General features: G+C 41.1%; 216 protein-coding genes, 15 tRNA genes, 1 rRNA gene and 1 other RNA gene (1 of these 233 cut by a window edge). 200 read left to right on the top strand and 33 right to left on the bottom strand.

Going from position 1 to position 230686, the window contains the following annotated elements:
* The 16 genes from rrf to E5S68_RS08225 all read left to right on the top strand — a co-directional run.
* Window positions 1-93 (top strand): 5S ribosomal RNA (gene rrf / locus E5S68_RS08150); the annotation flags it as partial.
* 129 nt (window positions 94-222) lie between these two features.
* Window positions 223-295, top strand: a tRNA-Val gene (locus E5S68_RS08155).
* Window positions 296-303: 8 nt separating this feature from the next.
* Window positions 304-374, top strand: a tRNA-Gly gene (locus E5S68_RS08160).
* A 34-nt stretch (window positions 375-408) separates the two neighbouring features.
* Window positions 409-482 (top strand) — tRNA-Ile (locus tag E5S68_RS08165).
* 13 nt (window positions 483-495) lie between these two features.
* Window positions 496-567: transfer RNA gene (locus E5S68_RS08170), tRNA-Glu, on the top strand.
* A gap of 9 nt (window positions 568-576) precedes the next feature.
* Window positions 577-666, top strand: a tRNA-Ser gene (locus E5S68_RS08175).
* A gap of 9 nt (window positions 667-675) precedes the next feature.
* Window positions 676-749 (top strand) — tRNA-Met (locus tag E5S68_RS08180).
* 5 nt (window positions 750-754) lie between these two features.
* Window positions 755-827 (top strand) — tRNA-Phe (locus E5S68_RS08185).
* Between the two features lie 15 nt (window positions 828-842).
* Window positions 843-923: transfer RNA gene (locus E5S68_RS08190), tRNA-Tyr, on the top strand.
* 6 nt (window positions 924-929) lie between these two features.
* Window positions 930-1000: transfer RNA gene (locus E5S68_RS08195), tRNA-Trp, on the top strand.
* Between the two features lie 12 nt (window positions 1001-1012).
* Window positions 1013-1085: transfer RNA gene (locus E5S68_RS08200), tRNA-His, on the top strand.
* A gap of 18 nt (window positions 1086-1103) precedes the next feature.
* Window positions 1104-1175: transfer RNA gene (locus E5S68_RS08205), tRNA-Gln, on the top strand.
* A gap of 9 nt (window positions 1176-1184) precedes the next feature.
* Window positions 1185-1268, top strand: a tRNA-Leu gene (locus E5S68_RS08210).
* 388 nt (window positions 1269-1656) lie between these two features.
* Complete coding sequence (locus tag E5S68_RS08215) at window positions 1657-2103, top strand: helix-turn-helix transcriptional regulator (protein ID WP_118058156.1); 447 nt, start codon at window positions 1657-1659, stop codon at window positions 2101-2103.
* 163 nt (window positions 2104-2266) lie between these two features.
* Window positions 2267-2884 carry a tetratricopeptide repeat protein gene (locus E5S68_RS08220; RefSeq protein WP_135783125.1) on the top strand — a complete coding sequence of 206 codons (618 nt, stop codon included), beginning with the start codon at window positions 2267-2269 and terminating at the stop codon, window positions 2882-2884.
* A gap of 202 nt (window positions 2885-3086) precedes the next feature.
* Window positions 3087-4661: an ATP-binding cassette domain-containing protein gene (locus E5S68_RS08225; RefSeq protein ID WP_135783126.1), complete on the top strand. Its 1575-nt coding sequence runs from the start codon at window positions 3087-3089 to the stop codon at window positions 4659-4661.
* A gap of 552 nt (window positions 4662-5213) precedes the next feature.
* Here the strand turns inward: E5S68_RS08225 and E5S68_RS08230 are convergent.
* The 3 genes from E5S68_RS08230 to E5S68_RS08240 form a co-directional block, all read right to left on the bottom strand.
* Entirely contained in the window at window positions 5214-6530 is a 1317-nt protein-coding gene (locus E5S68_RS08230) for a beta-carotene 15,15'-monooxygenase (RefSeq protein ID WP_135783127.1), read from the bottom strand.
* Window positions 6531-6547: 17 nt separating this feature from the next.
* A complete protein-coding gene (locus E5S68_RS08235; RefSeq protein WP_135783128.1) occupies window positions 6548-7279 on the bottom strand; it encodes an ABC transporter ATP-binding protein in 732 nt (243 codons plus the stop codon).
* A 65-nt stretch (window positions 7280-7344) separates the two neighbouring features.
* The gene (locus E5S68_RS08240) at window positions 7345-8601 is read right to left on the bottom strand and encodes an MFS transporter (protein ID WP_135783398.1); all 1257 of its coding nucleotides are present in this window, start codon (window positions 8599-8601) and stop codon (window positions 7345-7347) included.
* 622 nt (window positions 8602-9223) lie between these two features.
* Between E5S68_RS08240 and E5S68_RS08245 the strand changes: the two genes are divergently transcribed.
* From E5S68_RS08245 to E5S68_RS08265, 5 genes are all read left to right on the top strand, one after another.
* Window positions 9224-9661, top strand: coding sequence for a zinc-dependent MarR family transcriptional regulator (locus E5S68_RS08245; RefSeq protein WP_135783129.1), 438 nt, complete (start codon window positions 9224-9226; stop codon window positions 9659-9661).
* Window positions 9661-10365: a metal ABC transporter ATP-binding protein gene (locus E5S68_RS08250; protein WP_135783130.1), complete on the top strand. Its 705-nt coding sequence runs from the start codon at window positions 9661-9663 to the stop codon at window positions 10363-10365. The genes E5S68_RS08245 and E5S68_RS08250 overlap by 1 nt, the downstream gene beginning before the upstream one ends.
* Window positions 10358-11161 (top strand): metal ABC transporter permease, encoded by an 804-nt coding sequence (locus tag E5S68_RS08255; RefSeq protein WP_125374845.1) that lies wholly within the window; start codon window positions 10358-10360, stop codon window positions 11159-11161. Before E5S68_RS08250 ends, E5S68_RS08255 begins: the two co-directional genes overlap by 8 nt.
* Before the next feature lie 8 nt (window positions 11162-11169).
* Window positions 11170-12669, top strand: a complete 1500-nt coding sequence (locus tag E5S68_RS08260) for a zinc ABC transporter substrate-binding protein AdcA (RefSeq protein WP_135783131.1) — start codon at window positions 11170-11172, stop codon at window positions 12667-12669.
* Between the two features lie 113 nt (window positions 12670-12782).
* The gene (locus E5S68_RS08265) at window positions 12783-13328 is read left to right on the top strand and encodes a DUF6287 domain-containing protein (protein ID WP_135783132.1); all 546 of its coding nucleotides are present in this window, start codon (window positions 12783-12785) and stop codon (window positions 13326-13328) included.
* A gap of 53 nt (window positions 13329-13381) precedes the next feature.
* Here E5S68_RS08265 and E5S68_RS08270 read toward each other — a convergent pair whose 3' ends face one another.
* Window positions 13382-15460 carry a GH92 family glycosyl hydrolase gene (locus E5S68_RS08270; RefSeq protein WP_135783133.1) on the bottom strand — a complete coding sequence of 693 codons (2079 nt, stop codon included), beginning with the start codon at window positions 15458-15460 and terminating at the stop codon, window positions 13382-13384.
* A gap of 197 nt (window positions 15461-15657) precedes the next feature.
* Here E5S68_RS08270 and E5S68_RS08275 point away from each other — a divergent pair, with 197 nt between their 5' ends.
* The 10 genes from E5S68_RS08275 to E5S68_RS08320 all read left to right on the top strand — a co-directional run bounded on the left by E5S68_RS08275 (window position 15658) and on the right by E5S68_RS08320 (window position 29889).
* Complete coding sequence (locus E5S68_RS08275) at window positions 15658-16938, top strand: glycoside hydrolase family 125 protein (RefSeq protein WP_135783134.1); 1281 nt, start codon at window positions 15658-15660, stop codon at window positions 16936-16938.
* Between the two features lie 76 nt (window positions 16939-17014).
* Entirely contained in the window at window positions 17015-19660 is a 2646-nt protein-coding gene (locus tag E5S68_RS08280) for an alpha-mannosidase (protein WP_135783135.1), read from the top strand.
* A gap of 84 nt (window positions 19661-19744) precedes the next feature.
* Complete coding sequence (locus E5S68_RS08285) at window positions 19745-20614, top strand: ROK family protein (protein ID WP_135783136.1); 870 nt, start codon at window positions 19745-19747, stop codon at window positions 20612-20614.
* On the top strand, window positions 20608-22488 hold the full coding sequence (locus tag E5S68_RS08290) for a beta-N-acetylhexosaminidase (protein ID WP_135783137.1): 1881 nt from the start codon (window positions 20608-20610) through the stop codon (window positions 22486-22488). The genes E5S68_RS08285 and E5S68_RS08290 overlap by 7 nt, the downstream gene beginning before the upstream one ends.
* A 211-nt stretch (window positions 22489-22699) precedes the next feature.
* Complete coding sequence (locus E5S68_RS08295) at window positions 22700-23629, top strand: ABC transporter permease (protein WP_023022063.1); 930 nt, start codon at window positions 22700-22702, stop codon at window positions 23627-23629.
* Between the two features lie 13 nt (window positions 23630-23642).
* Window positions 23643-24575 carry a carbohydrate ABC transporter permease gene (locus E5S68_RS08300; RefSeq protein WP_135783138.1) on the top strand — a complete coding sequence of 311 codons (933 nt, stop codon included), beginning with the start codon at window positions 23643-23645 and terminating at the stop codon, window positions 24573-24575.
* 63 nt (window positions 24576-24638) lie between these two features.
* Window positions 24639-26120, top strand: coding sequence for an ABC transporter substrate-binding protein (locus E5S68_RS08305; RefSeq protein ID WP_135783139.1), 1482 nt, complete (start codon window positions 24639-24641; stop codon window positions 26118-26120).
* 197 nt (window positions 26121-26317) lie between these two features.
* A complete protein-coding gene (locus E5S68_RS08310) occupies window positions 26318-26929 on the top strand; it encodes a YesL family protein (RefSeq protein WP_135783140.1) in 612 nt (203 codons plus the stop codon).
* Between the two features lie 2 nt (window positions 26930-26931).
* Window positions 26932-28578, top strand: a complete 1647-nt coding sequence (locus E5S68_RS08315; RefSeq protein WP_135783141.1) for a sensor histidine kinase — start codon at window positions 26932-26934, stop codon at window positions 28576-28578.
* 12 nt (window positions 28579-28590) lie between these two features.
* Window positions 28591-29889: a response regulator transcription factor gene (locus E5S68_RS08320; RefSeq protein ID WP_135783142.1), complete on the top strand. Its 1299-nt coding sequence runs from the start codon at window positions 28591-28593 to the stop codon at window positions 29887-29889.
* Between the two features lie 49 nt (window positions 29890-29938).
* Here E5S68_RS08320 and E5S68_RS08325 read toward each other — a convergent pair whose 3' ends face one another.
* Window positions 29939-30787 carry a methyltransferase domain-containing protein gene (locus E5S68_RS08325; protein ID WP_135783143.1) on the bottom strand — a complete coding sequence of 283 codons (849 nt, stop codon included), beginning with the start codon at window positions 30785-30787 and terminating at the stop codon, window positions 29939-29941.
* A gap of 151 nt (window positions 30788-30938) precedes the next feature.
* Here E5S68_RS08325 and E5S68_RS08330 point away from each other — a divergent pair, with 151 nt between their 5' ends.
* Window positions 30939-31217: a DUF6110 family protein gene (locus E5S68_RS08330; RefSeq protein WP_000910903.1), complete on the top strand. Its 279-nt coding sequence runs from the start codon at window positions 30939-30941 to the stop codon at window positions 31215-31217.
* 1 nt (window position 31218) lies between these two features.
* On the top strand, window positions 31219-33282 hold the full coding sequence (locus E5S68_RS08335) for a heavy metal translocating P-type ATPase (protein WP_135783144.1): 2064 nt from the start codon (window positions 31219-31221) through the stop codon (window positions 33280-33282).
* A gap of 76 nt (window positions 33283-33358) precedes the next feature.
* Here E5S68_RS08335 and tyrS read toward each other — a convergent pair whose 3' ends face one another.
* Window positions 33359-34615: a tyrosine--tRNA ligase gene (tyrS, locus tag E5S68_RS08340; RefSeq protein ID WP_135783145.1), complete on the bottom strand. Its 1257-nt coding sequence runs from the start codon at window positions 34613-34615 to the stop codon at window positions 33359-33361.
* Window positions 34616-34835: 220 nt separating this feature from the next.
* Between tyrS and pbp1b the strand changes: the two genes are divergently transcribed.
* The 23 genes from pbp1b to E5S68_RS10575 all read left to right on the top strand — a co-directional run bounded on the left by pbp1b (window position 34836) and on the right by E5S68_RS10575 (window position 61560).
* The gene (gene pbp1b, locus E5S68_RS08345; RefSeq protein WP_234697712.1) at window positions 34836-37283 is read left to right on the top strand and encodes a penicillin-binding protein PBP1B; all 2448 of its coding nucleotides are present in this window, start codon (window positions 34836-34838) and stop codon (window positions 37281-37283) included.
* Between the two features lie 423 nt (window positions 37284-37706).
* A complete protein-coding gene (gene rpoB, locus E5S68_RS08350) occupies window positions 37707-41279 on the top strand; it encodes a DNA-directed RNA polymerase subunit beta (RefSeq protein WP_135783147.1) in 3573 nt (1190 codons plus the stop codon).
* Between the two features lie 130 nt (window positions 41280-41409).
* Complete coding sequence (gene rpoC / locus E5S68_RS08355; protein WP_135783148.1) at window positions 41410-45066, top strand: DNA-directed RNA polymerase subunit beta'; 3657 nt, start codon at window positions 41410-41412, stop codon at window positions 45064-45066.
* 392 nt (window positions 45067-45458) lie between these two features.
* Window positions 45459-46613: a non-hydrolyzing UDP-N-acetylglucosamine 2-epimerase gene (gene wecB, locus E5S68_RS08360; protein ID WP_135783149.1), complete on the top strand. Its 1155-nt coding sequence runs from the start codon at window positions 45459-45461 to the stop codon at window positions 46611-46613.
* Window positions 46613-47401 carry a hypothetical protein gene (locus E5S68_RS08365; protein WP_135783150.1) on the top strand — a complete coding sequence of 263 codons (789 nt, stop codon included), beginning with the start codon at window positions 46613-46615 and terminating at the stop codon, window positions 47399-47401. The genes wecB and E5S68_RS08365 overlap by 1 nt, the downstream gene beginning before the upstream one ends.
* A 142-nt stretch (window positions 47402-47543) precedes the next feature.
* Complete coding sequence (locus E5S68_RS08370) at window positions 47544-48854, top strand: glycosyltransferase family 2 protein (protein WP_135783151.1); 1311 nt, start codon at window positions 47544-47546, stop codon at window positions 48852-48854.
* Window positions 48855-48862: 8 nt separating this feature from the next.
* Window positions 48863-49966 (top strand): family 8 glycosyl hydrolase, encoded by a 1104-nt coding sequence (locus E5S68_RS08375; RefSeq protein ID WP_135783152.1) that lies wholly within the window; start codon window positions 48863-48865, stop codon window positions 49964-49966.
* A 236-nt stretch (window positions 49967-50202) separates the two neighbouring features.
* Entirely contained in the window at window positions 50203-50595 is a 393-nt protein-coding gene (locus E5S68_RS08380) for a DUF1033 family protein (RefSeq protein WP_135783153.1), read from the top strand.
* Window positions 50596-50687: 92 nt separating this feature from the next.
* Window positions 50688-51629: a competence type IV pilus ATPase ComGA gene (gene comGA, locus E5S68_RS08385; RefSeq protein WP_135783154.1), complete on the top strand. Its 942-nt coding sequence runs from the start codon at window positions 50688-50690 to the stop codon at window positions 51627-51629.
* A complete protein-coding gene (gene comGB / locus E5S68_RS08390) occupies window positions 51571-52593 on the top strand; it encodes a competence type IV pilus assembly protein ComGB (RefSeq protein ID WP_135783399.1) in 1023 nt (340 codons plus the stop codon). The genes comGA and comGB overlap by 59 nt, the downstream gene beginning before the upstream one ends.
* Window positions 52590-52907: a competence type IV pilus major pilin ComGC gene (gene comGC, locus E5S68_RS08395; RefSeq protein WP_135783155.1), complete on the top strand. Its 318-nt coding sequence runs from the start codon at window positions 52590-52592 to the stop codon at window positions 52905-52907. The genes comGB and comGC overlap by 4 nt, the downstream gene beginning before the upstream one ends.
* The gene (gene comGD / locus E5S68_RS08400) at window positions 52897-53301 is read left to right on the top strand and encodes a competence type IV pilus minor pilin ComGD (protein ID WP_135783400.1); all 405 of its coding nucleotides are present in this window, start codon (window positions 52897-52899) and stop codon (window positions 53299-53301) included. The genes comGC and comGD overlap by 11 nt, the downstream gene beginning before the upstream one ends.
* The gene (gene comGE, locus E5S68_RS08405) at window positions 53267-53560 is read left to right on the top strand and encodes a competence type IV pilus minor pilin ComGE (protein ID WP_135783156.1); all 294 of its coding nucleotides are present in this window, start codon (window positions 53267-53269) and stop codon (window positions 53558-53560) included. The genes comGD and comGE overlap by 35 nt, the downstream gene beginning before the upstream one ends.
* A complete protein-coding gene (gene comGF, locus E5S68_RS08410; RefSeq protein WP_167470862.1) occupies window positions 53544-53996 on the top strand; it encodes a competence type IV pilus minor pilin ComGF in 453 nt (150 codons plus the stop codon). Before comGE ends, comGF begins: the two co-directional genes overlap by 17 nt.
* The gene (gene comGG, locus E5S68_RS08415; RefSeq protein ID WP_135783158.1) at window positions 53962-54408 is read left to right on the top strand and encodes a competence type IV pilus minor pilin ComGG; all 447 of its coding nucleotides are present in this window, start codon (window positions 53962-53964) and stop codon (window positions 54406-54408) included. Before comGF ends, comGG begins: the two co-directional genes overlap by 35 nt.
* A gap of 31 nt (window positions 54409-54439) precedes the next feature.
* Entirely contained in the window at window positions 54440-55393 is a 954-nt protein-coding gene (locus E5S68_RS08420; RefSeq protein WP_135783159.1) for a class I SAM-dependent methyltransferase, read from the top strand.
* Window positions 55394-55441: 48 nt separating this feature from the next.
* Window positions 55442-56638: an acetate kinase gene (locus tag E5S68_RS08425; protein ID WP_135783160.1), complete on the top strand. Its 1197-nt coding sequence runs from the start codon at window positions 55442-55444 to the stop codon at window positions 56636-56638.
* Between the two features lie 148 nt (window positions 56639-56786).
* Window positions 56787-57473, top strand: coding sequence for a CPBP family intramembrane glutamic endopeptidase (locus tag E5S68_RS08430; protein WP_234697708.1), 687 nt, complete (start codon window positions 56787-56789; stop codon window positions 57471-57473).
* A gap of 160 nt (window positions 57474-57633) precedes the next feature.
* Window positions 57634-58590, top strand: a complete 957-nt coding sequence (gene folP / locus E5S68_RS08435; protein ID WP_135783162.1) for a dihydropteroate synthase — start codon at window positions 57634-57636, stop codon at window positions 58588-58590.
* 16 nt (window positions 58591-58606) lie between these two features.
* Window positions 58607-59911 carry a bifunctional folylpolyglutamate synthase/dihydrofolate synthase gene (locus tag E5S68_RS08440; protein WP_135783163.1) on the top strand — a complete coding sequence of 435 codons (1305 nt, stop codon included), beginning with the start codon at window positions 58607-58609 and terminating at the stop codon, window positions 59909-59911.
* A 1-nt stretch (window position 59912) separates the two neighbouring features.
* Window positions 59913-60467 (top strand): GTP cyclohydrolase I FolE, encoded by a 555-nt coding sequence (gene folE, locus E5S68_RS08445; protein ID WP_135783164.1) that lies wholly within the window; start codon window positions 59913-59915, stop codon window positions 60465-60467.
* A 26-nt stretch (window positions 60468-60493) separates the two neighbouring features.
* Complete coding sequence (gene folK / locus E5S68_RS08450) at window positions 60494-61318, top strand: 2-amino-4-hydroxy-6-hydroxymethyldihydropteridine diphosphokinase (RefSeq protein WP_135783165.1); 825 nt, start codon at window positions 60494-60496, stop codon at window positions 61316-61318.
* 86 nt (window positions 61319-61404) lie between these two features.
* The gene (locus tag E5S68_RS10575; protein ID WP_167470856.1) at window positions 61405-61560 is read left to right on the top strand and encodes a hypothetical protein; all 156 of its coding nucleotides are present in this window, start codon (window positions 61405-61407) and stop codon (window positions 61558-61560) included.
* 109 nt (window positions 61561-61669) lie between these two features.
* Here E5S68_RS10575 and E5S68_RS08455 read toward each other — a convergent pair whose 3' ends face one another.
* Window positions 61670-63154 carry a DUF1846 domain-containing protein gene (locus tag E5S68_RS08455; protein ID WP_135783166.1) on the bottom strand — a complete coding sequence of 495 codons (1485 nt, stop codon included), beginning with the start codon at window positions 63152-63154 and terminating at the stop codon, window positions 61670-61672.
* Between the two features lie 158 nt (window positions 63155-63312).
* Window positions 63313-64377 (bottom strand): glutamyl aminopeptidase, encoded by a 1065-nt coding sequence (gene pepA / locus E5S68_RS08460; protein WP_135783167.1) that lies wholly within the window; start codon window positions 64375-64377, stop codon window positions 63313-63315.
* Window positions 64378-64524: 147 nt separating this feature from the next.
* Here pepA and E5S68_RS08465 point away from each other — a divergent pair, with 147 nt between their 5' ends.
* The 20 genes from E5S68_RS08465 to E5S68_RS08565 all read left to right on the top strand — a co-directional run bounded on the left by E5S68_RS08465 (window position 64525) and on the right by E5S68_RS08565 (window position 82952).
* Complete coding sequence (locus E5S68_RS08465; RefSeq protein WP_135783168.1) at window positions 64525-64815, top strand: DUF4651 domain-containing protein; 291 nt, start codon at window positions 64525-64527, stop codon at window positions 64813-64815.
* Entirely contained in the window at window positions 64812-65129 is a 318-nt protein-coding gene (locus E5S68_RS08470; protein ID WP_135783169.1) for a thioredoxin family protein, read from the top strand. The genes E5S68_RS08465 and E5S68_RS08470 overlap by 4 nt, the downstream gene beginning before the upstream one ends.
* A gap of 14 nt (window positions 65130-65143) precedes the next feature.
* Window positions 65144-65770 (top strand): YtpR family tRNA-binding protein, encoded by a 627-nt coding sequence (ytpR, locus tag E5S68_RS08475; RefSeq protein ID WP_135783170.1) that lies wholly within the window; start codon window positions 65144-65146, stop codon window positions 65768-65770.
* A gap of 236 nt (window positions 65771-66006) precedes the next feature.
* A complete protein-coding gene (locus E5S68_RS08485) occupies window positions 66007-66402 on the top strand; it encodes a single-stranded DNA-binding protein (protein ID WP_006595118.1) in 396 nt (131 codons plus the stop codon).
* A 219-nt stretch (window positions 66403-66621) separates the two neighbouring features.
* Window positions 66622-67608, top strand: coding sequence for a substrate-binding domain-containing protein (locus E5S68_RS08490; RefSeq protein ID WP_135783171.1), 987 nt, complete (start codon window positions 66622-66624; stop codon window positions 67606-67608).
* The gene (locus E5S68_RS08495) at window positions 67608-68927 is read left to right on the top strand and encodes a sensor histidine kinase (protein ID WP_135783172.1); all 1320 of its coding nucleotides are present in this window, start codon (window positions 67608-67610) and stop codon (window positions 68925-68927) included. Before E5S68_RS08490 ends, E5S68_RS08495 begins: the two co-directional genes overlap by 1 nt.
* Window positions 68924-69610, top strand: coding sequence for a response regulator transcription factor (locus E5S68_RS08500; protein WP_135783173.1), 687 nt, complete (start codon window positions 68924-68926; stop codon window positions 69608-69610). Before E5S68_RS08495 ends, E5S68_RS08500 begins: the two co-directional genes overlap by 4 nt.
* Window positions 69607-70914: an ABC transporter substrate-binding protein gene (locus E5S68_RS08505; RefSeq protein ID WP_135783174.1), complete on the top strand. Its 1308-nt coding sequence runs from the start codon at window positions 69607-69609 to the stop codon at window positions 70912-70914. The genes E5S68_RS08500 and E5S68_RS08505 overlap by 4 nt, the downstream gene beginning before the upstream one ends.
* Window positions 70915-71048: 134 nt before the next feature.
* Window positions 71049-71489 carry a PTS sugar transporter subunit IIA gene (locus E5S68_RS08510; protein ID WP_135783175.1) on the top strand — a complete coding sequence of 147 codons (441 nt, stop codon included), beginning with the start codon at window positions 71049-71051 and terminating at the stop codon, window positions 71487-71489.
* Window positions 71490-71506: 17 nt separating this feature from the next.
* Window positions 71507-72001: a PTS sugar transporter subunit IIB gene (locus E5S68_RS08515; RefSeq protein ID WP_006595112.1), complete on the top strand. Its 495-nt coding sequence runs from the start codon at window positions 71507-71509 to the stop codon at window positions 71999-72001.
* A 62-nt stretch (window positions 72002-72063) separates the two neighbouring features.
* A complete protein-coding gene (locus E5S68_RS08520; RefSeq protein WP_135783176.1) occupies window positions 72064-72906 on the top strand; it encodes a PTS mannose/fructose/sorbose/N-acetylgalactosamine transporter subunit IIC in 843 nt (280 codons plus the stop codon).
* Window positions 72890-73744 carry a PTS system mannose/fructose/sorbose family transporter subunit IID gene (locus E5S68_RS08525; protein ID WP_167470863.1) on the top strand — a complete coding sequence of 285 codons (855 nt, stop codon included), beginning with the start codon at window positions 72890-72892 and terminating at the stop codon, window positions 73742-73744. The genes E5S68_RS08520 and E5S68_RS08525 overlap by 17 nt, the downstream gene beginning before the upstream one ends.
* Window positions 73745-73846: 102 nt before the next feature.
* Window positions 73847-74140: a DUF202 domain-containing protein gene (locus tag E5S68_RS08530; protein ID WP_135783178.1), complete on the top strand. Its 294-nt coding sequence runs from the start codon at window positions 73847-73849 to the stop codon at window positions 74138-74140.
* Between the two features lie 124 nt (window positions 74141-74264).
* A complete protein-coding gene (gene groES / locus E5S68_RS08535; protein ID WP_135783179.1) occupies window positions 74265-74549 on the top strand; it encodes a co-chaperone GroES in 285 nt (94 codons plus the stop codon).
* 23 nt (window positions 74550-74572) lie between these two features.
* Complete coding sequence (groL, locus tag E5S68_RS08540) at window positions 74573-76195, top strand: chaperonin GroEL (protein WP_135783180.1); 1623 nt, start codon at window positions 74573-74575, stop codon at window positions 76193-76195.
* Window positions 76196-77603: 1408 nt separating this feature from the next.
* Window positions 77604-78869 carry an ABC transporter permease gene (locus tag E5S68_RS08545; RefSeq protein ID WP_135783181.1) on the top strand — a complete coding sequence of 422 codons (1266 nt, stop codon included), beginning with the start codon at window positions 77604-77606 and terminating at the stop codon, window positions 78867-78869.
* Window positions 78870-78884: 15 nt separating this feature from the next.
* Complete coding sequence (locus tag E5S68_RS08550) at window positions 78885-79517, top strand: ABC transporter ATP-binding protein (RefSeq protein WP_371094392.1); 633 nt, start codon at window positions 78885-78887, stop codon at window positions 79515-79517.
* A 12-nt stretch (window positions 79518-79529) separates the two neighbouring features.
* Window positions 79530-80906 carry an ABC transporter permease gene (locus E5S68_RS08555; protein ID WP_135783182.1) on the top strand — a complete coding sequence of 459 codons (1377 nt, stop codon included), beginning with the start codon at window positions 79530-79532 and terminating at the stop codon, window positions 80904-80906.
* Window positions 80907-80976: 70 nt separating this feature from the next.
* Window positions 80977-81630, top strand: a complete 654-nt coding sequence (locus tag E5S68_RS08560; protein WP_135783183.1) for a response regulator transcription factor — start codon at window positions 80977-80979, stop codon at window positions 81628-81630.
* Window positions 81627-82952, top strand: coding sequence for a sensor histidine kinase (locus E5S68_RS08565; protein ID WP_135783184.1), 1326 nt, complete (start codon window positions 81627-81629; stop codon window positions 82950-82952). The genes E5S68_RS08560 and E5S68_RS08565 overlap by 4 nt, the downstream gene beginning before the upstream one ends.
* 42 nt (window positions 82953-82994) lie before the next feature.
* On the opposite strand, the gene E5S68_RS08570 is transcribed toward E5S68_RS08565, so the two are convergent.
* Together E5S68_RS08570 and E5S68_RS08575 are read right to left on the bottom strand one after the other, a co-directional pair.
* On the bottom strand, window positions 82995-83684 hold the full coding sequence (locus E5S68_RS08570; RefSeq protein WP_135783185.1) for an ABC transporter ATP-binding protein: 690 nt from the start codon (window positions 83682-83684) through the stop codon (window positions 82995-82997).
* A gap of 1 nt (window position 83685) precedes the next feature.
* The gene (locus E5S68_RS08575; protein WP_135783186.1) at window positions 83686-84789 is read right to left on the bottom strand and encodes an ABC transporter permease; all 1104 of its coding nucleotides are present in this window, start codon (window positions 84787-84789) and stop codon (window positions 83686-83688) included.
* A 249-nt stretch (window positions 84790-85038) separates the two neighbouring features.
* Between E5S68_RS08575 and E5S68_RS08580 the strand changes: the two genes are divergently transcribed.
* The 5 genes from E5S68_RS08580 (at window position 85039) to E5S68_RS08600 (ending at window position 88415) form a co-directional block, all read left to right on the top strand.
* Entirely contained in the window at window positions 85039-85578 is a 540-nt protein-coding gene (locus E5S68_RS08580; RefSeq protein WP_135783187.1) for a T6SS immunity protein Tdi1 domain-containing protein, read from the top strand.
* A gap of 209 nt (window positions 85579-85787) precedes the next feature.
* On the top strand, window positions 85788-86537 hold the full coding sequence (locus E5S68_RS08590; RefSeq protein WP_135783188.1) for an MBL fold metallo-hydrolase: 750 nt from the start codon (window positions 85788-85790) through the stop codon (window positions 86535-86537).
* Window positions 86538-86684: 147 nt separating this feature from the next.
* Window positions 86685-86846: a TipC family immunity protein gene (locus tag E5S68_RS10580; protein ID WP_234697707.1), complete on the top strand. Its 162-nt coding sequence runs from the start codon at window positions 86685-86687 to the stop codon at window positions 86844-86846.
* 373 nt (window positions 86847-87219) lie between these two features.
* The gene (locus E5S68_RS08595; RefSeq protein ID WP_135783189.1) at window positions 87220-87672 is read left to right on the top strand and encodes a YrhA family protein; all 453 of its coding nucleotides are present in this window, start codon (window positions 87220-87222) and stop codon (window positions 87670-87672) included.
* Window positions 87673-87875: 203 nt separating this feature from the next.
* A complete protein-coding gene (locus E5S68_RS08600) occupies window positions 87876-88415 on the top strand; it encodes a T6SS immunity protein Tdi1 domain-containing protein (protein ID WP_135783190.1) in 540 nt (179 codons plus the stop codon).
* A gap of 495 nt (window positions 88416-88910) precedes the next feature.
* Here the strand turns inward: E5S68_RS08600 and E5S68_RS08610 are convergent, their stop codons facing one another.
* The 5 genes from E5S68_RS08610 to E5S68_RS08635 all read right to left on the bottom strand — a co-directional run bounded on the left by E5S68_RS08610 (window position 88911) and on the right by E5S68_RS08635 (window position 92927).
* Window positions 88911-90056 (bottom strand): low temperature requirement protein A, encoded by a 1146-nt coding sequence (locus tag E5S68_RS08610; RefSeq protein ID WP_135783191.1) that lies wholly within the window; start codon window positions 90054-90056, stop codon window positions 88911-88913.
* 214 nt (window positions 90057-90270) lie between these two features.
* Complete coding sequence (locus tag E5S68_RS08615) at window positions 90271-90687, bottom strand: helix-turn-helix domain-containing protein (protein ID WP_071788307.1); 417 nt, start codon at window positions 90685-90687, stop codon at window positions 90271-90273.
* 28 nt (window positions 90688-90715) lie between these two features.
* Window positions 90716-91159 (bottom strand): DUF1269 domain-containing protein, encoded by a 444-nt coding sequence (locus tag E5S68_RS08620; RefSeq protein ID WP_223361914.1) that lies wholly within the window; start codon window positions 91157-91159, stop codon window positions 90716-90718.
* Window positions 91160-91680: 521 nt separating this feature from the next.
* The gene (locus E5S68_RS08630; RefSeq protein WP_021767032.1) at window positions 91681-92196 is read right to left on the bottom strand and encodes a DUF308 domain-containing protein; all 516 of its coding nucleotides are present in this window, start codon (window positions 92194-92196) and stop codon (window positions 91681-91683) included.
* Window positions 92197-92414: 218 nt separating this feature from the next.
* On the bottom strand, window positions 92415-92927 hold the full coding sequence (locus E5S68_RS08635) for a helix-turn-helix domain-containing protein (protein ID WP_002919839.1): 513 nt from the start codon (window positions 92925-92927) through the stop codon (window positions 92415-92417).
* Window positions 92928-93123: 196 nt separating this feature from the next.
* On the opposite strand from E5S68_RS08635, the gene E5S68_RS10585 reads away from it, so the two are divergent.
* From E5S68_RS10585 to E5S68_RS08650, 4 genes are read left to right on the top strand one after another with little or no spacing between them, the layout of a single operon-like run.
* Window positions 93124-93321: a hypothetical protein gene (locus E5S68_RS10585; RefSeq protein ID WP_167470857.1), complete on the top strand. Its 198-nt coding sequence runs from the start codon at window positions 93124-93126 to the stop codon at window positions 93319-93321.
* Between the two features lie 45 nt (window positions 93322-93366).
* Window positions 93367-94344 (top strand): replication initiation factor domain-containing protein, encoded by a 978-nt coding sequence (locus E5S68_RS08640; RefSeq protein WP_135783192.1) that lies wholly within the window; start codon window positions 93367-93369, stop codon window positions 94342-94344.
* An 11-nt stretch (window positions 94345-94355) separates the two neighbouring features.
* Complete coding sequence (locus E5S68_RS08645; protein WP_000369785.1) at window positions 94356-94544, top strand: DUF3173 domain-containing protein; 189 nt, start codon at window positions 94356-94358, stop codon at window positions 94542-94544.
* Window position 94545: 1 nt separating this feature from the next.
* Complete coding sequence (locus E5S68_RS08650; RefSeq protein WP_135783193.1) at window positions 94546-95685, top strand: site-specific integrase; 1140 nt, start codon at window positions 94546-94548, stop codon at window positions 95683-95685.
* Window positions 95686-95771: 86 nt separating this feature from the next.
* Here the strand turns inward: E5S68_RS08650 and E5S68_RS08655 are convergent.
* The 3 genes from E5S68_RS08655 to E5S68_RS08660 all read right to left on the bottom strand — a co-directional run bounded on the left by E5S68_RS08655 (window position 95772) and on the right by E5S68_RS08660 (window position 97377).
* Window positions 95772-95844: transfer RNA gene (locus tag E5S68_RS08655), tRNA-Lys, on the bottom strand.
* 1 nt (window position 95845) lies between these two features.
* A non-coding RNA gene (gene ssrS / locus E5S68_RS10915) (6S RNA) lies at window positions 95846-96039 on the bottom strand.
* Between the two features lie 66 nt (window positions 96040-96105).
* Window positions 96106-97377: a replication-associated recombination protein A gene (locus E5S68_RS08660; protein WP_135783194.1), complete on the bottom strand. Its 1272-nt coding sequence runs from the start codon at window positions 97375-97377 to the stop codon at window positions 96106-96108.
* Between the two features lie 114 nt (window positions 97378-97491).
* Here E5S68_RS08660 and E5S68_RS08665 point away from each other — a divergent pair, with 114 nt between their 5' ends.
* The 9 genes from E5S68_RS08665 (at window position 97492) to dtd (ending at window position 105679) form a co-directional block, all read left to right on the top strand.
* The gene (locus tag E5S68_RS08665; RefSeq protein WP_006596958.1) at window positions 97492-97962 is read left to right on the top strand and encodes a DUF3013 family protein; all 471 of its coding nucleotides are present in this window, start codon (window positions 97492-97494) and stop codon (window positions 97960-97962) included.
* 18 nt (window positions 97963-97980) lie between these two features.
* A complete protein-coding gene (locus tag E5S68_RS08670) occupies window positions 97981-99054 on the top strand; it encodes a site-2 protease family protein (protein ID WP_135783195.1) in 1074 nt (357 codons plus the stop codon).
* A 22-nt stretch (window positions 99055-99076) separates the two neighbouring features.
* Complete coding sequence (locus E5S68_RS08675; protein ID WP_135783196.1) at window positions 99077-99619, top strand: hypothetical protein; 543 nt, start codon at window positions 99077-99079, stop codon at window positions 99617-99619.
* A 29-nt stretch (window positions 99620-99648) separates the two neighbouring features.
* The gene (locus E5S68_RS08680) at window positions 99649-100083 is read left to right on the top strand and encodes an NUDIX hydrolase (RefSeq protein ID WP_135783197.1); all 435 of its coding nucleotides are present in this window, start codon (window positions 99649-99651) and stop codon (window positions 100081-100083) included.
* Window positions 100080-100553, top strand: a complete 474-nt coding sequence (locus tag E5S68_RS08685) for a GNAT family N-acetyltransferase (protein ID WP_135783198.1) — start codon at window positions 100080-100082, stop codon at window positions 100551-100553. Before E5S68_RS08680 ends, E5S68_RS08685 begins: the two co-directional genes overlap by 4 nt.
* 137 nt (window positions 100554-100690) lie before the next feature.
* Window positions 100691-101641, top strand: a complete 951-nt coding sequence (prmA, locus tag E5S68_RS08690; protein WP_135783199.1) for a 50S ribosomal protein L11 methyltransferase — start codon at window positions 100691-100693, stop codon at window positions 101639-101641.
* Between the two features lies 1 nt (window position 101642).
* Window positions 101643-102392 carry a 16S rRNA (uracil(1498)-N(3))-methyltransferase gene (locus E5S68_RS08695; RefSeq protein WP_135783200.1) on the top strand — a complete coding sequence of 250 codons (750 nt, stop codon included), beginning with the start codon at window positions 101643-101645 and terminating at the stop codon, window positions 102390-102392.
* A gap of 251 nt (window positions 102393-102643) precedes the next feature.
* Entirely contained in the window at window positions 102644-104863 is a 2220-nt protein-coding gene (locus E5S68_RS08700) for a RelA/SpoT family protein (RefSeq protein WP_135783201.1), read from the top strand.
* Between the two features lie 372 nt (window positions 104864-105235).
* Entirely contained in the window at window positions 105236-105679 is a 444-nt protein-coding gene (gene dtd / locus E5S68_RS08705) for a D-aminoacyl-tRNA deacylase (RefSeq protein ID WP_135783202.1), read from the top strand.
* A 16-nt stretch (window positions 105680-105695) separates the two neighbouring features.
* Here the strand turns inward: dtd and E5S68_RS08710 are convergent, their stop codons facing one another.
* Window positions 105696-106349 carry a metal-dependent transcriptional regulator gene (locus tag E5S68_RS08710; protein WP_135783203.1) on the bottom strand — a complete coding sequence of 218 codons (654 nt, stop codon included), beginning with the start codon at window positions 106347-106349 and terminating at the stop codon, window positions 105696-105698.
* Between the two features lie 140 nt (window positions 106350-106489).
* Between E5S68_RS08710 and E5S68_RS08715 the strand changes: the two genes are divergently transcribed.
* Entirely contained in the window at window positions 106490-107515 is a 1026-nt protein-coding gene (locus tag E5S68_RS08715) for a DUF3114 domain-containing protein (protein ID WP_135783204.1), read from the top strand.
* A 107-nt stretch (window positions 107516-107622) separates the two neighbouring features.
* On the opposite strand, the gene tpx is transcribed toward E5S68_RS08715, so the two are convergent.
* From tpx to E5S68_RS08735, 4 genes are all read right to left on the bottom strand, one after another.
* Window positions 107623-108117: a thiol peroxidase gene (tpx, locus tag E5S68_RS08720; protein WP_135783205.1), complete on the bottom strand. Its 495-nt coding sequence runs from the start codon at window positions 108115-108117 to the stop codon at window positions 107623-107625.
* A gap of 89 nt (window positions 108118-108206) precedes the next feature.
* A complete protein-coding gene (locus tag E5S68_RS08725; protein WP_135783206.1) occupies window positions 108207-109139 on the bottom strand; it encodes a metal ABC transporter substrate-binding protein in 933 nt (310 codons plus the stop codon).
* A gap of 11 nt (window positions 109140-109150) precedes the next feature.
* Window positions 109151-109993 (bottom strand): metal ABC transporter permease, encoded by an 843-nt coding sequence (locus E5S68_RS08730; RefSeq protein ID WP_135783207.1) that lies wholly within the window; start codon window positions 109991-109993, stop codon window positions 109151-109153.
* On the bottom strand, window positions 109990-110712 hold the full coding sequence (locus tag E5S68_RS08735; protein WP_135783208.1) for a metal ABC transporter ATP-binding protein: 723 nt from the start codon (window positions 110710-110712) through the stop codon (window positions 109990-109992). The genes E5S68_RS08730 and E5S68_RS08735 overlap by 4 nt, the downstream gene beginning before the upstream one ends.
* 148 nt (window positions 110713-110860) lie before the next feature.
* On the opposite strand from E5S68_RS08735, the gene E5S68_RS08740 reads away from it, so the two are divergent.
* A complete protein-coding gene (locus E5S68_RS08740; protein ID WP_135783209.1) occupies window positions 110861-112756 on the top strand; it encodes a M13 family metallopeptidase in 1896 nt (631 codons plus the stop codon).
* A gap of 225 nt (window positions 112757-112981) precedes the next feature.
* On the opposite strand, the gene E5S68_RS08745 is transcribed toward E5S68_RS08740, so the two are convergent.
* Entirely contained in the window at window positions 112982-113758 is a 777-nt protein-coding gene (locus E5S68_RS08745) for a glycyl-radical enzyme activating protein (protein WP_135783210.1), read from the bottom strand.
* Window positions 113759-113887: 129 nt separating this feature from the next.
* Between E5S68_RS08745 and E5S68_RS08750 the strand changes: the two genes are divergently transcribed.
* The 8 genes from E5S68_RS08750 to E5S68_RS08785 all read left to right on the top strand — a co-directional run bounded on the left by E5S68_RS08750 (window position 113888) and on the right by E5S68_RS08785 (window position 122113).
* Window positions 113888-114631 (top strand): DeoR/GlpR family DNA-binding transcription regulator, encoded by a 744-nt coding sequence (locus tag E5S68_RS08750; protein ID WP_135783211.1) that lies wholly within the window; start codon window positions 113888-113890, stop codon window positions 114629-114631.
* A 14-nt stretch (window positions 114632-114645) separates the two neighbouring features.
* Window positions 114646-115617, top strand: a complete 972-nt coding sequence (locus E5S68_RS08755; protein ID WP_135783212.1) for a sugar-binding transcriptional regulator — start codon at window positions 114646-114648, stop codon at window positions 115615-115617.
* Between the two features lie 166 nt (window positions 115618-115783).
* On the top strand, window positions 115784-116107 hold the full coding sequence (locus tag E5S68_RS08760) for a PTS lactose/cellobiose transporter subunit IIA (RefSeq protein ID WP_135783213.1): 324 nt from the start codon (window positions 115784-115786) through the stop codon (window positions 116105-116107).
* 14 nt (window positions 116108-116121) lie between these two features.
* On the top strand, window positions 116122-116430 hold the full coding sequence (locus E5S68_RS08765) for a PTS sugar transporter subunit IIB (protein WP_123159800.1): 309 nt from the start codon (window positions 116122-116124) through the stop codon (window positions 116428-116430).
* 11 nt (window positions 116431-116441) lie between these two features.
* A complete protein-coding gene (locus E5S68_RS08770; RefSeq protein ID WP_135783214.1) occupies window positions 116442-117743 on the top strand; it encodes a PTS sugar transporter subunit IIC in 1302 nt (433 codons plus the stop codon).
* Between the two features lie 141 nt (window positions 117744-117884).
* Window positions 117885-120323 carry a glycyl radical protein gene (locus E5S68_RS08775; RefSeq protein WP_135783215.1) on the top strand — a complete coding sequence of 813 codons (2439 nt, stop codon included), beginning with the start codon at window positions 117885-117887 and terminating at the stop codon, window positions 120321-120323.
* A gap of 15 nt (window positions 120324-120338) precedes the next feature.
* Complete coding sequence (locus E5S68_RS08780; protein WP_135783216.1) at window positions 120339-121007, top strand: fructose-6-phosphate aldolase; 669 nt, start codon at window positions 120339-120341, stop codon at window positions 121005-121007.
* A gap of 14 nt (window positions 121008-121021) precedes the next feature.
* A complete protein-coding gene (locus E5S68_RS08785; protein WP_048788743.1) occupies window positions 121022-122113 on the top strand; it encodes a glycerol dehydrogenase in 1092 nt (363 codons plus the stop codon).
* Window positions 122114-122304: 191 nt separating this feature from the next.
* Here E5S68_RS08785 and E5S68_RS08790 read toward each other — a convergent pair whose 3' ends face one another.
* From E5S68_RS08790 to E5S68_RS08805, 4 genes are all read right to left on the bottom strand, one after another.
* On the bottom strand, window positions 122305-123051 hold the full coding sequence (locus E5S68_RS08790) for an ABC transporter permease (protein WP_135783217.1): 747 nt from the start codon (window positions 123049-123051) through the stop codon (window positions 122305-122307).
* Window positions 123044-123877, bottom strand: a complete 834-nt coding sequence (locus E5S68_RS08795; protein ID WP_135783218.1) for an ABC transporter ATP-binding protein — start codon at window positions 123875-123877, stop codon at window positions 123044-123046. The genes E5S68_RS08790 and E5S68_RS08795 overlap by 8 nt, the downstream gene beginning before the upstream one ends.
* Window positions 123874-124104 (bottom strand): hypothetical protein, encoded by a 231-nt coding sequence (locus E5S68_RS08800; RefSeq protein ID WP_135783219.1) that lies wholly within the window; start codon window positions 124102-124104, stop codon window positions 123874-123876. Before E5S68_RS08800 ends, E5S68_RS08795 begins: the two co-directional genes overlap by 4 nt.
* A gap of 230 nt (window positions 124105-124334) precedes the next feature.
* Window positions 124335-125258 (bottom strand): helix-turn-helix domain-containing protein, encoded by a 924-nt coding sequence (locus tag E5S68_RS08805; protein ID WP_135783220.1) that lies wholly within the window; start codon window positions 125256-125258, stop codon window positions 124335-124337.
* Window positions 125259-125545: 287 nt separating this feature from the next.
* On the opposite strand from E5S68_RS08805, the gene E5S68_RS08810 reads away from it, so the two are divergent.
* From E5S68_RS08810 to E5S68_RS08835, 6 genes are all read left to right on the top strand, one after another.
* Window positions 125546-125686: a bacteriocin gene (locus E5S68_RS08810; RefSeq protein WP_135783221.1), complete on the top strand. Its 141-nt coding sequence runs from the start codon at window positions 125546-125548 to the stop codon at window positions 125684-125686.
* A gap of 61 nt (window positions 125687-125747) precedes the next feature.
* Entirely contained in the window at window positions 125748-125969 is a 222-nt protein-coding gene (locus tag E5S68_RS08815; protein WP_135783222.1) for a hypothetical protein, read from the top strand.
* An 18-nt stretch (window positions 125970-125987) separates the two neighbouring features.
* Complete coding sequence (locus E5S68_RS08820) at window positions 125988-126662, top strand: CPBP family intramembrane glutamic endopeptidase (RefSeq protein WP_135783223.1); 675 nt, start codon at window positions 125988-125990, stop codon at window positions 126660-126662.
* Window positions 126663-126853: 191 nt separating this feature from the next.
* Entirely contained in the window at window positions 126854-128836 is a 1983-nt protein-coding gene (locus E5S68_RS08825) for a peptide ABC transporter substrate-binding protein (protein ID WP_135783224.1), read from the top strand.
* A 284-nt stretch (window positions 128837-129120) separates the two neighbouring features.
* A complete protein-coding gene (leuS, locus tag E5S68_RS08830) occupies window positions 129121-131622 on the top strand; it encodes a leucine--tRNA ligase (protein WP_135783225.1) in 2502 nt (833 codons plus the stop codon).
* Between the two features lie 124 nt (window positions 131623-131746).
* The gene (locus tag E5S68_RS08835) at window positions 131747-132460 is read left to right on the top strand and encodes a MerR family transcriptional regulator (protein WP_135783226.1); all 714 of its coding nucleotides are present in this window, start codon (window positions 131747-131749) and stop codon (window positions 132458-132460) included.
* Between the two features lie 154 nt (window positions 132461-132614).
* Here E5S68_RS08835 and E5S68_RS08840 read toward each other — a convergent pair whose 3' ends face one another.
* A complete protein-coding gene (locus tag E5S68_RS08840) occupies window positions 132615-132773 on the bottom strand; it encodes a class IIb bacteriocin, lactobin A/cerein 7B family (protein ID WP_135783227.1) in 159 nt (52 codons plus the stop codon).
* Between the two features lie 214 nt (window positions 132774-132987).
* The gene (locus E5S68_RS08845; RefSeq protein ID WP_135783228.1) at window positions 132988-133176 is read right to left on the bottom strand and encodes a class IIb bacteriocin, lactobin A/cerein 7B family; all 189 of its coding nucleotides are present in this window, start codon (window positions 133174-133176) and stop codon (window positions 132988-132990) included.
* A gap of 167 nt (window positions 133177-133343) precedes the next feature.
* On the opposite strand from E5S68_RS08845, the gene E5S68_RS08850 reads away from it, so the two are divergent.
* The 17 genes from E5S68_RS08850 (at window position 133344) to glmS (ending at window position 151076) form a co-directional block, all read left to right on the top strand.
* The gene (locus E5S68_RS08850; protein ID WP_135783229.1) at window positions 133344-134036 is read left to right on the top strand and encodes a gamma-glutamyl-gamma-aminobutyrate hydrolase family protein; all 693 of its coding nucleotides are present in this window, start codon (window positions 133344-133346) and stop codon (window positions 134034-134036) included.
* A gap of 135 nt (window positions 134037-134171) precedes the next feature.
* A complete protein-coding gene (locus tag E5S68_RS08855; RefSeq protein WP_167470858.1) occupies window positions 134172-135557 on the top strand; it encodes a glycoside hydrolase family 1 protein in 1386 nt (461 codons plus the stop codon).
* Between the two features lie 179 nt (window positions 135558-135736).
* Complete coding sequence (locus E5S68_RS08860; RefSeq protein ID WP_135783231.1) at window positions 135737-136660, top strand: helix-turn-helix domain-containing protein; 924 nt, start codon at window positions 135737-135739, stop codon at window positions 136658-136660.
* 794 nt (window positions 136661-137454) lie between these two features.
* Window positions 137455-137658: a hypothetical protein gene (locus tag E5S68_RS08865; RefSeq protein ID WP_135783232.1), complete on the top strand. Its 204-nt coding sequence runs from the start codon at window positions 137455-137457 to the stop codon at window positions 137656-137658.
* Window positions 137659-137675: 17 nt separating this feature from the next.
* Entirely contained in the window at window positions 137676-137984 is a 309-nt protein-coding gene (locus E5S68_RS08870; protein WP_135783233.1) for a cylX protein, read from the top strand.
* Entirely contained in the window at window positions 137981-138829 is an 849-nt protein-coding gene (locus E5S68_RS08875) for an ACP S-malonyltransferase (protein ID WP_135783234.1), read from the top strand. Before E5S68_RS08870 ends, E5S68_RS08875 begins: the two co-directional genes overlap by 4 nt.
* Entirely contained in the window at window positions 138826-139548 is a 723-nt protein-coding gene (gene fabG / locus E5S68_RS08880) for a 3-oxoacyl-ACP reductase FabG (protein ID WP_135783235.1), read from the top strand. The genes E5S68_RS08875 and fabG overlap by 4 nt, the downstream gene beginning before the upstream one ends.
* Complete coding sequence (locus tag E5S68_RS08885; RefSeq protein ID WP_135783236.1) at window positions 139541-139843, top strand: phosphopantetheine-binding protein; 303 nt, start codon at window positions 139541-139543, stop codon at window positions 139841-139843. The genes fabG and E5S68_RS08885 overlap by 8 nt, the downstream gene beginning before the upstream one ends.
* Entirely contained in the window at window positions 139833-140306 is a 474-nt protein-coding gene (gene fabZ, locus E5S68_RS08890; protein WP_135783237.1) for a 3-hydroxyacyl-ACP dehydratase FabZ, read from the top strand. The genes E5S68_RS08885 and fabZ overlap by 11 nt, the downstream gene beginning before the upstream one ends.
* Window positions 140296-141225: an ABC transporter ATP-binding protein gene (locus tag E5S68_RS08895; protein WP_135783238.1), complete on the top strand. Its 930-nt coding sequence runs from the start codon at window positions 140296-140298 to the stop codon at window positions 141223-141225. The genes fabZ and E5S68_RS08895 overlap by 11 nt, the downstream gene beginning before the upstream one ends.
* Window positions 141218-142096 (top strand): ABC transporter permease, encoded by an 879-nt coding sequence (locus tag E5S68_RS08900; protein WP_135783239.1) that lies wholly within the window; start codon window positions 141218-141220, stop codon window positions 142094-142096. The genes E5S68_RS08895 and E5S68_RS08900 overlap by 8 nt, the downstream gene beginning before the upstream one ends.
* Complete coding sequence (locus E5S68_RS08905) at window positions 142093-144102, top strand: cylE protein (RefSeq protein ID WP_135783240.1); 2010 nt, start codon at window positions 142093-142095, stop codon at window positions 144100-144102. The genes E5S68_RS08900 and E5S68_RS08905 overlap by 4 nt, the downstream gene beginning before the upstream one ends.
* Window positions 144086-145036 (top strand): aminomethyltransferase family protein, encoded by a 951-nt coding sequence (locus tag E5S68_RS08910; RefSeq protein WP_135783241.1) that lies wholly within the window; start codon window positions 144086-144088, stop codon window positions 145034-145036. The genes E5S68_RS08905 and E5S68_RS08910 overlap by 17 nt, the downstream gene beginning before the upstream one ends.
* Window positions 145036-147228 carry a beta-ketoacyl-[acyl-carrier-protein] synthase family protein gene (locus E5S68_RS08915; protein WP_135783242.1) on the top strand — a complete coding sequence of 731 codons (2193 nt, stop codon included), beginning with the start codon at window positions 145036-145038 and terminating at the stop codon, window positions 147226-147228. Before E5S68_RS08910 ends, E5S68_RS08915 begins: the two co-directional genes overlap by 1 nt.
* Before the next feature lie 35 nt (window positions 147229-147263).
* On the top strand, window positions 147264-148442 hold the full coding sequence (locus E5S68_RS08920; RefSeq protein ID WP_135783243.1) for a glycosyltransferase: 1179 nt from the start codon (window positions 147264-147266) through the stop codon (window positions 148440-148442).
* On the top strand, window positions 148420-149007 hold the full coding sequence (locus E5S68_RS08925) for a CylK protein (protein ID WP_229104828.1): 588 nt from the start codon (window positions 148420-148422) through the stop codon (window positions 149005-149007). The genes E5S68_RS08920 and E5S68_RS08925 overlap by 23 nt, the downstream gene beginning before the upstream one ends.
* Before the next feature lie 260 nt (window positions 149008-149267).
* Window positions 149268-151076 (top strand): glutamine--fructose-6-phosphate transaminase (isomerizing), encoded by a 1809-nt coding sequence (gene glmS / locus E5S68_RS08930; protein WP_135783244.1) that lies wholly within the window; start codon window positions 149268-149270, stop codon window positions 151074-151076.
* A gap of 270 nt (window positions 151077-151346) precedes the next feature.
* On the opposite strand, the gene E5S68_RS08940 is transcribed toward glmS, so the two are convergent.
* On the bottom strand, window positions 151347-152168 hold the full coding sequence (locus E5S68_RS08940; protein WP_135783245.1) for a Cof-type HAD-IIB family hydrolase: 822 nt from the start codon (window positions 152166-152168) through the stop codon (window positions 151347-151349).
* 323 nt (window positions 152169-152491) lie between these two features.
* Here E5S68_RS08940 and E5S68_RS08945 point away from each other — a divergent pair, with 323 nt between their 5' ends.
* The 72 genes from E5S68_RS08945 to E5S68_RS09300 all read left to right on the top strand — a co-directional run bounded on the left by E5S68_RS08945 (window position 152492) and on the right by E5S68_RS09300 (window position 226624).
* Window positions 152492-153493 (top strand): uroporphyrinogen decarboxylase family protein, encoded by a 1002-nt coding sequence (locus E5S68_RS08945; protein WP_135783246.1) that lies wholly within the window; start codon window positions 152492-152494, stop codon window positions 153491-153493.
* A gap of 17 nt (window positions 153494-153510) precedes the next feature.
* Window positions 153511-153711: a hypothetical protein gene (locus E5S68_RS08950; RefSeq protein ID WP_135783247.1), complete on the top strand. Its 201-nt coding sequence runs from the start codon at window positions 153511-153513 to the stop codon at window positions 153709-153711.
* Window positions 153712-153810: 99 nt separating this feature from the next.
* Window positions 153811-154812, top strand: coding sequence for a uroporphyrinogen decarboxylase family protein (locus E5S68_RS08955; protein WP_126403751.1), 1002 nt, complete (start codon window positions 153811-153813; stop codon window positions 154810-154812).
* Window positions 154813-154839: 27 nt separating this feature from the next.
* Window positions 154840-155718 (top strand): transporter substrate-binding domain-containing protein, encoded by an 879-nt coding sequence (locus tag E5S68_RS08960; RefSeq protein WP_135783248.1) that lies wholly within the window; start codon window positions 154840-154842, stop codon window positions 155716-155718.
* A 65-nt stretch (window positions 155719-155783) separates the two neighbouring features.
* Entirely contained in the window at window positions 155784-156476 is a 693-nt protein-coding gene (locus tag E5S68_RS08965; protein ID WP_135783249.1) for an amino acid ABC transporter permease, read from the top strand.
* A 3-nt stretch (window positions 156477-156479) separates the two neighbouring features.
* Window positions 156480-157166 (top strand): amino acid ABC transporter permease, encoded by a 687-nt coding sequence (locus E5S68_RS08970; RefSeq protein WP_135783250.1) that lies wholly within the window; start codon window positions 156480-156482, stop codon window positions 157164-157166.
* A gap of 19 nt (window positions 157167-157185) precedes the next feature.
* Window positions 157186-157950: an amino acid ABC transporter ATP-binding protein gene (locus tag E5S68_RS08975; RefSeq protein WP_135783251.1), complete on the top strand. Its 765-nt coding sequence runs from the start codon at window positions 157186-157188 to the stop codon at window positions 157948-157950.
* Between the two features lie 360 nt (window positions 157951-158310).
* Window positions 158311-160437: an AAA family ATPase gene (locus E5S68_RS08980; RefSeq protein WP_135783252.1), complete on the top strand. Its 2127-nt coding sequence runs from the start codon at window positions 158311-158313 to the stop codon at window positions 160435-160437.
* Between the two features lie 269 nt (window positions 160438-160706).
* Window positions 160707-160952 (top strand): hypothetical protein, encoded by a 246-nt coding sequence (locus tag E5S68_RS08985; RefSeq protein WP_135783253.1) that lies wholly within the window; start codon window positions 160707-160709, stop codon window positions 160950-160952.
* Between the two features lie 229 nt (window positions 160953-161181).
* Entirely contained in the window at window positions 161182-161511 is a 330-nt protein-coding gene (yajC, locus tag E5S68_RS08990) for a preprotein translocase subunit YajC (protein WP_135783254.1), read from the top strand.
* Between the two features lie 132 nt (window positions 161512-161643).
* A complete protein-coding gene (locus tag E5S68_RS08995; RefSeq protein WP_135783255.1) occupies window positions 161644-162393 on the top strand; it encodes an undecaprenyl pyrophosphate synthase in 750 nt (249 codons plus the stop codon).
* 11 nt (window positions 162394-162404) lie between these two features.
* Complete coding sequence (locus tag E5S68_RS09000; RefSeq protein ID WP_135783256.1) at window positions 162405-163208, top strand: phosphatidate cytidylyltransferase; 804 nt, start codon at window positions 162405-162407, stop codon at window positions 163206-163208.
* Between the two features lie 41 nt (window positions 163209-163249).
* The gene (gene rseP / locus E5S68_RS09005) at window positions 163250-164509 is read left to right on the top strand and encodes an RIP metalloprotease RseP (RefSeq protein ID WP_135783257.1); all 1260 of its coding nucleotides are present in this window, start codon (window positions 163250-163252) and stop codon (window positions 164507-164509) included.
* A 17-nt stretch (window positions 164510-164526) separates the two neighbouring features.
* Complete coding sequence (locus E5S68_RS09010) at window positions 164527-166377, top strand: proline--tRNA ligase (protein WP_135783258.1); 1851 nt, start codon at window positions 164527-164529, stop codon at window positions 166375-166377.
* A gap of 142 nt (window positions 166378-166519) precedes the next feature.
* A complete protein-coding gene (locus E5S68_RS09015) occupies window positions 166520-170911 on the top strand; it encodes a PolC-type DNA polymerase III (protein WP_135783259.1) in 4392 nt (1463 codons plus the stop codon).
* Window positions 170912-171007: 96 nt separating this feature from the next.
* Window positions 171008-172318 (top strand): DUF262 domain-containing protein, encoded by a 1311-nt coding sequence (locus E5S68_RS09020; protein WP_135783260.1) that lies wholly within the window; start codon window positions 171008-171010, stop codon window positions 172316-172318.
* Window positions 172312-174168: a DUF262 domain-containing protein gene (locus E5S68_RS09025; RefSeq protein ID WP_135783261.1), complete on the top strand. Its 1857-nt coding sequence runs from the start codon at window positions 172312-172314 to the stop codon at window positions 174166-174168. Before E5S68_RS09020 ends, E5S68_RS09025 begins: the two co-directional genes overlap by 7 nt.
* A 101-nt stretch (window positions 174169-174269) precedes the next feature.
* On the top strand, window positions 174270-174533 hold the full coding sequence (locus E5S68_RS09030; protein ID WP_009732165.1) for a type II toxin-antitoxin system RelB/DinJ family antitoxin: 264 nt from the start codon (window positions 174270-174272) through the stop codon (window positions 174531-174533).
* On the top strand, window positions 174526-174804 hold the full coding sequence (locus E5S68_RS09035) for a type II toxin-antitoxin system YafQ family toxin (RefSeq protein ID WP_009732166.1): 279 nt from the start codon (window positions 174526-174528) through the stop codon (window positions 174802-174804). Before E5S68_RS09030 ends, E5S68_RS09035 begins: the two co-directional genes overlap by 8 nt.
* A gap of 37 nt (window positions 174805-174841) precedes the next feature.
* The gene (locus tag E5S68_RS09040; protein WP_135783262.1) at window positions 174842-175537 is read left to right on the top strand and encodes a DUF8309 domain-containing protein; all 696 of its coding nucleotides are present in this window, start codon (window positions 174842-174844) and stop codon (window positions 175535-175537) included.
* Entirely contained in the window at window positions 175534-175683 is a 150-nt protein-coding gene (locus tag E5S68_RS10590) for a hypothetical protein (protein WP_167470860.1), read from the top strand. The genes E5S68_RS09040 and E5S68_RS10590 overlap by 4 nt, the downstream gene beginning before the upstream one ends.
* Window positions 175684-175701: 18 nt before the next feature.
* Window positions 175702-176943 (top strand): aminopeptidase, encoded by a 1242-nt coding sequence (locus tag E5S68_RS09045; RefSeq protein WP_135783263.1) that lies wholly within the window; start codon window positions 175702-175704, stop codon window positions 176941-176943.
* A gap of 420 nt (window positions 176944-177363) precedes the next feature.
* Window positions 177364-180927: a family 20 glycosylhydrolase gene (locus tag E5S68_RS09050; RefSeq protein ID WP_135783264.1), complete on the top strand. Its 3564-nt coding sequence runs from the start codon at window positions 177364-177366 to the stop codon at window positions 180925-180927.
* A gap of 145 nt (window positions 180928-181072) precedes the next feature.
* Window positions 181073-181822 carry a tRNA pseudouridine(38-40) synthase TruA gene (gene truA / locus E5S68_RS09055; protein WP_135783265.1) on the top strand — a complete coding sequence of 250 codons (750 nt, stop codon included), beginning with the start codon at window positions 181073-181075 and terminating at the stop codon, window positions 181820-181822.
* Window positions 181812-182573, top strand: a complete 762-nt coding sequence (locus E5S68_RS09060; protein ID WP_135783266.1) for a bifunctional hydroxymethylpyrimidine kinase/phosphomethylpyrimidine kinase — start codon at window positions 181812-181814, stop codon at window positions 182571-182573. The genes truA and E5S68_RS09060 overlap by 11 nt, the downstream gene beginning before the upstream one ends.
* Window positions 182563-183033, top strand: a complete 471-nt coding sequence (locus E5S68_RS09065; RefSeq protein WP_135783267.1) for an ECF transporter S component — start codon at window positions 182563-182565, stop codon at window positions 183031-183033. Before E5S68_RS09060 ends, E5S68_RS09065 begins: the two co-directional genes overlap by 11 nt.
* Before the next feature lie 3 nt (window positions 183034-183036).
* Window positions 183037-183600, top strand: a complete 564-nt coding sequence (locus E5S68_RS09070) for a TIGR01440 family protein (RefSeq protein ID WP_135783268.1) — start codon at window positions 183037-183039, stop codon at window positions 183598-183600.
* Between the two features lie 275 nt (window positions 183601-183875).
* The gene (tig, locus tag E5S68_RS09075; protein ID WP_135783269.1) at window positions 183876-185159 is read left to right on the top strand and encodes a trigger factor; all 1284 of its coding nucleotides are present in this window, start codon (window positions 183876-183878) and stop codon (window positions 185157-185159) included.
* A gap of 219 nt (window positions 185160-185378) precedes the next feature.
* The gene (gene rpoE, locus E5S68_RS09080; protein ID WP_167470861.1) at window positions 185379-185960 is read left to right on the top strand and encodes a DNA-directed RNA polymerase subunit delta; all 582 of its coding nucleotides are present in this window, start codon (window positions 185379-185381) and stop codon (window positions 185958-185960) included.
* Window positions 185961-186074: 114 nt separating this feature from the next.
* Complete coding sequence (locus E5S68_RS09085) at window positions 186075-186770, top strand: B3/B4 domain-containing protein (protein WP_135783271.1); 696 nt, start codon at window positions 186075-186077, stop codon at window positions 186768-186770.
* A gap of 163 nt (window positions 186771-186933) precedes the next feature.
* Window positions 186934-187019, top strand: a tRNA-Leu gene (locus E5S68_RS09090).
* An 80-nt stretch (window positions 187020-187099) separates the two neighbouring features.
* Window positions 187100-187549 carry a hypothetical protein gene (locus tag E5S68_RS09095; RefSeq protein ID WP_135783272.1) on the top strand — a complete coding sequence of 150 codons (450 nt, stop codon included), beginning with the start codon at window positions 187100-187102 and terminating at the stop codon, window positions 187547-187549.
* 193 nt (window positions 187550-187742) lie between these two features.
* Window positions 187743-188624, top strand: coding sequence for a class II fructose-bisphosphate aldolase (locus tag E5S68_RS09100; RefSeq protein ID WP_135783273.1), 882 nt, complete (start codon window positions 187743-187745; stop codon window positions 188622-188624).
* A 155-nt stretch (window positions 188625-188779) separates the two neighbouring features.
* Window positions 188780-189535, top strand: a complete 756-nt coding sequence (locus tag E5S68_RS09105; protein ID WP_006595008.1) for a DeoR/GlpR family DNA-binding transcription regulator — start codon at window positions 188780-188782, stop codon at window positions 189533-189535.
* A gap of 225 nt (window positions 189536-189760) precedes the next feature.
* Complete coding sequence (lacA, locus tag E5S68_RS09110; RefSeq protein ID WP_135783274.1) at window positions 189761-190186, top strand: galactose-6-phosphate isomerase subunit LacA; 426 nt, start codon at window positions 189761-189763, stop codon at window positions 190184-190186.
* Window positions 190187-190199: 13 nt separating this feature from the next.
* Window positions 190200-190715, top strand: coding sequence for a galactose-6-phosphate isomerase subunit LacB (lacB, locus tag E5S68_RS09115; protein ID WP_135783275.1), 516 nt, complete (start codon window positions 190200-190202; stop codon window positions 190713-190715).
* A gap of 11 nt (window positions 190716-190726) precedes the next feature.
* Window positions 190727-191656, top strand: a complete 930-nt coding sequence (locus E5S68_RS09120) for a tagatose-6-phosphate kinase (RefSeq protein WP_135783276.1) — start codon at window positions 190727-190729, stop codon at window positions 191654-191656.
* Window position 191657: 1 nt separating this feature from the next.
* Complete coding sequence (gene lacD, locus E5S68_RS09125) at window positions 191658-192638, top strand: tagatose-bisphosphate aldolase (protein ID WP_135783277.1); 981 nt, start codon at window positions 191658-191660, stop codon at window positions 192636-192638.
* A gap of 291 nt (window positions 192639-192929) precedes the next feature.
* Window positions 192930-193763 carry a PRD domain-containing protein gene (locus E5S68_RS09130; RefSeq protein ID WP_135783278.1) on the top strand — a complete coding sequence of 278 codons (834 nt, stop codon included), beginning with the start codon at window positions 192930-192932 and terminating at the stop codon, window positions 193761-193763.
* A gap of 42 nt (window positions 193764-193805) precedes the next feature.
* Window positions 193806-194123, top strand: a complete 318-nt coding sequence (locus E5S68_RS09135) for a PTS lactose/cellobiose transporter subunit IIA (RefSeq protein ID WP_048691571.1) — start codon at window positions 193806-193808, stop codon at window positions 194121-194123.
* On the top strand, window positions 194123-195823 hold the full coding sequence (locus E5S68_RS09140) for a lactose-specific PTS transporter subunit EIIC (RefSeq protein ID WP_135783279.1): 1701 nt from the start codon (window positions 194123-194125) through the stop codon (window positions 195821-195823). Before E5S68_RS09135 ends, E5S68_RS09140 begins: the two co-directional genes overlap by 1 nt.
* 213 nt (window positions 195824-196036) lie before the next feature.
* On the top strand, window positions 196037-197443 hold the full coding sequence (gene lacG / locus E5S68_RS09145) for a 6-phospho-beta-galactosidase (RefSeq protein WP_135783280.1): 1407 nt from the start codon (window positions 196037-196039) through the stop codon (window positions 197441-197443).
* Between the two features lie 478 nt (window positions 197444-197921).
* Entirely contained in the window at window positions 197922-198914 is a 993-nt protein-coding gene (locus tag E5S68_RS09155) for an ABC transporter ATP-binding protein (RefSeq protein ID WP_135783282.1), read from the top strand.
* A gap of 1 nt (window position 198915) precedes the next feature.
* Complete coding sequence (locus tag E5S68_RS09160) at window positions 198916-199734, top strand: ABC transporter permease (RefSeq protein ID WP_135783283.1); 819 nt, start codon at window positions 198916-198918, stop codon at window positions 199732-199734.
* A 1-nt stretch (window position 199735) separates the two neighbouring features.
* On the top strand, window positions 199736-200521 hold the full coding sequence (locus tag E5S68_RS09165) for an ABC transporter permease (protein ID WP_135783284.1): 786 nt from the start codon (window positions 199736-199738) through the stop codon (window positions 200519-200521).
* Between the two features lie 38 nt (window positions 200522-200559).
* Window positions 200560-201018 carry a GNAT family N-acetyltransferase gene (locus tag E5S68_RS09170; protein WP_135783285.1) on the top strand — a complete coding sequence of 153 codons (459 nt, stop codon included), beginning with the start codon at window positions 200560-200562 and terminating at the stop codon, window positions 201016-201018.
* A gap of 46 nt (window positions 201019-201064) precedes the next feature.
* Window positions 201065-201137: transfer RNA gene (locus E5S68_RS09175), tRNA-Thr, on the top strand.
* A gap of 976 nt (window positions 201138-202113) precedes the next feature.
* Window positions 202114-202890, top strand: coding sequence for a dimethylarginine dimethylaminohydrolase family protein (locus E5S68_RS09180; protein ID WP_135783286.1), 777 nt, complete (start codon window positions 202114-202116; stop codon window positions 202888-202890).
* A gap of 94 nt (window positions 202891-202984) precedes the next feature.
* A complete protein-coding gene (locus tag E5S68_RS09185; protein WP_135783287.1) occupies window positions 202985-204421 on the top strand; it encodes an amino acid permease in 1437 nt (478 codons plus the stop codon).
* A 37-nt stretch (window positions 204422-204458) separates the two neighbouring features.
* Window positions 204459-205538: an alanine racemase gene (locus tag E5S68_RS09190; RefSeq protein ID WP_135783288.1), complete on the top strand. Its 1080-nt coding sequence runs from the start codon at window positions 204459-204461 to the stop codon at window positions 205536-205538.
* Window positions 205539-205566: 28 nt separating this feature from the next.
* On the top strand, window positions 205567-206346 hold the full coding sequence (locus E5S68_RS09195) for a dimethylarginine dimethylaminohydrolase family protein (protein WP_135783289.1): 780 nt from the start codon (window positions 205567-205569) through the stop codon (window positions 206344-206346).
* A 631-nt stretch (window positions 206347-206977) separates the two neighbouring features.
* Complete coding sequence (locus tag E5S68_RS09200) at window positions 206978-209065, top strand: AAA family ATPase (protein ID WP_135783290.1); 2088 nt, start codon at window positions 206978-206980, stop codon at window positions 209063-209065.
* Window positions 209052-210878 carry a UvrD-helicase domain-containing protein gene (locus E5S68_RS09205; RefSeq protein ID WP_135783291.1) on the top strand — a complete coding sequence of 609 codons (1827 nt, stop codon included), beginning with the start codon at window positions 209052-209054 and terminating at the stop codon, window positions 210876-210878. The genes E5S68_RS09200 and E5S68_RS09205 overlap by 14 nt, the downstream gene beginning before the upstream one ends.
* A gap of 884 nt (window positions 210879-211762) precedes the next feature.
* Window positions 211763-212074 (top strand): LiaF transmembrane domain-containing protein, encoded by a 312-nt coding sequence (locus E5S68_RS09210; RefSeq protein WP_135783292.1) that lies wholly within the window; start codon window positions 211763-211765, stop codon window positions 212072-212074.
* Between the two features lie 175 nt (window positions 212075-212249).
* Entirely contained in the window at window positions 212250-212696 is a 447-nt protein-coding gene (locus E5S68_RS09215) for a LytTR family DNA-binding domain-containing protein (protein WP_135783293.1), read from the top strand.
* Between the two features lie 4 nt (window positions 212697-212700).
* Entirely contained in the window at window positions 212701-213399 is a 699-nt protein-coding gene (locus E5S68_RS09220) for a LiaF transmembrane domain-containing protein (RefSeq protein WP_135783294.1), read from the top strand.
* Window positions 213400-213517: 118 nt separating this feature from the next.
* Window positions 213518-213706, top strand: a complete 189-nt coding sequence (gene rpmB / locus E5S68_RS09225; protein ID WP_001140948.1) for a 50S ribosomal protein L28 — start codon at window positions 213518-213520, stop codon at window positions 213704-213706.
* A 154-nt stretch (window positions 213707-213860) separates the two neighbouring features.
* A complete protein-coding gene (locus E5S68_RS09230) occupies window positions 213861-214226 on the top strand; it encodes an Asp23/Gls24 family envelope stress response protein (protein WP_125335808.1) in 366 nt (121 codons plus the stop codon).
* 2 nt (window positions 214227-214228) lie between these two features.
* On the top strand, window positions 214229-215893 hold the full coding sequence (locus E5S68_RS09235) for a DAK2 domain-containing protein (protein ID WP_135783295.1): 1665 nt from the start codon (window positions 214229-214231) through the stop codon (window positions 215891-215893).
* 161 nt (window positions 215894-216054) lie between these two features.
* Window positions 216055-216621, top strand: a complete 567-nt coding sequence (locus tag E5S68_RS09240; protein WP_135783296.1) for an SP0191 family lipoprotein — start codon at window positions 216055-216057, stop codon at window positions 216619-216621.
* 126 nt (window positions 216622-216747) lie between these two features.
* Entirely contained in the window at window positions 216748-216939 is a 192-nt protein-coding gene (locus E5S68_RS09245) for a hypothetical protein (protein ID WP_135783297.1), read from the top strand.
* Window positions 216936-217133 carry a hypothetical protein gene (locus E5S68_RS09250; protein ID WP_135783298.1) on the top strand — a complete coding sequence of 66 codons (198 nt, stop codon included), beginning with the start codon at window positions 216936-216938 and terminating at the stop codon, window positions 217131-217133. Before E5S68_RS09245 ends, E5S68_RS09250 begins: the two co-directional genes overlap by 4 nt.
* Window positions 217120-218037, top strand: coding sequence for an ABC transporter ATP-binding protein (locus E5S68_RS09255; protein WP_135783299.1), 918 nt, complete (start codon window positions 217120-217122; stop codon window positions 218035-218037). The genes E5S68_RS09250 and E5S68_RS09255 overlap by 14 nt, the downstream gene beginning before the upstream one ends.
* Window positions 218006-218746: an ABC transporter permease gene (locus tag E5S68_RS09260; protein ID WP_135783300.1), complete on the top strand. Its 741-nt coding sequence runs from the start codon at window positions 218006-218008 to the stop codon at window positions 218744-218746. Before E5S68_RS09255 ends, E5S68_RS09260 begins: the two co-directional genes overlap by 32 nt.
* A complete protein-coding gene (locus tag E5S68_RS09265) occupies window positions 218743-219840 on the top strand; it encodes a sensor histidine kinase (RefSeq protein WP_135783301.1) in 1098 nt (365 codons plus the stop codon). Before E5S68_RS09260 ends, E5S68_RS09265 begins: the two co-directional genes overlap by 4 nt.
* A 1-nt stretch (window position 219841) precedes the next feature.
* Complete coding sequence (locus E5S68_RS09270) at window positions 219842-220441, top strand: response regulator transcription factor (protein WP_135783302.1); 600 nt, start codon at window positions 219842-219844, stop codon at window positions 220439-220441.
* Between the two features lie 185 nt (window positions 220442-220626).
* A complete protein-coding gene (locus E5S68_RS09275) occupies window positions 220627-222327 on the top strand; it encodes an acetolactate synthase large subunit (RefSeq protein ID WP_135783303.1) in 1701 nt (566 codons plus the stop codon).
* Entirely contained in the window at window positions 222320-222796 is a 477-nt protein-coding gene (ilvN, locus tag E5S68_RS09280) for an acetolactate synthase small subunit (RefSeq protein WP_135783304.1), read from the top strand. Before E5S68_RS09275 ends, ilvN begins: the two co-directional genes overlap by 8 nt.
* A 65-nt stretch (window positions 222797-222861) precedes the next feature.
* Complete coding sequence (ilvC, locus tag E5S68_RS09285; RefSeq protein WP_135783305.1) at window positions 222862-223884, top strand: ketol-acid reductoisomerase; 1023 nt, start codon at window positions 222862-222864, stop codon at window positions 223882-223884.
* A gap of 214 nt (window positions 223885-224098) precedes the next feature.
* Complete coding sequence (ilvA, locus tag E5S68_RS09290) at window positions 224099-225349, top strand: threonine ammonia-lyase IlvA (protein ID WP_135783306.1); 1251 nt, start codon at window positions 224099-224101, stop codon at window positions 225347-225349.
* A 62-nt stretch (window positions 225350-225411) separates the two neighbouring features.
* On the top strand, window positions 225412-226299 hold the full coding sequence (locus tag E5S68_RS09295) for an SPFH domain-containing protein (RefSeq protein WP_135783307.1): 888 nt from the start codon (window positions 225412-225414) through the stop codon (window positions 226297-226299).
* 109 nt (window positions 226300-226408) lie between these two features.
* The gene (locus E5S68_RS09300) at window positions 226409-226624 is read left to right on the top strand and encodes a capsule biosynthesis transcriptional regulator (RefSeq protein ID WP_003004771.1); all 216 of its coding nucleotides are present in this window, start codon (window positions 226409-226411) and stop codon (window positions 226622-226624) included.
* Window positions 226625-226826: 202 nt separating this feature from the next.
* On the opposite strand, the gene E5S68_RS09305 is transcribed toward E5S68_RS09300, so the two are convergent.
* On the bottom strand, window positions 226827-227567 hold the full coding sequence (locus E5S68_RS09305) for an amino acid ABC transporter ATP-binding protein (protein WP_135783308.1): 741 nt from the start codon (window positions 227565-227567) through the stop codon (window positions 226827-226829).
* A complete protein-coding gene (locus tag E5S68_RS09310) occupies window positions 227567-229129 on the bottom strand; it encodes an ABC transporter substrate-binding protein/permease (protein WP_135783309.1) in 1563 nt (520 codons plus the stop codon). The genes E5S68_RS09305 and E5S68_RS09310 overlap by 1 nt, the downstream gene beginning before the upstream one ends.
* Before the next feature lie 119 nt (window positions 229130-229248).
* On the opposite strand from E5S68_RS09310, the gene E5S68_RS09315 reads away from it, so the two are divergent.
* Window positions 229249-230686, top strand: partial view of a DUF2207 domain-containing protein gene (locus tag E5S68_RS09315; RefSeq protein ID WP_135783310.1) — the 5' portion only. Its footprint extends 464 nt past the window's final position; only the first 1438 of its 1902 coding nucleotides appear in the window; the start codon lies at window positions 229249-229251; the stop codon falls past the right edge of the window.

Raw genomic sequence — 230686 nt, forward strand, 5'->3', positions numbered from 1 at the left:
TACACCTGTACCCATGCCGAACACAGCAGTTAAGCCCTAGAACGCCGGAAGTAGTTGGGGGTTGCCCCCTGTGAGATATGGTAGTCGCTTAGCAAGATTGAGTCTAGAGGAATCTAGGCTCATTTGGGAGTTTAGCTCAGCTAAGGAGAACGTAAGTTCGACTTTGTCGCAGCTGACGTAAGTCAGTGCACGACAGGGATCCAGTGAGTTAAACGACCATATGGGAGTTTAGCTCAGCTGGGAGAGCATCTGCCTTACAAGCAGAGGGTCAGCGGTTCGATCCCGTTAACTCCCATTTTTTAAGCGGGTGTAGTTTAGTGGTAAAACTACAGCCTTCCAAGCTGTTGTCGCGAGTTCGATTCTCGTCACCCGCTTTGAACAGTTGTTCATTACCAAGTTTTCGAACTTGGGCGCGTAGCTCAGGTGGTTAGAGCGCACGCCTGATAAGCGTGAGGTCGGTGGTTCGAGTCCACTCGTGCCCATTTTATAAATTATGGTCCGTTGGTCAAGGGGTTAAGACACCGCCTTTTCACGGCGGTAACACGGGTTCGAATCCCGTACGGACTATATTATATTGGAGGATTACCCAAGTCCGGCTGAAGGGAACGGTCTTGAAAACCGTCAGGCGTGTAAAAGCGTGCGTGGGTTCGAATCCCACATCCTCCTTAATAGTAGCGCGGGATGGAGCAGCTCGGTAGCTCGTCGGGCTCATAACCCGAAGGTCGTAGGTTCAAATCCTGCTCCCGCAATATTTGGCTCGGTAGCTCAGTTGGTAGAGCAATGGATTGAAGCTCCATGTGTCGGCGGTTCGATTCCGTCTCGCGCCATAATTTAATAATTTCGGAAGGGTAGCGAAGAGGCTAAACGCGGCGGACTGTAAATCCGCTCCTTCGGGTTCGGGGGTTCGAATCCCTCCCCTTCCATCCTTTACGGGCATAGTTTAAAGGTAGAACTAAGGTCTCCAAAACCTTCAGTGTGGGTTCAATTCCTACTGCCCGTGTATAAGAATATGGCGGGTGTGGTGAAGTGGTTAACACACCAGATTGTGGCTCTGGCATGCGTGGGTTCGATCCCCATCACTCGCCTATTTTATTTTATATTATTGGGGTATAGCCAAGCGGTAAGGCAAGGGACTTTGACTCCCTCATGCGTTGGTTCGAATCCAGCTACCCCAGTTATACTTTGCCGGCGTGGCGGAATTGGCAGACGCGCTGGACTCAAAATCCAGTGTCCATTAGGACGTGCCGGTTCGACCCCGGCCGCCGGTATAGTATTAAAGACAAGGTTTTCGCACCTTGTCTTTTTCTTTTATTTGTTGAATTTGTAACGCTGAGTTACTTAAAATTACTAGTTTTATAACAAATCATCTAATTTATCCGCTAATTGTGGTATAATTGTTACATAATATGTTTTGATCTTGGAACGAACGGCACATTTGTTTCAAGATTTTTTATTTTGTCGAATCCTACCTCCTTTATTAAAATTTTTTAAATCGACTACTAGTTACATACGCTTTTACCTCCTTTTATGCTATAATATTCTCAATGGAATATTTAATCTCAAAATAAATATTCCTTATGGAATAATTCTATTTTATACCGTTTAGAATATTTTGTCAAGCTAAAATATACGAATAAGAATATCTATAGGAGAATTATGTATACAGAGGATTATAAATTTTCAGAGAGGTTAAAAACTCTCAGAAAATCAAAAAAGTTAACTCAAGTACAAATATCGGAATTAATTGGAGTTCAACAAGGGACATATTCTCGGTGGGAGAATGGAACGTTAGAACCAGGATTAGAATTCGTTGTGAAATTAGCAAATATCTTTGGGACTACTACAGATTATTTGCTGGGACAAAAACCTTATTCAATTATCAGTAGTTTACCACTAGAACAATTAGATCTTACCAATATTGCAAATTTTTCAAAGGATGAATTTGATATTTTGAAACATTCAATAGCAGTTTCGGTGGCAAGAAATAAAATAAAGGCAACAGAACTAAAAGATAGAGTTATAGAAAAAAATCAGTTGTCAGAAAAAGATGCAGAACTTTTGAATAATATTTTTGAAGAAGTTAAAACTTATTGGGAAAAATAGGAGGACGCTAGTCTTCAAAATTCCCTCCCAAAATGTGTCTAAAATATTGGCGGAATTCCATTAAAGAAAGAACATTTAGAAGTTTCAATAGGTAAAGATTAGTATATTATTGTTGAGTGATTTTATTTTATGAAGGTTGTTTATAGTTGAAAGGTGAAAATAGATGGTCTCTAAACTTGATACAGCTTGGGACTTGTTTCTGGAGGGAAAAACATCAGAAGCTAAAAAGTTGGTTGAACAAGATTTTTCCATTGATACCTGTACAGATTTTAGCCTTTTAAATCTGATGGGGTATTTATTATTGGCAGAAAAAGACTATGCATCGTGTACCCATATCTTTGAGAAATACATTTTATTAGCTCAACAAAATAAAAATAAAGAAAATGAGCACATTGGATTACATCAATTAGCAATGATCTACAGAGAGAAGGGGAATTTTCGTAATGCTTTAAAACTCATTGAAGACGAAGAGAAGATAGTTGAAGAGTATTTTCCAAACGATAATCTAAAGAAAGCTGTGAATAACTACGAACAAGGCTATTTGAGATTTAAATTAAATAACCTTGATGAAGCTCTTACATTCATGAATCTGTCATTGGAACAATCTTTAGAGACAGATGATGTGATTTCTCAAGCTTGTAGCTATAGAGGGCTAGGTGAAATCTATTTAGCCTTGAAAGATACGGAGTTATCCAACAGACATTTCAAACGAGCTATAGAACTTTTCGAAAGTGTTGGAGAGTTTGAAGGGATAAAGGAAATTGAAGAATTGGCCCCTTAAAAGTTTAAAAGATATGAGTTCTGTTAATAAGCAGAGCTCTTTTTTTATTTAGAGTTAAGTTCTTTAAATATTCATTGACCAGACTTATTTTTAGATGTATAATGAGCATGTAAAATATATCACAAAGAATAATATGTAATAAGATTTAATGATTACATCTGATATTTCTCAATTATAGTGTTCTATTATTTAGGAGAGATTTATGATTAATATTTTTAAATATCTTGATAAAAAAACAAAATACCTAACCATTATTGGGGCACTGGCAAATGGGGGTCTCGCTTTGGGGCAACCCTTGGTTGTTGCCAAAGCATTATCGATAGATCAAAATAACCTTACCTATTCTTCTATTTGGAAATTTGCCCTCTTTGGTTTTTCTGTCTATTTCGCTTTGTATAGTCTAATGTTATTTTGTAATCATGCAAATAATGTCTTTCGACGTGAAATTCACATGAATATCCGAACGGCATTGTTTCATAAGTTAATGGAAGACAGAGAATATAGTGAAGATGAAAAGATTACCATGCTGACACAGGATATGGAATTTTTAGGAGATAACTTTTTTGAACGCTATATGTCTATTTCATGTTGGGGATTTGGAGCGCTGATTACGGCGATCTATATCATTGCCCAAAATGTTTTATTGGGTTCTATCTTTGTTTTCTTCACGATCTTACGTCCCATTCCACAATTCTTAATGAATAATAAGCTAAAGAATTCAGGGGATGAAATGTCTCAGGGAAGAACAGCTGTTCATAACCAAATCTCTGATAGTATTCGAGGGGCTCAAACCTTGCGGATGAATCAAGCCTTGCCTGAAAATTCTCAGCGCGTCTGGAATATCAATCTTCGTTATCAACGAGCCATTCAAAAGTTTGCTTTTACCCATAATATTGTTTTCTTTTGTAATGGTTTCATGGTCTTTCTTAGCCAAGTACTCCCCTTGGTATTGGGGTTCTTCCTTGCCATGCATGGTCATCATGTTTCAGTGGCTAGTCTGGTTGCAATGTATATTGCCGCTGGTCAACTGGTAGGTCCTATACAAAATATCATGTATGATGTGGTTGAAGTACAAGGAGCCAAAACAACGGCAGAAAAGATTTTCGGGATTTTAAATCGAGCAGATAATAGTGAATCGGACAATCATTCGATCTCACAAGTAGAAGAAGTAGAAATTTCTCATTTAAGTAAATCTTATAACGGTAGAGAGATTATACGCGATCTTAATCTAGCCATTCAACAAGGGGAAAAAGTTCTCATCAAAGGTCCAAGTGGCTGTGGGAAATCAACCCTCTTTCGAATGATCACAGGGGAAGAAAAGGCGGATGATGGGACGATTACTTGTCGGACAAGGGATGGAGCAAAAACAAGTTATTTTATTCGTCAGGTAGGTATCATCAGTCAGCAACCTTTCCTCTTTAATGATACTGTTCGCTACAATCTTAGTTTGGGACAAGAGTTTTCAGATCAAGAATTGGAGACTGTTTTGAGACAGGTCAAACTCGACCATGAACTAACTGATGGACTTGATTTTGTAATCACTAATAACGGAGAAAATATTTCAGGCGGACAACGAGTCCGGATTGAACTAGCCCGCTTCCTTCTTCGTAAAAAGGATATTTTATTAGCAGATGAGGTAACTGCAGCTCTTGACGTAGAAAATAGCCAGATGGTTCGAGACTTGATTTTCTCACTACCGATGATGGTGTTAGAAATCGCTCACCATATTGATAATGAAAGTCGATATGATCAAGTCATTGAACTAAGAAAGAATTGATTTTGTAATGAACCCAATATGTTGGATAAATAATTTAAGTTAAGGATTTAGTTCCGTATTGCACAGGGCTAAGTCCTTTTTTCTACCATTTATCAGGTATATCAAGGTATTTGATGAAAAATAATTTGAGTACCATAGTCAAACTAAGGAAATTGTCTTTTTTGTACAAAAAATTATTAAATAATATCTGATGTAGTGTAAACTACTTCACCACTATTTTTTTTGCATTGAGGTTACTATTTGAAGAAGAAAAATGAGTTACCAAAAAGTTACTAAAATTTGAAAAATGAGTCTATTTTGCAAGAATCAAAAGTCCTAAACCCCTATTAAATCAAGGTTATAAGATTTATAAAATGTATTCATAGAACTATACATCCGTATCTTTAACAGGTTACTAAAAAGGTGCTAAATTATGAAAAAAGTCCCATTGTTAGTCTAAGTTGCTAGTATTTTAAAAAGACAAGGTGTTTTATCCTTGTCTTTTTCGTTTTAGTATTGCTTTTGTTTCAATGTCAATAAGTGTGTTCTTTTTGAATCAGTAACTATTCCAATTTATCTATCTTGAAATAAATAAAATCCCTTTGTAATACTATAAAAAATAACTAACAAAGAAATAACTATAAGACTCGGTTGCCAGAAACCTGATATATCTACTAAACTACGGCCTAAAAGTTGGCCAATAAAGCTAACTAGAATTAAAATAATTAAATTGAAAACTACTGATACTAATAAAATTAATACCGAATGTATTATTGCCTCGGCTATACGTATTTTAAAAAGTTGTAATCTTGAAACTCCCAGTGTCTTTAACTGTTTAATGTCCTCAATATCTTTATTAGAAGATAAAATTGTAAGAGAAATAGAACTAGTAATAATCAGAATAATTGGAGCAGACAGATAAGCAATAAAGGAAGCTCTTGCTTCTTGTACACCGTTTGCTGTATTCATGAATGAATACATATTTTGGGTGTAAAGAATAAACCCAGAAATGAGAGTTACTCCCATGCTCATTGAAGTTTGTATACTTTTCAAATAGCTAGGATTGGATAGTAGATCCCAAAAGCCTGTATTGATTACATAGTTTTCAGTTGGAAATATCCTCATTAAAAATTTTATTAGAAACATTTGAATTGATGGAGATAGTGATTGAATAATAAGGATGTGAATAATTAATAAAAATAATATTATGCTTGACTGTGTTGCAATTATTTCTTTGTTTCTGATAAAACCTGCTGAAACAATAAAACCTATACATAGTAACCATAGGAATAAATTAACAGAGATGTTAACAAAACCAGTTATTGTAACTTTTCTTTTTTTCTTTTTTGGTTTTAATATTGATGCTATTTTAAGTATTCGACTTGAATAAAAGTAAGCTCCTATCCCGACAATTGTTGGGACTATAAAAACACTCAATAAAATTGATTGAATGTTGGCTGTAATAACTAAATCAGGTAACTCATCTCTTCCTAATAAATTTTGTAAAAATTTATAGTAACTATCTGCCATGATAAATGAAAGTATTGTACCGATACTACTAACAATCACTGCCATTAAATAAAACTGTCCAGATACTAATAAAGATAGCTGAGTTCTGCTTGCGCCTAAGATAGCCCATAACTGGTAATCCTTTTTAAAGATATCTATTAACAGTCTTATATTATTTGAAATAAGGAAAAATAGAGTAGTCCCTCCAAAAAATATTAGCATTTGAAAAAGTTGTGAAGCGTTAATATTAGCAGTCTTTATTGCACTAGCAATACCAAATAAGGATGTTCCAACAATCAGGCTAGATACAAATAGTAATGGTATTGTTCCTAACCATTGTCTTTTTGAGTACTGAAATTGGTAAATGATTAATTTTAGCATAATAAATCCTCCTCAAATTAATCTTTACTACTTTCAAGTGCTTGGTAGAGCTCATCAGCTGAAGGTTTAATAATTTGTCGAGATATTTTTCCGTCTTTTAAAATGAGTGCTCTGTCAGTTTTTGAAGCCAACTCAATATCATGAGTGACCATAAAAACACATTTTCCTTGACTCGCTAAATTGCGAAGTGTTTCAAAAATAAGTTTTCTTGAGACGCTGTCCAGAGCTCCTGTTGGCTCATCAGCAAAAATAATTTTACTATCAGCTATTATTGCACGAGAAATAGCAACTTTTTGCTGTTCTCCACCTGATAAGGTAGAAACTAATGATGATAGTTCTGCTTTAAAATTCAAACTATCCAACATTTTTTTAACTTTATTGCTATCAACACTCTTTCCTGAAAGTCTCAGAGGAAGTGTAACATTTTCTAGAACAGGTAGAGCGGGTACCAGATTATAATTTTGAAAAATAATTGCAATATCTTGCCTTCTAAATTTAGCAAGTTTCCCTTCTTTTAAAGTGTATGGATTCACACCATTGATAACAACTTCGCCACTTGTTGGTTCAGATAAACTTGATAAACAACTTAATAAAGTAGACTTTCCAGAACCACTGACACCAAGGATTGATACAAATTCCCCATAATTGACAGATAAAGAAACATCTTTCAAAATAGAGACAGTTTTATCTTGTCCTAGTAAAAATTCTTTTGAAAGATTTGTGACTTTAACAGCTAGATTATTAACCATAATAAATCCTCCTGGTCCCAGCGTCATATTTGATTTAATTATACAATATTTTAATTCTGTCAATATCAATAAATGTGTTCTTTTTGGAGTATTCTATATATTCGAGGTAACATTATCATGGTATAGATCAGGAGAGAAGTCCCTCCAAATATGAATATCAGACCTCCGTTTATATCCTTTTGAAATAGATAAGTAAATACAATGGTACCTATCGGCATAATAGACGTATTTAGTGTGAATAAAGTGCTCATCACTCTTCCTAAATAATTTGTTTCAATGCTACTTTGAAGATAGGTCATGACGACAATATTTAGAATAACAAGAGTAAATGCGATAATTCCCATGAATAAACCGCCAACGGAAGAAATAATCACTTGGGTGTTACTAGTTGCAAATGTAATACCCAAACCAATGATAGCGATAGTTAGAAGAAAAAGCGGAATGCGAATTCTATTAGTGAGAAGTGTGTTGTTTTCTTTTTTGTCTGGCAGTAGCGACATAGACACACTGGCTAATAACATTCCAACTGCAGACATTGTTTCTAAGATACCTACTGTTGCATTATCTAAAAAGAGTTGCTCTTTGACTACAAATGGTACTCCAATGCTAATGGAAGTATAGAAAAAATTCAGTACAACACTGACAAGAATAATATATTTGACAATCTGATTTTCTTTTAAAAATCGGATAATTTCTTTAACCCCGTGTTGATGGTTTTCATTCTGTTTGATCTCAGCTTCCTGCCCATCGTGTTCATAGAAGAATTTCATGGTAAGTAAGACACCTAAAGCAAGGAGATTTGCAATGATTTCTATGAGAATAAAGCCTGAGAAGCCTAACCAATTATAAAAAATGACTCCAATAGCTGGAGAAAGCATGGTTGCGATAGCGATGGCGGTTTGTGTAACAGAGCTTAGACGTTGAATTTTTGTATCATTTACTAACTCGTGGATAGAAGCTGAGTAACAAGTATCATTTATGTTAACTGTAATAGAGTGGAGTATGACAAACGGGATTACTAGATATAAGATAGTAGATGAATTCGTTAAAAAATAAAAAGCATAAAACAGAAGAAAAATTATAAGCCTAAAGATAAAATTATAAGTTAAGATCTTTTTATGACGGTATCGGTCTACTAAATTACCGATTGGAACCAAGAAAATCAAACTAACTAAAGGATAGATGATCATATTGATTCCAAAACTCATTGCCGATTTTGTTTGGTCCAGTAACATTAATCCTAAAGCAAAATTAAAAGCTTTTCCACTTAAAGAACTAATAAAACTACTAATAAAGTCTTTGATGATTTGTCTATTAGACATTTGATCACTTATTAAATTTTTAATATTAACCCCTCCATTCGTTTCAACATTGATTCGGTTATCTAATCCCATTCAATGAACCTGAAAGGTAATCAGATTATTAGATAAATCATAATTTTTTTAATTAAGATTTTACCAATTATACTAATAAAAGTATATTAAAAAATGTAGAAAGAGAGTAAATTTTTAAGATTAGTAGTTGTGTTATTTTAACGGCTAATAAATAAAATGATTGTCGCACTGTTTATGGAAGTAGTTATTTAAGAGAGAAAGATGAGTTACTAAAAAGGTGCTAAATTATGAAAAAAGTCCCTTTTTTGTGAAAATCAAAAGCACCAAAAGTCTATTAAATCAATACCTTGCTACTTAAAAAATGCAAGAATGGAACTCAAAATCCAGTGTCCATTAGGACGTGCCGGTTCGACCCCGGCCGCCGGTATAGTATTAAAGACAAGGTTTTCGGACCTTGTCTTTTTCTTTTATTCGTTAAATTGTTAACGTTCAGTTACTAATTTATTACTAATATTTTTGTCATTGTTTTCTGAAAACACTTTGACTATTTTCCTTTACTGTGTTATAATTAACCGGTAAAGTATTTTTGATTAATAGTGAGGTTAAACGTATGAAAGTGGCTAATCAGATTGATGAGTTTTTAAATTCTATTTTACTTATTTCTGAGAATCAGCATGAAGTTTTGATTGGTTCCTGTACGAGTGGTTTTTCTTTAACCAATACGCAAGAGCATATTTTAATGTTACTTTCAAAGGACAATTATTCAAATTCTGAGCTTGCTAAATTACTAAATGTCAGTCAAGCTGCTGTGACCAAAGCAGTTAAACAATTACTTTCTTTTGGCATGCTGGAAGCTTTGAAAGATGAGAATGATGCTCGTATTGTTTTGTATCGGTTAACAGATTTAGGTCGTCCTGTTGCTGAAGAACATTCCCATCATCACGACCATACCTTAGAAGTCTATAATCAGGTATTAAGTAATTTTTCTGAGGATGAACAACTTGTGATTTCCTCTTTTCTTACTCGATTATTGGAGGATCTTCGTTAATGCGTTATATTACTGTTAAAGATCTTTCTTTTTATTATGATCGTGAGCCTGTTCTTGAGGGAGTTAATTACTACTTGGACAGTGGTGAGTTTGTGACGCTGACTGGTGAGAATGGTGCAGCCAAATCTACTTTGATTAAGGCAAGTCTTGGTATTTTGAAACCTAAGATGGGAACTGTTGAAATTTCCAAGGAGAATGTAGCTGGAAAGAAATTACGTATTGCCTATCTTCCGCAACAGATTGCTAGCTTCAATGCAGGTTTTCCCAGTTCTGTTTATGAGTTTGTTAAATCAGGTCGTTATCCTCGCAAAGGATGGTTTCGTCACTTGAATCATCATGATGAGGAACATATTTTAGCTAGTTTAACGGCTGTTGGAATGTTAGAGCATCGAGATAAATCTTTAGGAGCTCTATCAGGTGGTCAGAAGCAACGGGCTGTCATTGCAAGAATGTTTGCGTCAGATCCAGATATTTTTGTGTTGGATGAACCAACTACAGGGATGGATGCTGGTAGCAAGGATGAGTTTTATGAATTGATGCACCATAGTGCCCATCACCACGGAAAGGCTGTTTTAATGATCACGCATGATCCTGAAGAAGTGAGTCATTTTGCCGATCGCAATATCCATTTGGTGAGAAAACAAAATTCTCCATGGCGTTGCTTTAATGTCCATGAGAAAGATGGAGGTGAGGAGCTTGCTTAGTTTATTTCAATATGACTTTATGCAACGGGCCTTGTTAGCGATGGTTGCCATGAGTCTCTTCTCCCCTATCTTAGGTGTATTTTTGATTTTGCGTCGTCAGAGCTTAATGAGTGATACACTGAGCCACGTCTCTCTATCAGGGGTTGCTTTTGGCCTCTTCCTTGGTTTCTCTCCAACTATTTCTACAGTCATTGTGGTCATCATAGCTGCGGTATTTCTAGAGTACTTACGAACAGTCTATAAAGATTTTATGGAAATTGGGACAGCGATTCTCATGTCGACCGGCTTAGCCTTGGCTTTGGTGATCATGAAGGGTGGCGGTAAAAGTTCCATGAGTTTGGACCAGTACCTATTTGGCTCTACCTTGACCATTACGGATGAGCAAGTGCTTGCTTTGTTTATCATTGCAGCCATTGTTTTAGTTTTAACGATTCTCTTTATTCGTCCCATGTATATCCTTACATTTGATGAGGATACAGCTTATGTAGATGGTTTACCCGTGCGTCTCATGTCTATCTTGTTTAATATTGTGACAGGGGTGGCTATTGCCTTGATGATTCCGGCTGCAGGTTCCTTGTTGGTATCTACTATTATGGTCTTACCAGCTAGTATTGCTTTAAAGCTAGGAAAGACCTTCCGTTCGGTTATGCTTCTGGCAGTGGTCATTGGTTTTGTGGGGATGGTCAGTGGTCTCATTCTTTCTTATTACCCGGATACACCGGTTAGTGCGACCATTACTCTCTTATTTGTATCCTTCTTTTTGCTCTCAAATCTTTTTGTTAAATTTAGAAAATAGGTGATCTTATGAAAAAACTTGTATGGCTCGTGTTAGCCTTCTGTAGTCTTCTTTTAGTAGCTTGTAGTGGTGGTCAAAATCAGTCAGGGAAATTGAAAGTCATGACGACTTTCTATCCTGTCTATGAATTTACTAAGCAAGTCGTTGGAGACGAGGGAGATGTGGAGCTCTTGATTGGCTCTGGTTCAGAACCCCATGATTTTGAATTGTCTGCCAAGGGTCGCGCAAAAATCCAAGAGTCAGATGTCTTTGTCTATGAGAACGAGAACATGGAAACTTGGGTGCCTCAGTTGTTGAAATCAATGGATGGCAAGAAAACAAAGGTTGTCAAAGCGACGGAGAATATGCTTCTTTTACCAGGTGGTGAAGAAGAGCATGACCATGAGGGAGGGGAAGAACACCATCATGAGTACGATCCCCATGTCTGGCTTTCTCCACAGAGAGCCATTAAAATGGTGGAAACGATTCGTGATCAACTGGTGAAACAGTACCCAGATAAAAAGGCTAGTTTTACAGCAAATGCAGATGCCTATATTGCCAAGTTGAAAAAATTGGATGACAGCTATACGAAGAGCTTATCTGCAGCGAAACAGAAAAACTTTGTCACTCAACACGCAGCTTTCCGTTATTTGGCCCTGGACTATGGCTTGAATCAAGTCTCTATTTCAGGTTTGTCACCAGATAGTGAACCGTCTGCGACTCGTTTGAGTGAATTGACAGAGTATATCAAGAAGAACGACATCAAGGTCATCTACTTTGAAGAAAATGCTTCTAAATCCTTATCGAAAACCTTATCTGCTGAAACCGGTGTGGATCTAGCTGTTTTGAATCCATTAGAGAGCTTGACAGATGAGCAGATGAAAGATGGTGAAGACTACATCTCTATCATGGGAGCTAACCTCAAATCTTTGGAGTTAACAACGACTCAAGCCGGAAAAGAAATTGCTCCAGAAGAGGAAGAAGACACCAAAACAGTAGCCAATGGCTATTTTGAAGACAGTGCTATTAAGGACCGAACTCTTTCAGACTATGCGGGAGACTGGCAGTCTGTGTATCCTTATCTAAAAGATGGAACCTTGGATCAAGTCTTTGACTACAAAGCTAAACTAACTAAGTCCAAAACAGCTGAGGAGTATAAAGCCTACTACACCACAGGTTATAAAACAGATGTCGAACGGATTGTCATTACAGACAAAACCATGACCTTCTATAAGAATGGCGAAGAGAAGAAGTTCGAATACCGCTATGCTGGGAAGCATACACTAACCTATACAAAAGGGAATCGTGGAGTGCGTTATCTTTTTGAAGCAACTGATCCAAATGCGGGTGAATTCAAGTATGTTCAATTCAGTGACCACCAAATTGCTCCTAATAAGGCAGCTCACTTCCACATTTTCTTCGGTGGGGAAAGTCAAGAGGCTCTTTATAAGGAATTAGAAAATTGGCCTACTTATTACCCAAGTGACTTGACAGGATTTGAAATTGCACAGGAAATGTTAGCCCATTAATCAAATAGAGAAGGAACCAGCTGGTTCCTTTTTTGATAGTAACAGAAACTTGTCAATTTGCTAGAAAAAGGATAAAATAAGGCTTATAGAATAGATTGAATGTGGGGAGATTCATGATGAAAAAGTATCGTTTGCTATTGTTGCTTTCTGCTCTACTGTTTTTCCTTGGAGCCTGTGGTGATAAAAAGCAGGAGACAGGATCTGAAAGTAAAGAAAGTACAGTTCGTCAATCGAAGGATAGCGCAGCTACTAGTGAAACAAAGAAAGTTGAGAGCTCTAGTGATAAGAAAGAAAAAACAAAGATGGATATTGAAGCAATCGCTCAAGGGGATTATAGTAGTGTAGCTGGTGTCTGGCAAGATGATAAGGGAAATAAACTAGTCTTCGATCAAAATGGTTTGGTCTCTAACGAATATGAGTCTTACGGTCTCTCCTTGACGGATTATGGAACTGTTTCAGGAGGAGTCTACGGAGGAATCACAGGTGGATTTCTGATGGAATTCATCCCTGCTGGGCTTACGATTGATGATCAAACGGACGAAAATGGAGAGGTCGTCTTCCATGATGATTCTGATGCTAGCAAGGACCGTCTCTGGACCGGAACTGGAATGTACAGTTTTACGGAACAAGGTTCTTTCCTCTATAAGGTCGGGGACTAGCTAGTATATGAGTAATGAAAAAGAATGAAGAGTGTCCTACTCTTCATTCTTTTTTAGATTTTAGGGAGCCAAGAAAGGTGGAAGTCTAACTTCTCTGCTTTTAAGAGATCTTGGTGCCTCACTCTGTCGATTCTTTTTCCATCAAGGGAAACATCTTGAAGAAAGTGTGCCTGGGCTGTGTGGGCTGTGCTATGGATATGCAGCCATTTTTTCTCTTGAGGGAGATAGAGGCGCAGGTGTTTGAAGAGGGGGATTCCTAGGTCATAGACTGGCTTGCCTGGACAAGTCGGATAGAGTCCCAAAACCGACCAGATATACCAAGAAGATAGACTGCCATTATCTTCATCTCCTGGATAGGCCTGGAAGGTCGGTTGGAAGGCTTCCTTGCGAAGGGCTTGGATCAGGACGCTAGTGTATTCCGGGTGTTGGCTATAGCGAAAGAGATAGGGGATGTGGAAACTCGGTTGGTTCGAAATGGCAATTTGCCCAAAAGGAGCTTGGGCCATCTCACTCATTTCATGAATTTCGTAGCCATAGCCCGTCACCTCATAATGCGGTGCTTGAGTGGCTAGTCGAGTTAAATAGTGGGTGAAGCCTTCTTCACCACCAAAAAGTTGCTTGAGGCCCTCGATGTCGTGAAGGGCACCTAAAGTTGCTTGAATGGCAGAGCACTCTGCATAGTCGCGTCCCCAACTGATGGGTGAGAAGTCTGGTCTGAAATGGCCCTCCTTATCTTTGGCCCGAATATAACCTGTTTCGGGATCAAAGAGGGTTCGGTAGGAAAGACTGGATTGAGCATACTCTTTGGCCAGTTCATTTTTGCCAAGTAGCTGGGCTGTTTGGGCGATACAAAAATCGCTATAGGAGAAGTCGATGGTATGACTCACACTTTCGTGATAGTCGGTGGATAGATAGCCTAACTTCTTGTATTCTTTAGCTCCTCGTCGACCGTAATGACCCTTTGGATCTTCTTTCCTAGCTGTATCTAGCATGGCTTCAAAAAGTTCCGTCTGAAGGCTGGAAGCCAGACCTTTTTGGATAGCATCTGCAATGACCCCGTCAATGAGTGTCCCTGGCATCATGCCTCTTTCGTCCGGTGCTAGCCATTTAGGAAGGAAGCCCGTGTCCCGGTAATGGCTAAGGAAGCCTTCGAGAAGTTCCTGATAGAGTTCTGGATAGACTAGGCTATAAAGAGGGAAGGTGGTCCGAAAGAGATCCCAGAAGCCCAAATTCATGAAGTATTTTCCTTCTTGAATGCGGTTGTGAGCGAAGTCGCGATGGACTGCTTTCCCCTCAGGGGTCACTTCATAACAAGTCTGAGGAAAGAGCAGACTACGGTAGAGACAGTGATCGAAAAAGGTTCGATCCTCTCCACCTGTATCTAAAATTTCAAATCGGTCCATTAGCTCTTGCCACTGGTGGCTGGCTTCTTCTTTTATCTCTTCAAAGCTAGCTTTAGGGAGGTGAGATTTGGCCAACTCAGAGTTAATAAAGGAAGTGCCTAATCGAGCTTCCAGAGTGGGGCTGTCAAACTCTAGGATCAAATCTTGACCCAGCCAGTGAGTTCGAGTGATAGCTTGGTCGAATTCGACATGAAGATAGAAAGGAAAGTCTTGTTGGTCTGTATGATTTTGGTCTAAGATGTGGAAGTGAAGATCCGTTTCTCCGAATTTCACCTCAGTTAGTCCATTGGGACAGTGCAAGGCAAGCGCTAGTGTAGACGGCCCTTTAAAGCGAAGGAAGGCTCCATAAAGGCTTGGCGTCACCTCTGAGTGGATTTGATAGCGCTCTGAGGTGAGGGCTAAATAATGGGGCTGAAAGATAGCTTCTTGGATCCGGTAACTGCTCTGTCTAAAATAGAGGTCTTCTTGACTCGGAATGTCTGTTAGTGGGGTAAGGAGACACCAAGAAAAATCCCCAATCCAAGGGCTAGGCTGATGGGTCAAGCGAATGCCTTGAAAGATTGGAAGGTTGGGGTTGAAAAACCAAGCACCCTGTTCATGTGTCGTCTGTGGGAGAAAATAATTCATCCCGAAAGGAACTCCTGTGTAAGGGAGGGTGTTGCCGTTGGAATAAGCTGAGTGATTGTCTGTTCCTAAGCGGGTATCAATGCGAGTAATATCGGTCTTCATACGGGACCTCCTGTTTCATACTAGAGTCTTCAAGCCCTTTTCTTTCTTTCTTTATTTTAGCAGAAGCTACTCAAATCGGAAAGCCTTTTTCAAAACTAGAAAAGTTTGTAGAAAAAGGGCTATAATTTGCGTATGTATTTCCCCTTTGAAATCTTTTATACTGAATAGGAAAGAATCGACGAGTGTGAGGAAAACAAATGACCTATTCAAAAGAAATCGTTAGAGAATGGTTGGATCAAGTAGCAGAACGTGCTAAGGATTACCCTGAATGGGTGGATGTCTTTGAGCGTTGCTATACAGACACTTTAGACAATACAGTTGAAATCTTAGAAGATGGCTCAACTTTTGTACTGACGGGAGATATCCCAGCTATGTGGTTGCGTGACTCAACGGCTCAATTGAGACCTTATCTTCATGTGGCTAAAAGAGATCCTCTCTTGCGTCAGACCATTGCAGGTCTGGTCAAACGTCAGATGACATTGATCCTCAAGGATCCCTATGCTAATTCCTTCAATATTGAAGAGAACTGGAAGGGTCACCACGAAACAGACCATACAGATCTCAATGGCTGGATTTGGGAACGCAAGTATGAAGTGGATTCGCTTTGCTACCCCTTGCAGTTGGCTTATCTCCTTTGGAAAGAAACTGGTGAAACTAGCCAATTTGATGAAACCTTTGTCACAGCGACCAAGGAGATCCTTCATCTCTGGACAGTGGAACAAGACCACAAGAATTCTCCTTACCGCTTTGTTCGTGATACCGACCGTAAGGAAGACACTTTGGTAAATGATGGTTTTGGCCCTGACTTTGCTGTGACAGGCATGACCTGGTCAGCCTTCCGTCCAAGCGATGACTGCTGTCAGTATAGCTACTTAATTCCGTCAAATATGTTTGCGGTCGTTGTCTTAGGTTATGTCCAAGAAATCTTTGCTACATTGAATCTGGCTGATAGTGAAAGCATGATTGCTGATGCCAAACGTCTGCAGGCTGAGATTCAAGAAGGGATCGAAAATTACGCCTACACGACTAACAGCAAGGGCGAGAAGATCTATGCCTTTGAAGTAGACGGTCTAGGAAATGCTAGCATCATGGATGACCCTAACGTACCAAGTTTGTTAGCTGCTCCCTATCTTGGTTACTGTGATGTCAATGACGAAGTGTATCAAGCAACTCGTCGCACCATTCTCAGTCCTGAAAATCCCTACTTCTACCAAGGAGAATACGCTAGCGGTCTCGGAAGCTCTCATACCTTCTATCGTTATATCTGGCCGATTGCCCTGTCGATCCAAGGTTTAACAGCTACAGATAAAGCTGAGAAGAAATTCTTGCTGGATCAGTTGGTTGCTTGTGATGGTGGTACGGGTGTCATGCACGAAAGCTTCCACGTAGATGATCCGACTAAATACTCGCGCGAATGGTTCTCTTGGGCCAACATGATGTTCTGCGAATTAGTCTTGGATTACCTAGATATTCGCTAATGAGCCTTAGCTCAATAGATTCTTCTAAAGAATCACAAATACATTTTTAAATTTAAGTTAGAATGAGGGTTTACTCATGGAAAATGTTGTTGTACATATCATCTCTCACAGCCACTGGGATCGTGAGTGGTATCTACCTTTTGAAAGCCACCGCATGCAATTGGTGGAACTGTTTGACAATCTCTTTGATCTTTTTGAAAATGATCCTGAATTCAAGAGCTTCCACTTGGATGGCCAAACCATCGTCCTTGATGACTATTTAGAAATTCGCCCTGAAAACCGTGACAAGGTGCAGTGTTATATCGACGAAGGCAAACTCAAGATTGGACCCTTCTATATCTTGCAGGATGATTACTTGATTTCCAGTGAAGCTAACGTCCGCAATACCTTGATTGGACAAGCGGAATGTGCCAAATGGGGCAAATCTACGCAGATCGGTTATTTCCCAGATACCTTTGGAAATATGGGACAAGCTCCTCAAATCCTTCAAAAATCAGGCATTCACGTAGCAGCCTTTGGTCGCGGTGTCAAACCAATCGGATTTGACAACCAAGTCCTCGAAGATGAGCAATTCACTTCTCAATTTTCTGAGATGTACTGGCAAGGGGCAGATGGTAGTCGTGTGCTGGGCATTCTCTTTGCCAACTGGTACAGTAATGGGAATGAAATTCCAGTGGATAAAGACGAAGCTTTGACTTTCTGGAAACAAAAATTGGCGGATGTCCGTGACTATGCATCGACCAACCAATGGTTGATGATGAACGGCTGTGACCACCAACCCGTTCAACGAAACTTAAGTGAAGCCATTCGCGTCGCCAATGAACTCTTCCCTGACGTGACCTTTATTCACAGTTCCTTTGATGACTACGTGCAAGCAGTAGAAAGTGCCCTTCCTGAACAATTATCAACCGTCACAGGTGAGTTGACCAGTCAGGAAACGGATGGTTGGTATACTCTGGCGAATACCTCTTCTTCACGCGTTTACCTCAAACAAGCCTTTCAAGAGAACAGCAATTTGCTAGAGCAAGTGGTGGAACCTTTGACCATCATCACTGGTGGACATCACCACAAGGATCAATTGACCTATGCCTGGAAGACGCTCTTACAAAATGCACCTCATGATAGTATCTGTGGTTGTAGTATTGACGAAGTTCACCGTGAAATGGAAGTTCGTTTTGCCAAGGTCAATCAAGTCGGAAACTTTGTCAAAACCAACCTTTTGAACGAATGGAAAGAGAAACTCGCGACTCAGAAATCCCAGAGTGAGCATCTCTTTACGGTTATGAACACTGGCTTGCATGGCAAGGTGGATACCGTCAGTACGATTGTCGATGTAGCGGTTTGTCCATTTAAGGAATTGCACCCGACAGAAGGCTTCAAGAAAATGGCCGCTTTGACCTTGCCAGACTATCATGTAGAGGATTTAGATGGGCATCTTGTAGAAGCTGAGATTGAAGACTTGGGGGCAAGTTTTGGCTATACCTTACCAAAGGATAAATTCCGCCAACCCTATATTGCGCGTCAAGTGCGCGTGACGGTTCCAGTTCACCTATCACCTCTTTCTTGGACCACCTTCCAGCTTCTGGAAGGAAAAGCTTCCCATCATGATGGGATTTACCAAAATGGGGTGATCGATACACCATTCCTAACCCTCAGTATTGATGATGGCTTGACCCTTTACGATAAGACGACTAACGAAGCTTACGAAGACTTCATCCAATTCGAGGATCGTGGGGATATTGGAAATGAGTATATTTACTTCCAACCAAAAGGAACCGAGCCAATCTATGCGGAGCTGAAAAGCCATGAGATCTTGGAAAACAATGCTCGTTATGCCAAAATCTTGCTCAAGCATGACTTAACCATCCCAGTCAGTGCAGATGAAAAATTGGATGCGGAGCAAAGAGGCATTATTGAGTTTATGAACCGAGACGCAGGTCGTTCAGAAGAGGTGACCACCATCCCTCTTGAAACAGTGATGACCGTCTTTGTGGATGACCCGCAAATTCGCTTCAAGACGAGCTTTACCAATACTGCTAAGGATCACCGTATTCGTCTCTTGGTGAAAACTCATAATACTCGTCCAAGCAATGACTCGGAAAGCATCTATGAAGTTGTGACACGGCCAAATAAACCAGCAGCTTCTTGGGAAAATCCTGAAAATCCACAACACCAACAAGCCTTTGTCAGCTTGTATGATGATGTCAAAGGAGTGACAGTAGCTAACAAAGGATTGCACGAATACGAAATTCTTGGAGACGACACAATCGCAGTAACCCTTCTGCGTGCCTCAGGAGAACTCGGTGATTGGGGCTACTTCCCAACACCGGAAGCTCAGTGCTTGCGAGCTATCGAAGTTGAGTTTGCAGTAGAGTGCCACCAAGCTCAGGATCGTTTTTCAGCTTTCCGTCGTGCCAAAGCCTTCCAGGTGCCATTTACAGCTCTTCAAGTTGCAAAACAAGAGGGTAGCGTTGCAGCAACGGGAAGTCTCTTTAACCATCCGGCACTGAACTTGCCACAAGTATGCCCAACAGCCTTTAAGGTGGCTGAGAATGAAGAGGGTTATGTCCTTCGTTACTACAACATGAGTCAAGAAAATGTTCGTGTGTCTGAAAAACAACAAACCATTCTTGACTTGTTGGAACGCCCATACCCAGTCCATTCAGGACTATTAGCACCACAAGAAATTCGTACAGAATTGATCAAAAAAGAAGAAATTTAATTTCAAAAAGAAAACATAAACAGAAAGGAGGAGCGAAAAAGTAAGAACCAACTGCTGATTCGCTCCTTTTTGCAGGTGAAAGTAATGACCATTGCAACGATTGATATCGGAGGGACTGGCATTAAGTTTGCTAGTCTAACTCCTGATGGAAAGATTTTAGATAAGACCAGCACCCCAACTCCAGAAACTTTAGAAGATTTGTTGGCTTGGTTGGACCAACGCTTGTCAGAACAGGACTATCGTGGGATTGCTATGAGTGTTCCAGGAGCGGTCAATCAAGAAACAGGAGTGATTGAGGGGATTAGTGCCATTCCTTACATTCATGGATTTTCATGGTATGAGGCCCTTGCTCATCACCAGCTACCTGTCCATCTAGAAAATGATGCCAACTGTGTTGGACTTAGTGAACTGCTAGCTCATCCTGAGATTGAAAATGCAGCCTGTGTTGTCATTGGCACAGGGATTGGTGGGGCCATGATTATCAATGGAAAACTTCACCGTGGTCGCCATGGCTTGGGTGGAGAGTTTGGTTACATGACAACTATTGAACCAGCAGAAAAACTCAACAACTGGTCACTATTAGCTTCTACAGGAAGCATGGTTCGCTATGTCATCGAAAAATCTGGTCAAACCGATTGGGATGGCCGAAAGGTTTACCAAGAGGCTGCAACAGGCAATGCCCTTTGTCAAGAAGCCATTGAGCGGATGAATCGTAATCTAGCTCAAGGACTACTCAATATTCAGTACCTGATCGACCCAGATGTCATCAGCCTAGGTGGCTCTATCAGTCAGAACCCAGATTTTATCGAAGGGGTGCAAAAAGCAGTAGACGCTTTTGTGGAAAAATATGAAGAATATACAATTGCGCCAGTCATCCAAGCTTGCACCTATCAGGCAGATGCCAATCTCTACGGTGCCCTTGTCAACTGGTTACAGGAGGAAAAGCAATGGTAAGTTTTATCGGAATTAGCAGTAAACAACAGCAAGCTATAGACTTACTTCAAAAGCACATTTCTCTACCAGATGTAGAAGTGGCAGTCGCTCAGTCTGACCAAGCTTCTATCTCTATCAAGGGTGAGGGCGGAGAATATCAATTGACTTATCGCAAACCTCATCAGCTTTACCGTGCCTTATCGATTCTCGCAACAGCATTAGCAGAAGGTGACAAGATAGAGATTGAAGAACAAGCGGCTTATGAAGATTTAGCCTACATGGCGGATTGTTCGCGAAATGCAGTTCTAAATGTTGCATCTGCCAAGCAGATGATTGAAGTCTTGGCTCTGATGGGTTATTCAACCTTTGAGCTCTATATGGAAGACACCTATCAGATTGAAGGGCAACCTTACTTTGGCTATTTCCGTGGAGCATACTCAGCTGAAGAATTACAGGAAATCGAAGCTTACGCCCAGCAGTTTGATATGACCTTTGTACCATGTATCCAGACCTTGGCTCACTTATCAGCCTTTGTCAAATGGGGTGTCAAAGAAGTCCAGCAACTTCGTGATGTAGAGGATATTCTCCTCATCGGCGAAGAAAAAGTTTACGACCTAATCGACGGCATGTTTGCCACTCTGTCTAAACTGCAGACACGCAAGGTCAATATCGGCATGGACGAAGCCCACCTGGTTGGTTTGGGACGCTATCTCATCTTAAACGGTGTTGTGGACCGTAGCCTCCTCATGTGCCAACATTTGGAGCGCGTGCTGGATATCGCAGACAAGTATGGTTTCCACTGCCAGATGTGGAGCGATATGTTCTTCAAACTCATGTCAGCAGATGGCCAGTACGACCGTGATGTCGAAATTCCAGAAGAAACTCGTGTTTATCTTGACCGTCTAAAAGACCGTGTGACCTTGGTTTACTGGGATTATTATCAGGATAGCGAAGAAAAATACAACCGCAACTTTAATAACCACCACAAGATTAGCCAGGATATTTCCTTTGCAGGTGGTGCTTGGAAGTGGATTGGTTTCACACCACACAACCATTTCAGTCGTCTCATCGCTATCGAAGCAAACAAAGCCTGCCGTGCCAATCAAATCAAGGAAGTCATTGTGACGGGTTGGGGGGACAATGGTGGTGAAACAGCTCAGTTCTCTATTCTGCCAAGTCTACAAATCTGGGCAGAACTCAGCTATCGAAATGATTTAGAGCGTTTATCTGCTCATTTCAAGACCAATACAGGTCTATCGGTTGAGGACTTTATGCAGCTTGATTTGGCCAACCTTTTACCAGATTTACCAGGAAATCTAAGTGGTATCAATCCCAACCGCTATGTCTTTTACCAGGATGTTCTTTGCCCAATTCTTGATAAGCACATGACTCCTGAACAGGACAAGCCTCACTTTGCCCAGGCAGCTGAGACTCTGTCTGACATTAAAGAAAAAGCTGGGGTTTACGCCTATCTTTTCGAAACTCAGGCCCAGTTGAATGCTATTTTAAGTGGCAAGGTTGATGTGGGACGACGCATTCGTGAGGCTTATCAGGTGGATGATAAAGACAGCTTGAAACAAATCGCCAGGGAAGAATTACCAAAATTAAGAAGCCAGATTGAAACCTTCCACAAGCTCTTTAGCCACCAATGGTTGAAAGAAAACAAGGTCTTTGGCTTGGATACAGTAGATATCCGTATGGGTGGACTCTTGCAACGGATCAAGCGCGCAGAAAGCCGCATTGAAGATTATCTAGCTGGTTCCATCTCACGGATTGATGAGTTGGAAGTAGAGATCTTGCCATTTAATGATTTCTACGGAGATAAGGATTTCGCAGCTACAACAGCCAACCAGTGGCATACCATTGCGACAGCTTCGACCATTTATACGACCTAATAGAAAGCCTTGTATTTCAAGACAATGATGTTGAAGGAGGAGAAAGATGTCCGATGGAGACATTTCTTCTCCTTTTTTCTCCATTTTTAAGGCTATGTCATAAATTTGTAGAATTTTTTCTATAATTAGGAGTTTGAAAAAGTTTTCATAGAGTTTTATAATAAAAAATGTAAACGTTACCAAAAAATAAAATGACAAAGGGGGGAGTCAGATGAAAAAGTTTGTTAAGACCTTGAGAGAAAATCTTATTTTCTTCTTGATGGTTTTACCAGGTGCAGCGTGGTTGATTTTATTCTTCTACATACCTGTTTTGGGAAACGTTGTCGCATTTAAAGACTATCATATCACCGGAGAGGGATTTATTGATAGTGTAATGAAGAGTAAGTGGGTAGGATTTGATAACTTCAAATTCCTCTTTAGTTCTAAAGATGCTTATATCATTACAAGAAATACCGTCCTTTACAACCTAGCCTTTATTTTCTTGGGCTTGATTGTTTCTGTTGGGATTGCCATTATCTTTAGTGAGATGCGTTCCAAACGGTTGGTTAAAGTGTTTCAAACATCAATGTTGTTCCCCTATTTCTTGTCATGGGTTATCATCAGCTTCTTTACAGATGCCTTCTTAAACGTCGATAAAGGCTTGATTAACCACATCTTAACATCACTTGGGATGAAAGGAATCAACTTCTATACAGAGGTTGCCATTTGGCCAGCGCTTCTCCTCTTCTTAGGAATCTGGAAAGGTTTTGGTTATAGCAGTGTTATGTACTATGCAACCATCATGGGAATTGATCCAACCTTCTACGAAGCAGCAACAGTGGATGGAGCATCTAAGTGGCAGCGAATCCGCCACATTACCATTCCTCAGTTGGCTTCCTTGATTACGGTCTTGACTATCCTTGCCATCGGAAATATCTTCCGTGCTGACTTTGGATTGTTCTACCAAATCCCACATAACTCAGGTGCCCTTTATAGTGTGACAAACGTAATTGATGTCTATGTCTACAATGGACTTGCTAAATCAGGAGATATTGCGATGGCCGCAGCGGCTGGTCTTTACCAATCAGTTGTCGGATTGATTCTCGTTTTACTTTCTAATATTGTAGCACGTCGGATTGATAAGAATGCAGCGCTCTTCTAGAAAGGAGGATACCATGGCAAAATCAAAAATTAAAAAAGAAAAAGTTGATAATGTTGGGATCCACTCCTTCAGTAAGAAAGCAGACCTCTTCTTTAGTAGCATTGTTGGCTTGATTGCTCTATCCTGTATCTTGCCCTTCATCTTTGTTGTCATGATTTCCTTGACAGATGAACAAAGTTTGGCGATTCACGGCTTCCAATTTTGGCCTGCTAAGTTTGGTGCAGATGGCTATCTTTTCCTTGTTCAATTTAAGGATAAGATTCTTCAAGCCCTCTTTATTACCTTGTTTGTGACGATTGTAGGGACAGCATGTAATGTCTTCATTACAACGACCTACGCCTACGCAATCTCTCGTAGAACCTTTAAGTACAGAAATTTCTTTACTGTATTTGCCCTCTTGAGCATGCTCTTTAGTGCAGGGATGGTACCAGGTTACATCGTTACCACTCAGTTGCTTCATTTAGGAGATACGGTTGGTGCCCTCATCATTCCGATGTTATTGAGTCCTTTCAATATTATCTTGATGCGGACCTTCTTCAAACGGACAATCCCAGAAGCTATTCTTGAGTCTGCTCGGATAGATGGAGCCAGTGAAACACGGATCTTCTTCCAGATCTGTTTGCCACTTTCTCTCCCAGGGATTGCGACCATCAGTCTCTTTACAGCCCTCGGCTTCTGGAATGACTGGTTCAACGCCCTCCTCTATATCAAGAGCGAAAATCTCTATCCCCTTCAATACTTGCTGATGCAAATCCAAAATAATATGGATTACATTTCTAAATCAGTCGGTGCATCTAGTCAAATCGCTGGTGCGGTCCAATCCCTTCCTAAGGAAACTGGACGGATGGCCATGGTGGTGGTGGCAACAGTTCCAATTGCTATCCTCTATCCATTCTTCCAACGTTACTTTGTAAAAGGATTGACCATCGGTGGTGTGAAAGAGTAAGCAAACCTTTCTCACCTACCCTTCATAATGTTAATAAAGAAAAATATAAAAGGAGTTTTTCTCATGAAAAATTGGAAAAAATATGCTTTAGCTTCTGCTAGCGTTCTCGCACTTGGAGCAACTCTTGCTGCTTGTGGTAACTTGACAGGTGATAACCAAAAATCATCTAAAAGTGAAGATGGCAAAACAGTTATCAAAATGTACCAAATCGGTGACAAACCTGATAACTTGGATACCTTGTTAGAAAATGCTAACAAGATCATCGAAGAAAAAGCTGGTGTTAAATTAGACATCCAATACCTTGGTTGGGGTGACTACGACAAGAAGATGAACGTTATCATTTCATCTGGTGAAAGCTACGATATTGCTTTCGCAAACAACTATGTCATCAACGCTCAAAAAGGTGCTTATGCTGACTTGACAGACTTGTACAAGAAAGAAGGGAAAGAGCTTTATGAAGCACTTGACCCAGCATACATCAAAGGGAATACTGTAAACGGCAAGATCTATGCTGTTCCAGTTGCAGCCAACGTGGCATCTTCACAAAACTTTGCCTTCAACGGACCACTTCTTGAAAAATATGGTATCGACATCTCAAACGTAAAAGACTATGCTTCTCTTGAACCAGTCTTGAAAGCGATCAAAGAAAAAGATCCAAACGTTGTTCCATTCGCAATGAACAAGAGCTATGGTGGACCTTCTGATGACTTCGATTACATCGCAGTAGATGGACTTCCATTCGTTGTCGATTTGCAAGGTGACACAACTAAGATCGTTGACCGTTACACAATCCCACGTTATGTTGAAAACTTGAAGACTCTTCATAAATATTATGAAGCGGGATACATTCCAAAAGACGTAGCTACAAGCGACACTGGATATGACCTTTCTCAAGATACTTGGTTGGTACGTGAAGAAACAGTAGGACCTGCTGACTACGGTAACAGCTTGCTTACTCGTGTAGCAAACCGTAAGATCGAAATTAAACCATTCACTCAACTTTACAAGAAGAACAACACTACTCAAGTTGCAAACTTTGTTATCTCAAACAACTCTAAGAACAAAGAAAAAGCAATGGAAGTATTGAACCTCTTGAATACAAACCCAGAACTCTTGAACGGTCTTGTTTACGGACCAGAAGGCAAGAACTGGGAAAAAGTTGAAGGTAAAGAAAACCGTGTGAAAGTCTTGGATGGCTACAACGGAAACACTCACATGTCTGGATGGAATACAGGTAACAACTGGATTCTTTACATCAACGAAAACGTAACGGATGAGCAAATTGCACAATCTAAGAAAGACTTAGAAACTGCAAAAGAATCTCCAGCACTTGGATTCATCTTCAACACTGAAAACGTGAAATCAGAAATCACTGCCCTTACAAACACTTTGAACCAATTCACAAGTGCCATCAATACAGGTACAGTAGATCCTGAAGTTGAAATTCCTAAGATGCTTGAAAAATTGAAATCAGAAGGTGCCTACCAAAAAGTATTGGATGAAATCCAAAAACAATACGATGAGTACCTTGCTGCTAAGAAATAAGCTAGCATTACTTGCTTAAGTCTATCAAAAGACTTTGAGGTCTTCGCACTTCAAAGTCTTTTCTGTTGATGATTTCGAAATCGAAACCATCAGAGGAAATGTGCTATAATATAGGGTATAATCATCAGTTGTACTAGGGAAACTATACTAACTTGATTGAAGTTCCCCTCTACAGCAAATGAATATGGAGACGAAATATGGGAAGAATGATTGAATTTATTTTTACAAGGGTCTATTTAGCCATGCTGGCAACAGGAATCTTTTGGGCGCTAACCTTTTGTGGAGGTATCCTATTTGGATTTGGGCCGGCTAGTGCAACGATTATGAGTCTATATGCCGAACATGGATCTGATTACAAACAATATGCTTGGTCTGAAGCTTGGTCGCTCTATAAAGAAAATTTCCGTCGGGCCAACCAGGTTTTCTATACATTTTTTTTGATCGAAGCCATTCTTGTTTATGGCATGTATCTGATGATTCAATTGCCCCACTTGTCCCTGTTTCAGATTTTTATCTTATTGGTTAATTTGATTTTCTTATTGGTGGCTCCCCTGACTTTTGCAGTCTATCTCAAGCTTCAAGTCCATTTTGACTTGTCCTACCTCAACAGCTTGAAGCTGAGCTTTATTGGTGCTTTTCTGGATATTCGTGCAGTGACGAAGTTTCTCTTGGGGACCTTTCTTCTAGGAGTTGTTACCCATTTCGTTCCGGCTTTATTTTTCTTTGTTTTACTGGGCTTGTGGCATTTCTTTGTCAATGATATTTTTCAACCCGTCTATGAAACAATTCGCTCTAAAGTGGTTTCTTAATTATGAAAAAAATATGGTTAGCAACACTTTTGAAATTCTATGCCTATATCATGGTGGGGATCATCACGACTTTAGGTGTGACGGTATCTTTGGTCTATTGGCATAATCAGAAAGCAGAGACAGATCGAATCGCTCAGTTGATTTCCTCGCGCTTGACTGCTGAGGTAGAGGATATTTATAAGAGATCTTCTCAATGGGGGAAGAGTCTGGTAGAGAATCCTGCCAAGCTCGAAGGAGTCTACAAGTATTTTTCAATGACGCCTTCTGAATACGAAAGCTGGCGATTGGATAATTTTTTCTCCAATTATATTCAAGTTTCGCTGCACCGTAATGTTGAAACTCTGTATTTGGAACACGATGTTATTGATCAAATTGATTTGGTGTTAAATGACTATACGACTGTGTTTGTCTCCAGTAAAAATAAAAAAGGAGGGCAACAAGTTCCAGCGGATCAATACATAGCTAGTTCACAAGCAATCCCAGTCTCCTTGACGGATGTGACGACTGGCGAAAATATTGGACTAGCCTACATTAAAGTCAATCCAGCGCTTTTGGATTCTGTTGTCGACAATATCCAAGACACCATTCCCGTTGCCGTCCAGATTTATAATCCCTTGGGAAAGATTTTTTACCACAGAGGAGACATCAATCCGGAAGATCATAGTCAGTGGATTGTGCGAGATACTGCTTACGGCTATCAAATCTGGGTTGGGATTCCGACCTCTTACACGGTTCGAACAGCCTTGTTTAGTTTTACCTGGATGATTTCGGTCGCCTTAATCCTGGTCTTGGTCTTGTATCTCTTGATGCAACGAATTTTCCGTAATTACCAAAAACAAGTGTTGGATTTGGTAGATACCATGGAAGCCATCAGCCAGGGAGATTCTGAGCGACGGATCAATGTGGATACCAAAGAGCAGGAGCTCCTTTTAGTTGCAGAAACGACCAATACCATGTTAGACAATATGGACAGGTCTATCCGTGATATCTATCAGCTACAACTGAGCCAAAAAGATGCCAATTTGAAGGCCTTGCAAGCGCAGATTAATCCGCATTTTATGTATAATACCATGGAGTTTATTCGCATGTATGCAGTTATGCAGGATCAAGAAGAATTAGCTGATATTATTTACGAATTTAGTAGTCTCCTTCGAAACAATATTTCAGAGGAGAAAGAAACGACCATAGAAAATGAGTTGGAATTTTGTAGAAAATACAGCTATCTCTGTATGGTGCGTTATCCAAAATCGATTGCTTATGGCTTTAAAATTGAACCCGGTCTAGAAGAGATGATTATTCCGAAGTTTACTCTTCAGCCACTAGTGGAAAATTACTTTGTTCATGGAGTTGATCACAAGCGCAAGGACAATGTCATTAGTATCAAAGTCCGTCATGTTGGAGGAGCTGTGGAAATTCGGGTTCAAGACAATGGGAGAGGACTGGAACCGAGCCAACTGCAACGGATCCAACAAATATTGAGTCATAGGGATCCACGAAAAGAAGTAGAAGAGAGTAAGGGGCGACAATCGATTGGGATTGTCAATGTCCACGAGCGTTTCCTTCTCTACTTTGGGGATCGTTACCACATTCAAATTACATCAGAAAAAGGAAAAGGTGTTCTCTATACGATTACCATCGAGGACACTTAAGAGGAAAGAATCGTGTATAAAGTCTTATTGGTTGACGATGAATATATGATTACTGAGGGGTTGAAAAAACTGATTCCCTTTGAAAAATGGGACATGGAGGTTGTTTACACAGCAGAGGATGCAGATCAAGCCTTGGCCTATGTTGCGGATTATCCAGTGGATATCGTGATTACAGATGTCAATATGCCAGGAAAAACTGGTCTGGAAATGATTGATCAAATGCAGTCCATGCTTCCCCATGCAGCTTATATCATTATGTCAGGTTACCAAGATTTTGCTTATGTAAAAAAAGCCTTAAACCTCCGAGTAGCAGACTATCTGTTAAAGCCTGTCAATAAGGTGGAGCTAGGGAATATCCTAGAAAAATTATCTCAAACTCTAAAAAACCCAGACCAAGAGACGGCCAATCGGCTCCTTCATGAAGATTGGTCAGAAGAAGAGTTCGAGCAAGCCATTCGAGGGAGAAAACAACTCTGGATTGGAGTGGATAAGGAAAGGAAGGGCTTTGCCAGTTCGTCTTATCAGGTCTTAGGGAAGAATCTTCAACTCTATCTTTCCGATGAGGATGAAGGGGCTTTCCTACAGCGCCGTTTCCAAGCACCTTATAAGGAACATTTTCAACAATTTAAAGAGCTTGTTGAACGAAATCTGTTTTATGGGGATCTCCCATTGGAGGAAGAAGATGGTGTCTTTAATTACTATGAACCCATCTACCGTGTCATCATTCAGGGGAATATCCAGCAAATTTTGGAGGAGTTAAACTGGTTAGAAGAAACCGTGAAAAATCATACTCCAAAAGTGGCGATAGCCAAGCAACTCTTTATTCAGTTCATTATGGATGTCTTTCATTTATTTGAACACCTGCACGGTGATGACCTGACAGAAATTGTGAAAGCCGTTCATGATACAACGACTTTCGAGGATCTTGTTACCTGCGTTCGGAACCAATTGGAGAGTTTCTTCTCTCAATATCGGATGAACAATAATGTGGCGACCGTCCTAGAAGTAATTGGACGCGACTATCGGAAGGAACTGTCGCTCAAGGATATCAGCAAAGATCTCTATATCAATCCCGTTTATTTAGGGCAATTGATCAAACGTGAGACCAATTCCACCTTTGCAGAACTCTTGAATAAACAACGGATCAAAGCTGCCCAACAGTTGCTTTTATCCACAACGGAAAGTATTGAAGATATTTGCTATGAGGTCGGCTACAGCAATGTCGGTTACTTTTACAAGGTTTTCCGCAAGTTGTGTGGCAAGTCTCCTAAAGCCTACCGTCAACAAATCGGCGTAGTGGAAAGTGATTAATCTGTAAACATGAAAAATACCCTCCATTTTTAATCAATGGAGGGTGTTTTTAGTTGCTTCTTCCGATCAAAATCGTGGCAGAAATCGTGACTTGAGTCAGATTGGTCCAGTCAATTTGAGCTGGATCGACGTGAAAGAGGAGAGGCGTCATGCTCAAAAGAGCCTCCCGCAATGCTGGTGTGAGTTCGAAGGTTTCCTGGCAATGGATGGTGTTTTCAATCGTAAAATGATCAGAAAAATGTTGAATAATCTGCTCATTGGAATAATCAGCCTGATCCAGGTGGTCCTTCACCTTCTGACGAATCTCTTGCAGATGGGCAGCAGTTGGGATGACCTTGACAAGGCGACCGTCTGGGGCCAGGACTCGTTTAAACTCTTGATAATTTGCTGGCGAAAAGATGTCTAAGAGGAGGTCCATGCTCTGGTCTAAAAGAGGGAGACGAGCTAGATCTCCGACAAACCACTTAACCTTCCATTCTTGGTCACTCTTAGCAGCGATTTGGACCGAGTCTTTTGAAATGTCAAAGGCGTAAAAGGTCTTGTCGGGATGGGCATCTTGGAGTTTGCGAGAGTAGAAGCCTTCGCCACAGCCAATATCTAAAATGTTGGCTGGATGGGCCAGTGGAGACAAGCATTCTGACAGGGCATTAAGGATATGGTCGTAGAAACCATTCTCTAGAACGAGTTGCCGGTTTTGGAAATTTTCCTTGTCATAGTCCTTGGAGGCCTTCACTTGTGGCGCCAAGTTCACATAGCCAAACTTAGACAAGTCAAAGGAGTGGTGATTGCTACATTTGAGACTGCTCTCTACCAGAGTCAGGTTTTCTTGACAGATAGGACAGGCAAAGGCAGTCGCAGAAGCAAAACGCTGAAGTTTGGGTTTGAGGTTTGTATTCATAGTTTAAGTGTATCAAAAGAGGCAAATGAAAGCAACTTTAGGAATAAGTAAATGGGAGATTCAGTAGAAATGAAACTAATTCTCCAATTTATAGAATGAAATTGCTTTAATATCTAAATTGCTATATAATAATGATAAGGAGGAAATAAGTATGTTAAAAGAAGTATTAAGCGTCGCAAAAGTTGCGAAAAAATCATCACTCTTTTTGGGTGGTGTCGCATTTGGTACCCTTGGTTTGAAAATCTTGGCAAGTAAGGAAGCTAAAAAAGGTTATTCTAAAGCTTTGGCTAAGGCTTATAAGTTAAAAGACGAGCTAGATGCATCTGTTTCTGTTGTGAAGCAACATGGAGATGATGTCTTGCAAGATGCCAAATATTTGTACGAGCAAGAGAAAAAAGAAGAGCAATTAGATAGCCTTATAGGAGAATAATATGTCTTTTAAAGTGCTATATAGAGGATACCAACATATCCGACTATCGTCTTCTTTTTCACTCACCTTGGATATTCAAGACTATCTTCGTTCCTTGGCGAGAGATGAAAAGGGGATTGAGTCTATCCAGTTTTACATGGATCAACAGCACTTTACTCTACGTATAAAAGAAGGCTTTTCTGTATTAGATAATGCAGAAGCCTTTTTAAAAAGAATTGATAAAGGGAAAGTTTCTGAGTTGATGACTCTTCCCATTCGTAGAGAAGAGAGTGCTTATTCTATTGTTTCAGGTGCAGCGATTAAGCGTATACTTTTTCGTAGTTTTGTGCCGTATCCTATTCGCTATATATGGACTTGTTATCAGGCTTTGGGTTATATTAGAGAAGCCTATCAAACACTAGCGCGTAAGGAACTAACGATGGAGGTCTTGGACTGTTCGGCGATTTTATTGTCCTTGTTTATGAACCAATCCAAGACAGCTAGCAATATCATGTTTATGCTTGATTTGGGGAATCATTTAGATCAGTGGTCCTTGAAAAAAACTGCAACAGATTTAGAACAAAGCCTTCTTGCAAAAGAGAGCGATGTATTCCTAGTACAGGGCGATACGGTTGTTAGTATCAAGAGTTCCGATGTTCAAATAGGAGATGTCTTGGTCCTATCTCAAGGAAATGAAATTCTGTTTGATGGACAAGTAGTTTCAGGTTTAGGTATGGTCAACGAAAGCTCCTTGACGGGAGAGAGTTTTCCAGTTGAAAAAAGAGAGTCTGATTTGGTTTGTGCAAATACAGTATTAGAAACTGGAGAGTTGCGCATTCGTGTAACCGATAATCAGATGAACAGCCGTATTTTACAGCTGATTGAGTTGATGAAGAAATCTGAAGAAAATAAGAAAACGAAACAACGCTATTTCATCAAAATGGCGGATAAGGTCGTCAAATATAATTTCTTGGGTGCTGGTCTGACTTACCTATTGACAGGTTCTTTTTCTAAGGCTATTTCTTTCCTATTGGTCGATTTCTCCTGCGCTTTGAAAATTTCTACTCCTGTAGCTTATTTGACAGCTATCAAGGAGGGGTTGAATCGTGAAATGGTGATTAAGGATGGGGATGTTCTGGAGAAATATCTGGAAGTTGATACTTTCTTGTTTGATAAGACGGGAACAATCACAACTAGTTATCCTATAGTTGAAAAGGTGTTACCTTTTGGGGACTATAGTGAGGAAGATATTCTCAGAATCAGTGCCTGTCTTGAGGAACACATTTATCATCCTATTGCTAATGCCATCGTCAAGCAAGCCGAGATAGAGGGAGTTGAACATGAGGAAATGCATGGGAAACTCCAATATATCGCAAGCAAGGGGATCAAATCTCATATAGATGGCCAACCAGTTCTTATTGGGAATTATGTCTTGATGCAGGATGAGCAGATTCATATCAGTTCAGAACAAAATGCTTTAATTGAAGAGTACATGAGTCACTACAATCTCTTATTCTTGGCTTATCAGAATGAATTGATTGGAATGTTCTGCATTCATACTCCTTTAAGAAAAGAAGCAAAAGCAGCCTTGGAGAAACTTAAGGCACAAGGGAAAAAATTGATTCTGGCAACAGGGGACACCTTGGTTAGGACAGAGGAGTTAGTCAAAGATTTGCCCTTTGATCAGGTCTATACAGACTTGAAACCTGATGGAAAATTTGAGTTAGTAGAGGAACTACAGAAAGCAGGTCACACTATTTTGATGGTTGGGGATGGGTTGAATGACTCAGCTGCTCTAACCCTATCAGATATCGGTGTAGTGATGAATGAGAGTGCAGATATTTCTAAGCAGATGAGTGATATCTTATTGTTAGATAATCGCTTGGATTTCTTCCGAGAGTTGGATTGGCTATCATCATCTTTACAAACACTCATCAAGAAGAATATTCAAGATACCGTTGTCGTAAATAGTAGTTTGATTGGCTTTGGCTTGTTTAATTGGCTCAGTCCTTCAAATCTCTCTATCTTACATAATCTAACAACCTTACGCATAGTCCTGCGTAGCCTGTCTATTAAGGCTAGATAGATGTGGTTATCAACAACAAAAAGGAGTTACCTTTCTCGAGGTTAACTCCTTTTTTTATAGGTAAATGTTGAACAGTTTAATAAGTCAAAACAAAGTATTTTTTCTTACCGCGACGGATAACAGTCAGCTCATTCTCTAACTTATCTTCATCTCCTAAGACATAGTCAAGGTCTTGGATACGGTCGCCATTGACGTATATAGCTCCATTTTGAACATCTTCGCGGGCTTGGCGTTTGGAATTCACCACGCCAGAAGATACGAGCAATTCTACGATATTGTGGTTTTCGTCTGCTTGGACTTGGTAGTTTGGCACCCCACGAAGGCCTTGTTTGAGTTCTTTGACAGACAAGTTTTTGATATTTCCTGCAAAGAGTTGCTCCGTAATGTTAAGGGCTTCTTTGTAAGCTTCTTCACCGTGGACAAGGGTAACCACTTCACGCGCCAAGACTTTTTGAGCCAAGCGTTCATGAGGAGCAGCCTCAAACTGTTTGCGAATCTCTTCGATTTCATCGAGTGACAAGAAAGTGAAGATCTTCAAGAAGCGCACAGCGTCGGCGTCCATCACATTCATCCAGAATTGGTACATTTCGTAAGGAGATGTTTTGTCTGCATTGAGCCAGACGGCATTGCCTTCTGATTTACCGAATTTCTTACCAGTTGCATCTGTGATCAAAGGCACAGTCATAACATGACCAGTTTTATCTGCTTTACGACGCATCAACTCAGTACCAGCTGTCATATTTCCCCACTGGTCAGAACCACCGATTTGCAGAGTGACATTGTGCTCTTGGTTGAGGACAAAGAAGTCGTAGCCTTGCATGATTTGGTAGGCAAATTCAGTGTAAGAAATCCCTGTTTCAATCCGTTTCTTCACAGACTCTTTGCTCATCATGTAGTTAACGGTGAAGTATTTCCCGATATCGCGAAGGAAGTCAATGAAGCTGATGTTGCCAAACCAGTCGTAGTTATTGACCATGACAGCCTTGTTTTCCCCATTTTCAAAATCTAAGAAACGAGACAATTGCCCTTGGATAGAAGTGACCCAACCATCTACAGTCTCCTTAGTTTGTAAACTGCGCTCGGCATCTTTGAAAGAAGGGTCTCCAATGAGTCCGGTCGCACCACCGACAAGCGCATAAGGTTTGTGGCCTGCCAGTTGTAAGCGGCGACTGGTCAAGATTGCAACAAGGTGCCCAAGGTGCAAACTATCAGCAGTTGGATCGTAGCCAGTATAATACGATACTTGTCCTTCTTCTAGGGCTTTACGCAAAGCATCTTCGTCAGTCGTTTGGAAAATCAAACCACGTTCTTTTAGCTCATCAAAAATGTGCATCGTTCTCTCCTTTTCTAAGCTACTGGCCGGATCGATGAAAACAGTCCAGTATCTGTATGGTTTCTCTCTATTTTACCATAATGACTTGAAATAGCAATGAAAGGATGAAAAAATTCCGACTGTGTGATGTGTTCTCAACTTTAGGAATTGAAAAGAAAGAGGACCATTTGGTATAATAGGGAGAATAAGGAGAAATAGAGTGAATCAATTAAAAGAACAGATGATCAAATGGGGGAAGATGCTACAAAACGTCTTCTCTAAAGTAGATCATAAAGTAAAAGAAAAAACAAAAGATAAGGAAGGGGGAGAAGGATGGTCGCTCGGTGATTTTGTAGCGACGGTTCTCCGGACCATGAAGCTCCTATGGGATGTCTTGTTGGTTTTTGCCCTAGCTGGTCTCTTGTTTGGAGCAGGGATTGCGATTGGGTATGCGGCTAGCTTGTTTAGTGCCACAGAAACACCGGATCCAAGTCAGTTGGTTCAACAAGTACGAAATATTTCGAGCGTTTCAAAGATTTCCTATTCAGATGGGAGCATTATTTCTGATATTGACAGTGATCTGATTCGCATTCCAGTCGAGGCAGATGCCATTTCAAACAATGTGAAACAAGCTGTTATTGCAACTGAGGATGAGAATTTTCAGAGCCATAATGGGATTGTTCCTAAGGCGGTGCTCCGGGCGACTCTAGGCTCTGTCGCTGGAGTAGGCTCCTCTAGTGGGGGGTCGACCTTGACCCAGCAGTTAATCAAGCAACAGGTAGTTGGAGATGCTCCGACCTTCTCTCGGAAAGCTGCTGAGATTATCGATGCCCTAGCTCTTGAGCGGGTTATGAACAAGGATGAGATTTTAACGACTTATCTAAATGTGTCTCCATTTGGACGAAACAATCGCGGACAAAACATTGCCGGGGTAGAGGCGGCAGCTCAAGGGATTTTTGGAGTTTCTGCCAAAGACTTAACCATTCCACAGGCGGCCTTTATTGCTGGTCTGCCACAGAGCCCAATTGTCTACTCGCCTTATGCCTCTGATGGAAGTCTCAAAACTCCAGAAAATCAAGCTTTAGGATTGGATCGCGCCAAGGATGTCTTGTACAATATGTATCGAACAGGGGCTATCACTAAGGAAGAGTACGACCAATATAGTCAATATGATTTAAGTAAGGATTTCCTTCCGTCAAATGGCATCGAGAAGACGCCACACGACTACTTGTATTTCCAAGCCGTAAGTGAAGCGGAAGAGGCCATGTATGACTATTTAATCAAGAGGGACAATGTTTCGAGTCATGACCTAAAAAACAATTCGACCGTTAAATCTTATCAAGAGTTGGCGAAGAAAGAATTGAGAGAAGGAGGCTACACCGTCCAGACTACAATCAACAAAGCCATCTACAATGCGATGCAAGCAGCTGTAGCTAATTATGGTGGTCTTTTAGATGATGGGACTGGTTTGGTTGAAGTCGGAAATGTTCTCATGGACAACCGGACGGGTGCTATCCTTGGTTTTATAGGGGGTCGAAATTTTGAGGGCAACCAAAACAACCACGCCTTTGATACCGAACGCTCCCCAGGATCTACAATTAAACCGATTTTAGCCTACGGAATTGCGATTGACCAAGGGATGATGGGAAGTAATAGTATCCTCTCGAACTATCCAGCTAATTTCTCCAGTGGAGAGCCAATCATGCACGTGGATAGTCGAGGGACTGCTATGATGGACCTTCGAGAAGCCCTCAATACTTCTTGGAATATTCCTGCCTACTGGACCTATCGTGCTCTTCGTGAAAAAGGGGTCGATGTTCCTGGATACATGAAGAAAATGGGTTACGATATTGCAGAATATGGGATTGAAAGCCTTCCGATGGGAGGGGGAATTGAAGTCACTGTAGCCCAACATACCAATGGCTTCCAGACCTTGGCCAACAACGGAAATTTCCAAAAACGTTATATGATTGAAAAGATCATGGATCGCAATGGGGAAGTGGTCTACCAACATGAGAGCAAGGCGACTCGCGTCTACTCAGCAGCAACAGCAACCATTATGCAAGATCTCTTGAGAGGGGTTATCAATTCTGGAGCAACCACCACCTTCAAGAGTCGGATCAGTCAAATCAACCCGACCTTAGCCAATGCGGACTGGATTGGGAAGACTGGAACGACCAACGCAAATGGGGACATGTGGCTCATGTTATCTACTCCAAACCTCACCTTAGGTGGTTGGATCGGACACGACAATAATGCTTCCCTTGCTCCACTAACAGGTTATAATAACAACGCTAATTATATGGCGAATTTAGCCAATGCCATCTATCAAGCGGATCCAGCAGCTTGGGGAGTCCAAGATCGCTTTACTTTAGATGGAAGCGTCATTTCATCAAGTGTTCTGAAAGCAACAGGTCAACGCCCTGGTCGTGTCAATGTCAACGGCCGTGAAATTGATTTGACAGGGCAGACCGTGACGAGCTATTGGGCTAAAAACGGGGCCCCTCAGACTACCTATCGCTTTGCGATTGGCGGTTCTGATAGTGATTATCAAAATGCTTGGGCAAGTCTGATTGGGAATCCTGAAAGTCGCTCGACTTCGAATAGCTCAAGTGGCAACCGAAATTCAAACAGGAACACTAATTCAAGCACTTCAACTAGTTCCTCATCTGAAAAACAAAACCGATGAGAAAACAGTTGATACCTATACCATAAAATCGTTTTCATGTCTAGAAGAAACCTTGTGTTTTTCGCGAAAATACGATATAATAAGAACAAGTAATTTGTCGTGTGCTTTATTTGAAATATTGTCCAAATAGAAGCTTACAGCAGTTAAATCAAACTTTATAAAAGTCGATTTAGCTGCTCTTTTTGTGCCTATTTTTAGAAAAAAAGTAGTTTGTTACCAAAACTTAATTTTTCTAAAAATTGTCAAAAAGGATGAATGAGAGCGAGGAGAGAATCCTCCGCGTGATGAAATTCACACCAACCTTCGTCAAAACCGTTGTGAACAGAGACGCATGTCTTCTCTTTCAAGACGGTCTAGAAACCGGGTATTCAGAAAGGGAGCAACCCTAGCTGGTATCCTAGTATAGAAAAAGGAGTTAAAACTTTGGCAGGACATGACGTTCAATACGGGAAACATCGGACCCGTCGTAGTTTTTCAAGAATCAAAGAAGTTCTTGATTTACCAAATTTGATTGAAATCCAAACGGATTCATTTAAAGATTTTCTGGATCATGGTTTGAAAGAAGTTTTCGAAGATGTATTGCCTATTTCGAACTTCACCGACACAATGGAGTTGGAATTTGTCGGCTATGAAATCAGAGAACCAAAGTATACCTTGGAAGAAGCGCGTATCCATGATGCGAGCTACTCTGCCCCAATCTTTGTAACCTTCCGTTTGGTCAACAAGGAAACAGGCGAAATCAAAACTCAAGAAGTCTTCTTTGGTGATTTCCCAATCATGACCGAGATGGGAACCTTTATCATCAATGGTGGAGAACGGATTATCGTATCCCAGCTCGTTCGTTCACCAGGTGTTTACTTCAATGATAAAGTGGACAAAAATGGAAAAGTTGGTTACGGCTCAACAGTCATTCCAAACCGTGGAGCTTGGTTAGAGTTAGAAACAGACTCAAAAGATATTGCTTATACACGAATCGACCGTACGCGTAAGATTCCATTTACAACCTTGGTTCGTGCTCTTGGTTTCTCTGGAGATGATGAGATTTTTGATATCTTTGGGGATAGCGAATTGGTTCGCAATACTGTTGAGAAAGATATTCATAAGAACCCAATGGATTCACGGACAGATGAAGCCCTCAAAGAAATCTATGAGCGCCTTCGTCCAGGTGAGCCAAAAACAGCTGAAAGTTCACGTAGCCTGTTGGTGGCGCGTTTCTTTGATCCACGTCGTTATGACTTGGCACCAGTTGGTCGCTACAAGATCAATAAGAAACTCAATATCAAGACACGCTTGTTGAACCAAACAATTGCAGAACCACTTGTAGATGCAGAAACAGGCGAAATCCTTGTGGAAGCTGGTACCGTGATGACTCGTGATGTCATCGACAGCATCTCCGAACAATTGGATAATGGTTTGAACAAAATCATCTACACTCCAAATGATGCAGCTGTTTTGACAGAGCCAGTAGAATTGCAAAAGTTCAAGGTGGTTGCACCAACAGATCCAGACCGTGTTGTCACAGTGATTGGCAATGCTAAACCATCTGATAAAGTTCGTACCATCACTCCAGCTGATATCTTGGCTGAAATGAGCTACTTCCTCAACTTAGCTGAAGGCCTTGGCCGTGTCGATGATATCGACCACCTTGGAAACCGTCGCATTCGTGCCGTTGGGGAATTGCTTGCTAACCAAGTGCGTCTTGGACTCTCTCGTATGGAACGAAACGTCCGCGAACGCATGTCTGTTCAAGATAACGAAGTATTAACACCTCAACAAATCATTAATATTCGTCCAGTAACTGCGGCAATTAAAGAATTCTTTGGTTCTTCTCAATTGTCTCAATTCATGGACCAACACAACCCACTTTCTGAGTTGTCCCACAAACGTCGTCTATCTGCCTTAGGGCCTGGTGGTTTGACACGTGACCGCGCTGGATACGAGGTTCGTGACGTGCACTACACCCACTATGGTCGTATGTGTCCGATTGAAACGCCTGAAGGACCAAACATCGGTTTGATTAACAACTTGTCATCTTATGGGCACTTGAACAAATATGGTTTCATCCAAACACCATATCGTAAAGTAGACCGTGAAAAAGGTGTGGTGACCAACGAAATCGTTTGGTTGACAGCTGATGAAGAAGATGAGTACATTGTGGCTCAGGCCAACTCTAAGTTGAACGAAGCGGGTGGCTTTGCAGAGCCAATCGTTATGGGACGTCATCGTGGTAACAACCAAGAATTCCCATCTGATCAAGTCGACTACATGGACGTGTCTCCAAAACAGGTAGTTGCCGTTGCGACAGCATGTATTCCTTTCTTGGAAAACGATGACTCCAACCGTGCCCTCATGGGTGCCAACATGCAACGTCAGGCTGTGCCATTGATCGATCCAAAAGCGCCTTACGTGGGTACTGGTATGGAATACCAAGCAGCCCATGACTCAGGAGCTGCAGTCATTGCCCAACATGGTGGTAAAGTTGCTTATGCGGATGCAGACAAGGTAGAGGTTCGTCGGGAAGATGGATCCCTTGATGTTTATCACATTCAAAAATTCCGTCGTTCAAACTCAGGTACGGCTTACAACCAACGTACCCTTGTCAAAGTTGGCGATGTTGTTGAAAAAGGCGACTTTATCGCAGACGGTCCATCTATGGAAAAAGGGGAGATGGCCCTTGGTCAAAACCCAATCGTTGCCTACATGACATGGGAAGGTTACAACTTCGAGGATGCCGTTATCATGAGCGAACGCTTGGTGAAAGAGGATGTCTATACATCTGTTCACTTGGAAGAATTCGAATCAGAAACGCGTGATACTAAGTTAGGCCCTGAAGAAATCACTCGTGAAATTCCAAACGTTGGGGAAGATGCCCTCAGAAATCTTGATGAAATGGGAATTATCCGTATTGGTGCGGAAGTGAAAGAAGGCGATATCTTAGTTGGTAAGGTGACACCGAAGGGTGAAAAAGACCTTTCTGCTGAAGAACGTCTCCTCCACGCTATCTTTGGTGATAAATCTCGTGAAGTGCGGGATACTTCTCTTCGTGTACCTCACGGTGGAGATGGAGTCGTTCGCGATGTCAAGATCTTTACGCGTGCAAACGGAGATGAATTGCAATCGGGTGTCAACATGTTGGTTCGTGTGTACATCGCACAAAAACGTAAGATCCGCGTCGGAGATAAAATGGCCGGTCGTCACGGAAACAAAGGGGTTGTATCCCGTATAGTTCCTGTTGAAGACATGCCATATCTTCCAGATGGTACACCGGTTGATATCATGTTGAACCCACTTGGGGTGCCATCACGTATGAATATCGGTCAGGTTATGGAACTTCACCTTGGTATGGCAGCTCGTAACTTGGGCATCCACATTGCAACACCAGTCTTTGACGGAGCAAGCTCAGAAGACCTCTGGGATACTGTTCGTGAAGCAGGTATGGATAGCGATGCCAAGACCATTCTTTACGATGGACGGACTGGTGAGCCATTTGACAATCGTGTTTCTGTCGGTGTCATGTACATGATTAAGCTTCACCACATGGTTGATGATAAACTCCATGCTCGTTCTGTCGGACCATACTCAATGGTTACCCAACAACCACTCGGAGGGAAAGCTCAGTTTGGTGGACAACGTTTCGGGGAAATGGAAGTTTGGGCCCTTGAGGCTTATGGTGCGTCTAATGTCCTTCAAGAAATCTTGACCTACAAGTCAGATGATGTCAATGGACGTTTGAAAGCTTATGAAGCGATTACCAAAGGAAAACCAATTCCAAAACCAGGTGTGCCAGAGTCCTTCCGCGTTCTTGTCAAAGAATTGCAATCACTTGGATTGGATATGCGTGTCCTAGATGAAGATGACAAAGAAGTCGAACTTCGTGACCTTGATGAAGGGGAAGATGACGATGTCATTCACGTAGACGATCTTGAGAAAGCACGTGAAAAAGCTGCCAAGGAAGCAAGAGCGGCCTTTGAAGCTGAAGGAAAAGAAAATAAATAACATGGGTATTTTTAGGGAAGAGTGCGAGGCCTGTCTCTCTTAAAAAGAAAGAAGGGGGTCAGATCTTGTAATCGACTCCAATAGCCTCTAAAAATACATTCAAAAATGAAACAAGGAAAGGTAAGAAATAGTGGTTGATGTAAATCGTTTTAAAAGTATGCAAATCACCCTAGCTTCTCCAAGCAAGGTCCGCTCATGGTCTTATGGAGAGGTCAAGAAACCTGAAACAATCAACTACCGTACATTGAAACCAGAACGTGAAGGTCTCTTTGATGAAGTCATCTTTGGACCTACAAAAGACTGGGAATGTGCGTGTGGAAAATACAAACGAATCCGTTACAAAGGGATTGTTTGTGACCGCTGTGGTGTAGAAGTAACACGTGCAAAAGTTCGTCGTGAACGCATGGGTCACATCGAGTTGAAAGCACCTGTATCACATATCTGGTACTTCAAGGGAATCCCTTCTCGTATGGGATTGACCTTGGATATGAGCCCTCGTGCCCTCGAAGAAGTCATCTATTTCGCGGCTTACGTGGTGATCGATCCAAAAGATACACCGCTTGAGCACAAATCTATCATGACAGAACGCGAATACCGTGAACGCTTGCGTGAATACGGACCAGGTTCCTTTATTGCCAAGATGGGAGCGGAAGCGATTCAGGATCTCTTGAAACAAGTTAATCTAGAATCTGAGATTGCCCTTCTGAAAGAAGAGTTGAAGACAGCAACAGGCCAAAAACGTGTCAAAGCTGTTCGTCGTCTAGATGTCTTGGATGCCTTCTACAAATCTGGCAACAAGCCTGAATGGATGATTCTCAACATCCTTCCCGTTATTCCACCAGATTTACGTCCAATGGTCCAATTAGATGGTGGTCGTTTTGCGGCTTCTGACTTGAACGACCTTTATCGTCGTGTAATCAACCGGAACAACCGTTTGGCTCGTCTCTTGGAATTGAATGCACCAGGGATCATCGTGCAAAATGAGAAGCGGATGCTTCAAGAAGCGGTTGACGCTTTGATTGACAATGGTCGTCGTGGTCGTCCAATTACAGGACCAGGTAGCCGCCCACTTAAATCGTTGAGCCACATGCTCAAAGGGAAACAAGGACGCTTCCGTCAAAACTTGCTCGGTAAACGGGTGGACTTCTCAGGACGTTCCGTTATCGCCGTTGGTCCAACTCTTAAAATGTACCAATGTGGTGTGCCACGTGAAATGGCCATCGAGCTCTTTAAACCATTTGTCATGCGTGAAATCGTTGCGCGTGATATTGTACAAAACGTTAAAGCCGCTAAACGCTTGGTCGAACGTGGAGATGAACGTATTTGGGATATCCTAGAAGAAGTGATCAAAGAACACCCAGTTCTCTTGAACCGCGCACCGACCCTTCACCGTTTGGGGATCCAAGCCTTCGAGCCAGTCTTGATTGATGGGAAAGCTCTTCGCTTGCACCCACTTGTCTGTGAAGCCTACAATGCCGACTTTGACGGGGACCAAATGGCCATCCACGTACCGCTTTCAGAAGAAGCTCAAGCAGAAGCACGTATCTTGATGTTGGCTGCTGAGCACATCTTGAACCCGAAAGATGGGAAACCAGTTGTTACTCCATCTCAGGACATGGTTTTGGGGAACTACTACTTGACCATGGAAGAAGCTGGTCGTGAAGGAGAAGGAATGGTCTTCAAAGACCGTAACGAAGCAGTGATGGCCCTTCGCAATGGTTATGTTCACTTGCACAGTCGCGTCGGTATTGCGACTGATAGTTTGGATAAACCGTGGACAGAAGATCAAAAACACAAAATTCTTTTGACTACTGTCGGTAAGATTCTCTTCAACGATATCATGCCAGCAGAACTTCCGTATCTTCAAGAGCCAAATAATGCTAACTTGACAGAAGGAGTTCCAGCTAAATACTTCTTGGAATCTGGTCAAGATGTCAAAGAAGCAATTGAGAAATTGGAATTAAACGTTCCGTTCAAGAAGAAAAATCTTGGAAATATCATCGCAGAAATCTTCAAACGCTTCCGTACAACAGAAACATCTGCTTTCTTGGACCGTTTGAAAGACTTAGGTTACCACCACTCAACCCTTGCTGGTTTGACAGTGGGGATTGCCGATATTCCAGTTGTTGAAGATAAAGCTGAAATCATTGAAGAATCTCACAAACGTGTAGAACAAATCACGAAACAGTTCCGTCGCGGGATGATTACAGATGATGAGCGCTACAATGCCGTTACAGCCGAATGGCGTGCAGCCCGTGAGAAACTGGAAAAACGCTTGGTAGATAACCAAGATCCGAAGAACCCAATCGTTATGATGATGGACTCTGGAGCCCGTGGGAACATCTCCAACTTCTCACAGCTTGCCGGTATGCGTGGTCTGATGGCTGCTCCAAACGGACGGATTATGGAATTGCCAATCCTGTCAAACTTCCGCGAAGGTTTGTCAGTACTCGAAATGTTCTTCTCTACTCACGGTGCTCGTAAAGGGATGACCGATACGGCCCTTAAGACAGCCGACTCAGGATACTTGACACGTCGTTTGGTTGACGTTGCCCAAGACGTTATTATCCGTGAGGATGACTGTGGAACTGACCGTGGACTTGTGATCCGTGCCATTACTGATGGCAAGGAAATGATCGAGCCCCTCGAAGAACGTTTGACAGGTCGTTATACCAAGAAATCGGTTAAACATCCTGAAACAGGTGCAGTCATCGTTGGTCCAGATACTTTGATTTCAGAAGACCTAGCACGTGAAATTGTCAATGCTGATGTTGAAGAAGTCACTATCCGCTCTGTCTTTACATGTAACACCCGTCATGGTGTCTGCCGTCACTGTTACGGTATCAACTTGGCGACTGGTGATGCGGTTGAAGTTGGTGAAGCAGTCGGAACCATCGCTGCCCAATCTATCGGGGAACCTGGTACACAGTTGACCATGCGTACCTTCCACACGGGTGGGGTTGCCTCAAATACCGATATCACGCAAGGTCTTCCTCGTGTCCAAGAAATCTTTGAAGCCCGCAATCCAAAAGGGGAAGCGGTCATCACTGAGGTCAAAGGGGAAGTCACAGCCATTGAAGAAGATGCTTCTACACGGACCAAGAAAGTCTTTGTTCGTGGTGCGACAGGTGAGGGAGAATACGTTGTCCCTTATACAGCCCGCATGAAAGTCGAAGTGGGAGATCAAGTATCTCGTGGTGCGGCATTGACAGAAGGGTCTATCCAACCAAAACGTCTCCTTGCCGTTCGTGATGTCTTGTCTGTTGAAACTTACCTCCTTGCGGAAGTACAAAAAGTATACCGTAGCCAAGGGGTGGAAATCGGTGACAAACACATCGAGGTAATGGTGCGTCAAATGATCCGTAAGGTTCGTGTTATGGATCCAGGAGATACAGACCTTCTCATGGGTACTCTCATGGATATCACAGACTTTACAGATGCCAACCGTGATGTGGTTATTTCTGGTGGGGTTCCAGCGACGGCTCGTCCAGTCCTTATGGGAATCACCAAGGCTTCTCTTGAAACCAATAGTTTCTTGTCAGCAGCTTCCTTCCAGGAAACAACTCGTGTCCTCACTGACGCAGCCATTCGTGGTAAGAAAGACCATCTCCTTGGACTTAAGGAAAATGTTATCATTGGTAAGATTATTCCTGCTGGTACAGGTATGGCTCGTTACCGCAACTTGGAACCACAGGCAGTCAATGAAGTCGAAATTATCGAAGAAGTTCCAGTTACAGAAGAAGCAACAGAGGTCGTCGAAACAACTGCTGTAGTGGAAGAAAATTAATCCTAAAAGAGGTTTTACTGATCTTCAGTAAGGCTTCTTTTTTATGCTTAAAAATGAATAAAGAGGTCTATAATCTCTCAATAAACACCCTTTTATAGTATGCGAAAAAATGAATATAATGTGAATATTTAGGAAGTATTTTGACTAGTCTATGGGCACTTAAAATCCTTTGATTGTAGAAATAAATTGGTAAAAAAACCAATTAGGACAAGGGTTTTTTCACTGATAACCTCTTGAATATTACACGAAAATTACAGAGTATTAAAATTCGATTAAATGCATTACGAAGCTATCAAGTTAGTTTGACATTTGAAGCTAATGGAGGTAGAATGAGGAAGATATACAAAAAAAGTAGAAATTGTTGAAACTACTATAATATAAAGGGTGATAAGATGAAAAAGATAAAGGTGATGGTTGTTTTTGGGACACGCCCTGAAGCGATTAAGATGGCTCCTCTTGTCTTAGAGTTGCAGAAGCAACATGACCGAATTGATACGGTAACTGTCGTTACAGCCCAACATCGGCAAATGCTGGATCAGGTTCTAGAGACCTTCAAGATTCAGCCAGAATACGATTTGGATATTATGGGAAAAAATCAATCCCTTTTAGACATTACTGCTCGAATTCTTGAAAAATTTGATCCGGTGGTCAAGGAAGAGAAGCCGGATATGATTCTGGTGCACGGGGATACGACAACTACTTTTGCAGCGAGTCTGGTTGCTTTTTATAATCAAGTTCGTATCGGTCACGTTGAAGCTGGTCTCCGGACTTTTGATAAGTACTCTCCTTATCCAGAGGAAATGAACCGGCAAATGACCGATAATCTAGCAGATTTGTATTTTGCACCAACGAGTGACAGTAAAGCCAATTTGTTGAAGGAAAACCATCCTGAGTCTGCTATTTTCATTACAGGGAATACAGCTATTGATGCCCTTCAATTAACGGTGCAAGAAGATTATCATCATGAGGTATTGGACCAATTCGATCGATTGAAGAAGTTGGTCCTAGTGACGATGCACCGTCGAGAAAATCAAGGTCAACCCATGCGGGCTGTATTTGGAGCTCTGAGAGAGATGGTGGATGCTCATCCAGAATTGGAAGTTGTTTACCCAGTTCACCTCAGTCCAGCTGTACAGGAAGCGGCGAATGAGATTTTAGGGAATCACGAGAGAATTCACCTGATTGCTCCATTAGATGTTCTTGATTTCCATAATCTCGCATCTAGAAGTTATTTCATCATGTCGGATTCTGGTGGTGTCCAAGAGGAAGCTCCTTCTTTAGGAAAACCAGTTTTGGTTCTTCGTGATACGACAGAGCGTCCAGAAGGTGTGAGAGCTGGGACCTTGAAGCTGGTTGGAACAAACCCAGAGCGGGTCAAGGAAGCGATGACCACCTTGTTAACCGACGATAAGTTCTATCAGGCCATGGCCCTGGCTCCGAATCCATATGGGGATGGGAAGGCATCTGAGCGAATTGTCCAAGCCATTCAGCACTACTATGGCTTAGTCGAATCAGTATCCGAATTTAAAGAGGGAGAGGAAGGTTAATGAAAAAGAAAAACAAACTTGGTAATTGGTTGCTGATCCTGTTAGGATTTGAACTGGTTCTCATGCTATTTTGCTTGTTCTTTGCACGAGAAATGATTTTAGAACAAATTTTGTTTTTGATGTTGGGTTTATTTGCATCCCTTGTCTTATCAGATTTGCTTCTTACGTGGACTATTTTGATTTCTTTTGGTCTAGGAATTATCTTCCTTGTCGCTGGGATTGTTTATATTCCAGGTTATCAGGCCCTGATTCTGCTCTTTAGCTTTCCAATCTTAATTGGAATCTTGTCGCAAATTCGCTATCATTTATTTAAAGAAGTAGCCAAGGTGCAGAATCAAGAAGAAGAAGCCTATGCTACGTATCGCTCCTTGATAACCACTTCTGGTGGACAAACTGGAGAGAAAATTCAGGCCCTGTTGATTCATTGGTCACACGAAGAACTCTTTTTTCAGGTACAACCACGAGAATACAATCGAACGCTCAATCAAATTCGGTATTTAATTTCTCTTCACTTAAACGAAAATGAAAAACTATATTATGTTTCAGACGGTAGCTTCCTTATTTTGACCAATGGAACTCAACGAAACTTACAGGACTTTTATCAGACTCAATTGAAAGGTCAGTTGGAAGGATTGGTCTTTAAAGGGGAGGACGGCAATCAAGCTATCCAATTCCAAACGGGCTATCTCGAAGTGGATTCAATCAACCGAACCAAGTTCCATCGTTATAAAGAAATGATTAGTAACTTGAAGCGTCAATTAGAGACGGATATTATTGTGGAATATTAGGAGGAACCGATGACTCTGACAAATATATTTTTTGGGCTTGCCTTGGGGATTAGTTTCTTCTTTTCCCTGTGCTTTGTAATTCTGTTTATTTCCTATACGGTGATTTATCATCGAGTGAATAAAAACTTCAAGGGGGTAGACCATGATTAGTCAAATTTTTATGATTTTCACCTTGATTTCTATTTGGATTTCGCTAGCTTGGGGTTTGGTCATTTTATTTTCGGCCGTTCATTTTTGGTTTAAGCATAGTGATTTTCGTGTTGATACCAGCCCTCTCCCTTACTATCCAAAAGTAACGATTGTCGTACCAGCCCACAATGAAGATGTAGTTATCGCACAGACGGCTAAAGCGATTTTGGATATGAATTATCCTCATGACAGGGTAGAGTTGCTCTTGTTTGCAGATAACTGTTCAGATCGCACCTATGAAGAGTGTTTGGCTGTCAAGGCACTTCCTGAGTATGCAGGACGAGACTTGACCATTATCGATCGGACAGGGACAGGTGGTAAAGCAGGTGTTCTGAATGACGCTTTAAAAATGGCAACAGGAGACTATATCTGTGTCTATGATGCTGATGCCATGCCTGAAAAAAATGCGCTTTATTTCCTTGTAAAAGAAGTTTTGAAAGACCCAGAACGTCGTGTGGCATCCTTTGGCCGGAATAAGACAAGAAATGCTGGTCAGAATTTCTTGACCCGTTGTATCAACCAAGAGATTGTTGTGACGCAACGGGTGCATCATGTGGGGATGTGGCACCTCTTCAAAATTGGCCGAATTCCAGGGACCAACTTCATTATCCAAACAGACTTTGTAAGAAGTATTGGTGGATGGAAAAATGGGGCTTTGACAGAGGACACGGACATTTCCTTTAAGATTATGCAAAGTGGGAAATTGATTGCCCTTGCTTATAATTCAGAAGCCTTCCAGCAGGAACCAGAAACCTTAAAGACTTACTATATGCAACGCAAACGCTGGGCAAAAGGAAACTATGAGGTTGTTCTTTCCAATTTCAAACACTTATTTGGTAAAGGAAATTGGCGTGTGAAATTAGAAGTTATCAACTATTCATGTATCTTCTTCTGGTTTAATGCTGCGATTGTCTTATCTGATTTGATCTTTCTTGCCAATATCATCGCCATGATTGTCCACTCATTTGCACCAGGAGTTCAGATTCCATTCGCCTTCGACTCTGAAAACATTTATATTGCACAATTGATGCTCTTTAACTGGGTCTTGATGATTGGACTCTACTTGCTTCAAATCAACGTTGCCTTAGCTTCTCAGTTTGGCCAAGCCACCATCAAGCAAATCTGGTTGGCCTTGGCAGCCTATTTCAGTTATTCACAGCTCTTTATCATCGTATCCATTGATTCCATTTCTTCTATCGTGATGGCCAAGCTTCTTCATCGCGAAGGGACCAAGTGGGTGAAAACTAAGCGATTCGCCGGTTAGGAGGACTTATGAGAACAAAAAAAATGAAATATTTATGGTTTGTGGTCATCCTGGCAATCTTCTGTTTAACTTTATTCCTAGCGAGAAGTAGAAGCAAGGTATTGATGCGCAATCGTATTTACCGTCAGTGGAGTGAGCATTTTGTGGTAAAAGATGGGAAAGAGGCCTATGTTCGCACGACCAACAGTGATAAAAATACCGTAGTCTTATCTGAAGCCCAAAGTTATGGAATGCTTATCACAGTAGAAGCGGCTAGTAAAGGATTAGCCAGTCAAGAAGATTTTGATCGTCTTTATCGTTACTATAAGAATCATCGTTTGGATGATACCCAATTGATGTCTTGGAAACAAATAATCAACAAAGGGAAAGTGACCGTCGAGGATCAAAATGCAACAGATGGAGACCTCTACATTGCCTATGCTTTGATTCAGGCTAGCAATCAATGGCCGAAGCAAGCCAAAGAGTACCAAAAACAGGCTAAGGCTATTTTAGAGGATATTCTTAAGTACAATTTCAATGAAGACACAGGTGTCTTAACAGTGGGGAATTGGGCCAATCAAGATTCTGAGTTCTACAACTTAATGCGGACATCAGATACCCTTCCTCATTATTTCCAAGTCTTTTATCAATTGTCAGGGAATGGTCAGTGGTTGAAGATTAAGGATGAGATGTTGAAACGACTAGACCAAATCAGCTCTCATCATGAGACAGGACTCCTTCCGGACTTTATTTGGGCTGACGAGGAAGGGACTCGTATAGCGGATCCGAAAACCATCGAATCCAAATATGATGGGGCCTATTCTTACAATGCTTGTCGACTACCGTACAACTTAGCGCAAAGTCAGGATAAGACTAGTCAGAAACTGGTTAAAAAGATGTTAGACTTCTTCATGAAGCAACGGAATATCTATGCTGGTTACGACCTAAAAGGAAATACCTTAAATCAACACCAGGCAGCTAGCTTTATTGCACCAGTTGTTTATGCGGCAGCAGATGAAAACGACTACCTCAAATTGGTCCAACAAAGTAAATATATTTTTATGCAAGATCTTCCGTTAGGGAACTATTATGATGCGACCATGACGACGATGATTGCCTTGGATCTCTTCTAAGAAGCCAATCAGCTACTGAGTCTTGCAGTTATTGCTATTATTAATCGAAGGCTGGGTACTTACCCCAGCCTTTTTTTCTGTCAAAAAAAAGACTGGATAGGGAAAAGTCGTACACTTTTAGAAGAATTTATAGGAAAAAATCTGGAATAATCTACTGAATTGACTTTCTTAAGCAGAATTCTTTCAATATCAAAGGATTTTATATATAATATTTTATACAGGAAATGGAGAGAAAGATGTATCAAGTAATTGAGATGTATGGAGATTCTGAACCTTGGTGGTTTTTAGAAGATTGGGAAAAAGACATCGTCAGTAGTCGCCACTTTGATGATTACTATGAAGCCTTGAAATATTATAAGCAGAAGTGGCTAGTCCTAAGAGGACAATCTCCTCTTTTCAAAAGTCGAAGTGACCTAATGACCATATTTTGGGATCCTCAAGATCGAAGATGGTGTGAAGAATGTGTAGAATATGTTCAGCAGTATCATTCCATTGCTTTGTTAGAAAATGACGAAAAAATACCAAACAGTAAACTACGTCCTGGCTATGAAAAAGGGAATGGGCACAGAATCCACCGCTCTTGCAAAATTGGGTTCGACACAAAGAAAATAGAAACGAGAAATCCGTGAAGTGCATAGGATTTCTCTTTTTTTATCCATTTTTTTGATGAGAGGATGATTTAAGGGAATCTTTTACGAATATTATAGTGAAAGGAGGAAATATGGTTCAAGAAATTGCCCAAGCTATTATTCGTAGAGCCCACCAAGAAGAGGCTCAGGATATTTATTTTGTGCCTCGTGCTAGAGAATACCAGCTCTATTTGAGGATTGGAGATGAAAGGCGCTTTGTTCAATCGTATGAGAGAGAGCAGATGGCAGCGGTCATCAGTCATTTTAAGTTTGTAGCAGGGATGAATGTCGGAGAGAGGCGAAGGAGTCAGTTAGGTTCCTGTGATTATGCTTTAGGAGACATCGTCTTATCCTTACGTCTATCCACCGTAGGAGATTACCGAGGGGATGAAAGTCTTGTCATTCGCCTCTTACATAATCAGGAACGAGAACTCCGCTTTTGGTTTGATCAGCTTCAGGAGTTAGAAGAAAAGGTGAGTGGGAGAGGGCTTTATCTATTCTCAGGCCCAGTCGGATCGGGGAAGACGACCCTGATGCATGCCTTGGCCAAGGGGAAATTTGCAGGCCAGCAGGTCATGTCCATCGAAGACCCGGTAGAAATCAAACAAGAAGAAGTCTTGCAACTGCAACTAAATGAAGCGATTGGTATGACCTATGATTCTTTAATCAAACTTTCCTTGCGGCATCGCCCAGATTTATTGATGATTGGTGAAATCCGAGACCAAGAGACAGCCAGAGCTGTTGTTCGGGCTAGCTTGACAGGTGTTACAGTTTTTTCGACCATCCATGCAAAGAGTATTCCAGGAGTCTATGAGCGTCTACTGGAGCTAGGAGTGAGCGAGGAGGAATTAAAGATTGTACTCCAAGGGGTTTGCTACCAGCGCTTGATTAAGGGAGGAGGTGTCACAGACTTTGTCACCAAAGACTATCAACAGCATTCCAGCAAAAAATGGAACCAACAAATTGATGCACTTTATGAAGCTGGATATATCCAGCTGGATCAGGCGCAAGCCGAAAAAATTATCGATTGCTAAACAAAGTCATGTGATTGAGCTTTTCCATAATCTATATTGCAGTGGTTTTCACCTGTCTGAGATTATTGACTTTCTAGGACGCAGTCAGTTGGTAGAGCCAGCTTTTGTAGAAGCCATGCGGACCAGCCTGGCTAACGGCAAGTCCCTATCTGGAATTTTATCCGATTTAGGCTTCTCAGATCAGGTAACGACCCAATTGGCCTTGGCAGAGCTCCATGGAAATGTGACCCTTAGTTTGGAAAAGATTCGTAGCTATTTAGAAAATTTGACCCAGGTCCGCAAAAAGTTAGTGGAGGTTGCGACCTATCCCCTCCTCTTATTGGGCTTTTTAGTCTTGATTATGCTAGGCTTAAAAAATTACCTGCTTCCCCAGTTGGATAGCCAGAATGGGGCGACCCGTTTTATCAGTGTCTTTCCTCAGTATTTTTTGATAGGAAGTTTCCTTTTTGCGCTCATCGGCTGTTTCCTCTTTATCGTAGGACGCCGATCGAGACGTTTGCCTTTAGTTAGCTGTTTAGCTCGTCTCCCTCTTATCCGTCCTTTTTTGCAGGATTACCTGACGGCCTATTACGCTCGTGAATGGGGGAATATGATTGCTCAAGGTTTGGAGTTGAGCCAAGTGTTTCCTATGATGCAAGCTCAACGTTCTCAGCTTTTTCGCGAGATTGGACGGGATTTAGAGATGGCTTTAGCCAACGGTAGATCCTTTTCAGAGCACATTCAGACCTATTCCTTCTTTAAGAATGAATTGACTCTCATGATTGAGTATGGGGAAGCTAAGTCCAAGTTAGGAAGTGAGTTAGAAGTGTTTGCAGATAAGACCTGGGAAGGTTTTTTTCATCGCTTGAATAAAGCCATGAATCTGGTCCAACCCTTGGTGTTTATTTTTGTCGCTCTGATGATTGTTTTACTCTATGCAGCCATGTTGCTGCCGATCTATGAAAATTTAGAGGTACATCTATGAAATCATTTCACAAATTGAAAGTACAAGCTTTTACTCTGATTGAAATGCTTGTTGTTTTGCTGATTATCAGCGTTCTTCTTTTGCTCTTTGTTCCGAATTTGACCAAGCAGAAAGATTCGGTAACAGATACAGGAAATCGTGCGGTGGTCAAAGTTGTAGAGAGTCAGGCTGAACTCTACGAACTCAATCATACCAATGAAACAGCCAGCCTTTCTAAGCTGGTGGCAGAAGGGCAGATCACCCAAAAACAAGCAGAGGCTTATCGAGCCCATTACAAAAAGAATACAGGTGATCAGCGTGCGGTTGCAGATTAAGGCCTTCACTTTGCTAGAAAGCCTGTTGACATTGGGAATTGTAAGTCTTGCCTGCTGGCTTTTATCAGGATCGATCTATCAAGCCTTTGATCAGGTGGAAGAAAAGCTCTTTTTTTCTGAGTTTGAGCGGGTCTACCAAGAGACGCAAAAGATGAGTATAGGAAGAGAGGAGAAAGGGATCCTCACCATCGATCAGAAGGGGGTCCGTAGCCCTTATCAAGAACTTTCCCTTCCGAAGGGTGTTCAACTTATCAAAGAGAGCCAAATTGTCTTTAATGGAGCGGGAGGAAATTCTTCCTTGACTAAGATTCAATTTCAAACGGAGAAAGAGGTGGTGACCTATCAGTTGGCGATTGGGAATGGAAAAATTAAGAAATCAACGACTCCGCGCTAGTCTTTTGTTTGAAGGTTTGATTGCTCTAGCCATTTTTGCCTCTCTGACGACACTTTTGCTGGGAGAAATACGTCAATCTCGTCAAAGAAGACTAGAGGAGTTACAGAAGGCAGAAGTCTTGCGAGTCGCAAAAATGGCTATCCAGACAAGGCAGGATCAATTGACCATCAACCAGGTCAGTGTTCAAGTGGAGAAATCTGCCAAGTCCTTAAAGGTCTATCATGAGGGAAAGGTTGTGATTGCTGTTGAAAAGAAATAAACTTCCAGCCTTTACTTTATTGGAGGCCTTGGTTGCCCTGCTCGTTATCAGTGGTGGTTTATTGGTGTTTCAAGGATTGACAAGCCTCTTGCGTCAAGAACTCCAGTACCAAAGCCAAATCAAGCAAGAAGAGTGGTTGCTTTTTCAGGACCAACTGGACATTGAATTATCTCGGAGCCAATTTGAAGGGGTCAGAGACAATAAACTCTATCTTGTTCAGGATCAGAAACCCATAGCCATTGGATTGGCTAAAGGGGGAGATATCCGAAAGACAGATGCGACTGGCCGTGGCTACCAACCGATGATAGAAGGCGTTGAATCCGCCTTGATTGAAAAAAGTGGGGATCTGGTGTCTATTCAACTGCGTTTTGAAGAAGGGTTAGAAAGGGAGGTGGTCTATCGTGTGGTGGAAAAGGATAAAAAAGAAGCAGATTGAGGCTGGAATCCTCCTTTATGCCCTCTTTATGTCGGCGGTTTTTAGTCTTTTGCTTCAGTTCTATCTGAATCGGCAAGTGGCAGAGAGACGGATCCTCCTTGCTAGTCAGCACCGGATTCAGGCTTATGCGCAAGCTCAATTGGCTGTTGATACTTGGGACCGGGAAGAAAAAACAATGACCTTCTCAACTGGCCGAGTCGATTTGGAAGAAAAATCGGACTTTGCTGAGGTCAGCAGTCACTTAGAGGATGGGAGAACCTACCATTTCACCTTTGCCCTTCCTCCTAGCGAGAAGAAAAAAACCGACAAGAAGAAAAAGCAGAAGCAAGCTCCAGATTCAGCTACAGACCACTCGACCACAACTGAGGAAGAGAAGCCTCAGGTCTTCGAAAAGCATAGCGAAAACTCTTAAAATTTGATATGATTAAGAGATGGAGGAAAGCATGAATTTCGAAAAAATTGAGAAAGCCTACGGCTACCTATTAGAAAATACCCAAACTATTCAAAATGATTTGCAGAGCAACTTTTATGATGCTCTAGTGGAGCAGAATGCCATCTATCTGGATGGGCAAACAGAGTTGACTCTAGTGAAGGGAAACAACCAGCGGCTGAAGGACTTGAACTTGAACAAGGAAGAATGGCGTCGCTCCTTCCAATATCTATTGATGAAGGCAGCCCAAACAGAGCCCCTACAAGCCAATCACCAATTTACGCCAGATGGGATTGGATTTCTTCTGGTCTTTCTAGTGGATCAGTTGGCTAGTTCTGACAAAGTAGATGTGCTAGAAATGGGAAGTGGAACAGGAAACTTAGCCCAAACCTTGATGAACAACTGTCAGCGCTCGTTAGATTATTTGGGATTGGAAATCGATGATCTCTTGATTGACCTTGCGGCCAGTATGGCAGAAGTGATGAAGGCAGATGTGAATTTTGCCCAAGGTGATGCCGTTCGGCCACAGGTTTTGAAGGAGAGCGATGTGATTATCAGCGATTTACCTGTCGGTTATTATCCAGATGATGCCATTGCGAGTCGTTACCAGGTCGCTTCCCCTCAGGGCCACACCTATGCCCATCATTTATTGATCGAACAATCACTAAAATACTTAAAACCGGGTGGCGTCGCTATTTTTCTAGCTCCGAATGATCTTTTGACGAGTGAGCAGAGCCCACTGTTGAAAAAATGGATGCAAGATCATGCTCAGGTCTTGGCCATGGTGACCTTGCCAGAGAACCTCTTTCGATCAGCCAATCTGGCAAAAACCATCTTTGTTTTACGCAAGCAAGAAGAAGCGGTAATCCAACCATTTGTCTATCCCTTGACCGATTTGCAAAATCAGGAAGACGTTATGAAATTCCGTGAAAGTTTTCAAAACTGGAATAAAGAAAGTGAAATTTAAACAAAATTTTGCTATAATAGGAGTGAAAACGCTTAAAGAGGTAAAAAAATGACGAAAACAATTGCAATTAATGCAGGTAGTTCAAGTTTGAAATGGCAATTATACCAAATGCCAGAAGAAACAGTTTTGGCAAAAGGGCTCATCGAGAGAATTGGACTTAAAGATTCCATTTCTACAGTAAAATTTGATGGTCGAGCAGAAAAACAGGTTTTAGATATTGAGAACCACACACAAGCGGTTAAAATTCTACTTGATGATTTGATTCGTTTTCACATTATTGCATCTTACGATGAAATCACTGGAGTGGGACACCGTGTCGTTGCAGGTGGTGAGTATTTCAAAGAATCTGCTCTTGTAGATGAAGAAGTGATTCAAAAGGTTGAGGAACTTTCTTTGTTGGCTCCATTGCACAACCCTGCCAATGCTGCTGGGATCCGTGCCTTCAAAGAATTGTTGCCAGATATTACCAGCGTTGTTGTATTTGACACCTCTTTCCATACAACAATGCCTGAAAAAGCTTATCGTTATCCTCTTCCGACTAAATATTATACTGAAAACAAGGTTCGTAAATATGGAGCCCATGGAACCAGTCATGAGTATGTAGCCCACGAAGCGGCCAAGCTTCTTGGAAAACCAATCGAAGAGTTGAAATTGATCACCTGCCACATTGGGAATGGTGCTTCTATTACAGCGGTAGATAAAGGGATTTCTGTAGATACTTCTATGGGCTTCACGCCACTTGGTGGAATCATGATGGGAACACGTACAGGGGATATTGACCCTGCCATTATTCCTTACTTGATGGAGCACACAGAAGATTTCAAAAATCCAGAAAATATCAGTCGTATCTTGAACCGTGAATCTGGTCTTCTAGGGGTGTCTGAGCTTTCTAGCGATATGCGTGATATTCACGAAGCTATGCGCAGTGGGAATGACAAAGCACTCTTGGCCAACGATATTTTTGTCGACCGTATTAAGAAATACATCGGTCAATACTTTGCCGTCTTGAACGGAGCAGATGCCATTGTCTTTACAGCTGGTATCGGGGAAAATTCTAAAACGATCCGTGGACAAGTCATTGATGGGATGACTTGGTTTGGCTGTGCTGTGGATCCAGAAAAGAACGTCTTTGGTGCAGAGGGAGATATTTCAACACCGGATGCTAAGGTGAGAGTCTTGGTCATTCCAACAGATGAAGAGTTAGTCATTGCCCGTGATGTAGAACGGTTGAAAAATAAGCAATAAAATGAATGAAACATGCAGAAAGAGGTGGCTTTTCTAGCCCCTCTTTTTCATCTGCTAACCATTTAGATGAGTTCTATAGACAACAGGCTTGCTGAGCTTACATATCTATGGTATACTAGAAAAATAGTTTGAACATAGAGGTAAAATAATGAAAAAATGGATGAAAAAGAAATGGATTTCGAATGGTTTATGGCTACTGATCGGGACAGCCCTATTTCTAGCGACTCAGCTTCCTATGGTGGCTTTGTTTTACGGAGTTCAATATGCTTGGTCTGACTTGATGATCAATGCCCTTGTCCTGGGAATGACAACTCTGCTTGTCTGTCTCCTTTGGTGGTTTATGAAGTGGAGCCCTTTAGATCGGCTAGATTTTTCACAGATTTCGGGTCGAGATCTTGGAAGAAATTTCCTTTTCTTTTTGCTTCTACTTGCAAATAATTTTGTGGGAGCTACAGTGCTTCAGAATATAGGAGAGACCACTACAGCCAATCAGGAAACAATTCAGGGGCTTTCTTCGGTGGCTCCTCAGCTGGCGATGGGTTTACTTCTTGTTGTTGTGGCGCCTTTAGGAGAAGAAATTATCTGTCGGGCAGTCGTTCCCCGATTAGTCTTTAAAGGTTATGAAAAAATTGGTTATTTAGTCGGAGCTGCAGTCTTTGCTTATTTGCATGGTCCAAGTAATCTTGGTTCTTGGATCATCTATGGTGGAATGTCCCTCATCTTGACTTGGGTCGCTTATCGGTATAAACGTGTAGAATATTCGATTTTATTGCACTTGACCTTGAATAGTTTTGCCTTTCTGGTAACTATCCTGCTTTCTTTTCTTCCCGCTTAAAATATGGTAGAATGGTATCACCAATGGGTTTATTGAGGGAACTTGGGGATTTCGACAGAGTCAGTCAACTAAGTGCAGAAAAACTAGAACTCAGAGGTTAGAATGATTCTGACCTCTTTTCTATGCCCTATAGGATGCCCATATAGAAAGATAGGATAAAATGGTAAAGTATGATTGGAGACAACTAGGCAAGGAGCGGACCCTACTATGTGGAATCCTCAATGTTACCCCCGATTCCTTTTCAGATGGCGGATGCTATCAAACGGTCGAAAGAGCACTAGAACAAGCTCGAAAGTTAATTGCAGAAGGAGCAAGGATGCTGGATATTGGTGGGGAGTCCACGCGTCCGGGGAGTCACTTTGTGGAAATTCAAGAAGAGATTCAACGAGTTGTACCAGTAATTGAAGCAATTCGAGCAGAGAGTGATATCTTGATTTCGGTTGATACCTGGAAGTCAGAGGTGGCCCGAGCAGCCATAGAAGCTGGCGCAGACCTGGTCAATGATATTACAGGCTTGCTAGGGGATTCGCAAATGGCAAGAGTGATTGCAGAGGCTCGAGCCGGAGCAATCCTTATGTTTAACCCAGTTATGGCTCGTCCCCATCATCCGAGTTCTGTGATTTTTCCAACCTTTGGTTTTGAACCCGCTTTTTCATCTGAGGAGTTGGAGCGGTTTGATCAACTTTCCATTCCTGAATGCATGTGGACCTTCTTTGCTAAGAGTCTACAAAAAGCAGAGGCAGCAGGTTTGAGCCAGGATCAGCTTTTCTTAGATCCAGGGATTGGTTTTGGCTTGACCAAACGGGAAAACCTCCAACTCTTGCAGGACTTAAAAACCATTCATGCCAAGGGCTATCCGATCTTTTTAGGTGTCTCTCGGAAGCGCTTTGTGGTCAATATTCTGGAAGAAGAGGGATTTGAGACCAACCCTGAGACGAAAGAAGGATTCTATAATCGGGATTTGGCTTCTAGTCATTTGACGAGTATTGCTGCCAGTCAAGGAGTAGAAATTGTTCGTGTACACGATGTTCCTCTTCATAAGATGGCGGTAGCTATCGGTAACTCTATCCATCAAGCTGACCAGGCCCAGGACCTTCATTTGAAACAATATCGGTAAAGAAAAGAGAAGAGATATGACAGTAGATCTCAGTTGGTTAGCTACGTATCGTTCTTCCGAACCACATTTTGGTTTGGAGCGAATGGAAGCCATACTCGCCTTAAGGGGGAATCCTCACTTAGTCTGTCCTGTAATCCATTTAGCTGGAACCAATGGAAAGGGTTCGACTATAGCCCATTTACGATCTTTACTAGAGGTTAGAGGATTGCGGGTGGGGGTTTTCTCCTCTCCCTATCTAGTTTCTTTTAATGAGCAAATCGGTATCAATGGGGTTCCCATTTCGGACAAAGATTTAGAAGATTATTTGGCTCTGTATCGGGATCTGCTTGAAAGAAATAGTTCTGATCAGACCTTGCTCGGTTTGACAGAGTTCGAATTGATAACGGCCATGGCTTTTGATTATTTTGCAGCAGAGAAGCCAGATGTGGTCATTATGGAAGTAGGCATGGGTGGCCGTCTCGACAGTACCAATGTTTGTCAGCCTATTTTGACGGCCATCACCACCATTGGTCTGGATCATGTGGCCCTCTTAGGACCGGATGTGGCCTCGATTGCGCGGGAAAAGGCGGGGATTATCAAGGAAAAAATTCCTGTTTTGCTAGGGCGGATAGAGTTAGAAGCTCAAGAAGTCATTGTTCAAGAGGCTCATCGTCTATCAGCACCAGTAGAAGTATTAGGACAGGATTTTCTGGTTTGCTACCAAGAGTCACTGGCAGACGGGGAAGTTTTTACCTACCAGAGTCAGAATCGCTCAGAAGTCCAATTAAAAACAGGCCTTCTGGGAATTTATCAAGTAGACAATGCTGGTCTAGCGCTAGCTCTTTGTGATGCCTTTTTTCAAGAAAGGGGACTTTCACTTTTAAGTCAGGACGAAATCATCCAGGCCTGGTCCCAGGTTCAATGGCCAGGTAGGCTAGAAATCATTTCGACTCAACCCCTTATCATTCTGGATGGGGCCCATAATCCACACGCAGTAAGGCCTCTCATAGAAACCTTGCAGGAACGTTATGCCCAGTTGGACAAGCAAGTATTGTTTACCTGTATCCAAACCAAGGCGATTGAAGAGATGCTAGATCTATGGTTGGAACTGGAAGGAAGTCAATTGACCTTGACGACCTTTGAGGATCCGCGAGCCTATTCAGTAAAAGAAACACAGGAGATAGCTCTCCAAAAAGGCTTACCTCATCAGGAGTGGAAGCTATTTTTAACGAATTATATAGAAAAAGAGTCGCAACAATCTGATCTCCTCTTAGTGACGGGATCCTTATACTTTTTGGCTCAAGTCAGAGCCTTTCTAATCGAAAAAATCAGTAGGAGATGAAATGGATACAAAGAAAATTCAAGAAGCCGTGAAGATGATCATCGAAGCAGTCGGTGAAGATGGAAACCGTGAAGGGCTACAAGAAACCCCAGAGCGCATTGCCAAGATGTACCAGGAGATTTTTGCTGGTCTCAATCAAACTGCTGAAGAGCACTTATCTAAGTCTTTTGAGATTATTGATAACAATATGGTGGTAGAAAAAGATATTTTCTTCCATTCCATGTGTGAGCACCATTTCTTGCCTTTCTACGGCAAGGTTCACATTGCCTATATCCCAAATGGACGCGTAGCGGGTCTCTCTAAGCTGGCTCGGACGGTAGAAGTGTATGCCAAAAAACCTCAAATCCAGGAACGTTTAACTGTGGAAATCGCAGATGCCTTGATGGAGTATCTGGGAGCGCAAGGAGCCTTGGTATGGGTAGAAGCAGAGCATATGTGTATGAATATGCGAGGAGTCCGGAAACCTGGAACTGCAACGGTAACAACAGCAGCGCGTGGTTTGTTAGAGACAGATAAAGACTTGAAAAATGAAGCCTACAAGTTGATGGGGCACTAATTTCTAGATCAACAGAGGTAAAAAAAGTGGATCAATTACGAATTAAAGACTTGGAAGTCTATGCTTATCATGGAGTTTTCCAAGCTGAAAAAGAAATGGGGCAACGCTTTGTCCTAGATGTTTGTATCGATTATGATATGACGCGAACAGCTCGTACCGAGGACCTAACGTCATCTATTCATTATGGGATTTTAGCCGAGCAGTTGACAGGATGGATGCAGGGAGATCAGGTTGATTTGATTGAAACGGTAGCCTTCCAGCTGGTTCAACACATCTTTGAAACCTATAATTTTGTTAGTAAGGTTCGTTTAGAGGTAAAAAAACCTTGGGCACCAGTTGCTCTACCTTTGGATACTTGTTCTGTCACGATTGAGCGGGAGAAAAAACGGGCCTTTATTGGTCTTGGTAGCAATATGGGAGATAAGGGACAACAGTTAGCAACAGCTGTATCTAAATTAGAAGAAAAGGGGATTATGATTCTCCAAACCTCTTCTCAGATTGAGACAGCGCCTTGGGGAGGGGTCGAGCAGGATAGCTTCCTTAACCAAGTCGTAGAGGTCGAAACCTGGTTTACGCCCCAAGACTTGATTGAGACCTTGCTAGAAATCGAGCTAGAAATGGGTCGGGTCCGTGAGGTCAAATGGGGACCACGTGTCATCGATTTAGATCTCCTTTATATGGAGGATTTGATCCTCTATAGTCCGGATTTGATTCTCCCTCATCCTTATGTGGCAGAACGGGCATTTATCCTAGAATCCTTAAATGAAATTGCCCCTTACTTTGTGGATCCTGTCCAACGAAAACAGATCCGACAATTGTGGGAGGCTGTGAAAGAAACAAAAGGTAGTTGATCCAAGGGTCAACTACCTTTTGTTTCTTGACAGGTTGATTGAGCAGGAGTATACTAAGCCTAATTAGACTAGGAGTGGAGGGGCTGATGAAATCTTATCTTGTAAAATGGTTGATCGCGATTGTCTTAGCTGTTCTTTTCCTTTGGTTGAGTTTGGAAACGGACTTTCTTCCAAAAGAAGTGTATCCCATTCTTCTTGTCCTGATACTGGCTGTGGTTCTCTATCTTTTTAAGGAGAGGTAATTCTCTATCCAACTAAACTATGAAAAAACCCCTGGGTGCCAACTATTTCAGGCATCCAAGGGATTTTTTGTATACGGAGCTAGGACGAAAGGTCTAGCCTTGGTTTTCTTTATTTGCGGTACAAGCGATCGTATTGGTAAACCGGATCCATAGTGACATGGATACCCAGTTTGCGAAGAACGTTCTTATCTTCATCTGTCAACATCACTGTTGAATGGGCTTCGCTCCCTTTCAAACGCTCCAATTCTTGCATGGCAAGATTCGCCTCTGGATGGTTCATAGCTGTAATGGCTAGGGCGATGAGGATTTCATTTGAATGGAGGCGAGGGTTGTGACTGCCCAAGTGGTTGATCTTTAAGCCTTGGATTGGTTTCACATATTCTGGCTCAATTAACTTGGTTTCTTTATCAATATGGGCTAATTTCTTGATGGCGTTGATGAGAACAGCTGCCGTTGGACCAAATAAGTCAGAAGTCTTACCTGTCACGGTTTCTCCGTTCGGCAATTCGAGGGCCAAGGCAGGATCGCCAGTTTCTTCTTCTTTCTGGCGGGCAAGGATGGTGACTTGGCGATCTTTTGGTGAAATGCCTAAGTCATTCATCAAGAGTTCAATTTTCTTAATAGCCCCACTTCCAACACGCTCCGCTTTTACATCCAGAATGGTTTGGTAGTAACGGCGGATAATTTCTTGCTTAGAGGCTTCAATCGCTGCATCGTTGTCCACGATGGCAAAGCCGACCATGTTCACTCCCATATCCGTTGGGGAAGCATAAGGAGATCTTCCTAAGATGCGTTCCAACATTCGCTTCAAGACAGGGAAGATTTCGATATCTCGGTTGTAGTTGACCGTTGTTTCGCCGTAGGTTTGAAGGTGGAATGGGTCAATCATATTGACGTCGTCTAGATCTGCTGTGGCAGCTTCATAGGCTAGATTCACCGGGTGGTGCAAAGGCAGGTTCCAAACTGGGAAAGTCTCGAACTTAGCATAACCAGATTTGATGCCATTCAGTTGATCATGGTACATATTGGACATGCAGGTAGCCAATTTACCAGAACCAGGACCAGGAGCTGTCACGACAACGAGGTTGCGACTGGTCTGAATGTAGTCGTTTTTCCCCATTCCCTCAGGAGAGATGATATGGTCCATATCCGTTGGGTAGCCCTTGATTGGGTAGTGGAGGTAAGAGGCAATGCCATTCTTTTCCAACTGTTTGCGGAAGAGGTCTGCAGCAGGCTGCCCAGAGTACTGTGTGACAACGACAGAGCCCACATAGATGCCTAATTCGTTAAATTTATCGATCAAGCGGAAAACTTCTTGATCATAGGAGATACCGAGGTCGCCACGCGCTTTTGAGTGCTCGATGTTGCTGGCATTAATGGCAATGACAATTTCCACTTGTTCGCGGAGTTCTTGGAGAAGTTTAATTTTATTGTCTGGTTCATAACCAGGGAGGACGCGGGCAGCATGGAAATCTTCCAGCATTTTTCCTCCAAACTCTAGGTAGAGCTTGCCATCAAATTGGTTGATGCGCTCGAGGATATGATCGCGTTGCAAATTCAAATACTTTTCAGAACTAAAAGCTTGTTTCTTCATTTAAACCTCCAATAAAGAAGCGAGGGTGATCTTTAGCGGTGCTCCGCCTTCCACGCAAGGAAAGGGGAGTGCAAAAGAACACCCGTTGCAATATTCATTCAGTATTATATCAAAAAAACCCCAAAATGGGGGTTTAAAACAATTATTTTGAAAAAATATTAATAATTCTTAATTAAGTCAACGGTTGAACGATCCAATTTTTTTACCAAGGCTTGAAGGAAGGCTTGGGCTTGAAGGAAATCATCCATAGCGTAGAGGGTTTGGTGAGAGTGGATGTAGCGCGCACAGACTCCAATGGTAGTTGATGGCACTCCGCCACTTCGTAAGTGGGCTACTCCAGCATCCGTTCCCCCTTTTCCACAGTAGTATTGGTACTTGATGCCTGCTTCTTCAGCAGTGGTTAGGAGGAAATCCTTCATATTTGGCAACATGAGGTGACCTGGGTCAAAGAAACGAAGGAGGGTTCCCTCACCGATGGCTCCTTGGCCTCCGTAGACATCTGCAGCTGGAGAACAGTCAACAGCCAGGAAGATTTCCGGATCAAACTTGGTCACAGAAGTCCCAGCACCGCGTAGTCCGACTTCTTCTTGGACAGTCGCTCCAACATAGAGTTCGTTTGCTAGGGCTTGTCCGGAGATGGCTTGTGCCAATTCGCTGACCATCAAGACCCCATAACGGTTGTCCCAAGCTTTGGAGATGATGTTTTTCTGATTAGCTGTTAAGATTGCAGTGCTTTCAGGGACCAAGGTGTCGCCTGGACGGATCCCAAAGCTTTCTGCTTCTTCTTTGTTGGCAAATCCACCATCAAAGACAATATCCCCGATTGCTGGAAGAGTAGGACCGTTTGCGCCCCGTGCCAAGTGAGGGGGAACAGAACCAGAAATGACAGGGTAGGACTGGCCATCACGTGTTAAAAGGGTGAAACGTTGGCTGCTGACCACCATAGGGTTCCAACCACCAATTTCAACCACACGGAAGGTGCCGTCTGCCTTGATCTCACTGACCATAAAGCCAACTTCATCCATATGGCCTGCGACCATGATGCGAGGAGCATCAGCCACTTCTGAGTGGCGGACCCCAAAAATGCTGCCCAAGCCATCTGTGACCACTTCATCCACATGTGGAGTGATCTGTTTGCGTAGATAATCGCGAACAGGCGCTTCATGGCCGGAGATGGCAGGAAGTTCTGTTACTTCTTTGATTTTAGAAAATAAATCAGTCATAAGTTACCTTCTTTCTGATTGTTATTTTATCACTTTTTTAGTCGGGATGGTAGTGGCAGTTGAAGGAAAACAGACGAGAGGTTACTTGTTAGGTGTGCCATTCTCCTTTCGTTGTCCCAGCTTGTATTTTGTGTTACAATATGAGGTATGAAAGCTAAAAAAATCATTTTATCCAGCCTTGCAGTAGCTAGTGCAAGTGCTCTTGCCCTTGGGGCCTATAAAATTGCCAAAGATCAAAAACGTTTGCGGACGCAAGAAGAGTTAGTCGCAGAAGTCCGTGAGCAGATGGAGAATATGGGAAAGATTGCGACCCTTTATGTGGAACTCTATGAGTCAAGCGAAGAACGTCTGGTCGGAGGGCTCGTATTTGAGGATGAGCGCCACTATCGCTTTGTCTATGAAGAGGGCCTCCTTCAGTATGAAGAGGAAAAACTATGATCATACCACAGTCCTTAGAGGAATTAGCCCGCTACGTCGAGCAAGAAGGAAAGAAGGTTTTCTTCTTTTCAGCGGATTGGTGTGGCGATTGCCGGTATATCCAGCCATTTTTGCCAGAGATTGAAGCAGAAAACCCTGAATTTACCTTCATTTTGGTCGATAGAGACCAGTATCTAAACTTGGCTAAGCTTTGGGATATCTATGGCATTCCGAGTTTAGTGGTCCTAGACAAGGATCGGGAACTGGGTCGTTTCGTCAATCGTGATCGCAAAACCAAGGCTCAGATTTCAGAATTTTTAGCAGGATTGAAGTAGGAGAAAGAGAAAGAATGATTGTAACCTATAATAAAGAACAAGTCGGTGATGTCTTAATGCTCACCTTGAAAAATAGTGGAGATGCCAAGTTAGCAGTAGAGCGCAAAGGCAAAGTAGCCCGTGTCTACCGTGAAGACAAGCAAGAAACCGTAGCCTGGAATATTTTTGAGGCTTCGACTTTCTTTGCTCTTGAAGGCAAGGGGCAACTTTTCTTGAGTGATGAGCAAGTTGCACGCCTCAATCAAGAATTACAAGCTGAAGGATTTGCAGAGGTCTTGGTCAATGACAAGGAGCCTAAGTTTGTCGTGGGGCAAATCGTTGAAATGGTTGCTCATCCAGATAGTGACCACCTCAACATCTGCCAAGTGGCTGTTGGACCAGACAAAACGGTTCAGATCGTAGCAGGTGCGCCAAATGCACGTGAAGGCCTCAAGACAATCGTGGCTCTACCAGGTGCGATGATGCCAGATGGCAGCTTGATTTTCCCAGGAGCCCTTCGTGGAGAAAAGAGCTTTGGCATGATGTGTAGCCCACGCGAATTGCACTTGCCAAATGCGCCACAAAAACGTGGGATTATTGAATTGCAAGATACAGAAGAGGTGGGAACTCCATTTGACCCCGCCCGTCACTGGCAAGGATAAGAGAGTGGGACAAAAGTCCGGCCCCTCAATTGTCTTTGGATTGTCGAGCAAGACGCAGTGGTTGAGTGGGCTCTACTACGCTGATTTCATCAGCTTTTACAGCCCTACTCAACTGTGCGGAGGTGGGACGACGAAATCGAATTCTAACGAATTACCGATTTCTGTCCCACTCTCTTTTTTTATTTTTTCCTCAAATGGCTAAAAAACTACGAATTATATAAGTAGGAGGAAGAAATATGTACAATAAAGTAATTTTAATCGGGCGTCTAGTGGCAGATCCGGAGCTTCATAAGACCAGTACGGACAAGTCCGTTGCGCGTGCGACCCTGGCTGTCAATCGGCGTTACAAGGATCAAAATGGCGAGCGTGAGGCGGACTTTATCACCCTAGTGGTCTGGGGGAAATTAGCAGAGACTCTTGTCTCCTATGCCAACAAGGGGAGCTTGCTCTCAGTAGATGGCGAGCTTCGAACCAGACGTTATGAGAAGAATGGGACGACCCAATATGTGACAGAAGTGCTCTGTCAAGGCTTCCAGCTCCTAGAAAGTCGCGCTCAACGAGCGATGCGGGCTAATGGAGCGGGAGGGGATCTAGCGGATCTCATCCTCGAAGAGGAAGAACTTCCATTTTAAAAGAAGAAAACGGTGCAGTTAGTCAGCTGTATCGTTTTTTCTTTTTCGAAACTTCTTACTGAAGTTGTAGGGAGAAGTTATTATCTAGATAGAGTCGTAAAACGCATTCATTTTCGTAAGACCTTCAAGCTCTTGGTAAAAAATGCTATAATAAAAGGTATTAAATGCGAACGAAAATATTTGATGTAGCAAAATAATTCGTTTTTAAGAGGAGAAGGGATGGAATTAGAAGAGGAAATTGTTCAAAAGAAACGGTATCGAACCATGGTTTATACAATCATTTGCAGTCTGGTGTTTGTGGTGGTTGTAATCTATGTAAATGCTAGCCAAATAAGACCGATAAAAGGGCAGATGCGGGTCGGTGTGACCTATATGACCATGAACAATGAATTCTATCAAACACTGAATGCAGAGATTGAACGAGTGGCTGACGAAAAAGGGGACTTGCTTCTAGTTCGTAATCCAGAGTTAGACGAAGAAAAACAAAGTCAACAGATTGATTATTTTTGTCAACAAAAGGTCAATGTGATTGTGATTAACCCAGTAAAAGGAGATAGCCCTAAAATCATTGCTTCCCTGAAGAGAGCCAAACAGGCAGGAATTAAAATCATTGCAGTGGATAGTCAGCTCAGCCATTTCACGGTGGATGCCAGTGTGGTGTCGGATAATTACCAGGCAGGGGTCTTGGTCGCCCAGCGCCTGATGAAGCAGAAAAATGAGGCGAAAATCCTACTCTTAGAGCATAAGGGGACAGTATCGGCTGAGCAACGTATTCAAGGGTTCTTAGATACGATTCAGTCGGAGCCTGCCTATCAGGTTGTTGGGAGAGAAGAGACTCGTGGTCAAACAGAATTGGCCTTGCCAGCTGTTTCCCAGGTCATTCAGGATGGTCTGGTATTTGATACCGTCGTAGCCTTAAATGATCGAGCGGCCATCGGAGCCCTTGCGGCAATCAAGGAAAACCAACTAGCCATGCCGATTTCTATCTATGGAATCGATGGCTCTCCAGATATGAAGGTATTGCTCTCAACGACGGATGATATCGAAGGGACGGTTGCCCAATCTCCTCTTAAAATGGGGAGACAGGTGATGCAAGTGATTGAGTGCATGAGGACAGGTAAATCCTACAAGGAGCAATATAAGATTCCAGTTGAGATGATTGATAAGGATAATGTTGACCGATACGATGTCAACGGGTGGCAGTAATGACCAAGCTTCGTGGCATTCGTTATAGTTTAATTTTATTGAAAATTATTAATTTCATCGCCATTTTATTTAGCAGTTCGCTCTACCTACATGCGACCAATTACATCATTGCCAAGGGGCAAGGTTATCAATTGTTGGAGCAATTAAGAGAAATACCGAGTTCACCAGCTCAGAATTTTTTGATCTCCATCCTTCTCTTTGGAGGGATTCTTCTCATTACCTTCTATCGGATGCGCCAAGGGACACAGGAGTGGTCGGTTTTTGACAAATGGAATATTCTAGAAATACTGCTGATGTTAGGTGTCATGATGTCCCTCAGCTTTTCCTACAATGGGATCATCCTTTTGGTGTTTGCCGATATCTTTTATGGCTCCAAAGAGTTTAGCAGTTCCAAGGATAGGCGTTACTGGTTTGCCTTTATCCTTCTGAGTTTTATAGTCCTCCTTGTGACCAATTATGACATTCTCTCTCTAGTTGTGCAGTTGCCGTCGCTAGATGCCTATATCGCCTTTTATCCTTCATCGATTCGGATGCTTATTCTATTTGCTAAAAATGCGCTAGCTTCCTTAAATATGGTTGTCTTTATTATTTCTCTTCTCTTTTACATTTTATCGGTAGTAGCAGAGCACCATCGGATCGAAAAAGAGTTAGCAATGGTATCGCAGGTCAATACGGAATTAAATAGCTACATGGCCCTTTCGGAAAAGATTGCGGAGGACCGGGAGCGTAAGCGGATAGCACGGGAAATTCATGATACTCTAGGCCATGCCTTAACCGGCATCTCTGCTGGGATTGATGCGGTTGGGGTTCTGATTGATATTGACCCTGGTCGTGCCAAGACCCAGCTGCAATCAGTCTCTACGGTGGTACGGGATGGAATCAAGGACGTCCGGGGCTCTTTGAACAAGCTTCGGCCAGGTGCCCTAGAGGATCATACCTTGAGGGATGCGGTTTTGAAATTGGTTCACGAATACCAAGCCATCTCCCACCTGCAAGTCGATCTCACCTATGACTGGGATGAGGTTGATCTGGATGTCATGGTGGAGGATACCGTCTTTCGCGTGATTCAGGAATCCATGACCAATTCTGTCCGCCACGGTCATGCCAGCCATATGCAGATTTCCTTTTTGGTGGAAGATGCCTATATCATGATTCTCCAAGATAATGGGGTCGGTTTTGACCACCTGCAGGTTGGCTACGGCTTGAAACAAATGCGAGAGCGGGTTTCTATCTTGGGAGGAAGGATCGAATTTGCCAATCGAAATGGATTTTATACACGAATTGAATTGCCCAAAGAAAAAGGAGGAAATCTTTTATGATCAAAGTAATGATTGCGGATGATCAAGCGCTGATTCGCGAATCGCTCCAAATTATTTTGTCTGCTCATCAAGATATTCAGGTGACTTCTGCAGTGGCAGATGGTCATGAAGTGCTAGAGCGAATCCCCCAAGATCGACCAGATCTTGTATTGATGGATATTCGTATGCCCAAGATGGATGGTGTGATGGCGACAAAAGAAGTCAAGGAACGCTTCCCTGAGGTAAAAATCATCATTCTAACCACCTTCGACGATGATGATTTCATCTTTCGGGCTCTGAAATATGGAGCTTCAGGGTATTTGCTCAAAGGGGCTTCCACAGAGGAACTCTACCAAGCCATTCAAATTGTCTATCACGGGGGAGCCATGATTAATCCCAATATTGCCAGTAAGGTTTTTCAGATTTTTTCTCAGATGGCTCAGAGCAATTACACAATCTCCGTTTCTGAAGAGTATGTGAGCGACTTATCCCTGACCGAATGGCGGATCATCCAGCAGGTTGGTTTTGGGGAGTCTAATAAGGAAATCGCAGCCAAATTGTTCCTGTCAGAGGGAACGATTCGGAATTACCTGTCAACCATTTTGTCTAAGTTGAACCTGCGGGATCGGACCCAGTTGGCTATTTGGTCTGTTCAAAAAGGTGTGACCACTAAGGATTTTGGAACAGAAAGTGATAGCCGATGAAGAAAAAACGTAAGATTCGAGGCTCCAGATTGTTTCTAGGCTTGCTTTTGCTTTTTCTAGTTGCTGGAGGGATTTGGTGGTGGCGTCAGCCTAAGCTTGTCCGCTTGGGGGTTTACGCTGGATCTAGCTGGGATGTGCCCACCCAAACGGAAGAAAAAGTCTTGGATCAAGCGATTGCTCGTTTCGAAAAAACGCATCCAGGGGTAAAGATTGTCTACGAAAGTGGGATTCCGAAGAATCAGTATGCGAGTTGGTTAGCCAATCAGATCCTCCATGGACAGGAGCCAGATCTATATATGGTATCCAGTACTGAGCTCCCGGTGTTAGCTGCGCGTGGGGCGGTAGAAGATTTGACTCCCTTGATGGACAAACAGGTCGATCCTTCTCATTTTTATCCAGTTGCCCTAGAAGCAGGCAAATACAAGAACCGTCAGTATGCCCTCCCATTTGAGAGCAATCCTGTTTTGATGTGTGTCAATAAGGATTTATTGGAAAAGGAAGGGATTGCTATTCCGAAAGAGGGGTGGACCTTGGAGGAATTTTATACGATTTGTCAAAAAGTGACGCGGGATACAGATGGAGATGGTGAGCTAGATCAGTTTGGAAGTACAGATTATACCTGGAGGGAGGCCTTGGCAGCCCATGGTGGCCAGCTTTTCCGTCAGGATAGCATTAATCTAACGAGTAAAGAAATGAAGCGCTCGCTCTATTTTGTCGAAAAACTCGAAGCCCTTCATGGGAATTTCAATGTTACTTCTAAGGATTTTGATGAAGGCAAGGTCGCTTTTTATCCGATGACCTTGGCCCAGTACCGAACTTATAAACCTTATCCCTATCATGTTGCCAAATATTCGAATTTCACTTGGACCTGTATCCCTATGCCCGGGGCTTCTGGATCAACTCCGTCAACCTTAGTGGATACGTCCTTGTTTGCTCTGTCTTCTCGGGCCAGTGCTAGCAAGGAGGCCAAGGAATTCATGGAATTTTTGACCCAGGACCAGCAGGTCCAGCAGGAACTCTTCCGGCAGTCGCAGGGAACCTCTGTTCTCCCTTCGGTGGTCAATAGTTCGGAAAGTCGGGACCTTCTTAAAGCGGATGATTTCGGGGTTGATTCCTTGACGAATCGGACCCTGGACCAGATTATGAAAAAGGCTGTCCTAAGTACTCCTGGCAACCTACCCGATGATATCTGGGATCGATTGGATTATTTGATTCATAATGCTCTAAAAGCAAAGGATATTGATAATCAATTGCCTCAAATTCAAAAGATTATTGAGGAAATGCTTCGGGAGAAGTTTCGTTAAGAGCAACTAGGCATCTGTCAAGTGACAGATGTCATTTTTTTATTGACAGATGTCAACTTTTCTTTGTGACAAATGACAATAGTAAAACGCTTTCAAAAACAATACAATAAGGTCATCATAAAGGAGGAGAAAGGATGAAGTATCTGGTATTGGTCAGTCATGGTGGACTGGCAGAAGGTCTGAAAAGTTCGCTGGCAATGTTTGCTGGGGATAAGATCGATCAGGTGATTGCGGTCGGACTGAAAGAAGGCAAATCGGTAGATGATTTTGCTCATGATTTTGGTCAGGCTCTAGCACCTTTAACAGATGAGGACTCTGTCTTAGTTCTAGCAGACATTGTAGGTGGCAGTCCTTTGACAACGGCAGCGACAGTGCTAGAGGAGCAAGGAAAGCTGAGTACAGCCTTGATCTTAGGTGGTATGAACTTGACCATGGCGCTGACAGCAGTTGTGATGAAGGACATGATGGAGGGGGCTGATTTAGCCCAGGTGATTTTATCCGAAGCTTCCACAGCCTTGCAAGAATTTACCCTTGCCCCGGTAGAGGGTGACGATGATGAAGAAGATGATATTTAACTAAGGGAGGTTAAAAAATGGTAGTATCATTTGTACGGATTGACGACCGTATGATCCACGGTCAAACAGTAACTCGATGGGCTAAAGAAAAGCCTTGTGATGGCTTGATCGCCGTCAACGACGCAGCAGCTTCCAACAAGGTCTTGATCCAAGCCTATAAAGGGGCTTCAGATAAGAAAACCTTTGTTTGGACCAAGGAAGCTTTCAAAGAAAAATCTGCAAAAGTAACCGAATCAGAAACTCGCTATTTCTTGATTACCAAGAACCCCATCGATATGAAAGAAATTTTGGTCGACCAAGGGTTTGTCCCAGGGGATGTTAAAGAAATCATTGTTGGTCCTGCAAATGACCGTCCAGGTGCTGTGAAATTGGGGAACAACCAATCCATCACCCAGGAAGAAGCAGAAGCCATTGAAGCTATTCAGGCTGCCGGCTACAAGGTAAAATTCCAGTTGCTGCCAGATGTTTCCATCGGTTATTGGGATGATTTTAAATCAAAATTCGGATTCTAGGGGGGAGAGCATCCTAGCTCTTCGTCACTAAACTATACTTACAAACAAAAGGAGCGTTTGTTATGACAGTTTCATGGATTCAAGCAATCTTGCTTGGTATTTTCGCCAGTTTGTCTTCAATGCCTGGTATGGGTGGTACCAGTATCGGGAACTATACTCTTGGACGTCCTCTAGTCGGAGGGTTGATTTCAGGGTTGATCCTTGGAGATGTGACAACCGGTATCATGGTCGGGGTTGCCCTTCAAGTCGTTTATATCGCCTTGGTAACACCTGGTGGTACCGTATCTGCCGATGTGCGGGCTATCTCTTATATCGGAATTCCTCTTTCTATCTTATTTGTTCATGCCAACAATATCACGGGTGAGGCAGCAATTGCAGCGGCAGCAGCCCCTATCGGTGCAGCCGTTGGGACCATCGGTACCGTTCTTTTCTACGGTACTGCAACCATGAACTTGCTTTGGCAACACATCGGTTGGAAAGCCGTTGAAGAAGGAAACTTCAAAAAACTCTACGCAGTTGACTGGGTTTACCCATGGATTTCTCACTTCCTCTTTTCTTTCCTTCCAACGATGATTATCACCAAATACGGTGAAAACATGGTGGATTTGATGAAACAATACCTTCCAATGGATGGTTACTGGATGAAAGCCCTCTTTACAGTCGGTGCTCTTCTTCCATGTGTCGGTATTGCCATCCTCTTGAAGCAAATCGTTACAGAAGTGAGAGACTTCATTCCATTCTTTGTTGGATTCACCTTGGCAAAATCTCTTGGCTTGAACTTGGTAGCGAGTGCGGTGGTTTCATTGATCTTTGCGGTAATCTACTATGAACTTGAAGTGATTAAAACAATGAAAGTCGTCTCTGCTGGAGCAAATGACTTTGACGATGATGAGGAGGATATCTAAGATGGCTGATAAAAAGAAAATTTCAAAGAAAACGCTAACCAAAGCATTCCATCATTGGTATTATGGTCACTTGACCTGTTTCTCTCAAGAACACATGCAAACCTTTGGGTATTTGACTTCTATGCTTCCAATCGTAGAAGAAATGTATGATTCCAAAGAAGAACAAAAAGAAGCTATGCAAACCTATACTGCCTTCTTTAATACCGAACCACAACTGGGATCACTGGTTGTAGGGATTACAGCTGGTTTGGAAGAAGCGCGTGCCAATGGAGATGCAGTAGATGGCGAAACCATCAACGGGATGCGTGCTGGTCTGATGGGACCAATCGCCGGGATTGGTGACTCCTTGGTTGTTGGGACCTTAATCCCTGTACTTCTCGGGATAGCCCTTGGTCTTTCTAAAGACGGAAACATTACAGGAGCTCTCTTCTACATCGTCGTTTGGAACCTTTTGGTATACTTGGGAATGCGTTTCGCCTTCTTCAAAGGTTATCACTTAGGGGACAAGGCTGTAGAATTCCTTGTAGGACCAAAAGGACAAGCCCTTCGCAAAGCGATCAGTGTAGTCGGTGGTATGGTCATCGGTGCTGTAGCAGCGACTTGGGTCTCTGTTACAACAGCCCTCGAATTCAAAAATGCTGACGGAGAAGCCTTCCTTAAAATCCAAGAAAAGATTGATGGTGTTTATCCAGGTCTCTTAACTGCTACCTTTATCACTCTTTGCTGGTGGCTAATGGCGAAGAAGAAAGTTTCACCAAACAAGGTCATGCTTCTTTTGGTCATCATCGCCTTGGCTGGGGTAGCTCTTGGAATCTTTGATCCAGGTCTCAAATACTAAGAGAAAACTAGAAACAGTTTATTGCAACCGGAGCATTGAGAATGAAGTACGTGACCTCCTTTACGAATACTTCATTCTCAATTCTTATTGAAGGAGGCATTTATGCACACCAGACAAGAATTAATAAAGGGGTATGAGACGGAAATTCACTACCAACGCCATATGTTGGAAAACTTGGGTCGCTGGTTTAGTGTGCTCTTTCTCATGGCCAGTATTGGTGGACTGCTGATTTATTTCTTTCACAAAACTTCTCTACTATTTTTGATCTTAGGTAGCTTGATTGCCCTATTTGGGCTAGTAGGGATGTTGCTAGTGGGGTATGGGATGTATCGTGGTCGAGCCAACTTGCAAAAAGTCATCCAAGCTTACCAACAAAAGCTAAATTTAGTTGGCTAGAAATCGAAAGCACTTCGAGATTGAGGTGTTTTTTTCTTGACTATTTTTGACCAAGTGATACAATAGAAACATAACTTAGCACTCGATGTCAAAGAGTGCTAAAATACAGGAATGGAGGAACGATATGTTAAAACCATTAGGAGACCGCGTGGTCTTGAGAGTAGAAGAAAAAGAACAAACAGTCGGTGGCTTTGTCATCGCAAAAGCAAGTCAAGCTGAAACCAAAACAGCAGAAGTCATCGCTGTAGGCGAGGGAGTTCGGACCCTCAGTGGTGAGTTGGTAGCACCAAGCGTCAAAGTCGGTGATACAGTCTTGGTGGAAAATCATGCAGGCGTTGAAGTGAAAGACGGCGATGAGAAGTACACGATTGTTGGGACTGCGAGTATTCTCGCCATTGTTGAAGCCTAAAGAATCAGAAAGGAGAAAGATCTATGTCAAAAGAAATTAAATTTTCATCAGATGCTCGTGCAGCCATGGTTCGTGGGGTGGATATCTTAGCAGATACCGTTAAGGTGACCTTGGGACCTAAAGGCCGCAATGTGGTTCTTGAAAAATCATTTGGGTCACCACTGATTACTAATGATGGGGTAACCATCGCCAAAGAAATCGAATTGGAAGACCATTTCGAAAATATGGGTGCCAAATTGGTATCAGAAGTGGCGTCTAAAACCAATGATATCGCTGGTGATGGGACAACGACTGCGACTGTCTTGACCCAAGCTATTGTTCGTGAGGGGATCAAGAACGTTACAGCAGGAGCGAATCCAATCGGTATCCGTCGTGGGATTGAAGCAGCGGTTGCGACTGCTGTTGAAGCCTTGAAAAATAACGCCATTCCAGTTGCCAATAAAGAAGCCATCGCCCAGGTTGCGGCTGTTTCTTCTCGCTCTGAAAAAGTCGGTGAGTACATCTCAGAAGCCATGGAAAAAGTGGGCAATGACGGGGTGATCACGATTGAAGAATCTCGTGGAATGGAAACAGAGTTGGAAGTCGTGGAAGGAATGCAGTTTGACCGTGGTTACCTCTCTCAATACATGGTCACTGATAATGAAAAAATGGTGGCAGACCTTGAAAATCCTTATATCTTGATCACCGATAAGAAGGTGTCAAATATCCAGGAAATCCTTCCATTGCTTGAAAATATCCTGCAAAGCAATCGTCCGCTCTTGATTATTGCGGATGATGTGGATGGAGAAGCCCTCCCAACTCTTGTCTTGAACAAGATTCGTGGAACTTTCAATGTCGTAGCTGTTAAGGCTCCAGGATTTGGGGATCGCCGTAAAGCTATGTTAGAAGACATCGCGATTTTGACAGGCGGTACTGTTATCACAGAAGATCTCGGTCTTGAGTTGAAAGATGCGACCATCGAGGCGCTCGGTCAAGCAACTAAAGTGACAGTGGACAAAGATAGCACAGTCATTGTAGAAGGTGCAGGAAATCCTGAAGCCATTGCCAACCGTGTAGCGGTGATTAAATCACAAATTGAAACCACCACTTCAGAATTTGACCGTGAAAAATTGCAAGAACGCTTGGCTAAATTGTCTGGTGGTGTTGCGGTCATCAAGGTCGGAGCTGCAACCGAAACAGAATTGAAAGAAATGAAACTTCGTATCGAAGACGCCCTCAATGCGACACGCGCAGCGGTTGAAGAAGGAATTGTTGCAGGTGGTGGTACGGCTCTTGCTAACGTTATTTCTGCAGTTGCATCCCTTGAATTGGAAGGGGATGAAGCAACAGGACGCAATATCGTGCTTCGTGCCTTGGAAGAACCTGTACGCCAAATCGCTCACAATGCGGGTTACGAAGGTTCGATTGTTATTGATCGCCTAAAAAATGCTGAGCTTGGAACAGGCTTTAATGCTGCAACAGGTGAATGGGTCAACATGATTGAAGCAGGAATTATCGACCCAGTGAAGGTGAGCCGTTCAGCCCTTCAGAATGCGGCTTCCGTAGCGAGCCTTATCTTGACGACCGAAGCAGTGGTAGCCAACAAACCAGAACCAGCTCCAGCAGCACCAGCTATGGATCCAGGTATGATGGGTGGGATGATGTAATCTGATACCAATGATTGGTGCTAAAGCACCGAATCATTGGACGGTAGTCGCTATGTTGCGGCCTACCTAATCATCTTACTAAGAAAACAAAGAAGGCATTATCGGCCTTCTTTATTTTCTGTCGTAACCTGTGTGTTTGATTGAGGCTTTGCCTCTAATCATTTGACGCCAACCACTATCAGGTGGCTTGGCTAAACGTCTTACTAGCTCAAAGGGAGGAAAGTATCGTTCCTCCCTTTTCACGTCGTAACCCCGTGGTCAATTTATTAGGTGGCTTTGTAGTTTACGGCAAGCACCATGGTGCCTTACCGAAGTGTCTTACTAAGAAAACAAAGAAGGCAATATCGGCCTTCTTTATTTTCTGTCGTAACCTGTGTGCTTGATTGAGGCTTCGCCTCTAATTATTTGACGCCAACCACTATCAGGTGGCTTGGCTAAACGTCTTACTAACTCAAGGGGTTAGTAGAATCTTTTCAATCTTCGACCAATCATAGGATGAACTGTCTGACGCAGTAGCTGATTGGTTTCTTCCTTCGCTTTTCCAAGCTTGGAAGAGTCCTAATCAGCCTTGCGGGGGCGAGACAACGAACGAATGATTAAAATATTCGTTCTATCTCGCTCCCTTTTCACGTCGTAACCTATGTAATGGCAAGCACTATTGTGCCTTACCGAAGTGTCTTGCTAAGAAAACAAAGAAGGCATTATCGGCCTTCTTTATTTTCTGTCGTAATCTGTGTGCTTGATTGAGGCTTCGCCTCTAATCATCTTACGAACTCAAAGGGAGGAAAAGGTGTTCTTTTCATCTTTATTTTAATGAGTTTCCATAAAATTTCACAATCTTAAAAAGGTTTCTGTTTTACTTATTTTCTTTTGTGTTTCAAAACATTGGAATGATAAAACAACATAGATATATTATTGTCGAGCGAAATGAGTTGTGCCTTTTTCTTTTATTTTTTAATCTGATATCAATCAGAAGTGTTAAAAAAGACAGCTCATTCACACTATGTTTATTTTACTCTTGGTAATTCTTCTGCTTCCTCTTTGCTATTAAAATGCAATACAAAATCCTTTGTCTTGTAACATTTTTAGTGTAAACTAATAGAAGTAGATAAAAGATCTACATCGGGGCAAGGACAGGATTACTTCCCACATATTTGCCTTAAGACAATAAAACTTGATCGAACAAGCGGGTCTCTCAGGAGTTCCTAAAAACTTTTATCGACCTTTTTCATATTAAAAAATATTTTTGCCTGTCCTTGCCAATTAGCTCCTCCAGAATTTTCTGGGGGAGTTTTTTTATTTCATAAACATTTCACATTTCTTTTCTATAATAACTATAACAAATGATGAAAGCGAGTCCAGTTTCTATCAATAAACTGGGAGTCTTTCTTTTAGATGGAGGTAGGAGATGTTTCTCTTGCAACAGGCAATCGCTTATATTTCTCGAAAAAGAACGAGGAATCTGGTTCTCTTTCTGATTCTCCTCTTGATCCTCTCTTGCTTGTATTTCTGTTTTTCACTGATGCAAGTAGGAGGAAGACTGGAGGACCATATCAAGCAGTCGGCTGGGACCAGTTTTGCTCTGACCAGTAAACAGGGGACTGCCCCCTTTGCTCTGAAGGAAGCTAAAAAAGTGCAGCAACTAGCTGGGGTAGGATCCATGGTCCCCCAATATGAAAGTCCCGTTCGCATTCTTGATAAAGAAGCGGTGACGGGACAGCAGTCGGTGGAGCGAGACGATTTGGGGCAGGAAGCCAAGCAAGCGCTAGGCGCTGTATTCACCCAGAAGACAGACCAGCACCTGGATTTCCGCAGTGGTAGTTTCCAACTGATGCAAGGCAAACACTTATCCGACAAGGCTCGCGGGCAGATCTTGATCCACCAAGAGTTGGCTAAGAAGAACAAGCTAAAGGTCGGAGATTCCTTGACTTTATCCAGCTTTCAGATGGGAGAGACTCCTGCCAAAGAGCAAACCTTTAAAATCGTTGGGATCTTTTCGGGTAAGAAACAGGAAAAATTCACAGGAATGACCTCTGATCTGAGTGAGAATCAAGTCTACCTCCCTTATGAGGATGCGACTAAGCTTCTTGGTCTCAGTCAGCAAGAAGTGACCCAGGTCACCTTTGGAGTCAAAGATCCTGAGAAAATCGATGCCCTCTTGAAGCAAGTTAAAAGCTTGGATCTGGATTGGCAATCTCTGCGCGTGGTCGAAGATCGCAAGGCCTTTGACCAGATGAAGGAATCCTCTCAGACACTAGAAGGGCTAGTAAGGATCATGATGATCGTCCTCCTAGTGACTGGAGCCGGTGCCCTATCGCTCTTACTGAGTCTCTGGACACGGGAGCGGATCCATGAAATCGGGGTGCTCTTATCCATTGGGAAGAGCAAGGGACGGATCTTTGGACAGTTCCTCTTGGAAGTGGTGCTGGTATCCTTACTAGCGGTGATCCCAGCCTTTCTCATCGGACGGATGGTCAGCCATCGTTTCTTAGAGCAGTTTGTCGGACAGACAGGTCAACAGCAGACCCTAGACTTGCTCAACCAAATCCCTCAAGGCCTTTCCTTAGGAATCGCCTATGCTAGCCTCTTGTGCTTGATCCTTCTGTCGCTCGGTGTAACTACCAGCATGATCTGGCGCAAGACCCCAAAAGAAATATTAACAAAAATGAGTTAAGGAGAAATGACACATATGTTAGAACTCAAGAATGTAGCCTATAGTTACCAAAGCTATAGTGAAGATATCCTCTCAAATGTGAACTATCAGTTCGAAAATGGGACATTTTACAGTATTATCGGTCAGTCAGGAACTGGGAAATCTACCCTCCTCTCTCTCTTGGCTGGTCTGGACAATCCCAAGAAGGGGCAGGTTCTCTTTGATGGGGAGGACATTCAGACCAAAGGGTCTAGCTACCACCGCAAGCACCATGTCTCCCTAGTCTTTCAGAATTACAATCTGATTGATTATTTGACGCCACTTGAAAATGTCCGCCTGGTCAACAAACAAGCTGGGAAAGACATTCTCTTGGAATTGGGATTGGATGAAACGCAAATCAAACGCAATGTTCTTCAATTGTCTGGAGGGCAACAGCAACGGGTGGCCATTGCGCGTGCACTCGTCTCAGAAGCACCTGTCATCTTGGCAGATGAGCCGACAGGAAACTTAGACGAACAGACAGCCGGTGATATCATTGCTATTTTGAAGAAGTTGGCCAAGGAACGCCAAAAATGTGTCATCGTCGTCACCCACAGTAAGGAAGTGGCAGAGGCCTCCGATGTGGTCTTGGAATTGAGTCGACGTAGCCTCGTTGAGAAGAGCAAGTAAGGAGGGAATGCTATGTTACGCAATGCTTTTGCTTATATCACACGTAAATGGCCCAAGTCTCTCTTGCTCTTTGCCATCATTCTCCTCATGGGGACCTTGAGCTTGATCGGACTCTCTATGAAGGGAGCGACCCAACAAGCTTCATCGGAAAGCCTGGGATCCATCACCAATAGCTTCTCCATGCAGATCAACCGCCGGACCAATCCGGGAACCCCTCGGGGAGCTGGGAATCTCAGAGGAGAAGATATCGAAAAAATCAGCCAGGTAGAGGGGATCACTTCCTCCATCAAGCGGATCAATGCCATCGCAGATATCCTAGACCACGAAATCATTGAGACTGAAGAAACCTTACAAAACCAATCTCCAGAGCGGGCTAAACACTTCAAGAATACCTTGATGGTGACAGGGGTCAATGACTCTTCAAAAGAAGATAAGTTTGTCTCTGGGGCCTACAAACTGGTCCAAGGGGAGCACCTGACTGATAAGGACAAAAACCAAATCCTCATGCACGAAGATTTGGCGAAAAAGAATGGCCTCAAGGTAGGCGATAAGGTGCGCCTCAAGTCTAACCTCTATGATGCTGACAATGAAAAAGGGGCTAATGAAACCGTCGAAGTGACCATTAAAGGCTTGTTCTCAGGAAAAAACCAAGCTCCTCTAACTTACGCCCAAGAATTGTATGAAGATACGCTGATCTCTGACTTGGATACAGCTGCCAAACTCTATGGCAATACCGTTCAAACAGCTACCTATGAGGATGCGACCTTCTTTGCAAAAGGGGATCAGGATCTGGATAAATTGATCGAAAAAATCAAAGCCTTGGATATCCCATGGAATTACTTTGACTTGGTTAAGAGCTCTTCCAACTACCCAGCCTTGCAAAAATCTATCAGCAGCATGTTCCAAGTGGCGAACTACTTGTTTATCGGTAGCCTCATCTTTGCTAGTTTGCTTCTCACCCTTCTCCTTGTCTTGTGGCTCAATGCCCGTCGCAGAGAAGTGGGTATCTTGCTGGCTCTAGGGCTTTCCAAAGTGCAGATTGCAGGGCAATTTGTGGCAGAATTGGTCATGATTTCCATTCCAGCCTTCCTCCTCTCCTATGAAGTCGCAGGTCTTCTTGCCAAAGCAGTGGGAGATACGGTGCTCAAAAACGTCACCAGTGGCATTGCCAAACAAATGGCTCAAGAATCCTCTGCAGCCAACCTTGGTGGAGGAGCTGAGGCGGAAAGCTTCAGTAAGACCCTGACAGATATCCATATGGACATCCAACCGAGCCAATTGCTCGTGATTGTTTTGGTCGGTGGGCTTCTCTTGATTCTTGTATCCATCCTTTCTTCTCAATGGCTCTTGCATAAGAAACCAAAGGAACTCTTGGTGGATGTCGAATAAGAGATTGTTTCCTAAAATAGAAATAGGGTATAATAGGAGGTAGAAGTTTCTTAGATAAAAAGGAAAGTGTATGAAGATACTAATCGTAGAAGATGAAGTCTTGATTCGAGAAGGGATGAGCGACTATCTCATGGAATGTGGCTATGAGGTCTTTGAAGCAGGCAATGGGCAGGAGGCCCTGGACCTCTTTCACAGAGAAGCGCCGGATCTAGTCTTGCTGGACATCCAGCTTCCTATCCTCAATGGCTTGGAAGTCCTCAAGACCATTCGCAAGACCAGCTCAGTCCCTGTCCTCATGCTGACGGCCTTCCATGACGAGGACTATAAGTTGACAGCCTTTGGAGAGTTGGCAGATGGCTATCTGGAAAAACCCTTCTCCTTGTCCCTCTTGAAGGTCCGTATCGAAGCTATTTTTAAAAAGCTCCAGCCTTCCCGGGTCTTCACCTATGGAGAGGCACGAGTGGATTTTGAGAGCTACACAGCCAGCATAGCAGGCCAAGCCATTTCCATGAATGCCAAGGAGTTGGAAATCTTGGAATACTTGCTCCAGCATGAGGGCAAGGCCCGGACCCGCTCTCAGATTCTCGATGCCGTCTGGAAGGAGACGGAGGAGATTCCTTTTGACCGGGTGATCGATGTCTATATCAAGGAACTACGAAAAAAACTGGAGCTGGACTGTATCGTTACGGTACGCAATGTCGGCTATAAATTGGAGAGACCATGACCAAACGGAGTATCTTTGCAAAAATCTTTCTGATCACCTTTGCCCTTTTTAGTGGCTTAGTCATCCTTCTACATGCTTCGGTTTACTTTATTTTTCCATCAACCTATATCGAGTCCCAGCGCCAGACGATTTTGAAGAAATCGCAAGCCCTAGCCAAGAGTTTCCAAGGCCAGGAAGAAGGGACCATTGAGTCGGTCATCGACCTTTATTCCAAGACCAATGATATCAAGGTCTCGATTAAGGGCAAGGAAAAACAAAATGCCCTAGAGGTCAAGGATGACCTGCTCGTGAACCCTGATAGCCAGAATAATTCGCTGGTCATTGAAGAGCGAAAGATTCAGACCAAGGAAGGGAAAGACTTAACCTTGCAATTCTTAGCGACCGTCGATTCGCAAAAGGAAGCGCGGGACATCAGTCTGGGCTTTCTTCCCTATAGTCTCCTTGCTTCCTTTGTTCTGTCGCTAATTGCCTCCTATCTCTATGCCCGCATGATTTCTGCTCCGATCCTTGAGATCAAGCAGATGACCAAGCGGATGAAGCGGCTGGATCGGACAGCCAATCTCCCCATTCACTCGCAGGATGAGATTGGCGTTCTCAAGCAACAGATTAACGATCTCTATCACCATCTCCTAGAGGTGATCGACAATCTAGAGCAGCAGAAACAGGAAAATCTGAAGCTGGAGCAGATGAAGGTGGAATTCCTACGGGGAGCTTCGCATGAGCTCAAGACTCCTCTGGCCAGCTTGAAGATTATCCTAGAAAATATGAGGGATAAGATTGGCCGCTACAAGGACCGGGACCGCTATCTGGCGGTCTCCCTCGATATCGTCGATGAGATGAACCAGATCGTCCTAGAAATCCTATCCCTGTCCTCTGTCCAAGAACTGGCCGGAGAGAAGGAGTGGATCCAGCTGGATCAGGTCTTAGAGCAGATCCTCGACCAGTACAAGGTCTTGGCTCAATCCCGCTCGCTCACGATTGACAATCAAATCCCTGACAAAGCAGTTTACATGGACCCAGCCATTCTGAAATTGGTCCTCTCAAATGTCATCAGTAATGCCGTCAAGCATTCGGATGCCGGTGGAGAGATCCAGCTCCGTCTCGAAGAAGAAGGGACGCACTTGGCGGTTGAAAATACCAGTCAAGAAATGGTAGAGATCGCTGAGATGCCAATGACCGCTAGCCGCCAGAAGAAGGAAGGTGGCTTGGGGCTCTTTGTGGTCCAACACTTGCTAGACCATGAGGAACTGGCCTACCAATTTGACAAAACGGCTATGGGCTTACGCTTCCGTATGGAACTGCCCAAAGATCCGCAAGAATAAAAAACTAGCGAACAAGAGAGACTCTTGTTCGCTAGTTTGTATTTAATCAAGCTTTTCGACCTTTAGCAATTGGCCGTGTTTTAATTCATAAATGGTATCCACATAGGTCAGGATAGAGCGGTCATGGGTCACCATGATGGCGCTCTTGTTTTTGGATTTGACTTCTTTCCGGATCAACTGGGCGATTTCTTGCCCTCGATCTGGGTCTAAGCTAGCCGTTGGTTCATCGGCTAAAATGACCTGCGGATTTCCGATGAAGGCCCGCGCGATGGCTGCCCGTTGTTTTTGCCCACCGGACATCTGATTCGGGTATTGGTGGTAACAAGCTTCGATGCCAAGATCTGCCAACAAGGCTTTGACTTCCTCATGGCGTTTTTTCTTGTCCTTTTCCCCCTTCAATTTGGCCACCAGTTCTAACTGATCACCGATTTTCATATAGGAGAGGAGCTGGTGATCTTGAAAGATAAAGCCGAGCAATTCCAGGCGTTTTTGCGTCCACTGGCCTTGGTTGAGGCCGGTCAAGTCTTGGCCAGCGATAGAAATCCGCCCCTCGTCTGCTGATAAGAGTAAACCAGTGATAGCTAAGAGGGTGGATTTGCCAGATCCTGAAGGGCCCAAGATGGCAACAAATTCGTTGGATTCGACGCTTAAATTCAGCTGGTTAAGGACATGGTGCATCTGGCTGCCATCGGCGTAGGATTTTCTGATATTTTCTAATGCGATAATGGCCATCTTATTCTCCATTTCCACCAATGACTTCGATTGGATCTACTTTTTTGATTTTGATAAGGGACAAGGCACCACACAAAATAGAGGTCAGGATAAAGCTAACCGAGATGGTGAGGTTGTCTTTCAGGGTCATAAAGGAAGGGACGCTATTGGGTAAAAATGGCGCCATCATGGTTGCCAAGCCAAGACCAAGCAGTACTCCGATGAGGGAGATGATGGTGAGCTGGGATAGTTGGACATAGGTGATCTGGCTCATGGACATGCCAATGGCCTTTAGGACGCCGAACTGTTTCAACTTTTGCAAGGTCAGGATATAGAAGAAGACCCCAAGGATAGCAGAGGAAGCGAGTAGCAGCACCCACGTGATCATCCGTAGCGTCAGGTTTTGAGCCTTGTAGCCAGGGATTTTATCGATCACTTGCTTCTTATCCGCCACCATTAAGTTGCTGGCTAGATTGCTAGAAGTGATGCTTTTCTTGGTCACAAGGGTTTGGGCTTGCCATTGATAGCTTGGATCTGTTTTTTGCCGCATGCCTGTGTAGGTCTCCGAGCTGATAAAGCCAATCTCGCTATAGCCGTATTTAGCATTTTTCGCAAAGGCCACGACCTTGAGTTTTTGCTTAGAAGTTTTGTCGATCACTTGATCGCCAATTTGGATTCCCTCATCCTCTTTGAAAGAATGGTCCAGAATGACCTCGTTTTTCTGTAAGTCGGAGATCTTGATGTCTGTATCTTCCATGATTGGATTGAGGATTTCTTTTTCATTGTGATCGGTCGCGAAGTAGGTGATATCCAGAGTGTTGGAATCCTCTGTTTTTGAGACGGTTGCCCGCTGGATGGACAAGCCAGAATAGTCTATCCCTTTTATCTTTTGGACCTCATCTAAATCTTTCGCCGTAATGGTTGAAAAGGGGATAATCCCTTCTGAATCCGTCGAAAGGATGTAGTGCAGGGCCCCATAGTTATCGATTTGGGCCGATACCGAACGGCCCAGTCCATTTGTCAGACCAGATAAGAACACCACCATAAACATGAGGATGGTGATGAGGAGTTCAATCAGGATAAACTTCTTGGGTTGGTATTTAATTTCATTCCATGCGATTTTCATATTCGTTCTCCTTTTAGCACGGAGGTGCTCGAGTAGCTCGGCACCTAAACACACTCTACCATCATACCACAAGTGGGGGGATAATAGGGGGCTAGTGTTTGGTAGAGTGTTTCAAAAACATTATTCTTTTTAGATACTTAAATGCCTATGAGATTGTTATTCTTCTTGTTAAGTAGACTCTGATACATATGGTTTGTGGTATACTGGGATTATAGAGAAACGATGCTAAAAACCAAATCGGAGGATAACATGTTAGAAAACTTTATCAAAGAGGCAGATATGCCCCAAGAAGTCATTGAAAAGTATAAGGACCAAGTCCCTGCTGAGTTGGTTCAAATTTGGCAAGAAGATGGTTTGGGAACCTTTTTAGACGGTTATCTAAAAGTCATTAATCCAGATGACTATCTTGAGCTTCTCCAAGATAGTTATTTCAGAGGTGACATCGCTATTCCTATGTTCGTAACAGCTTTTGGTGATGTTATTACTTGGGAAGAGAACGCCTATGTATTGATTGTCCAATACAATATTCAAGATTGTAACATTATAATTAAGCGTCTGTCACATTTTTTGAATTTTTTGGATGATGAATATGTTTTAAGATATTTCGATATTCCACTCTACAAAAAAGCTGTTGCCAAACATGGGCAATTGGCCTACGATGAATGTTTCGGTTTTGTCCCGCTCTTGGCATTAGGAGGCTTTAAAGATGTGGATCACATGGATAAAGTAAAAGTCCTGGAACACATTTATCTCATGTACCAACTCACAGGCGGAGTGTTTGACGATTGATAGAAAAGAACCACCCTCGAGGTGGTTTTCTTATGGCTTTATAAAAGCTGGTACATATGATTTGTGGTATACTAGTCTTGTTGTGAATTTGAACTTTTGATCAATGGTAGTAGCTGTTGTTTTCTTTATGTGGATTAAGCTGATAATTAATTTTATTTCAACTTATAAATTGAACAAATATCGTTATATAAAAAAATAAAAGAGGTATTATGTCTATTTCGTTTACTTATTGTGGAGTTGCATGTGGAGTCCTTTCTATTGATAATAAATTTTATATAGGAATTGATCCTGATTTATCTCCCAAAGGAACTTTAGTTCAGTTTAAAGGATTTGTGTCCGAGAAACAAACTGATGTCAATAATGATAAGTCTCTTCTTAATAAAGTTGATGTATGGCTAATAACTCATGGTCATCATGATCATTTAGATGATGTAGGAAGAAATTATTTAAAGGGTAAAACTGTAATTTCTCCTAATAAGAAAATCTTAAATGGGTTATCTGGCTTAAATAACTTTGTTTTAAAATGGGGCGAAGAAAAGCAGTTTTCTGTCGGTGACTATCTTATTACTATCAAAGCCTTACCAGCCTATCATGCTAGTAATTTCATTATGCAAAAAATAGTTGGTAAAGTTAATGGTTATCAAATATCAATTGCAAGTTCATCAGAAACTAAAGTGATTTATTTTACGGGTGATACTATTTTCTATTCAAATTTAATAAAAAGTGTTCCCAAAAATATAGATGCCATTTTTGCTAATTTAGGTGCTGTAAAATCTGATTCATTTGGTGGACCATTTACAATGGATTTGAAAATGCTAAACCAAATGAATGATCTACTTCAACCTAAAAATATTTATCCAATTCATATTGAAGGCTATAGTCATTACAATACGACAAATAAAGAAGTCGAAGACGCAAACTATACGGTTTTATCTATTGGAGAAACTATTGATATCTAATTGATTAGATGAATAAACGTATAGTAGAAAAGTTTTTGAATAAAAATAATCCAAAGTAGGTCTTAAAATAGAGTTTACTCGTGCCAATACAGATAAAGATTGGGAAGCAGAGGCAGAATTTTTTTAGCTGTGTATTATGAAATTCGGATGAAGAAGAGAAAATTTGTATTCTATTCGTTACTAGTAGTTCTGTTATTATCTTTCAGTGACTTTCAGTACTATAGGCATCAACGGATACATAATATTTTTGATGAAATATACTATGAGGAAAGTGATGTCGGAAGGTATTTGTCCGACATCTTTTTATGAATAATCATCATTGTTACTTTTGTGCTTTTGATACGATATAATAAAAGCACGAAAGTAACAACCGGGAGGCTGAAATGATTCAAAAACAAATACAGGAAATGCTAGATCATCAGTCTATTATTAGAACATCGGATGTAGTTAAAAGTTGAAAGATGGATTGGTGCCGAAAGGTTATCAACTGCACCATGAATTGCCACTTGATGATAGTGGAACCAACGACTTTAGCATTTTGGTCTTGATAAAGAATGAACCTTACCATAAAGTTATTACCAATTATCAAAACAGTATTGCTAGAACAATGAAAATCGGGGACAGTAAGGAAGTTTTGTGGCCAATCATTGGAAAAAACATATATAATTAGTGAGGTAATTAAATGTGGCTTGAACTTTTAGAAAAAATAGAAAGAATTGAATCTGGTTATGGGAAAAAGTTAAATTCTCCAATTGATTTAGATAAAATTAAATCTCTCAGCAAAAATGAAATAAACGAAGTTAAAATATTTATAGAACAAGAATATTCACGATTTTTAACAAAAGTAAATGGTCTTGATTTTAATGGGAGTGTACTTTATGGTTTAAAAACAGATGATAATTGTTCTGCTGAGGTTTATGATTTCTTTGAGTATAATAAAATTTGGCATGAAGTTGAAGGAAATAAACGGTTTGTTTTTATCGGAGAGAACAATATTAGTTGGTTTGTATATGATCCTAGTAACGATGAATATTTAGAATTAGATATGCCATCTGCGGAGGTAGTAGAGAAATTTAATTCTTTGGATGATTTACTTGAAAGTTTTCTTTCAGATGCTATTGAATATGCCTCTTAAAAAGATAGGTAAAATATGATAAATAATTTTCCAACGGCAGATATGGAAACCTTTCAAAGAGAGCATAATGGCAAATAGTTATATCTAAAGAACAAACCACCTTCGAGGTGGTTTTCTTGTGGTTTGATCAAAGCTGGTGCATATGGTTTATGGTATACTAGAGGCAGAGTGAAACGTGAATAGAAAATAAATTGGAGGATAAAATGTTAGAAAACTTTATAAAAGTGGCAGATATGCCCCAAGAAGTGATTGAAAAATACAAGGATCAAGTTCCAGCTGAGTTGGTTCAAATTTGGCAGGAGGATGGTCTAGGAACCTTCTTAGATGGTTATCTCAAAGTCATCAATCCAGATGACTATCTGGAACTTCTCCAAGATAGTTATTTCAGAGGAGATATCGCTTTTCCTATGTTCGTAACAGCATTTGGAGATATTGTTACTTGGGAAAAGAATGCCTATGTGGGAATTGTCCAATACAATATTCAAGATTTGGATATTATTTGTAAGGGGATGGATTTATTCGTTCAATATTTAGATAACGAATATATTACAAAAAAATTTGAACTTGATTTATATAGACAAGCTGTGTCAAAACATGGTGCTCTGTCTTATAACCAGTGTTTCGGTTTTGTTCCTTTACTAGCCTTGGGAGGCTTTAAAGATGTGGATCATATGGATAAAGTAAAAGTCCTGGAACATATTTATCTCATGTACCAGCTTACAGGCGGAGTGTTTGACGATTGATAGTAAATACAACCACCCTCGCGGTGGTTTTTTCGATGAAAACGAGTGTTAGATAAATAGCGAGTCTTTGGATGAGGCTCGCTAATTTGGTGAATATAAATTATTTGATACAAATTTTGGTACAAAAAACAAAATGACAAACAAAAAAGCCTGATATATCAGGCTTCCTGTTGTATTATTAGATGCCCCCTGCATGAATTTGTAAGAACTTTTCATATTGAAAATAAACAAAAATGTTGAAATATAGCTGATTTTAGGGAAATACTTTTAGGTGTTTTCAATGTCAGGATTTAAAAATGGGGCAAAAGTGGGGCAAAAACGAATGACTCGTATTTGGTTTGAAAACCTATAATACCTAATGATTATGCTATTCTAGATATATAGTTTTGTTATAAATAAATGTCAGTGCGAGATCAAATTGGAGGATAAAATGGAAAAACAAATTAATGAAAAAAAAAGCCTTGGTTCCCAAAGCTTTTTAATCTTATAAACTCATTAAAACAACTCCCAGTAAGGTGTGGAATGTTTTTTAGTCTGTGTCATATAAAAATAAATAGAATGAATAGCTATAGCTAGAGCTAAAATGGTTGTAATACTTACTACTATTATAGGATTAGAAGCAAAGATTAAAGAGAGAATCAAGGCAGCCAGATAGAGTGTAGCTTGGACACAGTAGTAACTTTTCGAATAGCGAAGATAGTGTTTGTTATAGGGCCCATTTGCTAGGACAGCAGCTTGGAAGAGGCCAATTCCGATATAAAAGAAGCTGGTTGCAAAGAGACGATTAGCTTCAGGATTCAGAAGAAAACTCATCGATACAGTCATCATCATAAGCCCAATGAAAATAGGATAGTGACTGTAAATTAGAAATAGCCCCTTTTGATTAGATTTTTCATCAATAGCATGGTCGAATTGACCAAAATAAAACAAGAACAGAGAAATCATAATAATGAAATAAAGAACCGAATAAATCGAGAAATTCTCGATTGTAAAGAAGTTAGCTAGCTCCATAATCATCTCTCCAAACGTAATAATGACAAGAAGGGAGATGCGCTCGATTAAATGGGGGAGAACTATCTGGAAATGATCATCTTTACTAATCGAGGTAATTGGCGTAATAAATGTTAGCAGAATACTAGCATAAAGGATATAGACTCCAATGTAAATAGGAAGAAGAGCTGCTAGATAGATTTCTAAACTTCGTAGACCTGTTATCCATAGAAAACCTTTGATACTTTCCCTATGAACATTATCGGTTGATTTTTTAAAAAACTCAACCAAATATTGAAAAAATAAGGTAAGGGTTAATGTACCAATAGCCCAACAGACATAATGAAAATATTGTTGCCAATCATCTTTAATCAAATTGGATATAAAGAGTAAAAGTCCCATTTTGATAAACATGATTACCATGTTAAATAAAGAGTTCTTTCCATAGCGATTGGTATAAACGGTTTGAATCATCCATGAATCAGTGAGAAGCAAGACAGACATGAAAAAATCAAGCAAAGAATTCCAAGTCAAAATACCGTTATGAAGATGGTGAATTAAAGCAGTTACTTTTGAAATCGCAAAAACAAAAACTAGGTCATAAAAAAGTTCTGAAAATTCTACACGTTTATGTTTAATAAGAGTTGTCATCTTAAGTCCTTTCTATTCTAGAAGTACAATTTATTATAACAGAAAATGGTAATGAGAGAAAAGGAGATGCTTAAATAACTTCATGTGACGCGAATTGTCAAAACCTTGGAGCACATTTACCTCATGTACCAACTCACAGGCAGAGTGTTTGATGATTGATAATGAAGAATAAGATTTTACAATAGAAAAGCGAGGATATCCTCGCTTTTTTTATTTAATCTAATAGCTCCTTATTTTCAATTAAGAGCTCTAGTGGAGATTTATCTCTTGCTTCAATAAAACCAGGTTCATATTGGGTATGAAGTGTTCTTTTCTGAGAAGTTGGATCAATATACAACTCTTTTCCATCTTCTGTGTATAGTTGGTTGCCTCTTGTTAGGTAAAGTAAATCCTCTAAGTACTGTCCATCAGTATGTAGGAAATGCTCGATGTATTTGACAGCTTTTAAGATTTCACTTACTTTATCAGAGTATTCATTAGATTCAAGAACACTCTTTTCTAACTCAATCTCTTTACTCGTTCCAAAGAGTTGGGTTGGAGTTGCATTAAAATATTCTGCTATCTTATCCAAATTTGCAAAGGTAGGATAGCTTTTTTGTTTTTCGTAATCAGAGATGGACTGTTTACCGATTCCTAATTACCTCAGTCTCTTCAGTCTGTTAATTTTTTTTCGAAAATTTCTCTTTAATACTAGCTTTCAATTTATCAAATTTTTCACGACGAGCTTCTTTTTTATCCGCAATTAAGCGAGCTTTAGCTTGATGCTCTAAATCTTCTTGAATTTTGAGAGCTGACTCTATCTCTGCCGCAACAGTAGCGACATCCCATCTAGCAATGTCAACCTGATACTTTTCAAAAATAGCATTTAAAACAGATTCATCATTTTCTTGTACAAGTGCAATAATAGCTACTTCGCCATTAGTCAACTTTTTACTAACGGTTGTAATTAATGCCGAATTGATCAATTCTTTGTCTGAACCAACGGAGGCGCCAATTGCTCCACCAGTAGCAAAACCAAAGAGAACACCTAGTGGTCCACCTAAAATTCCGATTAAACTACCAATTAATCCGCCTTCGAAATAATCATCTCCTAGGGAATTCATCAAATCAAAGCTATCTTTGACGTTAACAACACCATTTTCAGCTTTTACAATTGAAGCCTGAGCTAATTTTGTATTTTCAGTTTGAACAAACTGTTTTAATTCTGAAAAGCCTAAAAGGACTATACTGTAAGTGACAAAACAAAACAGGAGGATAGTCCAAATGAGCCACTTACATTAGTCCTGTGAAATACAGAACTAAATCCTTCACTTAAATTACTTGTCTAACTTTTTGGGGTCAGTACAAACAGTGCTTTTTTTGTTGAAATCGCAAAGAATCTAAGCTTTCTTTTTGCAGATAACATTCGCTCTTTTATTTTCGGTATGATTGAGTCGATGCCCCGTTCTCGACCGGTTATTATTGCAACTTATCGAATGCTAGAGCACTATGCCATCACTTTTTGGAAGAATACTTGGAGCAATTCTACGCAGAATGGAATGCGAAAAAGTGATAATTAAAGAGACAAAAAAGCTGAGAATATGATTTCCCAGCTTTTTTGAATGCGATAGAAATAGCAACTAGACTATTTACGAAAGACCTCAATAATGTAGGTGAAGCCAGTAACTAAAAATGCAAAGGCAATGACATAAACGACAAAGACACCTGTAGCCACTGGATTGAACAGAATCACTAGACCTAGTAAAAATTCAAGCAAGGCTACCCACGTGATATTGCTACCAATAATAGGGAAAATCAATCCTAGACGATTGCCTTTAAAGAAAGCAATAATGGCTTCTACAATTAACCAAATTCCTACAATGGTCGGAATGACGACCGGCAGGGTCAAAAAGCCATAAGCAACGAGGTAAAGAGCTAAGAGAAGACTAACAAATCCTTGGAAAAGATAAACAGGTGAGCGAAGCTCTTTTGGTGCAGAGAAATAGCCTAAAATAGCTGCTATAGAAGAAACCAGTAAATCAAATGCAATCCACCAGCTGTAAGCAACAAGATTAGCTACTGGGTTTGTAAATAGGAAAAGTCCTAAAAGGACAAAAACAACTCCTGCAAGGAATAGCAGTAAACGATTAGAAAATTTCATTTCAATACCCCCTATATAGTATAGTTTGCTAATAAAACTATTGTACTTATTTTTATAGAAAATGTCAATAAAATAAATAAACAATTTGGAAGTTTCAGTCTGACTTACAAAAAGAAAAGGAGTTTTCACTCCTTTTCACAGATTGAAGACAAAGTCCTTATAAAAGTGTCTTCTAAAGATTTTAACTTCAATCTGAAGCGAGGTTATCCTCGCTTTTTCTATTTATCAAACAATTCCTTATTTTCAATTAAGAGTTCTAGTGGAGATTTATCCCTTGCTACAATAAAACCAGGTTCATATTGGTTATGAAGTGTTCTTTTCTGAGAAGTTGGATCAATATACAACTCATCTCCATCTTCTGTGTATAGTTGGTTGCCTCTTGTTAAGTAAAGTAAATCCTCTAAGTACTGTCCATCAGTTTCTAGAAAATCTTCGATGTATTTGACAGCTTTTAAAATCTCACTTACTTTATCAGAGTATTCATTAGATTCAAGAACGCTCTTTTCTAACTCAATCTCTTTACTAGTTCCAAATAGTTGGGTTGGAGTTGCATTAAAATATTCTGCTATCTTATCCAAATTTGCAAAGGTAGGATAGCTTTTTTGTTTTTCGTAATCAGAGATGGACTGTTTACCAATTCCTAAATCTTCAGCTAGTTGAGTTTGACTTACTCCTTTTTCTATGCGTAGGCGTGCCAAATTGGGTCCAAAATTTTGAATAATAAAGGTCATGGAAAACTCCTATTCTTTTATTTTTAACTTATTTTATCACCTATAAACTTACAAATCAAGTTTTTAGTTGACTATTTAAAATATTTTTTATAAAATATATTTATAACTTATAAATAAGTTATAAATAATACAAAAAAATAGCTCGTAAGTTTAGGATTGGTGAGTGGGGAAGAAGTTGAGGACAAGACGATGACTTATGACTATTCGAAGCCTTAGAGCTAGAAATTGTGTGGACAAGGACAAGGGCGAGCCTGACGGGAAGTCAGGCGAAGTCCCGAAGACTGCCGTCCAGACAATTTCTAGCCAAGCAAAAGCTGGCTATTCTAACAGCCAGCAAAAAGGGACACTTAGGGCAACGCCCAAAGAACGACGGAACGAGCAATCGTTGATTTGACGGTGTTTCTGAAACCTAAAAAATCTAAAAGAAGGGGGGACAATTTTGTTGGTTTCTATACAAGATTTAAGAAGTATTCAAGAACGATGTGATGTAGGAGAATTAGTACAGCGGTTAGATGTCAGTATTGATAGATTAACGGTTATCTGGGATACAGACATTGGTTCCCTAAGACAAATTTTTAAAAATCTGAAACAGGCAATAAGTACAAGAGTTGATTCATTTGAAATACATGATAACGTACGAGATGATGTATTTACTTTAGCTAAAGATTTTAATGAGTATGATTCAATCAATATTATATTTTTTCAATTATCCACTTATGGAAATGAACAATTGATTCGAATTGATTTCAATCCTAATACTTTAAAAGAATTTGATGGAATGAAAGTATGGAGGCAATTAATGTACTTTGCTAGATTGAATTCATTGACAGTACGTTTGTCTCGTTTTGATTTGGCATTTGACATTTTCAACAGGCCTGAGATCGTTAATTTGCAACATATTAAAGGTGGTGTTACCCATAAGGTCTTCTATGGTCGAGGGGGTGAATTAGAGACGAAATATTGGGGTTCTAGCGGTAGTAATGTACAAGTTAGGTTATATGATAAGAATAAAGAAATCATTGCTCATAAGCGCGAAGAGAAGCTAGATTTGGCTGTAAATCCGTTTTGGTGGAGACTGGAGTTCCAACTTAGAACCAAAGCGATTGGTGAGGAGATGGTCCAAGATATTATGAATCGACTTGATAATTTCGGATTTTATAAGCTAGAACATATTCGAGTGGAGCAAAGAGCATTTACAATTATCTTTCTCAACAATCCTGAACTGTTATCATTGGCTTTTCCAAATTTAAAATCAGACAGCATCAAAAAGAAAAAAACAAGAGTCCGCAAACTATTGAGAGAAGAAACAAACCAATTTGCGGAAGAATTAAAAGAAGTATTAATACAGAATCTCCCTAAATTAAATACAGAATTACAATTACTTGTAGGTGAGTTTCTGAATTTAGAAAATCAATAAGGAGGATAACTATGGATAATAATTTAATTAGTAACAAAGAATTAATTGAAATGGGCTATCGCCCTCATACAGCGAATGATATCATTCATCAGGCAAGAGAATTACTTGTATCACGAGGCTATACATTTTATAATCGCAAACGTTTGATGGTTGTTCCAAAAAGTGTTGTAAATGAGATTCTAGGAACAGAGGTGGCGTAATATGGCAAGTGTTCGTTACCGAAAGCGAGGAGATAGTAATTTATGGACCTATGAAATTCGTAACGAAGGGAAAACTGTTGTTCATAATAGCGGTTTTAAAACAAAAAAACTTGCAGAGTCAGAAGCTGAACCGATTCTGCAAGAACTTCGTTTAGGAAAAAGAATTTCTAGAGATATTTCTCTTGTCGATCTATATCAAGAATGGCTTGAACTAAAAATTATACCGAGTAGTAGGTCGGAAGAGACAAAGAAAAAATATCTTCTCCGTAAAAACACAATTGAAAGATTATTTGGAAATAAAAAAGTCACTCAAATTCGTGCGAGTGAATACCAAAGAATTATGAATAAGTATGGACAAACAGTTGGTAGAAATTTTCTTGGTAGATTGAATACTGGGATTCATCAGAGCATCCAAATGGCAATTGCCGACAAAGTTCTAATAGATGATTTTACACAACATGTCGAGTTATTTTCATCCAAAGAACAACAGATGACAGAAGAGAAATATTTACATACAGAAAAGGACTATCTGGATTTACTTTTAGCAGTAAAGAGAAAATTTGATTACCAACGTTCAATTGTTCCTTATATTGTCTATTTTCTATTAAAAACAGGCATGAGGTTTGGAGAGTTAATAGCGTTAACTTGGAATGAAGTTGACTTTGACAGAGGACTGCTAAAAACATATAGGAGGTTTAATACCCTTTCTCATAAATTTGTCCCTCCAAAAAATAAAACGTCTATTCGGATGGTACCGATAGACGAAGAATGTATTAAGATATTACAAGTCCTAAAAATTGAACAGGAGAAGGCTAATAAAGAGCTAGGAATCAAGAATAGGTATAAAATGATTTTTCAGCATTATGGATATATTCACTTGGTACCAGATATTGCAAGTGTCAATAAAGCTTTGAGTGTTCTTTTAAATGAATTAGATATTTATCCAATTATCACGACAAAAGGAGCACGTCATACCTATGGAAGCTACCTCTGGCACAAAGGATTTGACCTTGGAGTTATTGCAAAAATTCTAGGGCATAGAGATATTTCAATGTTAGTAGAAGTATATGGACACACTTTAGAAGAGAAAATTTTTGAAGAATTTAATCAAATTAGAGATGTTTGGAAAGATTGCTCATAAAAAAATGTGGGGCAAATGATGGGGCAAATCAGTTATAGACAAGCAAAAAAGCCTTATAAATCAAGGCTTTTTCCTGTTGATTTAGATGCCCCCTGCAGGGCTCGAACCTGCGACCCATAGATTAAGAGTCTACTGCTCTACCAACTGAGCTAAGGAGGCAAAAAAAGCTGTATTGGTGCCGAAACTTCACGGTTTGTATTGAACCCGCGCAATTAAGCAGGTGGGCAACTTGCTCTAACTGAAGCTGCTTCCGCGTGATACGGCCTGCATGCTGTTAGAAGTCCTTTGTTTCCCTAATAATACAAAAAATAGTCGGTCAACACTTAAGTGTGAAGTCGTACACCACAGCGTTTCTATATGTATATGATACCATATTTCAAAAAAATTTCAAGGGAAAATCTCAATTTTTTGGAACCGATGTCACCTTTTCTTGAGTTGATCAATCTTCTCTTTTGTCGTCCCTAGGGCTCGCTCGTATTTGCCATTCTCATTAGGAGTGAAATAGGAGGTACCCTTCAGCTTGTCTGGTAGGTAGTCCTGTTGGACCCAATTACCAGGATAATTGTGGGGGTATTTGTAGTCTTGGGCATTCCCCAAGGTCTTGCTTCCAGCATAGTGGCCATCCCGTAAATGGCGGGGGATAGGAAGGTTGCCCGACTTACGGAGGTCAGACAAAGCCTTGTCCATGGCGACGTAGGCCGAGTTGGACTTAGGCGAAAGGGCCAGGTCGATGACGATGTTGGCGATGAGGATGCGGGCTTCGGGGAAGCCGATGCGCTCCGCTGCCTGAAGGGCTGTCACCGTATGGATCTGCGCATCTGGATTAGCCAGACCGATATCTTCGTAGGCAATGACTGTCAAGCGACGAGCTAAGCTGGGCAGATCTCCAGCTTCGATCAAACGAGCGGCATAGTGGAGACTAGCATCGACATCGGATCCGCGGATGGATTTTTGAAGAGCAGAGAGGACGTCGTAGTGGCCGTCTCCATCTTTGTCCATGGTGATGTAGCTGCGCTGGAGGCTGTTTTCCATGATCTCGAGACTGATGTGACGAACGCCATCCTCCCCTTCCTTGGTAGAGAGGACGGCTAAATCGAGAGAGTTATAGGCAGAACGCAGGTCCCCATTGGTCGAAGTGGCGATGAAATCCAAGGCCTCCTCGTCGAGGGTAACAGGAAAGTCAAAGCCCCGCTCAGAGTCCCCCAGCGCCAACTGGATAGCCTCTTTGACCTGCTCATTGGTCAAGGGTTCCAACTCAAAAATCTGTACCCGACTGCGAATGGCAGGCGTCACGGAGAAGAAAGGATTTTCGGTCGTAGCGCCGATCATGATGACCAGACCGCTTTCGAGCAAAGGCAGGAGAAAATCTTGCTTGGTTTTATCGAGGCGATGGATCTCATCCAAAAGCAGGACCAAGCCACCTGAAAACTTAGCTTCCTCTGCGATCTCTTGCAGGCGTTTTTTGCTGTCGACGGTTGCATTGAAGGTCCGAAAGGCATACTTGGTTGTGCCCGCGATGGCAGAAGCAATACTGGTCTTGCCAATCCCTGGTGGGCCAAAGAGAATCATGGACGAGAGACGATTGGCCTCCACCATGCGGCGGATGATTTTCCCTGGACCGACCAGGTGCTCTTGGCCGATGACCTGGTCGATGGTTTTTGGGCGCATGCGCAGGGCGAGATTGTCCGGCATGAGGGTCTCCTTTCTAGCTTTGTCTCCTTTAAAAGAGGCAGTTTTTATGGTAAGATTGTAGTAACTATTGTATCATATTCCGCTCTAAGAGTGGGAAATTAGAAAGAGGACACGATGTCTAAATATGGATTTTTGGATGTTTTAGAAGAGGAAATGGAAAAGGTCTTTCCCTTTGACTTTGAGATCAATTGGGATAAGAAGAATCATGCAGTAGAAGTGGCTTTTCTCTTAGAAGTACAAAACACAGGAGGGGTTGCTTTGGTCGATGAGTCGGGCGAAGAGTCTGACGAGGATATCTTCTTTGAAGAAGCTGTTATCTTCTACAATCCAGCCAAGTCTCATATGGAGGAAGATGCCTATTTAACAGCGATTCCTTATGAACCGAAAAAAGGCTTGTCTCGGGAGTTTCTAGCTTATTTTGCGACCTTCCTAAAGGATACAGCCGAGCTGGCCTTGGATGACCTCATGGATTTCTTAGCAGACGAAGAAGCAGAGAGCTTTGAGATCGTCTGGAACCAAGAAGTTTTTGAAGAAGGCAAAGTTGGTCTAGAAGAAAGCACCTTTTACCCTTATCCGAGATATTAGAAACGAGTGGGAGAGTTGATGAAAAAACTTGGGACCTACCTGGTTTACAGCCTGTCCTTTCTTCTCTTGATAGGGGCTTTTGCCTTGGGGACGATCGCCTTTACGGAGTTAGGTTTTCAACTAGTTTTTGTACCGGGGTATCTCTTCACTTTTTCTAGCATGTATCTCATTTTCATTCTCCATGAACTGGGGCATGCTTTTTGTGGCTATCTGACGGGCTATCGGCTCGTCGCTTTAGGCTTGGGAAGTTTTCTCCTGACTAAAAAAGCAGGGAAGTTTCGTCTTAGCCGCACGGCCGTTCTGAAAAATGTCGGTGCCCAGTATATTGGACTAAAAGAGGATGAAAGTGACCAACGAATGATCTTGATGCTTTCCGGTGGGATATTGGTTCATTTGACTTTACTTATCGTATCCATCCTTTTTGGAGTTCTGACACAGAGTTGGTATTTTGCAGGCACTTGGATTTGTCTCAATATCTCCTTCATTTTGGCCAATGCTCTCCCCTTTGGGATTACAGATGGAGCTAAAATTTTAGAATTGATGCGCCATCCTGAAAATGTACCCTATGCTTATCTAGGATTGCGCCATTCTGCTCAGACCCTGTTAGCACCAGAAGATTACGATCTAAAAGATTTTGTTAGACCTGTTCCTGAGGAGGCGCAAGGAGGCTTTGTGGAGGGTGTCTTAGCCCTTCAAGGAGAAGTCTTGATTCTAGAGGGCAATCGCGAGGCGGCTAAAGAGCAGTTTCAGTCTTTACTGGAGAGGGCAGATAATCCGATGATTCAAACGGCCGTTCAGTTATCTCTGTTGCATATCGCCTTGTTGGAAGGAGATCATGAAAAAGCAGAGGAATACGCGACCATTCGACGAGTCAAGTCTTTTTTGTCGATGAAATTGACCAATATACAGGCGGTCCAAGCCTGGTATCAATTTACCGTCAAGAAGGATTTGGCCCAGACCCACAAGGCGATCAAGCTTGCTAGACAGAAGATGGATGTAAGTCGCATGTTGCGGGATGAGAAAGCCTATTACCAGCAGTGGTTAGATGAGTTAGAACAAGCAATACAGGAAGAAGAGACTCAGCTGAGCTGAGAAAAGGAAAGAGAGCTGTACGATGCTTCAGATATTTAAGCAGTTATTTAGTAAAAAATCCCAAAAATCTCAAGAGCGTGAGTCGATCCTTCCTCGAAATCGCTTTGCGGATCTAGATTTCGAGCGAATATTGAAGTTTGGAACTCGTCGCCTCGTTAATGAGGAGGGACGCTACGCAGAGGATGGTAAAATCACAGAACTTGAATTTCCTGAAGATTTTGCGGAATTTGAATTTCTAGTTGGTTTTAAGACGGAGGAAGAAGAGCAGTTTCAACAACTATTAGCTCGTTTAAATAGTATTGACAATGCCATTCAGTCTTGTTTGGAAAGTGAGATGCAACAACCCATCCCTCAGTTTGCCAAGGATTTGGGCTATACTCAGAAGAGGTGGGAGAAAACTTTTTACTTCCATCCTTGGGTATTAAGTTTTGAGGAAAATCCGCCTAATCTTCGCTATGTTGCAGATTATGTGAATGATGAATTTACCGTTTATTTTGCTAAAAAACATGGTAGATGGCAGGCATACTGGGATGCAGAGTGCCAAAAGGTGATTGAAGAAGGCTAGCTAGGTTATGATAAGAAAAGGTCATCATCATGGAATTATTGGATAAACACTTGGATTTTACGGGTTGTAAGATTGCTTTGATTTGTGATGGGCGAATTTTGACCATCTTACGCGATGATAAACCAACTCTTCCTTGGCCTAATCTGTGGGAGTTACCAGGAGGTGGCCGCGAAGGGGACGAGAGTCCTTTTGAGTGTGTAGCGCGTGAAGTTTATGAGGAATTGAGCATCCAACTATTGAAAGATGACATAGTTTGGTCTTGGATCTACCCCAGCATGTTAGATGAGAACAAAAACTCCGTCTTTTTAGTTGGGAAATTGACACAGGAACAGTTTAATAGTATTGTCTTTGGAGACGAGGGACAGGGCTATAAGTTAGTGAGACTTGAAGAGTTTTTGGCGTCAGATCGGGTCGTTCCCCAATTACAAGAACGAGTGCGCGATTATGTGGAGGAAAGTTTATGATAAGACTTGAGAAAGCAGGAGCAGAGGATTTAGAAACCATTATTGCCATTCAAAGAGCCAGTTTTAAGGCAGTCTATGACAAATACAAAGATGAATATGATCCCTATCTAGAAGATCGCGAGCGAATTAAATGGAAATTAGTTGAGCGACCCTATAGCTATTACTACTTTGTGAAAGAAAACGAAGAGAAGATTGGTTTTTTACGAATTCATACCAATGAAGAGTTAACGGAAGCTTGGTTGGGGACCGCAGCGATTCTGCCTCCGTATCAGGGAAAAGGGTATGGATCTGAAGGATTACGCTTGCTAGAAGAGGAATTTTCAACCGTTAGACAATGGGATTTGTGTACGGTGTTACAAGATGCAGGCATGGTCGCGTTCTACGAGAAGAATGGCTACCATCAAACCCATATCGAGCCTGAAAAAGAAGGTATGGATATGGTCTACATGAAAAAATTGATAGAGAAATAGAAAGGATGGTTCGGTTAAATTTCTAAACTGAACCCGCCCTAAACACGGTGCCAAAAAGATAAACTTCTCTTAGACACAAGTGTCTTCAGAGAGTTTCCTATTTTGGCTTTGTGTTTTACGGGCTTGGTATCTTAATAATGGAAACATGGCAAGAGTTAAAAGTTACAGTGAAGCGTGAGGGAGAGGAGTTGGTCTCCAATCTCTTGATTGAGTTAGGTGCCCAGGGTGTTGCGATTGAAGACAGTATGGACTATGTGGGCAACGTCGATCGCTTTGGTGAGATTTTCCCAGAGGTCGAGCAACAAGAAGAAATTGTGGTGACAGCCTACTATCCGGAAACGGTTGATGTAGCAACGGTTGAAGCGGACTTACAGGCTCGTCTGACAGAATTGACAGACTTTATGGATCTGGGAGAGGTCAAGATGGGGACGTCTGCCTTGGCTGAGGAAGACTGGGCCGACAACTGGAAGAAATACTATGAACCAGCTCGCATTACTCATGACTTGACCATTGTGCCATCATGGACGGACTATGAAGCAACAGCGGGAGAAAAGATTATCAAGCTGGACCCTGGCATGGCCTTTGGAACAGGAACCCACCCGACGACCAAGATGAGTCTCTTTGCCTTGGAGCAGGTTCTTCGTGGTGGCGAAACAGTACTAGATGTGGGGACAGGTTCAGGGGTTCTTTCCATTGCTAGCTCGCTTCTAGGTGCTAAGGAAATCTTCGCCTATGACCTGGATGATGTAGCGGTTCGGGTCGCTCAGGAAAATATTGAGCTCAATCCTGGCATGGAAAATATCCATGTGGCGCCAGGCGATTTGCTTAAAGGCGTGGAGATTGAGGCAGACGTCATCGTGGCCAACATCTTGGCGGATATCCTCATTCATCTGACAGAGGATGCTTACCGCTTGGTCAAGGATGAAGGTTACCTGATCATGAGTGGCATTATCAAGGACAAGTGGAACATGGTGCGTGAGTCAGCAGAAGCAGCTGGATTTTTCCTTGAAACCCACATGATCCAAGGGGAGTGGAATGCTTGTGTCTTCAAGAAGACCAAGGATATTTCTGGTGTGATTGGAGGCTAGCATGCAGCAGTATTTTGTCAAGGGGAGTGCAATCTCTCCTGTCACCATCGAGGACAAGGAAACCAGCAAGCACATGTTTCAGGTCATGCGTTTGAAAGAAGAGGACGAGGTTACCTTAGTTTTTGATGATGGGATCAAGCGTTTGGCGCGCGTGGTCAATGTGGAGGCTCGTCAGTTGGAGCTAATCAAAGAATTAGCTGATAATGTGGAACTGCCGGTCCAAGTGACCATCGCATCCGGCTTTCCTAAGGGAGACAAGCTGGAGTTTATCACTCAAAAAGTAACCGAACTGGGTGCCAGTCAGATTTTGGCCTTCCCTGCAGACTGGTCCGTTGCCAAGTGGGATGGCAAGAAACTGGGTAAAAAGGTCGAAAAACTAGAAAAAATTGCCCTTGGAGCAGCAGAACAAAGCAAGCGGAATCATGTCCCGAGCATTACCCTCTTTGAAAAAAAAGCAGACTTTCTAGCTCAGTTCGACCAGTTTGACCGCATCGTGGTGGCCTATGAAGAGTCAGCCAAAGAAGGCGAAAGCGCTGCTCTTGTACAAGCTGTAAGTGGTCTTGAAAAAGGGAGCAAGGTTCTCTTTATCTTTGGTCCAGAAGGAGGTCTCTCACCTGCTGAAATTGAAAGTTTTGAAGCTAAAGGAGCAGTCCTTGCAGGCCTTGGCCCTCGGATTCTCCGTGCAGAAACCGCCCCACTCTATGCACTTAGCACAGTGAGTGTTGTTACAGAATTAATGAAAAACGCGTGAAGGTAGATCTTCACGCGTTTCTTTTATATCTTATTTTATTCAGAATTTATTCGTTTTCTTATTTTTTATATATTACAAATTAATAAATATTTTATAAAAAATGGAGTATTTGTATAAAAAGGGAGCCTACGTTCGGGATTTCTGGCTGATAGTGCTGGAAAGCTCCTCAAATAGCATGAAAGTCAATCGGACTAGTTTTCATATAGAGCTAAAAGTGATAGAATAGAAGGCAAGAAAGTGGAGAAAACTAGATGCCGAAAGAAGAACCTTTAACAGGGGGCCAGGTTATTGCCCTTACAAAAAAATACTTGTCGGGAGAGGATGTTGCATTTGTAGAAAAAGCTCTCCTTTATGCAGTCGACTGCCATAGTGGGCAATTCCGTAAATCAGGTGAACCCTATATCATCCACCCTATTCAAGTTGCCGGCATTTTGGCAAAATTGAAGTTGGATGCTGTGACGGTTGCCTGTGGTTTTTTGCACGACGTTGTCGAGGATACAAACGCGACCCTAGATGATTTAGAACGTGAATTTGGGCATGATGTCCGAGTGATTGTTGATGGAGTGACCAAGCTCGGGAAGGTCAAATACAAGTCCCATGAAGAGCAGTTGGCAGAGAACCACCGCAAGATGCTCATGGCCATGTCTCAGGATATCCGTGTCATCTTGGTCAAGCTAGCAGACCGCTTGCACAACATGCGGACTTTGAAGCATTTACGCAAGGACAAGCAAGAACGGATTTCCCAGGAAACCATGGAAATCTATGCACCGCTAGCCCACCGTCTCGGGATTTCCAGCGTCAAGTGGGAATTGGAAGATCTATCCTTCCGTTATCTGAATGAAGTCGAGTTCTATAAAATTTCCCATATGATGAAGGAGAAGCGTCGCGAGCGGGAAGCCTTGGTAGAAGAAGTTGTCCAAAAGATCGAGTCCTATGCGGCAGAACGCCACCTCTATGGGAAAATCTATGGTCGTCCTAAGCATATCTACTCCATCTACCGCAAGATGCAGGATAAGAAGAAACGCTTTGATGAAATCTATGATTTGATTGCCATTCGCTGTATCCTGGAATCACCGAGCGATGTCTACGCCATGCTGGGCTATATCCACGAGTTGTGGAAGCCTATGCCAGGCCGTTTCAAGGACTACATCGCCAATCGGAAGGCCAATGGTTACCAGTCCATCCATACCACTGTTTACGGTCCAAAAGGTCCCATCGAGTTCCAGATCCGTACCAAGGAAATGCACGAGGTTGCTGAGTACGGGGTTGCGGCACACTGGGCTTATAAGAAAGGAATCAAGGGCCAAGTCAACAGCAAAGAATCGGCTATTGGGATGAACTGGATCAAGGAGATGATGGAACTCCAAGACCAGGCGGATGATGCCAAGGAATTTGTTGATACTGTCAAAGAAAACTATCTAGCCGAAGAGATTTATGTCTTTACCCCAGATGGAGCGGTTCGTTCTCTTCCAAAGGATTCTGGACCGATTGACTTTGCCTATGAGATTCATACCAAGATCGGGGAAAAAGCGACTGGTGCCAAGGTTAATGGCCGTATGGTTCCTTTGACTACCAAGCTGAAAACGGGTGACCAGGTTGAAATCATCACCAATCCAAATTCATTTGGACCAAGTCGTGACTGGCTCAATATCGTCAAGACCAGCAAGGCCCGCAATAAGATCCGCCAATTCTTTAAGAACCAAGACAAGGAACTCTCGATCAACCGTGGACGAGAGTTGCTCATGGCCCAATTCCATGAGCATGATATGATTGCCAACAAGTTCATGGATAAGAAGCACATGGACAAGGTCTTGCAAAAGACCAGCTACAAGACCGAAGAGGCCTTGTTTGCGGCCATCGGTTTTGGAGAAATCGGAGCCATCTCTGTCTTTAATCGTTTGACGGAGGAAGAGCGTCGAGAAGAGGAAAAGGCCAAGGCGCGTGCAGAAGCTGAGGAGCTGGTCAAAGGTGGCGAAGTCAAGGTTGAAAACAAAAAAGACACCCTCAAGGTCCGCCATGAAGGTGGCGTGGTCATCCAAGGGGCTTCTGGTCTCTTGATCCGGATTGCTAAGTGTTGCAATCCCGTCCCAGGAGATACAATTGTCGGTTACATTACCAAAGGACGTGGGGTTGCCATTCACCGTCAAGACTGTATGAACCTGCGGGCTCAAGACAACTACGAGCAACGCTTGATCGACGTCGAGTGGGAAGACAATAACACGACCAAGGATTACATCGCCCATATCGATATCTACGGCCTCAACCGTGCAGGCCTTCTCAATGATGTCCTTCAAGTCCTCTCCAACACGGCTAAGATGATCTCAACTGTCAATGCCCAACCAACCAAAGATATGAAATTTGCCAATATCCACATTTCCTTCGGGATTCCAAACCTGTCTATGTTGACAACGGTTGTGGATAAGATTAAGAGTGTGCCGGAGGTGTACTCTGTTAAGCGTACCAACGGCTAATCGGCTGCTCAGTTATCTTTTATTGCTTCGTTAGCTCGCCTCGCCGTACTTCAGTACTGTCTTCGTCTCGCTGCCTTGCCCTAAAAGCAACTGAACAGCCTTTGGTTTTCGGATAGTCTGTCTGAGTCTCACTGCCTTGTCTGATGTCGATTTTCTTTGAAGATTGAGGAGCGTGGTCAGAACTCTTTTATTGCTTCGTTAGCTCGCCTCGCCGTACTTCAGTACTGTCTTCGTCTCGCTGCCTTGCCCTAAAAGCAACTGAACAGCCTTTGATTTTCGGATAGTCTGCCTGCGTCTCACTGCCTTGTCTGATGTCGATGTTCTTTGAAGCTTAGTGGTGAGCCCAATAGATTGTATAAATAGGATAATAAGATGAAATTAGTAATTCAACGGGTCAAAAGGGCCTCGGTTTCTATTGACGGTCAAGTTTATAGTCAGATTCAAGAAGGACTTCTTCTCTTGGTGGGAGTGGGTCCTGAGGATGACCAGAAGGATTTGGAATACGCAGTACGAAAGGTCACGCAAATGCGAATTTTCTCGGATGAAGATGGGAAGATGAATTTATCTGTTAAGGATATTCAAGGAGAAATCCTCTCGATATCTCAATTTACCCTCTTTGCCCAGACAAAAAAAGGCAATCGTCCAGCCTTTATTGGGGCGGCCAATCCAGAGATGGCCAGCCAGCTCTATGATGATTTTAATGATTTGTTGGAAACGGAAGTCCCTGTCAAACGAGGGGTCTTCGCTGCAGATATGGCAATCGAACTCATCAATGATGGGCCAGTGACCATCATCCTCGATACGAAAAATCCATAGAAAAACATGCTCTTCATCAAAGGGCATGTTTTTCTATGTAAAGTTGTTGGGCAATCAGGTGATTGATCTGGATGTCTTGGTCTTTGATCTGGAGCTGATAGAGGCCAGTGTAATCGTCGTAGCCTTTGAAGAGAATGTCATCTCCAATGGTCAGCTGGATCTGGTCTAAAAAATTCAGCAATTCAAAGCTATCCTGGACTCTTCGCAAACGAAAGATTCCCGGTTCGCTGACATCACTCAAACGGTCCTGGTAAGCCTCGATGAGAAGTTTTCCTTTCGGTGGAATGGTTCCTCCGTGGGGGCAGGTCTTAGGATTGTCTAACATCTGGTCAAGTTTATCGATAAAGCGGTCGGAGACAGTATGTTCGAGCACTTCAGCTTCTTCATGGACTTCTTCGGTCGTATAGCCCAGTTTTTTGAGCAAGAACACTTCGATCAAGCGGTGCTTGCGAAAGAGATCAGAAACCGTTTGGAGGCCGAGCTCGGTAAGCAGATAGCCGTGGGTCTTGTCCTTGATGAGGAGATTCTCCGAGATCATGCGTTTGACCATCTCAGTCACGGCTGGAGGCGAAACCTGCATCCGGGCCGCAATCTCTTTGTTACTAATTTTTTCATGTTGCGTGCCGATTTCATAGATGCACTTGAGGTAATCTTCTTTATTTGGTGTCATAGGGTCCTCTTTTCTTCGCTTCATCTAGTATATCAAAAAAAGCGTAAAATGGCTTGGCCAGTGGATAGGAATTGTCTGGGAGGGAGAAAGATGATAGTATAGAAGCATAAACCAAGAGCAATGTGGAAAGGAGGGTGCAAATGCAGCGACAGGAATTGGAAAAACTGGGTTGGACGACCAGAGGTCTCAGCTACTTAGAAAAACGACTGCAGTCTTGCGAAGATGAAGCAAGAAGGCAAGACTGTTACCGCTCTGTCTTTGTCTTTGCCAGCCCTCTTTTCCAAGAGATGTGGCAGAGAGAACTGCAAGGGTTGACGGCAGGTCGTGCCCAGGCCCTCTTAAGAGGGATCATGCACCTCTGTCTCATGCCACGGGATTTATCGGGGACCTGTGAGGAGGCTGCCTTCTTATTGAAGCGGTTCTGGCCAGATTGCCCCCCTCATTCATCTTTTTGGTCCTCTTTTTCAAGAGTGGTCCAAGTAGCTTTTGCTCAGGAACCATTAGCTAGCAAAGAGGGAGACCAGCTCTTAAAACGCCAGATCCACCAGTTCCGATACCTGCTCTCTGCCTACCAGGCCCAGTGGATTCGGGAGAATTATGCCAGAGCGGGGCAGACTGATGAAGAGGCGCTACAAGCTTACTTGCAGGAGACAAAAGGGATCAAAATCGATGCTTATGCGGCAGCTCGTCTCCATAATAAGGTCTATGTAGATCAAGACGGCCAACTCGCCTTCCCATCTCGTGCTCAGGCCCAGTTGAATTTTAAGATCTTACTCAACTTTCATACAGAGTATATCCTGGATCAGGGTGGCCAGTTTCTCAACGAAGTGGATCCGAATCAGATTTCTGAAAATGGCATTGTCAATGGAGCCAGTTTCAACTATGGCTTAGCCAGAGGCCATGCCCATAAGGACTTGGATATCGATCCCGTCAAACCGTGGGATCCAGCTTTTCGCAAGAAGGTTCTCTATCAGCAAGGTGTTCGCTATCTAGCCCCGAAGAATGACCGCGGAGAGCAGGGCTATTGGAGTCGGAAGGGAACCTTTGCACAAGGAGGCAAGAGCTACAAGCAACAGGTAGCACGGCGCGTGCGGAGTTTCCTCAGAGGCATCCCACGCTTACGTTGGCGAGTCCTCCTCCAGAATGGACTCCATCGGATTTTATAGTAGTCCTCTTTCGGATTGAAGACAAAGGCCTCTTAGAAGCTCACCTAAGGAAAGTCTCTGAACAGATTTTGTAGATATAGAAAAGAGGTCACAGACCTCTTTTTCGTTTAATCAAGTGCTTTGACGGCTTCGATTGCAGCCTCGTAATTGGGCTCACTGTTGATGTTGTCGAGGTATTCAACGTAAGTGACCTTGTTATCCGCATCTAAGACCAAGACAGCGCGCGCGAGCAAGTGCCATTCATTGATCAAGAGGCCGTAGGATTTTCCGAAGGAATGGTCGAAGTAGTCTGAAAGCATGATGGCATTTTCGATCCCTTCTGCAGCACACCATTTGCCTTGGGCGAAAGGAAGATCGACAGAGACGGTTAAGACCACAGTATCTTCCAGGTCAGATAAGGCTTGGTTGAAGTGACGTGTTTGAGTGGAACAGATACCTGTGTCAATGGATGGGATCACGCTGAGGACTTTTTTCTTGCCAGCAAAATCAGCCAAAGATTTTTTCTCCAAGTTAGGGGTGGTCAGTGAAAAGTCGTGAGCAGTATCGCCAACTTGAAGTTGAGAGCCGGTAAAGGTAACAGGGTTTCCTAAAAATGTTGTCATAGTAAAGACTCCTTTTTTCTTTTCATTGTACATCAATGAAAGAGGGAGGGCCACTCATTTGACTGGAAAATCATTTCGAGCCAGGAACCTTATTTGTTCAAACCTTCTGCGATTTTCTCTAAATTCCATTTCATCATGCTGTAGTAGCTGTCGCCTTCTTCCCCTTCTTTGGCAATCGAGTCAGTGAAGATTTTTGCAAAGATAGGGATATTGGTATCCTTAGACACAGTTTTCATAGGTCGTTCATCGACACTGGATTCGACAAAGAGGGACGGTACTTTGGTTTGACGCAATTTCTCTACCAGCGTTTTGATTTGTTCGGGTGTCCCTTCTTCTTCCGTATTGATTTCCCAGATATAGGCAGATGGGACGCCGTAGGCTTTGGAGAAGTACTTGAAGCAGCCTTCGCTGGTCACGATCATCTTCTTATCCTCTGGGATGTTCTTGAATGCTTGCTTGGCTTCTTGGTCTAGCTTACTGAGTTTTTCAGTATAGGCTGCTAGATTTTTTTCGTAGAAGTCCTTGTTTTTTGGATCTTTGGCGATCAATTGTTTGGCAATGTTTTTAGCGTAGATGATTCCATTTTCGAGATTGAGCCAAGCGTGAGGGTCTTCTTTTCCAGCTTGGTTTTGGCCTTCTAGGTAGATGACCTCTACGCCATCGCTGGCAGCGAAATAGTCCTTGTTTTCTACTTTATTGGCATTTTTGACCAATTTAGTAAACCAAGCATTGCCACCGGTTTCGAGGTTGATCCCATTGTAGAAGATCAGGTCTGCTTGTGAAGTTTTTTTGACATCTTCTGGGAGTGGTTCGTACTCGTGGGGATCTTGACCGACAGGAACAATACTGTGTAGCTCGATTTTATCCCCCGCGATATTTTTGGTGATATCGGCAAGGATGGAGTTGGTGGTAACCACCTTCAATTTATCGGATGAGGACTTGGAAGAAGAGTCTTTGCTACAGGCCATAAGACCAAATAAGAGTGCCACAAAGAGGGCGAGGACAGAAGTGATTTTTTTCATGTGTTTCTCCTTTAATGAGGCGAAAGAGCGTGCTTGTTCTTTCTCTGCTTAGGAGCGATAAAGAAGCTGATGAGAAAGAATATTGCAGAAGTGAGGACAATACAAGACCCGACGGCGATGTTGAAGCTATAGCCAATAAAGAGTCCCAGGATGGATGCAAGAGCACCTAATCCCGATGAAAGGAGCATCATGGACCAGAGGCTATTAGCATAGAGATAGGCTGTCGCAGCGGGTGTGATGAGCATGGCGACGATGAGAATGGTCCCGACACTCTGCATAGCAGTGACAGAAACCAAGGTCAAGAGCACCATGAGGAGGTAGTGATAGATCTTGACCCGGACGCCCATGGATTGAGCCAGAACAGGATCAAAAGATGTGAGCAGTAAGGGTCGAAAGAGCAGGCAAATCACCAGCAAGACCGCCACCCCAACACCGATGGTTATCCACATATCCTGGTCTTGTACGGCCAAGATATTCCCAAAGAGGATGTGGAAGAGGTCGGTGGAACTTTTAGCGACTCCGATCAGAATGACTCCTAAGGCGAGGAAAGAAGAAAAGGTAATCCCAATCGCAGTGTCGCTCTTGATGATGGAGTTGCTCTTGATATAGGTGATCAGGATGGAAGCTAAAAGCCCGAAGGCAATGGCGCCAATAAAGAAATTGATGCCCAGGATAAAGGAAAGGGCCACACCTGGAAGGACCGCGTGTGAGATGGCATCTCCCATGAGAGACATGCCTCGCAAAATGATGAAACATCCGACTGCACCAGCGACGATCCCGATGGCAATAGCTGTAATGAGAGCATTTTGGAGGAAATGAAATTGTTGTAATCCATCGATAAATTCTGCAATCATCTGATTTCACCTCCTATAAAAAGTTCATGACCGTAGGCTGCGTGAAGATTCTCTTTGGTAAAGGTTTCTTCTGTTTTCCCAAAAGCAATCAGTTTGCGATGAAGGAGCAGGATCTGGTCAAAATAAGCTGGGACCTTGCTCAGATCGTGATGGACGATCAGGATGGTCTTGCCTTCCTTTTTCAAGGTTTGGAGTGTCTGCATGATGATGTCTTCGCTGACAGAGTCAATCCCAGCAAAGGGCTCATCCAAAAAGATGACATCTGCTTCTTGGACCAAGCAGCGGGCGATTAGGACCCGTTGGAATTGCCCTCCTGAAAGTTGGCCAATCTGGCGATCCGCTAGATCAAGAAGATTGACAAGTTTCAAGGCATTTTCCACTTTTTTCAGATCCTCTTTGCTTTTTCGCTTGAAGATCGAAAGATGGGGGTAGAGTCCAAGCGAGACACACTCCCGCACCGTGATGGGGAAGTGGAAATCAATAGCGGTCTTTTGTTCGACGTAGGCCACCCGTTGAAGAGCTTGGCCGAGATCTTTTTGATCGAGCAGGACCTTTCCCGAATGAGGGAGAAGTCCTAGCATGGCCTTGATCAGGGTTGATTTTCCAGCTCCGTTGGGTCCAAGAATGCCTAGGATGGTTGGACCCTGGATGGTGAGGGAAAGATCCTCCAAGGCCAGTGTTTGCTGGTAAGCAACACTTAGATGTTGAATTTGAATCATGATTTTACTCCTTTAACATTAATATACATGAATGAAAAAATTAAGTCAAGTTAATTTTTGAAATAATTTAGATTAACTCGCTTGTAATCATTGAAAAATAGACCTATTTTTGATAAGGTTAATAGAAAAGAATGAAAGTGAGAAGATCATGGTACGTTTACAAGATGATTTTTATGATTACGTCAATGGGAAATGGGCTGAGACAGCTGTGATTCCAGATGACAAACCGTCAACCGGTGGTTTTATGGACTTGGTCCAAGATATCGAAAACTTGATGTTGGATATCACTGGGAAATGGCAACAAGGAGAAGAATTGCCTGAAGACAGCATTCTGCAAAACTTCGTCAAATACCATAAAATGGTGGCAGATTTTGATGCGCGAGAAGCAACTGGTGTGGCTCCAGCTATGCCCTTAATCAATGAAATCAAGGCTCTGACTTCTTTTGAAGACTATACCAGCAAGCTGGGAGCCTATGAACTAGCTGGCAAACCAAATCTCATGCCATTTAGCGTGTCACCAGACTATATGAATGCCCAAATGAATGTTTTGTGGGGAGAAGCACCGGCTCATATCTTGCCAGATACGACCTACTATGAAGAAGGTAACGAAAAAGGTCCAGAATTACTAGCTATCTGGCGCCAAATGATGGAAAAACTCTTACCAAAATTTGATTTCTCAGAGAAAGAAATCAAAGATATCCTGGATAAAGTCATCGCGGCGGATGCAGAATTGGCCAAATATGTCTTGTCAAATGAAGAAAGATCCGAGTACAACAAACTCTACCATCCTTATGAGTGGGCAGATTTCAAGGCCTTGGTTCCAGAATTGCCACTCGATACCTTCTTTACAGAAGTGATCGGACAAACTCCGGATAAAATCATCGTGCCAGAAGAGCGTTTCTGGAAGGAATTTGCACCAAAATACTATTCAGCAGCCAACTGGGAAACCATTCATGCAAGATTGAAACTCAGTGCAGCCGTAGATTGGACTTTATTCTTGACCGAAGAAATCCGTGTCTTGGCTGGTGAATATGGTCGTACGATTGCAGGTATTCCAGAACCTCGTCCAAAAGAAAAGGCGGCCTTGTCATTAGCAGAAGTACCTTATAGCCAAGCGCTTGGACTCTGGTATGCAGGCGAAAAATTCTCACCAGAAGCGAAAGCAGACGTAGAGCATAAAGTAGCGACCATGATTGAGGTCTACAAGGATCGTCTGGAAAAAGCAGACTGGCTCGCTCCTGAAACTCGCGAAAAAGCTATTGTCAAGCTCAATGTCATCACACCGCATATCGGCTACCCTGAAAAATTACCAGAAACATACGCCAAGAAGATCATCGACGAGAGCAAGACCTTGGTGGAAAATGCTCAAGCCCTTTACGAAATTTCCATTGCCCATACTTGGAGCAAGTGGAACCAACCAGTCGATCGGAGCGAATGGCACATGCCAGCTAATATGGTCAATGCCTACTATGATCCGCAACAAAACCAAATCGTCTTCCCAGCAGCGATCTTACAGGCGCCTTTCTACGACCTTCACCAATCGTCATCAGCTAACTACGGTGGAATCGGTGCAGTCATCGCCCATGAAATCTCCCACGCCTTTGATACCAATGGCGCTTCCTTTGACGAGCACGGTAGTTTGAAAGACTGGTGGAAGCCAGAAGATTACGAAGCCTTTACCGCTCGGATCCAAAAGGTTATCGATCAGTTTGAAGGTCAAGACTCTTACGGTGCTAAGATTAACGGGAAATTGACCGTTTCTGAAAACGTGGCAGACCTAGGAGGAATCGCTGCAGCCCTTGAAGCCGCTAAGAAAGAAGCAGACTTCTCCGCAGAAGAATTCTTCACCAACTTTGCTCGCATCTGGCGCATGAAAGCTCGGACAGAGTACATGCAACTCCTCGCAAGTGTCGATGTCCATGCACCAGGAAAACTCCGTACCAATGTCCAATTGCCAAACTTTGACGAATTCTTTGAAACCTTTGATGTCAAAGAAGGAGATGGCATGTGGAGAAAACCAGAAGATCGTGTAATTATTTGGTAAACTAAGATAGGAGAGACGATTCTGTTTACCGAAACTTCCTGCAGAAAAATAGGAAATCAATGCCGCATTCCATGAATGCCAATTGATTTATCTTTTTCCAAAGGAAGTAGTCTCAACTTCAGTTAAGCAATTGATTGATTTTCTTGATCGCTCGTGAAAAAAACTAAAAATCCCCGAAGCCATGTTTCAACTGACTGAAACTAGCTTTGGGGATTTTTGAGTGGATTAGAAATAACAGTGAATGTCATGATCTAAAAAAACTTGCTGGTAGTCATATAAATCTTCTGGATGCAGAGCCTTTATTCCTTCCATTTCATAGCGACGTCCTAAAAGCTTGTATTTGTTTTCTCCAAACTGGTGAAATGGGAGAAGCTGTACTTCATCAATGTTTAAAGAATTAAAAAGAGAAGCAAATTCTTCAGCATCGTTTAAAGAGTCATTGAAATTAGGGATGACTGGAATACGTAAAACGATTGTTTTGTTTTGAGCAAAGGCATAATGAATATTTTTAATAATCAGATGATTGTTGACTCCGACAACCCTCTTATGTTTAAGTGTATTGTAATGTTTAAGGTCTGTATAAATAAAATCGACATACTGAATGAGATCGACAAATTTTTCATGTTCAACAAAAGCTGTCGTTTCGATTGCAGTATGAAGTCCAACTTCTTTCGCAGCTTTTAAGATAGATTTGGCAAATTCAAATTGAGCAAAGATTTCTCCACCAGACAGGGTAAGGCCACCACCAGATTCTTCATAGAAGTCAACGTCTTTTAAGACATCATCTATGATTTCTGTGACTGTTTTTTCTTCTCCCGTGATAGTTTCCTTTTTAGTAACAGCATCTAACATTTTTTCAGGATTTGCACGCTGGGATTCAGGATTGGAGCACCATGGACAACGCAGGGGACATCCTTTTAGAAATACAGTAGTTCGGATGCCAGGGCCATCATGGATACTAAAGTGTTGGATGTTAAAGATAATGCCACGATTTTGTTCCATATTTTGCTCTCCTATCAATCTAGTAAGTCTATTATACATTATTTAAGAAACTAATTCAATTACGAACGAAAGTTTATTTTGTTTTGAATTCACTCGAAAATTTGCTAAAATAGAGAAGAGGTAAAAACAATGCAACGTTTAGATGAAATATTGAAATTAGTATCGGAGTTTGAAAAGATTGATGTTAATAGCTTGTCGGAGAAATTACAAGTCTCTAAGGTGACTATTCGAAAGGATTTGGATAAGCTGGAATCAAAAGGATTATTGCATAGGGAGCATGGCTATGCAGTTTTAAATAGTGGAGATGATATCAATGTTCGATTGTCCTTTCAATATGATACCAAGAAAAGAATAGCCCGGGAGGCCGCTAAATTAATTAAGGATAACGACACTATTCTGATTGAATCAGGCTCTACGTGTGCCCTACTAGCGGAAGAAATTTGCCAAACAAAAAAGAATGTCAAGATTGTGACAAATTCTTATTTTATTGCAGATTATATTCAGGAATATGATTCCTGTAAAATCATATTACTGGGTGGTGAGTTTCAAAAAGAATCGAGAGTGACTGTAGGTCCGCTTTTGAAAGAATTAATTCGCTCGTTTAGAGTTCCCTTTGCTTTTGTAGGGGTTGACGGATATGATGATGAACTTGGCTTTACTGGGAAAGATATGATGAGAAGTGAAGTTGTTCAAGCTATGTCCGATGTTTCTAAAGAAGTGATTGTCTTGACAGATTCAAGTAAATTTGAGAAATGTGGGACTGTCAGACGATTTGCACTTTCACAAGTTTCTAGAGTCATTACGGATAAGAACTTATCTCAAGAAGCAAAAGAAAAACTGGAGAACTCACAAACAATTTTGACATTAGTATAGGGAGGAGACGCCAATTGAAAGATGAACGGAAAAAGTTACTTGCAAAATTAGCCTATTTATACTATGTTGAAGACAAAAGTCAGTCGCAGATCGCGGCAGAAACTGGAATCTACCGTACAACTGTCAGCAGAATGTTAGCGGAGGCTAAAAAAGAGGGAGTTGTAAAAATTGAAATTGAAAATTTTGATACTCGCCTCTTCCATTTAGAAAATTATATCAAACAAAAATATGGCTTGAAAGCTATCGAGATTATCCCAAATCTAGTTGATGAGCCACGAGAAAGCCTTGAAAAGCGGCTAGCGCAAGCAAGTGCTGTCATGCTTCGAAATTTGATTGAAGATGGAATGACAGTTGGTTTTTCATGGGGCAAGTCTCTCAGATTAATGGTGGAACAAGTTGGAACTAAGCGTTTGGATGGTGTTCAATTTTATCCCCTAGCTGGAGGTCCAAGTCATATCCATGCCCGCTACCATGTCAATACTCTAATCTACAGTATGGCGAGTAAATTTCATGGAGAATGTCATTTTATAAACGCGAGTGTCATTCAAGAAAATTCTGAGGTAACGGAAGGCATCTTATCTTCTAAGTATTTCGAGGACTTGAAAGCTAGTTGGCGTTGTTTGGATGTTGCGGCTGTAGGGATTGGTGGCTATGCAGATAGCAAGAATCCTCAGTGGTTTGATATGCTAACAACAAATGATTTTAAGAAATTGGAGTCGGAACATGCTGTAGGAGAAGTCTGCTGTCGTTTCTTTGATCAAGAAGGTATCCCTGTTTATCCTGAATTACAGGAAAGAACAATATCTATCACATTGGAGGAATTGAGAAAGGTTCCGAATACCATCTCGTTAGCCTACGGTGATCAAAAAGCAAAAGCAATTTTATCGGTTTTAAAAGCCAACTATATCAATCATTTAGTCACAGATGAAGCGACAATCTTAAAAGTTTTAGAATTAGATGGTGATCAGCAATTTACTAAAAAATAGGACAGCAAGGATGCAGTCCTTATTTTTTTGAGTTGAACAGCACAAATGTGCAAAAACCAAAAACAATAATCAAATGTTGTAGTTTTTATTGACCGGCAAAAATATAAATGGTATATTGACAATAGAAAAAGCGCTTTCATTAGATTTACAAAGGAGTGTAGTGCACATGGAAATAATTGTTGCAGACCAAATTATTATGGGCTTAATTTTAAATGCGGGTGATGCTAAACAGCATATTTACCAAGCTTTATCATATGCTAAGGAGGGTGATTTTACATCTTCTGAAGGCGAAATTGCAAAAGCAGATGCAGCATTGCTAGAAGCGCATAACTTGCAAACAAAATTTTTAGCCCAAGAAGCAGGTGGGACAAAGACAGAGATTACAGCTTTGTTTGTGCACTCACAAGATCACTTAATGACTTCAATCACAGAGATCAACTTGATTAAAGAAATGATTGACTTACGTAAAGAACTTTCAGCGAAACAATAAGGAGGAAAAAGAAAATGAAAATTGGATTGTTTTGTGCAGCAGGATTTTCAACAGGGATGTTGGTAAATAATATGAAGGTGGCAGCTCAGGAATTAGGCATTGACGCTGAAATTGAAGCATATTCTCAAGCGAAATTAGCAGATTTTGCTCCAGAAATAGATGTCGCTTTGTTAGGGCCACAAGTAGCTTATACTTTGGATAAATCAAAAGCAATTTGTGAAGCAAACCATATTCCTATTGCTGTCATTCCTATGGCAGATTATGGAATGCTAGATGGTAAGAAAGTATTAAACCTAGCCCTAGAATTGCTAGGAGAAAAATAAGGAGGCTTCTCATGTCTAATTTTAATTCTCAGAAAATTATCGCTCCAATCATGCGATTTGTAAACATGAAAGGAATCATTGCTCTTAAAGATGGGATGTTAGCAATACTGCCACTAACAGTAGTTGGTAGTTTGTTCTTAATTATTGGGCAATTACCATTTGAAGGGCTTAATCAAGCCATTGCTAGTGTGTTTGGGGATAATTGGATCGAACCTTTTATGCAGGTGTATTCTGGAACATTCGCTATCATGGGGCTAATTTCTTGCTTCTCCATTGGTTATTCTTACGCTAAGAACAGTGGAGTAGAACCCTTGCCAGCGGGAGTTTTGTCCCTGTCTTCATTCTTTATCTTGTTAAAATCTTCTTATGTACCAGCTAAGGGAGAACCGATTGGCGATGCCATTGCAAAAGTATGGTTTGGTGGTCAAGGGATTATCGGGGCCATTATTATTGGTCTGGTAGTTGGTGCAATTTATACTGTGTTTATCCAAAGACACATTGTTATAAAAATGCCAGAACAAGTACCTCAAGCCATTGCCAAACAATTTGAAGCGATGATTCCTGCTTTCGTGATTTTCTTACTATCAATGATTGTCTATATCGTATCAAAAGTAGTGACAAGTGGCGGTACCTTTATTGAAATGATTTATGATGTCATTCAGGTTCCTCTACAAGGTCTCACAGGATCACTTTACGGAGCGATTGGGATTGCTTTCTTTATTTCATTCTTGTGGTGGTTTGGTGTTCATGGCCAATCAGTTGTCAACGGTGTAGTAACAGCCTTGCTACTTTCTAACCTAGATGCAAATAAATCAATGTTAGCGGCTGGGAATTTATCTGTTGAAAATGGTGCCCACATTGTTACCCAACAATTTTTAGATAGCTTCCTTATTTTGTCCGGATCAGGTATAACCTTTGGGTTGGTTGTTGCCATGCTATTTGCTGCTAAGTCAAAACAGTATAAAGCTTTGGGGAAAGTTGCAGCATTTCCTGCAATCTTTAATGTCAATGAACCCGTCGTATTTGGATTTCCAATCGTAATGAACCCAGTTATGTTCCTTCCATTTATTTTGGTTCCAATTTTGGCTGCAATAATTGTTTATGCATCAATTGCTATTGGATTTATGCATCCATTCTCAGGTGTGACTCTTCCTTGGAGTACACCAGCCATTATATCTGGATTTATGGTTGGAGGTTGGCAAGGAGCAGTAGTTCAAGTACTTGTTCTTGTGACCTCGACAGTTGTATACTTCCCATTCTTTAAATTCCAAGATAATCTTGCCTATAACAATGAATTACAAGCTGAAAAATAGTGCGTTTATTAGGTATGCACAGATGTGCGACTAGAATAGAATTTATATGTATAATCCATAATTCATTGAAATTCGTAAAATTTAATGCTACTATAGTTACGAAAGAAAACAAAATAATTTCAAAAGAAAGGTTTTGAAAAAATGAAACAAGTAGAAGTAGCAAGTACAAGCATTAAAACAGAATATTTTGGAAGCCTCACTGAACGCATGAATAAGTATCGTGAAGATGTCTTAAACAAGAAGCCTTACATCGATGCTGAACGTGCTGTTCTTGCAACTAAGGCATATGATCGTTATAAGGAACAACCAAATGTTCTTAAACGTGCCTATATGTTGAAAGAGATTCTTGAAAATATGACAATCTATATTGAGGATGAATCCATGATTGCTGGAAACCAAGCATCCTCTAATAAAGATGCTCCAATTTTCCCAGAATATACTTTAGAGTTCGTTCTGAAGGAATTGGATCTTTTTGAAAAGCGGGATGGTGATGTCTTCTATATTACGGAAGAAACGAAAGAACAGCTCCGTAGTATAGCACCGTTCTGGGAAAATAATAACTTACGTGCAAGAGCTGGAGCTCTTCTACCTGAAGAAGTATCTGTCTATATGGAAACAGGATTCTTCGGTATGGAAGGGAAGATGAATTCAGGAGATGCTCACTTAGCAGTCAATTATCAAAAATTATTGCAATATGGCTTGAAAGGTTTTGAAGAAAGAGCTCGCCAAGCTAAAGCAGCCCTAGATCTAACGGATCCAGCTAGCATTGATAAGTACCATTTTTACGATTCTATCTTTATCGTAGTTGATGCAGTGAAGTCTTATGCCCAACGATTTGTAGAATTAGCTAAACAACTTGCTGAAACAGCAACTCCTGAACGCAAGAAGGAATTGCTTGAAATTGCAGAGATTTGCTCAAAAGTTCCATATGAGCCTGCAAGTACATTTGCAGAGGCTGTTCAGTCTGTTTGGTTTATCCAATGTATTCTTCAAATTGAATCAAATGGTCACTCACTTTCATATGGACGTTTTGACCAATATATGTATCCATACGTTAAAGCTGATTTGGAAAGTGGACGGGAAACTGAAGAGAGTATTGTTGAACGCTTGACCAACCTTTGGATCAAGACTATTACAATTAACAAAGTACGTAGTCAAGCACATACCTTCTCATCTGCAGGTAGTCCGCTTTATCAAAACGTTACGATTGGTGGTCAAACACGTGATAAGAAAGATGCCGTCAACCTATTGTCTTATTTGGTGTTGAAGTCAGTTGCTCAAACTCACCTTCCTCAACCAAACTTAACTGTTCGTTATCATGCTGGTCTGGATGCCCGCTTCATGAACGAATGTATTGAAGTTATGAGGCTCGGATTTGGTATGCCTGCTTTCAATAATGATGAGATTATTATTCCATCCTTTATTTCAAAAGGTGTTCTTGAAGAAGATGCTTATGATTACAGTGCAATTGGTTGTGTAGAAACAGCTGTTCCAGGTAAATGGGGATATCGCTGTACAGGTATGAGTTATATGAACTTCCCTAAAGTTTTGCTCATTACGATGAATGACGGAATCGATCCTGCTTCTGGCAAGCGCTTTGCACCAAGCTTTGGTCATTTTAAAGACATGAAGAGCTTCGATGAATTGCAAACTGCTTGGGACAAGACTTTGCGCCACTTAACCCGCATGAGTGTGATCGTAGAAAACTCTATCGACCTATCTCTTGAAAGAGAAGTGCCAGATATCCTCTGTTCAGCTTTGACAGATGACTGTATTGGACGTGGAAAACACCTAAAAGAAGGTGGAGCTGTCTACGATTATATTTCTGGTTTACAAGTGGGTATTGCAAACTTATCCGATTCACTTGCAGCAATCAAGAAACTGGTATTCGAAGAAGGACGCTTAACGCCACAAGAGCTATGGCATGCTCTGGAAACCGATTACGAGGGCGAACGTGGAAAAGAAATCCAAGAGATGCTTATCCATGATGCACCGAAGTATGGAAACGATGATGACTATGCGGACAGCTTAGTTCGAGAAGCATACGATATTTATGTGGATGAAATTGCTAAATATCCAAATACTCGATATGGACGTGGGCCAATCGGAGGAATTCGTTACTCAGGTACATCTTCTATTTCAGCCAATGTAGGACAAGGTCGTGGAACATTAGCTACTCCGGACGGTCGTAATGCCGGGACTCCACTTGCAGAAGGATGTTCTCCATCCCACAATATGGATCAACATGGCCCAACATCTGTTCTAAAATCTGTCTCTAAATTGCCAACAGATGAAATTGTTGGTGGTGTTTTACTGAACCAAAAAGTAAACCCACAAACTTTAGCCAAAGAAGAAGATAAATTAAAACTTATTGCTTTACTCCGTACGTTCTTTAATCGTCTACATGGATACCATATTCAATACAATGTGGTTTCTAGAGAAACGTTGTTAGATGCTCAAAAACATCCGGAAAAACACCGTGACTTAATTGTACGTGTTGCTGGCTACTCAGCCTTCTTCAATGTACTATCAAGAGCAACACAAGATGATATTATTGGACGGACAGAGCATACTCTATAGTAAAGAGGTATGTATATGGAATTTATGCTTGATACTTTAAATTTAGATGAGATAAAAAAATGGGCACGAGTGTTACCCCTTGCTGGGGTAACTTCGAACCCAACAATTGCTAAAAAAGAAGGGAACATTGATTTTTTTGATCGTATCCATAAGGTGCGGGAAATCATCGGAGGATCTCCTTCCATCCATGTTCAAGTTGTCGCAAAAGATTATGAAGGAATTTTAAAAGATGCGGCCGAAATTCGAGAACAATGCGATGAAAATACCTATATTAAAGTTCCAGTAACACCTGAAGGACTTGCTGCAATTAAAGTGTTAAAAGCAGAGGGTTACAAAATTACTGCAACAGCAATCTATACTGTTTTTCAAGGACTGTTAGCTATTGAAGCAGGAGCCGACTATTTAGCACCTTATTACAATCGTATGGAAAACTTAAACATTGATTCAGCTCAGGTTATTTCTCAGTTAGCGAGTGCCATAGAGCGTAATCATTCATCAAGCAAAATTCTAGCAGCTTCCTTTAAAAATGTGGCTCAAGTTAATCGAGCATTTAAAGAAGGAACACAAGCAATTACGGCAGGGGCAGATGTCTTTGAAGCAGCTTTTGGAATGCCTTCTATTGCAAAAGCAGTAGATGACTTCGAGGCAGATTGGTCAGCCGTTCATCATAAGAATACAATTTGATAAAGGAGGAGTGTATGAGAAATTTTGCAAGCCCATCCCGTTACATTCAAGGTGAAAATGCTTTATTTGAAAATGCAAAACCTATTTTAGAACTGGGGAGTCATCCCGTTTTACTCTGTGATTCAGTAGTCTATGATATCGTCGGGGAACGTTTTGAAAAGTATCTCCTTCGGTATGGCTTTACAGTCTTGCCAGTGTTCTTCAACGGTGAAGCTTCTGATAATGAAATCAATCGTGTGGTCAGTCTGGCAGAAGAAAATGGCTGTGACTTAGTCATCGGACTTGGTGGAGGAAAGACCATCGACAGTGCAAAAGCCATTGCTGATCTTTTAAAATCACCAGTCGTCATTGCTCCAACCATTGCCTCTACGGATGCTCCGGTTTCAGCCTTGTCTGTTATTTATACGGATGAAGGTGCCTTTGCTCGCTATATCTTCTATTCTAAAAACCCAGAATTGGTCTTGGTAGATAGTAAAGTCATCTCTCAAGCACCAAAACGTTTGCTTGCTTCTGGTATCGCAGATGGCTTAGCGACTTGGGTTGAAGCGCGTGCAGTAATGCAAGCCAACGGAAAAACCATGCTAGGCAAACACCAAACTCTAGCTGGTGTCGCGATTGCGCAACGTTGTGAAGAAATCTTATTTGCAGACGGTCTCCAAGCCATGGCTGCTTGTGAAGCTAAAGTGGTAACGCCTGCTCTTGAAAACATCATCGAAGCCAATACCCTTCTCAGTGGGATTGGGTTTGAAAGTGGTGGCTTGGCAGCAGCTCACGCCATCCATAATGGCTTTACGGCCCTCACTGGGGACATCCATCATTTGACTCACGGTGAAAAAGTAGCCTATGGAACCTTGGTTCAATTGTTCTTGGAAAACCGACCAAAAGAAGAATTGAACAAATACATTCGTTTCTATCAACAAATTGGTATGCCAACGACTCTGAAAGAAATGCATCTTGAAAATGCAAGCTACGAAGATCTTCTCAAGGTTGGCCAACAAGCAACCATTGAAGGAGAAACCATCCATCAAATGCCATTCAAGGTCCAAGCATCTGATATTGCTCAAGCCATTGTAGCAGTTGATGCTTATGTCAAGTCCTTAGGCTAATCAAAGAAATATAGAAACCATCGTCTGTTGGCGATGGTTTTTTTGATGGTTGTTTGTTTTCTGTGATCCGAATATTTAAGAGTTCGGGAGATAAATCGAGCTTAGCTGTCATAAGATAGTTTAAATGAAGTACAAGTTGGATCCGATCGTCATTTTAGAAGGTGTATGTAAAATAGGAATTTTCTTTGTGTTTAAACACATTCCGTTTTTACAGTACGCTCTTTGAGTAAGGTATTTCGAGGTTTTGAATGTTTATGAAACTTGAATGACAAGGATGTAAGAATGAACAAACCAATCATCCAAGCGACTAATACTTGAAAAGAATGACTCGTTAAACTAAACTCTGTTTTTGTGAATAATTCAGTATAAGCTCCAAGAAAAGTATATTTAATAAAATTGGCAATATCAGGATTCATTTGAGACAAGTTCGGTCCCATTGCAACAATCAACATAATAGGTAAACCATTCATTTGAGCTTTTGATTGTGTCGAAGAAATTGCAGCAATACATAGATTGATGAGAATAACAGCCATAGCTGTCAACATGACTACCAAACCATACTCTAAATAAATTCTAGAAAGATCGGCACCTGCAATAATAGGGAACAAAACCATATTCAAAATAGTAATGATGGCTGGGTGTATTAAAACTGAGATGAGATATTCATATGGTCGTACACCACTTAGTAAAAGCGTTTTAAGATTCTTCTTTTCCTTTTCTTCAGCAATGATAGTAGAAACTGTACTGCCGACAGACATGGCAATTGCTGTGGATAAGCAGAGGAACATTAAGTCAAGGCCTTTGTCTTCCCCTAAATTCATGAAATTTTTATAGAGAACTAGTAACCCGTAGGGCATCAACACTTGTACCAGTAAATTTTTATTTGCGATAATAGTTTGGTTTCTTAACCATACCAATGCTTTAATTCGATTAAACATTTAATTTTTCCCCCGTTAATCTTATAAAGATTTCTTCCAAAGTTGGCTCACATGAGTGGATAGAAATAAGATCATTTGTAGCTAATGTCGATAATTCTGAAAAATCAAAGATTCTTTCTTCACGATTTTTATAAATAACTTTTATCCGTTTATTTGTGTTATATTTTTGAATGATATCTGCTGGGCTACCTTGTTCAATGAGTTTTCCTTTATTTAATAAGGCCAAATGATCACATAATAAAGTAGCTTCATTCATATCATGAGTGGTTAGAAAGATTGTAGCCCCACTTTCTTTTAATTGAACTAACAACTCATGAATCGATTTTGAAGTTGTTGGGTCCAAACCACTTGTTGGCTCATCCAAAAATAGAATTTTAGGTTGATTGATTAAAGCACGAGCTAGTAACATCCGTTGTTTCATTCCAGTAGATAATTGCTCTGCTAATACCTTTTTGCTAGCTAACAGTCCTACCTTATCAAGTAACTCATCTACTCTATTCAAATTAACGCCATAGAGCTTTGCATATAGAAGGAGATTTTTTTCTAAGGATAGTTTTTCATAGAACCCACTTTGGTCACTAACGATCCCAATTTTTTCTAAATCTGTCGGATGTAGATCCTGAGAATCTTTTCCTAACAATTGAGTAATTCCACTGTCTGGTAGTAGTTGCCCAGTAAGAATATTGATCATCGTTGTTTTTCCAGATCCGGATGGTCCCAGAAATCCGAAAATCTCTCCCTCTCTAATCTCAAAGTTAATAGAATTTAAGGCTCTCTTCCTGCCAAATGTTTTCACGATATTTCTTGCAACAACCATTGAAGTCATTCGTTTTCCTCGCTTTCTGTTAAATCAGTCATTTCAATTATTTCAATGCCTCCCGGTTTTTCATAGACCAATGTCTCTTTTTCATTAGGAGCTAATAATAGAATTTTAAAAAGTATATGATTGACCATCACCTTACAGAGACGTCTTGTTTTTGATTGGTTTGTGATGGTAATCTTTTTTTGTTCGATAAAATGAGAAGATATCTCGTATGTTAAATCTTTATTCATAGATACATCATCCCATCACAAAATAGATTTAATGTGTTAGCAAATGTCATCAGATTTTTCCTTTCTTTGTGTGCTCTCTTTTGATGCTTCTATTGTAGTTCAAAGAAAACAAAAAGAACATGACATCTAGGTCAGGTTAGCTATTGGCTGGGTTATAGACAGAGTCAAGTCTGTTTACTTATAAGTCGAGTGGACAAAATAAAAAAAGAAGTTCGTAAACTTCTCTTTGCTTATATAGTTGATTCATTCCTACCTAAATCTCGTTCTTTCTCTTTGGTCAAGTTATTCACTAGAACCTGGTCATTCAGCATCTTAGCAAACTCAATGGCTTTATTATAGGACTGTTCTGCTTTATGATGATTTTTTTCTACTTCCAAATAATATTTAGCTTCAAAAGCATATATAGCAGGTTTATGTTGAAAATTATTTGTACTCTCAGTTATCTCTCGAAAAACTTTGGTATAAATTAAGTAATCCTCTGTTTTTACTTGTATTAAAATTCCTATCAATATTCTTTCAAGTATATAGATACGATCATTATCACTATAATCAATATATAATAAAACTTTTTTAGATAATTCTTCAAAATAAGTTTTATCTTCTAAGCCAATAGCACAACAAAGGAAATACAGATTGATTATTAGAAGATCATTATAACTATACTTTTTTTTCTTTAAAATTTGATGCAAATATTCCTCTAGCAATGTCAAACCATACGTAACATCTCGACTGCTAAAAACATCTAATTGAACTTGTAAAACTTCAATTAGTAGTTGTTCTTCTTCTGGTAGATTGTCATAAAAATTCTCATATATTTCATCAAACATTTCTTCTAAAATGCCAATACGTTTTTCGTCACCATAACTATGAGCTCGTACTAATTTATTTTTTAATTCCAGATACCGCTTGGGTATTTCTATTTTGTCTACATCTATGATGTCCTCTATTGGACAATTTAATCTCTGAGATAAAAACATTAATTTAGAAAGAGATACTAATACTTGACCGTTTTCAATACGAGCAAGTTGACGAATAGTTAATTCAGATTCATCTCCACAAACATCTGCTTGAGTCATATGTTGGTTCAGACGAGCTCCTCGAATATTGTTACCGATTTTCAATTTTAATGCGGCATCTTTATCTTCAATAGGCATATCCTACTCCTAGAATTGATATCTATCAGTATTATATCATGAAATAGGCTCTCTTTTTCAAGGATTTCTGTGTCATTTTTGCGAGGGTCCAAATGAACTAACTGTTTAGAATATCCTATTTATGAGTTAGAGACTTTGAAGTGCTTTTAAAGGATTTTGTCATTCGGATAGTGTTTCCCTCCCACATAGCTGAAAAATGCAACCGTATAGAAGAATAAAAAGGCAAAGGCTCCAATCTTTGATAGACTCAGGAGGTAGCGTTACAAATACAAATTGGAGGAGATGAAATGACAGAATGTAGTCAAAACGAATTGGCACAGATTGTAGGAGGTGGGGGTTCTCGCCCGAGTCTTAGCTCGGGTCAGTCAGATAAGATTGAGATTGGTCGTCCTGGCTTTGTGAAGCGACCACCGCTCGCTCGTATTTAAGACATGATAGCGACCTTGATCATGGTGTTTTGAAATCTAGATAGAAAGAATAGGAGAAAAAATGAAAATCTATGCAGAAACAGAATTGACGACAAATGAACTTGAACAAACCGTTGGAGGGATGATCCGTCCGACCAGAAGTCCTGAACTCACATATGGTGGCGGTGGCTGGGGAACCTCTGGAATTTACCCGGGCTGGGGAAATCAAGGAATGTCTCCTTCGGGTGGCAGCTTTAGCTGGCTGATGCAAATTGCCCCAATATTTAGTAGAAAAAGAAAGTAAGATAGAAAGGTGAATGCAATGAGAAAGACAGACAGACCGTTTCAACTCGCGACACTAGGGATTCTCTGCATCAATTTTGCGCTTTTTAACGAGGGGCTCCCAACGGATTTAGTGGGCCACCTATCGGATGCCTCTTACTATGGCTTGCTCCTCTTGTTGATTGGATTGATTGGGGGGTTAGCCGTGACGCTCTTGGTAAAGAGTCGTCGTTGGGACTTGTACGGGAAATTTACTTTTAAAGCTTCTTATTTTGCGGTTTTTGTGCTTGTTTTTCTTGCTCACTTTTTATGGGAACTGTTTTCTGCAGCGGTATTTCCGCCCACTAAGAATTCCATAGCCCTTGCAGAAATATCTAGTGATTTGTCAGGCTGGGCCTTGGTGTTGGTACGTTATGTCTATGCCTGCTTGCTGGCTCCCATTGTGGAAGAGCTAGTTTTTCGTGATTTGGTCATGACGGCTTTGGCACCTTATCAGAAGTATAAGCTGGATATGCTTGTTTCGGCCTCCTTATTTAGTCTCTCTCATGTTTGGCAATATGGCTGGGATTTGCCAAGCTTTATCGTCTACTTGGTACCGGGCTTGCTATTTTGTGCGGTCCTGCGCTATACCAAATCGATTTACTGGTCCATCTTACAGCACGCCTCTTGGAATAGCTTCCTTACCCTCTTATCCCTCCTGGTCAGTGGGATTTAAGTAAGAGGAGGTCACAGCAGGGCTAATGATCCATCATCACAAAAAAGCAGTAGGCACTGCTTTTTTGTATCCAGTCAAAAATCATGATTATGTCCTAAGTTTTGAAATATTATACAGTTAAGCGTTTACATTTTTCTAAAAAGTGCTATAATTTATTATGATAGCAATAATTTTTAACAGAGGTGATCCATATGAAAAAAGGGAAGCTACTCTTAGCCACCGGCGCTCTACTCTTGTCTGTAAGCGCACTGGTAGCCTGCTCACAAGGAGGGAAATCTTCAAGTTCGGACAACCAGGTCTTTAGTTATGTCTATACTCAAGATCCGGATACTTTGGATTATTCACTCTCTAATAAGAAGTCGACCTCAGAATTTACAGGTAATGCTGTGGATGGCTTGTTAGAAGTTGACAAATACGGCAACTTAATCCCATCTCTTGCTAAGGATTGGACTGTTTCAAAAGATGGTCTGACCTATACCTATAAACTTCGTAAAGGGGTCAAATGGCTGACTGCTGAAGGGGAAGAATTCGGAGAAGTTAAGGCCCAAGACTTTGTGACGGGGCTTCAGCACGCAGCGGACAAGAAATCTTCGGCCCTCTATCTCGTCCAACAATCTATCAAAGGGTTGGATGATTATGTCTCAGGGAAAACCAAAGACTTCTCAACAGTTGGTGTCAAAGCTGTCGATGACTATACTGTTCAATACACCTTGAACCAACCAGAAAGTTTCTGGAATTCAAAAACGACCATGGGCATTTTGATGCCAGTCAATAAAGAATTCTTAGATTCTAAGGGAGATGACTACGGTCAAGGTACGAACCCTTCTAGTATTCTTTATTGTGGTCCTTATTTGATTAAAGCCATCACATCTAAATCTGTTGTGACGCTTGAAAAGAACCCAACCTATTGGGATGCTGATAATGTAAAAATTTCTAAGGTTAAGCTGACCTATTATGATGGACAAGATTCAGAATCTTTGATCCGTGGATTTGATAACGGAGACTATACCATTGCCCGTGTCTTCCCAAATGGCTCTAACTATAAGAGTGTAGAGAAGAAACACAAAGATGACATTGTCTTCAGTGACCAAGGATCCTCTACTTACAACTTGTCCTTCAACATTGACCGTCAAGCTTATGAGATTACGACGAAAACGACAGATGCTCAAAAGAGCTCAACCAAGAAAGCAATCTTGAATAAAGACTTCCGTCAAGCCATTATGTTTGCCTTCAACCGCAAGGCCTATGTAGCGCAAGCCAACGGGGAAGCATCTGCAGACAAGGTCATCCGCAACACCTTCACTCCTCCAAACTTTGTTCAAATCGATGGCAAAGATTTCGGTGAGTCTGTAGAGAAAAACTTAGAAGAATATGGTGACGAATGGAAAGGTGTTTCTGTCGAAGATGGAAAAGATACCCTTTACAATCCAACCAAGGCCAAGGAAGAGTTTGCCAAAGCTAAAGAAGCCCTTCAAGGCCAAGGGGTTGAGTTCCCGATTCATTTGGACCTCCCTGTTTCATCAACCTATACAGAAGGAGTCAAGCAAGCTCAATCCTTTAAACAGTCGATCGAATCTACCCTAGGAGCAGAAAATGTCGTCATCGACTTGAACATGGTATCTGAGGACGATCTTAATCGAGTGACCTACTTTGCTGAAAATGCCTCCCAACAAGACTGGGATTTGAACAACAACTTAGGTTGGGGACCAGACTATACCGATCCATCTTCTTACTTAGATATCACAAGCTCTAAGAATGGTGAAAATGCCAATTCCTACTTTGGATTTGATGCGGGAACGAATAACGCAGCTGCTAAAGAAGCTGGTTTTGATGAATACGATCAATTGATCGAAGACGCGCACAATGAAACCAAAGATATCAACGACCGCTATGCAAAATATGCCAAGGCTCAGGCTTGGTTGACAGATAGTGCCCTCTTGATTCCGATTCATTCAGATGGTGCATCACCAGGTGTTCGTAAGACAGTTCCATACACAGCTGCCTTTGCGTGGACAGGACACAAGGGTCAAACCTTCAACTACAAGTACTTGGAATTGCAAGACAAAGTCTTGACAAGCAAGGAGTACGATGAAGCGCGTGAACAATGGAAGAAAGAAAAAGAAGAATCTAATAAGAAAGCTCAAAAAGAACTAGAAAGTCACGTAGAGGACTAGGAGCTTTAAGAGCGATTGTATACTGAACAGGGAAGAGAGTGGGACAGAAATCGGTCATTCGTTAGACTTCGATTTCGTCGTCCCACCTCTGCACAGTTGAGTAGGGCTGTATAAGCTGATGAAATCAGCCTAGTAGAGTCTACTCAACCACTGCGTCTTGCTCGATAATCCAAAGACAATTTAGAGGCTAGGGCTTTTGTCCCAGCCTCTTTTTGGTGGATAGAACCTTTAAAAATCCCCTAAAAATGGTATAATAGGAGCATCACGAAAATTGGAGAGACAGCATGAGTTTTTACAATCATAAAGAAATCGAGCCTAAGTGGCAAAAATACTGGGCTGACCATCATACCTTTAAGACAGGAACAGATGCCTCAAAACCAAAGTTTTATGCGCTTGATATGTTCCCTTACCCATCTGGAGCGGGTCTGCACGTAGGGCACCCAGAAGGCTATACAGCGACAGATATCCTTAGCCGTTTCAAACGTGCCCAAGGCTATAACGTCCTTCATCCAATGGGGTGGGATGCTTTTGGTTTGCCAGCAGAGCAATATGCTATGGATACTGGTAATGATCCAGCTGACTTTACAGCGGAAAACATTGCCAACTTCAAACGCCAAATCAACGCCCTTGGCTTCTCTTACGACTGGGACCGTGAAGTAAACACGACAGATCCAAACTACTACAAGTGGACGCAATGGATTTTCACTAAGCTGTACGAAAAAGGCTTGGCCTATGAAGCGGAAGTACCAGTGAACTGGGTTGAGGAACTCGGAACAGCCATCGCCAACGAAGAAGTCCTTCCTGACGGAACTTCTGAGCGTGGAGGTTATCCAGTTGTCCGCAAACCAATGCGCCAATGGATGCTTAAAATCACGGCCTATGCAGAGCGCTTGCTGACTGACTTGGATGACCTAGATTGGCCAGAGTCTATCAAGGACATGCAACGTAACTGGATTGGTAAATCAACTGGTGCCAATGTCACCTTTAAAGTCAAAGGAACTGACAAGGAATTCACCGTCTTTACGACACGTCCAGACACCCTTTTTGGTGCGACTTTCACTGTCTTAGCTCCTGAGCATGACTTGGTAGATGCCATCACAAGCCCAGAGCAGGCTCAAGCTGTGGCTGACTACAAACACCAAGCCAGCCTTAAATCAGACTTAGCTCGTACTGACCTTGCTAAGGAAAAAACAGGGGTTTGGACCGGTGCTTATGCGATCAACCCTGTCAATGGTAAAGAAATCCCAATCTGGATTGCTGACTACGTTTTGTCTAGCTATGGTACAGGTGCTGTTATGGCTGTACCTGCCCACGACCAACGTGACTGGGAATTTGCTAACCAGTTTGGTCTTCCAATCGTAGAAGTGCTGGAAGGTGGAAACGTTGAAGAGGCTGCTTACACAGAGGATGGCCTTCACGTCAACTCAGACTTCTTGAACGGTCTTAACAAAGAAGAAGCGATTGCCAAGATTGTCGCTTGGTTAGAAGAAGCAGGCTGTGGTCAGGAGAAAGTAACTTACCGTCTCCGCGACTGGCTCTTTAGCCGTCAACGTTACTGGGGTGAACCAATCCCAATCATTCATTGGGAAGATGGGACTTCAACAGCTGTTCCTGAAAATGAATTGCCACTTGTCTTGCCAGTTACTAAGGACATTCGCCCTTCAGGTACTGGTGAAAGCCCATTGGCTAACTTGACCGACTGGCTGGAAGTGACTCGTGAAGATGGCGTCAAAGGTCGTCGTGAGACCAACACCATGCCACAATGGGCAGGTTCAAGCTGGTACTACCTCCGCTATATCGACCCACACAACACAGAAAAATTGGCTGATGAGGACCTCCTCAAACAATGGTTGCCAGTAGATATCTACGTGGGTGGTGCAGAACACGCCGTGCTTCACTTGCTTTACGCTCGTTTCTGGCATAAATTCCTCTATGATATCGGTGTTGTTCCAACCAAAGAACCGTTCCAAAAACTCTTTAACCAAGGAATGATCCTGGGAACTAGCTACCGTGACCACCGTGGTGCTCTTGTAGCGACTGACAAGGTTGAAAAACGTGACGGTTCCTTCTTCCATGTGGAAACAGGAGAAGAATTGGAGCAAGCACCAGCCAAGATGTCTAAATCCCTCAAGAACGTGGTGAACCCAGACGATGTGGTGGAACAATACGGTGCCGATACCCTTCGTGTCTATGAAATGTTCATGGGACCACTCGATGCTTCTATCGCTTGGTCTGAAGAAGGCTTGGAAGGAAGCCGTAAATTCCTTGACCGTGTTTACCGTTTGATCACAAGTAAAGAAATCGATGCGGAAAATAATGGCGCTCTAGACAAGGTTTACAACGAAACCGTTAAGGCTGTCACAGAGCAAATCGAGTCGATGAAGTTCAACACAGCCATTGCCCAACTTATGGTCTTTGTTAATGCTGCTAACAAAGAAGACAAACTCTATGTGGACTACGCCAAAGGCTTTATCCAATTGATCGCTCCATTTGCCCCTCACTTGGCAGAAGAACTCTGGCAAACAGTCGCAGCAACTGGCGAGTCTATCTCTTACGTGGCTTGGCCAACTTGGGACGAAAGCAAATTGGTTGAAGACGAAATCGAAATTGTCGTCCAAATCAAAGGAAAAGTCCGTGCTAAACTCATGGTCGCAAAAGATCTATCACGCGAAGAATTGCAAGAAGTTGCTCTGGCTGACGAAAAAGTCAAAGCAGAAATTGATGGCAAAGACATCGTGAAAGTGATTAGTGTACCAAATAAGCTTGTAAATATCGTAACGAAATAAAGTTAAAAAGTTCTTCAAGGTGTTCCCTTGAAGACTTTTTAGCTATTTCTTGAAAAAAGTTGATTTTCTCCCTTGACTCTCACGTCACGTCATAGCTTATACTGTTTATCAGAGAGGAGTTCCAATGAAATCTGTAAAAGAAGTCAGCCAGTTGTCCGGGGTCAGTGTGCGCACCCTTCATTATTATGATGAGATTGATTTGCTGAAGCCGTCAATGGTTGCTGAAAACGGCTATCGTTACTATAATCGCGATGCGATCATCCGTTTGCAGGAAATTTTGCTCTATCGTGAGTTGGACTTCCCTCTAAAACAAATTAAGGAACTTGTAAGTCAGGATGGATATGATAAAGCCCAGGCATTGAAGGACCAGATTCAGCTCTTGGAGTTGAAAAAGTCCCGCCTAGAGGCAATCATTTCTCATGCCAAAGCCTTACAAATGGAGGAAGAAGAAATGTCATTTGAAGCATTCGATCAAAAAACCTTGGAAGAATTCCAGCAGGAAGCCCAGGCTAGATGGGGGCAGACAGAGGCTTATCAGACTTTTGAGGCTAAGGGAGAAACTGGTTTTCCTGCTGTTACAAAGGAAATGACTGAAATCATGCAAGCTTTTGGAGCGTTGCGCCATGGAGAAGCGAGTGTGCAAGAAGCTCAAGATCAAGTCAAGGTCTTGCAGGACTATATTAGCGAACACTTTTATCCGTGCAATCGAACGATTCTTGCGGGATTAGGGCAGATGTACACAGAGGATAATCGCTTTACAAGTTTTATTGATCAGGCAGGTGGCACTGGGACAGCAGCCTTTGTCGCCAAAGCCATTTCGATCTATTGCCAGCCATAAAAAGAGGAGTCGACAATGGCTGCTCGCTCAAAGATGTGAAGTAAGAGCAAACGAGGATTAGCCCTTTTCAATCGATGATCGATCTGAAAATAAAAGAAAAGCACGAGGTCAAATAAAAAAACAGTTGAAATTTTTTTCAACTGTTTTTTTTATATTAATAGCGTCGGGCCAAGTTAGCTCCGAATTTATATCCTGCATTAAAGACGGATACAAAAAAGTTTGCAACTCCTGAAATCGCAACGATTTCAGCTAGGGCAGCACCGCCCTTGGTGTTTTCTAATTCTTCAGTTGTTAAAAGTTGTAAATTGTTCATTGCTTTTCTCCTTTCTGATTCCCCGATATGCAATGATGAGGATCCAAATAACAAGAATCCCAGAAAGTAAGTCACTCACTCCGTAAGTTTCAAAAGGGAGTGTGAGATAGTGAAGGTCGTGTAGGATTTGTAGAACTGCTAAAAAGATTCTAGACAAAAGTACAGTAGATATCGTGATGATGTGGAATATGCGTTTATTTTTCATCGTTCTTACCTAAGGACGGTTGGCTAGATATCCTAGGCCTGCTCCAGCAGCAAAAACGAGTCCTACACTACCGACAGCAGCTGTGGCAATTTTCCATGTAGCTACCCCTGCGATTACAGCTGGGATAAATCCACCTTGAATAGTGGCTAGTTCATGATCTGATAGGATGTCATCAGAATGAATAGAAATTGTGTTCATCTATCTTATCCTTTCTTTGAAGAAAATTTCTTCTTCATCTATACTATTCGTAAAAATTCTAGAAAACTTCTCCTTATTTGAAAAATCATGAAAAAAGTTGAAAGTCACCTTCGGAGTGTGATAAAATAAGGAACTATATTAGCTATGAAGAGATTGGAGAATGAGCGATGAAGAAACCAGTGATTGGGATAACGGGCAACCAACGCCCTTTTCGTGAAGAGGAAGGAATGTACCTCAGTTACACACCGACAGGCTTTGTCCAAGGGGTTCAAGAAGCAGGGGGCATCCCTCTGATCCTTCCGATTGGAGACCCGGTAACGGCTGGGCACTATATTTCCTTGATTGATAAGTTGATTATCACAGGTGGTCAGCATGTCTCTCCTCAGTTTTATGGAGCAGAAAAGGAAATTGTTAGTGACGATTACTTGCTTGAGCGCGACCTTTTTGAATTGGCCTTGATCAAGGAAGCAGTAGCCGCTAAGAAGCCCATCTTTACGGTTTGCCGAGGCATGCAACTCTACAATGTAGCTATGGGGGGGACACTTTACCAAGATATCGACCACCACTGGCAAGAAAATCCTGCCAGCGAAGCTAGTCATACGATCGAAACTGTTAAAGGGACCGTTTTGCGAGACCTGTTCGGGGAAGTTGGTCAGATCAATTCCTACCACCATCAGAGTATCAAGGATTTAGCCCCTCATCTAGAAGTGATTGCTCTTAGCCCTGAAGATCAGATCATCGAAGCGGTGCAATCATCCCACGGGACAGCCTTTCTAGGGGTGCAGTGGCATCCAGAACTGCGTTATCAGATAAGTGAAGGAGACAAGGCTCTCTTTGATTATGTTGTCAACCAACTATGATAGAAACAAAACACGTTAGAAATCGGGCTAGCGTGTTTTTTCTATAATCTGCGTAAAAATGACTGAAAATAGTCTCTAGGAAGAGGGCTGAAAGGGAGTATAATAGAGAGGAAGACAATGAGAGAGGATAAACACATGATTAACTTTCCACACGATTTTTTATGGGGGACATCGACATCTGGCCCACAGACAGAAGGGCGCTTTGCCGGAGATGGCAAGGGTGACAACCTCTGGGACTACTGGTATCAAGTAGAGCCTCATCGCTTTCGTTTCCAAGAAGGACCTGGCTTAACGTCGACCTTCTATGAAAATTGGGAAGAAGACATTGAGCTTCTAGTCGAGACCGGGCATACTGCCTTTCGGACTTCTATCCAATGGTCTCGGATTTTCCCTGAGGGTCGTGGAGAAGCCAATCCAGCAGGTGTGGCCTTTTACCGCCAAGTATTTGAGCGTATCAAGTCCAAGGGCATTCATTTGATGGTCAACCTCTATCACTTTGACCTTCCTTTTGCCTTGCAAGAGCAAGGAGACGGGTGGGAGAACAAGGAGACGGTCTACGCCTATCGCGACTATGCTCGTTTCTGCTTTGAAACCTATGGGGACTTAGTCGATCAGTGGATCACCTTTAATGAACCCATTGTCCCTGTAGAATTTGGTTATTTTTATGATGCTCATTACCCACATAAGGTGGATGCCGCTGCAGCCGTCAAAGTCGCCTACCACACCCAGTTGGCAAGCAGCCTTGCGGTTCAGGTCTGCCATGAGGTGGATCCAAGCTACCGAATCGGAGTGGTATTGAACTTGACACCAGCCTATCCGCGGAGTCAACATCCAGCAGATGTCAAGGCGGCACGAATTGCTGAACTCTTCCAAGCCAAGTCTTTTCTCGATCCGTCTGTGCTTGGAACCTACCCACCAGAGTTGGTAGAGATTTTGCGGGAGCGAAATCTTTTACCAGAGGTAGACCCAAGTGACTTAGAGCTGATCAAAGAACATACAGTTGACTTCCTAGGAGTCAACTATTACCAACCCATGCGGGTCTCTGCGCCTCGATATGCGCCAAACCCAGAGTCTCCTATGCTGGTTGAGCAATTCTACGAACCCTATGTCATGCCAGGAAGAAAGATCAATCCACATAGAGGCTGGGAAATCTATGAGCAGGGCTTGTATGACATCGCTCAAAATATCAAGGAAAATTACGGCAACATCGAGTGGCTCCTAACAGAGAATGGAATGGGAGTTGAAGGGGAAGAAAAATTCCGCCAAAACGGGGAAATCCAAGATGACTACCGGATTGACTTCGTCAAAGACCACCTGCGTGAGTTGCATCGGGCTATCCAAGAAGGGGCCAACTGTAAGGGTTACCTCATGTGGACCTTTATTGACTGCTGGTCTTGGCTCAACGGATATAAAAACCGCTACGGTCTTGTCGAATTAGACCTAGCCACTCAAGAAAGACGCCTGAAGAAATCAGGCCATTGGTTCCGTGAGTTGAGCCAGCAGAATGGATTTGAAGAGTAAGTAAGTAGACCTATCAACAAAAATGTTGGTAGGTTTACTGTTATGAATTGAATCGATAAATATCATTACTGTAATATGAAGGTCTTGTTACGTTTCGGTAACATTTTTTAAAGATTAAACTTTGAATCTCAAAATATGCTATAATAGCACCAATATTTCTGAAAGAAGGAGATTGAAAAGTGGATTTCAAGACAGAATTGGGACAAAGAATTCAAACTCTCCGTGAAAGCAAGGGGTTAAGTAGACAAGCAATCTGTGACTTGGAAGATGTGTTGACAACTCGCCAACTTCAGAGGATTGAGAAAGGTCAGTCTTTGCCTACGATTGCAACAGCAAAGTACATTGCTGATAAGCTAGATGTGTCTCTAGATGTCCTAGCTAATAATAATAGTTTGGAATTACCTTCTGAATATATTAATCTGAAATATCAATTACGAACTTTATACCATTATGGAGATCAAGATCGTCTTCATTTGCATGAAGAAATTATTGAGGAAATTTATGAAAACTATTTTGAAAGTTTGCCAGAAGAGGAACAGCTATCTGTTCAGGTTGCTCAGGCCACTGTTGACATGATCGGGGCTAAAGATCCTTCTTTTGATCAAGGTTTGTTAGATGAATATTTAGAGCAGGCAATGAAGAAAAAAGAATTAAGTCTCAATGATGTGGAGATTATTCAATTGCGCTTGCTTTCCTTAGCGTTAGGAGAATTTAATCAGGAAGAGTTTATTGATTTACTGGGTAAAGTAATGTTAGCTGCAGGTTATTTTCCTTTGTCAGAACTTGAAAAGGTACAAAATACTATTATTTCGGCTGCAGGTGTGTTAGCTCATTATGGGATATATGAGATGTTGCCTGACATTGTTAAAGCCTTAAATGATATTATGACAAAGAGACATGATTTTCAGGATAATATTTTTGTTTATGCTTTAAATTGGAAAGTTGCTTTATTTATAGAAGATGACCTAGAAAAAGCAAAAAATGATTATCAAAAAGTATGTTTGATGGCAGATTTATTATCTGAGGATTTAGTGATGAGAAATATGAAAGAAGAATGGCTAGAAGATCTCGGGAAAAAGGGAATTAATTTTACTGATGTTTAAAAAGAGTGATTAATTTTAGTTCGAATCTCTTTCACAAAAAAAACTCTGTGATATACTTCACAGAGTTTTTTTGTTGTTTAAAATAATAGTTTGACTTGGACATGAATGTCCTCACGCTAAGTTATAGAAATTAGATATACTGCTAACACAGTAGAAGAAAGGAAGAAACAATGATTTATTTTCTAAGTTTATTCACATTTTGGAAATAGATTTTTAGACATGAATGTCCTCACGCTAAGTTATGGAAATTAGATATACTGCTAACACAGTGGAGGAAAGGAAGAAATATGTTTTTATTTTCTAAGCTTATTCATTTTTTGAAAATAGATTTTTAGACATGAATGTCCTCACGCTAAGTTATAGAAATTAGATATACTGCTAACACAGTAGAAGAAAGGAAGAAACAATGTTTTATTTTCTCAGTTTATTCACATTTTGGAAATAGATTTTTAGACATGAATGTCCTCACGCTAAGTTATAGAAATTAGATATACTGCTAACACAGTAGAAGAAAGGAAGAAACAATGTTTTATTTTCTCAGTTTATTCACATTTTGGAAATAGATTTTTAGACATGAATGTCCTCACGCTAAGTTATAGAAATTAGATATACTGCTAATACAGCAGAAGAAAGGAAGAAACAATGTTTTATTTTCTCAGTTTATTCACATTTTGGAAATAATAATTTGGACATAAATGTCCTCACGCTAAAGTCTAGAAATAAGTTATGCTGCTAACACAGTAGGAGAAAGGAAGAAGCAATGTCAAAAATAAGTTTTTTAGGTGGTGGATAAGGTGATTGAAAGTAGTATTGAAAAAAAATCAGAACAAGTCTCTTATCTCACTTTAAAAAATCCAACCGAGAAGGATCGATTGGTATCTGTATGGGTAGATGGGGGATTAATAACATTAACAATGATTAGTAGTAAAAGTGAAAAGCAGATTTTATTGGGAACGATTCATGAAAATGCACAAATAGTGATAAAAGAACAACAATAAAATCTTGAGGCATGTATATGGTACAATCAAATATTTTATGCAAAAACGAGAAGCTTTCTGATGAACAGTATGGTTTGTACGATACGCGAATTAAAAATCGAAATTTATTGTCAACGTATTTAGTCGGAAGAATAGAGTATTCTGATGAACTTGTTGAAGGAGGAGTCTACCATAAAGGTGATATCTTGTTGAAGGTTTTATTTTTAGGGATCTCGTATGAATATAGTTGCTTTGGAGATGTGAGAGTTGTAAAAACCTATTGCAAAAATGGAAGCATTGTCGATTACAATAAACCGATATTATTGATGGAAAGGATGGAGATATGACTTCAGTAGTTATATATGGTGGGCAAGGAAATGTCCAGTTGAAGCATCTATATCAGATGATAAAAACAGAAAAAGGTCAGAAAATCTTATTGAGCTTGAAAAAAAATGATGAAGATTCCTATATGTTGATGCAGGGAATTTTAAGTAAAACAGTAGAACTAAATGATGTTCATGCATCGATGCTTGCGAACTTTCTTTATAATGAATGGTCAACAAATTATGAAGAATTAGTACCAGGTACTATATTTTCTGCTCATAGTGCAGGTATTTTTAATGTATTATTAGCTAGTGGAAGTGCAAGTTTTCCAGATATTGTGTATTTTATCAAGAAACGGGCTCAACTGATTAAAGATTTACAATGTAAGGAAGAACTTTGGTTATTAATGACTGAAAATTTAGATGATTTTTACCAAAAAGTACTAGATCAGTGTTATAAAAAAGTAAAATTGGCTATTATGACTGATGAGAACTCAGGTGTGATTGCAATGAATGAGGAAGATAGTGATCTTTTGGAGAGTATTGCTACTTCGGAAAAACAATTTTATAAACTAAGAAAATTAGGTGTAAAAGCACCATATCATACGGAATTTTTAAATCCATTCCTTGATCAATATGCAAAGTTAGTAGAGGAATTAAATATCGTACAAAATGATTCTTATGAATATATTTTTCATTGTGAAAATCTGAATGAAGAACTTTTGTATCAATGGAATAATACTTTCAATTGGAAAGGAATTATGGAGAAAATTTCAAGAAAAAGCAAAGAAATTAAAGACGTATCACCAAATAAATTTATTACAAAACAGATGCAAAAATTGAGAAAAAGAGAGAAGGAATTTGGATGAAAGTTGCAATTGTTACTGGAGGGACTCGGGGTATTGGAAAGTCAATAACTGAGGAACTATATAATGAAGGATATCAAGTAATAGCTGTATATAATAGTAATGATGCTAAAGCGCTTGAATTAACTCAACAGTTACCCGGTTTAGATGTCTGTAAGTGTGACATTTCAGATTCAAAAGCTGTTCAACGAATGGTGAGCAAAATATACCGTACCTATGGTCGAATTGATTGTTTAGTAAATAATGCTGGAATTATTCGAGATGGTTATTTCCTGATGATGTCAGAAGAAAAATGGATGGATGTTGTAAATATTAATCTAATGGGATTGGTTAACATGAGTAAAGCAGTTCTTAAAATTATGAAAGCAAAGCATATCCATGGAAAAATTATTAATATCTCTTCGACAAGTGGAGTTGCTGGACAAGTTGGACAGGCTAATTATTCAGCAACAAAAGGAGCTATTGTTGCGGTGACAAAAACTTTGGCAAAAGAGTTTGCACAAGATCAAATTAATATTAATTGTGTAAGCCCTGGTTTTATTGAAACTGATATGACTAGTGAATTGCGAAATAAAGAGGAAATCAAAGAGCATGTGATCCCTTTGAAGAGATTTGGTCGACCTGAGGAAGTAGGATGGTTAGTAGCATTTTTAGCTAGCGATAAAGCAAATTATATCACAGGAAAAAATATTGTAATTGATGGAGGAATGATTAATGATTAATTGGAACGAAGAACGTAAGGTGATTAAAACACGCCAAGAAGTAGTAAATGAGATTAAAGAAATTTTGATTGATTCTTTAATGTTAGATATTGATAAAGAATTGATTATGAATGATCAGCCTTTGTTTGGACGAGGATTAGAATTAGATTCTATTGATGCTTTAGAACTTTCTATTGGTATTTCAACAACGTTTGGCGTGGAATTAAATGATGATGATATGGCAGTGTTGTCGTCTGTCAACAAACTAGCAGACTTTGTGATTGAGAATAGTGAGGAATTTATCAATGAAGATTAAAATTGAAGATATTATTAAAATGTTGCCTCATCGATATCCATTTTTATTGGTAGATGGAGTACAAAGTTACAAGAAAGGCTTGATTGAATGTCGTAAAAATATCACAATTAATGAACCATATTTCCAGGGGCATTTTCCGGGCCGACCAATTGTTCCGGGAGTATTAATGATTGAGATGGCGGCACAGTCTGCAGCTTTACTTTATATTCTTGATTCATTAGGAAGTGAAGTTATGACTTCTGAATTATTTACATCGGAAAATATCGCTGAAAAAGTTGGATATTTAGCAAGTGTGAAAAATTTTAAGTTTAAACAAATAGTTACCCCAGGTGATCAGTTAAAAATTATTTGCAAGTCGCAATCAAAACTAGGACAACTTTTAGAAATCCATGTGGTTATTCGAAATGAGAAAAATAAAGAAGTGGCTTCAGGAAGGATGTTGGTGTCAGAAAATGGAAATTAGATTACACAATGTAAAGAAAAGCTATGGTTCCTTTGAGGCTTTGAAAGGAATTGATTTAGTTCTTGAGGAAGGTAAATTTTATGGACTCCTTGGACCAAATGGAGCTGGAAAAACAACGCTTTTTAATTTATTAATTAAAAATTTTAAGCCAAGTTCAGGAGAAATTTCTTGGGACGTAAATGGAAAAAAAATATCAACTAAAGATTTTTATCGACATATCGGTATTGTATTTCAAAGTAATCGTTTAGATGATAACTTAACGGTAGAGGAAAACTTGATTTCTCGAGGAGCCTTGTATGGATTATCAAAATCACAAGTACAAAAGCGTATTACAGATTTGCAATCCTATTTGGATGTTGCCACTCTTAAAAAGAAAAAATATGGTAGTTTATCAGGGGGCCAAAAACGGAAAGTAGATATTGCCCGAGCTTTATTGCCACAACCGTCTTTGCTGTTGCTAGATGAGCCAACAACTGGTTTAGATCCACAATCTCGTCATGATTTATGGGAAGCAATCAATCAGTTGAACAAAAAAGATAATATGACAGTCGTTCTTATTACACATTATTTAGAAGAGATGGCTGCTTGTGATATTTTAAATGTTTTAATTGAAGGGAACCTGTATTATTCAGGAGATATTGCCAATTTTATTAAACAGCATTCAACCACTAACCTGAATCTCACTTTAAAACCAGGAACATCACTGAAATCATTGTCTGTCTCTAAGTTTGTTAATAAGTGTCAGATCCTTTCTGAGGCAGAAGTCGTATTTAAGGATGTTTCAGTTGAAGAGATGATGGAAATTATTGCAGAAAATCAAGGAAAATCAATTATTGAAACATTTAATGTAGAATATTCAAATTTAGAAGCAGCTTATTTGAACTTACTAAAATCTAAAGGAGGAGAAGTGAATGCTTGAATTAATTTCTAGAAATCGGAAAGTCTATACACGAGATCGATTAGCTTTCTTTATGTCCTTTTTATCGGTGATTATCTTAATCTTAGTCTATCAAATCTTCTTAGGACAAATTCAGATTGATGCTATTAAAGAGGCTTTAAATAGTGATACCGCATCTACGGATACCATCCAGATGGTCAATTATTGGTTAATCTCAGGTTTAACGACCATTATTTCAATGACGAGTACTCTTGGTGCATTTGGAGTGATGGTATTAGATAAAGAAAAGAAATTGAGCGAGGATTTTAAAGTCAGCCCAGTTTCTAACTTTAAAATTGAACTATCGTATGCGATCTTTGCGATTTTATTTGGGATTATTATGACCATGTTCTCTTGTATCTTTGCAATTGGTATTTTTAATGGATTCAGTTCTCTTCTTGACTTTTCAACGACGGACTACTTATCTATTTTGGGAATTGTCTCAATGGGAACTGTACTAGCTGCAACAATTATTCTTCCAATTTTAGCTTTTATTCGAACCAGTTCAGCATTTACAACTTTGAGTACAATTGTTGGAACCTTTATTGGATTCATTTCAGGTGTTTATCTTTCTATTGGTTCTGTAGGAGAAAGCTTGCAACAGGTCATGACCTGGTTCCCTCTAACACAGGTAAATGCACTACTAAAACAGATTTTGATGAAAGATTCAATCAATAAAGTCTTTGATAAAGCACCAACTTCAATAGTAACTAATTACAAAGAGTCTTATGGAGTAATCTTGCAGAATCCTAGTGGTGAACATTTATCGAATCAGTTCATGTTTGCCTATATTTCTATCATCATAGTTGTTTTACTAGGAGTTCATTTTATTATTAAAAAGGTAAAAAAATGAAAGATAATAATAAATTAATGATTTCTGAAGTAGCTCCTGAGGATTATCAGGAAGTAATTGGTTTGTTTAATAAAAATCAAGTTTACCAGTTCTCAAATAAGATTCCATTAACCCCATTAGACTTAGATTTAACCATGAAAATTAAGGAAGTCACAAATTTATTTTTATTAAAGGAAAATAATAAACTCATTGGAACAATAGGTTTTTTTAAATTTATTACTCATGGATGTTTAAATCAAGATAGTAGCTTTAGTGGATATCTTCTAATTGATTCTGAAAATCGTAGTGGTCAGGCAATAACTTATCTGTATAAAACAATTTTAGAGACAATGACACATTTGGGTTTTGCAAATCTATATACAGAAATTAGTAAGTATAATAAACCTTCTTTAGCTTTATCAAAGTTGAATGGTTTTACAGAGTATCATGGTACTTATGAGGATATGTTGCATTATCGTTCTTTAAGAAGTAATTTGCCTAAGATTATGAATACATTTAGGATATCAGACTATCATGGAAAAGACTATGATTTATCAACTTTTCGAATATTGGAAGAGCTTGAAGATACCCAAAAAAAAGAAACACGAATTAGGACAACAATTTCGGAAGAAGAAATCATTTATAAAGTACAAGATAATGCAAATCTGCCCTATTCTTTAAAGTTAGATTTATTTCAAATTGAAATTGTAGAAATAGATGGACACCATATTTTACAAGTGAAGTTTCTGTCAGATGAAGTGAAGAAAGTACGAGTGAAGCTTGGAAAATTTAGATTTTCAACTTTAACCAAAGAGAATTCAAGTATTCGGTTGAAAAAAGATAATAAAAGCAGAGTACAAGCTGTTGTTGTTACTACAAATGGAAATATTGATGTGCAATTGGAGAGGACAGATATCGATGTTTCACCTGATAATGTACCTCTTTCTCAGACTTTTCAAGGATATGATTTATCCGTTTCTTCTGAAGGTAACTTAATTTTTAGCAAACAAGGGCGAAAAATTTTTGAGGATAGCTTTTTACTATTTAGTAGACCATCAGAGGCTCATATATTAGTAAAAGAAGAGAAAGACAAAATTATAATCACTCTCCTCTATAAAGGTGCCTCTATCCAGAAGAACATTGCTATTGTAAGTAATGAAAAAGTGATTTGTTCGTATGATTTTAATAGAAAAGCACAAAGACTATTTCCAAATCTTATCAAACAAGGATTTAAAATCCATTGCCAAGAATACTTAATTAAGGACGGAGAGAATTATCTGCCATATAAACCAGGTAGCTATCCTGTAGAACATGATGATTTTGTTAGAGCAGAGGATTTTAAAAATAAGATATTTAATTACTATGTTCCAGATGAGAGAAAAAAAGTCCAATATACTCCGATAGGAAAAGCGAGTAATCAAATGCAGTTCAGGCCTTTGTCGTTATTGGAAAAAGATGATCTGAATAATTTGACCTATCAATTTTCAATTTCACATGTTTGTTTTGAAAAAGATAGCTTAGGTTTAAAGTACAATCTACATGAAGATCCTATTTATAAAATGACGACAAATGACTTATTGAAGCAAATCTACGATATTCGTATAGAAGAAGAGCATAATTATGGTTTAAAGCGTTCTATTGCGAATCGAAAAAAATACTCAACGAACAATTTAATTTTATCCTGTAATCAAATTGTAATACCGGATCGAAATTTTTTAGCGGACAGTGATTTACATTCTATCTCGTTTGATTATAAGGTTCAAGGAGAAATAGAACAAGTTCGATCTATTGGGAGAATGACCTATGAAAATAAGTCATATGTCTTGGAGAATAGACAAAGCTTACTGGTGTACGATATAAAACAAGATAGATACCTACGATTTGAAGCAGAAGATGGTATATTTTATTCTTATAAAGAAAATAATAAATTAAAAATAAGGTGTATTTTTACTACGAAGTCATCTCACACAAGTAATGTGAGTATTACAGAATATAGAAAGAGTGAAAAAAATGAATACAATTTATAATACATTGCGAACAGATAAGGCGTATAAACTTTATGAAGGATTCCTTTATGAGGTTGCGGGTGAAGAGTATGAAGAAGTGTTAGATACTGTTCTACCAAAAAATATCGTATTTATGGATACAGATACATGTGGTTATACTTTCTTGCTGAACGAAGATGGTACAGTCTATGATGAAGTTTCATTCTATAAGTTTGATGATAAATATTGGCTTGCAAGTCACAAAGAACTCGAAACGTATCTTGAAGGTTCTGAATACAATTTTACTTTGACAGAAATTTCTTCTCAGTATAAAATGCTGCAACTAGAAGGAAAACAGGCTGGAGAAATTGCTCAACAATTTTATGAGTATGACATTTCCACGCTTAATTTCCGAGGGATCGTTGAAATGTCCTATGAAGGTCAGGAAGGTTATCTTGCACGCTTTGGCTTCACAGGAGAGTTTGGATATCAATTCTTTTTGCCTGAACATGCGATGCAACAATTTGAAAAAGAAATGTTGGATGGAATTTCTGAATATAGTAATGAATTGGACAATTATCTACGGTTTGAAGTTGGGCAACCCATTGAAGTAATTTATCAACAGGAAGATTATTCACTTTATGAGTTAGGTTATTCTTGGAATTTAGACTTTACAAAAGATGAGTTTAAAGGTCGCGAAGCCCTATTAAGCAGTATTGAATTGACAAACTTAAAGAGCGTTGGATTTAAAACCAGTGATAAAGTCGTACCTGGGGCATCAGTAATATTTGATGATGAAATTGTAGGTAAAGTATGCTGGACAGCAGATCAAAAAGGTTCGTTAGATTCTTATCTAGGATTAATGATTGTTGATAAAAACTTTGCCCATGCAGGAGTCTCATTTGTAACGGATAATGAGGTTGTGTTGCAGACCCTATCTAGTCCATATCAAATCCCAGAAAGTTGGAATAAATAATGAGTGTATATGTTAGTGGAGTAGGAGTTGTATCGGCTCTTGGAAAAAATTACCAGGAACATAAAACAAATCTCTTTAAATTAGAAAAAGGAATCACTAAAAATTCCTATGAAAATCATGGTTTCGTTTTAGATTCATATACGGGAAAAGTTCAATATGAACTTGAGGTTCCAAGTCAATATGAAGATGAAACGCGCAACTTTAAATTTGCATTTAAAGCATTTGAGGAGGCGCTTGCCTCTTCAGGTGTAGCTCTAAATGAATATAAAAATATTGCGGTCTGCTTAGGTACGTCCCTTGGAGGTAAAGTTGCAGATCAAAAAGCACTATATAGGTTTGAAGCGGGGGATTATCAAGTTGAATCGGAACTCTTAGAAAAGACGACAGTCCATCATATTGCGGATGAGTTAATGGCTTACCATAATATTGTGGGTTCATCATATGTAATTTCAACAGCATGTTCTGCAAGTAATAACGCAGTTATCTTAGGGACTCAATTATTACAGGATGGGGATTGCGACCTAGCAATCTGCGGAGGATGTGATGAACTAAGTGATATTTCTTTGGCAGGTTTTACGTCTTTGGGAGCTATTAATACTGATATGTCTTGTCAACCGTATTCTTCTGGTAAGGGGATTAGCCTGGGAGAAGGAGCGGGATTTATTGTACTTGTAAAAGATAAAGAGAAGGCTAAATATGGTAAAATCATTGGAGGAATGATTACGTCAGATGCCTATCATATCACAGCACCTAAACCAACAGGAGAAGGTGCGGCACAAATCGCTAAGCAATTAGTTGAAAAAGCTGGAATTGATTTCAAAGATATTGATTATATCAATGGTCATGGGACTGGTACTCAGGCTAATGACAAGATGGAAAAGAATATGTATACTAAACTGTTCCCTCCTACAACTTTGATTAGTAGTACCAAAGGACAGACGGGTCACACTTTAGGCGCGGCTGGAATTATTGAATTAATTAACTGTCTTGCAGCAATTGAAGAACAAACAGTCCCGGCTACCAAGAACGAAATTGGAACCGCTGATTTTCCTGAAAATTTTGTTTACAATCAAAAGAGAAAACATAGAATTAAAAATGTATTAAACTTCTCATTTGCTTTTGGTGGGAATAATAGCGGGGTTTTGTTATCCTCATTAGATTCTCCATTACAGACTTTTCCAACCGAGAATGATGTAGAGATGTCTATTTTATCATCCGTCGGTTCTATTCAACGAGATAAAGAATCACTAGTAGAATATGAAGAGATATCCAGTACCTTTAATAATTTCAAATCTTTACGCTTCAAAGGAGCAACTCCACCAAAAACTATTAACCCAGCTCAATATAGAAAACTAGATAACTTTTCTAAATTGGTTTCGGTTGTGACAGCTCAGGCTTTGGAGGATAGTGGTTTAAACATTAAAAAGCTGGATACAAGTAAAGTGGGAATACTATTTACGACACCATCTGGACCTGTGGAAGTTGTGGAAGGAATTGAAAAGCAAATTACAACAGATGGTTATGCTTATGTGTCGGCTTCAAGATTTCCTTTTACTGTTATGAATGCTGCTGCCGGCATGTTGTCTATTATGTTTAAGATTAAGGGACCATTATCTGTGATTTCTACAAATAATGGTGCAATTGATGGGATTCAATATGCTAAAGAAATGATGCGCAATAATCAGTTAGAATATGTTTTATTGGTCTCTGCCAATCAATGGATAGATATGGGGTTCATGTGCTTGGAACAATTTGGCTATGATAGCACTGAATATATTGGTGCGGATTACTGTTCAGTTCAAGTGCTTTCCTGTCAGCCAACGGAGAAGCATCCGATTATTCTAGGAAGTAAACAGCTTAAGTATAAAGACAAAAATCTTGCAGAGATTTCCTCTATTTTTAATCAGTCATTTCAACAACTTTTGTCAGAATTAAAGTTAACACCAGAAGATATTAAAGGATGTGTTTGGAATGAACGTAAGAAAATGAATAGTTTAAATTACGAATTTTTGAAACAATTATATGAACGTTACCAAATACCAAATCTTGGTCAAAATCAATTTGATTTTTCTTCAAATGGGGCAGGAGAAGAATTAGATTTTATTGTGAATAGCAATGTATCATCAGGATATTATGTAGCCATTTCCTATTCTAAGTTTGGTGGCATTTCCTTTGCAGTGATTAAAAAATAGGTGATACTACGAGTAAATATCTATTTGCCCCTTTTATGCTAAATTTGGGAGAGAGTCAAAGACTATCTAAATTAGCTAACCATTTGTTTAAGCAAGGCCATGAAATTCATATTATTGGAGAACGTCATTACCCATTTTTATTTGATAATGGTTCTTATATTGTCCATCATTGTTTGGGTGATGAAGCAATATATAATAGGGAACGTTATGAATCATTTTTCTCGCTTTCTACAGATTTTAACTTTTTATCAAAAGAAGAAATTGAGGACATTTGTTCAATTGAAAGAAAGCTATTACAAGAAGAACATTTTGATGCAGTTCTAACAGGATATCGATTAACAATTATAACTAGTTGTCGTCTGGAAGATACGCCTTTGATTTGGATTATTTCGGGTGCTACACATATTAATGAAATTGTTAAAAATGCAGAAGTAATTTTACCTAAAGGGACATTAAAGTTGGGAAATCGCCAAATGTCGGAAAAAACGGTTAAGAAAATGATTACTTCTTATTCTGCTAACGTTAAGACATGGAATAATTATATTAAAAAGCATGGTGGAACCCCATTTAAAAATGCTTTTGAAATGTTTACTGGAGATCTAAATTTAGTTGCTGATTATTCTGAGTTCTATGACTTTGAAGAAGATTCTAATTATAAGACAGTTGGACCTATATTGATAGATAAAGTTAATTTTTATAGTTATTCTAGATTAGGTAATAAAAAAATACTACTTAGTTTTGGAACCTCTTTTAAGCCATCGTGGGTAGAAAAATTTTTGGAGACTTTACCAACACAATATGAGTATATTTTGACAACTTGTGGAGTAGAACTTAAGTTACCAGGCCCTCATATTGAAGTAGTTAATTTTGTTGATTTTGAAACATTAGAAAACGATATTTATTTCGCAATAATTCATGGAGGACAAGGAACAGTCTATGCGATGGCTTCACAGGGTATTCCTTTTATTGGTATTCCATTCTTCAACGAACAATTTTGGAATCTCAAGAAGTTTAGTGAAAAGAATTGTGCTTACTTAGTTAAAGATCCAAATAGTGTAAATATTCAAGAAGTTATGAACTATTTTGAACAGCACTATTCCATGTTCAAAGATAATATAGTAGAATTAAGTCGTAATATTAAATGTGAGTCAGAAGGGTCATTGAAGAAAGCGGAGGCTGAAATTGAGGAATTTGTTAGAAACAGAGAACTATAATTATGTCATTGTTTACAAAAACAAAAATTTCAATCTCAAAAATATCTTATCTGGAGACAGACTTGCAAGATATCATCAGGCAAGTAGGGGTGAAACAAAGATAAAGTTGTTATCAGGGAGTTACTTTGTTTACAGATGTTTAAAGCTGTTGGGCTATTCGGAGGAAATTTCTCAGAAGGCATTTTCTGAAAAAAGTTGTTATTTGATTGAGTTGCCAGAAGGTAATATCAGCTATTCAAATTCAGGTGATTATCATGTGTTGACATACTCGATTTGTGATGTTACTGGAGTAGATATTGAAGTCTGCTTAGATAGACCTGAGAGTACTTATCGAAAATTCTTGAAAATAACCAATGAGGAGAAAGAAAACTTGAAAGATTGTTTTTATCAAAAATGGTTAGAAAAAGAAATCAAATATAAGCAACCTAAAATCAATGATATTAACTATTTCACTTTGGAAAATTATATATGTGGTTATGCATTTAATAATAAAAATGAAGTGAAGCTTATGAAATTATTGGATACGCATTTAGATAAGTTGGAATCAATGACGATCTTAAAATAAGCCAATCATCCTAACCTATCAACCAAGATGTTGATAGGTTTTTTCTTAAGCCTTCCTTAACTAGACCAATTTCTGGGATTTTAAAGGTTGACAAACAGAAAAAAGCATTGTATACTGACTCCGCTGATGATTTTTCTATCAAATCAGACTAGACCAATTTTATAAATTGGCTAAGAAAATAAGGGAACTCAAGAATGGATACCTATTTTCTTTCATTTTTATAGAAGGAGAAAGCACAGCTTGTCTGTGTCGTAAAAACTATGTGTGGAATTGTTGGTGTTGTTGGAAATACAAATGCAACGGATATTTTGATTCAAGGACTTGAAAAGCTCGAATACCGTGGTTATGATTCTGCGGGGATTTTTGTCCTAGGTGGCGCTGAAAGCCATTTGGTGAAAGCAGTTGGTCGTATTGCAGAATTGTCTGCTAAAACTGCTGGTGTTGAGGGGGCAACTGGGATTGGACATACTCGTTGGGCGACTCACGGAAAACCAACAGAAGACAATGCTCACCCGCATCGCTCTGAGACAGGACGTTTTGTCTTGGTCCACAATGGGGTGATTGAAAACTATCTTGAAATTAAGGAAGAATACCTTGCAGGTCACCATTTCAAAGGACAAACGGATACAGAAATCGCCGTACATTTGATTGGAAAATTTGCGGAAGAAGACGGCTTATCAGTGCTTGAAGCCTTCAAAAAAGCCCTTCATATCATCCGTGGTTCTTATGCCTTTGCCTTGATTGACTCTGAAAATCCAGATGTCATCTATGTAGCTAAGAATAAATCACCACTCTTGATTGGTCTTGGAGATGGCTACAACATGGTCTGCTCAGATGCTATGGCTATGATTCGTGAAACCAACCAATATATGGAAATCCATGACCAAGAGTTGGTAATTGTGAAAGCTGATAGCGTCCAAGTTCAAGACTATGATGGCAATCGTCGTGAGCGTGCTAGCTATACTGCTGAACTTGACTTATCAGATATCGGTAAGGGAACTTATCCTTACTACATGCTCAAGGAAATCGATGAGCAACCAACGGTGATGCGTAAGTTGATCCAAGCTTACACAGATGAGGCTGGTCAAGTAGTGGTAGACCCAGCCATCATCAAGGCTGTTCAAGATGCTGACCGTATCTACATTCTTGCGGCTGGAACTTCTTACCACGCAGGGTTTGCTTCTAAGAAGATGTTGGAAGAATTGACAGATACACCAGTTGAACTTGGTATCTCCTCTGAGTGGGGTTACGGTATGCCACTTCTCAGCCAGAAACCACTCTTCATCTTTATCAGTCAGTCTGGTGAAACAGCTGATAGCCGTCAGGTTTTGGTTAAGGCTAATGAAATGGGAATCCCAAGCTTGACAGTGACAAATGTTCCAGGTTCAACTCTTTCTCGTGAAGCCAATCATACTATGCTTCTTCATGCAGGACCTGAAATTGCTGTAGCATCAACCAAGGCTTATACGGCCCAAATCGCAGCCCTTGCCTTCTTGGCAAAAGCGGTTGGTGAAGCAAATGGGAATGCTAAAGCGCAAGCCTTTGACTTGGTTCATGAGTTGTCTATCGTGGCTCAGTCTATCGAATCAACCCTTTCAGAGAAAGAATTGATTGATAGCAAGGTTCGTGACCTTCTTGAAACAACACGCAACGCCTTTTACATCGGACGCGGTCAAGATTACTACGTAGCCATGGAAGCCAGTCTCAAGCTCAAAGAGATTTCTTACATCCAATGTGAAGGTTTTGCGGCTGGAGAACTTAAACATGGAACCATTGCTTTGATTGAGGATGGAACACCTGTTTTAGCCCTCTTGTCAGACTCAGTCCTTGCCAACCACACTCGTGGAAATATCCAAGAAGTGGCAGCGCGTGGCGCTAAGGTTCTTACCATCGCAGAAGAAAATGTTGCCAAAGATACAGACGATATCGTTCTTACGACCGTACACCCTTACCTCTCACCAATCTCAATGGTCGTGCCAACACAATTGATCGCTTACTTTGCAACCCTCCACCGTGGCCTCGATGTGGACAAACCACGGAACCTTGCTAAGTCTGTAACAGTAGAATAAAAATGAAAAGAGAGTGGGACAGAAATTGGTAATTCGTTAGAATTCGATTTCGTCGTCCCACCTCCGCACAGTTGAGTAGGGCTGTAAAAGCTGATGAAATCAGCGTAGTAGAGCCCACTCAACCACTGCGTCTTGCTCGACAATCCAAAGATAATTGAGAGGCTAGGACTTTTGTCCTAGCTTCTTTTTCTTTTATTAGAGAACGGGTTAAAAAACAGTGAGTTAGAAAAGAAAGGGTTAGAAAACCCATGAAAGCAGGAGCTCCATGGGCTATTTGTTTGATGGTGGTAAGACATACTCTTGGATAGCTTGCGCTACACCGTGTTCTTGGTTGCTGGTAGTGACAACTTGAGCTTCCTTCTGGACAGCTTCAGGAGCATTTCCCATGGCAACTCCAAGTCCAGCCAGACGAATCATGGGGAGGTCGTTGAAGTGGTCTCCGATAGTCATGACCTGTTCTAAGGGGACTTGGTAGTAAGTAGCCAGTTCAAGGACAGCATCTCTTTTTGAGACGGCTTTGGCAGTGACTTCTAGGTAGTTTTCCTTTGAAAGATAAAAAGCAGTCTGTGGAAATTCTTGCGGATCCAGCTTCTGATAGAGTTCTTGAATATTCTGAGTCTCTCCAATCAAGAGCAATTTATGTAGATGGAGAGTATCATCAGAGAGGGTCTGAGAAAGTGGTTGTATCTGGGGAGTTTCACCCGTAATAGCCGCCTCAACTTGGGTCCACTGGTCCTCTCTGGAGTTGAACCAGACTGCCCCGCTATAACAATTAATCGAAATGCTGGGATCTAGTTCGTCCACACGATGGAGGAAGGTGCGGATCTCATCTTTGTCCAGGCTGTGTTCAAATAAAATCTCTGCTCCCTTGACGATGAGAGCCCCATTGTAGCAAGCGATAGGTTCCTGATGGACGCCCAAACTTCTTGCGATAGGAGCAATCCCGATAGGAGAGCGAGCCGATGCCAAGATAAAAGGAATCTTTTTTTCTTGGAGCTGGGGAATGAGTTTGATAAGGGCGGGATCGACCTGATGATGCTGGTCCAGAATGGTTCCGTCAATATCACTGACAATTAAACGAATGGAAGACATAGGCACCTCCTTTTTCTTTAGTATACCATATTTTAGGAGAATGAAAAGGAGAGGTATAGTTGATTCTTATAACGGGGTCAAGTAATTTTCAAAGTAGGTCCCTTTCTTCAAAAATAAAATAATAGATAAGAATGCGCGCAAGGCTTTATTTTCAAGGACTTGCGCTTTTTTTGATACCTGCCTCAATAAAGAAATTTTAAGGCCTTGATAGGGAAAATATATTAGTCAGCTACTTTTTGAGGTGATATCATGGTTACAAATTTCAGAAAGGAAGCGGTCAGTCAGTCTTCCTTTTGGAGAAGATATTGAGGAGGTTTCACAGTATGAGTAAAAAAGAGTTGGTGCTTCGTGCCATTCGAGGTGAAAAAGTTGAGCGAATCCCTGTAGGATTTTGGCTCCATTATGTGACTCAAGAAGAAAAAGAATTGGGTCTCGACAATCCAGTAGTACTTGAAAAAAGTATTAAAGGACACCAACACTATGTTGAAGAAATATCCCCTGATTTTGTCAAGATTATGAGCGATGGCTTCTTCCGCTATCCGAGTGCCCTTTATTCGAGAGAGATTACATCGATCCAAGAATTGAAGGACATCCAACCAATTGGGGAGCATCATCCTTGGATTGAAAAACAAATTGAAGTGGTCAAGGAAATTCGTTCCCATTTCCATGAGGAGATTGCTTCATTCTACAATATCTTCTCACCCATTTCTTATTTGAAACGCTGGTTCCGGACGGATCAATCCCGTGGAGACCAAGTGATTGCGGCCTTTCTCAAAGAAGATCCAGAAACCTTGGCCCATATCCTTGATGTGATCGCAGGAGATATCGCCATTCTTAGTCGCCGCTTGATCCAAGAAGCAGGAGTGAAAGGCATTTACTTCTCAACCCAGCAGGTTCAAGATGAGCGCGTGACAGAGGAAGAATACCGCAAGTTCATTGAGCCGAGCAGTATCGCTGTCCTAGAAGCGGCTAATGAAGCGGGTGGGATCAATATCCTTCATATCTGTGGCTTTGAAGGGGCTAGCAATGAAGTGGAACTCTTCAAGGATTATCCAGCCCAAGTCATTAACTGGGCGACCCATCATGAAGGTCTGAGTCTAGCAGCAGGTCGCAAGCTCTTTGGCGATCGCGCTGTTTTAGGTGGTTTTGTCAATGGCAAGAAAGGCTTGCTCTACCAAGGGGAACGAGACGCTATCGAGCAAGAAACCCGTCGCTTGGTGGCAGAAGCAGGAAGTCGTGGTTTGATCCTTGGAGCAGACTGCACCGTGCCAGACGATTTCCAATTGGAACGCTTAGACTGGGTGCGTCAGGCGGCCATCTTGTAAGAAGAAAGGAGAGGGAGATGAAAAAAATCAATGTCTGGTGTATAGTGCTGGTAGCTTTATTCTTAGTCCTAGGGCTCGCAAAAGTTGCAGCCGCTAGCAGTCAAGAGGAAAGCAAAAAGGATCCGGATATGGCAAGGCTGGAGAAAATTCCAGCCCACAGTCTCTCCCTCATTCGCCCGTCTGATCTAGCGAGTGTCTTGCTCCTAGAAGATCAGTGATAAAAAAAGATGAAGGGCTTGATAAAAAATATATATTAGTCAAATAAAAGTCCAAGTGTTAAGATAACTAGCAAGAAAAGAACAGAACGAGGTAAGAACATGTCTACAAAAAGAGAATTAGTCTTAAAAGCTTTCAGAGGGGAAGCGGTTGATCGTGTGCCAGTTGGCTTTTGGCATCATTTTACAAGGGAAGATGAATGGTTGAAAGGATTTTCCAATCCAGAAATTATCGAAAAGAACCTCAATGGTCATAAAAACTTCCTACACAAGGTCAAACCAGACTTTGTCAAACTCATGAGTGATGGCTACTTTGCTTATCCAAACCCATCCATTCACAAAGGACTTGAAAATATCTCGGATTTAGCAGGGATTGAACCCCTCGGAGCCGATCATCCATGGATCACAGAGCAGGTAGAATTGGTCAAAAAAATTCGCGCTGGTTTTGAAGAGGACATTGTAGCCATCTACAACATCTTTGCTCCAGTGACCTACTTCAAATGGTTGGTCGGAGAAGTGTCAGGTGGAGATGACTTGATCGCAAACTTTATCGATCAAGATGCAGCAACTCTTAAAAAAGTATTGGATACTATTGGCCAAGATATCGCAAGTTTGAGCCAACGAATCATCAAAGAAGCAGGAGCAGACGGAATCTACCTCAGTGTTCAAAGCATCCAAGATGCGCGTGTCAGTCAGGAAGTTTACAAACAAGTCATCGCGCCGAGTGAACTCCATGTCTTAGAGACAGCTAAGGAAGCCGGTGGGGTAAATATCCTTCATATCTGTGGCTATGAAGGAGCTCGCAATGATATCCATCTCTTCACAGACTACCCAGCTCCAGTCATTAACTGGGCAGTCGGACCAGAAGGCATCAGCCTGGCAGAAGGACGCGAAATCTTCGGTGGACGCACGGTTCTTGGTGGCTTTGAAAATGGCAAAAATGGTCTTCTCTACACAGGAGACAAGGCTGCGATTCAAGCAGAAACCAAACGTATCATCGCAGAGACAGGAACTACAGGCTTGGTCATCGGTGCGGATTGTACCATTCCAAGTGACATTGATGAAGAACGAATCGAATGGGTTCGTGAAGCTGCAGCAGAATAAGGAAAATAGAAAGAGAGAAAAGAGAGTATGAGTAAAAAAACATGGATTATCGGTGGGGTAGCCGTTCTTGCCCTTGCAGGTGCAACGATTATTGGTCGAAGCCTGAATCACGCAAATGACAGCAAAGGATCAACAGGATCTAATAAAGTAACAACCTTGAAAGTGGCCCACACTCAAAACTATGTGCCGTACGATTTCGTCGATGAAAAAGGAGAATCAGATGGTTATGAAGTAGCCGTGCTCAAAGCCATTGACGAAAAACTTCCAGACTACAAGTTTGAGTATACTGGAACGAGTGACGACGACCTCTTGATCGGTCTAGAATCTGGTAAGTACGATATCGGAACCAAAGGAGCTTGGTATACCGAAGAACGCGCCAAGAAATTTATTATTCCAAAAGAACCAATCGGAGCAAGTATCATCGGATTTACGGTACGAAAAGAAGATGCGGATAAATACAAGAACATCGATGATTTCGCTAAAGAAAAAGGAAAATTGGTTCCAATTTCACCACAAAATGCCCAATGGAATGTTATCAAAGAATACAATGACAAGCATAAGGACCAACCAATCGAATTAACAGCTGCAGAATCGTTCAAAGTTGCAGATGCCTATGCATGGGTTCTGGAAGGACGTTACGATGCCTTCTTTGACATCAAACTTTCCTTTGAAAAAGCTGTCACAGATAAAGATGGCTCTTACCACCAATATGCAGACAAACTCAGCTGGTTTGCCTACAAAGGAATTCCAACTTACCCATTGATTCATAAGGATAAGAAAAACGAAAAATTTGCGGAAGCCTACAGCAAGGCCATCAAAGAATTGGAAGAAGATGGAACGCTTGCCAAACTATCCGAAAAATATTTCGGTGAAGATGTCTTCAGTTATGTAGATAAAGAAAAATAAGATGAAACTGGGTGCGTATAGCCCCAGCTTCCTTATTTCTATCCGGATACAGAAAGGAAAAAAACATGGTCTCATACGACATTTCCAAGGTCTGGTTATTTCTTCCAACCTTGGTCCAAGCCCTGCCAGCGACCCTAGCTTTGATGGTTTTAACGACGCTTCTCGGTTCGGCATTTGGCTTGGTTTTGACCTGGGCACAAGTATCAGAAGAGAAGGTGGGAGCTGGTCTTGCCAAAGGCTACGTCTTTACTTTGCGTTGTACCCCTCCGATTGTCTTGCTCTTCTTGGTCTTTTATGGGCTGCCACAATTTTTGAACTGGTGGTTGGGCATTGACATTGATCACTGGTCCAAGTTTGTCTTTGTCCTTGTGGCCATGTTTCTTCTCTTTGCGGCTATGATCTCTGAGGTCTTCAAGGCAGCCTATTTGGCCATCCCAAAAGGTCAAATGGAAGCAGGCTTGAGTATCGGCTTGACACCAGCTCAAACCATTTGGCGCATTGTCCTTCCCCAAGCCTTTCGCGTGGCTCTTCCCAATATGACGACTGCCATCTTAAACCTCATGCGCGATGCCGCTTTGGCTTATACCATTGGCTTTATCGATATCATGGGAGCAGGAAACAACTTGATCAGTCGCAATCTTGGGAATTATTCCCTCGAGACGTATACAGCCGTAGCAGTGATCTACTGGGCAATTGCCCTTGTGATCTCCTTCTCCGCTCAACTTCTTGAGAAACGACTCAGTGTAACAGAAAGGTAGCTTATGGATTTCAATTTTATTAGTAAAACGTTTCTAGCCACCTTAGGTGGCGTTCCAGTAACCCTTCTGATCATGGTCGTATCCATTCTCTTGAGTTTTTTTCCAGCCCTCTTTTTGGCGCTCGGTCAGATTTACAAGGTCAAAGGGGTTCGCAGTTTCTCAGTGGTTTACTTGGCCTTTATCCGGGCGACGCCTCCGATTCTCTTGATTCTCTTCTTTTATAGTCTCTTTCCTAGTCTCTTAAATAGCTTTTTTAAGAGCATGGGCAGTCACTTTAATGTCTTTGAGATCAATCCCATTTACTATGCCTTTATTATCTTTAGCTTGATGACAACAGGAAGTCTGGCTGAAATTCTCCGGTCAGCTATTCTGACGGTGGATAAGGGTCAACTAGAAGCAGCGCAAGCCATCGGTTTGACCAATCGCCAAGCCTATGTCCGCATTGTTTTTCCACAAGCCCTACGTGCAGCCCTGCCCAATTTGTGTAACCTGGTCATCAACTTGGTCAAAGGCACCTCCCTTGTCTTTGTCATGACCATCAAGGATATCACTGCCATTGCCAAGGTCGAAGCCTCTTATGGCTATCAATATTTTGAATCCTATCTCGTGATTTTTATTCTTTATATTGTCATTTGTGGGGTGATTCAGTGGGGCTTCAATTGCTTGGAAAAACGCCTGACACTCGCATAGAAGAAGGAGAAATGAAAAGATGTTAGAAGTAGAACACGTATCGAAAAAATTTAAGGACCACCAAGTCCTGGTAGATGTTAATCTCAAGGTCAACCAAGGGGATGTCGTGGTTATTTTAGGCCCATCTGGATCAGGAAAAACAACCTTCCTACGTTGCCTCAACCACTTGGAAAAGGCAGATACAGGCCACCTAACTCTAGGTGGAAAAGAATATGACCTTGCAAAACTCAGCAAAAAGGAAATTTTAGAAATCCGCCAAAAGACAGCCTTTGTCTTCCAGCATTACAATCTCTTTGCCAATAAAACAGCCCTTGAAAATATCTTGGAAGGCCTGATTGTAGCCCGCAAGATTCCAAAAGAAGAAGCTCTTCAACGGGCAGAATCAGCCCTTGAAAAGGTCGGCCTCCTCGCTTATAAGGATTACTATCCTGCTCAACTATCAGGTGGCCAGCAGCAACGGATCGGAATCGCACGTGCCATCGCAGTCAAGCCAGATGTGATCTTGCTGGATGAGCCAACATCAGCGCTGGACCCAGAGTTGGTCGGGGATGTACTAGCTGTTATGAAGCAACTAGCCCAAGAAGGAGTGACCATGGTTGTGGTAACCCATGAGATGAGCTTTGCGCGTGATGTAGCCAACCACGTCATCTTTATGGATGGTGGACACATCATCGAAGAAAACGAACCCCATGAATTCTTTAACAGTCCAAAAGAAGAACGAACCAAACAATTCCTTTCACGGATTCTATCCGACGCCACCTACAGCGTCGAATACATGATTTGATAAGAGGCACACCCTGGTAAGGGTGTGTTTTTTTGCTTCGGAAAATTTTTTTAAAAAAATGCAAAAAATTATGTAAAAAACTGTTGACAAAAAAATCAGTCTGGTTTATAATAATTTATGTAAACAAAAAGAGGTTGGGAAATCTCAAGAGTTTACAGGATCAATAGTGGAAAGGAGATGGTGAGATGCTATTTCCAAAATATAGAAAACTAATTGATAAAAGAAGGAATATAAGATCTTAGCCCTTGAGGCTATTAATTTAAAAGAAAAAATAAAATTATGTAAACAAACCTTAAGTAGCCAATTTGGCTACTCATTTTCAAGAACGAATTAAAATTATGTAAAACAGAGGTAACGAATATGAACAACAACTTTAACAATATGGATGATCTTTTCAATCAACTAATGGGAAACATGGGTGGTTTTCGCTCGGAAAGCCGTCGCTACATGATCAATGGTCGTGAAGTGACACCGGAAGAATTCGCCATTTACCGCCAAACGGGTCAACTTCCAAATGAAGGAAGTGAGCAAGTGCAACACCAGCAAGGCAAAGGAATGAAACAAGATGGAATCCTTGCGAAACTGGGCCGTAACTTGACCGAAGAAGCCCGTGAAGGAAAATTGGATCCGGTCATCGGACGCAACAAAGAAATTCAAGAAACGGCTGAAATCCTGTCTCGTCGTACCAAGAACAACCCTGTCCTTGTAGGGGATGCAGGTGTTGGTAAAACAGCGGTTGTAGAAGGCTTGGCCCAAGCTATCGTGAACGGAGATGTTCCAGCAGCTATCAAGAATAAAGAAATCATCTCGATTGATATTTCTGGTCTTGAAGCTGGTACGCAATACCGTGGTAGCTTCGAAGAAAATATCCAAAATATGATTCAAGAAGTCAAAGCGATGGGTAATGTCATCCTCTTCTTTGATGAAATCCACCAAATCCTTGGTGCAGGTAGCACAGGGGATGGGCAAGGATCTAAAGGTCTTGCGGATATCTTGAAACCAGCTCTTTCTCGTGGTGAATTGACCGTGATTGGGGCAACCACTCAAGATGAATACCGCAACACCATCTTGAAGAATGCGGCCCTTGCTCGTCGTTTTAACGAAGTCAAGGTTAATGCTCCATCAGCTGAAGATACGTTCAAGATTCTTCAAGGGATCCGTGATCTTTACGAAAAACACCACAATGTTGTCTTGCCAGATGAAGTCTTGAAAGCAGCAGTTGATTATTCTGTCCAATACATTCCACAACGCAGCTTGCCAGATAAGGCGATTGACTTGGTCGATGTGACAGCTGCTCATTTGGCAGCACAACACCCAGTGACAGATGTACATGCGGTTGAGCACGAAATCCAAGCGGAAAAAACAAAACAAGAAGAAGCTGCCGCTAAAGAAGACTATGAAGCAGCCTTAAATGCAAAAATTCGTATCGAAGAACTCGAAAAACAAATTGCTAACCATACAGAGGATCACAAGGTGACTGCTACTGTAAATGATGTAGCTGAGTCTGTCGAACGGATGACTGGAATCCCAGTATCACAAATGGGTGCGACCGATATCGAACGCTTGAAAGATATGGGTCACCGTTTGCAAACGAAAGTTATCGGTCAAGACAAGGCGGTTGAAGCCGTTGCCAAAGCGATCCGTCGGAACCGTGCAGGCTTTGACGAAGGGAACCGTCCAATCGGTAGCTTCCTCTTTGTAGGTCCTACTGGTGTTGGTAAGACTGAGTTGGCTAAACAATTGGCCCTCGATATGTTCGGAACGAAAGATGCCATCATCCGTTTGGACATGTCAGAATACAGCGATCGTACAGCTGTTTCTAAATTGATTGGTACAACTGCTGGTTATGTTGGTTACGATGATAACAACAATACCTTGACAGAACGCGTCCGTCGCAATCCATACTCAATCGTCCTTTTGGACGAGATTGAAAAGGCGGATCCTCAAGTGATCACCCTTCTCCTTCAAGTCTTGGATGATGGTCGTTTGACAGATGGTCAAGGAAATACGGTTAACTTCAAGAATACCGTAATTATCGCTACTTCAAACGCTGGCTTTGGTTACGAAGCCAACTTGACAGAAGATGCGGACAAACCAGAACTCTTGGATCGTTTGAAACCATTCTTCCGTCCTGAATTCCTTAACCGTTTCAACGCTGTGATCGAGTTCTCACACTTGAGCAAGGAAGACCTTTCTAAGATTGTTGACTTGATGTTAGTAGAAGTGAACAAAACTCTTGCTAAGAAAGACATTGACTTGACAGTGAGCGATGCTGCCAAAGAATACATGACTGAAGAAGGCTATGATGAAGTCATGGGCGTACGTCCACTCCGTCGGGTCGTTGAACAACAAATCCGTGATAAGGTGACAGATTTCCATTTGGACCATCTTGATGCTAAACACTTGTTGGCAGATATGGAAGATGGAGAGCTTATTATTCGAGAGCATGGTGATGCGAACGAAGGGAAAGAAACCCCGGCAGAATAAGATTTTGTGAGACTAGGCTAAGAAGAAATTCTTAGCCTTTTTCATGAGCCGTTAAATGAACAATTAGTTGATTTTACTAGACACATTTTTTCGATTTTTTGCCCAGAAAGTGAAAAATGTTAAAAAATACCCTTATTTTTCTCTTTTTTACCCTATTTTTTAGGTCAAAATGAGCTATTCTGAGCACAATAAGCAAGATTTGCTAATAAATGAGGAAATCCACGATATAATATATAAAAGATTAAATTTAGAGGAAATGGGTGTATTTTATGAAAACTCCAATTGATATTTATTCGACAAAAGACTATAAGAAAGTAGAAGCTGTTGTTCAGCTGATGGTGGACGGAAAAGTTACAAGCTATCGCGTTGCAACTGAAACAGACATCAGTAAGATGAGCCTTGCAACCTTGACAAAGGGAACAAGTAAGATTAAAAACATCACTTACCAAACAGCGATTTTGTTGATTGATTGGTATGATCAAAATCATGAAAAATATGGTATCACGATTGATTAGAAGAAGACCAATTTTTTATGGTTTTTTTCTTTTTGTCCAGTTCATTTTGTTAGGAGGCTGGCTTCAACTTTTGTGCCGGTCGTTTTTTTGTATTGAAGTTCATGAGTCCCCCTATCTGGTGAATAATCCGTCCAGGGACTTATTTTTACTGAAAATCAGGGCTTCATATTGAAAATGCCTATAAAATTTGCTATAGTAGTGCATATATGATTTTAAAAGGAGAAAAGGTATGCAAGGTGGCAGTACATTTCTAGTGATGCTCTTGGTGATGGTCGGAATGATGTTCTTCATGAGCCGTAGCCAAAAGAAACAATACCAAAAACGGATGGAAAGCTTGAACAAACTTCAAAAAGGGTATGAAGTGATTACCATCGGTGGTTTGTATGGAACAGTTGATGAAGTAGACACTGAACGGAAAACCGTTGTTTTGGACGTGGATGGCGTATACCTCACATTTGAATTGACAGCTATTAAAACAGTTTTGCCAGTTTCAGAAGGGGTGACAGCTGGTGCAGTTGAAGGCGCTGGCGAATCAGATTCTATCATTGACGGTGAATAATAAGAAGGAGCGATCAAAAGGTCGCTTTTTTCATTTTTAGATATATACCCTCTAGAAAAGGGGCTAGACTGCCATTTTAAGCGGATTTATGATATAATGAAGCGATAAAAACAGTGAAATAGGTAGAAAAACATGTTTCGTTTTAAAAAGAAAGAAAAGTTAAGTGTACCTCTAGAAGTGCCCAAGCATATTGGAATCATCATGGATGGGAATGGTCGTTGGGCCAAAAAACGGATGCAACCTCGTGTCTTTGGGCACAAAGCTGGCATGGAGGCTCTGCAAGAAGTAACCATCGCAGCCAAGGAGATGGGAGTGCAAGCCCTAACGGTCTATGCTTTCTCAACTGAAAACTGGACCCGTCCTCAACAAGAAGTGAGCTTTATCATGAATCTTCCAGTAGAGTTTTACGACCGCTTTGTTCCAGAACTTCATAGAAATAATGTAAAGATTCAAATGATTGGGGAGGTTTCCCGTCTTCCGAAGGAGACCTTGGAGGCTCTAGAAAAAGCAGAGGCTTTAACTCGTTCAAATACAGGCTTGATTCTGAATTTTGCCTTGAATTATGGGGGACGGGCTGAGTTGACTCAGGCAGTCAAACAAATTGCCCAAGAAGTTTTAGATACTCATTTAAATCCAGAGGATATTTCAGAAGAAATCATCGCAGATTACTTGTATACTAGTAGCTTACCCAAGGATTTTCGGGACCCTGATTTGATTATTCGAACGAGCGGTGAGATTCGTTTGAGTAATTTCTTGCCATGGCAAGCAGCTTATAGCGAGCTTTACTTTACGGATGTGATGTGGCCTGATTTTGGAGAAAAGGCATTGCAGGATGCCATAGTAGAATACAGCCATCGTCATCGACGCTTTGGTGGTGTATAGGAGAGATAAATATGACAAAAGATTTACAGAAACGAGTGATTTTTGGAGGAATCGCCCTAGCTTTCTTCATCCCGACGGTACTTTTTGGAGGAGTCTTTTTCCAGATTGTTGTAGGACTCATTGCGATGTTGGGGGTTCATGAATTGCTCAAAATGAAAGGACTTCAGACGGAAACAATCGAAGGAGCTTTAGCCATGCTGGCAGCTCTGGTACTGACCTTACCTCTTGAGAGCTATCTCCCTTTCTTACCAGTTGGTGGGAACTTTATCGCTTATGGTTTACTGGTCTTGCTGTTGATGGGGACCACCGTCCTAGCTCAAGGCTATACCTATGATGAAGTTGTCTATCCTATTGCCTCTAGTTTTTATGTTGGCTTTGGATTCCATGCCCTGATTCAAGCGCGTATGGCTGGTGTTGATAAGGTCTTGTTGGCCCTCTTTATCGTCTGGGCAACCGATTCGGGTGCCTACTTCATTGGTAGTCAATTTGGAAAGAGAAAACTGTTACCAAGAGTATCACCCAACAAGACTGTTGAAGGAAGTCTTGGAGGGATCGCTTGTGCTGTCGTTGTGACGATGATCTTTATGATGCTAGATCGTACCGTTGCGGGCTCTTACGGTTGGGTGACCATGATTCTCTTTACCATTCTTTTCAGTATAGCAGCTCAGTTTGGTGACCTAGTCGAAAGTGCCATCAAGCGCCATTTTGGAGTGAAAGACTCTGGCCGTTTTATTCCTGGTCATGGTGGTGTCTTGGATCGATTTGATAGCTTGATTTTTGTTTTCCCACTAATGCTATTCTTTGGTCTGTTTTAAACAGAAGTCATCCCATCATCAGTTAAAACGAAGGAGCGTGTATGCAATTTATTGCCTTTATTATCATTTTTGGCGTCATTGTCCTGGTGCATGAGTTCGGCCATTTCTATTTTGCAAAGAAATCAGGCATCCTTGTTCGCGAGTTTGCGATTGGGATGGGGCCCAAGATTTTTGCCCATGTAGGCAAGGACGGAACAGCCTATACTATTCGAATCCTTCCATTGGGGGGCTATGTCCGAATGGCAGGCTGGGGCGAAGATACGACAGAGATTAAGACAGGAACGCCTGTCAGTCTAACTTTGAACCCTGATGGAACAGTTGTTCGGATTAACCTTTCTGGGAAAAACATCGACCAGACGGCTCTTCCCATGAATGTCACAGATTTTGATTTTGAGGATAAACTGGAAATCACAGGAATCGTCATCGAAGAGACCAAGACCTATCCTGTCCACCATGATGCGACCATCGTTGAGGAAGATGGGACAGAAGTTCGGATTGCTCCTCTGGATGTGCAGTATCAAAATGCTAGTATCTGGGGACGACTCATTACCAACTTTGCGGGTCCCATGAACAACTTTATCCTAAGCATTGTCGTCTACTCTCTCCTAGCCTTCATGCGGGGAGGTGCAGTGGACTACTATAGCAACCATGTTCAAGTGGTTCCACAAGGAGTAGTGGCTAAGGCAGGTCTGAAGGACAACGACCAAATTGTTCAAATCAATCAATATAAGATTTCCAACTGGGAAGAGTTGACAGATGCCGTACAAAAGGCTACGGACGGCAAAGGAAAGAATCCTGAAATAACCATTCGCTATGAGCGCGATGAAAAAACTCAAGAAGTGACCGTCAAACCTGAAGAAGATGGTGGACGCTATTACATCGGTGTCACCAATGCGGTAAAGACTGGATTCTTCGATAAACTTTTCTCAGGTGTAACGGATACCTGGTACACAGCAACTCGTATCTTTACTGCCTTGAAGGATATCATCTTCCACTTTAGTTTGAACAAATTAGGTGGTCCAGTGGCGATCTACAAAGCCAGTTCACAAGCGGCGGAGCTCGGTCTTCCAGCTATCCTATCCTTGATGGCCATGTTGTCTATTAATATCGGAATCTTTAACTTGATCCCCATTCCGGCCTTGGATGGTGGAAAAATCTTGATCAATCTGATCGAGCTCGTCCGTAGAAAACCGCTGAAGCAGGAGGTAGAAACCTACTTGACCCTTGCTGGAGTGGCGGTCATGGTTATCTTGATGATTGCCGTGACTTGGAACGATATAATGAAATTATTTTTGAAATAGAAAAGGAATGAATCTGAATGAAACAAAGTAAAATGCTTATTCCAACACTTCGCGAAATGCCAAGCGATGCGCAGGTCATCAGCCACGCTTTGATGCTCCGTGCTGGATATGTTCGTCAAGTATCAGCAGGTGTTTATTCATATCTGCCACTTGCAAATCGTGTGATTGAAAAAGCTAAGAAGATCATGCGCCAGGAATTTGACAAGATTGGCGCTGTTGAAATGTTGGCTCCAGCCCTTCTCAGTGCTGACCTTTGGCGTGAATCTGGCCGTTATGAAACTTACGGGGAAGACTTGTACAAATTGAAAAATCGTGAGAAGTCAGACTTTATCTTGGGTCCAACTCACGAAGAAACTTTCACAGCTATTGTCCGTGATTCTGTTAAGTCTTACAAGCAATTACCATTGAATCTCTACCAAATCCAACCTAAGTACCGTGATGAAAAACGTCCACGTAATGGACTTCTTCGGACCCGTGAGTTCATCATGAAAGATGGCTACAGCTTCCACGCTAACTACGATAGCTTGGATGTGACCTATGATGAATACAAGGCAGCCTACGAGCGTATCTTTACTCGTAGTGGCTTGGACTTTAAAGCCATCATCGGTGACGGTGGAGCCATGGGCGGTAAGGATAGTCAAGAGTTTATGGCTATCACACCTTCTCGTACAGACCTTGACCGTTGGGTGGTGTTAGACAAGTCAGTCGCATCATTTGATGAGATTCCTGAAGAAGTTCAAGAAGAAATCAAGGCTGAATTGCTCAAATGGATGGTTTCTGGTGAGGATACCATTGCCTACTCAAGTGAATCTAGCTATGCGGCCAACCTTGAAATGGCAACTAATGCCTACAAACCAAGCAACCGTGTTGTGACTGAAGAAGAAGTAGCTCGCGTGGAAACACCAGGTGTTAAATCGATTGATGAAGTCGCAGCCTTCTTGAATATCTCTGAAGAGCAAACAATCAAGACCTTGGTTTACATCGCAGACGAGGAGCCAGTTGTGGCCCTACTCGTGGGCAATGACCAGCTCAACGAAGTCAAATTGAAAAACTATCTTGGAGCAGATTTCTTGGAACCTGCAACTGAGGCAGAAGTGAAAGAATTGTTGGGGGCGGACTTTGGTTCACTTGGTCCAGTCAATCTTCCAGAAAATGTCAAGATTATCGCAGACCGCAAGGTACAAGATAGCCGTAATGCTGTTGTTGGTGCCAACCAAGATGGCTACCACTTGACGGGTGTCAACCCAGGTCGAGATTTCGTTGCTGAATATGTAGATATCCGTGAAGTACGTGAGGGTGAAATTTCACCAGATGGCCAAGGTGTGCTCAACTTTGCACGTGGTATCGAGATTGGTCACATTTTCAAACTTGGGACTCGTTACTCAGCAAGTATGGGAGCGGATGTCTTGGATGAAAATGGTCGTGCAGTCCCAATCATCATGGGATGCTATGGTATCGGTGTCAGCCGTCTCCTTTCAGCCGTTATGGAACAACACGCTCGTCTATTTGTCAATAAGACTCCTAAAGGTGAATACCGTTACGCTTGGGGCATCAACTTCCCTAAAGAATTGGCGCCGTTTGATGTGCACTTGATTCCAGTTAATGTCAAGGACGAAGCAAGTCTTGAATTGACTAGCAAGATCGAAGACCAATTGGTCAAGGCTGGCTATGAAGTCTTGGTGGACGATCGTAACGAACGTGCAGGCGTTAAATTTAGCGATAGCGACTTGATCGGCTTGCCAATCCGTGTAACAGTTGGGAAGAAAGCAGCTGATGGCATCGTGGAAGTGAAGATTAAAGCTTCTGGTGATACAATTGAAGTGCATGCAGACAATTTATTAGAAACTCTTGCTATTTTAAATAAATAAGCAATAGTAGAAGGCTAGGATGCTCAATACCCTAGCCTTCTTTTTTGTAAGCTGAGCTAGCTAGCTGAAAGGACCTTCTGACAGTCGAAAAGTTAGGTAAAATATGATAAAATAAAGGCTAGTAATTTGTCAGGGAGAAATCATGTCAACTAGCTTTGAAATCTTAATGAATCAGTTAGGAATGCCTTTGGAAATGCGTGAATCAGGCGCTTTTCGAGGGGCTGAAATCCAAGAGGTCATCGTCCATAAGCTCAGTCGTGTTTGGGAATTTCGTTTTGTTTTTGCCGAAATTCTACCCATCACGATTTTTCAGGAGCTCAAAAACCGCTTGGCTGAGGAGTTTTCAAAGACAGGAAATCGAGCGGTGTTTGAGATTCAGGTAAAGAATCCAACTTTCAGTGAGGAGCTCTTGCAAGCCTATTACCAGGAGGCTTTTGAAGATGGTCCCTGTGCGAGTCAGGGCTTTAAGAGCATGTATCAACATCTGCAAGTCCGCTCTCAAGGAGAAGAGCTGATCATTAGTGGTCCTTCATCTGTGGATACGGAGCACCACCGGAAAAACCATTTGCCCAATCTCGCTAGTCAATTGACCAAGTTTGGTTTTCCTCATTTCCAGTGTCGGGTCGAGGCGGATGACCAGTTGACAGAAGAGCTGCAACAGGCCTTTGAAGCTGAGAAAGATCAAATCTTCCAAGCAGCTAATGAAGAAACCTTGCGGGCCATGGAGTCCTTGTCTCAAATGGCTCCTCCACCAGCAGAGGAAAAACCAGTCTTTGATTTCAAAGCCAAGAAGGCTGTGGCCAAGCCCAAGCTGGACAAAGCAGAAATCACTCCTATGATTGATATCACGACAGAAGAGAACCGCATTGTCTTTGAAGGGGTGGTCTTTGATGTCGAGCACAAGGTGACGAGGACAGGTCGGGTCTTGATCAATTTCAAGATGACCGACTATACTTCCAGTTTTTCCCTTCAAAAATGGGCTAAAAACGAAGAAGAAGCTCAGAAGTTTGACATGATCAAGAAAAACTCTTGGTTGAGAGTTCGTGGCAACATCGAAGTCAATAACTTTACCCGAGATTTAACCATGAATGTCCAGGATATCCAAGAAGTGGTCCACTATGAGCGCAAGGATCTGATGCCAGAAGGTGAGCGTCGGGTCGAGTTCCATGCCCATACCAATATGTCGACCATGGATGCCCTACCTGAAGTCGAGGAGCTAGTCGCAAAAGCCGCCAAATGGGGACACAAGGCTCTTGCCATTACCGATCACGGCAATGTGCAGTCCTTCCCTCATGGTTACAAGGCAGCTAAAAAGGCTGGTATCCAACTCATCTATGGGATGGAAGCCAATATTGTCGAAGACCGCGTGCCGATTACTTACAATGAAGTCGATCTAGACCTTCATGAAGCAACCTATGTGGTTTTTGACGTGGAAACGACAGGACTCTCAGCGATTTACAATGATCTGATTCAGGTTGCCGCTTCTAAAATGCACAAGGGCAATATCATTGCTGAATTCGATGAGTTCATCAATCCAGGGCATCCCATTTCTGCCTTTACAACGGACCTGACAGGCATTACCGATGACCATGTTCGCAATGCCAAACCTTTGAAACAGGTCTTGGAGGAGTTCCAGGAATTCTGTCAGGATGCGGTTTTGGTTGCCCATAATGCCACTTTTGACGTGGGCTTCATGAATGCCAACTATGAGCGTCATGGCCTTCCCAAAATCACTCAGCCAGTAATTGATACACTAGAGTTCGCTCGGAACCTCTATCCGGAGTACAAGCGTCATGGTTTGGGGCCCTTGACCAAGCGGTTTGGGGTTGCCTTGGAACACCACCACATGGCCAACTATGACGCGGAAGCGACAGGTCGCTTGCTCTTCATCTTTATCAAGGATGTAGCAGAAAAACATGGCGTGACCAATTTAGCTAAGTTAAATGTGGATTTAATTAGTCCGGATTCCTACAAAAAGGCACGGGTCAAACACGCAACCATCTATGTCAAGAACCAGACCGGCTTGAAAAATATGTTCAAATTGGTCTCTCTTTCCAATACTCAATATTTTGAGGGCGTTCCTCGGATTCCCCGGACAGTTTTGGATGCCCACCGGGAAGGCTTGATCCTGGGATCGGCTTGTTCTGAAGGAGAGGTCTTTGACGCGGTCGTCTCTCAAGGAGTTGACGCGGCAGTCGAAGTGGCCAAGTATTATGACTTTATTGAGGTGATGCCTCCAGCCATCTATGCCCCCCTCATTGCCAAAGAGCAGGTTAAGGATATGGATGAGCTCCAGACCATCATCAAGAGTTTGATTGAGGTGGGAGATCGCCTTGGCAAGCCGGTCCTCGCGACAGGAAATGTTCACTACCTTGAGCCCGAGGATGAGATCTATCGAGAAATCATTGTCCGCAGTCTCGGGCAAGGAGCTATCATCAACCGGACTATCGGCCATGGGGAAAACGCTCAACCAGCCCCTCTGCCAAAAGCCCATTTCCGCACAACCAATGAAATGCTGGATGAATTTGCCTTTCTAGGAGAAGATTTAGCACGAAAATTGGTCATTGAAAACACCAACGACCTGGCAGAAATCTTTGAACCCGTTGAAGTGGTTAAAGGAGACTTGTATACCCCATTTATTGACAAGGCCGAAGAAACAGTTGCCGAATTGACCTATCAGAAGGCCTTTGAAATCTATGGCAATCCGCTCCCTGATATTGTTGATTTGCGGATTGAAAAAGAATTGACCTCTATCCTGGGGAATGGCTTCGCCGTGATCTATCTGGCTTCCCAACTCTTGGTGCATCGCTCCAATGAACGGGGTTACTTGGTGGGTTCACGGGGATCCGTCGGATCCAGTTTCGTAGCGACCATGATTGGGATTACCGAGGTCAATCCGCTCTCGCCACACTATGTCTGTGGTCAGTGTCAGTACAGTGAGTTTATCACGGATGGTTCTTATGGTTCAGGCTTTGATATGCCAAATAAGGACTGTCCAAACTGTGGACACCAGCTTAGCAAAAACGGCCAAGACATTCCGTTCGAGACCTTCCTTGGTTTTGATGGGGACAAGGTACCCGATATCGATTTGAACTTCTCAGGGGAAGACCAGCCGAGCGCTCACTTGGATGTCCGTGATATTTTTGGGGAAGAATACGCCTTCCGGGCAGGAACAGTAGGTACGGTTGCGGCCAAGACAGCCTATGGTTTTGTCAAGGGCTATGAGCGGGACTATGGCAAGTACTACCGAGATGCCGAGGTAGAACGTCTGGCCCAAGGAGCAGCTGGGGTTAAACGGACGACCGGTCAGCACCCAGGGGGAATCGTTGTTATTCCTAACTACATGGATGTCTATGACTTCACCCCTGTTCAGTATCCAGCAGATGATGTGACAGCCGAATGGCAAACCACTCACTTTAACTTCCACGATATCGATGAGAACGTCCTCAAGCTCGATGTCCTGGGACACGATGATCCGACCATGATTCGCAAACTTCAGGACTTATCAGGTATTGATCCAAACGATATTCCTATGGATGATCCTGGTGTCATGGCTCTCTTCTCAGGAACCGATATCTTAGGAGTCACACCGGAGCAAATCGGTACCTCAACCGGTATGCTGGGAATCCCAGAGTTTGGGACCAACTTTGTTCGGGGCATGGTGGATGAGACCCATCCAACCACCTTTGCCGAGTTGCTTCAGCTGTCAGGGCTGTCTCACGGTACCGATGTATGGTTGGGAAATGCCCAAGACTTGATCAAGGCTGGGATTGCCGACCTATCGACCGTTATCGGATGTCGGGATGACATCATGGTTTACCTCATGCACGCTGGCCTAGATCCAAAAATGGCCTTTACCATCATGGAGCGGGTGCGGAAAGGCATGTGGCTCAAGATTCCTGAAGAAGAGCGCAATGGCTATATCGAGGCCATGAAGGCTAACAATGTCCCAGAATGGTACATCGAGTCTTGTGGAAAAATCAAGTATATGTTCCCTAAAGCCCATGCGGCAGCCTACGTTATGATGGCCTTGCGGGTGGCTTACTTTAAGGTTCATCATCCGCTCTACTATTACTGTGCTTACTTCTCAATCCGTGCCAAGGCCTTTGATATCAAGACTATGGGTGCAGGCCTAGAAGCTGTGAAAGCGCGGATGAAGGAGATTGCTGAAAAACGCAAGAACAACGAAGCTTCCAATGTGGAGATCGACCTCTACACGACCCTTGAAATTGTCAATGAGATGTGGGAGCGTGGCTTCAAGTTTGGGAAGCTAGACCTCTATCGCAGTGATGCGACGGAATTCATCATCGATGGAGACACCCTCATCCCACCATTTGTCGCCATGGATGGATTGGGAGAAAACGTCGCCAAGCAGATTGTACGAGCTCGCAAAAAAGGAGAATTCCTCTCTAAAACAGAGTTGCGCAAACGTGGCGGTGTCTCCTCAACCTTAGTGGAAAAGATGGACGAGATGGGAATCCTTGGTAATATGCCAGAAGACAACCAGCTCAGTCTCTTTGATGATTTGTTTTGATGGATAAATGATTTTTATTCAAAAGAATTAGCCACTCTTAACTACAGATTCATATGAATTTGTAGTTTTTTTAAAAATACAATAAAGGCGGATGAAATGGGTATTCAATTTACTTCAAAAAAGGTTGGAGAGCTATTGAAAGAAGGGAATTTGCGGATTCCTTCTTATCAAAGACCTTATAAGTGGAACAGAAAGCATATTCGTAATCTTTTTTATGATTTACGAGATGCTATGGAAAAAAAGGAATATCAAGTTGGCTCTGTAATCTTGCATGATAATAATGGATACTTAGATATTGTAGATGGACAACAACGGCTAATTTCTATTTCTTTATTTCTTCATTCATTAGAAGAGTTAAAGGATTATGAAGGCGCTAATCAACTTTTAGGTGCTGAATTTGGAGAGATATCTTGCTATCATGCGAGCGAAAATTATAACGAGTGGAAAAATTTAACTCAATTGGTTGGTGCAAACCAGGCAAAAGATATTTGCAAATTTTTATTGGAAAATTGTTCTATTTCTTGTATCATCATGCCAGAGGAACGTTTGGCAGAAGCCTTTCAATTATTTGATTCTCAGAATAATCGTGGAAAATCTTTAGAACCTCATGATTTACTTAAAGCCTATCATCTGCGTCAACAAGACTCAGATGATGAAAAAATTGTTGAGAAATGGGAGCAGTTTGTGGAAGATGACGATTTAAGTCTGAAAGATCTATTTGATATGCATCTTTTCCGTATGAGACGTTGGTCTAGGGGAGAAACAGGATTAACCAATAAGCGTTATGGTTCTTATCTGCGTTTTACAGAAGATTTTATTGATGATTTTAAAGGTGTTGATTTAAGTCAGAATTTTCCATACCTAGAATTATACCGTCATATTGAAAACTTCCCTATGTCAATAACCATGCCAATCATTGATGGAAGTGAATTTTTTAAGTATATTGAATCTGTCCATCAAACGATTAAAGATCATATAGATGTTTTGAATAAACAGTTAGGAATTTCTAATGATACTAAGAGGACAGAAAATAGTTCAGATTATCCAGAAGGTATGTCGAAAATTTACAATAGTTCAAAAGGACGCTATATCAAGTGTCATAATTTGTTTCTAAATATTTGCTTGCTTTTTGCAGAGAGATTTGGAAAAGAAGAGCTATCAAAAGAAATAGTAGAGACCTTGTTTATTTGGGCTTACTACCCGCGTGTAAAGTCTCGTGCTATATATGATGCTACAGTAGGAAACTACGCTGCAGGCGGGAAGTTCAGACAAAGAGAAGTTCAAAAACTTTTCCAAATTTTAGCCCATGCTGTAACTCCAAATGATTTCATGATTAAGATAGATAGAGAATTATTTGAAAATTATACTGTGGAGCAGATTATAGCGGAGGAAAGAGAGAAATGGTAGAGACACATATCAGCTTGTCTGTTGATTGTTTATTAAACGAAGATAGCTATGCTATTCCTCTATATCAGAGAAATTTTTCTTGGACTTATGATGAGATTGAACAATTATTGAACGATGTAGCAGATGCTTATCAAGAAAAGAGAGACAATTACTATATTGGAACATTAGTTGTCAATGAAGAGAATGGTCTTTTCAAAATTATTGATGGTCAACAACGAACAACAGCACTTAATTTAATTGCTTTGGTTTTGAAAAATGAGTTTGATTGTGACAGATTAGAGGCGGTTCATTTAACTTTCCCAGCTCGGAGAAGATCAAATGAGAATATTCAAAAACTATTTATCAATGAAAAAATTTCTGAGGACGATGAAAATGAATTAACTATAGGTTACAGACATGCTAAAGATGCCTTGAAAAAAGTGCTAGGAGAGCGCCAACTTGAACCTCAGCCCTTCGTTGATTATCTTTTTAATAAAGTCATCATTTTTCGAAGTATACTTCCTAAAGATTTGAATTTGAATCTTTATTTTGAACGTTTTAACTCTCGAGGTGAACAACTAGAAGCTCATGAAATCCTTAAGGCACAAATGATGTCTAAATTTGGTGCAGATCAAGAAATGGCACAAAAATTTGCGAGAATCTGGGATGCCTGTGCAGAGTTTGATAAGCCGGTATTAAAAGCTTTTCAAATCCGAAGCAGACCAAATAATACTAATGAAGAGGGAGAGAAAATTTTTGGAGAAAAATTTAATACCTTCAAATTGGAAAGTGTATTTGAGAAAATAAGTGTAAAAAAAATTGAGCAACGGAGTTTACTAGATGCAATTACTCAGACAAAATATGAAAGCAGTATCTTAGTAAATTATGGAGCAGATATTTCAAATTATACGACTGTAATTGATTTTCCAACGTTTTTGCTTCAAGTTTTTTTTATCATGGAAGGAAGTAATGAAACTACATTTGATGATAAAAAATTATTGAAAATTTTTGAAATTGAACGACGAGATAGAGAATGGGTCCAACAATTTGGGCAACTACTTCTGACTATGAAGCATATATTTGATACGCTTATCGTAAAAAATGTCCAATTAGAAAATGAAACAGAATGGCAAATAAAACGAGGTCAGTATGAGACATATCAACGAAATGAAAATGGAGGATGGAAATATGTTCGAATTAATTTTCAAAAAAACACTTTTGACAATTTACATAAAAATATTATCCACCTCCAATCCATGTTTGCTGTGACCTTTACTGCCAATCGTGATAGTCGTTGGTTATATGAGATCTTACAATTTCTCTACAAGCATATTGAAGAGTTAAATCAAGCAGAATTTGCTAGTCTGTTTAAGGATTTTCTTGAGAAAATGGCTGTGAGATATGCTGAGGGAAGATTGTTCACCGAGGAAGATATTATTAAGAAATATGGTGACATTCCTGTTTATGCATTTAATTTTATTGATTACATCTTATGGAAAAATCGTGAAGAGTTAGGAAGGAAGTATAAAGGTGTTAAATTTGATCATTTCAAATTTGCTTATCGTCGTTCCATAGAGCATTGGTTCCCACAACATCCAAATAGTGATGAAAAAATTGAGAAAATGGATGATCAATTCTTACACTCTTTTGGGAACCTTTGTATCATTACAGATAGTCAAAATTCAAAATTTGGAAATTTAGTCCCGAGTGCAAAATATAAACAGTGGGAAGGAATTTTTGATCGTCAGAGTCTAAAGTTACAAATAATGGCTAATATAACAGAAAAAACTAAATGGGAATCATATCAAATAAAAGGACTTGAAAAAGAAATTTTACCTATGGTCAAAAGATTCATAGAAAGTAAGTCATAAGAATTGCCTTGATCATTAATTTAAAAAGGCTATTGTATATCCAATAGATTTACAGTAGCCTTCTTTTTTGTTATAATAATTAATAGAAAGAAGGTGAGAATATGTCAAAGACGAGCATGAGTATTCGTTTGGATAGTGAGGTTAAGGAGCAGGCCCAGCTAGTGTTTAATCATTTAGGGATGGATATGACAACAGCTATCAACATTTTCCTTCGTCAGGCTATCCAATATCAGGGCTTACCTTTTGATGTTCGATTAGACGATCATGGGAAGTTGCTCCAAGTCGTAACGGATGTAGAGCAAAATCGGAATATGAGTCAACCCTTTGAATCAGTCTCAGACTTGATGGAGGACCTGCGTGCTTAAGATTCGTTATCATAAACAGTTTAAAAAAGATTTTAAGTTGGCAATGAAGCGTGGTTTGAAGGCAGACTTGTTAGAAGAAGTTTTGAATTTTCTGGTTCAAGAAAAAGAACTTCCTGTCAGATATCGTGACCATCAATTGACTGATTCCAAGCATTTCCAAGGTGTTCGGGAGTGTCATATCCAGCCGGATTGGCTTTTGGTTTACAAAGTAGATAAGGATGAATTGATTTTAAACTTGCTGAGGACAGGAAGTCACAGTGATTTATTTTGATTGATTCAACGATCCTTGCTCGGTTTGAGGTTGGCTAATGATAGAAAAGAAAAAAAGAGCAACACCCTGGAAGTCAGGGAAAGTCGTTTCCATTCGCCTACGGAATGGTGTCTATGTCTTAGCACAAATGGTGCGAGAGCCCTATCTGGTATTTTTTAACTATTTTAAGGAGGAAAATAGCTGGAAGGAAGTGACCTTGAAAGAGGAGAATATTCTCTTTTGTAAAGCAGTCACTCGTCAGTTTCTACGCTATAGTCCTGTAACGATTATCAAAGATCTTGCCCCTCTCTTAGATTATCGGTTACCCAAAGAATGGATTTATAGCCATATGGGAGGGCATCCGATTACGGTTTCGGTGAAGGGACGGGAGCGCCAAGTAGCTGGTTTTGGTCATCGGCTTTCCTTGGTTCAGGCGGATAAGGATAGTGGCCAACCAGAGGATAATCCTCTAATGGGACTCTTCCAAGCCTATATCCTACCAAATATCCAAGAGCAAGATTGGGAGCGGGTCGGTCAGGCTGAGCTCATGTCACTTGAAGTCTTTCCGACACTCAATGAACGTCTTTATCTCTGCTTTCTCTACGGGAAAAATGTGAATCCAGAGCTAGATATCTCTTTGGGAAAGCCCCTGCCCGATGATTATGAAACTTATCTCGATATTCTTACCAACAGCCCAGAGGCAAGACGCCTTTATCTAGGTGAAGAGGATGCTAAGAAAGGAATAAAACGATGAGAGTAAAAATATTTGCAGAAGATAAACCTGCTCAAAAAACATTTAATTATCAATTAGAGCTAGATACTGATACCATTTTAAAAGTAACTGGCCTGGTCTGCGCCACTGTGGTGGTAGCAAACCTCTTGTCACTCTTAAAGGATTAATATAGAAAAGGATTGAAAATGGTTTTACCAAATTTTAAAGAAAACTTAGAAAAATACGCAAAATTGTTGGTTGCGAACGGCATCAACGTGCAACCTGGCCACACCTTGGCTTTGAACATCGATGTGGAGCAAAGAGAATTGGCCCACTTGATCGTGAAAGAAGCCTATGCCTTGGGGGCGCATGAAGTGATTATCCAATGGGCAGATGACTTCACCAACCGGGAAAAATTCCTCCATGCACCGATGGATCGCTTGGACAATGTACCAGACTACAAAATTGCTGAGATGAATTACCTCTTGGAACACAAGGCAAGTCGCTTAGGTGTGCGCTCGTCCGATCCAGGTGCCTTAAACGGCGTCGATGCAGAGAAACTTTCTGCTTTTGCCAAGGCTTTGGGCATGGCCATGAAACCAATGCGCATCGCCACTCAATCCAACAAGGTCAGCTGGACCGTTGCTGCGGCAGCAGGTTTAGAATGGGCGAAAAAGGTCTTTCCAAATGCGGTTAGCAACGAGGAAGCAGTTGATCTCCTGTGGGATCAAATCTTCAAGACTTGCCGGGTGTACGAAGAAGACCCAGTCAAGGCTTGGGAAGAACATGCAGCCATTCTCAAGAGCAAGGCAGATACACTCAATAAAGAACAATTCTCAGCCCTTCATTACACAGCACCAGGCACCGATTTGACTCTTGGCTTGCCGAAAAATCACGTTTGGGAATCTGCCGGAGCTATCAATGCTCAAGGCGAAGGCTTCTTGCCAAACATGCCAACTGAAGAAGTCTTCACAGCCCCTGACTTTCGTCGTGCTGAAGGTTATGTAACATCTACAAAACCACTTAGTTACAATGGGAACATTATCGAAGGCATCAAAGTGACCTTTGAAAATGGAGAAATCGTAGATATCACAGCTGAAAAGGGTGATCAAGTCATGAAAGATTTGGTCTTCAAAAACAAGGGAGCGCGTGCCTTGGGAGAGTGTGCCCTCGTACCAGATCCAAGCCCAATTTCACAGTCAGGCATCACCTTCTTTAACACCCTCTTCGATGAAAATGCCTCTAACCACTTGGCTATCGGGGCAGCCTATGCAACCAGTGTAGAAGGTGGCGCAGAATTTACAGAAGAAGAACTCGAAGCAGCTGGCCTCAACCGCTCAGACGTCCACGTCGACTTCATGATTGGCTCAAACCAAATGGATATCGACGGCATCCGAGAAGACGGTACCCGCGTCCCAGTCTTCCGCAACGGAGATTGGGCAATATAGGGAGCAGGACAGAAATCAGTAACTCGAAGAGTTTGATTTCTACCTCGCTTTTCGGTTTTAAGGCTCGGGCAAAAAAGGTCCACCGGACCTTTTTAGTCCCCCCACCCAGTTGATTAGGAAGAGGGCCTTGCTCCGCAATCCCTATCCGCCACTTCAAAACAGTGTTTTGAGCCATCAACGACTGCGCCGAGAGATAGAAATCAGGTACTCAGAGCCTTTGTTTTTAGAATACATCAATAAAGAGTTTGGTTTTAAGAGCCAAGCTCTTTTTTTGTCCGCTAGTTTTAATGAAATATAGGGATAAAATTTTATAGCTTCTTCTCTTAATTAAAGAACTTTTCAAAGAAGCCTTGACGGGGGGACTCTTTCTAGATAGACTGGAAGTAAGCGTTTACACAAAACAAATTTTAGGAGGTCCTGATGAAATCACATCAACCACGTTATGCTATTCGCAAGTATGCTGTAGGAGTTGCTTCGGTACTGGTTGGCTTTTTTGCTAGCGGTCAAGTTGTAGCAGCAGATACGCCAAGCGTTACAGAAAGCTCTGCAACGACTCTACCGACACAGCCAAGTGAAGGAGACTTGCCTCTTTCTGCTACGGAGGAAGCTCCTCAGCCGGTAGTAGAAAAACCAATTGTTCCTGCTCCAATCGTTGATCAAAGTCAGCCGACCCTACCTGATCGAGAATTGCGCGCATCTGATCTTGATCGCTTGATTCGTGAAGAAGCGATCTCTGTCACAGAAGCTGATGTAGCAGCTCAACCAGTGACAGCAGCGACGGAAACACGCGCTAAAGATCCTGAACAAGAAGAAAAATTGGCCAAGAAAAAAGTCATCTCTATTGATGCGGGTCGCAAGTACTTCTCACCTGATCAAATCAAGGAAATCATTGATGAAGCTAGTAAGACGGGCTATACCGACCTACATCTCTTAGTGGGAAATGATGGTTTGCGCTTTGTCCTTGATGACATGTCCTTGCAAGTAGGAGATGCGTCCTACTCAAGTCAAGCGGTCAAAGAGGCAGTTGAAAAAGGAACCAAAGCTTACTATGACGATCCAAATGGAACAGCCTTGACGCAGGCTCAAATGGATGACATTTTGGCTTATGCTAAATCCAAGAATATAGGCGTGATTCCAACAATTAATAGCCCAGGGCACATGGATGCAATCCTAACCGCTATGGAGCAATTAGGGATCGAAAACCCTCACTTTAATTACTTTGGTACGAAAAAATCAGAACGGACCGTTGATTTAGACAATCAAAAAGCCCTAGATTTCACAAAAGCCTTGGTGGACAAGTATGCGGCTTATTTCAGTGGCAAGACAGAAATCTTTAACATTGGCTTGGACGAATATGCCAATGATGCAACAGATGCCCATGGTTGGCAGGTTCTCCAAGCTAGCAAGCATTGGCCAGATGAAGGCTATCCAGATAAAGGCTACGAAAAATTCATCCAATATGCCAATGATCTAGCGGCTATTGTGAAAAAACACAAGATGAAACCAATGGCCTTCAACGACGGTATCTACTACAATGGCGACACCTCCTATGGAACTTTTGATAAGGATATCATTGTATCCTACTGGACAGGTGGTTGGAACGGCTATGATGTGGCTTCATCCAAACTCTTGTCTGAACTAGGCCATCAAATCCTTAATACCAATGATGCTTGGTACTATGTCCTCGGTCGGGATAAAGCTGGATCTGGTTGGTACAATCTCGATCAAGGTCTCGAAGGGATTTCTAAATCTGCTATTGATGCTGTTCAAAAGAATGATGGGGCTAAGGTTCCATTTATCGGTGGGATGGTAGCTGCCTGGGCAGATACGCCATCTGCAACCTACAAAAAAGAGCTTCTCTTTAAGCTCATGCAGGCTTTTGCGGATAAGAACGCAGATTATTTTGTAGCAGATCCTGAAGTGGTTGAAAAAGCTCTTGCGGAAGCTCCAACTGATTTGGACCATTACACTCCAGAATCGCTAGTAGCCTTTACAGCAGCGAAAAAGGCGCTAGAAGGAGTGGGAGCAGAAACGACACGAGCAGAAGCCAAAGAACTGATTGCTTCTCTTAAAGCCGCTCAAGAGGCCTTAGTCCATACAGAAAGCTATGCCAAAGAGTTGGCAGACAAGGAAGCTGCTGAAAAACTAGCCAAGAGCAAGGTAATTTCCATTGACGCAGGACGCAAATACTTCTCGCTGGATCAGTTGAAACGAATCGTGGATAAGGCCAGTGAGCTGGGATATTCTGACTTGCACCTCCTTGTCGGAAATGATGGCATGCGCTTCGTACTCGATGATATGACCCTGGAGGCAAATGGCAAAACCTATGCTAGCGACGATGTGAAGGCTGCTCTCCTGGAAGGAACCAAGGCCTATTATGACGATCCAAATGGTCAAGCTTTGACCCAAGCAGAAATGGATGAATTGATAGCTTACGCGACTTCTAAAGGAATTGGCTTAATCCCAGCAGTCAATAGTCCAGGCCACATGGATGCCATCTTGGTAGCGATGCAAAAACTAGGTATCGAACATCCGCAAGCGACCTTTGATACAGTGTCCAAGACAACCATGGATCTGACCAACGAAGAAGCAGTCAACTTTACCAAGGCTTTGATTGGTAAGTACATGGACTATTTTAAAGGCAAGTCTAAGATCTTTAACTACGGAACAGACGAATATGCCAATGATGCCACCAATGCTCAAGGTTGGTACTACCTCAAATGGTATGAGCTCTACGGTAAATTTGCGGACTACGCCAACAGTCTCGCTGCCATGGCTAAAGAAAAAGGCTTGCAACCAATGGCCTTTAACGATGGCTTCTACTATGGAGACGAAGATGATGTTGCCTTTGACAAAGATGTCTTGATTTCTTACTGGTCTAAAGGATGGTGGGGTTATAACCTCGCATCTCCTCAATATCTAGCAAGCAAGGGGTATAAATTCCTTAACACTAACGGAGATTGGTACTATATCCTCGGTCAAAAACCTGAAGATGGTGGTGGCTTCCTCAAGAAAGCTATCGAAAATACTGAAAAAACTCCATTCAACCAGCTAGCTTCAACTAAATATCCTGAGGTTGATCTTCCTACTGTTGGTAGTATGGTAGCTATTTGGGCAGATAGACCAAGCGTTGAGTACAAGGAAGAGGAAATCTTTGAACTTATGACTGCCTTTGCCAACCACAATAAGGACTATTTCAAAGCTGACTATACAGCCCTTCGTGCGGCCCTTGCAAGTGTTCCAACAGATCTTTCCATCTATACAGAGGAATCTCGTTCAGCTCTTGCAAAAGTCTTGGATACATTGAACTGGACTGTCAGTCGTGCTCATCAAGAAAAGGTTGATGAGCAAGTGACAAGCCTAACACAAGCTCTCAGCCAGTTGAAACCAATCACCCAAGTGGGAAGTCAAGCAGAAAATGATGTCAGAGCCTTGGTAGAAGACAAACCAAGCTTGGAAATCGTTGAAAAAGAACTAGATTTTGAAGTCGTTGAACGTACGAATCCAGACTTGGCCAAGGGTGAACGAAAAGTGGTTCAAGCAGGTGCCAAAGGCCAGCATCGTGAATTTGTTGCGGTCTCTGCTCTTGATAAGAGCCGCCAAGTGGTAGGAACAGAAGTTTCGAAAGAAGCTGTTTCTGAGATTGTGGAAGTGGGCACCAAGGAGGCAGAAGTGATCACTCCGACTCCAGGTTTACAGGATACTCCAAGTCCTCAACCAGACTTACCTCAAGTTGGTCAAGGAGGTCATCATCAAGTAAGACCAGTAGCTCCTGAAGTGAAGCAGCTTGTGAACGCTCAACCAGCTCCAGTCGCTTCAGAACAAAAACCAGTGGAAGAGGCTAAGCCAGCACCGGTGCAAGATCAAACACGGTCTAGCCATCAGCTTCCTGAGACTGGACAAGAGTCTATTTTAGGGTTGGCCTTGCTTGGAGCAATCTTAGGAGCGACAGGGATGGGTCTCAAAGGACGGAAAGAAGACTAATCAGCCCCCCGATTGAACTAAGTTTTTCTATTTTCCAGAGATGGAAAAGGAAAGACTTGGTTCTTTTTTTGACTTCAAAACTGTACCCGGACAGTCATGGCTTTTCTGCCTTGTTCAGCTTGGATGAACTTGATAAAATAAAAACATGACACGATATAAAGCAACTATTTCTTACGATGGAACGCTATTTGCAGGTTTCCAAAGGCAACCGCATGCGCGTAGTGTACAAGAAGAAATCGAGAAGACCTTAAAGCGTCTCAATCAAGGAAATCCCGTGACCATCCATGGCGCGGGCCGGACGGATGCAGGCGTCCATGCCCTTGGGCAGGTCATCCATTTTGATCTCCCTCAGCCACGAGATGAGGAGAAGCTCCGCTTTGCTCTGGATACCCAAACTCCAGAGGATATTGACTTTATTCGGGTGGAGCAAGTAGCAGATGACTTTCACTCACGCTACCAGAAGCACAGCAAGACCTATGGATTCATCGTGGATTATGGTCGCCCTAAGAACCCCATGATGCGCCACTATGCAACTCCCTATCCCTACCCTTTGGATGTGGCCAAGATGCAAGTAGCCATCCAAAAGTTGGAGGGAACCCATGATTTCACTGGCTTCACTGCTTCGGGTACCAGTGTGGAAGACAAGGTTCGTACGATTACAGAGGCTCGCTTGGTTGAGGACGCGGCAAATCATCGCCTTCTCTTTACCTTTTCAGGTAATGGCTTTCTCTACAAGCAAATCCGCAATATGGTGGGAACCTTGCTAAAGATTGGCAATGGACGAATGCCGGTGGAGCAAATTGACTTGATTTTAGAAAAAAAGGACCGCAATCTAGCAGGTCCGACAGCAGCGCCAAATGGCTTATATTTAAAGGAGATTCGGTATGAGCAATGAATTGATTCTAGCTATTTCAGGAAATGATATTTTTAGTGGAGGAGGTCTTCACGCAGACCTTGCGACCTATACGACTAACAAACAGCATGGTTTTGTAGCAGTGACTTGTTTGACAGCCATGACCGAGAACGGTTTTGAAGTGCTTCCAGTGGATCCGACGACCTTTGCTCAACAGCTCAGCTCTCTCAAGGATGTTCCTTTTTCTGCTATTAAACTCGGCCTCTTGCCAAATGTTGAAGTGGCAGATTTAGCCCTGGACTATGTCAAAGCCCATGCAGGTATCCCTGTGGTGCTGGATCCGGTCTTGGTCTGCAAGGAAACCCATGATGTGGAAGTGTCAGCCCTTCGAGACGAATTGATCAAGTTCTTCCCTTATGTGACCATCATCACACCAAATTTACCAGAGGCTGAGATCTTGACCCAAAGCAAGATTCAATCGCTCGATGATATGAAGGAGGCTGCTCGTAAGCTCCATGAATTGGGAGCAGAGACTGTCGTGGTCAAAGGGGGCAATCGCCTCAACCAAGAAAAAGCCATCGATGTCTTTTATGACGGACAAGACTTTACCGTCTTCGAAGAAGATGTTTTAGAAAAGAATAATACAGGAGCTGGTTGTACCTTTGCGTCTAGTATTGCAAGTCAGTTAGTTCAAGGGAAGGCAACGTTAGAAGCTGTCGAGGCTTCAAAAGCTTTCGTCTACCAAGCCATTCAAAAATCAGATCAATATGGAGTAGTTCAATATGACCAATAAACGTACCCAAGTAATCGCCCGCTTAGCTATTTTAACCGCCTTGACAGTTGTGCTAGGCTATTATACCAAGTTGCCAACTCCGACCGGGATGGTGACCTTGCTGGATCTAGGCGTCTATTTCACTGCCTTTTATTTGGGGCGCAAAGAAGGAGCTGTGGTCGGTGGTCTCGGTGCTTTTCTGTTGGATTTGGTCTCTGGCTATCCTCAATGGATGTTCTTTAGTCTCCTGTTTCACGGAGCTCAAGGCTACTTTGCTGGCTTTAAAGGGAAAGCCCGTTACATCGGTCTGCTTTTAGGGACAGTTATCATGGTAGGTGGGTATGCCCTTGCTTCAGCGCTCTTTTTAGGAAACAACTGGGGCCCAGCATTAGCGGAGATTCCTCATAATCTGGTTCAAAACTTCGTTGGGATGGCTCTGGGATATGCTCTGTATCATTTTTTACCAAAGAAGGGAAATTAGAGGATGGAGTTAGAGCAATTAAAAAGGGAAACCCAGGAGATTTTGCTGGATCTTCTATCCAAGGCTAATCTGCGTCAGGGGCAGATCTTTGTGTTAGGATTGTCAACTAGTGAAGTGGCCGGTGGCAGTATTGGCAAGAACTCGAGTCTGGAGATAGGCCAAGCCATTGTGAAAACTATCTTGGATACCCTAACTCCCAAAGGAATCTATTTAGCGGTTCAAGGATGTGAGCATCTTAACCGCGCTCTGGTGGTCGAACGCGAACTGGCAGAGAAAAAAGATTTAGAAATCGTCAATGTTTTACCGACTCTTCATGCAGGGGGGGCAGGCCAAGTTGCAGCCTTTAGCTACATGACAGATCCAGTTGAAGTTGAATTTATTACAGCCCAAGCTGGCCTAGATATTGGTGATACCTCTATTGGGATGCATGTCAAGCACGTGCAAGTACCTGTTCGTCCGGTTTTGAGAGAGCTGGGTGGGGCTCATGTGACGGCTTTAGCCAGTCGTCCAAAATTAATCGGTGGGGCGCGTGCTTCTTACCAAGAAGATCCGCTTCGTAAATCCTAAGATTGAAAAACTGACTCAACGAAGGAGTTGTTTTTTTTCAATCCATCGATTCAGCTATAAGGGGAATAAGGACGAAAGAAGTAGTCCTTATTCAGTCCAATCAGGGGTCATACACGGATGATTTGAAAGTGGTTCACCATAAACGTGTGGATTGGCCTAAGAATTGGCTATTCCTAGTCAAAAAGGAATCAAAGCAGATTGCCCAAAAACTTGCATTTTCGAAGTTTTATGGTAAAATTATAAGGAATGACTATATTATTTTAAGGAGAGACAGAATGTCTGTATCATTTGAAAACAAAGAAACAAACCGCGGTGTATTGACTTTCACTATCAGTCAAGAACAAATTAAACCAGCTTTAGATCGCGTGTTTGAGTCTGTTAAGAAAAACTTGAACGTACCAGGATTCCGTAAAGGTCACCTTCCACGCCCAATCTTCAACAAACGTTTTGGTGAAGAATCACTTTACCAAGACGCTTTGAACGATCTTCTTCCAGCAGCTTATGAAGCAGCAGTGAAAGAAGCAGGCCTTGAAGTTGTTGCTCAACCAAGCTTTGATATTGTATCAATGGAAAAAGGTCAAGATTGGACATTGACAGCAGCTGTTGTAACAAAACCTGAAGTAAAATTGGGTGCTTACAAAGACCTTGAAGTTTCTGTAGAAGTTTCTAAAGAAGTAACAGATGAAGATGTAGATGCACGTATCGAACGCGAACGCAACAACTTGGCTGAATTGGTGATCAAAGAAGGACCAGCTGCTGAAGGTGATACAGTTGTAATCGACTTCGTAGGATCTGTTGACGGTGTTGAGTTTGACGGAGGAAAAGGAGACAACTTCTCACTTGGACTTGGTTCAGGTCAATTTATCCCTGGCTTCGAAGACCAATTGGTTGGTCACTCTGCTGGTGAAACAGTTGATGTTATCGTAACTTTCCCAGAAAATTACCAAGCAACTGACCTTGCAGGTAAAGAAGCGAAATTCGTGACAACCATCCACGAAGTAAAAGCAAAAGAAGTACCAGCTCTTGACGATGAATTGGCAAAAGATATCGACGAAGAAGTTGAAACTCTTGCTGAATTGAAAGAAAAATATCGCAAAGAATTAGCTGAAGCGAAAGAAGAAGCATACAACGACGCGGTTGAATCAGCAGCAATTGACCTTGCAGTAGAAAATGCAGAAATCGTTGATCTTCCAGAAGAAATGATCCACGAAGAAGTACACCGTGCTGTCAATGAATTCCTTGGAAACATGCAACGTCAAGGAATCTCTCCAGACATGTACTTCCAAATCACTGGTACAACTCAAGAAGACCTTCACAAACAATACGAAGCAGACGCAGCAGCACGTACTAAGACAAACCTTGTCGTAGAAGCGGTTGCCAAAGCAGAAGGTTTCGAAGCAACTGAGGAAGAAGTAACTGCTGAAATCGAACAATTGGCAGCAGACTACAACATGCCAGTTGAACAAGTTCGTAGCTTGCTTTCACCAGAAATGTTGAAACATGACATTGCTGTGAAGAAAGCTGTTGAAGTGATCACAGGAACTGCTAAAGTTAAATAAGAAAAGATTCAACTCCTCTCTGAGGGGAAATTGTGAAAATGAGAAAAGCTGAGGACGGATGTCCCGGCTTTTCTCTTCTAGTAGAACCGGAATTTTCCTTTGACGAAAGGGGAAAATTATCGTACAATAGAGTGTAACGATAAATGATGTTTTCTAGGGGCAACCTCTTTTTTCATGAAAAAGTGGCCTGCCTTCGGATAAAAAATAAGGAGATCTACCTTGGAATTAGAAGTATTTGCTGGTCAAGAAAAAAGTGAACTTTCAATGATTGAAGTAGCTCGTGCGATTTTAGAGTCACGTGGTCGTGATCATGAAATGTATTTCAGTGATCTTGTCAATGAAATTCAAAACTACCTCGGAAAATCAAACAGTGAAATCCGTGAATTTCTTCCTTTGTTCTACACAGAGTTGAACGTAGACGGAAGCTTTATCCCACTTGGAGATAACAAATGGGGGCTTCGCTCATGGTATGCCATCGATGAAGTAGATGAAGAAATCATCGCGCTTGAAGAAACAGACGAAGACGAAGTACCTAAGAAGCGTAAGAAAAAACGCGTCAATGCCTTCATGGATGGAGATGAAGATGCCATCGACTACAATGCAGATGATCCAGAAGATGAGGATGTTTACGAAGCAGATCCAGCCCTCAGCTATGACGAAGAAAATCCAGATGATGAGAAGAATGAAGTAGAAGCTTATGATGCAGAAATCAATGAAATCTCACCAGATGACTTGGATGAAGAAGTTGAGTTGAGTGAAGAGGACGAAGACGAAGAAGAGCCAGACGAAGACGAAGAATAATCTGAACGAAACAAGGAAAAGCCTTCCTTGTTTTTTTTCTTACTCTTGAAAGAATGCTTATAGAGTAGTATAATAAGAGTGTAAATCTGTTATAGAGTCAAGGAGGGGACCAACATGGACTATAAACTAGATCAAAGCCTGGCCAATTTGGGGATTGAGACGGTAGTGATTGGAATTGCGAGAGGGGTAAACCCACAAGCGCCCCTGTCTTCCACTTTTTTAGCAAAAAAGAAGGAGATGGAAGCATGGGCCTTAAATTGTGATCTCAGCTCGGTGAAAGAGGAGGCAGTTGTACAAGGCTATATGGAATTGTTGAAGGAAGTGGGGCGTAGTGTCAAGAAGAACCCGCCGACAATTCTTGCTTTGATTAAGAATATCCAAAGTCGTGGCTTCCTTCCGACGATCAATAGCGTTATTGATATCTACAATGTAGAATGTTTGCGCTCATTCCTAGCCATCGGAGGGCATGATTTGGATAAGATACAGGGACCAATCGAGTTTACGATTAGTCAAAGAGAAGATACCTTTTTGCCTATCTTATCAACAGAAAAGCATGTTAGTGAAACTGATCCAGTCTATCGGGACTGTCAGGGTGTCTTGGCCTGGCTAGATGTACGAGATAGCGAGTACTACAAATTTGAAGACCAGACCCGGAATGCAATTTTCATCATCCAGGGGAATCGAGCGACCTCTGTAGAGATGCGCTTGGAAGCACTCGATCGAATCAGGGAAGATTTGGCCTCTTGCATGCCTGATTTAGAATTTGAAAAATATCTGGTTACCACCAGTGAGGCAATTCCAGTCCCATAAAGAAGCCCTTCAGTAAGGAAGATTTGTCAACATCTGAACAGACGAGTGAAGTGAAGGAGCCAATGCTCTTCTTGCCCTGTAATAAAGTTCAAAGTTTGAAAAAAGTTTGAAAAAAATCTTGACAAGAAAGTAGAAGATTGATATACTAGTAAGGTACTCAATCGCGGGGATGGCGGAATTGGCAGACGCGCAGGACTAAGGATCCTGTGACCGCTTTAGGTCGTGAGGGTTCAAGTCCCTCTCTCCGCATCGGATGAAGATAGCTTTGGCTATCTTTTTTTGTTTTTAAATTTCTTTGTGGTAGAATAGGTGTGAGATGAGGTGAGAACATGAAGAAATATCTCGTTTTGGTCGATGGCCTCTTTGCACTATTGGGAAGTGCCATTAATTTTTTCGGTCCTATTATGATTTTAGCTATGGCGATAGGCGCATACAAGGATACTTTTAGATATTTTATGGCCTTAACCATATGGAATGTCCTCGTTTTTCTAGCAGCGATTGCTTCTAAGTATTTTCTCAGAAAAGAGAAAAGGATTAAAAAGTGGATTCCCAATCTTTTTCTGATAGCGGGCAGTATTCTCTTTCTTGGGACTCTTCTTGCTATGTTTGAGAGTGTTCCACTTTTGGAGGGATTGGTAAAGGGGCTTCTTGGAAAAATGTTCACTGACAGTCAATTATTTGCTGCTTATTTCTATTCTCAATGGGTTGTAGCAGTACTCCTTGTGATTTGCGGGATTGGTTTTCTCCTTTCATTAAAAAATTTTAAAGCAGAGGATTGAAATGAGGGGGCTTGGGCTCCCGTCTTTTACTTTTCTATGGCCTGTGGAATTCTTGGAAAAGTAAGCATTCCTCCTCATTTATCATAAGAAAGCGCTTAAAGCTACAAGAAAAACTAGCAATTTAAATGAAAAAGTGATAAAATAAACAATGTAAGTGGTTTAACCACAAAAAATAAGAGGAGGCCTACAACTAATGGCAATCGTTTCAGCAGAAAAATTTGTCCAAGCAGCTCGTGACAATGGTTACGCAGTTGGTGGATTTAACACAAACAACCTTGAGTGGACTCAAGCTATCTTGCGTGCAGCAGAAGCTAAAAAAGCTCCAGTTTTGATCCAAACTTCTATGGGTGCTGCTAAATACATGGGTGGTTACAAAGTAGCTCGCAACATGATCGCTAACCTTGTTGAAGCAATGGGTATCACTGTACCAGTTGCAATCCACTTGGACCATGGTCACTACGAAGATGCTCTTGAGTGTATCGAAGTTGGTTACACTTCAATCATGTTCGACGGATCACACCTTCCAGTCGAAGAAAACCTTAAATTGGCGAAAGAAGTTGTAGAAAAAGCTCACGCTAAAGGTATCTCAGTTGAAGCTGAAGTTGGTACAATCGGTGGTGAAGAAGACGGTATCATTGGTAAAGGTGAATTGGCACCAATCGAAGATGCTAAAGCAATGGTTGCTACAGGAATCGACTTCTTGGCAGCAGGTATTGGTAACATCCACGGTCCATACCCAGCAAACTGGGAAGGTCTTGACCTTGACCACTTGAAGAAATTGACAGAAGCTCTTCCAGGATTCCCAATCGTATTGCACGGTGGTTCAGGTATCCCTGATGATCAAATCCAAGCAGCGATCAAACTTGGTGTTGCGAAAGTTAACGTTAACACTGAGTGCCAAATCGCATTCGCTAACGCAACTCGTCAATTCGTACGTGAATACGATGCAAACGAAGCAGAATACGACAAGAAGAAACTCTTCGACCCACGTAAATTCTTGAAACCAGGATTCGAAGCAATCACAGCTTCAGTTGAAGAACGTATCGACGTATTCGGTTCAGAAGGCAAAGCTTAATCTTGCTTGAAACGTTATTAACCAGAGGTTTATCCGCAAGGATAAGCCTTTTTTGATTTCTCTTTTTCTGAAAAATGTTTGTTTCAAACAAAAAATGATTGCGATTCTGACAGTTTAAGGTTATAATAAACAAAAACGATGCAAGTAGGTAGGAAATGAAAAAACAGGAAAGACTGAATGAGATTATCAATCTGGTCAATAAGGCTGGAACCGTTTATGTTCAAGACATCATGGAAAGCATGCAGGTGTCGGATATGACGGTCCGTCGGGATTTGATTGAATTGGAAAAGCAAGGGCTCCTTATTCGTGTTCGAAATGGAGCCAAAAGTAACCAATTCCTCCCTTCACGAGAGCTTCCCCATGAAGAGAAGTTACTCAAGAATATTCTGGCTAAGCGTGAGGTAGCGAAGAAAGCTAGCGAACTGATAAAAGAAGGTGAGAGTATCTTCCTTGGGCCGGGGACCTCTGTTGAGGTTCTTTCCGAAGCCATTAATAATAAGGAATTGCGTGTGGTGACCAACTGTCTGCCGATTTTCCAAGAGTTGTTAAAGAAGAAAAGTGATACCTTTAAGGTAATCCTCTTAGGAGGGGAACTTCGAGAAACCAGTCAAGCTTTTGTCGGCGAGATAACGAACACTCTCATGGAAAGAATGTACTTCCACAAGATGTTTTTTAGTGGGAATGGCATTGTGGATGGACGCGTTCTGACCTCTTCTTTTGAAGAAGCCTATACGCAAAAGTTAGCCTTAGAACGTTCTTCTGAAGCTTACCTACTGATTGACTCCTCCAAGATTGGCAAGGAAGACTTTACCTCTATCTGTTCCTTAAAAAAAGTGACGGCAGTGATAACGGACGATGCATCTGAGAAAGCACATGAAGAATTAGAGGAATATACACGTGTGATTGTATAAATAATAAACTGAAGAAAGAGAGAGCGATTCTCTCTTTTTTTGTTTATTACAAACAATTTAGGGCTAAAAAATAATAAAAAATGAAGAAAAAAGAAAAAAATAAACAAAAAATAGTTGACAACAAACAAAATTAGCGCTATACTGTGTTTGTGAATAACAAAACGAAGTCGAATGAAGAAAGAGGAGAACTTTCTTTGTTGACAGAAATGCAAAAAGGAGAAGCATATGGCAATTGTAGTTGGTGCGGATGCAGCAGGTAGCCGCTTAAAAGAAGTAGTCAAAGAGTATTTGGAAGTAGAAGGTTTCCAAGTCGTGGACGTGACAGAAGAAGGGCAAGACTTTGTCGATGTGACCTTAGCTGTTGCAAAAGAAGTCAAACAAGCAGAAGATAATCTGGGTATTGTCATTGACGCTTACGGAGCTGGTCCATTTATGGTCGCAACTAAAATTAAGGGAATGGTTGCAGCAGAAGTTTCAGATGAGCGTTCCGCTTACATGACTCGTGGCCATAACAATTCTCGCATGATCACCATGGGTGCTCAAATCGTGGGTGACCAATTGGCAAAGAATATTGCCAAAGGTTTTGTAAACGGTAAGTATGACGGTGGTCGCCACCAAATCCGTGTCGATATGCTCAATAAGATGTGCTAAGGGGGGACGAAAAATGAAAATTGCAATTGGATGTGACCATATTGTCACTAATGAAAAAATGGCTGTTTCTGAGTTTTTGAAATCAAAAGGCTATGAAGTCCTTGACTTCGGAACCTATGACCATGCGCGCACCCACTATCCAATTTTTGGGAAGAAGGTTGGGGAAGCAGTAGTGAGTGGTCAAGCAGATCTTGGCGTATGTATCTGTGGAACTGGCGTTGGAATTAACAACGCGGTTAACAAGGTTCCAGGTGTCCGTTCAGCCTTGGTCCGCGATATGACCTCTGCTCTTTATGCCAAAGAAGAACTCAATGCCAACGTGATTGGTTTTGGTGGAAAGATCACAGGAGAACTTCTGATGTGTGACATTTTGGAAGCCTTCATCCATGCGGAATACAAACCAAGTGAAGAAAACAAGAAATTGATTGCCAAGATTCAACATTTGGAAACCCACAACGACCATCAAGAAGATGAGGATTTCTTCACAGAATTCCTCGAAAAATGGGACCGTGGGGAATACCACGACTAAGAGGTGAGTCTATGATTTTAACGGTAACCATGAACCCTTCAATCGACATTTCCTATCCATTAGAAACCTTATACTTGGATACGGTCAATCGAGTTGACAAGGTAAGCAAAACCGCAGGAGGGAAGGGTCTCAATGTCACACGGGTCCTTGCAGAGATTGGAGATCCTGTCTCGGCAACTGGTCTGATTGGTGGTTCAACAGGCCAATTTATCTTGGACCATCTGGATCAGGAAATCGGCAAAGAATTCTTTGAAATTCAAGGGGAGACCCGGAATTGCATTGCGATCCTTCACGAAGGACAACAAACTGAAATCCTGGAAAAAGGTCCGTCTGTTTCTGAAGAAGAAGGGCAAGCCTTTCTTGATCACTATGAAGCCTTGCTTCCAGATGTAGCAGTCGTTGCTATCTCAGGTAGTTTACCAGCTGGCTTGCCACTTGATTATTATTCTCAATTGGTCGAGCGCGCTAAGAAGGCAGGAAAACCAGTCGTTCTGGACTGCTCAGGCGCTTCCCTAGAAAAAGCTCTAGCAGCTCCTATTAAACCAACGGTTATCAAGCCCAATAATGAAGAGTTGTCTCAACTCTTGGGCTACGAGGTGACCAAGGATCTGGATCAATTAAAAGAGGTCCTTCAATCTAACTTGTTTAAAGGGATTGACTGGGTCATCGTCTCCCTAGGAGCTGACGGTGCCTTTGCCAAACATGGTGATGTCTTCTATAAAGTGGACATTCCAAAAATTGAAGTGGTCAATCCAGTAGGATCTGGTGATTCGACAGTTGCTGGGATTGCCTCAGCTCTCTATCATCAGGAAGACGACCAAGCACTTTTAACCAAAGCCAATGTCCTTGGCATGCTGAATGCTCAAGAAGCAACGACAGGCCATATCAATATTCATCGCTATGATGATTTGTATCAACAGATAAATGTAAAAGAGGTATAAGATGGTATTAACAGAACAAAAACGCAACTATTTAGAAAAATTGAGCACCAAAGAGGGTGTAATCTCTGCCTTGGCCTTTGACCAACGTGGTGCCTTGAAACGCCTCATGGCTCAGTATCAAGACACAGAACCAACAGTGGCTCAAATGGAAGAGTTGAAGGTCCTAGTGGCTGAAGAATTGACGCCATTCGCATCTTCTATGCTCTTGGACCCTGAGTATGGACTTCCAGCAACTAAGGTCTTGGATGCAGAAGCAGGGCTCTTGTTGGCTTATGAAAAAACAGGCTACGACACTTCAAGCACCAAGCGTCTGCCAGACTGCCTCAACCTTTGGTCAGCTAAACGCATCAAAGAGCAGGGTGCAGATGCAGTGAAATTCTTGCTCTACTATGATGTGGATAGTGCAGAAGAACTCAACCAAGAAAAACAAGCCTACATCGAACGCATCGGTTCAGAATGTGTGGCAGAAGAAATTCCATTCTTCCTTGAAATCTTGGCTTACGATGAAACAATCGCTGATGCAGGTTCTGTAGAATACGCTAAAGTGAAACCTCGCAAAGTCATCGAAGCTATGAAAGTCTTCTCAGACCCACGCTTCAACATCGATGTCTTGAAGGTAGAAGTTCCAGTCAATGTTAAATACGTTGAAGGCTTTGGCGATGGGGAAATCGTTCATAGCCGTGAAGAGGCTGCAGCCTTCTTTAAAGAACAAGAAGCAACAACCAACCTTCCATACATCTACTTGAGTGCCGGTGTTTCTGCAAAACTCTTCCAAGAAACCCTTGTCTTTGCCCATGAAGCAGGCGCAAACTTCAACGGGGTCCTTTGTGGCCGTGCTACTTGGGCTGGATCAGTTGAAGCCTACATCAAGAATGGGGAAGAGGCAGCTCGTGAATGGTTGCGTACCGAAGGTCGTCGCAACATTGAAGAACTCAACCAAGTCTTGGACCAAGTCGCAACTTCTTGGAAAGAGCGCATTTAAAAGTGTAGACCACTCCTTTAACAATGGGCGTTCGAATTTCCTTGAAGAGCCCAGAGAAGACAGCTATAAACAGCTATTTGTTAGAAAAAAACAAAAAAGTTAAAAAGTTGTTAAGAAAGGGTTTACAAAAACAAAAGCGTGTGCTATACTTAATCCATAAGTGAATACAAGGTGAGTGTTAGTAAGTTAGATTACGCATGATCACAGATGAATCGAGGAGAAGCCTCTCTGATCTCATTTGTGGTCATTTTTTATACCCTTAACCTTAAATAAACTAGCAAGGAGAGTACCATGTATCGGATTTTAAATCCACTCAATCACAATGTTGCTCTGGTGAGGAATGACAAAGGGGAAGAACTGATTGTCATTGGAAAAGGAATCGTTTTTGGCAAAAAGAAGGGCGACCTAGTCCCTAAAGAAAAGGTAGAAAAGCTCTTTCGGATGAAAACAGAGGAATCCCGAGAGAACTTTATGACCCTGCTAAAAGATGTTCCATTAGACTTCATCACAGTGACCTACGAGATGATTGATTACTTGACCAAAAAGTATCACTATCCCGTTCAAGAATATATCTATGTAACCTTGACCGACCACATGTTTTGCTCTTACCAAGCAGTGACCCAAGGCAGGTATAAGGAAAGTAATCTTTTGGATATCTCAGAAAACTACCCAGTGGCTTTTGAGATTGCCAAAGAGGCAGTTGATATCTATCGGGAGAAGCTCACAACTAGCTTCCCTGAAGATGAGGTCACTCGTATCGCCTATCATTTCATCAACGCAGAAGGTGAAAATGGAGCGGAGGTCGTGGATTCCATGGACCAGCGCAAAGAAATCTTAAAAGGTGTGGAAGAGGTTTTGGATAGTTATTCAATCAAACGAACCGAGACCAACAACAACTTTTATGATCGTTTCATGATTCATCTTAACTACTTCTTGGATTACCTGGATCGCAATCGGGATGATAATCAATCGCTTCTAGATATGGAGGAACATATCAAAAGCTCCTATCCCAAAGCCTTTGAGATTGGTTCCAAGATTTATGATGTGATTTCTAGGGAGACCGGGGTTGACTTGTACAAGAGTGAACGGGTCTATCTGGTCTTGCACATTCAACGCTTATTGTAATAACTTTTAAAAATTAAGAAATTCAAATTGGAGGAATTAGTCATGACCAAAGAAGAAATGACACTATTAGGTTTTGAGATCGTTGCGTATGCAGGGGATGCTCGTTCTAAACTCTTGGAGGCCCTCAAGGCGGCTGAGAAGGGTGACTTCGCTCAGGCAGAAAGCTTGGTAGAAGAAGCAGGAAGCTGTATCGCAGAGGCTCACAAGTCTCAAACAACTATGCTAGCGCAAGAAGCAGCAGGAGAAGACCTCCCCTACAGCATTACCATGATGCATGGACAGGACCACTTAATGACAACGATCCTATTAAAAGATGTGATTCATCATCTCATTGAACTATACAAAAGAGGAGCTAAATAATGCATAAATTAATTGAATTAATTGAGAAAGGAAAACCTTTCTTCGAGAAGATTTCTCGTAATAAATATTTGCGTGCGATTCGTGATGGATTTATCGCGGGGATGCCTGTGATCTTATTCTCGTCTATCTTCATCCTAATTGCTTACGTCCCAAATGCGTGGGGCTTCCATTGGTCAAAAGAAATTGAGAATTTCTTGATGACACCTTATAGCTATTCGATGGGAATTCTGGCTTTCTTCGTAGGTGGAACCACAGCCAAAGCTTTGACAGATTCTGTCAACCGTGATTTACCTGCAACAAACCAGATCAACTTCTTGTCAACCATGTTGGCATCTATGGTTGGTTTCCTTCTAATGGCAGCTGAACCAGCGAAAGAAGGAGGTTTTCTGACTGCCTTCATGGGAACAAAAGGTCTTTTGACAGCCTTTATTGCAGCCTTCGTTACCGTTAATGTTTACAAAGTCTGCGTGAAAAATAATGTTACGATTCGCATGCCAGACGAAGTTCCACCAAATATCTCTCAAGTATTTAAAGACTTGATCCCATTCACTGCATCTGTCGTTCTCCTTTATGGACTTGAACTGATTGTGAAGGGTAGTCTTGGTGTAACAGTAGCTGAATCTATTGGTACTCTTCTTGCGCCTCTCTTCTCAGCTGCAGATGGCTATCTTGGAATAACACTTATTTTTGGTGCGTATGCCTTCTTCTGGTTTGTAGGAATCCACGGCCCTTCTATCGTAGAGCCTGCGATTGCAGCGATCACTTACGCGAATATCGATGCTAACTTGGCTCTGTCTCAAGCTGGTCAACATGCAGATAAGGTTATTACTTCTGGTACTCAAATGTTTATCGTTACCATGGGTGGAACTGGAGCAACCTTGATTGTTCCCTTCCTCTTCATGTGGTTGTGTAAATCAGAACGGAACCGTGCAATTGGTCGTGCATCCGTTGTACCTACATTCTTTGGTGTAAATGAGCCAATCTTGTTTGGTGCACCGATTGTATTGAATCCAATCTTCTTTATTCCATTCATTTTTGCACCAATTGCTAACGTTTGGATCTTCAAATTCTTTGTTGATACCTTGGGAATGAACTCCTTCACGGCTAACCTTCCATGGGTTACTCCTGGACCTTTAGGGATTGTCCTTGGTACAAACTTCCAAGTTCTTTCATTCATCCTTGCTGCTCTTCTAGTAGTAGTAGACGTGGTTATTTACTACCCATTTGTGAAGGTGTACGATGAGCAAATTCTTGAAGAGGAACGTTCTGGAAAAGCCAATGATGAATTGAAAGAAAAAGTAGCTGCAAACTTCAATACTGCCAAAGCAGATGCAATTCTTGAAAAAGCAGGTGTTGAAGATGCACCAGCTGAAAATACCATTACAGAAGAAACTAATGTCTTGGTTCTCTGTGCCGGTGGCGGTACTAGTGGACTCCTTGCAAATGCCTTGAACAAGGCTGCGGCAGAATACAAGGTTCCTGTCAAAGCGGCAGCCGGTGGCTACGGTGCTCACCGTGAAATGTTGCCAGAATTTGACCTTGTTATCTTGGCGCCTCAGGTTGCTTCCAACTTCGAAGATATGAAGGCTGAAACAGATAAACTAGGCATCAAATTGGCGAAGACAGAAGGTGCTCAGTACATTAAATTGACACGCGATGGACAAGGTGCTCTAGCCTTTGTTCAAGCGCAATTCGATTAACGATAGGGACTGTGAAACAGTCTCCTATCGTAACGGAAATCGCTATAGCGATTTTCCTAATCGACTTGTTAATTCGTCGGTAAAAATATATCGTTTTTACCTCCTCATGTCACAATTCGGTGGCTTGGAACAATAAGTGAGATGGAGATGGATGGCTCACTAACTCCTCTCCACTCACTTTTCCTTTGATCCAATCAAGAAAAAGGTGAAAAAATGACAAAAACACTTCCTAAAGATTTTATTTTTGGTGGCGCTACAGCTGCCTATCAAGCAGAAGGGGCTACTCATACAGATGGGAAAGGCCCTGTTGCATGGGACAAATACTTAGCTGATAACTATTGGTATACAGCAGAACCTGCTAGTGATTTCTACCACAAATATCCAGTAGACCTTCAATTAGCTGAAGAATACGGTGTCAATGGTATTCGGATTTCCATTGCCTGGTCGCGTATTTTCCCAACTGGTTATGGTGAAGTCAATCCAAAAGGGGTAGAATTCTATCATAAGTTATTTGCAGAATGTCATAAACGTCATGTAGAACCATTCGTAACTCTTCACCACTTTGATACTCCTGAAGCTCTTCACTCAAATGGAGACTTCTTGAATCGTGAAAATATCGAACACTTTGTAGATTACGCTACCTTCTGTTTCGAAGAATTCCCAGAAGTCAACTACTGGACAACCTTCAATGAAATCGGCCCAATCGGTGATGGTCAGTACTTGGTAGGGAAATTCCCTCCAGGGATTCAGTATGATCTTGCCAAAGTCTTCCAATCTCACCACAATATGATGGTTTCTCATGCACGTGCTGTGAAAATTTACAAAGACAAAGGCTATACAGGTGAAATCGGGGTTGTTCACGCCCTTCCAACTAAGTATCCATTGGATCCTAAAAATCCTGCAGACGTTCGTGCTGCTGAGTTGGAAGATATCATCCATAACAAATTTATCTTGGATGCTACTTACCTTGGACACTATTCAGATGCAACCATGGAAGGTGTAAACCACATCTTATCTGTCAATGGTGGTAGCTTGGATCTTCGTGACGAAGACTTTGCGGCACTTGAAGCAGCTAAAGATTTGAACGACTTCCTTGGAATTAACTACTACATGAGTGACTGGATGGAAGCCTTTGATGGTGAAACTGAAATCATCCACAACGGTAAAGGGGAAAAAGGAAGCTCTAAATACCAAATCAAAGGGGTTGGTCGTAGAGTAGCGCCTGACTATGTTCCTCGTACAGACTGGGATTGGATCATCTACCCTCAAGGTTTGTATGATCAAATCATGCGTGTGAAGGCGGATTATCCAAACTATAAGAAAATCTACATCACTGAAAACGGACTGGGCTACAAAGATGAGTTTGTGGACAACACGGTTTATGACGATGGACGGATTGATTATGTGAAGCAACACTTGGAAGTTCTGTCCGATGCGATTGCGGATGGGGCAAACGTCAAAGGCTACTTCATTTGGTCACTCATGGACGTCTTCTCTTGGTCAAATGGTTACGAAAAACGCTATGGTCTCTTTTATGTGGACTTTGAAACCCAAGAGCGCTATCCGAAGAAGTCAGCTCACTGGTACAAGAAAGTAGCAGAAAGCCAAGTAATTGAATAAAGAAATAAACATGTAAGAAGGCTTATCCGTAAGGGTAGGTCTTTTTTGGTTCTCTTATTTGGAAAAGTGTTTATTGTAAACAAAACAATTCACTCATTTCTAATAATAATTTTTTGTTTGAAGGGCCAATATAGTTTTTACATGATATAATTAAATTGTTGAGTTAATATTAGGAGATTATGATTCATATTAATCAAAATAGTTTGCCTTTTTACAATTCGTAGCCTGCCCCTAAGGGCAGGTTTTTCGGTGTCTTAAGGAAACTATTTAACAGAATTTTTGATTCAAAAGTATTATTTTAAGAGTGAAATCTCTAATCTCATAATCTTTCGGCAAACGCTTGCATTCTATTTTTTATTGGACTATAATAGGTTGGTATAAAGCCTTCTGTAATAATATTGAGAAAGTGTAGAAAGTAAGGATTTAGAATATTTGTAGTCAAAAATACAATGTTGCTTCTTACAATAGGGAGATAGATATGGCAATGATAGAAGTGCAACATCTTCAGAAAAATTTTGTGAAGACAGTAAAGGAGCCAGGATTGAAGGGAGCTTTGCGCTCCTTTGTTCATCCTGAAAAGCAGACCTTTGAAGCGGTCAAGGATTTAACTTTTGAAGTTCCAAAAGGGCAGATTTTAGGATTTATCGGGGCAAATGGTGCTGGGAAGTCAACCACCATCAAAATGCTGACAGGAATTTTAAAACCGACATCTGGTTTTTGTCGGATTAACGGCAAGATTCCACAGGACAATCGCCAAGATTATGTCAAGGATATTGGAGTCGTTTTCGGACAACGCACCCAGCTATGGTGGGATTTGGCACTGCAAGAGACCTACACGGTTTTGAAGGAAATTTACGATGTACCGGACTCGCTTTTCCATAAGCGCATGGACTTTTTGAATGAAGTTTTGGATTTGAAGGAATTTATCAAGGATCCCGTGCGGACTCTTTCACTGGGACAACGGATGCGGGCGGACATTGCAGCTTCCTTACTTCACAATCCCAAAGTTCTCTTTTTAGATGAGCCGACTATTGGTTTGGATGTGTCGGTCAAGGATAATATTCGACGTGCTATCACCCAGATCAATCAGGAGGAAGAGACAACAATTCTCTTGACTACTCATGATTTGAGTGATATTGAGCAACTCTGTGATCGGATTTTTATGATTGATAAGGGGCAAGAGATTTTTGATGGAACGGTTAGCCAGCTCAAGGAGACCTTTGGAAAGATGAAGACTCTCTCCTTTGACCTGACGCCAGGTCAAAGTCATCTCGTCTCTCATTATGAAGGCTTGCCAGATATGTCCATTGATAGACAAGGAAATACTCTCAATATTGAATTCGATAGTTCCCGCTACCAATCAGCTGATATTATCAAGCAAACCCTGTCTGATTTTGAAATCCGCGATTTGAAGATGGTAGATACAGATATTGAAGATATTATCCGTCGCTTCTACCGAAAGGAGCTCTAAGATGGTCAAATTGTGGAGACGTTATAAACCCTTTATCAATGCAGGGATTCAGGAGTTGATTAGCTATCGAGTCAACTTTCTACTTTATCGGATTGGCGATGTCATGGGTGCTTTTGTGGCTTTTTATCTATGGAAGGCTGTCTTTGATTCCTCCCAGGAGCCTTTGATTCAGGGCTTCAGTATGGCGGATATCACCCTCTACATCATCATGAGTTTTGTGACCAATCTTTTGACCAGGTCTGATAGCTCCTTTATGATTGGAGATGAGGTTAAGGATGGCTCCATTATCATGCGCTTGCTGAGACCAGTGCATTTTGCGGCCTCTTACCTTTTCACCGAACTTGGCTCCAAGTGGTTGATTTTTATCTCTGTTGGACTGCCATTTTTAAGTGTCATTGTTTTGATGAAAATCTTATCTGGGCAAGGTATTGTAGAAGTGCTGGGATTAACTGTCCTTTACCTCTTTAGCTTAACCCTGGCTTATCTGATTAACTTTTTCTTTAATATCTGTTTTGGATTTTCAGCCTTTGTGTTTAAAAATCTATGGGGTTCCAATCTACTCAAGACTTCAATAGTGGCCTTTATGTCTGGAAGTTTAATTCCCTTGGCTTTCTTTCCAAAGGTTGTTTCAGATATTCTGTCCTTCTTGCCTTTTTCATCCTTGATTTACACTCCTGTCATGATTATCGTTGGGAAATACGATGCCAGTCAGATTCTTCAAGCACTTTTGCTTCAGTTTTTCTGGCTTATAGTGATGGTGGGCTTGTCTCAGTTGATTTGGAAACGAGTCCAGTCATTTATCACCATTCAGGGAGGTTAGTATGAAAAAATATCAACGCATGCATCTGATTTTTATTAGACAATACATCAAGCAAATCATGGAATACAAAGTTGATTTTGTGGTTGGTGTGTTGGGAGTCTTTCTGACTCAAGGCCTAAACCTCTTGTTTCTCAATGTCATCTTTCAACACATCCCCTCGCTAGAAGGTTGGACCTTTCAAGAGATTGCCTTTATCTATGGATTTTCCTTAATTCCAAAGGGATTAGATCATCTCTTTTTTGACAATCTCTGGGCTTTAGGTCAACGACTAGTTCGAAAAGGGGAGTTTGACAAGTATCTGACTCGTCCTATCAATCCCCTCTTTCATATTTTGGTAGAGACCTTTCAGATTGATGCCTTGGGTGAACTTTTGGTCGGTGGAATCTTACTAACGACAACGGCGACTAGCATTGCTTGGACTCTTCCCAAATTCCTGTTTTTTCTAGTTTGTATTCCTTTTGCGACCTTGATTTATACTTCCTTGAAAATTGCAACAGCCAGCATCGCTTTTTGGACCAAGCAGTCAGGTGCCATGATTTACATTTTCTATATGTTTAATGATTTTGCCAAGTACCCGATTTCCATTTACAATTCGCTCCTTCGTTGGTTAATTAGCTTTATTGTACCTTTCGCCTTTACGGCCTACTATCCTGCCAGCTATTTCTTGCAGGGCAAGGATGTCTTCTTTAATATTGGTGGTTTGATTCTGATTTCTCTTGTTTTCTTTGTCATTTCCCTTAAACTCTGGGACAGGGGATTGGATGCCTACGAAAGTGCTGGTTCGTAAGAGCTAAAGTAAGACAAAAATCACGAAAGGAACTTATGATGTTTGTAATTAAAGAAGTCAAGGATGAAGATCAAAAAATGGCAGTTGTCGCTGAGATTTTAAGGGATTTGCCAGAATGGTTTGGAATACCAGAAAGCACGCAAGCCTACATCGAAGGAGCTAAGGATTTGAAGGTGTGGACTGCCTTTCAGGAGAGTAATTTGCTTGGATTTGTAAGCTTGTCCTATTCTAGTGAAGATTGTGCAGAAATTGATTGTCTCGGTGTAAAAAAAGCTCATCAAGGTAGAGGAATTGGGAGTCAATTGCTTGCTACTTTAAGTGAAGCACGCAAAAACGTTGATTATTTACAGGTCAAAACAGTCGCAGAAGGTTCAAATAAAGATTATGACCGAACAAATGTCTTTTATCGCAGTCTTGGTTTTAAAAAATTAGAGATTTTTCCTCAACTATGGGATCTTAAAAATCCTTGTCAGATTTTGATTAAAAAGATCAACTAAAAGTGCTTGACATCCGCTATCAGAGTGCTATACTAAGAAGGCAATCGCCGATTTAGCTCAGTTGGTAGAGCAACGCACTCGTAACGCGTAGGTCACAGGTTCGATCCCTGCAATCGGCATCAAATGATACAAGAAAAAGCCTATTGTGACGGGCTTTTTTTGCTGTTGAATCACTTTTTGTACCAAAATTTGTACCAAATTATTATAAAAGTTTTCGGATGTTTTCAAATTCATCGTTAATCTTCTCTTGTAATGTATAATCGTAGTTTTAGCTAATATGGGAATGGCTTTATCAATATTCTAGAGCTATTTTAGAAATGCTCAAAACTATCTTTCCAGAAAAGATGCATTTTTCGGAAAGTTAATTTACAATAACTCTCAAATATAAAGTTATAAAATACGCAAGTTCAATTAAAATTGCGTATTTTTTATTTAAAATGTATTAGAATTAAATTCATATAAAATATGCACGAAAAATAAATCAAAATTAAAAAGTACAAATTAATGAAGTGATTATTGATAAAAATAGTTAATAATTGGTTAAACAAAATATATAACTCGTTTAAAAATTTATAGAAATGAACCATTATAAATCTCCTCTTAAATATTGAAAAACCCATTGGCAGTGGACATACTTTAAGACTATATATTTCTGAAACTAGTTTCACAATACAAATATTGACATGCAATTATTAAGTGGTAAAATGGGGGTGAGATATGGAATGTTAACTAGAAAGGAATAATTCGGAAACTATATTGTTAACACATCCATGTAAAGAAGAAAACGTAGGTCTATGCGATATTGTATTTTAAATATTGTATGATCTGAACTAATTTAAATCTAAAGTTATTAAATAAATGAGAAATATTGGTGTGCTAACTAATTAAGTCTCACGAGTAGCTATCATACTTGATTTAATCCAAAGTCTATTTATTTTAGATAACTTTTGGAATTAAAACTAAAGAGAGGCATAGAAAGTATATGTCCCGTTAGTATTTCCTCCGCAATAAAATGTAAGCGCATACATAACAGGGCATATCTTTTTGATAACTAAAACCTTCTAGAGTTTTTTATAGAATAGAGAGGTAAAGTTTATGAAACGCTTTAAGAATGTTATTGTTCGTATTCCTGGAAGAGGAATTAGTGAGGGAATTACATCTAATCCAGAACTTGGAAAGCCTGTTTATGAAAATGCCTTGGTTCAACATGAACATTATGTTGAAGCTTTAACTAAGTGTGGCGTTAAGATTAATGTATTGCCACCAAATGACGACTTCCCTGATTCATGCTTTATGGAAGATACTGCACTTTGTACAGATAAATGTGCTATCATTTCTAGACCAGGTGCAGATACTCGTAGAAATGAAACTCAACTAGAAGACTTCCGCAAATTATTATCAAGTTTTTATTCAAATGTACATGAAATTAAAGCACCAGGTATGGTAGAGCCTGGAGATATTATGATGGTGGGAGATACCTTCTATGTAGGTAAATCAGCTCGTACAAACGATGAAGGATTTGCTCAAATGAAGGAAATTCTTGAAAAATATGGAAAAACTGTTATTCAAGTACCATTAGAAGAAGTGTTGCATCTTAAAACGGGTGTTAACTACTTAGAAGATAATAATTTGTTGGTTGCAGGTGAATTCATTGATAATCCATTATTTGAATCATTTAATAAGATAGTTGTTGACCCTGATGAAGCTTATGCTGCAAATTGTATCTGGGTTAATGGAACTGTAATTGTTCCAGCTGGTTATCCGAAAGTTCAATCTGCAGTCGAAAATCTTGGTTATGATGTTCTTGTTGTTGATACTTCTGAATATCGTAAGATTGATGGTGGTTTGAGCTGTCTTTCATTGCGTTTCTAATTAGATAAAAACTATATATGGTGGGATTAAGATTAATTTTTCCCACCATATTAATAAGGATATATACTGAAATGTATATGGGGAGGATAGTTATATGACTGAGAAAAATACTGCCCAACAAAATGTTAGTTTACTAGGATTAGTTGCTCTTACAGTTACAACAGTAATAGGAGCTGGTGTTTTTAATTTACCTCGTGATTTAGCAAAATCTGTAGCTCCAGGTCCTGCTTTAATTGCGTTGGTTTTTGCGAGTATAGCTTTTGCTGTATTCGTTTATTGTTTGAAATATCTTCAAGACCACTATCCAGATCTAGACGCAGGGATTTTTAGTTTCCCAGAACAGGGATTTGGGAAATTCATAGGATTTTTATCTTGTGTAGGATATTGGTTATCTATTGTTGTAGGTAATATCTCATTAGGAGTACTTTCAGTTAGTTCTATAGGGTATTTTATACCAATGTTCCGTGGAGGAAATAATATTCCATCTTTAGTTTTGCTGTCAGCTATTTTATGGATTTTTTACTCTATTTGTGCGTCAGGAGCTAGAAATGCTTCATTAGTAAATACTGTTATTTGGTTTGCTAAAATGATTCCAATTGTAGTTTTCATTGTAGCCTTATTATTAGCATTTAAAGTAAATATATTTAATACAGGATTATGGGAAAATGCATTTGCTTCAAATGATTTACCATCAACTATAAATGGTCAAATTGGAACAGCAATGGCTTCCACAATTTGGGTGTACGTTGGAATTGAAGGTGCATTGATATATTCTGCACGTGCAAAATCAAAATCTGATGCATCAAAAGCAATTGTCATTTCGTATATTGTGATTGCGGTAACCTATCTCTTGCTAACATTTTTAACATTTGGTGTTCTTTCTCAAGTAGAAGTTGCCGGTATGGAAGTTCCAGCATTAGGTGGAATATTAGAGGCAGTTGTAGGTAAATGGGGTGCAATACTAATGAACTTAGGTATTGCATTATCAGCCCTGGGATGTTGGTTTGGTTGTTGTTTATTCGCTGGAGAAATTCTAGACGTTGCAGCGAAGCATGAAATTGTACCTAAATTCTTTGGTGTAGAAAATGCTGTTGGTCAACCAACAAATTCATTACTTGTTTCAACAATTATTCAACAAGCATTTTTCATTACCATCATTGTTAATGAGTCAATTTATAATGTTATGGCTTTATTTGCTTCAAGTACAATGTTGGTTCCTTACTTTACAGTTAGTTTAACAATGATCAAAAAATCAATCAAATTTGATAAAGGTTTTAAATTAAATGCTCTACTTGGTTGTGTTTCGACTATTGCAATGGCGTATTTAATGTATTCAACTGGTTGGAAGTATATCATAATTACAGCGCTTCTTTTTGCACCTTGTATAATTGTTTATTATTTTGCTCGTAAGGAACACAATAAGAATTTCCTCACTAATATAGAAAAATTAATCGCTCTATTTATTGTAGCATTGGCAATCATTAGTCTAGTATTGATTTTCAATGGAACAATTGATTTATCTACTATGTAAAAGCTGAAAATAAGATAATAGATAGAAGGTGAATAAAGTGAGCTATCCGAAATTTATTATTGATAAGAAAAAATTAAAAAATAATGCAATGAATGCATTAAAAATGTGTAATAATTTAGGGATTGAAGCTGTAGGAGTAGTCAAGGCGGTCAATGGTCTCGATAAAGTTATTGAGATACTCATCGAAGCTGGTTTTAAAACATTAGCTTCATCTCGACTTTCTCAATTAAAGAAAATTAAAGAAATCAATCCGAATATTCTTACATATGATTTGCGTATCCCAATGCTTAGTGAAGTCGATGAATTGGTCTCCTGTGCAGATATTAGTTTGAATTCTTCTTTGGAAGTTTTAAAAGAACTAAATCGAGTGGCTTCTGAGCAGAATAAAGTTCATGGTGTCATAATCATGACAGAATGTGGCGATTTACGTGAAGGAATATTTGATGAAGAAGAGCTATTGAATACGGTATGCACAATTGAAAAAGAATTAAAAAATTTGCACTTATTGGGAATTGGAACAAATTTAGGTTGTTACGGTTCTATAATGCCTACTCCAGAAAAAATGATGGAACTCATTTCAAAGGCTGATAAAGTAAGCGAAGCAATCGGACGAAGGATCGAGGTCGTTTCTGGAGGTGCTTCAACTAGTCTTCCTTTGGTTGCTAAAGAGACTATGCCAAAAGGGATTACCCAATTAAGAATTGGAGATGCATTATATATAAGTGATCTAGATGATTGTTTTGATTATAAGGTGTTTTCTGATGACGATGAAGCATTCACACTACAGGCTGAGATTATCGAATTGAAGGATAAACCTAGTCATCCAATAGGAACAATTGCTGTTGATGCATTTGGAAATAAAAAAGAATATGAAGATAAGGGTATTCGACGCAGAGCTTTACTTGCGGTTGGAAGACAAGATTTAGGTGACTGTTTACATCTTCGCCCATTAGATCCAAATGTTGAGGTAATTGGTGGAAGTAGTGATCATACAATATTAGATATTACTGAAAGTGAACACTGTTATAAAATAGGAGATATTGTTAGTTTCCATGTGATGTACGAGAACTTATTGATGTTAAGTCAGTCCGAGTATGTTGAAAAAGAATATATTTAATTAGTTGTAACTCTCTGGAGGGAAACATATGCTAAAATTTGAAAACATAATTGCTAGAAAACCATGTAAAGCAATGCTTGAAGGTATCAGTACAGGCATGTTTAGCGATGATAAGCCAGTATATGAAAAAGCTGTTGATCAACATCAAGAATATGTTGAAACAATAGAAAGCTTAGGTGTAAAAGCATTGGTTCTTGATGCATTGGAAGAATACCCGGACTCATGTTTTGTTGAAGACCCCGCAGTAGTAATGAAAGAATGTGCTATTATTACTAATTCTCCAAGAGAATCGCGTAATGGCGAAAAATATGAAATAGTGCCAGCTATAAAGAAATTCTATGCTGATGAGCAAATCTTCCACATTGCAGCCCCTGGAACTATGGAAGGTGGAGATGTTATGCTTGTAGAAAAGCATTTTTACGTTGGACTTTCTGATCGTACAAATAAGGAAGGAGCCCGACAGTTTAATGAGATAGTTTCCAAATTTGGATATACTTCTTCAACAATTCCAGTTACTGAAGGTTTGCATTTGAAAGATTTTGTGATTTATCTTGAAAATAATAATATGCTTGTTAGTGCGAAAATGAATGAAGTTCCTGAGTTTCATGAATTTAACAGATTTGTGGTTCCAACAGAAGAACTATACGCTATTAATAGTTTGAATATAAATGGTACCGTACTAGTTCCTGAGGGCTACTCAAAAACTTTAGAGCATATTAAAAGTTTAGGATATCCAGTAATAGTAGTTAATACAGATGAATTTAAAAAAATTGATGGTAGTTTAACTTGTTTGTCATTACGTTTCTAGTTAGTTTGCTTTACACTCAAGTGATGAAAAATCCCTTGAGTGTTTTTGAATTATAATATATTAATCAAAAAAATAATCAGTGATCAATTGTAGTAAAGTTTATCCTGAGATAATGAGCAAAATGTATTCTTTATAGTATTGATATCAATAATGCTTTAAGAACATAAAGAAGACATGAATTCTTTGTATTATTAAATCTATCTCTACGGAAAATAGTTGTTTTTCGGAAAGTAGATTCACAATTTCTTCCAAATATAAAATTAATAAGATGCGCAGATTTTAATTAATTTGGACATTTTTTATTCTATTTATCAAAATGAATTTGTGGATGACTTCTAAAAGTAAAGATGCTATATTTATAAACTTGGAATAATATATAAAAATGATATAATAATTAAAGGAATTCTATTTTAAAATAAAAAAAGGTTGTTGCCTGTAATCATCCTTTTCTTATTATTGGACATATTATTAAGTTGTGGATTATTGAATTAAGATGAGAGATTTATCTTATTTTAACATAGTAATCCAAAACCAATAATAAGAGTATTTTTGGTTTCAAACAATAGACTTTATGTTTATTATAGTTTAGTGAAAAACTTCCTGATGTCTTGTTTTCGAGATAGGAGAATAAATGAAATTAACAAAAGTAATTATTAATAATTTTAGATCATTCGGTGAAGAGCAAGTTATTGAATTTAACAATCAAACTGTACTGATTGGGAATAACAGTTCGGGGAAAACAACTGTATTACAAGCATTGAGTAAGCTGTTTTCGGACAAACAAAGTGATAGAATAATTAGAAAAAGTGATTTTCACCTTCCAAAAGGTTCAAGGCCCGGGGAAAATGCTAGAAACCTCTTTATAGAAACTATTTTTGAGTTTGATATACCTGATGTCCCTTCCTATGATCCCGCAATTCCTTTGTTTTTCGAACACTTCACAGTTTCTCAAGATTTTGTTAAACCATTTCTGCGAATCAGGTTAGAATCTTCTTGGGAGGATGATGGAACAGTTGAAGGAAGTGTTGATACTCAAATTTATTATATTTCATCTGATGAAGATACTATTAGAGATGAAGACAAGCATCATGCTCCTAGAAAGGATTTGGATAAAATTAGGGTATTTTATGTACCTGCTTCAAGAACGCCTGAGAAGGAGATAGGTAATACTTCAGGTAGTATGTTAAGTAGGCTGGTAAATAGTATAAATTGGACCGAAGATGAGATACATGAAATTACAGATAAAATAGAAGAGTTGAATAATACTTTTTTATCTGAAACTGGAGCGTTAAGCCAGATCAATCAAGAGATTCAGAAATCATGGGAATTATATCATGAAGATAACCGTTTTTCTCAAGCAGAGTTGACTATTAATTCTTCTGAGATGGCGGCAGCCCTCAGACAGATTGCCTTAAAATTTTCACCAACAACCACTGAAGAAGCATTTACAGTTTCAGATTTAGGAGATGGACTGAGATCTATTTTTTATTTTTCACTTGTTGATTCGATACTTGATATTGAGTTGCAAATTACTAAAGACCGTGAAGAAAATCCTGATAATCCAAGATTTAAGTTGATACCACCAGTACTAACTATCTTAGCAATAGAGGAACCAGAAAATCATATTGCTCCACATCACATTGGAAAACTGGTAAAAAGGTTTAACCAGTTAAGCAATAACGACAACTCTCAAGTGATTTTGACTTCACATTCTCCAGCTATTGTAAAAAGAATAGAACCAGAAGATTTGAGGTATTTAAGAATAGAAAATAGTAGCGGAGATAGTCAAACAATTATTTCTGACATAAAACTACCGAAAGAGACTCAAGAATCTTATAAGTACATTAAGGGAGCAATTCAAGCCTATCCTGAACTATATTTTGCAAAGTTAGTAATTCTAGGTGAAGGTGACAGCGAGGAACTGTTATTACCAAAATTTTTTGATCTACTTGGGAAAGAGATTGATAGCTCTCAGATTTCAATTGTTCCTCTAGGAGGCAGACATGTCAACTATTTTTGGAAATTATTGAATGCTCTCAGGATTCCTCATATTACTTTACTGGATTTTGATAATGAAAGATACGGAGGTGGTTGGGGAAGAATTCAATATGTAATAAAGCAATTGATAATAAATGGAGTTGCTAAAGAAAGACTTGTTACTGTATCAACTAAAACCGGTGAAGACCGAGTTTTAGTTGATAATGAGATTGATGAAATAAAGGACTGGAAGATTGATAGACCTAATGAACAGTGGCTTAAAATGTTAGAAAAGTTCAATGTGTTCTTTTCTGCACCGCTCGATATTGATTTCTTGATGCTACAACATTATAAGGTTCATTATCTGAATACTTTATCCCCAAAAGAAGGACCAATTGTTTCATATACTGATTCAAATGGAGATGGTAAAAAAGTAAAATTGACTGATTTGGATTATTTTGATATATCGCAGTTTGAAGGTCTCAGAAATCGTATTGAAGAAGCAAAGAGAGCTACTTTAAAGGATAAGAGTGGACCAGGCGAAAGCTTTACTTTTGAAGAAAAAGAACTAATGATTTGGTATCAATATTTCTTTTTAGGTAGAGGGAAACCAACAACTCATATGCAATTTTTATCATATATTAGTGATGATGAATTAAGAGGAAATTTGCCCCCTGTATTTAAAAAAATGGTCAAATGTGCTGAAAAAATACTTGGAGACGTTGAAGATGGTAAAGAGTAATGAGTGGGTTCCTAAAGGAGATATCATTTTAGAAGAAGCAGCTCTAAGAACTGTCAAGGATGTTAACAATTGCTTAGTCATTGCTGGTCCAGGTGCTGGGAAAACTGAATTATTAGCTCAAAAGTTAGACTATCTTTTTTCTACAAATAAATGTATTTCTCCAAAAAAGACTTTAGCTTTAAGTTTTAAAACAGACGCTGCAGCAAATTTGAAAGATAGAGTTAAAAAACGTTATGGTGAAGAATATGCTTCTCGATTTACATCTCTAACTTATTCAGCATTTGAAAAGAGGATTTTAGACCAATTTAGAAATGTTCTTCCTAAGGAGATAAGACCATCGAAGGACTATTTGATTGAAGAAATGGAAGTCATAAAAGAGGTTCTTGATAGAAACGGATTAAATACTACTGGAATGAGGATGAATAGAATTAAGGAAATTGCAGAAAGTATTGCCTTGAGTAAGAATGATTCAACTATAAAACATGATCTGTTAAAGGGTACTCAGAATAATAAGCCAGTTCTTTTTTACAAACAAATAACAAAGTTGGCTACTCAAATAATAGCTACTAACGAATACATCTGTAAAGCACTTCAAATGACATATGAATTTGTATTTTTAGATGAATTTCAGGATACTACATATGATCAATATAATCTACTAACAGCTTGCTTTTTAGGTTCGTCCTGTAAACTGACCGCAGTTGGAGATAATAAGCAAGCCATTATGAGGTGGGCAGGGGCAAATCCTGATATTTTTCTAGATTATATTCGAGACTTTGATTCAAATGAATATCAATTATTGATGAATCATCGCGCTGTACCTAAACTTGTAGAATTTCAAAAAGAGGTTCATCAAATCTTAAATAAAGATACTAATATTTTTCAGATAAAGGATTATCCAGAATTTCAAGAGGGTGAAATAACATTATTTGAATTTGACAATGAAATTTCCGAAGCAGAGGCGATTGCGATTGATATCGAATCAAAAATTCAGAGAGGAATATGGCCGTCAGAAATCTGTATTCTAGCAAAACAAAACGTTAATAATTATAGTTCAGAATTGATACCTAGACTAAATTGTAAAGGAATAAATGCAAGAATTGAAAACGAGTATCAAGAGATTTTAAAAGATCCTACTTGTAACCTATTATTAGATTTAATATCATGTAGTCAAAGAAAACGAAGTCCTTTAATTTGGGAAAATATAAGTACTTTTTATGACAATATAAATGGAATAAATGAATTTTCTGATGAATTAGCTGTGGCAAAATCATATAAGGAGATTGACAATATAATTAGTGATATTGCTTGCCTAATTTCAAGTTTTATTCCTAACGAAGATAACATGCTAAATTTAATTGAATGTATTATTGAAAAAATAGGTGCCAATAGAATTATTTCAAACTTTTCAATATATAATGGGGAAAGTGACCTAACTACTATTGTTAAGAGTTTTTCAAAATTGCTATATAAAGATTATTCACAGTCACGAGGCGTATGGATAGATATAATATCTAATTTCAGAGGTGAAAACTCAATTCCAATCATGACTATCCATAAAAGTAAGGGATTAGAATATGAGGCAGTTTATTTTTTAGGCTTGGAAGATTCTGCGTTCTGGAATTTTGATAAACAACCAGAAGAAGATAAAAGTGCATTTTTTGTTGCGCTTTCACGAGCCAAAAGTCACCTAATCTTCACACACTGTAAATGGAGAAAAAATAACCTCCAAAATAATAAAGTTATTAATGAGATGTATTCACTTCTTAGGAATTCTAAATTAGTATCGGTTAGAACAATTGTTCCAAAATAATTATCAGTAAAGGAAATAGAAAAATAAATTTAATAGTTGTTTAAATAATTAAATATACTTCTTAATTAAATCCAATGAAATTATAAAATTAAGTTGTGATAAGTATGATTTTTATTTTTCTGAGAAAGATGACTATATTGAATACTCTACAACTGGTGTACCTAAATATTCAAGAGTTTATCTACATATAAAGATGGAAAATTTGATTTAACCCCATCAGGACCCCCAAAAATAATATATAAAAATGCTGTTTTTTCCTTTAAAAATAAATAGAAGTTGAGTGAAGGACAATTGGTCGATATCGTTTAGAGAAAACAAATTTCCCTCTTGCTATTATACTGATTCATATTTTATGAAATTAATAAGTAGATTTCGTTCTGAAAAACCTTGATATGACGCTGTTTTTTGTCCAACTGAAACCCGTACTTTCCAAACCAGGTCATACGCAAAGTTTTTATTTGTACCAAATTGAATTTTAGTCTATTTGTATATGAAATCTCATTTAGTTAAATTACCTTTAAATTCGGTATATTATTGTTGATTGTAGTTCGTTAAAACAATTAGAATGCTCACAATCGGCATTAAATGATATAAGACAAAGCCCCCTTGTGACGGGCTTTTTTTGATGTTGAATCACTTTTTGTACCAAAATTTGTACCAAAAATGACAAAGCAGCCCAAACCTTTCCCTCCTCTCTCCAGTGATCCATCGACCTCCCTTTAGCCTCAAATATTGCCTTTTGTCCCCTAGGAAATGATTGAGATTCTACCGGATAGTCAGCAAAATCGACCACTTATACAAATTACCTTGTCTCATCTAGCTCCTTTTGTTATAGTAGGATTATCAAAGAAAGCTTAGTCTTCTAGAAAAAACGAGGTAGTATCATGAAAAAATTAATCGGTGTTAGCTTTATCCTTGCTGCTCTAGCAGTCATCATCTTTAGTCTCGTAGGCTATCCTACTATTGATGCCAATCTTTGGCCCTTAGTCCCAATTGTCTTATTTGTCTTCTTTACTATTGAAAATGCACTCAAGAAAGACTACAAGTCCAGCTTGATCTGTGCAGTGATTGGCTTCATCATCGCCAATGCTATCTATGATCTTCTTCCAATATCAAACGGTGTTGTCATTACAGCTGGAGTTCTAGCCTGTGTTGGTTTAGGTTTTCTCTTGCCAGACTCACCAAAAGAAAAATAATTTTTCCTATATCATTCATTCTAAGGGCTTGGCATGAAGAAACGATTCAAACCAAGTCTTTTTAGGTCCTGTAATGGACCACTTAGGGGGTGAAAATAACCACTTATTAAAAAGGACTTGTAAGATTTTGAACAGCTGTTATAATGTTACTAACAAACGGTAAGAAAGGAGTCCTATGAAAGTTAGAATCGAATTAGATCCTGAGATGGATGAAGCAGAAATGATCATCCGGGCTCCTCGGTTAACGGAGGATCTAGCCCAGTTGCAGCAGATGATTTTAGATCGAAAAATGACGACTTTGACCTTTTATAAAGATCGCAGTGAGTACTTTGTAAATGTGTCTGAAATTCTCTTTTTTGAGACAGATGGTGAAAAGATCTATGGGCATACAAGGGAGGATGCTTACGAGGTGCGACAAAAGCTCTATGAATTAGAAGAAATCCTACCGATCACTTTCTGCAGGATTTCCAAGTCAACAATCGTCAATGCCAAGCAGATTTATTCAATAGAAAAATCTTTCTCGGGAACCAGCACAGTGAACTTTTATCAAACCCATAAACAAGTTCATGTATCTCGACATTATTATCAGCTCTTAAAAGAACGACTAAAGGAAATGAGGTAGAAAAATGAAGAAAAAAATGATTGGTATCCTTTTGATTCTGTGTGCGGTACTAGTGCTTTTACAAGGCTTCTTTGTAACATGGCAGATCAGCGTTTGGATGCTAGCCTGGGTGATATTCTTGGCTTATCTCTCTCTGACGAATTTTATGGAAAGGCAGTTTGGTTGGGGCTTCATCTACGGTCTCTTAGCTATTTTCTCTTTGAACGGCCAATACCACTTTTTGCCTATTTCAAATTCGGTGGTGGTTCTTTCTTCGGTCTTGGCTGTCATTGGCTTGAACTTCTTGTTTAAATCTCCCAAAAAAGATTGGAAAAAAAGAGGAAAAGATGCGGTTCGTGGCTTTTCTCATACTAGCTCTGGCAATGATATTGACGTCTCCTTCTCTACGGTGACCAAGTATTTGAACGACCAGAATTTTACAGGTGGAAGTGCCGATGTAAGTTTTGGAGAAGCTTCTATCTATTTTGACAATTGCCGGATGGAGGGGGCGTCTGCCCAGTTTGCGGTGGATGTTTCCCTTGGCAGTTTGAGTCTCTATGTCCCAAGTGACTGGCGGGTTCATGTCAATGTAGATAATTCTCTGTCAGCTATCCAACACCAGGAAAATCCAAGCAATTTAACCAGCAAGGACTTTTACATCGTCGGAGAGGTCTCACTGGGGAACCTAGAAATCATCTATGTAGGTGAGAATTCCTTTTCATAAGCCGATCTAAGAAAAACTTCTTCAAAGGTCTTGCCAAGAGAAAGTTTTTTTGGTAATATAGTACGGTATGTGGTGCTAGCACATCCGTAATATTAGATCTAATAGGAGGCAAAACAGAATGGCTAAAGTATGTTATTTTACTGGTCGTAAGACTGTATCAGGAAACAACCGTTCACACGCGATGAACCAAACCAAACGTGCCGTAAAACCAAACCTTCAAAAAGTAACTGTCCTTATCGATGGTAAACCTAAAAAAGTTTGGGCTTCAGCTCGTGCATTGAAATCTGGTAAAGTAGAACGCGTTTAATCAGAAATCAGGATCTCTTGGAGGTCCTTTTCTTTTGTCTCCATTTCCTTATTTATGGACATTTGTATCAACCGATAGGAGAAAGGATTCTCCCTTTTACACTCGAGCTCTTTTATGGTAAAATAGAATATAAAATACTTTTGAGGTAGAAATTATGACAGTAAAAATCAATACAAAAGATGGTCAGATTGAATTGACCGATGATGTCATCGCAACTGTTGTAGGCGGTGCTGCCACTGAAATTTTTGGAGTGGTTGGAATGGCCAGCAAAAACGCGATTAAAGATAATTTCCAAGCTCTCTTAGGTAAGGAAAACTACTCTAAGGGTGTGGTTGTAAAAACGACCGAAGCAGGAAGTATCGCGGTTGATGTTTACACTGTTTTGAGCTATGGTACAAAGATTAGCGAAGTCTCAAAAAATATTCAAGAACGTGTCAAGTTTAGTTTAGAAAACCAGCTTGGAATCACAACGGATACAGTAAACGTCTATATCCAAAACATTAAAATTGTGGGAGAATAATCGTGTCAAAAATTACAACTAGTTTATTTCAAGAAATGGTCCAAGCAGGGGCTACTCGCTTAAATAAACAAGCCGAGTATGTCAATTCGTTGAACGTTTTTCCTGTGCCAGATGGTGATACTGGAACCAATATGGGAATGACCATTGAAAATGGTGCAAAAGAAGTAGCCGATCGCTCTGCTTCAACTGTTGGTGAAGCAGCAAATATCTTTGCTAAGGGTCTTTTGATGGGAGCGCGTGGAAACTCAGGAGTGATTACCTCACAGTTGTTCCGCGGATTTTCTCAAAGTGTCAAAGATAAGGATGAATTGGATGGTGCAGCTCTTGCGGCAGCCTTCCAAGCAGGGGTTGAAGTAGCCTATAAAGCGGTTATGAAGCCTGTCGAAGGAACGATTTTGACTGTTTCTCGTGGTGCTGCTATTGGTGCCAAGAAAAAGGCAGAATCAACCAATGATGCGGTTGAAGTCATGCGTGCGGCCCTTGAAGGAGCAAAAACTGCCCTTGCTAAAACACCAGATATGCTTCCTGTATTGAAGGAAGTCGGTGTGGTCGACTCAGGTGGTCAAGGTTTGGTCTTCATCTATGAAGGTTTCCTATCAGCTTTGACAGGAGAGTTCATCGCTTCTGAAGAATTTGTGGCGACTCCAGCAACCATGTCCGAAATGATCAACGCAGAGCACCACAAGTCAGTGGCTGGTCATGTGGCGACAGAAGATATTCAATTTGGTTACTGTACAGAGATCATGGTGGCCTTGAAACAAGGTCCAACCTATGTGAAAGACTTTGATTACGATGAATTCCGTAATTATTTGAACAACCTTGGGGATTCTCTACTAGTCGTTAACGATGATGAAATCGTCAAAGTCCATGTCCATACTGAAGATCCAGGTCTTGTTATGCAAGAAGGATTGAAATATGGTAGCTTGGTCAAGGTAAAAGTCGACAACATGCGCAACCAGCACGAAGCACAAGTTGAAAAAGAAGAGCGTCAAGCGAAACCAGCTGAAGCAAAAGAATATGCCATCATCGCAGTCGTTGCGGGTGACGGATTAGCGGATATCTTCAAAGCACAAGGTGTGGATTACATCATCTCTGGTGGTCAAACTATGAACCCATCAACAGAAGACTTTGTCAAAGCTGTTGAAGAGTTGAATGCGCGTAACATCATTATCTTGCCAAATAACAAAAATATCTTGATGGCCGCTCAATCAGCAGCAGAAGTCATTGAACAACCTGCAGCTGTCGTAGAGACCAAGACCATCCCTCAAGGATTGACTAGTCTTCTTGCCTTTGATGAGAGCAAGTCTATCGAAGAAAACCATGATCGGATGGCAGCAGCGATTGAAGATGTGGTATCAGGTAGTGTGACGACAGCCGTTCGTGATACAACCATTGATGGCCTTGAAATCCATGAGAATGACAACCTTGGAATGGTAGACGGCAAGATTGTGGTATCCAATCCAGATATGATGGAAACTTTGACAGCCACCTTTGATAAGATGTTGGATGAAGATAGTGAAATTGTCACTATTTATATCGGTGAAGATGGTCAAGAAGCAGTAGCCAATGAGTTGGCCCAAAACTTGCTGGCTAAATATGAGGATGTTGAAGTCGAAATTCATCAAGGAAATCAACCAGTCTATCCTTACCTATTCAGTGTTGAATAATCAAAAAATTTCTTATCTAGACAGTAAACGAGCCCGAAAAATGATTTTTGGCTCGTTTTTTTAATAAAATTACCCTCAAGAAAGCGATTAAATGGGTGTTTTTAGACATTTTTTATTTGATATGTTATACTTTAGAAAAAAAGAAATAGGAGAAAAAGCAAATGAAGAGATTAATCTGCTTTTTAGGAGCCCTACTTCTTGTGATGACAGGTTGTGCGACCCAGTCCCAATCTACTGAAACATCGAGTAGCTCAACCCCCGCTTCAACAGAAAAAAGTGAAACAGTTGTAAAAGAAGACATGGAAGAAACTAAGGTTTTATCTGGAGATAAGAATGGAAAGCATCACCGCTATACCATTACATCAAAAGGAGACAAGCTTCAGCAACTAAAAATCGAATTGTTATCGCCCCTTCCGGAAACTATGACTGCAAATTCACATCTCAGTCCTGAAGAAATGACGACCATTATCAATGACGGGTTAAAGAATAATCCTGAGTATCAGGCTGTCAAAGACCTAGAAGGATTCAATATTGAATACCTTGTGACAGCAGAAAAGCAATTAGCAACGACAGTAGTTCTTGATGTTGATAAGATTGATTTAGATAAACTGAAAGAATTATCTTATTTTCAAGATCTGGGAGTTGGAGATCTCAAAGATGTGAAAGCATCTACTCTGATCACAGGTTTAAAACTCCATGGCTTTAAAGAAGAAACGCCAGCACCATAGGTTCGGACTCATGTCCGACTTTTTTTTATTTTCCGTGACATTTGTCATGTGTGTCAGTGACAAAATCATCTAGTGCACTGTTGTTCCTTTGGCTATAATATAGTCAGAAAGTAAGAGGAAAGAAAAATGAAACAATGGTTATTTAAGGTGTTTACGTTAACAGTTACTGGAATGGTTGTCTATCTGATCTTTTCAAAGGATGATAGCCTCTATTACCATTTCCCTTGGGAATTATTTGCTGGGATTGGCATCATGAGCTGGGCAGTCCAAGAAGGGCTAAAAATGGTTAAGGCTGTTAAAAAGGAGATGGAGCAATGAAAAAGAAAATTGAAATTGGATTGGTAGCTGTTCTGTGTCTGCTCCTATGGGCAACTGAGATGATAACAGGCTGGTTTTCCGCCCATTTTCCTAGCTGGTTTTTCCAAACAGTTTGGGGAGTGACTTTGGTCGTCTATGTCATCATTCCAGCTGGCCAAGCCTGGTTGAAAGGAGAGTACCATGAGTGTCATTAGAGTAGAAAACTTGAAAAAAAGCATCAAAGGAAAAGAAATTTTAGAAGATCTTTCTTTCAGGGTTGAACGGGGAGACTGTTTGGCCTTGATTGGGCCAAACGGAGCTGGGAAAACAACCTTGATGAATTGCCTCCTGGGAGATAGGAAGGCGACGGCTGGGATCATTGAAGTAGAGGGAAAAGCTCCTGGCCATCCTCAATTAAAGGCTAGTGTCTCTTATCTCCCTCAAGAGAATGCCATCGTGCAAAAGTTAACCGTGCAGGAATTGATCAGTTTCTTTCGCTCTATTTATCCCAACCCTTTAACGGTCAATGAAATCGATGATTTATTGCGATTTAGTCTAGAACAAAAGAAACAGTTGGCCAGTAAGCTGTCTGGTGGGCAAAAACGTCTCCTATCCTTTGTCCTGACCTTGATTGGTCGTCCCAGTCTTCTGTTTTTGGATGAGCCAACGGCTGCCATGGATACGTCCACTCGCCAACGCTTTTGGGAGATTGTCGGGGATTTAAAGGAACAAGGCGTCACTATTGTCTATTCTTCCCATTACATTGAGGAAGTAGAGCATACAGCTGACCGGATCCTGGTCTTGCATCAGGGGCGTTTGCTTCGAGATACGACGCCACTAGCTATGAGAAGTGAAGAGGTAGAAAAACATTTTACCCTGCCTTTGCGATACCAAGCTCTAGTGGCAGGGATGGACGGAATTGGTCAAGTGACGGTCAAACCGGATGCCCTTCAAGTTGTGACAGGCGATGCCAATCGTTTGTGGACTCGATTGCAAGAAGAAGGCTGTTCGATCCAAGAGATCGAAGTGACCAATCGAAGTTTATTGGATTCTATTTTTGAAAATACAAAGGAAGTAGGTAGAGAAGATGAAACGCATGAAAGCTCTCGGCGTGGTTGAGTGGCATTTGACCAGACGCCAAGCCATTTATTATTTATTATCAATAGGGATGCCCACGGCCTTTTATCTCTTCTTCTCAGGGATGTACCAGGACACACCAGGGGCACCCGCTCACTTTATGAGGGATTATCTCCTCTCCATGACGGCTTTTTCCATGATGTCTACGGCTCTATTTTCCTTTCCAACAGTTCTTGAAACCGATCGACTCAATAATTGGCAAAAAGTCTTGCGCCATACCCCGGTATCTATGGTAGAATATTATCTAATAAAGGTTGCGGGTCTCTTTGTAGACTTTCTCCTATCCATTGGGGTCGTCTTTACCGTGGGTCATGTGGTGCGGCATGTGAACATGTCTCTACAGGATTGGGTCTTAGCAGCCTTCCTTCTCATCCTAGGAAGTCTAGCTTTTGTAGCTATCGGTCTGGTATTGACCTTGCTTCCTTCCAGTCAATTGATGTCGGTTGCGGGCAATCTCCTCTATATGGGACTGGCTGTCATGGGTGGCCTATGGATGCCCATTAGTGTCTTTCCAGAATGGATGCAAGCTATTGGCAAATGCCTGCCAACCTATCAATTGATGGAACTGATCAAGACCTTTTTAAATAAGGGGCAGGTCAATGGCTTTGCTAGTCTTTATTTAACCTTGCTTACCTTGGTCTTGTTTACCCTTGTCATCGTCTATCGTCGTCATTCTGAGGTTCGTGCATGATTGAAAAACTCAAGCGTATTCATTATATGTTTTACGCTAGCCTAGTCTTTATGGGATTCCCATTTATCTCTATTTTATTGGGTGAGGTTCCCTACTGGCACTTCTTTTTAGCCCTCTTGTTTATTGCTTCCTATCTAGGAATCTTGATTACTGAAAACAAAAAGCTGATCTGGATTTGTTGGCTGTACCTCCTAGCCTATGTAGCAGGAAATACTCTTTTTATTAACGCTAACTATTTTTGGTTTTATTTCTTCATCAGTAACCTGTTAGTCTATCACTTTGAAATTCGCAATTTTCGCTCTCCTTATCTTTGGACAGTTTTTCTATCGCAATTCCTACTTTTTGGAGTTATCTTTTTCAAACAGAATGCGATGGAGTATGAATGGGTATTTTTAATCATCATTTTCTTCTTTACCCATGCCATGACTTACGGCATGGTTCGGATTCGGATGATGGAAGAGTTGAAAGCTGACCATGCCAAGCAAAATGCCCAGATCAATCTCTTGCTGGCAGAAAACGAGCGCCATCGGATTGGCCGTGATCTACATGACAGTCTGGGCCACACCTTTGCTATGCTCAGTGTCAAGGCAGACCTGGCTGATCAATTCTTAGCATTGGGTCAGGTTGAGAAGGCGCAGGAGCAGGTGCAAGAGATTCAAGCCATTAGTCAAGAGTCCATGCACCAAGTCAGAGAGATTGTGGAGAACTTGAAGCAGCGAACCCTGGCAAGAGAGCTGGAAACCGTCAAGCAAATGCTAGAAGTGGCGCAAGTCAAAGTGGAGATCCAAAACAATCTCGATACAGCTAGCATCTCGCCGGTCCTAGAGTCTGCTCTGGCCATGGTGTCTCTGGAACTAGCCACCAATATGATCAAACATGCCAAAGCGACGCAAGCCCTTCTCACTTATCGCTCTACCGAAACAGGGGTGGAAATGGTCGCAGAAGACAATGGTATCGGCTTTGATAAGGTCTCGGATAAGGACCTGCACTCGATCCGCGAACGGATTGCCTTGTTGGGAGGAGAGCTGGATATCAGTCATCAATACAAGCCGACCCGGATAGAAATACGGATCCCCTATCAAGAAAGGAAATAAGATGCGCTTATTAGTTGCAGAAGACCAAAGTATGTTGCGCGATGCCCTCTGCCAGCTCTTGCTTTTGCAAGAGGATGTAGAAGAAGTCTTGCAAGCTGGAGATGGGCAAGAAGCCATTCGCTTACTCGAAACCCATCCAGTTGATATTGCTATTTTAGATATTGAGATGCCTATCAAAACAGGACTAGAAGTGTTGGAATGGGCCAAAAGTCAACAACCCCAGCTCAAGGTTGTCATCGTTACCACCTTTAAACGACCGGGTTACTTTGAGCGGGCCCTCAAGGCTGGAGTCGATGCCTATGTCTTAAAAGAACGTCGCATTACAGATTTGATGGCAACACTTCATACGGTTTTGGCAGGGCAAAAAGAATATTCTCCTGAATTAATGGAGGGAATCCTAACCCATCCCAATCCTCTAAGCCCTCAGGAGCAAGCGGTCCTAAAAGAAGTTGCAAAGGGAGCTTCTAATCAAGAAATTGCTGATCGTTTATTTCTTTCTAACGGGACCATCCGAAATTATATGTCAGGCATTCTAACTAAATTGGATGCAGAAAACCGGACGGAAGCAGCAAAGATCGCCCAAGAAAAGGGATGGCTATAAGCAAGCAAAGTTTCTAGGATTCCTAGAGACTTTTTTGATTGGATTGTTCTTTTTTAGGACAACTCTCATTAATCGGATTTGGATAGAAAATTCAGAAAATTTGTGATTTTTACTTGAATTATTTTCCAAAAATGGTATGATAGTAGCATGCTCATTTGATAATCAAAGAAACAGAAAGGAGAGACATGGAGAAAATTACCTTAGAAACTGCAAAGACAGGTTCAGAGCTTGTGCTAGAAACGCTTCGAGATCTTGGGATTGATACCATTTTTGGCTACCCAGGTGGAGCGGTTTTGCCCCTTTATGATGCTATTTATAGTTTTAAAGGGATCAAACACATTCTTGGCCGACATGAACAAGGCTGCTTGCATGAAGCTGAAGGCTATGCCAAATCAACTGGGAAGCTGGGTGTGGCCGTCGTCACAAGTGGACCTGGAGCAACCAATGCCATTACAGGGATTGCGGATGCCATGAGTGATAGTGTTCCTCTTCTTGTGTTTACTGGTCAGGTCAACCGTTCTGGGATCGGGAAAGATGCCTTTCAAGAGGCAGATATTGTTGGGATTACCATGCCGATTACCAAGTACAATTACCAAGTACGTGAGACAGCGGATATTCCACGGGTTATCACGGAAGCAGTTCATATAGCGACAACTGGGCGTCCAGGCCCCGTCGTCATTGACCTTCCAAAAGATGTCTCTGCCCTAGAAACTGATTATATTTACAATCCGGCCATTAACATTCCAAGTTACCAGCCGACTATTGAACCAAATGAACTACAGATTAAGAAAATCTTGAAGCAATTGGGAAAGGCTAAGAAACCAGTCCTCTTGGCTGGAGGTGGCGTCAGCTATGCAGAAGCGGCGGACGAATTGGTAACCTTAGCAGAACGCTATCAGATTCCTGTGGTAACTAGTCTTCTAGGACAGGGAACGATTGCAACCAGCCACCCTCTCTTCCTTGGGATGGGAGGCATGCACGGTTCTTTTGCGGCAAACATTGCTATGACAGAAGCAGATTTCATGATTAGCATCGGTTGTCGTTTTGATGACCGTCTGACGGGAAATCCAAAGACCTTTGCGAAGAATGCCAAAGTCGCTCACATTGATATTGACCCAGCAGAGATTGGTAAAATCATTACAGTCGATATTCCCGTCGTTGGTGATGCCAAAAAAGCCTTAAAACAATTGTTAGCAGAGCCAGTGGTTCATACCAATACGGAGAAATGGGTTGAGAAAGTTACCCAAGATAAAAATCGGGTTCGTTCTTACGATAAGAAAGAACGCGTGGTCCAACCCCAAGCAGTTATTGAACGCGTGGGTGAGTTGACCAAGGGGGATGCCATCGTCGTGACAGACGTTGGCCAACACCAAATGTGGGCTGCTCAGTACTACCCGTACCAAAACGAGCGGCAGTTGGTGACTTCTGGTGGATTAGGGACCATGGGATTCGGTGTACCGGCCGCAATAGGGGCTAAGATTGCCAATCCAGATAAAGAAGTCGTTCTCTTTGTTGGGGATGGTGGTTTCCAGATGACCAACCAAGAATTGGCTATCTTGAATGTTTACAAGATTCCGATTAAGGTCATTATGCTCAACAATCACTCTCTCGGGATGGTCCGTCAGTGGCAAGAAGCCTTCTATGATGGCCGGACATCAGAGTCCGTCTTTGAAAGCTTACCAGACTTTCAGTTGATGGCGCAAGCCTATGGGATTAAGAACTACAAATTTGATAATCCGGAAACGCTTGAGAAGGACTTGGAAGTCATCATGGAAGATGTACCAATGTTTATCGAGATAGATATTTCTCGTAAAGAGCACGTTTTACCAATGGTACCAGCTGGTAAGAGCAATCATGAGATGTTGGGGGTGAAGTTTAATGCGTAGAATGTTAACAGCCAAACTTCAAAACCGGTCGGGAGTTCTGAATCGCTTTACTGGTGTCTTGTCTAGACGCCAAGTTAATATTGAGAGTATCTCAGTGGGGGCGACCGAAAATCCCAATGTATCACGGATTACCATTATCATCGATGTCACGTCTCATGATGAAGTGGAACAAATCATTAAGCAACTCAACCGCCAAGTCGATGTGATTCGCGTTCGAGATATCACAGATAAACCTCACCTAGAACGTGAAGTGATTCTGATCAAGGTCTCAGCGCCTGCAGAGAAACGGGCAGAATTGCTGGCTATTATCCAGCCCTTCCGCGCGACTGTGGTAGACGTAGCTCCGAGCTCCATCACCGTGCAGATGACAGGGAATGCAGAGAAGAACGAAGCTCTCCTGCGAGTCATTCGTCCTTATGGGATTAAGAATGTCGCACGGACTGGTGCAACTGGATTTACCCGCGACTAAAACCCAAACCTAAATTTGTTAAAACAACCTAATAGGCAATAAAAATAGAAAAGAGAGAAAAAACAATGGCAGTAAAAATGGAATATGAAAAGGATGTTAAAGTAGCAGCACTTGACGGTAAGAAAATTGCCGTGATTGGTTATGGATCACAAGGTCATGCCCATGCTCAAAACTTGCGTGACTCAGGTCATGATGTGATTATCGGAGTTCGTCCTGGTAAATCTTTTGACAAAGCAAAAGAAGATGGTTTTGATACTTACACAGTAGCAGAAGCAACTAAATTGGCGGATGTCATCATGATTTTGGCACCAGACGAAATCCAACAAGAATTGTACGAAACAGAAATTGCGCCAAACTTGGAAGCAGGAAATGCAGTTGGTTTTGCTCATGGTTTCAACATCCACTTCGAATTCATCAAAGTTCCTGCAGATGTTGATGTCTTCATGTGTGCGCCTAAAGGACCTGGTCACTTGGTTCGCCGTACTTACGAAGAAGGATTTGGTGTTCCAGCTCTTTACGCTGTATACCAAGATGCTACAGGGAATGCTAAAGATATCGCCATGGACTGGTGTAAAGGGGTTGGTTCAGCACGCGTAGGTCTTTTGGAAACAACTTATAAAGAAGAAACAGAAGAAGATTTGTTCGGTGAACAAGCAGTTCTTTGTGGTGGTTTGACTGCTCTTATCGAAGCAGGTTTTGAAGTCTTGACTGAAGCTGGATACGCTCCAGAATTGGCTTATTTCGAAGTGCTTCACGAAATGAAACTCATCGTTGACTTGATCTACGAAGGTGGATTCAAGAAAATGCGTCAATCTATCTCAAATACTGCTGAGTATGGAGACTATGTTTCAGGTCCACGTGTGATCACTGAGCAAGTAAAAGAAAACATGAAGGCTGTCCTTGCTGATATCCAAAGCGGTAAATTTGCCAATGACTTTGTTAACGACTACAAAGCTGGTCGTCCGAAAATGACAGCTTACCGTGAACAAGCTGCTAACCTTGAAATCGAAAAAGTTGGTGCAGAATTGCGTAAAGCAATGCCATTCGTTGGGAAAAACGATGACGATGCATTTAAGATTTACAACTAAGCCATCGAGATTGAAGTTGGGAGAAATCCCAACTTCTTTTTACTCAAGGATAGAGTTGGTTTAGGGACGATCCCCAACTATTTAGCAAGGATGAATTTAAAAGACTAGCAAATATAGTAAGTCTAATTGATTTTTCTGAAAATTTGGAAAATACGCTGAAATTTTTGCAGTCTTTTGATATAATTAGATGAAATAAGGAGAAGAAGAGGAAGACATGATAACATCGAAAGACATCATAAAAGCCCACAAGGTCTTAAAAGGTGTGGTTGTTGAGACTCCCTTAGATTATGATCATTATTTATCCGAAAAGTATGGAGCGAAAATCTACTTAAAGAAGGAAAACGCTCAGCGAGTTCGTTCATTTAAGATTCGTGGAGCCTACTACGCAATTTCTCAGCTGACTGCAAAAGAAAGAGAGCGAGGAGTTGTCTGTGCCTCGGCGGGAAATCACGCTCAAGGAGTTGCCTACACCTGCCGAGAGATGAAAATCCCAGCTACCATCTTTATGCCGATCACGACGCCCCAGCAAAAAATTGGCCAGGTTCGTTTCTTCGGTGGAGAGTATGTGACCATAAAATTAGTAGGAGATACCTTTGATGCTTCTTCTAAGGCGGCACAGGAATATACCGAGGTTAATAACTGTACCTTTATTGATCCCTTTGATGATGCCAACGTTCAAGCAGGTCAAGGGACTGTAGCCTTCGAAATCCTAGAGGAAGCTAAAAAAGAGTCGATTGCCTTTGATGCTGTGTTAGTACCAGTTGGTGGGGGTGGCCTCATCGCTGGAGTATCCACCTATATGAAGGAACAAGCACCAGAGATCGATGTTATTGGGGTCGAAGCAGATGGAGCTCGGTCGATGAAGGCTGCTTATGAGGCCGGAGGTCCGGTAAAACTCAAACAAATTGATAAGTTTGCGGATGGAATCGCTGTTCAAAAGGTTGGCCAGCTGACTTATGAAGCAACGAAAAAAAATGTTGAGACCTTGATTGGGGTTAATGAAGGATTGATTTCGGAGACCCTCATTGACCTTTATTCGAAACAAGGGCTAGTTGCAGAGCCTGCAGGGGCAGCCAGTGTTGCGGCCTTAGAGGTTCTGAGAGACTACATCAAGGGCAAGACGATTTGCTGTGTGATTTCCGGTGGGAATAATGACATTAACCGAATGCCTGAGATGGAAGAGCGGGCCTTGATTTACGATGGAATCAAGCACTATTTCGTCGTCAATTTCCCGCAACGGCCAGGAGCTCTAAGGGAATTTGTAAATGATATTTTAGGGCCGAATGATGATATTACCCGATTTGAGTACATCAAACGAGCTAGTAAGGGAACAGGTCCGGTTTTGATTGGGATTGCCTTGGCAGATAAGCATGACTATGCAGGTCTGATTAATCGCATTGAACAATTTGACCCGTCCTATATTAACCTCAATGGGAATGAAACCCTTTATAATATGTTGGTTTAATCTTGCCATCTTAAGGGCTTAACTTTATGTTTATGTAAAAAATAAAAAAGGAGAATCAGAAAATGATTTGGATTTTACTATTAGCAATTTTGCTACCGCTTGTCGTTGGTTTTATTGGCTCTCTTTATGTAGTCAAGCAACAATCCGTTGCTATCATTGAGCGTTTCGGTCGCTATCAAAAAATTAGCGATAGTGGCATTCATATGCGAGCGCCTTTTGGAATTGACAAGATTGCAGCTCGTGTTCAATTGCGTCTCTTGCAGAGTGAGATCGTGGTTGAAACAAAAACTCAGGACAACGTATTCGTTACCATGAATGTTGCGACGCAATACCGAGTGAACGAAAGCAACGTAAAGGATGCCTACTACAAATTGATGCGTCCTGAGGCACAGATCAAATCCTATATTGAAGATGCTTTGCGTTCTTCTGTTCCTAAGTTGACCTTGGATGAATTGTTTGAGAAAAAAGATGAAATCGCCCTTGAAGTTCAAAAACAAGTAGCAGAAGAAATGTCGACCTATGGTTACATTATCGTAAAAACCTTGATTACCAAGGTTGAACCAGATGCTGAAGTCAAGCAATCTATGAACGAGATTAATGCGGCTCAACGGAAACGTGTGGCAGCCCAAGAACTAGCAGAAGCTGATAAGATCAAGATTGTCACAGCAGCCGAAGCAGAAGCTGAAAAAGACCGCCTTCACGGGGTCGGGATTGCCGAGCAACGGAAGGCTATTGTAGATGGATTGGCAGATTCGATCAAAGAATTGAAAGATACGAATGTCAATTTGACAGAAGAGCAGATTATGTCCATTCTTTTGACCAACCAATATTTGGATACTTTGAATAATTTTGCAGAAAAACAAGGAACCAATACCCTCTTCCTACCAGCAAATCCGGACGGGGTAGAGAATATTCGCACCCAAATTCTCTCAGCTTTAAAGGCTAAGTAACAAAATATCTAACTTTTTTAAAATTGTTCGTACTTTCAGCTATAATGGTTGACAAAATATGCAAAAAATTTTATATTAGTATTGGAAATAATAATATAGGAGAAGAATCATGGCTAAATCGAACTTTGAAAAAGTGGAATCAGTTGTTGGTTGGGTACGCGATAAGAAAATCACAGGCTATCGTATCAGTAAGGAAACGAATGCCCGTGAAATGTCTATTATTGCACTAGCACAGGGGCGTGCAAAGGTGAAAAACATCTCTTTTGAAACAGCTCTTGGCTTAATCGATTTTTATGATAAGAATCATCAAAAATTCGAAGACTAATTTTAAATAGCAAAAAAAGAGGGAAAATAAGATTCCCTCTTTTTTTATATGATAAATTGCTTTATTTAAGGAAAGTACCACTATATAAAATTATATAAACACTAACATTTTTTAGAAAAGAGCTAGATAAAAAGGCTTACTTAAATAAGCTAAGTTGAAAAAATCCCACACTAGATTTCGATCTGGTGTGGGATTTTTGAGGTTAGCCTAAGAAGCGTTGTAAAAATTCTTTGGTCCGCTCTTCTTTTGGATTGGTAAAGATTTCTTTTGGATCGCCTTGTTCAGCGATAACCCCTTTATCCATAAAGATAACACGACTCGAAACATCTCGTGCAAATTCCATTTCGTGGGTCACCACAATCATGGTTAGCCCTTCTTTTGCTAAGTCTTGCATAATTTTCAGTACTTCTCCGACCATTTCAGGGTCCAGAGCAGAGGTTGGTTCGTCAAAGAGAATGGCATCAGGATCCATCGAGAGGGCACGAGCGATGGCCACCCGTTGTTTTTGCCCTCCTGAAAGTTGTTTTGGACGAGCCGTCCAATAAGGTTCTCCCATCCCAACTTTCTCTAAATTCGCTTTTGCAATTTTCTCCGCCGTTTCTCTGTCTCGTTTCAGTACAGTTGTCTGAGCGACAATGGTGTTTTCTAAGACATTCAAATTTTCAAATAGATTGAAGCTTTGGAACACCATGCCCAATTTTTCCCGATAGTGGGTGAGATCGTAATCTGGATCGAGAACGTTTTGCCCCCGGTAGAGGATTTCTCCATCAGTCGGCGTTTCTAAGAGATTAATGGAGCGAAGGAAGGTAGATTTCCCGCTACCAGAGCTCCCGATGATGGAGATCACTTCGCCTTTCTCAACAGAAAGAGAGATGTCCTTCAAAACTTCGTTTTGACCGTAGGATTTTTTTAAGTGTTTGATTTCAAGTATTTTTTCTGCCATTATTTCACCTCTTTGACTTGCATTTGATTGGCACCAGTTGTATAGGTATCAGAATCTAAGCGGCGTTCGATGTAACGAAGGATACGGGTGATAGTGAAAGTCAGGATAAAGTAAATAACCGCAATAATAGTAAAGGTTGGGAAGTATTGGTAATTTTGAGTTGCGACCGTATTTCCTGTAAAGTAGAGTTCAACCACAGAGATAACATTCAAAACCGATGTATCCTTGATGTTGATGACAAATTCATTACCTGTTGCTGGCAAGATATTGCGCACCACCTGAGGAAGAACGACCTTACGCATGGTTTGTCCATGGGTCATCCCCAGAGCGGTAGCTGCTTCAAATTGGCCAGTATCTACTGCTAAGATTCCTCCCCGAACAATCTCACTCATATAAGCCCCTGTATTGATCGAAACAATAAAGATGGCTGCCCAGGTACGATCCAAGGAGATGTTGAAGGCTTGGGCGGAACCGTAGAAAATAACCATGGATTGAACAATCATCGGAGTTCCACGGAAGATTTCAATGTAGACATTGAGGAACCAACCAAAGAATTTTTGGAAGGCAGCCAGAGCCTTGTTTTTAGACGTAGGAGCAGTCCGGAAGACACCGATTAACAAACCGATGATCAAACCAACGATGGTCCCTGTCATGGAGATGAGGAGGGTCATACCAGTTCCACGTAAGAACTGTGGTCCATTATCTTTCAAAATCTTCATCATTTGGCTGAAGAAAGTCTGCTCATCATCGCTAGCATCACTGGAAGCGGGTTGCTTCTTGATCATATCATCCATGAGTTTGACTTGGTCTTCAGATGAAATCTTAGCTAGTGTAGCATTGACTTGATCAATTCGACTATCCCCTTTCTTCATCCCGATAGCGATGGTTGCATCTTCCTCCCCAACTTCAAAACCTTTTTTGAATTGGATCATCTTAAATTTTGAATTAGCGGATTCAGCTGTCAAGGCTTCTGGACGCTCAGAAACATAGGCATCGATAACGCCGGATTCTAAAGCTTGACGCATTTGAGCAAAGTCTCCCATTGCAGTTTCTTGTTTTGCACCCTTGAGTTGGGAGATGAGAGAGTAGAGGTAGACCCCTTGTTGAGAGGTGACCTTTGCATCCTTAAAGTCATCTAGACTAGAGGCATTCGCATAGTTTCCATCTTTGCGAACCAGCATGACCGGCTCACTAGTATAGTAGCTATTAGAGAAGGCGACCTCTTTTTTGCGTTCAGCAGTAGGGCTCATTCCGGCGATGATCATATCAATTTTCCCAGATGTGAGGGCAGGAATTAAACCGTTCCAAGATGTTTTTACAATTAGAGGTTTTTTACCTAGTCCCTCAGCAACCTTTTTGGCGATTTGAACATCGTAGCCGTTGGCATATTGGTTGGTGCCATCAATCTTTACAGCTCCATTTGCATCATCCTCTTGGGTCCAGTTGAAAGGGGCATAAGCAGCCTCCATTCCAATCCGGAGATATTCGTCTGCTTTGACAATGTGGCTCATTCCCAGGCACAAAAGAAGTCCTGTAAAGAGAGCATAAATTATTCTTTTCATGTAGTCTCCTCTTCCTTTATAAATAGTATCATCTTATTGTACAGGAAATTGGTCTACTTTTCAAACCTGATAGCCTTTTCATAGAAAAATGCTATAATAAACAAAAGGAGAGTAGGAAAATGAAAAAAATTCTGTATGTTTTATTTACAATACTAGCCTGTCTGTTTTTTACAGGTCTTGTAAGAGCGGATGGTCCTTCCTATGATATCCGATCTTATCGAGGTACTTTAATTTTGGATACTTGGGACGATGCTACTTATGAAGAGGAATTAGTCTATCATTTTGACGATGATTATAATGGGCAATATGTCACTTTGGGGACTGCTGGGAACATGCCACAAGGTTTCGAGATTTTAACACCACCAGAAGTTCATGTTGCTAATCGAACTTTAAAGAGGGAACCAGAAGTTCAAAATTTAGGAAATGGGTACAGAGTAAAAATATATAATTCAGGAAAAGCAGGAGATACTGTAACCGTCAAGGTCATATGGAAATTAAAAAATCTACTTTATATCCACCAAGATATTCTGTTGTTAAACTGGAAACCCATCAGTGATGGGGATCAAAACGTTGCAAAGGTAGAATTGAAGATTGTTCCAAAATTTGCATCTGCTAAAGCCAGATCAGAATTAAATGTCCATACAGCCTACATGCGTCCTGAAGCAGAGATCAAAAAAGACCAAGCTAGCTATACGGCTACCCTATCCAATTTGAAGAGTAAAGAAACTGTTGAAATTTATGCTTATTGGTTAAAAGCGGATTTGATCTCTAAAGGGGAATCTCCTCGGAATACAGGCTTGATGCGAGAAGAAGAATACCATCAGACCGAAAAGAATATTGTTCAGATGAGAAAGTGGATTAAACTAGTTTGGAAGGTCATTCTTCCAGGAATAATTCTTCTCTTCCTCCTCCTTGCTAACCATTTCCGTAGAAAGTTTAACAAACTGACCTGGTCTGGTGTGACCTATCCGACCGATACACGACTTTATGAGGTACCGGGCGACCTTGCTCCACTAGTAATGGCATCTATTGTTTATTCAGTTGAACTGGATGAGGTCTGTCCGACTAGTAAAGCTGATACTTCTCAAACTTTTTCTTTTGAAAAGTTGGTGCAGGCAACTCTCTTAGATCTGATAGATAGAGGAGCTATCACTTATGAACAGAATGGCAGTCAGACGGTTCTAATCAGAAAAAACCAGGATTCCCTAGATGATTTTGAGCGGAATTTTTTGGATATAGCATTTGGAAATAAATTGGAATGCCCAGTTGATCGCCTATTTGAAGAGTTTGAAATCAATGACTCCCTCTATAAAGGTGCTGAGAAGAAGGATGAAGATGAGATTCGTGCACAAGGAAGGCGTATGCAGTACCGGATTGATGCAGCAGTTGATAGTGTTGCTCAGGATGTTCAAAAGAAGATTCGAAGTTTTGGTTTGCCGTCTTATTATCGCCCTTTAGCTCCAAAAGAGGAAGCAACTGGACATAAAGTCATGATCTTTGGTTTCCTAGCTTGGTTTGTCGCCTTGTTAGCAGTCCTAGCTAGCTTTGTCTTTCATC

Source organism: Streptococcus rubneri (genome assembly GCF_004785935.1).
Classification (GTDB): Bacteria; Bacillota; Bacilli; order Lactobacillales; family Streptococcaceae; genus Streptococcus; species Streptococcus rubneri.

Coding starts and splice junctions, on each gene's coding strand:
- E5S68_RS08845 (WP_135783228.1), bottom strand. CDS start 133,176: ATGAACACAATTTCTATTCATTCTGATGACATCCTATCAGATCATGAA.
- E5S68_RS09165 (WP_135783284.1), top strand. CDS start 199,736: ATGAAAAAATATCAACGCATGCATCTGATTTTTATTAGACAATACATC.
- E5S68_RS08520 (WP_135783176.1), top strand. CDS start 72,064: ATGACAGTTTCATGGATTCAAGCAATCTTGCTTGGTATTTTCGCCAGT.
- groL (WP_135783180.1), top strand. CDS start 74,573: ATGTCAAAAGAAATTAAATTTTCATCAGATGCTCGTGCAGCCATGGTT.
- E5S68_RS09205 (WP_135783291.1), top strand. CDS start 209,052: ATGGTAAAGAGTAATGAGTGGGTTCCTAAAGGAGATATCATTTTAGAA.
- E5S68_RS08430 (WP_234697708.1), top strand. CDS start 56,787: ATGAAAAAATGGATGAAAAAGAAATGGATTTCGAATGGTTTATGGCTA.
- E5S68_RS08270 (WP_135783133.1), bottom strand. CDS start 15,460: ATGAAGACCGATATTACTCGCATTGATACCCGCTTAGGAACAGACAAT.
- E5S68_RS08295 (WP_023022063.1), top strand. CDS start 22,700: ATGAAAAAGTTTGTTAAGACCTTGAGAGAAAATCTTATTTTCTTCTTG.
- E5S68_RS08745 (WP_135783210.1), bottom strand. CDS start 113,758: ATGGAACAAAATCGTGGCATTATCTTTAACATCCAACACTTTAGTATC.
- E5S68_RS08300 (WP_135783138.1), top strand. CDS start 23,643: ATGGCAAAATCAAAAATTAAAAAAGAAAAAGTTGATAATGTTGGGATC.
- E5S68_RS08945 (WP_135783246.1), top strand. CDS start 152,492: ATGAGTAAAAAAGAGTTGGTGCTTCGTGCCATTCGAGGTGAAAAAGTT.
- E5S68_RS08335 (WP_135783144.1), top strand. CDS start 31,219: ATGTCTTTTAAAGTGCTATATAGAGGATACCAACATATCCGACTATCG.
- E5S68_RS09000 (WP_135783256.1), top strand. CDS start 162,405: ATGACAAAAGATTTACAGAAACGAGTGATTTTTGGAGGAATCGCCCTA.
- ilvA (WP_135783306.1), top strand. CDS start 224,099: ATGATAACATCGAAAGACATCATAAAAGCCCACAAGGTCTTAAAAGGT.
- E5S68_RS08885 (WP_135783236.1), top strand. CDS start 139,541: ATGATTAATTGGAACGAAGAACGTAAGGTGATTAAAACACGCCAAGAA.
- E5S68_RS08310 (WP_135783140.1), top strand. CDS start 26,318: ATGGGAAGAATGATTGAATTTATTTTTACAAGGGTCTATTTAGCCATG.
- E5S68_RS09220 (WP_135783294.1), top strand. CDS start 212,701: ATGAAGAAAAAAATGATTGGTATCCTTTTGATTCTGTGTGCGGTACTA.
- E5S68_RS09240 (WP_135783296.1), top strand. CDS start 216,055: ATGAAGAGATTAATCTGCTTTTTAGGAGCCCTACTTCTTGTGATGACA.
- lacD (WP_135783277.1), top strand. CDS start 191,658: ATGGTATTAACAGAACAAAAACGCAACTATTTAGAAAAATTGAGCACC.
- truA (WP_135783265.1), top strand. CDS start 181,073: ATGACACGATATAAAGCAACTATTTCTTACGATGGAACGCTATTTGCA.
- E5S68_RS08500 (WP_135783173.1), top strand. CDS start 68,924: ATGATCAAAGTAATGATTGCGGATGATCAAGCGCTGATTCGCGAATCG.
- E5S68_RS09300 (WP_003004771.1), top strand. CDS start 226,409: ATGGCTAAATCGAACTTTGAAAAAGTGGAATCAGTTGTTGGTTGGGTA.
- E5S68_RS08735 (WP_135783208.1), bottom strand. CDS start 110,712: ATGATTCAAATTCAACATCTAAGTGTTGCTTACCAGCAAACACTGGCC.
- E5S68_RS09295 (WP_135783307.1), top strand. CDS start 225,412: ATGATTTGGATTTTACTATTAGCAATTTTGCTACCGCTTGTCGTTGGT.
- E5S68_RS08570 (WP_135783185.1), bottom strand. CDS start 83,684: ATGGCCATTATCGCATTAGAAAATATCAGAAAATCCTACGCCGATGGC.
- E5S68_RS08490 (WP_135783171.1), top strand. CDS start 66,622: ATGGAATTAGAAGAGGAAATTGTTCAAAAGAAACGGTATCGAACCATG.
- E5S68_RS08950 (WP_135783247.1), top strand. CDS start 153,511: ATGAAAAAAATCAATGTCTGGTGTATAGTGCTGGTAGCTTTATTCTTA.
- dtd (WP_135783202.1), top strand. CDS start 105,236: ATGAAATTAGTAATTCAACGGGTCAAAAGGGCCTCGGTTTCTATTGAC.
- E5S68_RS08725 (WP_135783206.1), bottom strand. CDS start 109,139: ATGAAAAAAATCACTTCTGTCCTCGCCCTCTTTGTGGCACTCTTATTT.
- rseP (WP_135783257.1), top strand. CDS start 163,250: ATGCAATTTATTGCCTTTATTATCATTTTTGGCGTCATTGTCCTGGTG.
- E5S68_RS08275 (WP_135783134.1), top strand. CDS start 15,658: ATGACCTATTCAAAAGAAATCGTTAGAGAATGGTTGGATCAAGTAGCA.
- E5S68_RS08685 (WP_135783198.1), top strand. CDS start 100,080: ATGATAAGACTTGAGAAAGCAGGAGCAGAGGATTTAGAAACCATTATT.
- E5S68_RS08770 (WP_135783214.1), top strand. CDS start 116,442: ATGTCTAATTTTAATTCTCAGAAAATTATCGCTCCAATCATGCGATTT.
- E5S68_RS08235 (WP_135783128.1), bottom strand. CDS start 7,279: ATGGTTAATAATCTAGCTGTTAAAGTCACAAATCTTTCAAAAGAATTT.
- E5S68_RS08835 (WP_135783226.1), top strand. CDS start 131,747: ATGAAATCTGTAAAAGAAGTCAGCCAGTTGTCCGGGGTCAGTGTGCGC.
- comGC (WP_135783155.1), top strand. CDS start 52,590: ATGAAATCATTTCACAAATTGAAAGTACAAGCTTTTACTCTGATTGAA.
- E5S68_RS09200 (WP_135783290.1), top strand. CDS start 206,978: ATGAAATTAACAAAAGTAATTATTAATAATTTTAGATCATTCGGTGAA.
- E5S68_RS10590 (WP_167470860.1), top strand. CDS start 175,534: ATGAGAGTAAAAATATTTGCAGAAGATAAACCTGCTCAAAAAACATTT.
- E5S68_RS08870 (WP_135783233.1), top strand. CDS start 137,676: ATGGTACAATCAAATATTTTATGCAAAAACGAGAAGCTTTCTGATGAA.
- E5S68_RS08740 (WP_135783209.1), top strand. CDS start 110,861: ATGGTACGTTTACAAGATGATTTTTATGATTACGTCAATGGGAAATGG.
- tig (WP_135783269.1), top strand. CDS start 183,876: ATGTCTGTATCATTTGAAAACAAAGAAACAAACCGCGGTGTATTGACT.
- E5S68_RS08470 (WP_135783169.1), top strand. CDS start 64,812: ATGATCATACCACAGTCCTTAGAGGAATTAGCCCGCTACGTCGAGCAA.
- E5S68_RS08230 (WP_135783127.1), bottom strand. CDS start 6,530: ATGCTAAAATTAATCATTTACCAATTTCAGTACTCAAAAAGACAATGG.
- E5S68_RS08590 (WP_135783188.1), top strand. CDS start 85,788: ATGTCTATTTCGTTTACTTATTGTGGAGTTGCATGTGGAGTCCTTTCT.
- E5S68_RS09030 (WP_009732165.1), top strand. CDS start 174,270: ATGTCAAAGACGAGCATGAGTATTCGTTTGGATAGTGAGGTTAAGGAG.
- E5S68_RS08580 (WP_135783187.1), top strand. CDS start 85,039: ATGTTAGAAAACTTTATCAAAGAGGCAGATATGCCCCAAGAAGTCATT.
- E5S68_RS09230 (WP_125335808.1), top strand. CDS start 213,861: ATGACAGTAAAAATCAATACAAAAGATGGTCAGATTGAATTGACCGAT.
- tpx (WP_135783205.1), bottom strand. CDS start 108,117: ATGACAACATTTTTAGGAAACCCTGTTACCTTTACCGGCTCTCAACTT.
- E5S68_RS08485 (WP_006595118.1), top strand. CDS start 66,007: ATGTACAATAAAGTAATTTTAATCGGGCGTCTAGTGGCAGATCCGGAG.
- E5S68_RS08260 (WP_135783131.1), top strand. CDS start 11,170: ATGAAAAAACTTGTATGGCTCGTGTTAGCCTTCTGTAGTCTTCTTTTA.
- glmS (WP_135783244.1), top strand. CDS start 149,268: ATGTGTGGAATTGTTGGTGTTGTTGGAAATACAAATGCAACGGATATT.
- E5S68_RS10580 (WP_234697707.1), top strand. CDS start 86,685: ATGAAGAAGAGAAAATTTGTATTCTATTCGTTACTAGTAGTTCTGTTA.
- E5S68_RS08810 (WP_135783221.1), top strand. CDS start 125,546: ATGACAGAATGTAGTCAAAACGAATTGGCACAGATTGTAGGAGGTGGG.
- E5S68_RS08365 (WP_135783150.1), top strand. CDS start 46,613: ATGAAAAAGAAAAACAAACTTGGTAATTGGTTGCTGATCCTGTTAGGA.
- E5S68_RS08515 (WP_006595112.1), top strand. CDS start 71,507: ATGGTAGTATCATTTGTACGGATTGACGACCGTATGATCCACGGTCAA.
- E5S68_RS08420 (WP_135783159.1), top strand. CDS start 54,440: ATGAATTTCGAAAAAATTGAGAAAGCCTACGGCTACCTATTAGAAAAT.
- E5S68_RS10575 (WP_167470856.1), top strand. CDS start 61,405: ATGAAATCTTATCTTGTAAAATGGTTGATCGCGATTGTCTTAGCTGTT.
- E5S68_RS08220 (WP_135783125.1), top strand. CDS start 2,267: ATGGTCTCTAAACTTGATACAGCTTGGGACTTGTTTCTGGAGGGAAAA.
- E5S68_RS08575 (WP_135783186.1), bottom strand. CDS start 84,789: ATGAAAATCGCATGGAATGAAATTAAATACCAACCCAAGAAGTTTATC.
- E5S68_RS08795 (WP_135783218.1), bottom strand. CDS start 123,877: ATGACTTCAATGGTTGTTGCAAGAAATATCGTGAAAACATTTGGCAGG.
- E5S68_RS08920 (WP_135783243.1), top strand. CDS start 147,264: ATGCTAAATTTGGGAGAGAGTCAAAGACTATCTAAATTAGCTAACCAT.
- E5S68_RS08820 (WP_135783223.1), top strand. CDS start 125,988: ATGAGAAAGACAGACAGACCGTTTCAACTCGCGACACTAGGGATTCTC.
- E5S68_RS09305 (WP_135783308.1), bottom strand. CDS start 227,567: ATGGCAGAAAAAATACTTGAAATCAAACACTTAAAAAAATCCTACGGT.
- comGE (WP_135783156.1), top strand. CDS start 53,267: ATGGAAAAATTAAGAAATCAACGACTCCGCGCTAGTCTTTTGTTTGAA.
- E5S68_RS08905 (WP_135783240.1), top strand. CDS start 142,093: ATGAAAGATAATAATAAATTAATGATTTCTGAAGTAGCTCCTGAGGAT.
- comGB (WP_135783399.1), top strand. CDS start 51,571: ATGAAGCTGGATATATCCAGCTGGATCAGGCGCAAGCCGAAAAAATTA.
- E5S68_RS08635 (WP_002919839.1), bottom strand. CDS start 92,927: ATGACCTTTATTATTCAAAATTTTGGACCCAATTTGGCACGCCTACGC.
- tyrS (WP_135783145.1), bottom strand. CDS start 34,615: ATGCACATTTTTGATGAGCTAAAAGAACGTGGTTTGATTTTCCAAACG.
- E5S68_RS09085 (WP_135783271.1), top strand. CDS start 186,075: ATGGACTATAAACTAGATCAAAGCCTGGCCAATTTGGGGATTGAGACG.
- E5S68_RS08995 (WP_135783255.1), top strand. CDS start 161,644: ATGTTTCGTTTTAAAAAGAAAGAAAAGTTAAGTGTACCTCTAGAAGTG.
- E5S68_RS09215 (WP_135783293.1), top strand. CDS start 212,250: ATGAAAGTTAGAATCGAATTAGATCCTGAGATGGATGAAGCAGAAATG.
- E5S68_RS08695 (WP_135783200.1), top strand. CDS start 101,643: ATGCAGCAGTATTTTGTCAAGGGGAGTGCAATCTCTCCTGTCACCATC.
- E5S68_RS08565 (WP_135783184.1), top strand. CDS start 81,627: ATGACCAAACGGAGTATCTTTGCAAAAATCTTTCTGATCACCTTTGCC.
- groES (WP_135783179.1), top strand. CDS start 74,265: ATGTTAAAACCATTAGGAGACCGCGTGGTCTTGAGAGTAGAAGAAAAA.
- E5S68_RS08375 (WP_135783152.1), top strand. CDS start 48,863: ATGAGAACAAAAAAAATGAAATATTTATGGTTTGTGGTCATCCTGGCA.
- E5S68_RS08545 (WP_135783181.1), top strand. CDS start 77,604: ATGTTTCTCTTGCAACAGGCAATCGCTTATATTTCTCGAAAAAGAACG.
- E5S68_RS08970 (WP_135783250.1), top strand. CDS start 156,480: ATGGATTTCAATTTTATTAGTAAAACGTTTCTAGCCACCTTAGGTGGC.
- E5S68_RS08620 (WP_223361914.1), bottom strand. CDS start 91,159: ATGAATTCCCTAGGAGATGATTATTTCGAAGGCGGATTAATTGGTAGT.
- E5S68_RS08215 (WP_118058156.1), top strand. CDS start 1,657: ATGTATACAGAGGATTATAAATTTTCAGAGAGGTTAAAAACTCTCAGA.
- E5S68_RS08875 (WP_135783234.1), top strand. CDS start 137,981: ATGACTTCAGTAGTTATATATGGTGGGCAAGGAAATGTCCAGTTGAAG.
- pbp1b (WP_234697712.1), top strand. CDS start 34,836: ATGATCAAATGGGGGAAGATGCTACAAAACGTCTTCTCTAAAGTAGAT.
- E5S68_RS08380 (WP_135783153.1), top strand. CDS start 50,203: ATGTATCAAGTAATTGAGATGTATGGAGATTCTGAACCTTGGTGGTTT.
- E5S68_RS08225 (WP_135783126.1), top strand. CDS start 3,087: ATGATTAATATTTTTAAATATCTTGATAAAAAAACAAAATACCTAACC.
- E5S68_RS09160 (WP_135783283.1), top strand. CDS start 198,916: ATGGTCAAATTGTGGAGACGTTATAAACCCTTTATCAATGCAGGGATT.
- E5S68_RS08240 (WP_135783398.1), bottom strand. CDS start 8,601: ATGTCTAATAGACAAATCATCAAAGACTTTATTAGTAGTTTTATTAGT.
- E5S68_RS08825 (WP_135783224.1), top strand. CDS start 126,854: ATGAAAAAAGGGAAGCTACTCTTAGCCACCGGCGCTCTACTCTTGTCT.
- lacA (WP_135783274.1), top strand. CDS start 189,761: ATGGCAATTGTAGTTGGTGCGGATGCAGCAGGTAGCCGCTTAAAAGAA.
- ilvC (WP_135783305.1), top strand. CDS start 222,862: ATGGCAGTAAAAATGGAATATGAAAAGGATGTTAAAGTAGCAGCACTT.
- E5S68_RS08555 (WP_135783182.1), top strand. CDS start 79,530: ATGTTACGCAATGCTTTTGCTTATATCACACGTAAATGGCCCAAGTCT.
- E5S68_RS08285 (WP_135783136.1), top strand. CDS start 19,745: ATGACCATTGCAACGATTGATATCGGAGGGACTGGCATTAAGTTTGCT.
- E5S68_RS08530 (WP_135783178.1), top strand. CDS start 73,847: ATGCACACCAGACAAGAATTAATAAAGGGGTATGAGACGGAAATTCAC.
- E5S68_RS08980 (WP_135783252.1), top strand. CDS start 158,311: ATGAACAACAACTTTAACAATATGGATGATCTTTTCAATCAACTAATG.
- E5S68_RS09170 (WP_135783285.1), top strand. CDS start 200,560: ATGTTTGTAATTAAAGAAGTCAAGGATGAAGATCAAAAAATGGCAGTT.
- yajC (WP_135783254.1), top strand. CDS start 161,182: ATGCAAGGTGGCAGTACATTTCTAGTGATGCTCTTGGTGATGGTCGGA.
- E5S68_RS08910 (WP_135783241.1), top strand. CDS start 144,086: ATGAATACAATTTATAATACATTGCGAACAGATAAGGCGTATAAACTT.
- E5S68_RS08250 (WP_135783130.1), top strand. CDS start 9,661: ATGCGTTATATTACTGTTAAAGATCTTTCTTTTTATTATGATCGTGAG.
- E5S68_RS08985 (WP_135783253.1), top strand. CDS start 160,707: ATGAAAACTCCAATTGATATTTATTCGACAAAAGACTATAAGAAAGTA.
- E5S68_RS08595 (WP_135783189.1), top strand. CDS start 87,220: ATGTGGCTTGAACTTTTAGAAAAAATAGAAAGAATTGAATCTGGTTAT.
- E5S68_RS08900 (WP_135783239.1), top strand. CDS start 141,218: ATGCTTGAATTAATTTCTAGAAATCGGAAAGTCTATACACGAGATCGA.
- E5S68_RS08765 (WP_123159800.1), top strand. CDS start 116,122: ATGAAAATTGGATTGTTTTGTGCAGCAGGATTTTCAACAGGGATGTTG.
- E5S68_RS08915 (WP_135783242.1), top strand. CDS start 145,036: ATGAGTGTATATGTTAGTGGAGTAGGAGTTGTATCGGCTCTTGGAAAA.
- ytpR (WP_135783170.1), top strand. CDS start 65,144: ATGATTGTAACCTATAATAAAGAACAAGTCGGTGATGTCTTAATGCTC.
- E5S68_RS08800 (WP_135783219.1), bottom strand. CDS start 124,104: ATGAATAAAGATTTAACATACGAGATATCTTCTCATTTTATCGAACAA.
- ilvN (WP_135783304.1), top strand. CDS start 222,320: ATGCGTAGAATGTTAACAGCCAAACTTCAAAACCGGTCGGGAGTTCTG.
- E5S68_RS09065 (WP_135783267.1), top strand. CDS start 182,563: ATGACCAATAAACGTACCCAAGTAATCGCCCGCTTAGCTATTTTAACC.
- E5S68_RS08955 (WP_126403751.1), top strand. CDS start 153,811: ATGTCTACAAAAAGAGAATTAGTCTTAAAAGCTTTCAGAGGGGAAGCG.
- E5S68_RS09120 (WP_135783276.1), top strand. CDS start 190,727: ATGATTTTAACGGTAACCATGAACCCTTCAATCGACATTTCCTATCCA.
- E5S68_RS08680 (WP_135783197.1), top strand. CDS start 99,649: ATGGAATTATTGGATAAACACTTGGATTTTACGGGTTGTAAGATTGCT.
- E5S68_RS08465 (WP_135783168.1), top strand. CDS start 64,525: ATGAAAGCTAAAAAAATCATTTTATCCAGCCTTGCAGTAGCTAGTGCA.
- E5S68_RS08790 (WP_135783217.1), bottom strand. CDS start 123,051: ATGTTTAATCGAATTAAAGCATTGGTATGGTTAAGAAACCAAACTATT.
- folP (WP_135783162.1), top strand. CDS start 57,634: ATGGTAAAGTATGATTGGAGACAACTAGGCAAGGAGCGGACCCTACTA.
- E5S68_RS09020 (WP_135783260.1), top strand. CDS start 171,008: ATGGGTATTCAATTTACTTCAAAAAAGGTTGGAGAGCTATTGAAAGAA.
- E5S68_RS09270 (WP_135783302.1), top strand. CDS start 219,842: ATGCGCTTATTAGTTGCAGAAGACCAAAGTATGTTGCGCGATGCCCTC.
- E5S68_RS08290 (WP_135783137.1), top strand. CDS start 20,608: ATGGTAAGTTTTATCGGAATTAGCAGTAAACAACAGCAAGCTATAGAC.
- E5S68_RS09025 (WP_135783261.1), top strand. CDS start 172,312: ATGGTAGAGACACATATCAGCTTGTCTGTTGATTGTTTATTAAACGAA.
- E5S68_RS08700 (WP_135783201.1), top strand. CDS start 102,644: ATGCCGAAAGAAGAACCTTTAACAGGGGGCCAGGTTATTGCCCTTACA.
- E5S68_RS08525 (WP_167470863.1), top strand. CDS start 72,890: ATGAGGAGGATATCTAAGATGGCTGATAAAAAGAAAATTTCAAAGAAA.
- E5S68_RS08965 (WP_135783249.1), top strand. CDS start 155,784: ATGGTCTCATACGACATTTCCAAGGTCTGGTTATTTCTTCCAACCTTG.
- E5S68_RS09180 (WP_135783286.1), top strand. CDS start 202,114: ATGAAACGCTTTAAGAATGTTATTGTTCGTATTCCTGGAAGAGGAATT.
- E5S68_RS09135 (WP_048691571.1), top strand. CDS start 193,806: ATGACCAAAGAAGAAATGACACTATTAGGTTTTGAGATCGTTGCGTAT.
- E5S68_RS08975 (WP_135783251.1), top strand. CDS start 157,186: ATGTTAGAAGTAGAACACGTATCGAAAAAATTTAAGGACCACCAAGTC.
- E5S68_RS08645 (WP_000369785.1), top strand. CDS start 94,356: ATGGATAATAATTTAATTAGTAACAAAGAATTAATTGAAATGGGCTAT.
- E5S68_RS08325 (WP_135783143.1), bottom strand. CDS start 30,787: ATGAATACAAACCTCAAACCCAAACTTCAGCGTTTTGCTTCTGCGACT.
- E5S68_RS09050 (WP_135783264.1), top strand. CDS start 177,364: ATGAAATCACATCAACCACGTTATGCTATTCGCAAGTATGCTGTAGGA.
- E5S68_RS08265 (WP_135783132.1), top strand. CDS start 12,783: ATGATGAAAAAGTATCGTTTGCTATTGTTGCTTTCTGCTCTACTGTTT.
- E5S68_RS08780 (WP_135783216.1), top strand. CDS start 120,339: ATGGAATTTATGCTTGATACTTTAAATTTAGATGAGATAAAAAAATGG.
- E5S68_RS08960 (WP_135783248.1), top strand. CDS start 154,840: ATGAGTAAAAAAACATGGATTATCGGTGGGGTAGCCGTTCTTGCCCTT.
- E5S68_RS09010 (WP_135783258.1), top strand. CDS start 164,527: ATGAAACAAAGTAAAATGCTTATTCCAACACTTCGCGAAATGCCAAGC.
- pepA (WP_135783167.1), bottom strand. CDS start 64,377: ATGACTGATTTATTTTCTAAAATCAAAGAAGTAACAGAACTTCCTGCC.
- E5S68_RS08940 (WP_135783245.1), bottom strand. CDS start 152,168: ATGTCTTCCATTCGTTTAATTGTCAGTGATATTGACGGAACCATTCTG.
- E5S68_RS08715 (WP_135783204.1), top strand. CDS start 106,490: ATGCAGCGACAGGAATTGGAAAAACTGGGTTGGACGACCAGAGGTCTC.
- E5S68_RS08750 (WP_135783211.1), top strand. CDS start 113,888: ATGCAACGTTTAGATGAAATATTGAAATTAGTATCGGAGTTTGAAAAG.
- comGA (WP_135783154.1), top strand. CDS start 50,688: ATGGTTCAAGAAATTGCCCAAGCTATTATTCGTAGAGCCCACCAAGAA.
- E5S68_RS08305 (WP_135783139.1), top strand. CDS start 24,639: ATGAAAAATTGGAAAAAATATGCTTTAGCTTCTGCTAGCGTTCTCGCA.
- fabG (WP_135783235.1), top strand. CDS start 138,826: ATGAAAGTTGCAATTGTTACTGGAGGGACTCGGGGTATTGGAAAGTCA.
- E5S68_RS08730 (WP_135783207.1), bottom strand. CDS start 109,993: ATGATTGCAGAATTTATCGATGGATTACAACAATTTCATTTCCTCCAA.
- E5S68_RS09155 (WP_135783282.1), top strand. CDS start 197,922: ATGGCAATGATAGAAGTGCAACATCTTCAGAAAAATTTTGTGAAGACA.
- E5S68_RS09100 (WP_135783273.1), top strand. CDS start 187,743: ATGGCAATCGTTTCAGCAGAAAAATTTGTCCAAGCAGCTCGTGACAAT.
- E5S68_RS08505 (WP_135783174.1), top strand. CDS start 69,607: ATGAAGAAAAAACGTAAGATTCGAGGCTCCAGATTGTTTCTAGGCTTG.
- folE (WP_135783164.1), top strand. CDS start 59,913: ATGGATACAAAGAAAATTCAAGAAGCCGTGAAGATGATCATCGAAGCA.
- fabZ (WP_135783237.1), top strand. CDS start 139,833: ATGAAGATTAAAATTGAAGATATTATTAAAATGTTGCCTCATCGATAT.
- E5S68_RS08495 (WP_135783172.1), top strand. CDS start 67,608: ATGACCAAGCTTCGTGGCATTCGTTATAGTTTAATTTTATTGAAAATT.
- E5S68_RS09015 (WP_135783259.1), top strand. CDS start 166,520: ATGTCAACTAGCTTTGAAATCTTAATGAATCAGTTAGGAATGCCTTTG.
- E5S68_RS08675 (WP_135783196.1), top strand. CDS start 99,077: ATGCTTCAGATATTTAAGCAGTTATTTAGTAAAAAATCCCAAAAATCT.
- E5S68_RS08280 (WP_135783135.1), top strand. CDS start 17,015: ATGGAAAATGTTGTTGTACATATCATCTCTCACAGCCACTGGGATCGT.
- wecB (WP_135783149.1), top strand. CDS start 45,459: ATGAAAAAGATAAAGGTGATGGTTGTTTTTGGGACACGCCCTGAAGCG.
- E5S68_RS09210 (WP_135783292.1), top strand. CDS start 211,763: ATGAAAAAATTAATCGGTGTTAGCTTTATCCTTGCTGCTCTAGCAGTC.
- E5S68_RS09070 (WP_135783268.1), top strand. CDS start 183,037: ATGGAGTTAGAGCAATTAAAAAGGGAAACCCAGGAGATTTTGCTGGAT.
- E5S68_RS08785 (WP_048788743.1), top strand. CDS start 121,022: ATGAGAAATTTTGCAAGCCCATCCCGTTACATTCAAGGTGAAAATGCT.
- E5S68_RS09140 (WP_135783279.1), top strand. CDS start 194,123: ATGCATAAATTAATTGAATTAATTGAGAAAGGAAAACCTTTCTTCGAG.
- E5S68_RS09185 (WP_135783287.1), top strand. CDS start 202,985: ATGACTGAGAAAAATACTGCCCAACAAAATGTTAGTTTACTAGGATTA.
- lacG (WP_135783280.1), top strand. CDS start 196,037: ATGACAAAAACACTTCCTAAAGATTTTATTTTTGGTGGCGCTACAGCT.
- E5S68_RS08560 (WP_135783183.1), top strand. CDS start 80,977: ATGAAGATACTAATCGTAGAAGATGAAGTCTTGATTCGAGAAGGGATG.
- E5S68_RS09130 (WP_135783278.1), top strand. CDS start 192,930: ATGTATCGGATTTTAAATCCACTCAATCACAATGTTGCTCTGGTGAGG.
- E5S68_RS09060 (WP_135783266.1), top strand. CDS start 181,812: ATGAGCAATGAATTGATTCTAGCTATTTCAGGAAATGATATTTTTAGT.
- E5S68_RS08760 (WP_135783213.1), top strand. CDS start 115,784: ATGGAAATAATTGTTGCAGACCAAATTATTATGGGCTTAATTTTAAAT.
- E5S68_RS09105 (WP_006595008.1), top strand. CDS start 188,780: ATGAAAAAACAGGAAAGACTGAATGAGATTATCAATCTGGTCAATAAG.
- E5S68_RS08660 (WP_135783194.1), bottom strand. CDS start 97,377: ATGCCGGACAATCTCGCCCTGCGCATGCGCCCAAAAACCATCGACCAG.
- E5S68_RS08330 (WP_000910903.1), top strand. CDS start 30,939: ATGTTAAAAGAAGTATTAAGCGTCGCAAAAGTTGCGAAAAAATCATCA.
- E5S68_RS08895 (WP_135783238.1), top strand. CDS start 140,296: ATGGAAATTAGATTACACAATGTAAAGAAAAGCTATGGTTCCTTTGAG.
- E5S68_RS08815 (WP_135783222.1), top strand. CDS start 125,748: ATGAAAATCTATGCAGAAACAGAATTGACGACAAATGAACTTGAACAA.
- E5S68_RS08455 (WP_135783166.1), bottom strand. CDS start 63,154: ATGAAGAAACAAGCTTTTAGTTCTGAAAAGTATTTGAATTTGCAACGC.
- E5S68_RS09040 (WP_135783262.1), top strand. CDS start 174,842: ATGATAGAAAAGAAAAAAAGAGCAACACCCTGGAAGTCAGGGAAAGTC.
- E5S68_RS09195 (WP_135783289.1), top strand. CDS start 205,567: ATGCTAAAATTTGAAAACATAATTGCTAGAAAACCATGTAAAGCAATG.
- E5S68_RS08710 (WP_135783203.1), bottom strand. CDS start 106,349: ATGACACCAAATAAAGAAGATTACCTCAAGTGCATCTATGAAATCGGC.
- E5S68_RS08600 (WP_135783190.1), top strand. CDS start 87,876: ATGTTAGAAAACTTTATAAAAGTGGCAGATATGCCCCAAGAAGTGATT.
- E5S68_RS08650 (WP_135783193.1), top strand. CDS start 94,546: ATGGCAAGTGTTCGTTACCGAAAGCGAGGAGATAGTAATTTATGGACC.
- E5S68_RS08425 (WP_135783160.1), top strand. CDS start 55,442: ATGACGAAAACAATTGCAATTAATGCAGGTAGTTCAAGTTTGAAATGG.
- E5S68_RS08805 (WP_135783220.1), bottom strand. CDS start 125,258: ATGCCTATTGAAGATAAAGATGCCGCATTAAAATTGAAAATCGGTAAC.
- lacB (WP_135783275.1), top strand. CDS start 190,200: ATGAAAATTGCAATTGGATGTGACCATATTGTCACTAATGAAAAAATG.
- E5S68_RS09265 (WP_135783301.1), top strand. CDS start 218,743: ATGATTGAAAAACTCAAGCGTATTCATTATATGTTTTACGCTAGCCTA.
- leuS (WP_135783225.1), top strand. CDS start 129,121: ATGAGTTTTTACAATCATAAAGAAATCGAGCCTAAGTGGCAAAAATAC.
- E5S68_RS09095 (WP_135783272.1), top strand. CDS start 187,100: ATGAAGAAATATCTCGTTTTGGTCGATGGCCTCTTTGCACTATTGGGA.
- E5S68_RS08610 (WP_135783191.1), bottom strand. CDS start 90,056: ATGACAACTCTTATTAAACATAAACGTGTAGAATTTTCAGAACTTTTT.
- E5S68_RS08665 (WP_006596958.1), top strand. CDS start 97,492: ATGTCTAAATATGGATTTTTGGATGTTTTAGAAGAGGAAATGGAAAAG.
- E5S68_RS09045 (WP_135783263.1), top strand. CDS start 175,702: ATGGTTTTACCAAATTTTAAAGAAAACTTAGAAAAATACGCAAAATTG.
- E5S68_RS09275 (WP_135783303.1), top strand. CDS start 220,627: ATGGAGAAAATTACCTTAGAAACTGCAAAGACAGGTTCAGAGCTTGTG.
- E5S68_RS08840 (WP_135783227.1), bottom strand. CDS start 132,773: ATGAACAATTTACAACTTTTAACAACTGAAGAATTAGAAAACACCAAG.
- E5S68_RS08850 (WP_135783229.1), top strand. CDS start 133,344: ATGAAGAAACCAGTGATTGGGATAACGGGCAACCAACGCCCTTTTCGT.
- E5S68_RS09255 (WP_135783299.1), top strand. CDS start 217,120: ATGAGTGTCATTAGAGTAGAAAACTTGAAAAAAAGCATCAAAGGAAAA.
- E5S68_RS10585 (WP_167470857.1), top strand. CDS start 93,124: ATGACTATTCGAAGCCTTAGAGCTAGAAATTGTGTGGACAAGGACAAG.
- E5S68_RS08775 (WP_135783215.1), top strand. CDS start 117,885: ATGAAACAAGTAGAAGTAGCAAGTACAAGCATTAAAACAGAATATTTT.
- E5S68_RS08315 (WP_135783141.1), top strand. CDS start 26,932: ATGAAAAAAATATGGTTAGCAACACTTTTGAAATTCTATGCCTATATC.
- E5S68_RS09260 (WP_135783300.1), top strand. CDS start 218,006: ATGAAACGCATGAAAGCTCTCGGCGTGGTTGAGTGGCATTTGACCAGA.
- E5S68_RS08550 (WP_371094392.1), top strand. CDS start 78,885: ATGTTAGAACTCAAGAATGTAGCCTATAGTTACCAAAGCTATAGTGAA.
- E5S68_RS09310 (WP_135783309.1), bottom strand. CDS start 229,129: ATGAAAAGAATAATTTATGCTCTCTTTACAGGACTTCTTTTGTGCCTG.
- E5S68_RS08510 (WP_135783175.1), top strand. CDS start 71,049: ATGAAGTATCTGGTATTGGTCAGTCATGGTGGACTGGCAGAAGGTCTG.
- E5S68_RS08855 (WP_167470858.1), top strand. CDS start 134,172: ATGATTAACTTTCCACACGATTTTTTATGGGGGACATCGACATCTGGC.
- E5S68_RS08440 (WP_135783163.1), top strand. CDS start 58,607: ATGACAGTAGATCTCAGTTGGTTAGCTACGTATCGTTCTTCCGAACCA.
- E5S68_RS08370 (WP_135783151.1), top strand. CDS start 47,544: ATGATTAGTCAAATTTTTATGATTTTCACCTTGATTTCTATTTGGATT.
- E5S68_RS08670 (WP_135783195.1), top strand. CDS start 97,981: ATGAAAAAACTTGGGACCTACCTGGTTTACAGCCTGTCCTTTCTTCTC.
- E5S68_RS09250 (WP_135783298.1), top strand. CDS start 216,936: ATGAAAAAGAAAATTGAAATTGGATTGGTAGCTGTTCTGTGTCTGCTC.
- E5S68_RS08630 (WP_021767032.1), bottom strand. CDS start 92,196: ATGAAATTTTCTAATCGTTTACTGCTATTCCTTGCAGGAGTTGTTTTT.
- E5S68_RS09245 (WP_135783297.1), top strand. CDS start 216,748: ATGAAACAATGGTTATTTAAGGTGTTTACGTTAACAGTTACTGGAATG.
- E5S68_RS08245 (WP_135783129.1), top strand. CDS start 9,224: ATGAAAGTGGCTAATCAGATTGATGAGTTTTTAAATTCTATTTTACTT.
- rpmB (WP_001140948.1), top strand. CDS start 213,518: ATGGCTAAAGTATGTTATTTTACTGGTCGTAAGACTGTATCAGGAAAC.
- prmA (WP_135783199.1), top strand. CDS start 100,691: ATGGAAACATGGCAAGAGTTAAAAGTTACAGTGAAGCGTGAGGGAGAG.